This window comes from Flavobacteriales bacterium, from assembly GCA_016700415.1.
Taxonomy (GTDB): domain Bacteria; phylum Bacteroidota; class Bacteroidia; order Flavobacteriales_F; family PHOS-HE28; genus PHOS-HE28.
In genome coordinates, this window is sequence record CP065018.1 from 1,680,001 (window position 1) to 1,910,686 (window position 230,686).

192 protein-coding genes, 2 tRNA genes and 3 pseudogenes (2 of these 197 running past the window's edge) are annotated in these 230,686 nt (G+C 58.7%); 113 read left to right on the forward strand and 84 right to left on the reverse strand.

Features of this window, described 5'->3' with window-relative positions; translation table 11 throughout:
- Positions 1–505, forward strand: the 3' portion of a protein-coding gene (locus IPP95_07050; protein QQS73956.1) for a hypothetical protein. Its footprint begins 50 nt before the window's first position; 505 of the gene's 555 nt are visible here — the last part of the coding sequence; its start codon lies off the left edge, out of view; the stop codon is at positions 503–505.
- Between the two features lie 149 nt (positions 506–654).
- Positions 655–1,533, forward strand: coding sequence for an O-acetyl-ADP-ribose deacetylase (locus IPP95_07055; protein ID QQS73957.1), 879 nt, complete (start codon positions 655–657; stop codon positions 1,531–1,533).
- 214 nt (positions 1,534–1,747) lie between these two features.
- Here IPP95_07055 and IPP95_07060 read toward each other — a convergent pair whose 3' ends face one another.
- Positions 1,748–2,875: a glycosyltransferase family 4 protein gene (locus tag IPP95_07060; GenBank protein ID QQS73958.1), complete on the reverse strand. Its 1,128-nt coding sequence runs from the start codon at positions 2,873–2,875 to the stop codon at positions 1,748–1,750.
- Between the two features lie 271 nt (positions 2,876–3,146).
- Between IPP95_07060 and IPP95_07065 the strand changes: the two genes are divergently transcribed.
- From IPP95_07065 to IPP95_07080, 4 genes are read left to right on the forward strand one after another with little or no spacing between them, the layout of a single operon-like run.
- Complete coding sequence (locus tag IPP95_07065; GenBank protein ID QQS73959.1) at positions 3,147–4,595, forward strand: polysaccharide biosynthesis C-terminal domain-containing protein; 1,449 nt, start codon at positions 3,147–3,149, stop codon at positions 4,593–4,595.
- Positions 4,596–4,635: 40 nt separating this feature from the next.
- Complete coding sequence (locus IPP95_07070) at positions 4,636–5,655, forward strand: hypothetical protein (GenBank protein ID QQS73960.1); 1,020 nt, start codon at positions 4,636–4,638, stop codon at positions 5,653–5,655.
- Positions 5,648–6,616 carry a hypothetical protein gene (locus IPP95_07075; protein QQS73961.1) on the forward strand — a complete coding sequence of 323 codons (969 nt, stop codon included), beginning with the start codon at positions 5,648–5,650 and terminating at the stop codon, positions 6,614–6,616. The genes IPP95_07070 and IPP95_07075 overlap by 8 nt, the downstream gene beginning before the upstream one ends.
- A 3-nt stretch (positions 6,617–6,619) precedes the next feature.
- Positions 6,620–8,089, forward strand: coding sequence for an O-antigen ligase family protein (locus IPP95_07080; protein ID QQS73962.1), 1,470 nt, complete (start codon positions 6,620–6,622; stop codon positions 8,087–8,089).
- On the opposite strand, the gene IPP95_07085 is transcribed toward IPP95_07080, so the two are convergent.
- The 10 genes from IPP95_07085 to IPP95_07130 form a co-directional block, all read right to left on the reverse strand.
- Positions 8,047–9,273, reverse strand: coding sequence for a SpoIIE family protein phosphatase (locus IPP95_07085; GenBank protein ID QQS73963.1), 1,227 nt, complete (start codon positions 9,271–9,273; stop codon positions 8,047–8,049). The genes IPP95_07080 and IPP95_07085 overlap by 43 nt on opposite strands.
- 142 nt (positions 9,274–9,415) lie before the next feature.
- Positions 9,416–10,345 carry a UDP-3-O-(3-hydroxymyristoyl)glucosamine N-acyltransferase gene (locus IPP95_07090; protein ID QQS73964.1) on the reverse strand — a complete coding sequence of 310 codons (930 nt, stop codon included), beginning with the start codon at positions 10,343–10,345 and terminating at the stop codon, positions 9,416–9,418.
- 83 nt (positions 10,346–10,428) lie between these two features.
- Positions 10,429–10,992, reverse strand: a complete 564-nt coding sequence (efp, locus tag IPP95_07095; protein ID QQS73965.1) for an elongation factor P — start codon at positions 10,990–10,992, stop codon at positions 10,429–10,431.
- A gap of 202 nt (positions 10,993–11,194) precedes the next feature.
- Positions 11,195–11,848 carry an ABC transporter ATP-binding protein gene (locus IPP95_07100; protein QQS73966.1) on the reverse strand — a complete coding sequence of 218 codons (654 nt, stop codon included), beginning with the start codon at positions 11,846–11,848 and terminating at the stop codon, positions 11,195–11,197.
- A gap of 11 nt (positions 11,849–11,859) precedes the next feature.
- On the reverse strand, positions 11,860–12,642 hold the full coding sequence (gene lpxA, locus IPP95_07105) for an acyl-ACP--UDP-N-acetylglucosamine O-acyltransferase (protein ID QQS73967.1): 783 nt from the start codon (positions 12,640–12,642) through the stop codon (positions 11,860–11,862).
- A complete protein-coding gene (locus IPP95_07110; GenBank protein QQS73968.1) occupies positions 12,639–14,096 on the reverse strand; it encodes a bifunctional UDP-3-O-[3-hydroxymyristoyl] N-acetylglucosamine deacetylase/3-hydroxyacyl-ACP dehydratase in 1,458 nt (485 codons plus the stop codon). The genes lpxA and IPP95_07110 overlap by 4 nt, the downstream gene beginning before the upstream one ends.
- The gene (lpxD, locus tag IPP95_07115) at positions 14,093–15,169 is read right to left on the reverse strand and encodes a UDP-3-O-(3-hydroxymyristoyl)glucosamine N-acyltransferase (GenBank protein ID QQS73969.1); all 1,077 of its coding nucleotides are present in this window, start codon (positions 15,167–15,169) and stop codon (positions 14,093–14,095) included. The genes IPP95_07110 and lpxD overlap by 4 nt, the downstream gene beginning before the upstream one ends.
- A 71-nt stretch (positions 15,170–15,240) precedes the next feature.
- Positions 15,241–15,681: a hypothetical protein gene (locus tag IPP95_07120; GenBank protein ID QQS73970.1), complete on the reverse strand. Its 441-nt coding sequence runs from the start codon at positions 15,679–15,681 to the stop codon at positions 15,241–15,243.
- 13 nt (positions 15,682–15,694) lie between these two features.
- Entirely contained in the window at positions 15,695–15,991 is a 297-nt protein-coding gene (locus IPP95_07125) for a hypothetical protein (GenBank protein ID QQS73971.1), read from the reverse strand.
- Between the two features lie 55 nt (positions 15,992–16,046).
- Complete coding sequence (locus tag IPP95_07130) at positions 16,047–16,592, reverse strand: DUF2911 domain-containing protein (GenBank protein QQS73972.1); 546 nt, start codon at positions 16,590–16,592, stop codon at positions 16,047–16,049.
- Positions 16,593–16,802: 210 nt separating this feature from the next.
- On the opposite strand from IPP95_07130, the gene IPP95_07135 reads away from it, so the two are divergent.
- Positions 16,803–18,551, forward strand: a complete 1,749-nt coding sequence (locus IPP95_07135) for a PKD domain-containing protein (GenBank protein QQS73973.1) — start codon at positions 16,803–16,805, stop codon at positions 18,549–18,551.
- Between the two features lie 63 nt (positions 18,552–18,614).
- A complete protein-coding gene (locus IPP95_07140; GenBank protein QQS73974.1) occupies positions 18,615–20,696 on the forward strand; it encodes a hypothetical protein in 2,082 nt (693 codons plus the stop codon).
- Between the two features lie 29 nt (positions 20,697–20,725).
- Here IPP95_07140 and IPP95_07145 read toward each other — a convergent pair whose 3' ends face one another.
- The gene (locus tag IPP95_07145) at positions 20,726–21,973 is read right to left on the reverse strand and encodes an HD domain-containing protein (GenBank protein QQS74219.1); all 1,248 of its coding nucleotides are present in this window, start codon (positions 21,971–21,973) and stop codon (positions 20,726–20,728) included.
- A 266-nt stretch (positions 21,974–22,239) separates the two neighbouring features.
- Here IPP95_07145 and IPP95_07150 point away from each other — a divergent pair, with 266 nt between their 5' ends.
- The 4 genes from IPP95_07150 to IPP95_07165 all read left to right on the forward strand — a co-directional run bounded on the left by IPP95_07150 (position 22,240) and on the right by IPP95_07165 (position 26,021).
- Entirely contained in the window at positions 22,240–23,793 is a 1,554-nt protein-coding gene (locus IPP95_07150) for a PglZ domain-containing protein (protein QQS73975.1), read from the forward strand.
- A gap of 5 nt (positions 23,794–23,798) precedes the next feature.
- Positions 23,799–24,248, forward strand: a complete 450-nt coding sequence (gene tsaE, locus IPP95_07155; protein QQS73976.1) for a tRNA (adenosine(37)-N6)-threonylcarbamoyltransferase complex ATPase subunit type 1 TsaE — start codon at positions 23,799–23,801, stop codon at positions 24,246–24,248.
- Positions 24,245–25,465, forward strand: a complete 1,221-nt coding sequence (locus IPP95_07160; protein ID QQS73977.1) for an alanine dehydrogenase — start codon at positions 24,245–24,247, stop codon at positions 25,463–25,465. Before tsaE ends, IPP95_07160 begins: the two co-directional genes overlap by 4 nt.
- 166 nt (positions 25,466–25,631) lie before the next feature.
- Complete coding sequence (locus IPP95_07165) at positions 25,632–26,021, forward strand: hypothetical protein (protein QQS73978.1); 390 nt, start codon at positions 25,632–25,634, stop codon at positions 26,019–26,021.
- 96 nt (positions 26,022–26,117) lie between these two features.
- On the opposite strand, the gene IPP95_07170 is transcribed toward IPP95_07165, so the two are convergent.
- From IPP95_07170 to IPP95_07195, 6 genes are all read right to left on the reverse strand, one after another.
- Complete coding sequence (locus tag IPP95_07170) at positions 26,118–28,409, reverse strand: tail fiber domain-containing protein (protein ID QQS73979.1); 2,292 nt, start codon at positions 28,407–28,409, stop codon at positions 26,118–26,120.
- Positions 28,410–28,443: 34 nt separating this feature from the next.
- Positions 28,444–29,445: a T9SS type A sorting domain-containing protein gene (locus IPP95_07175; protein QQS73980.1), complete on the reverse strand. Its 1,002-nt coding sequence runs from the start codon at positions 29,443–29,445 to the stop codon at positions 28,444–28,446.
- Between the two features lie 244 nt (positions 29,446–29,689).
- The gene (locus tag IPP95_07180; protein ID QQS73981.1) at positions 29,690–30,127 is read right to left on the reverse strand and encodes a hypothetical protein; all 438 of its coding nucleotides are present in this window, start codon (positions 30,125–30,127) and stop codon (positions 29,690–29,692) included.
- A 446-nt stretch (positions 30,128–30,573) separates the two neighbouring features.
- Positions 30,574–36,663, reverse strand: a complete 6,090-nt coding sequence (locus IPP95_07185; GenBank protein QQS73982.1) for a PKD domain-containing protein — start codon at positions 36,661–36,663, stop codon at positions 30,574–30,576.
- A 350-nt stretch (positions 36,664–37,013) separates the two neighbouring features.
- On the reverse strand, positions 37,014–37,904 hold the full coding sequence (locus tag IPP95_07190; GenBank protein QQS73983.1) for a hypothetical protein: 891 nt from the start codon (positions 37,902–37,904) through the stop codon (positions 37,014–37,016).
- Positions 37,905–37,936: 32 nt separating this feature from the next.
- On the reverse strand, positions 37,937–38,638 hold the full coding sequence (locus IPP95_07195) for a hypothetical protein (protein ID QQS73984.1): 702 nt from the start codon (positions 38,636–38,638) through the stop codon (positions 37,937–37,939).
- A gap of 354 nt (positions 38,639–38,992) precedes the next feature.
- On the opposite strand from IPP95_07195, the gene IPP95_07200 reads away from it, so the two are divergent.
- A complete protein-coding gene (locus tag IPP95_07200; protein ID QQS73985.1) occupies positions 38,993–40,213 on the forward strand; it encodes a carboxylesterase family protein in 1,221 nt (406 codons plus the stop codon).
- A gap of 25 nt (positions 40,214–40,238) precedes the next feature.
- On the opposite strand, the gene IPP95_07205 is transcribed toward IPP95_07200, so the two are convergent.
- Positions 40,239–41,405 (reverse strand): proline dehydrogenase family protein, encoded by a 1,167-nt coding sequence (locus IPP95_07205; protein QQS74220.1) that lies wholly within the window; start codon positions 41,403–41,405, stop codon positions 40,239–40,241.
- A gap of 166 nt (positions 41,406–41,571) precedes the next feature.
- On the opposite strand from IPP95_07205, the gene aroB reads away from it, so the two are divergent.
- Both aroB and IPP95_07215 read left to right on the forward strand, forming a co-directional pair.
- A complete protein-coding gene (aroB, locus tag IPP95_07210) occupies positions 41,572–42,669 on the forward strand; it encodes a 3-dehydroquinate synthase (protein ID QQS73986.1) in 1,098 nt (365 codons plus the stop codon).
- Entirely contained in the window at positions 42,638–43,864 is a 1,227-nt protein-coding gene (locus IPP95_07215) for a 3-phosphoshikimate 1-carboxyvinyltransferase (GenBank protein QQS73987.1), read from the forward strand. Before aroB ends, IPP95_07215 begins: the two co-directional genes overlap by 32 nt.
- A gap of 128 nt (positions 43,865–43,992) precedes the next feature.
- Here IPP95_07215 and IPP95_07220 read toward each other — a convergent pair whose 3' ends face one another.
- Complete coding sequence (locus tag IPP95_07220; GenBank protein ID QQS73988.1) at positions 43,993–44,979, reverse strand: glucosaminidase domain-containing protein; 987 nt, start codon at positions 44,977–44,979, stop codon at positions 43,993–43,995.
- 129 nt (positions 44,980–45,108) lie between these two features.
- Here IPP95_07220 and IPP95_07225 point away from each other — a divergent pair, with 129 nt between their 5' ends.
- The 13 genes from IPP95_07225 (at position 45,109) to IPP95_07285 (ending at position 60,155) form a co-directional block, all read left to right on the forward strand.
- Positions 45,109–45,318 carry a hypothetical protein gene (locus tag IPP95_07225; protein QQS73989.1) on the forward strand — a complete coding sequence of 70 codons (210 nt, stop codon included), beginning with the start codon at positions 45,109–45,111 and terminating at the stop codon, positions 45,316–45,318.
- 71 nt (positions 45,319–45,389) lie between these two features.
- Complete coding sequence (locus tag IPP95_07230) at positions 45,390–46,889, forward strand: T9SS type A sorting domain-containing protein (GenBank protein ID QQS73990.1); 1,500 nt, start codon at positions 45,390–45,392, stop codon at positions 46,887–46,889.
- A 177-nt stretch (positions 46,890–47,066) separates the two neighbouring features.
- Positions 47,067–47,297 (forward strand): hypothetical protein, encoded by a 231-nt coding sequence (locus IPP95_07235; GenBank protein ID QQS73991.1) that lies wholly within the window; start codon positions 47,067–47,069, stop codon positions 47,295–47,297.
- Complete coding sequence (locus tag IPP95_07240) at positions 47,290–47,610, forward strand: type II toxin-antitoxin system PemK/MazF family toxin (GenBank protein QQS73992.1); 321 nt, start codon at positions 47,290–47,292, stop codon at positions 47,608–47,610. Before IPP95_07235 ends, IPP95_07240 begins: the two co-directional genes overlap by 8 nt.
- A 33-nt stretch (positions 47,611–47,643) precedes the next feature.
- Complete coding sequence (locus tag IPP95_07245; GenBank protein QQS73993.1) at positions 47,644–49,689, forward strand: urocanate hydratase; 2,046 nt, start codon at positions 47,644–47,646, stop codon at positions 49,687–49,689.
- 172 nt (positions 49,690–49,861) lie between these two features.
- The gene (locus IPP95_07250) at positions 49,862–51,268 is read left to right on the forward strand and encodes a T9SS type A sorting domain-containing protein (GenBank protein QQS73994.1); all 1,407 of its coding nucleotides are present in this window, start codon (positions 49,862–49,864) and stop codon (positions 51,266–51,268) included.
- Between the two features lie 162 nt (positions 51,269–51,430).
- Positions 51,431–51,994, forward strand: a complete 564-nt coding sequence (locus IPP95_07255; protein ID QQS73995.1) for a Fic family protein — start codon at positions 51,431–51,433, stop codon at positions 51,992–51,994.
- A 263-nt stretch (positions 51,995–52,257) separates the two neighbouring features.
- Entirely contained in the window at positions 52,258–53,553 is a 1,296-nt protein-coding gene (locus tag IPP95_07260; GenBank protein ID QQS73996.1) for a PKD domain-containing protein, read from the forward strand.
- Positions 53,554–53,722: 169 nt separating this feature from the next.
- Complete coding sequence (locus tag IPP95_07265; GenBank protein QQS73997.1) at positions 53,723–55,147, forward strand: T9SS type A sorting domain-containing protein; 1,425 nt, start codon at positions 53,723–53,725, stop codon at positions 55,145–55,147.
- Between the two features lie 161 nt (positions 55,148–55,308).
- Positions 55,309–57,237 carry a T9SS type A sorting domain-containing protein gene (locus IPP95_07270; GenBank protein ID QQS73998.1) on the forward strand — a complete coding sequence of 643 codons (1,929 nt, stop codon included), beginning with the start codon at positions 55,309–55,311 and terminating at the stop codon, positions 57,235–57,237.
- A 64-nt stretch (positions 57,238–57,301) separates the two neighbouring features.
- The gene (locus IPP95_07275) at positions 57,302–57,865 is read left to right on the forward strand and encodes a sigma-70 family RNA polymerase sigma factor (GenBank protein QQS73999.1); all 564 of its coding nucleotides are present in this window, start codon (positions 57,302–57,304) and stop codon (positions 57,863–57,865) included.
- Complete coding sequence (locus tag IPP95_07280) at positions 57,862–59,709, forward strand: outer membrane beta-barrel protein (GenBank protein ID QQS74000.1); 1,848 nt, start codon at positions 57,862–57,864, stop codon at positions 59,707–59,709. Before IPP95_07275 ends, IPP95_07280 begins: the two co-directional genes overlap by 4 nt.
- Before the next feature lie 56 nt (positions 59,710–59,765).
- The gene (locus tag IPP95_07285; protein QQS74001.1) at positions 59,766–60,155 is read left to right on the forward strand and encodes a DUF1801 domain-containing protein; all 390 of its coding nucleotides are present in this window, start codon (positions 59,766–59,768) and stop codon (positions 60,153–60,155) included.
- Between the two features lie 83 nt (positions 60,156–60,238).
- Here IPP95_07285 and IPP95_07290 read toward each other — a convergent pair whose 3' ends face one another.
- Positions 60,239–62,674 (reverse strand): phenylalanine--tRNA ligase subunit beta, encoded by a 2,436-nt coding sequence (locus tag IPP95_07290; protein QQS74002.1) that lies wholly within the window; start codon positions 62,672–62,674, stop codon positions 60,239–60,241.
- A gap of 87 nt (positions 62,675–62,761) precedes the next feature.
- On the opposite strand from IPP95_07290, the gene IPP95_07295 reads away from it, so the two are divergent.
- Complete coding sequence (locus IPP95_07295; protein QQS74003.1) at positions 62,762–63,493, forward strand: lysoplasmalogenase; 732 nt, start codon at positions 62,762–62,764, stop codon at positions 63,491–63,493.
- Between the two features lie 145 nt (positions 63,494–63,638).
- Here the strand turns inward: IPP95_07295 and recG are convergent, their stop codons facing one another.
- A complete protein-coding gene (recG, locus tag IPP95_07300) occupies positions 63,639–65,741 on the reverse strand; it encodes an ATP-dependent DNA helicase RecG (protein QQS74004.1) in 2,103 nt (700 codons plus the stop codon).
- A 64-nt stretch (positions 65,742–65,805) separates the two neighbouring features.
- Between recG and IPP95_07305 the strand changes: the two genes are divergently transcribed.
- A complete protein-coding gene (locus IPP95_07305) occupies positions 65,806–67,002 on the forward strand; it encodes a cation:proton antiporter (protein QQS74005.1) in 1,197 nt (398 codons plus the stop codon).
- A 13-nt stretch (positions 67,003–67,015) separates the two neighbouring features.
- Here the strand turns inward: IPP95_07305 and IPP95_07310 are convergent, their stop codons facing one another.
- From IPP95_07310 to IPP95_07325, 4 genes are read right to left on the reverse strand one after another with little or no spacing between them, the layout of a single operon-like run.
- A complete protein-coding gene (locus tag IPP95_07310; GenBank protein QQS74006.1) occupies positions 67,016–67,462 on the reverse strand; it encodes an isoprenylcysteine carboxylmethyltransferase family protein in 447 nt (148 codons plus the stop codon).
- A gap of 4 nt (positions 67,463–67,466) precedes the next feature.
- On the reverse strand, positions 67,467–68,798 hold the full coding sequence (locus IPP95_07315; GenBank protein QQS74007.1) for a 2-oxo acid dehydrogenase subunit E2: 1,332 nt from the start codon (positions 68,796–68,798) through the stop codon (positions 67,467–67,469).
- A 3-nt stretch (positions 68,799–68,801) separates the two neighbouring features.
- Complete coding sequence (gene pdhA / locus IPP95_07320; protein QQS74008.1) at positions 68,802–69,851, reverse strand: pyruvate dehydrogenase (acetyl-transferring) E1 component subunit alpha; 1,050 nt, start codon at positions 69,849–69,851, stop codon at positions 68,802–68,804.
- 57 nt (positions 69,852–69,908) lie between these two features.
- Positions 69,909–70,403 carry a cytidine deaminase gene (locus tag IPP95_07325; protein ID QQS74009.1) on the reverse strand — a complete coding sequence of 165 codons (495 nt, stop codon included), beginning with the start codon at positions 70,401–70,403 and terminating at the stop codon, positions 69,909–69,911.
- A gap of 184 nt (positions 70,404–70,587) precedes the next feature.
- Here IPP95_07325 and IPP95_07330 point away from each other — a divergent pair, with 184 nt between their 5' ends.
- Positions 70,588–71,337, forward strand: coding sequence for a polyphosphate polymerase domain-containing protein (locus IPP95_07330; GenBank protein ID QQS74010.1), 750 nt, complete (start codon positions 70,588–70,590; stop codon positions 71,335–71,337).
- A 13-nt stretch (positions 71,338–71,350) separates the two neighbouring features.
- Complete coding sequence (locus IPP95_07335) at positions 71,351–72,001, forward strand: DUF4956 domain-containing protein (GenBank protein QQS74011.1); 651 nt, start codon at positions 71,351–71,353, stop codon at positions 71,999–72,001.
- A 159-nt stretch (positions 72,002–72,160) separates the two neighbouring features.
- On the opposite strand, the gene IPP95_07340 is transcribed toward IPP95_07335, so the two are convergent.
- From IPP95_07340 to porU, 3 genes are all read right to left on the reverse strand, one after another.
- Positions 72,161–72,640 carry a 2-C-methyl-D-erythritol 2,4-cyclodiphosphate synthase gene (locus IPP95_07340; GenBank protein ID QQS74012.1) on the reverse strand — a complete coding sequence of 160 codons (480 nt, stop codon included), beginning with the start codon at positions 72,638–72,640 and terminating at the stop codon, positions 72,161–72,163.
- Complete coding sequence (gene porV, locus IPP95_07345; protein QQS74013.1) at positions 72,637–73,944, reverse strand: type IX secretion system outer membrane channel protein PorV; 1,308 nt, start codon at positions 73,942–73,944, stop codon at positions 72,637–72,639. The genes IPP95_07340 and porV overlap by 4 nt, the downstream gene beginning before the upstream one ends.
- Positions 73,945–74,112: 168 nt before the next feature.
- Complete coding sequence (gene porU, locus IPP95_07350) at positions 74,113–78,054, reverse strand: type IX secretion system sortase PorU (GenBank protein ID QQS74014.1); 3,942 nt, start codon at positions 78,052–78,054, stop codon at positions 74,113–74,115.
- A gap of 152 nt (positions 78,055–78,206) precedes the next feature.
- On the opposite strand from porU, the gene IPP95_07355 reads away from it, so the two are divergent.
- The 12 genes and pseudogenes from IPP95_07355 (at position 78,207) to IPP95_07410 (ending at position 89,980) form a co-directional block, all read left to right on the forward strand.
- Entirely contained in the window at positions 78,207–79,184 is a 978-nt protein-coding gene (locus IPP95_07355; protein QQS74015.1) for a type IX secretion system membrane protein PorP/SprF, read from the forward strand.
- Positions 79,185–79,215: 31 nt separating this feature from the next.
- Positions 79,216–80,343: pseudogene (locus IPP95_07360) on the forward strand (SUMF1/EgtB/PvdO family nonheme iron enzyme).
- Between the two features lie 869 nt (positions 80,344–81,212).
- Positions 81,213–82,505: a UDP-N-acetylmuramoyl-tripeptide--D-alanyl-D-alanine ligase gene (gene murF, locus IPP95_07365; protein ID QQS74016.1), complete on the forward strand. Its 1,293-nt coding sequence runs from the start codon at positions 81,213–81,215 to the stop codon at positions 82,503–82,505.
- 167 nt (positions 82,506–82,672) lie between these two features.
- A complete protein-coding gene (locus IPP95_07370; GenBank protein ID QQS74017.1) occupies positions 82,673–82,918 on the forward strand; it encodes a DUF2191 domain-containing protein in 246 nt (81 codons plus the stop codon).
- Positions 82,915–83,355, forward strand: coding sequence for a PIN domain-containing protein (locus IPP95_07375; GenBank protein ID QQS74018.1), 441 nt, complete (start codon positions 82,915–82,917; stop codon positions 83,353–83,355). Before IPP95_07370 ends, IPP95_07375 begins: the two co-directional genes overlap by 4 nt.
- A 146-nt stretch (positions 83,356–83,501) precedes the next feature.
- Positions 83,502–84,680 carry a tyrosine-type recombinase/integrase gene (locus IPP95_07380; GenBank protein QQS74019.1) on the forward strand — a complete coding sequence of 393 codons (1,179 nt, stop codon included), beginning with the start codon at positions 83,502–83,504 and terminating at the stop codon, positions 84,678–84,680.
- Between the two features lie 171 nt (positions 84,681–84,851).
- Positions 84,852–85,704, forward strand: a pseudogene (locus IPP95_07385) (CPBP family intramembrane metalloprotease).
- Positions 85,705–85,964: 260 nt separating this feature from the next.
- Positions 85,965–86,609 (forward strand): hypothetical protein, encoded by a 645-nt coding sequence (locus tag IPP95_07390; protein ID QQS74020.1) that lies wholly within the window; start codon positions 85,965–85,967, stop codon positions 86,607–86,609.
- A gap of 222 nt (positions 86,610–86,831) precedes the next feature.
- Positions 86,832–87,386 (forward strand): hypothetical protein, encoded by a 555-nt coding sequence (locus tag IPP95_07395; protein QQS74021.1) that lies wholly within the window; start codon positions 86,832–86,834, stop codon positions 87,384–87,386.
- 274 nt (positions 87,387–87,660) lie between these two features.
- Positions 87,661–88,275, forward strand: a complete 615-nt coding sequence (locus IPP95_07400; GenBank protein QQS74022.1) for a hypothetical protein — start codon at positions 87,661–87,663, stop codon at positions 88,273–88,275.
- 176 nt (positions 88,276–88,451) lie between these two features.
- Positions 88,452–89,006, forward strand: coding sequence for a DUF998 domain-containing protein (locus IPP95_07405; GenBank protein ID QQS74023.1), 555 nt, complete (start codon positions 88,452–88,454; stop codon positions 89,004–89,006).
- Between the two features lie 170 nt (positions 89,007–89,176).
- Complete coding sequence (locus IPP95_07410; protein QQS74024.1) at positions 89,177–89,980, forward strand: hypothetical protein; 804 nt, start codon at positions 89,177–89,179, stop codon at positions 89,978–89,980.
- Positions 89,981–90,490: 510 nt separating this feature from the next.
- On the opposite strand, the gene IPP95_07415 is transcribed toward IPP95_07410, so the two are convergent.
- Positions 90,491–91,660: an acyl-CoA dehydrogenase gene (locus IPP95_07415; GenBank protein QQS74025.1), complete on the reverse strand. Its 1,170-nt coding sequence runs from the start codon at positions 91,658–91,660 to the stop codon at positions 90,491–90,493.
- A gap of 75 nt (positions 91,661–91,735) precedes the next feature.
- Between IPP95_07415 and IPP95_07420 the strand changes: the two genes are divergently transcribed.
- From IPP95_07420 to secA, 23 genes are all read left to right on the forward strand, one after another.
- Positions 91,736–92,800, forward strand: coding sequence for an anhydro-N-acetylmuramic acid kinase (locus tag IPP95_07420; GenBank protein QQS74026.1), 1,065 nt, complete (start codon positions 91,736–91,738; stop codon positions 92,798–92,800).
- Positions 92,801–92,887: 87 nt separating this feature from the next.
- Positions 92,888–94,111: an amino acid dehydrogenase gene (locus IPP95_07425; GenBank protein ID QQS74027.1), complete on the forward strand. Its 1,224-nt coding sequence runs from the start codon at positions 92,888–92,890 to the stop codon at positions 94,109–94,111.
- A gap of 104 nt (positions 94,112–94,215) precedes the next feature.
- Positions 94,216–94,887 (forward strand): MotA/TolQ/ExbB proton channel family protein, encoded by a 672-nt coding sequence (locus IPP95_07430; protein ID QQS74221.1) that lies wholly within the window; start codon positions 94,216–94,218, stop codon positions 94,885–94,887.
- Positions 94,888–94,890: 3 nt separating this feature from the next.
- Positions 94,891–95,286, forward strand: a complete 396-nt coding sequence (locus tag IPP95_07435) for a biopolymer transporter ExbD (GenBank protein QQS74028.1) — start codon at positions 94,891–94,893, stop codon at positions 95,284–95,286.
- Positions 95,287–95,416: 130 nt separating this feature from the next.
- Positions 95,417–96,163: a hypothetical protein gene (locus IPP95_07440; GenBank protein ID QQS74029.1), complete on the forward strand. Its 747-nt coding sequence runs from the start codon at positions 95,417–95,419 to the stop codon at positions 96,161–96,163.
- A 1-nt stretch (position 96,164) separates the two neighbouring features.
- Entirely contained in the window at positions 96,165–97,382 is a 1,218-nt protein-coding gene (locus IPP95_07445) for a bifunctional folylpolyglutamate synthase/dihydrofolate synthase (protein QQS74030.1), read from the forward strand.
- A gap of 142 nt (positions 97,383–97,524) precedes the next feature.
- Positions 97,525–97,602: transfer RNA gene (locus IPP95_07450), tRNA-Val, on the forward strand.
- 75 nt (positions 97,603–97,677) lie between these two features.
- Positions 97,678–97,752: transfer RNA gene (locus IPP95_07455), tRNA-Val, on the forward strand.
- Positions 97,753–98,045: 293 nt separating this feature from the next.
- Positions 98,046–98,219: a hypothetical protein gene (locus IPP95_07460; GenBank protein QQS74031.1), complete on the forward strand. Its 174-nt coding sequence runs from the start codon at positions 98,046–98,048 to the stop codon at positions 98,217–98,219.
- A gap of 12 nt (positions 98,220–98,231) precedes the next feature.
- The gene (locus tag IPP95_07465) at positions 98,232–98,558 is read left to right on the forward strand and encodes a hypothetical protein (GenBank protein QQS74032.1); all 327 of its coding nucleotides are present in this window, start codon (positions 98,232–98,234) and stop codon (positions 98,556–98,558) included.
- Between the two features lie 144 nt (positions 98,559–98,702).
- Positions 98,703–100,181: a phytoene desaturase gene (crtI, locus tag IPP95_07470; protein ID QQS74033.1), complete on the forward strand. Its 1,479-nt coding sequence runs from the start codon at positions 98,703–98,705 to the stop codon at positions 100,179–100,181.
- The gene (locus IPP95_07475; protein ID QQS74034.1) at positions 100,178–101,020 is read left to right on the forward strand and encodes a phytoene/squalene synthase family protein; all 843 of its coding nucleotides are present in this window, start codon (positions 100,178–100,180) and stop codon (positions 101,018–101,020) included. The genes crtI and IPP95_07475 overlap by 4 nt, the downstream gene beginning before the upstream one ends.
- Entirely contained in the window at positions 101,020–101,595 is a 576-nt protein-coding gene (gene idi / locus IPP95_07480; protein QQS74035.1) for an isopentenyl-diphosphate Delta-isomerase, read from the forward strand. Before IPP95_07475 ends, idi begins: the two co-directional genes overlap by 1 nt.
- Before the next feature lie 147 nt (positions 101,596–101,742).
- Positions 101,743–101,904, forward strand: coding sequence for a hypothetical protein (locus IPP95_07485; protein QQS74036.1), 162 nt, complete (start codon positions 101,743–101,745; stop codon positions 101,902–101,904).
- A 148-nt stretch (positions 101,905–102,052) separates the two neighbouring features.
- Entirely contained in the window at positions 102,053–102,571 is a 519-nt protein-coding gene (locus IPP95_07490; GenBank protein ID QQS74037.1) for a sterol desaturase family protein, read from the forward strand.
- A gap of 74 nt (positions 102,572–102,645) precedes the next feature.
- Complete coding sequence (locus IPP95_07495) at positions 102,646–103,371, forward strand: lycopene cyclase domain-containing protein (protein ID QQS74038.1); 726 nt, start codon at positions 102,646–102,648, stop codon at positions 103,369–103,371.
- A 72-nt stretch (positions 103,372–103,443) separates the two neighbouring features.
- Entirely contained in the window at positions 103,444–104,817 is a 1,374-nt protein-coding gene (locus tag IPP95_07500; GenBank protein QQS74039.1) for an IS256 family transposase, read from the forward strand.
- A gap of 25 nt (positions 104,818–104,842) precedes the next feature.
- The gene (locus IPP95_07505; protein ID QQS74040.1) at positions 104,843–105,130 is read left to right on the forward strand and encodes a transposase; all 288 of its coding nucleotides are present in this window, start codon (positions 104,843–104,845) and stop codon (positions 105,128–105,130) included.
- Positions 105,127–106,026 (forward strand): IS3 family transposase, encoded by a 900-nt coding sequence (locus tag IPP95_07510; GenBank protein QQS74041.1) that lies wholly within the window; start codon positions 105,127–105,129, stop codon positions 106,024–106,026. The genes IPP95_07505 and IPP95_07510 overlap by 4 nt, the downstream gene beginning before the upstream one ends.
- A 106-nt stretch (positions 106,027–106,132) precedes the next feature.
- Positions 106,133–106,921, forward strand: a complete 789-nt coding sequence (locus tag IPP95_07515) for a class I SAM-dependent methyltransferase (GenBank protein ID QQS74042.1) — start codon at positions 106,133–106,135, stop codon at positions 106,919–106,921.
- Positions 106,922–107,026: 105 nt separating this feature from the next.
- The gene (locus IPP95_07520; protein ID QQS74043.1) at positions 107,027–107,578 is read left to right on the forward strand and encodes a cob(I)yrinic acid a,c-diamide adenosyltransferase; all 552 of its coding nucleotides are present in this window, start codon (positions 107,027–107,029) and stop codon (positions 107,576–107,578) included.
- 130 nt (positions 107,579–107,708) lie between these two features.
- On the forward strand, positions 107,709–107,930 hold the full coding sequence (locus IPP95_07525; protein ID QQS74044.1) for a DUF2795 domain-containing protein: 222 nt from the start codon (positions 107,709–107,711) through the stop codon (positions 107,928–107,930).
- 412 nt (positions 107,931–108,342) lie between these two features.
- Positions 108,343–111,708, forward strand: a complete 3,366-nt coding sequence (secA, locus tag IPP95_07530) for a preprotein translocase subunit SecA (GenBank protein ID QQS74045.1) — start codon at positions 108,343–108,345, stop codon at positions 111,706–111,708.
- A 137-nt stretch (positions 111,709–111,845) separates the two neighbouring features.
- On the opposite strand, the gene IPP95_07535 is transcribed toward secA, so the two are convergent.
- The 11 genes from IPP95_07535 to IPP95_07585 form a co-directional block, all read right to left on the reverse strand.
- Entirely contained in the window at positions 111,846–112,796 is a 951-nt protein-coding gene (locus IPP95_07535) for a hypothetical protein (GenBank protein ID QQS74046.1), read from the reverse strand.
- Positions 112,797–113,002: 206 nt separating this feature from the next.
- Positions 113,003–114,949: a T9SS type A sorting domain-containing protein gene (locus IPP95_07540; protein ID QQS74047.1), complete on the reverse strand. Its 1,947-nt coding sequence runs from the start codon at positions 114,947–114,949 to the stop codon at positions 113,003–113,005.
- A 226-nt stretch (positions 114,950–115,175) separates the two neighbouring features.
- Positions 115,176–115,469, reverse strand: a complete 294-nt coding sequence (locus tag IPP95_07545) for a type II toxin-antitoxin system RelE/ParE family toxin (GenBank protein QQS74048.1) — start codon at positions 115,467–115,469, stop codon at positions 115,176–115,178.
- Entirely contained in the window at positions 115,456–115,710 is a 255-nt protein-coding gene (locus IPP95_07550; protein QQS74049.1) for a hypothetical protein, read from the reverse strand. The genes IPP95_07545 and IPP95_07550 overlap by 14 nt, the downstream gene beginning before the upstream one ends.
- Before the next feature lie 99 nt (positions 115,711–115,809).
- Complete coding sequence (locus tag IPP95_07555; protein QQS74050.1) at positions 115,810–116,469, reverse strand: energy transducer TonB; 660 nt, start codon at positions 116,467–116,469, stop codon at positions 115,810–115,812.
- A 91-nt stretch (positions 116,470–116,560) separates the two neighbouring features.
- Positions 116,561–118,099, reverse strand: coding sequence for a YifB family Mg chelatase-like AAA ATPase (locus tag IPP95_07560; GenBank protein ID QQS74051.1), 1,539 nt, complete (start codon positions 118,097–118,099; stop codon positions 116,561–116,563).
- Between the two features lie 172 nt (positions 118,100–118,271).
- Positions 118,272–118,847, reverse strand: coding sequence for a D-sedoheptulose 7-phosphate isomerase (gene lpcA, locus IPP95_07565; protein QQS74052.1), 576 nt, complete (start codon positions 118,845–118,847; stop codon positions 118,272–118,274).
- 118 nt (positions 118,848–118,965) lie between these two features.
- Positions 118,966–121,464: a thioredoxin family protein gene (locus tag IPP95_07570; protein QQS74053.1), complete on the reverse strand. Its 2,499-nt coding sequence runs from the start codon at positions 121,462–121,464 to the stop codon at positions 118,966–118,968.
- A 2-nt stretch (positions 121,465–121,466) separates the two neighbouring features.
- On the reverse strand, positions 121,467–121,886 hold the full coding sequence (locus IPP95_07575; protein ID QQS74054.1) for a hypothetical protein: 420 nt from the start codon (positions 121,884–121,886) through the stop codon (positions 121,467–121,469).
- Positions 121,887–121,986: 100 nt separating this feature from the next.
- Positions 121,987–123,318 (reverse strand): tRNA lysidine(34) synthetase TilS, encoded by a 1,332-nt coding sequence (gene tilS, locus IPP95_07580; protein QQS74055.1) that lies wholly within the window; start codon positions 123,316–123,318, stop codon positions 121,987–121,989.
- Between the two features lies 1 nt (position 123,319).
- Positions 123,320–124,546 (reverse strand): anthranilate synthase component I family protein, encoded by a 1,227-nt coding sequence (locus tag IPP95_07585; GenBank protein QQS74056.1) that lies wholly within the window; start codon positions 124,544–124,546, stop codon positions 123,320–123,322.
- A 284-nt stretch (positions 124,547–124,830) separates the two neighbouring features.
- On the opposite strand from IPP95_07585, the gene IPP95_07590 reads away from it, so the two are divergent.
- Positions 124,831–126,219, forward strand: coding sequence for a T9SS type A sorting domain-containing protein (locus tag IPP95_07590; protein ID QQS74057.1), 1,389 nt, complete (start codon positions 124,831–124,833; stop codon positions 126,217–126,219).
- A 118-nt stretch (positions 126,220–126,337) separates the two neighbouring features.
- On the forward strand, positions 126,338–127,447 hold the full coding sequence (locus tag IPP95_07595; protein QQS74058.1) for a hypothetical protein: 1,110 nt from the start codon (positions 126,338–126,340) through the stop codon (positions 127,445–127,447).
- Between the two features lie 48 nt (positions 127,448–127,495).
- On the opposite strand, the gene lnt is transcribed toward IPP95_07595, so the two are convergent.
- From lnt to IPP95_07610, 3 genes are all read right to left on the reverse strand, one after another.
- Positions 127,496–129,169: an apolipoprotein N-acyltransferase gene (gene lnt, locus IPP95_07600; protein QQS74059.1), complete on the reverse strand. Its 1,674-nt coding sequence runs from the start codon at positions 129,167–129,169 to the stop codon at positions 127,496–127,498.
- Positions 129,170–129,377: 208 nt separating this feature from the next.
- Positions 129,378–134,447, reverse strand: a complete 5,070-nt coding sequence (locus IPP95_07605; GenBank protein QQS74060.1) for a hypothetical protein — start codon at positions 134,445–134,447, stop codon at positions 129,378–129,380.
- Positions 134,447–135,481 (reverse strand): PorV/PorQ family protein, encoded by a 1,035-nt coding sequence (locus tag IPP95_07610; protein QQS74222.1) that lies wholly within the window; start codon positions 135,479–135,481, stop codon positions 134,447–134,449. The genes IPP95_07605 and IPP95_07610 overlap by 1 nt, the downstream gene beginning before the upstream one ends.
- Before the next feature lie 7 nt (positions 135,482–135,488).
- Here IPP95_07610 and IPP95_07615 point away from each other — a divergent pair, with 7 nt between their 5' ends.
- Positions 135,489–136,406, forward strand: a complete 918-nt coding sequence (locus IPP95_07615) for a CDP-alcohol phosphatidyltransferase family protein (GenBank protein QQS74061.1) — start codon at positions 135,489–135,491, stop codon at positions 136,404–136,406.
- Positions 136,403–136,657: a phosphoribosylformylglycinamidine synthase subunit PurS gene (gene purS, locus IPP95_07620; protein ID QQS74062.1), complete on the forward strand. Its 255-nt coding sequence runs from the start codon at positions 136,403–136,405 to the stop codon at positions 136,655–136,657. Before IPP95_07615 ends, purS begins: the two co-directional genes overlap by 4 nt.
- Before the next feature lie 11 nt (positions 136,658–136,668).
- Here the strand turns inward: purS and IPP95_07625 are convergent, their stop codons facing one another.
- Together IPP95_07625 and IPP95_07630 are read right to left on the reverse strand one after the other, a co-directional pair.
- Positions 136,669–137,265, reverse strand: a complete 597-nt coding sequence (locus IPP95_07625; protein ID QQS74063.1) for a leucine-rich repeat domain-containing protein — start codon at positions 137,263–137,265, stop codon at positions 136,669–136,671.
- Positions 137,266–137,267: 2 nt separating this feature from the next.
- Positions 137,268–138,203, reverse strand: coding sequence for a bifunctional riboflavin kinase/FAD synthetase (locus tag IPP95_07630; protein QQS74064.1), 936 nt, complete (start codon positions 138,201–138,203; stop codon positions 137,268–137,270).
- A gap of 279 nt (positions 138,204–138,482) precedes the next feature.
- On the opposite strand from IPP95_07630, the gene IPP95_07635 reads away from it, so the two are divergent.
- From IPP95_07635 to IPP95_07645, 3 genes are all read left to right on the forward strand, one after another.
- Positions 138,483–139,988, forward strand: a complete 1,506-nt coding sequence (locus tag IPP95_07635; GenBank protein ID QQS74223.1) for a F0F1 ATP synthase subunit beta — start codon at positions 138,483–138,485, stop codon at positions 139,986–139,988.
- A gap of 195 nt (positions 139,989–140,183) precedes the next feature.
- Entirely contained in the window at positions 140,184–140,420 is a 237-nt protein-coding gene (atpC, locus tag IPP95_07640; GenBank protein QQS74065.1) for an ATP synthase F1 subunit epsilon, read from the forward strand.
- A gap of 152 nt (positions 140,421–140,572) precedes the next feature.
- A complete protein-coding gene (locus IPP95_07645) occupies positions 140,573–142,186 on the forward strand; it encodes a DUF4139 domain-containing protein (protein ID QQS74066.1) in 1,614 nt (537 codons plus the stop codon).
- Positions 142,187–142,241: 55 nt separating this feature from the next.
- Here IPP95_07645 and IPP95_07650 read toward each other — a convergent pair whose 3' ends face one another.
- The gene (locus IPP95_07650; GenBank protein QQS74067.1) at positions 142,242–145,385 is read right to left on the reverse strand and encodes a choice-of-anchor L domain-containing protein; all 3,144 of its coding nucleotides are present in this window, start codon (positions 145,383–145,385) and stop codon (positions 142,242–142,244) included.
- A 314-nt stretch (positions 145,386–145,699) separates the two neighbouring features.
- A complete protein-coding gene (locus IPP95_07655; protein QQS74068.1) occupies positions 145,700–146,776 on the reverse strand; it encodes an acyl-CoA desaturase in 1,077 nt (358 codons plus the stop codon).
- Positions 146,777–147,139: 363 nt separating this feature from the next.
- Between IPP95_07655 and IPP95_07660 the strand changes: the two genes are divergently transcribed.
- Both IPP95_07660 and IPP95_07665 read left to right on the forward strand, forming a co-directional pair.
- On the forward strand, positions 147,140–147,556 hold the full coding sequence (locus tag IPP95_07660) for an RNA-binding protein (GenBank protein QQS74069.1): 417 nt from the start codon (positions 147,140–147,142) through the stop codon (positions 147,554–147,556).
- Positions 147,557–147,799: 243 nt separating this feature from the next.
- On the forward strand, positions 147,800–150,289 hold the full coding sequence (locus IPP95_07665; GenBank protein QQS74070.1) for a TonB-dependent receptor: 2,490 nt from the start codon (positions 147,800–147,802) through the stop codon (positions 150,287–150,289).
- A 212-nt stretch (positions 150,290–150,501) separates the two neighbouring features.
- Here IPP95_07665 and IPP95_07670 read toward each other — a convergent pair whose 3' ends face one another.
- From IPP95_07670 to IPP95_07680, 3 genes are read right to left on the reverse strand one after another with little or no spacing between them, the layout of a single operon-like run.
- Complete coding sequence (locus IPP95_07670) at positions 150,502–151,512, reverse strand: HmuY family protein (protein ID QQS74071.1); 1,011 nt, start codon at positions 151,510–151,512, stop codon at positions 150,502–150,504.
- Positions 151,509–153,791, reverse strand: a complete 2,283-nt coding sequence (locus IPP95_07675; GenBank protein ID QQS74072.1) for a TonB-dependent receptor — start codon at positions 153,789–153,791, stop codon at positions 151,509–151,511. Before IPP95_07675 ends, IPP95_07670 begins: the two co-directional genes overlap by 4 nt.
- A 55-nt stretch (positions 153,792–153,846) precedes the next feature.
- Entirely contained in the window at positions 153,847–155,088 is a 1,242-nt protein-coding gene (locus IPP95_07680; GenBank protein ID QQS74073.1) for a T9SS type A sorting domain-containing protein, read from the reverse strand.
- 174 nt (positions 155,089–155,262) lie between these two features.
- Between IPP95_07680 and IPP95_07685 the strand changes: the two genes are divergently transcribed.
- Together IPP95_07685 and IPP95_07690 are read left to right on the forward strand one after the other, a co-directional pair.
- Positions 155,263–156,606: a HAMP domain-containing histidine kinase gene (locus IPP95_07685; protein QQS74074.1), complete on the forward strand. Its 1,344-nt coding sequence runs from the start codon at positions 155,263–155,265 to the stop codon at positions 156,604–156,606.
- Positions 156,603–157,325 carry a response regulator transcription factor gene (locus IPP95_07690; protein ID QQS74075.1) on the forward strand — a complete coding sequence of 241 codons (723 nt, stop codon included), beginning with the start codon at positions 156,603–156,605 and terminating at the stop codon, positions 157,323–157,325. The genes IPP95_07685 and IPP95_07690 overlap by 4 nt, the downstream gene beginning before the upstream one ends.
- Positions 157,326–157,414: 89 nt before the next feature.
- Here the strand turns inward: IPP95_07690 and IPP95_07695 are convergent, their stop codons facing one another.
- The 15 genes from IPP95_07695 to mraZ are packed head-to-tail and all read right to left on the reverse strand — an operon-like array spanning position 157,415 to position 173,796.
- A complete protein-coding gene (locus tag IPP95_07695) occupies positions 157,415–157,870 on the reverse strand; it encodes a GatB/YqeY domain-containing protein (GenBank protein QQS74076.1) in 456 nt (151 codons plus the stop codon).
- 5 nt (positions 157,871–157,875) lie between these two features.
- Complete coding sequence (ftsZ, locus tag IPP95_07700; GenBank protein ID QQS74077.1) at positions 157,876–159,468, reverse strand: cell division protein FtsZ; 1,593 nt, start codon at positions 159,466–159,468, stop codon at positions 157,876–157,878.
- A gap of 44 nt (positions 159,469–159,512) precedes the next feature.
- A complete protein-coding gene (gene ftsA, locus IPP95_07705; GenBank protein QQS74078.1) occupies positions 159,513–160,799 on the reverse strand; it encodes a cell division protein FtsA in 1,287 nt (428 codons plus the stop codon).
- 41 nt (positions 160,800–160,840) lie between these two features.
- Positions 160,841–161,647: a hypothetical protein gene (locus tag IPP95_07710; protein ID QQS74079.1), complete on the reverse strand. Its 807-nt coding sequence runs from the start codon at positions 161,645–161,647 to the stop codon at positions 160,841–160,843.
- The gene (locus IPP95_07715; protein QQS74080.1) at positions 161,644–163,023 is read right to left on the reverse strand and encodes a UDP-N-acetylmuramate--L-alanine ligase; all 1,380 of its coding nucleotides are present in this window, start codon (positions 163,021–163,023) and stop codon (positions 161,644–161,646) included. Before IPP95_07715 ends, IPP95_07710 begins: the two co-directional genes overlap by 4 nt.
- Position 163,024: 1 nt before the next feature.
- The gene (gene murG, locus IPP95_07720; GenBank protein QQS74081.1) at positions 163,025–164,161 is read right to left on the reverse strand and encodes an undecaprenyldiphospho-muramoylpentapeptide beta-N-acetylglucosaminyltransferase; all 1,137 of its coding nucleotides are present in this window, start codon (positions 164,159–164,161) and stop codon (positions 163,025–163,027) included.
- Positions 164,142–165,338 (reverse strand): FtsW/RodA/SpoVE family cell cycle protein, encoded by a 1,197-nt coding sequence (locus tag IPP95_07725; protein QQS74082.1) that lies wholly within the window; start codon positions 165,336–165,338, stop codon positions 164,142–164,144. Before IPP95_07725 ends, murG begins: the two co-directional genes overlap by 20 nt.
- 13 nt (positions 165,339–165,351) lie before the next feature.
- The gene (locus IPP95_07730; protein ID QQS74083.1) at positions 165,352–165,825 is read right to left on the reverse strand and encodes a hypothetical protein; all 474 of its coding nucleotides are present in this window, start codon (positions 165,823–165,825) and stop codon (positions 165,352–165,354) included.
- 52 nt (positions 165,826–165,877) lie between these two features.
- On the reverse strand, positions 165,878–167,212 hold the full coding sequence (gene murD, locus IPP95_07735; protein ID QQS74084.1) for a UDP-N-acetylmuramoyl-L-alanine--D-glutamate ligase: 1,335 nt from the start codon (positions 167,210–167,212) through the stop codon (positions 165,878–165,880).
- Positions 167,209–168,456, reverse strand: a complete 1,248-nt coding sequence (locus IPP95_07740) for a phospho-N-acetylmuramoyl-pentapeptide-transferase (GenBank protein ID QQS74085.1) — start codon at positions 168,454–168,456, stop codon at positions 167,209–167,211. The genes murD and IPP95_07740 overlap by 4 nt, the downstream gene beginning before the upstream one ends.
- The gene (locus IPP95_07745; GenBank protein ID QQS74086.1) at positions 168,456–169,919 is read right to left on the reverse strand and encodes a UDP-N-acetylmuramoyl-L-alanyl-D-glutamate--2,6-diaminopimelate ligase; all 1,464 of its coding nucleotides are present in this window, start codon (positions 169,917–169,919) and stop codon (positions 168,456–168,458) included. Before IPP95_07745 ends, IPP95_07740 begins: the two co-directional genes overlap by 1 nt.
- A complete protein-coding gene (locus IPP95_07750; GenBank protein QQS74087.1) occupies positions 169,916–172,030 on the reverse strand; it encodes a transpeptidase family protein in 2,115 nt (704 codons plus the stop codon). Before IPP95_07750 ends, IPP95_07745 begins: the two co-directional genes overlap by 4 nt.
- Complete coding sequence (locus tag IPP95_07755; protein ID QQS74088.1) at positions 172,027–172,437, reverse strand: hypothetical protein; 411 nt, start codon at positions 172,435–172,437, stop codon at positions 172,027–172,029. Before IPP95_07755 ends, IPP95_07750 begins: the two co-directional genes overlap by 4 nt.
- Positions 172,434–173,348: a 16S rRNA (cytosine(1402)-N(4))-methyltransferase RsmH gene (gene rsmH, locus IPP95_07760; protein QQS74089.1), complete on the reverse strand. Its 915-nt coding sequence runs from the start codon at positions 173,346–173,348 to the stop codon at positions 172,434–172,436. The genes IPP95_07755 and rsmH overlap by 4 nt, the downstream gene beginning before the upstream one ends.
- Complete coding sequence (mraZ, locus tag IPP95_07765; protein QQS74090.1) at positions 173,320–173,796, reverse strand: division/cell wall cluster transcriptional repressor MraZ; 477 nt, start codon at positions 173,794–173,796, stop codon at positions 173,320–173,322. The genes rsmH and mraZ overlap by 29 nt, the downstream gene beginning before the upstream one ends.
- A 414-nt stretch (positions 173,797–174,210) precedes the next feature.
- Between mraZ and IPP95_07770 the strand changes: the two genes are divergently transcribed.
- Together IPP95_07770 and IPP95_07775 are read left to right on the forward strand one after the other, a co-directional pair.
- Positions 174,211–174,975, forward strand: a complete 765-nt coding sequence (locus IPP95_07770) for an alpha/beta fold hydrolase (GenBank protein ID QQS74091.1) — start codon at positions 174,211–174,213, stop codon at positions 174,973–174,975.
- Positions 174,975–175,595 (forward strand): YihA family ribosome biogenesis GTP-binding protein, encoded by a 621-nt coding sequence (locus tag IPP95_07775; protein ID QQS74092.1) that lies wholly within the window; start codon positions 174,975–174,977, stop codon positions 175,593–175,595. The genes IPP95_07770 and IPP95_07775 overlap by 1 nt, the downstream gene beginning before the upstream one ends.
- Positions 175,596–175,731: 136 nt before the next feature.
- Here IPP95_07775 and gldC read toward each other — a convergent pair whose 3' ends face one another.
- Positions 175,732–176,067 (reverse strand): gliding motility protein GldC, encoded by a 336-nt coding sequence (gene gldC, locus IPP95_07780; protein QQS74093.1) that lies wholly within the window; start codon positions 176,065–176,067, stop codon positions 175,732–175,734.
- A 21-nt stretch (positions 176,068–176,088) separates the two neighbouring features.
- Positions 176,089–177,129, reverse strand: a complete 1,041-nt coding sequence (locus IPP95_07785) for a hypothetical protein (protein QQS74094.1) — start codon at positions 177,127–177,129, stop codon at positions 176,089–176,091.
- A gap of 19 nt (positions 177,130–177,148) precedes the next feature.
- Between IPP95_07785 and IPP95_07790 the strand changes: the two genes are divergently transcribed.
- On the forward strand, positions 177,149–177,829 hold the full coding sequence (locus IPP95_07790; protein QQS74095.1) for a PorT family protein: 681 nt from the start codon (positions 177,149–177,151) through the stop codon (positions 177,827–177,829).
- A gap of 126 nt (positions 177,830–177,955) precedes the next feature.
- Positions 177,956–178,753, forward strand: a complete 798-nt coding sequence (nadE, locus tag IPP95_07795) for an NAD(+) synthase (GenBank protein QQS74224.1) — start codon at positions 177,956–177,958, stop codon at positions 178,751–178,753.
- A gap of 3 nt (positions 178,754–178,756) precedes the next feature.
- On the opposite strand, the gene IPP95_07800 is transcribed toward nadE, so the two are convergent.
- Both IPP95_07800 and IPP95_07805 read right to left on the reverse strand, forming a co-directional pair.
- Complete coding sequence (locus IPP95_07800; protein QQS74096.1) at positions 178,757–179,791, reverse strand: 2-oxoacid:ferredoxin oxidoreductase subunit beta; 1,035 nt, start codon at positions 179,789–179,791, stop codon at positions 178,757–178,759.
- The gene (locus IPP95_07805; protein ID QQS74097.1) at positions 179,788–181,677 is read right to left on the reverse strand and encodes a 2-oxoacid:acceptor oxidoreductase subunit alpha; all 1,890 of its coding nucleotides are present in this window, start codon (positions 181,675–181,677) and stop codon (positions 179,788–179,790) included. The genes IPP95_07800 and IPP95_07805 overlap by 4 nt, the downstream gene beginning before the upstream one ends.
- A 124-nt stretch (positions 181,678–181,801) precedes the next feature.
- Here IPP95_07805 and IPP95_07810 point away from each other — a divergent pair, with 124 nt between their 5' ends.
- The 4 genes from IPP95_07810 (at position 181,802) to IPP95_07825 (ending at position 183,783) form a co-directional block, all read left to right on the forward strand.
- The gene (locus tag IPP95_07810) at positions 181,802–182,002 is read left to right on the forward strand and encodes a DUF433 domain-containing protein (protein ID QQS74098.1); all 201 of its coding nucleotides are present in this window, start codon (positions 181,802–181,804) and stop codon (positions 182,000–182,002) included.
- Positions 182,003–182,138: 136 nt separating this feature from the next.
- Positions 182,139–182,972, forward strand: coding sequence for a 5'-nucleotidase, lipoprotein e(P4) family (locus IPP95_07815; protein QQS74099.1), 834 nt, complete (start codon positions 182,139–182,141; stop codon positions 182,970–182,972).
- On the forward strand, positions 182,972–183,424 hold the full coding sequence (locus IPP95_07820) for a D-tyrosyl-tRNA(Tyr) deacylase (GenBank protein ID QQS74100.1): 453 nt from the start codon (positions 182,972–182,974) through the stop codon (positions 183,422–183,424). The genes IPP95_07815 and IPP95_07820 overlap by 1 nt, the downstream gene beginning before the upstream one ends.
- A 5-nt stretch (positions 183,425–183,429) precedes the next feature.
- Positions 183,430–183,783, forward strand: a complete 354-nt coding sequence (locus IPP95_07825) for a nucleotide pyrophosphohydrolase (protein ID QQS74225.1) — start codon at positions 183,430–183,432, stop codon at positions 183,781–183,783.
- A 265-nt stretch (positions 183,784–184,048) separates the two neighbouring features.
- Here IPP95_07825 and IPP95_07830 read toward each other — a convergent pair whose 3' ends face one another.
- Complete coding sequence (locus IPP95_07830) at positions 184,049–185,263, reverse strand: 3-deoxy-D-manno-octulosonic acid transferase (protein ID QQS74101.1); 1,215 nt, start codon at positions 185,261–185,263, stop codon at positions 184,049–184,051.
- A 53-nt stretch (positions 185,264–185,316) separates the two neighbouring features.
- Positions 185,317–186,075, reverse strand: a complete 759-nt coding sequence (locus IPP95_07835; protein ID QQS74102.1) for a hypothetical protein — start codon at positions 186,073–186,075, stop codon at positions 185,317–185,319.
- A 149-nt stretch (positions 186,076–186,224) separates the two neighbouring features.
- On the opposite strand from IPP95_07835, the gene IPP95_07840 reads away from it, so the two are divergent.
- From IPP95_07840 to IPP95_07875, 8 genes are all read left to right on the forward strand, one after another.
- Entirely contained in the window at positions 186,225–187,349 is a 1,125-nt protein-coding gene (locus tag IPP95_07840) for a DegT/DnrJ/EryC1/StrS family aminotransferase (protein QQS74103.1), read from the forward strand.
- 50 nt (positions 187,350–187,399) lie between these two features.
- Positions 187,400–188,731 carry a UDP-glucose/GDP-mannose dehydrogenase family protein gene (locus IPP95_07845; protein ID QQS74104.1) on the forward strand — a complete coding sequence of 444 codons (1,332 nt, stop codon included), beginning with the start codon at positions 187,400–187,402 and terminating at the stop codon, positions 188,729–188,731.
- A gap of 82 nt (positions 188,732–188,813) precedes the next feature.
- Positions 188,814–189,824, forward strand: coding sequence for an SDR family oxidoreductase (locus IPP95_07850; protein ID QQS74226.1), 1,011 nt, complete (start codon positions 188,814–188,816; stop codon positions 189,822–189,824).
- Positions 189,825–189,912: 88 nt separating this feature from the next.
- Positions 189,913–190,485, forward strand: a complete 573-nt coding sequence (locus IPP95_07855; GenBank protein ID QQS74105.1) for an N-acetyltransferase — start codon at positions 189,913–189,915, stop codon at positions 190,483–190,485.
- Positions 190,482–191,516, forward strand: a complete 1,035-nt coding sequence (locus IPP95_07860) for a Gfo/Idh/MocA family oxidoreductase (protein ID QQS74106.1) — start codon at positions 190,482–190,484, stop codon at positions 191,514–191,516. Before IPP95_07855 ends, IPP95_07860 begins: the two co-directional genes overlap by 4 nt.
- The gene (locus tag IPP95_07865) at positions 191,500–192,798 is read left to right on the forward strand and encodes a nucleotide sugar dehydrogenase (GenBank protein ID QQS74107.1); all 1,299 of its coding nucleotides are present in this window, start codon (positions 191,500–191,502) and stop codon (positions 192,796–192,798) included. Before IPP95_07860 ends, IPP95_07865 begins: the two co-directional genes overlap by 17 nt.
- A gap of 195 nt (positions 192,799–192,993) precedes the next feature.
- Positions 192,994–194,049 (forward strand): dTDP-glucose 4,6-dehydratase, encoded by a 1,056-nt coding sequence (gene rfbB / locus IPP95_07870; GenBank protein ID QQS74108.1) that lies wholly within the window; start codon positions 192,994–192,996, stop codon positions 194,047–194,049.
- On the forward strand, positions 194,049–194,798 hold the full coding sequence (locus IPP95_07875) for a capsular biosynthesis protein (protein QQS74109.1): 750 nt from the start codon (positions 194,049–194,051) through the stop codon (positions 194,796–194,798). The genes rfbB and IPP95_07875 overlap by 1 nt, the downstream gene beginning before the upstream one ends.
- 137 nt (positions 194,799–194,935) lie before the next feature.
- On the opposite strand, the gene fabD is transcribed toward IPP95_07875, so the two are convergent.
- From fabD to IPP95_07895, 4 genes are all read right to left on the reverse strand, one after another.
- On the reverse strand, positions 194,936–195,811 hold the full coding sequence (fabD, locus tag IPP95_07880) for an ACP S-malonyltransferase (GenBank protein ID QQS74110.1): 876 nt from the start codon (positions 195,809–195,811) through the stop codon (positions 194,936–194,938).
- Positions 195,812–195,990: 179 nt separating this feature from the next.
- On the reverse strand, positions 195,991–196,734 hold the full coding sequence (locus tag IPP95_07885) for a Bax inhibitor-1/YccA family protein (protein QQS74111.1): 744 nt from the start codon (positions 196,732–196,734) through the stop codon (positions 195,991–195,993).
- 21 nt (positions 196,735–196,755) lie between these two features.
- A complete protein-coding gene (gene folE / locus IPP95_07890) occupies positions 196,756–197,439 on the reverse strand; it encodes a GTP cyclohydrolase I FolE (protein ID QQS74112.1) in 684 nt (227 codons plus the stop codon).
- A gap of 2 nt (positions 197,440–197,441) precedes the next feature.
- On the reverse strand, positions 197,442–197,861 hold the full coding sequence (locus IPP95_07895) for a 6-carboxytetrahydropterin synthase (GenBank protein ID QQS74113.1): 420 nt from the start codon (positions 197,859–197,861) through the stop codon (positions 197,442–197,444).
- 99 nt (positions 197,862–197,960) lie between these two features.
- On the opposite strand from IPP95_07895, the gene serS reads away from it, so the two are divergent.
- From serS to IPP95_07935, 8 genes are all read left to right on the forward strand, one after another.
- Positions 197,961–199,238 (forward strand): serine--tRNA ligase, encoded by a 1,278-nt coding sequence (serS, locus tag IPP95_07900; GenBank protein ID QQS74114.1) that lies wholly within the window; start codon positions 197,961–197,963, stop codon positions 199,236–199,238.
- On the forward strand, positions 199,235–199,777 hold the full coding sequence (locus IPP95_07905; protein ID QQS74115.1) for a hypothetical protein: 543 nt from the start codon (positions 199,235–199,237) through the stop codon (positions 199,775–199,777). Before serS ends, IPP95_07905 begins: the two co-directional genes overlap by 4 nt.
- 44 nt (positions 199,778–199,821) lie before the next feature.
- Positions 199,822–201,660, forward strand: coding sequence for a tetratricopeptide repeat protein (locus IPP95_07910; GenBank protein ID QQS74116.1), 1,839 nt, complete (start codon positions 199,822–199,824; stop codon positions 201,658–201,660).
- Positions 201,657–201,965, forward strand: coding sequence for a DUF4286 family protein (locus IPP95_07915; protein QQS74117.1), 309 nt, complete (start codon positions 201,657–201,659; stop codon positions 201,963–201,965). The genes IPP95_07910 and IPP95_07915 overlap by 4 nt, the downstream gene beginning before the upstream one ends.
- A 6-nt stretch (positions 201,966–201,971) precedes the next feature.
- Complete coding sequence (gene rsmA / locus IPP95_07920; protein QQS74118.1) at positions 201,972–202,745, forward strand: ribosomal RNA small subunit methyltransferase A; 774 nt, start codon at positions 201,972–201,974, stop codon at positions 202,743–202,745.
- A gap of 58 nt (positions 202,746–202,803) precedes the next feature.
- Entirely contained in the window at positions 202,804–204,198 is a 1,395-nt protein-coding gene (gene mgtE, locus IPP95_07925) for a magnesium transporter (protein QQS74119.1), read from the forward strand.
- The gene (locus IPP95_07930) at positions 204,195–205,142 is read left to right on the forward strand and encodes a phosphoglycerate dehydrogenase (GenBank protein ID QQS74120.1); all 948 of its coding nucleotides are present in this window, start codon (positions 204,195–204,197) and stop codon (positions 205,140–205,142) included. Before mgtE ends, IPP95_07930 begins: the two co-directional genes overlap by 4 nt.
- Positions 205,143–205,275: 133 nt before the next feature.
- Positions 205,276–206,112 carry a glycerophosphodiester phosphodiesterase gene (locus IPP95_07935; protein ID QQS74121.1) on the forward strand — a complete coding sequence of 279 codons (837 nt, stop codon included), beginning with the start codon at positions 205,276–205,278 and terminating at the stop codon, positions 206,110–206,112.
- Here IPP95_07935 and IPP95_07940 read toward each other — a convergent pair.
- A complete protein-coding gene (locus IPP95_07940) occupies positions 206,106–207,092 on the reverse strand; it encodes an Hpt domain-containing protein (protein ID QQS74122.1) in 987 nt (328 codons plus the stop codon). The two genes, IPP95_07935 and IPP95_07940, sit on opposite strands and share 7 nt — an antisense overlap.
- Positions 207,093–207,247: 155 nt before the next feature.
- Here IPP95_07940 and IPP95_07945 point away from each other — a divergent pair, with 155 nt between their 5' ends.
- Entirely contained in the window at positions 207,248–208,522 is a 1,275-nt protein-coding gene (locus IPP95_07945; protein QQS74123.1) for a sodium:proton antiporter, read from the forward strand.
- Here IPP95_07945 and IPP95_07950 read toward each other — a convergent pair.
- Complete coding sequence (locus tag IPP95_07950) at positions 208,497–209,750, reverse strand: aspartate kinase (GenBank protein ID QQS74124.1); 1,254 nt, start codon at positions 209,748–209,750, stop codon at positions 208,497–208,499. The genes IPP95_07945 and IPP95_07950 overlap by 26 nt on opposite strands.
- Positions 209,747–210,226, reverse strand: coding sequence for a GNAT family N-acetyltransferase (locus tag IPP95_07955; GenBank protein QQS74125.1), 480 nt, complete (start codon positions 210,224–210,226; stop codon positions 209,747–209,749). The genes IPP95_07950 and IPP95_07955 overlap by 4 nt, the downstream gene beginning before the upstream one ends.
- Before the next feature lie 95 nt (positions 210,227–210,321).
- On the opposite strand from IPP95_07955, the gene fbp reads away from it, so the two are divergent.
- Positions 210,322–211,293, forward strand: coding sequence for a class 1 fructose-bisphosphatase (gene fbp / locus IPP95_07960; GenBank protein QQS74126.1), 972 nt, complete (start codon positions 210,322–210,324; stop codon positions 211,291–211,293).
- Positions 211,294–211,355: 62 nt separating this feature from the next.
- Here the strand turns inward: fbp and IPP95_07965 are convergent, their stop codons facing one another.
- Entirely contained in the window at positions 211,356–211,781 is a 426-nt protein-coding gene (locus tag IPP95_07965) for a hypothetical protein (GenBank protein QQS74127.1), read from the reverse strand.
- A gap of 109 nt (positions 211,782–211,890) precedes the next feature.
- Between IPP95_07965 and IPP95_07970 the strand changes: the two genes are divergently transcribed.
- The 5 genes and pseudogenes from IPP95_07970 (at position 211,891) to IPP95_07990 (ending at position 219,809) form a co-directional block, all read left to right on the forward strand.
- Complete coding sequence (locus IPP95_07970) at positions 211,891–214,098, forward strand: T9SS type A sorting domain-containing protein (protein QQS74128.1); 2,208 nt, start codon at positions 211,891–211,893, stop codon at positions 214,096–214,098.
- Between the two features lie 50 nt (positions 214,099–214,148).
- Positions 214,149–214,547 carry a hypothetical protein gene (locus IPP95_07975; protein ID QQS74129.1) on the forward strand — a complete coding sequence of 133 codons (399 nt, stop codon included), beginning with the start codon at positions 214,149–214,151 and terminating at the stop codon, positions 214,545–214,547.
- A gap of 33 nt (positions 214,548–214,580) precedes the next feature.
- Positions 214,581–215,123: a DUF1697 domain-containing protein gene (locus IPP95_07980; GenBank protein ID QQS74130.1), complete on the forward strand. Its 543-nt coding sequence runs from the start codon at positions 214,581–214,583 to the stop codon at positions 215,121–215,123.
- Between the two features lie 90 nt (positions 215,124–215,213).
- Positions 215,214–218,672 carry a transcription-repair coupling factor gene (gene mfd, locus IPP95_07985; protein QQS74131.1) on the forward strand — a complete coding sequence of 1,153 codons (3,459 nt, stop codon included), beginning with the start codon at positions 215,214–215,216 and terminating at the stop codon, positions 218,670–218,672.
- 119 nt (positions 218,673–218,791) lie between these two features.
- Positions 218,792–219,809 (forward strand): annotated as a pseudogene (locus IPP95_07990) (virulence RhuM family protein).
- A gap of 80 nt (positions 219,810–219,889) precedes the next feature.
- Here IPP95_07990 and IPP95_07995 read toward each other — a convergent pair.
- Positions 219,890–221,140: a hypothetical protein gene (locus tag IPP95_07995; GenBank protein QQS74132.1), complete on the reverse strand. Its 1,251-nt coding sequence runs from the start codon at positions 221,138–221,140 to the stop codon at positions 219,890–219,892.
- Positions 221,141–221,297: 157 nt separating this feature from the next.
- On the opposite strand from IPP95_07995, the gene IPP95_08000 reads away from it, so the two are divergent.
- The 3 genes from IPP95_08000 to IPP95_08010 all read left to right on the forward strand — a co-directional run bounded on the left by IPP95_08000 (position 221,298) and on the right by IPP95_08010 (position 226,598).
- Positions 221,298–222,074, forward strand: coding sequence for a TIGR00730 family Rossman fold protein (locus IPP95_08000; GenBank protein ID QQS74133.1), 777 nt, complete (start codon positions 221,298–221,300; stop codon positions 222,072–222,074).
- 107 nt (positions 222,075–222,181) lie between these two features.
- Positions 222,182–224,995 carry a carboxypeptidase-like regulatory domain-containing protein gene (locus IPP95_08005; protein QQS74134.1) on the forward strand — a complete coding sequence of 938 codons (2,814 nt, stop codon included), beginning with the start codon at positions 222,182–222,184 and terminating at the stop codon, positions 224,993–224,995.
- A 208-nt stretch (positions 224,996–225,203) separates the two neighbouring features.
- Entirely contained in the window at positions 225,204–226,598 is a 1,395-nt protein-coding gene (locus tag IPP95_08010) for a T9SS C-terminal target domain-containing protein (GenBank protein QQS74135.1), read from the forward strand.
- Positions 226,599–226,696: 98 nt separating this feature from the next.
- Here IPP95_08010 and IPP95_08015 read toward each other — a convergent pair whose 3' ends face one another.
- Complete coding sequence (locus IPP95_08015; protein ID QQS74136.1) at positions 226,697–227,659, reverse strand: sensor histidine kinase; 963 nt, start codon at positions 227,657–227,659, stop codon at positions 226,697–226,699.
- A 212-nt stretch (positions 227,660–227,871) separates the two neighbouring features.
- Between IPP95_08015 and IPP95_08020 the strand changes: the two genes are divergently transcribed.
- Entirely contained in the window at positions 227,872–229,545 is a 1,674-nt protein-coding gene (locus IPP95_08020; GenBank protein ID QQS74137.1) for a Na/Pi cotransporter family protein, read from the forward strand.
- An 8-nt stretch (positions 229,546–229,553) separates the two neighbouring features.
- Here IPP95_08020 and IPP95_08025 read toward each other — a convergent pair whose 3' ends face one another.
- Positions 229,554–230,240 carry a response regulator transcription factor gene (locus IPP95_08025; GenBank protein QQS74138.1) on the reverse strand — a complete coding sequence of 229 codons (687 nt, stop codon included), beginning with the start codon at positions 230,238–230,240 and terminating at the stop codon, positions 229,554–229,556.
- Positions 230,241–230,340: 100 nt separating this feature from the next.
- Positions 230,341–230,686, reverse strand: partial view of a DedA family protein gene (locus IPP95_08030; protein ID QQS74139.1) — the 3' portion only. The gene runs 107 nt beyond the window's last position; only the last 346 of its 453 coding nucleotides appear in the window; the start codon falls outside the window, past its right edge; the stop codon is at positions 230,341–230,343.

Below are 230,686 nucleotides of genomic sequence, written 5' to 3' on the forward strand. Positions count from 1 at the left end.
CGAATCCATTGTTTGGACAGGACAACCCAAGCAAGGGATCATCTTCAGGACCGCAGACGTCTTTCTTATCCCGTTTAGCCTTTTATGGTTGGGGTTCGCCATATTTTGGATGTACATGGCTGGCCAGACATCTCCAATGTTCGCATTGTTCGGTGTACCCTTTGTTCTGTTTGGTTTGTTCTTCGCGTTCGGCCGCTTCGTGGTTGACTCAAAGTACAGGGAGAGCAGCGTTTACGGACTCACAGAGAATCGGATAATCATCAAGTCTGGATTGAGGAAGAAAGAAATAAGGAATATTGACCTTCATTCCTCTTCCAACTTTGTATTCACTGAGAATAACGATGGAACGGGGTCTATTGAGATTGGACCCAGGAATCCATTGGTTCATGGCGTTAGTGGTCTAAACTGGATGCCTGGGGTTAAGTCCAATACCCAGCTTGAGATGATCTCCAATGTGCAAAGCGTGTACAACATGATACTTGAGCTGAAGAATAAAAAGAAATAAACGTGCGCTAACATGCGCTTGCCACAAGCCGCCCTCGTCCCGATGACAATTCCCGTTGAAGCGATGAACACTTCGTCCAGGAACAAGATCACGAAAAGCGGCCTGCGGCAAGCGCAGGCCCGTTAGCGGTCATGCTATGACGATACAGAATGAACAGTAGAACTAAAATAGAAATTCTTAAAGGCGACATCACAAAAGTGACAGTTGACGCAATCGTAAATGCTGCGAATACTTCTCTTTTAGGTGGTGGTGGTGTAGACGGAGCAATTCATAGAGCTGGCGGACAAGCAATTTTGGACGACTGTAGAAAAATAATTGCAAGACAAGGTGGATGCAAAACAGGCGAAGCGGTAATTACGACAGCTGGAAATTTGAATGCCAAATTTGTTATTCATACTGTTGGACCTGTTTGGAATGGCGGACAAAAGAATGAGAAGTTAAAACTTGCTGACTGTTATAAAAACTCATTGCAAATTGCCGTTGACAACAACTGCAAGACAATTGCTTTTCCTTGTATCAGCACTGGCGTTTATAAATATCCAACAAACGAAGCAGCAAGAGTTTCAGTTGACACAGTTTTAGACTTTGTTAGTTCTAATCCTAACAAAGTGGAAAAAGTAATTTTCGTTTGCTTTGATGACGACAATTTCTATTTCATCAAAAGTCAACTCAACTTTAAAGTTTACACTGTTCCATCAAAATTATATGCCGACAACGAAATAATTGGAACAGTAAATATTGGTTTAGAAGATGATGGAATGGGCGTTTTGTCAGGTCAACTTATTCCAACTAACAAATACGACAAGTATCGCGACTTCTTTCGTAAGACATTTATCGAAGACCAAGACGACAATCTCATTCGTATAAATAAATTCACTAAGGACAACAAATTCAAAGTTGTTGCAGACGATGGCACTGAATTTAAAGAACCTATTGCTGGACTTATCATTTACGACTTTGACAAAGAACCAATACAAGTTGAACTAAACGGAATTGACAACGACATATGGGGCAAATATTACAAATAATGAAAGAAGCACGAACCGCTAACAGCACCTACCCAAAAGGCGGGGTTTCGTGTTCCAAAGACAGTTTTGTGGTTAATCAAACATTAGTTTTTCAAATCAAGTTTTGTGGTAAAAGTCCCGCCCTTCGGGTAGCTGCAAAACGTTAGGCTTGCGAAGGCCTATGCGCGAGTGGCCATCCTCCCGTGCCCTCCGGCCCGGATCCAATGCCGAACGCTCAACCCAGCTTCAGCACCTGTTCAAGGCTCTTCCAAAGCCCTTCCGCCGTGCGGCCCCACGTGTAGCGTTGTGCTCGTTCGAGGCCCGCTTCGGCGAGCTTGGCGCACAGGGGGGGATCGTCCCACAGGCGGGCCATGGCCTCCGCAATGCTTTCCACCTTGAACGGATCGCAGTAGATGGCAGCGTCACCGGCCACCTCGGGCAGGCTGGTGGCATCGGCGGCGATCACCGGCACGCCGCACTTCATCGCTTCCGCCACGGGGATGCCGAAGCCCTCGAAATAGGACACGAAGACAAGCGCCAGCGCGTCCGCCAAGGTCTTGTGCAGTTCGGTCTGCTCCAGCCTGCCGGTGAAGACCACCTTGTCCGTGTGGCGCATCGTTTTCCAAGCGGCCTTCATGCGCTCGTCCCACCAGAAGGCTTCGCCCACGATCACCAGGCGGGCGTCGTTCCGCGTTCCCGCGAAGCGGTCGAACGCCTCCAGCAAGCGCGCGATGTTCTTCCGCGGATGCAGCGAACCGACGCAGACGAAATACGGCAGGCCGCCGGTGAGCCGCTTGCGGGCGCTGCCCTTCTCCCCTTCCGCCAGCGGCGCAAAGACGGAACCGATGCCGTTGTAGACCACATCGATCTTCTCCGGCGGGATGCCGTAGGTCTTCACGATGTCCTGCTTGGAGAATTCCGAAACGGTGACGATGCGGGCGGCTTTCTTCGCGAAGCGCGGAAAGCGGTTGCGGTAGTAGCGGCTGTATGCGGGCGGGAGGTCCTTGGGGAAATGCTCGAAGTTGAGGTCGTGGATCACGGGGAGCTGGGGAACGTCCGTGCGGAGGCTGAGGTATCCGTCCGGCGAGAGAAAGGCATCGGCGCGGTGTTTGCGCAGGGCGCGTGGCAGTACGCCGTCGAACCAGATGCGGTAGAGGATGGGATGGCGCGTGGGCGGCGGGATCACCACGGGCGTCACGTTCGGGCCATGGACGAACTGCCCGGCATAGGGTCGATCAAAGAAGTAGATGAACTCGTGCTCCGGATGCGCGGCGGTGATGCGCTGAAGCGATTCATGCGCGAACCAACCGATGCCTTCGAGCTTTCCGGGAAGGAGAAGGCGGGTGTTTACGGCGATGCGCATGGCGGAAGGGGTAAATGGGGAAAGAGTTGCAGTTTAGTGTGAGCCGGGAATCCGAGTCCCGAGGCGGATCAGTTGTCAGGTCAGTTTGCAGTTGTCGGTCGGGCGCGCAGTTCCGTGCGTTGTGGCGATCAGTTGCTGCAGTTTCTCAGGTCGGGCGCGAAGTTCCTCTGTGGCGGCCAGCCTGCAGAACTTAACCTCCGTCGGCAGCCGGTCGCAGCCTGACAACTGACAACTCACAAACTCCCAACCTTTAAGCACCTTTCGGCCTTCCATGCAACGCAAATTCCTCACCAACCTCGCCCTCGTGCTGGCGCTGAACCTGTTGGTGAAGCCGTTCTACATCTTCGGGATCGATGCGGAGGTGCAGGTACGTGCGGGCACTGCGGCCTATGGCGGCTACGCGGCGTTGCTTAGCCTGAGCTTTTTGCTGAACATCCTGCTGGACCTCGGTATCACCAACTGGAACACGAGGAACATCGCGCAGCACACGCACTTGATGCGCAAGCACGTGAGCGGCATCGTGGCGGCGCGTTCGTTGCTGGCGGTGCTTTATTCGGTGGGCATCTTCGCGGCGGCTTGGCTGCTGGGCTATCGCGGCGGGCAGTTGGAGCTATTGGGCATTCTGGTGTTGAACCAAGTGCTGGTTTCCACCATCCTCTATCTGCGTTCGAACATCGCGGGTTCACAGCGCTTTGCGCAGGACAGTCTGCTCTCGGTGCTGGACCGCGTGCTGCTGATCGGCATCTGTGCTTGGCTGCTCTGGGGCCGCGTCTACTCGGGTCCCTTCCCGATCGAATGGTTCGCTTGGGCGCAGACGGCGGCATACGGCACCACCGCTGTGATCGCCTTGGTGCTGGTGGCGCGCCGCGCAGGCGGGTTGCGCCCCCGCTGGGACCCCGTCTTCACCTACAGCATCTTGCGGCAAAGCTTTCCCTTCGCCTTGCTGGTGCTGCTGATGAGCTTCTATTACCGCACCGATTCGGTGATGCTGGAGCGAATGCTGCCGGACGGCGACCTGCAAGCGGGCATCTATGCGCAGGGCTTCCGCTTCTTCGAGGCGTTCAACATGCTGGGCTTCCTCTTCGCCGGGCTGCTGCTGCCCATGTATAGCCGCATGCTGAAGAACAAGGATGACGTGGGTCCGCTGACGGGCTTGGCATTGCGCTTGGTGCTGGCGGGCACACTGGCCGTGGCAGTTATCGGCAGCTTCTACGCGAAGGAAGTGATGGACCTGCGTTACCACGAGCACACATCGGAATCCGCGCCGGCCTTCGCGGTGCTGATCTGGTGCTTTGTGGGGGTGTGCATCACCTACATCTTCGGCACTTTGCTCACTGCCAGCGGCGACCTGAAAACCTTGAACAAGCTGGCCGCCGGGGGCATGGTGCTGAACATCGGCCTCAACCTGCTGCTGATCCCGAAAGGGCATGCGCTGGGTGCGGCATGGGCCAGCCTGATCACGCAAGGGGCGATGGCGATAGCGCAGATGGTGGTCGCGGCGAGGCGGTATGCACTGCATGTGAAGCTGCGGGATGTCCTCGGCCTCACCGGCTATTTGGTGCTGCTTCTGGTGGCCGCCTGGGGACTCGGGGCGGCCGGATCCACCTTCGTGATCGCCTTGCCCGTACTGGCGGGAACGGCGGCCATCGGGGCGTTGGCCAGCGGTCTGTTGCCTGTACGAAGTGTGCGTTCGGCACTTCTTCCGCGAAAGGAGGGCTGAACCGCCTACTTTAGCCGACCTTTTTCAACAGGGAGAGAACATGGCTGACGGACCGGATCAGGAAGGCGACAACGCGTTCGACCTGACGATATTCCTCTGGCATCGGCGGCGCTTCATCCTAGGCATGGCGCTGTTGGGCTTGCTGGGCGGCATCGTCGCCACGCTGGCCATTCCCGCTCGCTATCGCAGCGAGGTCATCCTTTTCCCGGCCATCACGAACAGCGTTTCCAAGGCCCTGTTAAGCGAGCAATCCACCGGGCGGGACGACATTCTGGCGCTGGGGGACGAGGAAGACGCCGAGCAATTGCTGCAGATCCTGAACTCGGACCAGGTCCGGGACCGCACCGCTGCCCGCTTCGACCTGCTCAAAGTTTACAAGATCGACCCGGACGGTAAGCACAAGAACTCGGAGCTGCGGGACGCTTATGAAAGCCATGTGAAGTTCGAGTACACCAAATTCGGCAGCGTACGGGTGGAAGTGTTGGACACGGACCCGCAACGGGCTGCGGACATGGCCAACTTCATGAGCGCCCAAGTGGACAGCGTGTGGAACGAGATGGCGCACGAACGCGCGTTGAAGGGCTACCGGATCGTGAAGGACGGCGTGGTCGCGTTGGAAGCAGAGATCAAGCAGTTGGGCGACAGCATGGAAGTGCTCCGCTCCTTGGGCGTGCAGGACTATCACACCCAAGCGGAGCGCTACAATGAATACCTTGGTGCGGCCATTGTAAAGGGCGATCAGCGGGCGATCGATGAATTCGAAAAGCGTTTCAAAGTGCTGGCGCAATACGGCGGGGCTTATGTCAACCTACAGGACATGCAGTTCAACGAAGTGAAGCGACTGAGCGCACTACGGATGAAGCTGGAACAGGCCAAGGCCGACCGGGACAGCGACCTGCCGCATAAATTCACGGTGAACAACGCATTCCCGGCGGACCGGAAGAGCTGGCCGATCTGGTGGTTGGTGGTCTCTGCCAGCGCCATCAGTGCCTTGATCTTGGCGTTGCTTTTGGTGATGGCCCAGGAAAACATACGCAAAATCAGAAGGATCCATGGATGATCGGATGACTTTCACGCGCTCCTACTCGGTCGTGAGCCGGTATTGGCGCCTCTTTGTCGGAGTGGGCCTGGCGGCATTCGTGCTTTCCGCCGTGTTCAGCGGCTCCCGATTCCTCAAGCCGCGGTTTAAGTCGCAAGCCGTGGTCTATCCGGTGAACTTGAACAGCTATTCCATCGAGTCACGCGCGGACCAGCTACTGCAGCTTCTGGAGAGCAACAGCATCCGGGACAGCATCATCCACCGGTTCGACCTGCTGGCGCACTATGAGATGGACACCATTGGCAAAGGCGGTCGCGCTGCGCTTTACAACATGTACAAGGAGCGGGTCACCATTGAAAAGACGCGTTACGAGAGCGTGGAGATCAGTGTGGTGGACGAAGACCCCGTGCTGGCCCGCGACCTGGTGGAGGAGATCCTGGCCCAGACGGACCTGCTGGCACGCAACCTTCAGCGCAAGAACTCGCGTGAACTGCTGATCATCATCCAGGACGGCATGGCGAATACACGGCAGCGGCTGGACAGCGTGGAGAACCGAATGAACGAATTGCGCCGGAACCATGGCCTCTTGGATTATTACACGCAGACCAAGGAGCTCACCAAAGGATACATGAAGGCGATCACCGGCGGTGGGACCAAGGCCCACAGGGAGGAGATCGAAAGTATGCTGAGATCATTGGAAAAAAGCGGTGGCGAGTACCACCAACTCTCCGACTTGGACAACATGTTGATCCAGGAATACGGTAAAAAGCAAACCGAGGAACGCCAAGCTTTGATGGACGTGAGCAAGGTGCTGACTTATACGAACGTGGTGGTCTATCCGGAAGTATCGGACAAAAAGGTGTATCCCATCCGCTGGCTGATCGTGTTCGTGTCCACGGCCATGGCCATGCTGCTCTGCTACATCCTGGTATTCCTGCGCGATCGGTCGACCAGAGCCCCCGTGCCCGCCGAACGCGGCTGACCCATGGTGCGTGCGCTCAAGAGCTGGTGGATACCCGCGGTGTGCGTGGTGTTCGTGCTGTTCAACGCCGCCCTCACCATCCATGAGGTCTATTGGCTGAACCTGCTGCCGGCCGTGCTCTTGGCAGGCTGGGCGGTGGTGACCGCAGCGGATAAGGTCCTGCTCTTCATCGTCTTCGCCACACCGCTGTCCATCAACCTGGAGGAGCTGGATCTGGGCGGCATCGGCGTCGCACTGCCCACCGAACCTTTGATGGTGGTGCTGATGCTGCTTTTCCTGTTGAGGTTGACCTTGGAGAAAGGCACATTGGACCCCAAGGTCTGGCGGCATCCCGTTACCATCGTCATTATCGCACAGCTGATCTGGATGGCCATTTGCGTGCTGCCGAGCAGCATGCCGATCGTTTCGCTCAAATACCTCACCGCCCGGCTCTGGTTCGTATGCACCATGTACTTCATGGCCACACGCCTGTTCCGGGATCCCCGCAACATCCACCGTTTTTTCTGGCTGTTCCTGTCGGGTCTGGCGATCGTGGTGGGCTATACCTTGATCCACCATGCCCAGTTCGACTTTGCCGAGGATCCGGCCCACTGGGTGATGTCGCCTTTCTTCAAGGACCACACGAGCTACGGGGCCATCATCGCATTCTGCCTGCCCTTCGCGATAACGGCTATTTCCATGCCCGGTTATTCCCGGAGCCGCCGGGGCATGGCCGTATTCCTGCTGGCCCTGTTGGTCACCGGGATCCTGTTCTCCTATACGCGTGCGGCATGGGTAGGTGTGGCAGGTGCGCTGGGCGTCTTCATCGTGATGCGGTTGCGCATACCGGCCTGGACCATCGGGGTGGTGCTGCTGGTGGCGGGCATCACGGCGATCGCGAACATGGACCGGATCACCATCGCTTTGGAGCGTAACCGCACGGAGAGCAATGACGACTTGGCCAAGCACGTCAGCTCCATCAGCAACATCCGCTCGGACGCAAGCAATCTGGAGCGCATAAACCGCTGGAATTCCGCCCTGCAGATGTTCGATGAACGGCCGTTGACCGGCTGGGGCCCGGGCACCTACATGTTCCAGTACGCGCCGTTCCAAGCTGCACGGGACCGCACCATCATCAGCACCAACTTCGGCCTGAACGGAAATTCACACAGCGAATACCTAGGCCCATTGGCCGAACAGGGATTGCTTGGGATGCTGCTCGTGATCGCGCTCATCGGGGTGATCACCTGGACCGCGGTACGGCTCTGGTCAAGGCTTCCGAACGGCGTGGACCGCATGCTCATAGGCGCGGCGTTCCTTGGGTTGGTGACTTATTTCATCCACGGCGTCCTGAACAACTATTTGGACCTGGACAAGGCGAGCGTGCCCTTCTGGGGCTTCACGGCGATGATCGTGGTGCTGGACTTGAAGCACCAAGCCTCCTCCGGCGATCACGGGAACCGGCAGGTGAGCAAGGCTATATCGTCCAAGTAGGGCAGCTGGCCCCGATGGGCCTCGAATGTGGAGATAAGCGCTTCGTTGATGGCCACCGGGCCGGCGCTGGAAAGCAGCTCCAAGGTCTTTCGCACCGGAAGTGTCTCGAATGCATTTCCTTGGGAATCCTCCTGCTCCACCAGTCCGTCCGTATAACAAAGCAGAACGCCGCCCTTCACCTCCGCCCGGCCCACGTTCACGAAGGGAAGTTCCTGAAGCATGCCCAAGGCGATGGCCCCGTCGCTGAGTTCCGAGATCACGCCTCCCTGCCCGGCCAACATGGGCGGATTGTGGCCGGCGTTCACGTATTCCATGGCACCGGTCCGCAGGTCCGCCCGGCCGATGAACAAGGTGATGAAGCGTTCGCCCCGGGCCCGTTCAAGCACGTTCGAATTCAGCTCCCGCACCAACGCGTCCAAGGGTGCGCGTTCCCGTTGTATCAAGGCCCTCAAGGTCGCTTGGAAATTGGACATCAACAAGGCCGCCGCGATGCCCTTGCCGCTCACGTCCGCCACGCAGAGCACGACCTCATCCGGCCCGGTGCGCACCACATCGTAGTAATCGCCGCCCACCTGTTGGTGCGGTTGGTACCAGCCGGCCGCTTGGATCCGCTCGCCGTTCGGCAGGTCCTTCGGCACCAGCATCAGCTGCATCTCGGCCGCCAGCTCCAGCTCGCGCCGGTCCCGCTCCTGCGCCAAGGCCCGCAGGGCGAAGCGCTTGTTCTCCAGCGCCACGGCGATCAGGTTGGTCAGGGTCTGGATGAAGTTGAGGTGCTTCACCGTAGGGCTCATGCGCTGTTCCTCATCGTCGATGTCCCCGATGAGCAACAGCGCCAACGGGCGTTCCTGGTGGAAGACGGGGATGGCGATATCGAACCGTCCGAGTCCTTTGGCATCTTCTGCACCGATGAACTGGATGTCCCGGCATTCCTTCATGAAACCCGCCACGTCCGGCACGGGACTGTCCGTTTCGTCGGTCAGGGCCTGGACGCAGCGCCACTGACTGTCGTTCTCGAAGAACATCAGCCGGGTGATGCCCAGTTCGCCATGCATGATCTCCGCATACAACTTCAGCAGCTCACCCTTGTCCTCGTTGTTGTTGATCGCCTTGGTGACCTCCAATAACGCACTCAATTGGAACTCTTTCAAGTTCAGGCGTTCGGTGAGGCGGGTGAGGCGGGTCATGGAGTGAAGGGTTCACTACGGAGGCACCCTTCGACTTTGCTCAGGGTAAACAGAGGGCACAGAGGAGTTGGAGTTCTGGAGTCGTGAGTCCGTGAGTCTTGAGTCGTGAGTCTGACGTCTGGAGTCGGCGTGGCGCTGCAGTTCATTGCTTGTCCATCTTTTTGAGCAGGTCGGGCAATCGGCCGAGGCTGGCCACCTCGCGCATCTTCTGCCTCCATTCCCCGGCCGGGGAACCGAGATAGGTCCTGCCGCCTTCGAGATCGGTGAGCACGCCGCTTTGGCCCAGCACGGTGGCACCGCTGCCGATGGTAAGCTTGCTGGGAACACCCACTTGGCCCCAGAGCGTGACATTGTCGCCGATGATGCAGGCACCGGAGATACCGACCTGTGCGGCGATCAGGCAATTCTTTCCGATGAGCGTATCGTGGCCCACCTGCACCTGGTTGTCGATCTTGGTCCCGGCCCCTATCCGCGTGTCGGCGCTCACCCCGCGATCGATGCTGGTCAACGGCCCGATCTCCACGTCATCCTCGATCACCGTACAGCCGGCCGTGACCATCTTCTCATAGCCGCCTGTCCGCTTCTTGTAGTAAAATCCATCCCCGCCGATCACCGCATTGGCATGGATGATCACCCGGTCCCCGATGGTGGTGTTCGGGTAGATCACCACGCCGGGCATGATGGTGCAGCCCTTGCCGATGGTGACATTGGTGCCTATGGTGACGCTCGGGTGTACCACGGTGTCCGCACCGATCGCGGGCAGCTCGGAGGTCCATGCGAGCGGCGTCATGAAGTGCCGCACCAAGGTGTTGTAGTCGGCAAAGGGATCCTCGCTGATGATGATCGCTTTGCCCTCGGGGATCTCAACGTCGGCCTTGTCGATAAGGATCGTGGTGGCTGCGCTGTTCAGCGCCTTGTTGTAGTATTTGGGGTGGTCCACAAAGACCAGATCACCGGAGCGCACCCGGTTGATCTCATTGATGCCGGTGACGGTCCGCTGGACATTGCCCAGCACCTTCGCATGTATCAGCTCCGCCACAGCTGCGGCGGTCAGTGGTTCCTTCAGCTCCATAAGGCGACCGTTTGTGGTCCAAGGGAACGGATCTTCCCAGATCGGACAAAGGTAGCCGGAGAGCGGCGCTGGGCGGACCCGGCTTACTTCTTCACCCTGTCGAGGTATGCGTTGCTCTCCGTGTCGATGCGTATCACGGTGCCGATCTCCACGAAAGAAGGGACTTGGATCTCCTTTCCGGTCTCGAGCGTGGCGGCCTTCATCACCTTGTTGCTGGTGTCACCTTTCACGGCGGTCTCGGTGTAGGTCACCTCGAGTTCCACGATCTTCGGGGGACGTGCCATGATGGGGATGTCGCTCTCAAAGCCCACCTGCACCGTCATTTCCTCCTTCATCAAGCCCATGGCGTCACCAAAAAGGTCAATTGGGATGTGCGATTGCTCATACGAGTTCGGGTCCATGCAGACCAGGAACTCGCCTTCGCGGTAGAGGTATTGCATATCACGGATCTCCACGCGCAGCACGTCCATGTTCTCGCCGCTGCGGAAGCGGTGCTCATTGAGCTTGCCGTTGCGGAGGTTTCGCATCTTGCCCTGGTAGAAAGCGCGCAGGTTGCCCGGCGTGCGGTGCTGCCACTCCACGATCTGGCAGATGTCGTTGTTGAAGCGGATATAGGTTCCGATGCTGATGTCGCCGGTGTTGGCCATGGGGTGCGGAAATTGGGGGCCGAAGGTAGGGATGTGCGGGAAATGCATATTTTTCACTACAGAGGCACGAATACCGCAGTTGTCAGTTGTTCATTGTCCGTTGTCAGGCTGCCGACCGGCTGCCGTCAGGTGATCACTTTCGACCAAAAAAAGGGCCAGAAAGGCAATCCGGGGTGCATGGGTTCCGCGATCGAACTGACCACTATTTCCACTTCATGATCTCCACACTGCTGTCACAAGCGAAAGTCTCTTCCGCTTGCCGGTTGCTGGCCACCAGCAGGGTACGCCGCTCCACGTTGCGCATGAGCAGCTCACGGAACCAAGCGATGCCTTCAGCGTCGAGGTTGGTGGCGGGTTCGTCGAGCAGGAGCAGCGGCGTATCGCTGAGGATGGCAAGCGCGAGCTTGAGGCGTTGCTTCATGCCGCTGCTGAAGTTGCTCACGGGCTTCTCCAAGTGCGGCTCCAAATACGCGGTGCTCGCCACGTCCTTCACGGTGATCCCGGGCAGGAAAGGCTTGAATCGCGCATGCGTGGCGATCGCCTCCCGCAGTGAGAGGTCCTCGTAAAGATCAAGGTACGGCGCTGCGATGCTCACTTCCCGGTACACCCGGTCCTGTTCCATCGGCTTTTCGCCCAATGCATGTTCCACGGTTCCTTTGGTGGGCACCAAAGCCCCGGCCACCACTTGGAGCAAGGTGCTTTTCCCGCTTCCGTTCGGCCCTAGGAGCGCGGTGCGGCTACCTGCTTCGAACACATGGTCCACATCGGTGAATACTTTTTCGCGGGAAAACTGCTTGGCCACACCGCTCATTGTGATCCGCATGCCTGCATCGCGCGCTGGTGTGCGTTCCGACATGGGCGCCTGCTTCACTCCGTCAGGCCGCGCATGATGCCCTTGGGGCTGCTGCGGATGAACTCGATGATGAGCGCCCGCTCCGGCGATACCGTGAACTGCTGCTCCACGTTCTGCACGGCACGCTCCAGGTTGGTATTGCGGACGAAGATCTCCCGGTAGATGTCCTCGATGCGGGCCACGGCATCATCGGCGAAGCCGCGACGGCGCAGTCCCACCACGTTCACCCCGACAAAGCTCAGCGGTTCGCGTGCGGCCTTCACGAATGGGGGCACGTTCTTCCGGACCAGAGAGGCCCCGGCGACGAAGCTGTGCGCGCCGATGTTGATGAACTGCTGCACCGCCACGTTGCCCTCCAGAATGGCCCAGTCCCCGATGGTGACATGCCCGGCGAGGTTCACGCTGTTGGCGATCACCACGTTGTCGCCGATCAGGCAGTCGTGGGCCAGGTGTACGTACGCCATAAGCAGGCAATTGCTGCCCACGGCGGTACGTTGGCGGTCGGCGGTGCCCCGGTTGATGGTGACGCATTCCCGTACGGTGGTGTTATCACCCAACTCGGCGGTGGTCCTCTCCCCGACGAATTTCAGGTCCTGCGGGATGGCACTTACGACGGCCCCGGGGAAGATGCGGCAACGGGCCCCGATGCGGGCGCCGTCCATGATGGTGGCGTTGGGTCCGATCCACGTGCCGTCGCCGATGGTGACATCGCCGGCGACGGCGGTGAAGGGCTCGATCACGACGTCCTTTCCGATCCGCGCATCCGGGTGGACGGAGGCCAGCTTGGAGATGCTCATGCGTTGTTGGCGGCCTTAGTGGGTTCGGGCTTCTTCTCGTCCGCAGGGGCCTTGTCGCGGGCGATCTGGGCCATCATCTCCGCCTCCACGACGGGTTGGCCGTTCACATAACCCACGCCTTTCATATGCACGATGCCACGGCGGATGGGGGTGATCAGCTTCAGGTGGAACACCAACGTGTCCCCGGGGATCACCTTGCGCCGGTAGCGCACCCCGTCGGTCTTCAGGAAGTAGGTGGTGTAATGCTCCGGGTCCGGCACTTGGCTGAGGGCGAAAATGCCGCCCACCTGCGCCATGGCCTCCACCTGCAGTACGCCAGGCATCACCGGGTTGTCCGGGAAGTGGCCCGTGAACTGCGGTTCGTTCATGGTGACGTTCTTCACCCCGACGATGGTGGTGGCATCCATGGACATCACTTTGTCCACCAGCAGGAACGGATAATGGTGGGGCAGCATCTTCGTAATGGCGTTGATGTCGAACAGCGGCTCTTTCGTGAGATCGAAAAACACGCGGGTATCCTTCTCTTCCTCCCGGATCTTGTCTTTGATCCGCTTGGCGAAGCTGGTGTTGCCGAAGTGGCCGGGGCGTGCTGCAAGGATATGCCCCTTGATCGGCCGGCCCACCAGTGCGAGGTCGCCGATGATGTCGAGCAACTTGTGGCGGGCGGGTTCGTTGAGGAACTTCAGGTCGGTTGTGTTGAGCACGCCGTTACGGCGGATCTCCACGTCCTGATATTCACGCCCGATGCTCTTGGCCAGGGCCTTGAGGTCCTCCTTGGTGATGTCCTCACGGTCCTCCAGCACGATGGCGTTGTCGAGGTCGCCGCCCTTGATGAGGCCGGCCTTGGCCAGCTGTTCGATCTCTCTCAGGAAAACGAAAGTACGGCAGGAGGCGATCTCTGTCTTGAACTCGCCCTGATTGTACATGCTGGCATGCTGGGTGCCGAGCACGGGGCTGTTGTAGTCCACCATCACCGTGAGGCGGAACTCTCCGCCTGGCGCCGGCACGCCGAGCATCTCGGTGCCGCGTTCCTCGGTCTCGAACCAGATGGGTTCCTTCAGCACCCACCAGTTGCGCGGTGCGTCCTGTTCTTCCATCCCGGCCTTCTCGATGGCCTCCACGAACTTCATGGCGCTGCCGTCCATGATGGGCACTTCGGCGCCGTCCAATTGGATCAGGCAATTGTCCACGCCCAAGGCATAGAGCGCCGCGAGGACATGCTCCGTGGTGTTCACCTTCACCTCGCCCTTGCCTAAGGTGGTGCCCCGTGCGGTGCTGACCACCAGGTCCGCATCGGCATCGATCACCGGCCGCCCTTCCAGATCGGTGCGCTGGAACTTCAGCCCGTGGCCGATCGGGGCGGGGCACAGCGTGAGGGTGACTTCCTCACCGGTATGCAGACCCACGCCCTTTACTTCTGACTTGGCCTTCAATGTATGCTGCTTGTCGCTCATGCGTTCTTGTTCGTGGCTTCTTGGGCGGATCTTTCCTCCGCCTTCAGCCCTTCCAGTTCCTTTTCCATTCGATCGATACGCTGCTTCAGTTCCGGCAAGTTGCGGAACAGCACGTAGCTACGCTTGTACAGCCCGATGGCATAGGCAGGCGAACCCTGCACCGTGGTGCCGTCCGGGATGTCCGAACCGATGCCGCTCTGAGCCGCGATCTTCACCCGGTCACCGATGTGCAGATGCCCCGCGATGCCCACCTGACCACCGATCATGCAATGGCTCCCTACACGCGTACTACCAGCGATCCCGGTCTGTGATACCACCAGCGTATGCTCGCCGATCTCCACGTTATGGCCTACTTGGATCAGGTTGTCCAGCTTGGTCCCCTTACGGATGATGGTGCTGCCGAGCGTGGCACGGTCCACGGTTGTGTTGGCGCCGATCTCCACATCATCCTCGATGATGACGTTGCCGATCTGGGCCATCTTCACTTGCTCTCCTTTCTCGTTCGGCACAAAACCGAAGCCGTCGGCACCGATCACCACGCCACTGTGCAGGACGCAGTTCGCGCCGATCATGCACTTGGCATGCACTTTCACGCCGGCATGGATCCGGCTGCCTTTGCCGATGTGCGCCCCTTCCCCGATGTAGCAATTGGGGAAGATCTTCACGTTCTCCTCCACCACGGCGCCCTCGCCGATGTAGCTGAACGCGCCGATGTAGGCATCTTCCGCCACCTTGGCACGCGGGTTCACATAGCTGGGCTGCTCCACTCCCACCAGGTCGAAACGCTGGGCCTCATGGATCTCCAACAAGCGTGCGAACGCCGCACGCGGATCATCCACACGGACGAGGGTGAGGTGCTTGGGGATCGCCTTGGTGGGTTGAAAATCCCGACCGGTGATCACGACACTGGCCGCCGTGGTGTACACATGTTCGGTGTAGATGGGATTGGCGAGAAAGGTCAAGGTACCGGATCGGCCCTCCTCGATCTTCGCCACGTCATGCACCAGCACTTGCGTGTTACCATCCACTTCCCCGTGGAGGAACTCGGCGATCTGTCCTGCGGTGAATTGCATATCCTTGCCGCAATGGCCATGTGCAAAGCGGGTCCGCGAAGATAGTTGCCCCGGCGTACCCGTAAACGCGCCTATGGGAAGCGGAAGAAGAAGAAGTGCACGGCCGCCCATGCGGGGGGTATGTCCCTCGCATAGCCGATGGTGCTTCGCGAACTGTTCTCCACCCGGCCGTCCTTGCCGATGTAGCCCACTGTGCTGCGCGAACTGTTCTCCACCCTCCAGCCGTCCCCGTTATGGCTCACGTAGCCCACAGTGGAACGGGAACCGTTCTCTATCGTGTATTCGCCTTCACCCCGTGCATTGATGTGGCCGATGGTGCTCCGGGAGGAATTTTCAATGGTCCATCCGGAGCCGCTCGCTTGGATGTAACCCACAGTGGACCGGGAACTGTTCTCGATGCGACCGTCAGCGCTCAAGTAGCCGATGGTGCTGCGTGAAGCGTTCTCGATGCTTTGGGCGTGCGCGCTGAACGTGGCCGTCACCAGCAGGAAGGTCAGTGCCCGGCAAAGCATGCGCGTCCGCGAACTACTTCCCCGCCGTGCTGTCGTTCATCATCATGTGATGGTCGTCCATGTCATGGCCGGCCATCGCGGAATCGCCCTTCATGGTGCAGCACTTGCCCTTCTTGCCGTGCATGCAGGCCTCGCCCTTCATGTCGCAATCACCTTTCATTCCGCCGTGCATCATGCAGGCGCTGCCGCGCTTGCCTTCCGGGCCGCACTTGTCCGTGCCGCAGCCATTGCCGCACATGCGCCCGAGAATGAAACCGAGCACCCCGAAAAGGATGCTGAAAAGGAGGATCTTGGCCCAGTTGCTGTTCATGATCGTTGGGGAGGTTTGTAAGTGGTGGTGTTTCCGCAAAGATGGCATATTCCGCCTATTGCAGCGGAACCGAGACCCGGGTCTTGTCCCAAGTGAACACCAGCGTGGGCACTTTTGCGTCCTCCACGCTGATGGTGAACTGCTCCAGTTCCTCCGGCAGGGCCTCCACGGGCACCGACACTGCCATGACATCCTCAGCGGGGTCGCGGCTGGCGACGCCGTCCATGTTAATGCCCCAGTTGTACATCTTCTTGTTGAAGAAGACTTCCCAGTTGTCCGCATGCGGCAGGGTCCACAAGGTGTACTTTCCCGCAGGCAGGACCTTACCGCCAACGGTGAGCTCCTCGTTGGTGGTGAAGGTCGTAGGCTCGTTAGCACCTGTCCGCCAGACCACATCGTAGGGTACCAGCCCGCCGAAGATCACCCGCCCCTTCTTGAACGGGCGGCAATAGGTGATGTCAATTTTCAGGTCATCCTTCACGTAGTTGACGGTAGCTTCAGGGCTGGCCTTCTTGGTCTGGTGCTCCATCCACTTAAAGGAACAGAAACCCAGCACCAACAGGGTGCCGATGATGATGAGGAACCATTTGAGGGCTTTCATGAGATCTATGCTATTGGAACGCAGAAAGAACGGATCTCCGCCGTCCTGAATTCCTGGTTTTGACTTCCGTTTGGCTTACTGTGATCGTCGCGTGGGGATGGTGAAGATACGTAACGCGTGCTCGGATGACCCATCGCTTCGGATCGATCATCCGGAGGCAGCATGACAGTTCCGCGCCGATCACCGACATTCGCTCTCTAACCCGACCGAATGCTCCGCACCTTGACCCTTGCCACCGCCTTGCTCTCTCTTGTCGGCGCCCAAGCCCAATGCAGCACCTGCACCATCGATTTTTCCTGCGGTGCGGTCCCGGCCTACCCCACGCTCTGCCCCTTGCAGCCCATTGATGCGGTCGCCGGACAGGCCTACGAGAGCGACATCACCTTCTGGATGCCGATCAACTTTACCGACCCCGGCACAGGCTTCGATGTGAGCTTCCTTCAGATGACCATCACCGGAGTCACCGGCCTGCCCTTCGGCATGCACCTGACCGCGAACGACCCGCTGGGCATCTACTATCCGCCCCAGAACCAGTTCGGCTGCGCCCGGTTGTGCGGCACGCCCATCGGCAGTGGCACGTATACCGTGGCGATCAACATCATCGCACAGGTGCAGGCGAGCGGCTTCACGCTCAACGTGCCGCAGAGCTTCGGCATCACTCTTGTGGTGCAGCCTGGCACCGGTGGGAACACCAGCTTCTCCTTCACCCCCACCAGCGGCTGCGGCAATGCGGAGGTGCAGTTCACCGCACTGTTGGACGGCGGCACATCGCCCACCACCTATGCTTGGGACTTCGGCAACGGCGGGACCAGCGAACTGGCGGACCCGGTGACGAACTACGCCGCGCCGGGCACCTACCCGGTATCGCTCACCACCACGATCGGCGGCTACGTGCTCACAGACGTGGTTCTGGGCGGCGTCAGCGACAACTGGTGCGGCGATGTGGAGGAACCCAGCCTCTTCGGAGCCTGCACAGGTGCCCCCGATCTTTACTTCGTACTTACCGATGGCGGCGGCAACAGCTTCACCAGCAGCAGCGGAAGCAACAGCACGAGCCAGACCTGGAACAACGTGAGCCGCTTGCTGGACGCTCCGCCCTACTCCATCCAGTTCTTCGATGAGGACGTCGTGAGCCAGGACGATGACCTCGGCACCTTCAATATTCCCGTAGCCAGCAATGGCACGGTTCCCTTCGCACTGGGCAACGGCACGTATGGCAGCCTCATCATTGCGCTACAGCCCCAGCAGGTCTTCACGGACAGCGACACGGTGCGCGTCTTTCCCGCTCCGCAGCTCACCACGTTCTACGACACGGCCAGTGCCACGCTCTGTGCCACGGACACCATGCAGCTCGTGTACACCTGGTTCAACAACGGCGACACCATCCATGGCGTGAACGGTCCCTGTGTGCAGACGGACAGTACCGGTGCCTGGTGGGGCGTGGCCACCAACGCTTTCGGATGCACCGCAAGCAGCGACACTATCGTGGTGTGCCCGCCCGTCACCATCGAGGCCAACGGCACGGTGTTGTTGGTGCAAGGCGATTTTGCGAGCTATGCCTGGACCTTGAACGGCACGCCCATCCCCGGCGCGGACGATCCCTTCCTCGTGGCCACCACAGGCGGGCAGTACAGCGTGACCGTGACCACGGCGCTCGGCTGCATGTTGAGCGATACGTACGACCTGATCATCACCGGGACCACGGAACTGGCGGAAACGGAAAGTTTCCATGCCTACCCCAATCCGAACCGTGGCCGCTTCACTTTGGAGCTGCCTGCCAGTACATCACCCAATGCGAGGATCGATATCCTTGACCCCGCAGGCCGTTTATGCCATAGCGCGAAAAGAAGCCCGGGCGCGACGCAACGGATCAGTTTGTCCACGACCGTGAGCGGCCATTACCTCGTGGTCGTGGAAAGCAATGGACGGAGGCTTACATCCACCGTGGTGGTGGAATAGAGCGATAGCCCCCCATCCTTAAGCGGCACTGGTCAGACGTGACCGATGCACTACATTGCAGCGATGCCTTCCGCTCGGCACCTCCCCCTCGTCGTTGCCTTTCTTCTATCGGGCCTCCTGCTGGCGCAGGACGACAGTTCTTCCGTACGGCATCCGACCTTGAACGCATGGGACCTCGCGAACGGCTCCGCAGAGGTGCCCGGCATGGGCGACGATGTGCCAGGTCTGAACCTTGTGAAGGAGGGCAATGGTAGGCTCCAGTTCGGCGACTCCATTGCTTATGCTTCAAGCGATCTGGTGGACACCGCTTGGCAAAAGCTCCGCTCGTCCAATGACACCGTACTTCCCGGCACCGGCGTTCATTGGCTCCGTTTCCGCTTTCTGCCCGACTCTTTGCTCAAGGGCAAGACCTTGCTCCTCGGGCTCGGCGGAAATGAGAAGCTGGAAGTCTTCCTCAACGGCAGCCTCTTGTTCAACTCCTATGCTGGACCGGGGAATGGGAAAGCCACGGACAGCGTGCCATCACCGTATCTCGTCCCGTTCACTTTCCGCTGTGACGGAAGGACCGAAGTGATCGCCATCCGGTTGACCAGCGTGGACGGAACGGTCGCCCGGACCTTCGCGCAAGGATGCTCACTGCACACGGCCGACATGGCCTTCCGGAACCAGCGGAACATGACGCAATACGGCGTGTTCATCGGCATCAATCTGATCATCCTCTTGCTCGCCCTGGTGATCTGGAGCTTCGAGCGGCGCGAGCGCCAATGGCTCTTTCTGGCGCTATTGTCTTTTGTCACAGCGGTCGATACCTTCTGCGACCTTGCTGGCAATGCCGGGCTCAAGGGGTCCGCTGGCTTTGGAACCAGCCTGTTCGACGCGGTGCAGCTCATCCTGGTCCCTTGGCCCATGTATCTGCTGATCATGACCTTGGGCACGCTCCAGGGCAGGGTGGGCGAACGAAGGAAACGGTGGTACACCATTTCCTTCATCACCGCCTCCACGGTCTGCCTCATTTTCGCCCTCGGTATCTTCTATTACCGGCTGCACTTCTCAAAGGCCGGAGGAGGGGTCAACTTTACGCTGAACGACCCGGAGATCCCCTTGGTCATTGCGGTGATCTTCCTCGGCCTGTTGCTGGGCGCGGTGATGATCTGGTTCATTATCGAAGTGGTCCGTCTGGGGCTCAAATTGTTGCGCACCAAAGGCTACGCCCGTTGGATCGGTGCCGGTGCCTTGGCCTCCAGCCTCCTTGCGTTTCTCCTGAGCTTCACTGACGGGCTGCAAGAAATGGACACCGGCCTGCATTCCTTCCTGCAAGTGGTGCGTGCGTACTGCTCGCATGTGGCCGTACCGCTCTCCGTGGCAGTTTACCTGGCCATCCGCACCGCCCACCATGGCCGTTTGGTGGCCCGCCAGCGCGACGACCTGGACCTGGAGGTAAAGGAGCGCACCGCTGAACTAAGCGCCGAGAAGGACCGCTCGGAGGAACTGCTACTGAACATCCTGCCTGCGGAAGTAGCCGAGGAACTCAAGGCCACGGGTGCCGCCAAGGCAAGGCATTTCGAACAGGCTTCGGTGCTCTTTACCGACTTCCAAGGCTTCACGTCCATGTCCGCGGAACTGGGTGCCGACGAGCTGCTCCGCGAACTCAATGCCTGTTTCAAGGCGTTCGATGACATCATCACCAGGCACGGCATCGAAAAGATCAAGACCATCGGTGACGCGTACATGTGCGTGGGCGGCTTGCCGGACCCGCAAACCTCCTCTCCCGCCGCCGTGGTGCATGCGGCACTGGAAATGCAGGCTTTCATGACCGCCCGGAAAATGGAACATGACGCTTCAGGACTGCCCCGCTTCGAAATGCGCGTTGGCATCCACACCGGTCCCGTGGTCGCCGGCATCGTAGGTGTGAAGAAATTCCAGTACGACATCTGGGGCGACACGGTGAACACGGCCAGCCGCATGGAAAGCAGCGGCGAGGTGGGCCGTGTGAACATCAGCGCGGGCACCTACGCACTGGTGAAAGATGAACCCGGCCTGTCGTTCACGCCCCGTGGGAAAGTGGAGGTGAAAGGCAAGGGGGAGATGGAGATGTACTTTGTGGAAACCTCTTCCGGGTCACATGTAGTTGCCACGGAGAAGTGAGGTCACTTCGATACGATCGACAAGTGCGATCAAGAGTTCGCCTCAAACCACTCCTTCCCCAGCCACCTCGGAAAAGCCAAATAGTGCTTCTCCACGGTCCCGCTCATTGCCGAGATGCCGAGGTTATCGCTGGCTTCGGCGATGTCCTCCAAACGCCCGTCCTTGAAGAGCAATTTGATGCCTCCGTCGGAATTGTCATAGGCATTGTTCTCAAGCCGGTCGGTGAGCACGAACAAGCCTGCCTCCTTTTCTGTGATGTTCAGTTGCCGCGCAACTTCCTGCCGGATCATGGTCACTTGCGCCGGGTCCCAAGGCTTGGTCCGAAGGCGGATGCGCAGCGTATGCCTGCCTAACAGGTCCGATGCCAAGCGGGAAAGCACCGGGTCCGGATGATCCGCCCAGACCTTCAATGCGCCCATGATGTCATGGTCGTCCAGCCGCATGAAGTCGGCCAGCACACTCGGCTCCTCGAAAGAAGCACGGTCGCGGCGGTGGGTGAGGAAGCCCAACAGCGCAGGTGAACCGAAGAGCGGAACGCCTTGCAGGCCGAGGAATTTTGCGCGGCGGAGCGTCTGCACCAGCATCTGCTCACAGGCCACCACCGTCTTGTGCAGATACACCTGCCAGTACATCAGGCGGCGTGCGACGATGAACTTCTCGATGCTGTAGATCGCCTTCTCTTCCACCACCAGCCGGTCATCCACCACCTGCAGCATTTTGATGATGCGGTCCGCACCGATGACGCCCTCGCTCACGCCCGTGTAGAAGCTGTCGCGGTTGAGGTAGTCCATGCGGTCCACGTCCAACTGGCCGCTCACAAGCTGGTGCAGAACGTGCTTGGGATAACGGTCGTGGAAAATGGCGATGCCTAAATCCAGCGCGCCCTTGAACTCCGCGTTCAGGCGCTCCATTACCAAAGCACCCACATCCTCATGGCTGATGCCCTCCACCAGGCTGTGTTCCAACGCATGACTGAAAGGCCCATGGCCGATGTCGTGCAACAGGATGGCGACGTGCGCGCCCAGCGCCTCCTCCTCCGTGATCACATGCCCCTTTCCGCGTAGGCTTTCGATGGCCAAGCCCATCAGGTGCATGGCGCCCAGCGCATGGTGGAAGCGCGTGTGCAATGCTCCCGGATAGACCAAGTGCGAAAGCCCGAGCTGCTTGATGTAGCGGAGCCGCTGGAACCACGGATGGTCGATCAAACGGAGCAGCAACGGGTGCGGCACGGTGATGAAGCCGTGGATGGGGTCGTTCAGGATCTTGGTTGACACGATGAGGTGATTAGTGGATAGTGATTGGTGATTGGTGATTGGACGACCGCACTCCGGACTCAAGACTCCGGACTCACGACTCTCTGTGCCTCTGTGGTTTCAATTTTCAGCCTTCAACTTTTTCAGCTTTCAAATTTGCCCTTTGCGTTCTTTGTGGTCCATCTTCTTGATCATCCCCTGATGAGCCTTAATTTCACGGTCCGAAAGTAAGCGGAACGGCCCGGCGCACGTAGCGTCCATGGTCTTGATGCCGCTGCCGGAGAACCTGTATGAGCGTGAAGATCCTTTGGGCCGACGACGAGATCGACCTCCTGCGTCCGCATGTGCTCTTCCTGGAAGGGAAAGGCTACGCGGTGGAAACGGTGAACAACGGCCTCGACGCCGTGGACGCCGTGGGCAAGCAAGAGTTCGACATCATCTTCTTGGATGAGAACATGCCCGGCCTCAGCGGTCTGGAGACGTTGACCCGCGTGAAAGGGATCAGTCCGCGCACCCCGGTGATCATGATCACCAAGAGCGAGGAGGAGAGCATCATGGAAGAGGCCATCGGCAGCAAGATCAGCGACTACCTGATCAAGCCGGTGAACCCCAACCAGATCCTACTGGCCCTGAAGAAGCACCTCGACGGCAGCCGCTTGGTGAGCGAGAAGACCACCAGCAGCTACCAGCAGCAGTTCGGGCGGCTGAGCATGCGCCTTGGCGACCGCCTCGGTACCGAGGATTGGAAGCAGTTATATGACGAGCTCGTGCGCTGGGAACTGGACCTCAGCGGCAATCCCGACCAAGGGATGACCGAGATCCTGCGCAGCCAGTGGGCCGAGGCGAACGACCTCTTCTGCCGCTTCGTAGAGAAGAACTACGTCGACTGGGTGAACAACAAGGGCAACGATGTGCCCATGCAGAGCCACCAGATCTTCAAGAACAAGATCGCCCCGCTGATCGATGAGAAGCAGAGTCCCTTGTTCCTGGTGCTGATCGACAACCTGCGCTTGGACCAATGGCGGGTGATCGAGCCGATCGTCAGCTCGCTCTTCAAGGTGGAGGAGCAGGGCCAGTTCTACAGCATCCTTCCCACCGCCACCCAATACGCGCGCAACGCCATCTTCTCCGGGATGATGCCGGGCGAGATCCAGAAGCGCTTCCCCGGGAAATGGCTCACCGAGGAGGATGAGGGCAGCAAGAACGCCCACGAGGACGAGTTCATGCAGGAGCAACTGAAGAGCCTCGGCAAGCGCGTGAAAAGCAGCTACCACAAGATCACCAATTTCGCCGCAGGCAAGAAGCTGGCGGAGAACGTAGGGAACCTGTTCGAAAATCCGTTCAACGCCATCGTGTACAACTTCGTGGACATGCTGAGCCATGCCCGCACGGAGATGGAGGTGATCCGCGAACTGGCCGAGGACGAGGCCGCATACCGCTCGCTCACCCTCAGCTGGTTCAATCACAGCCCGTTGTTGGACATCCTGAAGACCATCGCCGAGAAGGGCGGCCGCGTGGTGATCACAACCGACCACGGCACCGTGCGCGTCACCCAGCCCAGCAAGGTGATCGGCGACCGCAACACCAACACCAACCTGCGTTACAAACACGGCCGCAACCTCACCTACGAGGCCAAGGACGTGCTGGCCATCAAGGATCCCGTCCAGGGCTTCCTGCCACGCGCCAATGTGAGCAGCTCGTTTATCTTCGCGAAGAAGGACTTCTACTTCGTCTACCCGAACAACTACAACCACTTCGTGAACTTCTACCGGAACACTTTCCAGCACGGCGGGATCTCCCTGGAGGAGATGATCATCCCCATCGTGTACCTGAAACCGCGCTGAACGCCATGAGCGCCACCCTTGAGCTGCGCAGCCCGAACGATGTCGCCGACGTAGCGAAGGCGTTGTTGGGCGCATACCCGGACCAGCGGGTCTTTGCTTTCAACGGGCCGATGGGCGTGGGCAAGACCACCCTCATCAAGGCGCTTTGCGAGCAACTCGGTGTGGCAGCCGGCATGAGCAGCCCTTCTTTTTCCATCGTGAATGAATACCGCACCGCCAAGGGGGGCACGGTCTATCACTTCGACCTCTACCGCTTGAACAAGCCGGAGGAACTGGAAGGCATCGGCTTCACCGAATACCTCGACAGTGGCCATTATTGCTTTGTGGAATGGCCGGAACTGGGCCGCCGTTATTTCCCGCCCGGCGTGGTCGACGTGGAGATGCGCTTGGGCGACGACGATATCCGTTATCTTGACCTGAATTTTTCCACCATGGCCCCCAAGAACTTCGCATGAGCACCAGCAGTGAACTGTTGAAGCAACTGGCCCGCGAGGTCTCCATGCTCCCCCAGGAGCAGACCATGGAGGTGGGCAAGAAGGGGAAGAACCTCTTCATCGGCATACCCAAGGAAGTAACCCCGCAGGAGCACCGCGTGCCGCTCACCCCCGCGAGCGTTGCGGTGCTCGTAGGGCGCGGGCACGACATCGTGGTGCAGCGTGGCGTGGGCAGCAGCGTGCAGTTCCAGGACAGCGACTACAGCGAGGCCGGCGCCAAGCTTGCCGACAGTGCGCGCGAGGTCTTCGAGGCGGACCTGATCCTGAAAGTGGCGGCGCCCGTGGAAGAGGAGATCGCCATGCTGCGGCACAAGCAGATCCTCATTTCGGCCTTGCAGATGGGCGGACAGCACCGCGAATCCCTGCGGAGCATGATGGAGAAGAAGGTCACCGCGGTGGCGTGGGACTTCATCAAGGACCGCGAGGGGATCTTCCCCATTATCCGCGCCATGGGTGAGATCGCCGGTAACACCGCCATCCAGATCGCTGCGGAACACCTCAGCACCGACAAGGGCGGTCAGGGCCTCATGCTCGGCGGCATCAGCGGGGTGGCACCGGCGGAAGTGGTGGTGATCGGCGCGGGCACCGTGGGTGAATTCGCCACACGCGCCGCCTTGGGCGTAGGTGCCAGCGTGAAGGTCTTCGATAAAAGCATCTACCGCTTGCGCCGCTTGCAAAGCACGCTCGGCCAGCGCATCTGGACCAGCGTGATCCAACCGGATGTGTTGAAACAGGCGCTCCTGCAAGCCGACGTGGCCGTGGGCGCGCTCCGTCCGGAACATGGACGCACGCCCTTGGTGGTCAGCGATGACATGGTAGGCCAGATGAAGACCGGCAGCGTGATCGTGGACGTCAGCATCGACCGGGGCGGCTGCTTCGAGACCAGCGAGATCACCAGCCTCACTGATCCCGTTTTCAAGAAATACGGCGTGGTCCACTACTGCGTGCCCAACATCGCCAGCCGGGTGCCCCGGACCGCTTCCTACGCGCTCACCAACATCTTCACGCCCATCCTGCTCTCCATGGGCGAGATCGGCCGCTTCGAGGACCTCATCAAGCGCAACCTCGGCCTGCGCCACGGCGTGTACCTCTACAACGGCGCCCTCACCAGCGAGATCCTCTCCGAGGCGTACCGTTTGCCGTTCAAGGACCTGGACATCATGCTGGCAGCGTTCTGAGGAATGGAACGCAGACCGTGCTTCGCCGAAGCGGCTTCGCCCAGGCGCAGTGACGCTGAAAGGGCTGATCAGCACAGATAATATGGTGATCGGTGAACTCCGACACACAGACTCCTGACTCACGACTCAAAGACTCACGACTACTCTCTTTTTCCATTTTTTCAATATGTCTTTCAAACGCCGCCTCCTCCTCTTCTCCTTCGGAATCGGCTTAGGCTGCATCCTCGCTTGGGCCATCTTCGGCAGCCGCCTGGAAAACACCGACTGGATGCCCAACTACCGCGTGAAGCTCCGCCTGAAAAACACCTTGGTAAAGACCACGCCGGAAGCTGAGGCCATGCTCGCACCACTGCACCTCGACCTCACCGACCTGCGCAACGCCATGGACAGCTGCGACATCGACTTCAGCGACAGCAAGCGCAGCAAGGACAGCCTCGTGTATTACGTCCATGGCACCGTGCGTGGGCAACAGGTCCACTACATGGCGTCCACCATGCGGGATTTCAGGACGGATTCCACGGCTACGTTGGTGAGCATTCAGGCGGGTGGGCGGTAGAAACGCTGTCCCCTTCCATAGCAGCCGCAGGGTCTCGCCAACAGCCATCTCCGACCATCAGCGGACCCTGCGGTTACTTCGATCTTTTTCAGAGACTCACTTCACCTTCACAGCCCGCTTCACCACCACGGCACCGTCCAACATGAAAGTGCAGAAGTAGGTGCCCGCCGCCAGTTTGGTGGTGTTCCAACTGTAGTTGTACGCGCCCGCCTCGGCCAGTTCCTCACGCAAGGTGGCCAAGGGCTTGCCATCGCTGGTGCTCACCTGCAAGCTCACCTTGCCCGCTTTTGGCACGTAGTATTCCAGTGTGGTAAGGTCCGCTACCGGGTTGGGGATGATCAACAGGCGTTGCTCCTGGAGGTCGTTCTCCTGTGGCATGGACCCTTGTTCCGCACTTCCTCTTTGGGCCGCACCATCTTGCGCCGCGCAACATTGGTTGATCTGATCCCGTAAGTCCGTGATCTGCTGCTGCTGCGCCTTGAAGCCGGCAATGAGCAGCGGGATGAGCCCTTGGTAGTTCATAGCCTTGAAATCAATGGCAGGACTTTCTTCCGCCCCGGCGGAATCCAGCATCGCAGGTTGATGGATCGTAGTAACGAGCTCCGGTAATACCGCCTCCATCTCTTGTGCGATCAGCCCATACTGGTGTTCGGTGGGCAGGTGCATGAAGCCGAACTGGTCCTGATCGAAATCGTACGTCTTGGGGGTCAACTGCTGAAGCTTGTTCATGGCCTCATCTGTCGGCAGGTCCTCGATGTTCTGCTTCAATTGCTCATCGCTGGCAGACCACATCATGCCGGGGGTATAGGTGTACCCCGGAAAGTAGCCCGCCCATTTGCTGTGACCGTTCGGTGCGCCTGTGTTATCCGGACCGGAAGCCGATCCATATACTCCATAGCATAACGCGGCCGCATCCGTCGAAGAAGCAATGGCTCGGACCCCAAAGTTGGTGGTGCCTGCACCTCCTGTTCCAGACGTGTAGGCCCCGTAGTTGGAGCCGGTACCACCTGAAGCAACCGAGCAGGTCGCATAATTGGTGACCCCACCCGAAGCATCACCATACAGCCCATAGTTCACAATTCCGTTGCCCGCGCTGCCCCATACACCTTTTGCATTGTTCACCACGGTCCCAGCAGTCGCCGTAGCATTGCTGCGCAATCCGTACAACTGTGCGGTTGTCCCTCCCATTAGGTTCAGCGCCTTGATATATGCACCGTAGAGAAATCCGTTGTTCGCAACGTTGTTCGTCGCATCCACTTCTATGCCGTAGTTGAACAATCCCGCATTCAGGGTCTCCATTTTAAGCCCCTTGATCACAGGGGTGGATCCGGGAGGCGTGGACTGTACAAGAATGTGTGAACCGTTCACACTGCTGCCAGCAACACTTTTAACTTCCACATTGGTCCCACCGTTCACCCCACAATTCGCACAAGTGGTTTGGTCCACCCCTACTGTTAGCCTGTATGGCCCTGCGGTCGATGGCGTCCCGATCTGTACCTTCCAGCGTTGATCAGGGCAAGCACCCACGGTCCCTGCCGGTGCATTCGCTGTGCGGAGTTCATTGATCGCACCAGCGATCGGGGTCCAATCACAATCCGGGCCACCGGTGGTGGTGGGGAACGGGCGGTGTTCCAGCACGCCGGTGCTGGTGTTCACCACCACGGCTTCCATGCTGGCACTTACGGGGTTCGTGGGCAATTCCCGGATCGCCACACGGCCATTCAGCACATCCAACCGCTCCGAAGGGTTCGTCGCAGCGGTGAAGTAATCCCCAATGCCGAAGTAACCCTGATTCCCAGAGGGGTCCGGAATGATACGGGCCAACTCCAATCCGTCCATCTGGGAGGCGATATTGATGTTGCTCATCGTTCGCGTGAAAATGAAACGCAACGCATCCGGACCATAGGTAGGGTCGGCTTCCTTATTGTCACCCCAGTTGATCACGGCATCAACGAGATCCTCTCCCTGGTGCTTCGCACCCACGTACATCCAGTCCGTGTTCTCGGACATGCTCACCCCTGTGCGCATCCACGGCCGGAAGCCCGCGAAAAAGCTGCCATTGTTGTTGATGTGCAGAAAGCTCAGCGCTTGCGGTGGCACCGGTGCCCCGATCCCAAGGTGACCGCTCAGGTCCACGTTCGGGAAGTTGTTCACCGGCTGGCCGGGCAGGCTTTCGTTGAGTTGCATGCGCAGTATGTTGTTCGTGCGCCACTCATGCGGAAAGTTCAACTGCGTGGTGAATCGCAATGCTTGGTTGCTGAGAACATCGCAGCCGATGTACTGATTCGCAAGTGTCACCGTATTGTTCAGTTGCGTCACCTGCCCCTGCATGGGGAGATACGCGGCACAAAGGCATGCGCCCAGTGCAAGTTGCTTGATCTGCTTCATCGTTTTGTGGTGTTGGTTAGTTGGAAGTAAATGTTCACATCTTCACGAACTGAAGTGACCGTGCTTCTCTCGACCCTGTGACCCGCATTAAGTATTCACCCGTTGAAAGCTCAACCGTCCGTATTTGGGTTGATGAACCTGCATGCACATGCTCCTTGATCACAAGCCGCCCCATCATGTCATAAACCGCCAAGGACCAATTGTCCGTGTAAGGGAGTAGAACAGCGAGGTTTTCATGACAAGGGTTCGGGCCAATGATCAGCCGAGGTTCTTCCCCTGTAACAACCGAAGTGGCCAATGGACAAGTTCCGGGTTCGGCAGATACGCACACCTGATCAACGAAGTGATAGGCCACACCGCCCATGTATGGCCCAACGGGTAGCGTATCCGTAAGTGCGTTCCGGAAGTGATTGCCGATCACCACATACTGATAGGCGCTATCCGCCACGAAACTGCCGCTGACCAAGTCCCAATTCAAAGTATCCGCCACTACTGCCTGGCTGTACACTTGGGCAAAATCGCCTAACGGAAAGTCAGCCATTCCCTGTGTCCAATGGTATGGGGTGGTGGTGAACAACATCCCCACCTTGTTGCAGCCAATATCACCCTGTTGGTTCCCTCCCTGTGACGAGTTCAGGAACATGCTCGCGTAATACGTCTGCCCCACGACCAACGGACTCAAGAGCGCCACCGAGAACATTTCTCGATAGTCTCCCTCCAGATAAGTCGCATGACCGACATAGGCTTGTCCTTCTTTGGGTTGTTGGTAGCCAAAGATGTTATGCGGAACGGAAGTACCCGAATCCACGCAAGCATTGAAGTAATCCGGGGTGTCGCTTGCACTGAACCAGTGTGTTGGCCTGGACCCTGGACCAAATCCTGTGACGGGTGGAATATGTGGGCACGTATCCACCTCTTCGAAACTGGGGTTCGGGATTAAATTCTGCGCTTCACAGCGCGGAGTAACAACAAACAACAGGCAGCCCAAGAGCCATTTTGCTCCGGTCCACCTGCCGTTCATTGTTGAGAGAAACATTCGTTCAGTGTTCGTTCGTGTCGACCGGTTTCGCATCGGCCCGGTCAAAAACCGCAAGTAATATTGCCCTCTCGCCTCGCCGTCGTGCTGGGGGCATGCCAGATGTCGGTCCGGTGGCCACGGTGGCGGGGCTTACTCTTTCTTCAGCATCCGCCTTACCTTTGTTCAGTTCCGTTTCATTTTTACTTCGCAGTTTGGTGGGACATGGACTTCGGCCCTCGGTGTTAGCGCACCGGGGGCTTTTTCATTTTTCTTCTGGTGATGGGGTCGGCATGGGTTTCTGCATCACTTCCCTCAGGTATTGCGCCTGTGCAGGTGTGAGTTTGGGTTCCTGGCGTGAGAGGGGCTGTTCGTAGGGAATATGCCTCCGCAACTCATCCACGTACGATTCCAAGAATTCCACACGCTCTTGAAGATCATGCAACTGGCTCGCGCATCCTTCCAGCGTTGTCACTTGGCGCTGGCGATCCATCTTCATCTGCCACAGTATTTCCCTATACACTTCCGGGTCGGGGTGTTGGAAGGTGCCCACCTGCTCCATACGGGATGCTTTCGGGGTATCCTGTTCGCAACTTATGTTGGTGCTTGCAACAGCGGCACATCCGAGGCTGCTCTTGTGCAGACCCATGCCCGAAGCAGTTGGCGCGTACGCGTGTGTGGAACTTTGTTGCACGGGTTCCATGGAAACCCGAAGGTAAGCCCAAAGCGGGCAGGCCAGGAACAAGGCTAAGAGGCCACCGCGCAACATGGCAAGAGGTTTTGCACTATGCCGCGTGTGGAAACACCCAAGCCGGGAGGTGGAGGAGGAACTACTGAAGGTGATTTTAGCTGATGAGCTGATGAGCTGATGAGCTGATGAGCTGATGAGCTGATGAGCTGACGCACCTCGACTCCGCTCGGCACCCAAGTTGACTGGTTGACGCACCTCGATTTTGCTCGGCACCCAAGTCGATGAGCCGGTAGGCTGGATAAGTCACCAACCCTTTATGCTTGCTGTCGAAATATGTGGCGAAGCATCCCATGGCATGCTAAAGCTTCGCAAAAAATACGTTGCTGGCCAAAGTATGTTTTGCCTACTTTTAATCCTTTGTGCCGGGTCGCACGGAACAGGCCGAGCGGTGCTTCCCCTCACTCCGTCCCCCGCACTACGGTAACGTGCCCGTAGAACACGCGCTCATCGCCGTCCCTGTTCAGCACCACTTTCCACACGTAGACATCGGTCTTCACCGGCTTGCCGTGGTAGGTTCCGTCCCAAGATGCGTTGCGGTCTCTGGTATCGTAGATCCGTTCGCCCCAGCGGTCGAAGACGAAGAATTGGTAGCGCCAATTATCGTAGCCGTTGAGGATGGGCTGGAAGTCCTCGTTCACGCCGTCCTGGTCCGGGGTGAAGGCGTTGGGCGCAAAGATGTCGGGGTCGCTGGTGGCGACGATGGACCGGCACACGGTGTCCGGGCAACCGAAGGTGTTGATGGCCACCAAGCACAGCGGATACAGGTCATCGGGTCCTGCCGGGAAGAGGTGCAATGGCTCGAAGGCGTTGGAGTGCTCCCCATCGCCGAAATCCCAGATCCAGCTCACTGCATCCGTGCTGACGTTGTGGAACTGCAACGCGTAGGTGGTGCTCTGCATGGGCACATAGCTGAAGGCCGCCGTAGGGCGCGGGTCCACATGCACGGCCGCTGGTACGAAGAGGCTGTCCACGCATCCGCCTTCACCCGTGGCGATCAACGTAACATCATAGTCGCCTTGCGGATAGATGTGCCACGGGGACTCTTCGAAGGAGCTTTCGCCATCACCGAAATGCCATTGATAGCTGCTGGTGTTGAGCGAAGTATTCCCGAAGGTGACGGGGTAGCCCGCGCAGGCCGGTTGCGGCTCCGCAACGAACTGCGCCACCGGCGTGGGATACACGGTGAACTCATCCGTGCTCACGGCCGTGCAGCCGTACTGGTTGGAAACGGTGAGCGTGATGGTGTAGGTGCCTGGCTCCGCGTAGGTGGCCACAGGGTTGTTCAGCACGGAGTTCGTTCCGTTGCCGAAATCCCAGGTATGGCTCACGTCGCCGGTGGAAGCATTGGTGAGCTGTACATCGGTAGGTTGATCGCAGCTCTGGCCGGCCGCCATGGTGAAGGCGCTCACCGGCAGCGGGAAGGCGACCACGTTCGCTGTGGCGGTGTCCGTGCAACCGTTCAGGTTCTCCGCCACCAATTGGATGGTGTAGGTGCCCGCATCGTTGTAGGTATGTGCGGGGTTAGGAATACCGATGGTATTGTTGTCGCCGAAGCTCCACTGGTAAAAATCGGCACCGGTACTGCCGTTGGTGAATTGCACGTCCAGCGGGATGCAGCTGCTGACCGGGTCCGGCGTGAACGCGGCCATAGGTGTGGCCGCCACGGTCACCGTTTGGGATTGCGTAGCGGGACAAGGGCTGATGGTGGAAGCCACATTGAGGGTGACGGTATAGCTGCCGGCCGACGCATAGCTGTGCGTTGGCGCGGAAAGGGTGGAGCTTTCCCCGTCACCGAAATCCCAGGTCAAGCCTGCGGGCGCGGGCGTGTTGTTGGTGAATTGGACCGGCGCTCCCACGCAATGCTGGCCGGGGTGAATGGTAAAGTCGGCAGGCGGTGAGGCCAGTACGGTGATGTCCACGCTCACCGTGTCGAAACTGCAGCCGTTGTCCGCGAAGAGCGTGGCCGTGTAGGTGCCTGCCGTGTCATAGGTGGTGGTCACGCTCCCGTCGGTGCTCACATTGCCATTGCCGAGGTCCCAATGCCAGTTCGTCGCCCCGATGCTGTACTGCGTGAAGTGTACGGTCAATGGCGCACAGCCGCTGGTGGTGTCGGTGTTGAAGAAGCCGGTGATGTTATTGGGCAGCGTGGTGATGGTGTATTCCGCCGTATCGCTTCCGCAGGCATTGGTGGCCACCAGCGTAATGGTGTAGGTGGTATCGTTCGCCCCGGTGTAATACGTGTGCTGCACGAGGCTGTCGGCGGTGGTGCTGGTGAGGCCGTCGCCGAAATCCCAGAAATAGCTGTCCGCTTGGCCGATGGTGACGTTGCTGAAAGTGACCGGCCACGGGGAGCAGCCTGAATCGAAGTCCGGGCCGAAGAGCGCAGTGGGCTCCGGATGAACGGTGACGACCACGGATGAATCCACGGAACCGCAAAAATTGGTGGCCGTGAGCGTGATGGTGTAGGTGGTATCCTCAGTGAGGCTCGCGTAGTACGTGTTCTGCCCCGGTTCCTCAAGCACGGAACTTCCGCCATCGCCGAGATCCCATGCGAAGCTCATACCGTCGCCGGTGCTCTGGTTGTCCAAGGTCACCACCAAGGGTGCGCAACCTTCAAAAGGCGTGGCGGTGAAGCCGATCCCAGGCCCTGCCCATACCGTCACCGCATGGCTGATGGTGTCCGTGCAACCTGCGGCCGTGTATGCCACCAGTGTAACGGTGTACGTGCCCGCCGTGTCGAAGACGTGGGAAGGTGATTGGACGAACGCACTGTCGCCATCACCGAAGGACCAGGCCCAGCCGGAGGCTCCGATGCTCTCATCCGAAAATGGAAAAGACAAACCAGAGCATGCGGTGGGGTCGTTGGAGAAGGCCGCCGTGGGAAGGGGATCCACTGTGGCGTTCGCCGAGGCGCTGTTGCTGCATCCGTTGGCATCGGTGAAGGCATAGGTCACCGGGAACACGCCTTCGCCGCTTACTGCCGGGTCGAAAGTGCCCGCCGCCGCGTCCGTGATACCGGTGCCGCTCCACGAGCCGCCGACCGGGGTCGCTGCGAAGTCCTCCGGGGCGCCGTCCGCGCAGATAGCCACCACGCTGGTGATGGCTATCACGGGCAATGGATCCACGGTGACATCCACCTGGTCCTGCGTGACGCAAGAGCCGTTGCCCACGGAATAGGTGAGGGTATATGTGCCTACAACTGCAGGGTCAAAAGCTCCCGCAGCATCCACGTGCGAACCGCTCCACGTACCGCCCGAGGGAGCGCCGGAAAGTTGCAGGACACCGCTGTTGATGCAGGCTGCCGTGTCATTTCCCGCCGTTGCCGGATCGGTGATGGTGATCACCGTCACGGTCATCTGGTCGCTGGCGGAACAGTTGTTGGCATCGGTGAAACTGTAAGTGAACACGAGCATATCCGGACCGTTGGGCGTGAACGTCCCGTCCGGGGTGACGCCCGTACCGCTCCACGTTCCGCCAGAAGGCGAATATCCTGCGAGCGTTTGCACAACAGGTTGATCGCAGAAGGTGGTGTCGTTCCCTGCGGAGACCACCGGCAAAGGGTTCACCGTGATCGTGCGGGTGGCCGTGGTGATGCAACCGTTCGGGTCCGCATAGGTGTACGAGAGCACATGCGCACCGGCCCCGGCCGTTAACGGGTCGAAATCGTCTCCGCTGATGCCGTTCCCGGTCCAGGTACCGCCCACCGGCGTGGCGCCCAAGGAAAAGGCCGGCTCATCGATGCAGAGCTGCTGGTCCGGGCCGGGATCCACCACCGTGGCCGGTACCACGGTCACGGTGGCCTGGTCGCTGGTGGAGCAGCTGCCCGAGCCTACCGTGTAGATCACCACGAACGCGCCCGTCACCACCGGTGTAAAGATCCCGCCGATGGAGATATCACCGGTCCACGTACCGGCGCCAGGCGACCCAGTGAGTTGGATCGGCGTGGCATTCAGGCAGATCAGGCTGTCAGGTCCTGCATCCGCGGGTGCGGCGGGCGGCGCCACCGTTACCTGCACCGTGTCCATATTCGTGCATCCCTGTGGGCTGGTCACGGTGTAGATGAGCTGGTGGACGCCTTGCACGGAAGGTGTGAAATGTCCGTCCGCGGTCACGTTGGGATCGCCGCTCCAGACACCGCCCACCGTGATCGGGAACAAGACCTGCGGCAGGTTGCTCTCACAGAAGACGGGGTCGGTCCCTGCGTTCGCGGCAGGCAAGGGGTATACCGTCACCTGGGTGCTGGCGGAACCGGTGCAACCACCTCCTTGCCCCGTAAGAATGATCGTGGACGTGCCTGTAGGCGTGAACGTGAGCGGGCTGCCGCTTCCGACGGATACGCCATTCGCGGTCCACTGGTAGTTGCTGCCGCCGCTCGCGGTGAGGGTGACGGGATCACCGGCACATGCCGTGGGCGCAGCAGGTGAAATGTTCAACACAAGCGGCGGGTTCACCGTCACGGTCACGGTGCTCGCCGGCCCGTCACAACCACCGGCAGAGGCCGTGACGGAATAGACGCCTTGGCCCCCCATGGTGATGTTCGGAATGCTCGGGCTGGCGGAAAAGGAACTGAAGCCGTTGGGGCCGGTCCAATGGAAGGTGATGCCCGGCACCGGTGTTGCGCTCAAGTCCAAGGTTTCTCCCACGCAGAGCGTAATGGGGCCACCGACCACGGGGGCCGCAGGCAAGGGCGTCACGGTGATCGGTGTGCTGGAGGTGGTGGTGCCGCATGCGCTCGTGGCGGAGGCCGTGATGGTGAAACTACCTTGAGCAGGATAGGTCACGGCCCCGGGGTTCTGTGTGTTCGCACTGGCAGGATTGCCGCCCGTCAAGGTCCAGCCATACGCGGTGATGGGCGATCCACATGCGGTGAAGGTCGCGGTGGGGTTCACGTTCTGCCCCGCACAGATCCCGCTGACGGCATTCGCAGCTACCTGCGGCGGCGCGCCCACCGTCACCGGTACGATCACCGGGAACGTTCCGCATGAATTGATCGCCTGCAAGGTCACATTGTACGCCCCCGCCCCTGTGAAGGTGAACTGCGGCTCGAAGGTGGTGGCGCCCGTGCCTCCGCTGAAGGTCACTGACGTGCTTCCCCCGCAGGCCGTACTACTGGCCGCAGCCAGCCAGTTGTATCGTGTGGAACAACTGTTGGGGCTGGTGCTCGTGTTGTCCGTGGTGCTCACAAGCGGCGTGCATCCTGTTGTAGGTGAAAGCGTGAAGGCCGGTTGCGGCGGGGCTTCCACGCAGATGCAGTGCGTCATGCTATCAACTCCGCAAATGGCATTTCCAACCTTCAGCTTCACGCAGTATGTGCCCGCTTGGTCGAAGCGGATGTTCGGGGCTTGGGAACCAGTGGTCCAACCGGAGGGAGCGGTATTGCCGTTGGTGGTGCCTAATGCGCCCAGTGCCGTCCAGCCTATCGTGGGGGTCACGCTCCAAACAACTTTGGGCGGGCCGCAGGTCGGCGCCTCACTGCTTGTGGCTGTGCTCGTAAAGCTCACCGGGGCTCCTGCACAACTGGTATCAGCGGACATGGTGAAATCAGCCTGTGGGGCGTCGCTCACCAGGATCGGCCCTGCAGTACCGAAGGACGGAAAGGCCAGACAGGGGTTGGTGGCCTCGATCCGGACCGTATAAAAAGGTGGGGCCGCCGCACAACTTGTTTGTTGGTAAACATGGCAAAGCTGGGCGGGGGCGGGTTGCACAAAACTCGTGTCCGTGTCGTCACCAAAATCCACCAAGTACTGCGTACCGATCGTGTTGCTGGAGGTGAACGTGATCGGGAAGCACACAGGCTGGCCAGTACATACCGAAGTATTACCCGGATTGTTGATCCCCACGCTGGGATTGCTGCCGATGAAAACGTAAAACTCCACGGTAACGGAACATCCGTTCGGATTGGTGATCGTGTAGGTGAGCGTGTTCAGCCCGATGGGATATTGATGCGTTTGGGTCCAACCGGTCGCCATGGGCGTAAAAGCCGCGCCGCCTGTGCCCCAGTCCAAGGAATAGGTCGCGCCTGCTGCTGCCGTACTGTTGTCCACGAAGCTAAAAACATAGGCGGCCGCTCCTTGATTGCAAAGGCTGAAGGTGGTGGTACCACTGAATACCGAGGTGGTGACGTTGGGGTCCGCTGCCATGGTGAGGAACGGGTTCGGTGCGGCATTCACCGTCACCGTGACCTGATCCGTGGCCGTGGCACCATTGTCATCGGTCACGGTGAGCGTATAGGTCTGCGAACTGGTGGCCGTGCACACCGGATGCTGTGCGTTCGCATTGTTCAGCCCGGTGGCAGGCGTCCAGCTATACTGGTAGGGTCCGGTGCCCCCCGTAGCCGTCGGGTTAGCCCCCAAAGTGGTGGGGCCGCCAGCGCAAATGGTCACATCCGCACCCGCATGTGCGACCAACGGCTGGGCACACGCATCCTGCTGCACGAAAACGGACAACAGGGTGAACAGGAGCGGGACCGCGCTATGAAATAGGCGCATGGACGGATAAATTCGATCGAGCCAAAGTAATTGTCGACTTCTACGGGTTGAGCCTTAATACGGTTGTTTCATCAACTATTTGTTCCACAGGCCGGTAATTCATCGATCAAGAATGACCTATTTCCAATGCATGACGATCATGCCGCCCAACTGGTTGCACCAAAATGCATAGGCAGCCGGGCAAACAGGGATGGGGGGCCGCACGGAACAATGCAGTGGGCATGACGATAGGTACAGCATTGAACGGAGTCGATCCATTCCGAGGGGGCCATGGGAAGCGAACGCCGCACCGTAAAAGCAAAAAGGCCACCACTTGCGTGGCGGCCTTTTTACTCAACATGTTCAAAGGGTCACTGACAACCCATCGCCCCATATCCGCTTACTACGGAGTAGGATGCGTCCGAATCCTCATCGTCATCGAAGAAGCCCACACCCTCAACAGCGTAGTAGTGGCCGTTATTGAATTCCATGGTTCCATCATTCACTGTGATGGCACCATCCTTGGAGAGATAGATCCCCCCGTCGTTCTGGAAGCTGATGATGAAAGCGAAACTGAAATTATCCAGATCATCATTGTTCAGATCATCGATCCAGTTCAGCACATCATAGCTGGTATTGCTGAGGTTATCAGCATATACGAAGTAGTAGGCAAAGCCGTGGAAATACTGGAACGGGTCGCTCTCGCCATCGGAGAAATCCCCGTTCTGCAGTGCATCGAAGTCGCCTGAGATCCCGATCACACCCGCCACTTCACCCATGTCCGGCCCGAAGAGGCCGCCCCCGAGGGCATCGTCCCCAACGGCAAAACAAACAGCGAGGTTGATATCCAGCGTGGTGTTACCGGCTGAAACCGTTCCACCACCTGCCCCCAGCCCTGCTTGAGGCTCGGTCAGCACCACCATTCCTCCGTCCTCGGTCCACACCCACTGTCCGCCATTGCTGGAGGCAAAGCTGATGCCGCTGGCCGGTGCGGTGGTGAAGGAGAAGCTGCGTGATCCGTCCTTCGCGGGGCTGAACACGAGGATCTCGTTCATGGTCCGGTTGTAGATGCCCACAGAAGGCACCTTCTGGCCCATGTCCCAGATCTGCCGTTTCAAACCCGCGTCCTTGATGGCAGTGGACGTGCTCGGGTTCGGCATGGAGACCGGCTCCTTGTTACAGGAGCTGAACAGGAAGGCCACCACCGCCAACGGCATGGCATACCCCGTCAGCTTCCGGAAAGCCTGTGTTTTTCGGTTCATTTCCTGTACTTTTCGTGTTGATGCAACAATGCTCAAAACAACCAGCCCAAGCGCAACTGACCCACCACGTTGGGGCCGACCTGGATGCTGCTCATGTTATCCTTCTTCGAATCACCGCTGGTGGTGACCTCATTTCCACTGACAGGATCCAGAGTCACGGACTCCGTCTTGTTCTTCATGGGCATGGTCGCGGACACGCCGAAGCCGAGCTCGGTGCCAAAGTAGAGCGACTTGGCCAGGTAGTAATCGAAGCCGGCCACGGCGTTCAGGCCCAGGCCCAAGCTACCGCTCTTCGTCTGGTCATAGCCCACCTTGGTAGCATTCAACTGTGTTTCCTCCTTCTTGTTCTTAGAGGTATAGTTCAGGTCCAAGTATCCACCGATGTACGGTGAAAGGCGGTCCGTTCCCGTCATGTGCTTCTCAAGACCAGGCTGCACAGCGATGGTGATGCTGCTTTCCTTCTTCTTCAGTTCGAGCATATCGGTCTGGCTGTCCTCATCTTGCAGAATGGTCGTCTTGTTCTGGAAGCCCAGGAACACGCCCAAACGCATCGCGGAGGTTGCCGAACCGAAATGACGGTACTTGATGCCGGCCATCGTGACCGGGCTGCCTCCCAAAGGGGCGACCATCAATTCCAAGTTCTTTTCGCCTCCTACGGGACGATACTGTTCTTGCGCCTGTGTGCTTGCGATGCCTGCCACCAGGGCGGTTACTGCCAAAAGATGCCTTTTCATGTGATGATCTGTGTTTTGATCGTTTGTGCAAAGATGAAGTTACTTCCGGGATAACCCTGTGGTCGAACGGCACTTTACGGTAAACACCGTAGACCACTTTGGGAGAACCCGGCGGCTTTGAACGGTGTCAAAGAGTCCAGGGTTTCAGTCAACCAAGTATGCATTATGTCGAATGCGCAGTTTCAGGTGACACCCCGGATCGGTAATGGATCCTTCGGCAACGCACTCCAACATCTCCACCTTCGCTGATGGCCTCTTCAGTTGCCACGCAAGCGATGAACCACAGTGCAAGATCCGGGGGGTCCGGTCCACCGTATGCTGCTGAAGCGTACTTTGCCTCCGGATCCAAGCCCCATGAAAACAACATTCCTTACCCTCACGATCATCCTGTTCCCCTCCCTGCTCTCCGCCCAGGAGTGCGGCACCGGCCGCTACAGCACGTATAACTATTTTCCCCAGATCGACAGCATCCCGGGGGTGGTCTTTGGCACCAATACCGCGGTTGACGGCACCAACCAGACCCTGCGCATGGACATTTACGCCCCGGCCAACGACACCCTTTCCGAACGGCCCGTGGTGGTGTTGGCCTTTGGCGGCTCATTCGTCACCGGCTCGCGTGCCACCGTGTCATCTATGTGCGGGCAGCTCGCACGCATGGGTTATGTGGCCGTGGCCATGGACTACCGCGTGGGCTTCTTCTTCCCGAACACCAGTACCTCCATGCATGCCGTACAGCGCTGCGTGCATGACATGAAGGGCTGCATCCGTTATCTACGGAAGACCGTGGCCGAGGACGGCAATCCGTACGGGATCGATCCGGACCGCATCATTGCGGGCGGCGTGAGCGCCGGGGCCATCGGTGCATTGCAGCTCACGTACATGAACGAACCCTCTGAATTACCCGCCCCATTGGTGGCGGACAGCGCCGCGTTGGGCGGCATGGAAGGCACCAGCGGGCCCTTGGGCTATTCCAGCGATGTGATGGCCTGCGTCAGTCTCAGTGGCGCGCTGATGGACACCACGTGGGTGCATCCCGGCGACCAGCCCTATTGCGGTATCCATGAGACCGGGGACGGGATCGTGCCCTGCTATACCGAGCAGATCAATGCACTTGGCCTCCCCACCGGCATCATCGTTTCGGGCGACCATGACATCAATTTGCGCATGGAAAATATCGCCGTGCCGAGCTGTTACCTGGAATACCCCGGGACCGGCCATGTGGGCTATCTCAATTATGACCCGGTCAACTCGATGAACTTCGTCGCCCACTTCCTTTCCAGCGTGGTCTGCAGTACGGAACTCGATTGCAGCGGGGCGACCGTGGCCGTGAACGAGCTCAAGCCGTCCATGGACGGAATGCGGCTTTATCCGGTACCCGCCGCCGATGCGGTCACAGTGAAAATGCCGGAGGCCGGCACGGTACAGGTCCTGGACGGGCTTGGCCGGACAGTGATCGAACTGAACTTTCCCTCAGGACAGAACACCATGGACGTGGCTGCACTGCCGAACGGCCTCTATTTGGTGAAGGTCCAAGGAGCCACGGTGCGAACGGCCAGGCTCGTCATCTCCCGGTAGGTCGGGGATCGTTTGCTAACCGTAGTTAGCGGTCGGCAGGACCGGCCCGCCGCTTCCGTTCAGCGAGTATCAGCGACAGCTCCCTTCCGGTCTGTCCCTTCGTGCTGGTGTTCTCCTCCGCCCGGCGGATCAGGTAGGGAAGCACTTTGCGCACGGGTCCGTATGGCACGTACTTCACCACGTTAAATCCGGCAAGGGCCATGTTGTAGCTGATGTTGTCGCTCATGCCCAACAGCTGCCCGAAGTGGATCCGTGGATCGTCCTTCGCCAGTCCGGTCCCGTGCATGAGCCGCGCCATCAACAAGGTGCTCTCTTCGTTGTGCGTGCCTACCAGCACCGCCATGTGGCCGATGTGCTCGGCGGCATACCGCAGCGCATCATCAAAGTCAGCGTCCACGGAGGCTTTGGTCGCACCGATGGGATCCGGATAGCCTTTCTCCGCTGCTCGTTCCCGCTCCTTTTCCATGTAGGCCCCGCGCACGTACTTCATCCCCAGGTGGTATCCCCCGGCCTTCGCGATCTCCGCCTCCTTCCGAAGAAAGGCCAAGCGGTCGTGCCGGTAGAGTTGGACCGTGTTATATACGATGGCGCGTTGGCCGTTGAAGCGCCGCATCATTTCCGTGACGAGCACATCAAGTGCGTCCTGGGTCCAGCTTTCCTCGGCGTCCACCAATACGGGCACATCGGCGGCATGGGCGGCTTCGCAGATGCTTTCAACACGCTTCCGGCCACGTTCCCAGGCCGCAGCTTCATCAGCGGTGAGCTTCGCCCCGGCGGACACCTTCTCCAGCACGTCCGTACGGATCACGCCGGAGGGCTTGAAAACGGAGAACGGGATATCGGGATTTCCCTTGGCAGCCGCGACGGTGCGCAGGATCTCCGCTGCCGTGGCATCCATGGCGCTCTGGTCATCCTCGCCCTCCACGCTATAGTCCAAGATGGTGCCCACGCGCTTCTCCGCCAGCCTATGGGCCGTCACCAATGACTCTTCGATGGTCTCCCCACCGCAGAACTGCTTGAAGATGGTGGCCTTCACAATGCCTTTCACCGGCAGGTGCAGCGCCAAGGCCATCTTGGTGAGCGCACTGCCCAAGGAGGTGAGCCAAGGGGTGCCGATGATGCGGAACAGCCACAACGCCTGCCAGAGGTCGCGATCGCTCTTTTGGGCGAAGGCCGTGCGGGTGTCGCCCATATCGGGCAGGACCGGGTTTCCTGTGCGTGGGGATACCTCCTGTTGTTGCATGTGGCGCCGCGTGCTTGTAGTTCGTTCCTTTGGGCGCCTTTCCCGCGGAAAAAACCGGACTCCGGAAAGGCCGCCAAAAGTAGCTATGGCATCCGATCGTCCACAGGTTCAAAAGATGACCTCTGTCAGTCATCCCGTGCTGATGGGCGAGCATGCCTTGGCGCATCTGGACCGTTGGCTCGCGGAAAACTCCCGCAGCACGCAGCTCTTCATACTGGGCGATGAGCGCACCATGGACCAGTGCCTTCCGGAGCTCCTTGCCCGGACAACGCACCTGCGCGATGCGCAGACCATCCTGGTGCGCAGCGGGGAGCAGAGCAAGGACCTCGAAGTGTGCCGCGCCCTCTGGACCCACCTCGCCGAACGCATGGCGGACCGGCAGGCGGTTTTGGTGAATCTGGGCGGAGGGGTGATCACCGACCTCGGCGGTTTCGTGGCCTCCACGTACAAACGGGGCATCCGCTTCATCAATGTCCCCACCACCGTGATGGGCATGGTGGACGCTGCGATCGGCGGCAAGAACGCCATCGACCTGAACAGCATCAAGAACCTCGTCGGGACCTTTGCCGACCCTGTGGCCACCTATATCCATCCGCCTTTCCTGCGCAGCTTGGGCAAGCGTGAAGTGCTCAATGGCGTGGCCGAGATGATCAAGCACGGCCTGGTGCGTGACGTCGAGCATTGGAACCTGGTGCGGCGGGCACCTTTGCATGATCTGGATGCGCTGGCCCCGCTGATCCAGCGATCGGCCGACATCAAGGCCGAGGTGGTGCAGGAAGACCCCCGGGAACAGGGTCCCCGCAAACTGCTCAACTTCGGCCATTCCATAGGCCATGGGCTGGAGGCCTTCGCGTTGGAAAGCACCCACCGCTCCTTGCTGCATGGCGAAGCCGTGGCCATCGGCATGGTCTGCGCCACATGGCTCAGCTGGCGCATGGAATTGCTGGACCGGGACAGGATGAACGCCGTGGAGGAACACCTGATGAGCCTCTACCCTGTGTTCCCGTTCCAACAAGCTGACCACCATCGCATCATCGAGCTGATGCGCAACGACAAGAAGAACGTGGATGACGCGTTCCGGTTCACCTTGCTCACCGGCATCGGGTCCGCCCGTGTGGACGTGCCGATCAACGCCGCACAGGTGGCGGAAGCCTTGGAACATTATCGCCTGTTGACACCGGATGCCGCACCGCGTCACCGTTCGAAGGCCTGAGGGGCCGCCGCGTGGGAGCACCGCCCTGCCGCCCAGCAAGAGCGTGGCCAACCGCGCGCTGATCCTTGCGGCGTTGGCGGGCGATCTTCAATGCGTGAAGCACTTCGGCGAAGCGGATGATACCCGTATACTGCATCAGCTGCTGCGCGACCGGCCTGCGGAAATGCACTGTGGTGACGGCGGCACCACGTTCCGCTTCCTGCTCGCATGGGCCTGTGTGCAGGAGGGCGAAAAGCACCTCATCACCGGCAACCCGCGCCTGCTGCAACGGCCGCATGCACCATTGGTAGAGGCGCTGCGTGAACTCGGTGCGGACATTACGGAAGAAGCAAACGGATTCCAGGTGCGGGGGAAGAAAATGCGCGGCGGAACGATCACTCTGGACTCCCCGGAAAGCAGCCAGTTCATCAGTGCCTTGTTGCTGGTGGCACCGTGCTTTTCCGAAGGCCTTGAACTGCAATGGACCGGCTTGCGGCTCAGCGGGCCGTATGTGCGGATGACGCTGGAAATGCTGGGGCGGTTCGGCGCGCATGCTTTTGAGGACGATGTTGCGATCCGTGTGGAAAGCGGACCGCTGACAGCGGCAGAAATGTACATTCCCGCCGACTGGAGCGCAGCGGCGTTCTGGTTCGAGGTCGCTGCGCTTGCACCTGGAACGGATCTGCATTTCATCGACATGGCCGGCCCAAGCTTGCAGGGCGATGAGGAGGCGATCTCGCTTTTCATCCGCTACACGCATTGCACCCTTTTGGGAAAAAAACTCATCCTGCACGGGAGGAACTGGGAGGGCCCCGATCCGTACCACGCCGACCTGACGGACACCCCGGATCTTTTCCAACCGCTGGCATTCGCATTGGCCGGCCTGGGAATAGCGGCGGAATTCACCGGCCTTCACAACCTCCCGCTCAAAGAGACCGATCGCCTGAAAGCTGTCGCCGAAGCTCTGAGAACATTGGGCTGTTCCGCGGAATACGATGGTGGCACCTTCAAACTGCAAGGCGGGGTGACCAACCTGCGGCCCCCGCCCTTCGACCCGCAAGGCGACCACCGCATGGCCATGGCATTGGCCCCGCTGGCATTGGTGTGCGATGAGGTGACCATCCTGCGGCCTGAGGTGGTGAACAAATCCTATCCGGGCTTCTGGGAGGATATGAAGCACGCAGGTTTCTCCGTGGAGTTCTCTCAAGGGGTTTGACCGCAACGGACGCTACGAGCGCAACGTCCCGTCCACGGCCTTCTCCGCACTTCCGCGGCCCCTTTCGCATTCTCTGCGCCTCCGCGCCCCTGCCTGCCGGCAGGCAGGTCTGCGGCCACTTCAACACCTTACTTCCTCGGCCTCCGCAGCCACACCTTCTGCCCAGCCCGCACGGGATCCGCGATACCCATGTTGTTGTACTTCGCCAGCTTATTCAGCTTCACGCCATAGCGTTGGCTGATGCCCCAGAGGGTCTCACCCTTGTCCGCGATGCAGCTTTCCCGGTCCTTGTTCTTGTTGCGCTTGGGCTGGATGTACACCACCTGTCCTTCCTCCAAGCTACCGTCCTTGGCGATGTCGTTCCAGTTGGCCACCAAGCCCGGCATCTGTTGGATCTCGTCCGCGATGTCCTTCACCGTCTCCCCCTTTCGTGCCCGGACGAACTTGATGCGGCCATCGAACAGCTCCACAGGGCGCATGTTACCGATGGTCACCGTATTGTCGTCATTGCTGTTGCGTGAACGGTGTGCCGGCTTTCCGCTGGGGGCCTTGCTAGGGGCATCGCCCTTACTGGCGTAGCTCACATCCACGCCCTTGTCCAAGTTGTCCAACTGGTAGCGCTCGATGAGGTCGATCAGCTTGCTCGGGTAGCGCGGGTCCGTGGCGTAACCGCACTTCTTCAGTCCGTGGGCCCAGCCCTTGTAGTCCGTGGGCTTCAACTCGAAAAGTTGCGCGTACCGCGGTCGCTCAAGAAACTTGGAATGGTCCTCGAAGCTCTGATCGGCATTGCGGTATTTGCGGAAACAGTCATTCTTCTTGTCGTCATCGTGGAACACCTTTCCGCCGGTCCAGTCCGAAGTGCACTTGATGCCGAAGTGGTTGTTCCCTTCCGTGGCGAGGACGCTGTTGCCGTTGCGGCTTTCCAACAGGCCTTGCGCCAAGGTGATGCTGGCCGGGATGCCGTGTTCCTGCATCTTCTTCACCGCCACGCTCTTCCACTTCTCGATGTACTGCTGGGGCGTCTGGGCGCTACCTCCAGGGATCCCTTGGGCCGAAGCCAGCAGCACGGGCAGTAACGCCAGCAAACCGGTTTTCAACAGGTGTTGGATCTTCATTTCCAGAAGTGCGGTCTTCCGCAAGGGCCGAAACTATTGGGCATTCAGGAGCTTTTGAACATTCCGCCCACAGAGCTGTACACCGCCCATTGTGAATAAAACGCGCTGCTCCCGATCTTCGTACCCTCCATGCCCAAGCACCCCAAGCCACCGGCGGACGACCCGCGCACCAAGCACTTGCTCCGGCTGGGCTATGTCCTTGGCGATTTCTACTTCACCGCGGAAGGCTATGTGGTGTGGACGGAGGCCTACCACCTGAAGCGCGGCTATTGCTGCCAGAGCGGCTGCAGGCATTGCCCGTACGGGAATTCGCCGGAGGACCGGAAGAGGAAGAAGTGAAGGGTCCGCTGAACGGGAAGGTCAGGCAGCGTTTTGCCGCTTCGCCCTATCTTGTTTTGAAACGAGCGATCATGCGCAAGCTCATACTCCTTTGTTGTGCCCTTCAGTGTGGGCTGCTTTCCGCGCAGAATTGGGCCTTGATCAACCCGGACTACAAGTACAACTACAGCAACGACGGTACGGACACGATCAGCAACCAGATCTTCGTGACGCATGTGGATACGCTGGGAGCGGACAGCTTCCGGTATGCGTTGAACAGGATCGGATCGCGCTGTGAACCTTGTCCGGATGCTCCCGCTTCATGTGACAACGGTTCCGGCGTCCACACTGGAATGGCGCAATTCATAGGCGGACAAATACTCCGTTCCGGTGCGGAGATCCGGCTGATCGATATGGACACCTTGCTCATCATACCATGGGCCCCGGACGCTGCGAACTGGCCGAGTCCTTCAGGGGGGCTCGCGACGATCCTATCCTCCGCCGACACCATCATTTGGGGGCAGGCCGACAGCGTGAAAACCGTGCAGTATGCGGACGGACGTTCACTGCGCATAAGCAAAATGCATGGCGTGATCCATGCCTCGGATACGTCAGGCGAGCATCTGTTGATCGGTGTGCAAGGAGGAATAAACGCCGGGGTCCATTTCCCGGAGATCATCGATTTCTTCAACTATCAGCCCGGGGACATCCTGCAATACAGCGGGGAGCATGGTGGCACGGACGGGATCTGCTACACGGACATTCACTTCCAGCGGAAGTACACGGTACTATCGCGCATGGAACTCCCCGGTCGCACGAATTATGAACTGCGTTTGGTCCGTCACCAAGTAACGATCAGCCAGCCCGTTTGGGGGCCACCGAGCGAGTGGTGTACGAGCAGCATCACCTCGGGTGTGGACACCGTGCTTTTGGGCATCGAGCACGCCGCTTGGACAGAGGAGAACTTCTTCGCGAACGAATGGCTCACGCATCATTGGCCCGGTGCCTTCGCATCCACCGCTGAGAACACCTTCCAAGGTGAGTTCGGAAGCAGTTACCATGGCTTCATCTGGCAAGCCTATCTGGACACGGAGGGTCGGACCTGCCTGAAACCCGAACAGCACACACAGGACCCCGGAGCCTGGCCCGCCGAGTCGTGGTGTGACCAGGACAGCACGTTCTGGCCGCAGAGCTATGATGAAGTAAAGAACCTCTTCACGAGCGGCATAGGCCTGACCAGTGCCTCATACTTCATCTTTGAGCACAGTGGGGGGATGGATCTGATCGGATATGACATCAATGGGCAACAATGGGGTACCATTACTGCCGACGACTTGATCCTCGGTGTTGCTGAGCAACGCTCTGAAGCGGATCGCTTTCGCGTGCGCCAAAATCCGGCAACCGGATCGTTGGTCGTGGAACATGCCGAGGCTGGAGCTTACTACCAAGTGCTCGACATCCTCGGGACGGTGCGTTCAACGGGCAGGTTCAGCTCAGGCACCGAGACGATCCGGATCGGAGACTTGTCCGATGGTGCCTACATCCTGCGAAGCGAAGGCCAACCAGCCCTGCGCTTCATTGTGGCACGCTGATCCTATCGATCCATAAGCTGATCTTGTGGCATGTCTGTAGCTTTTACCTCCGAACTCCACCTCTTCCAAACCTTCATCCGCGAAGGCACATCATAAATAGCCCCGTCTGGATCTTTGGACTCAACTTTCGGGCGACCTCGTTCAATATGTCTTATTTTTGAGGATGCACTTAATGCCATGACCAAACAAGCCCTCATAGAACGCACAATTGGAGCGATCAACAAACTACCGCAAGAAAAGGCGGAAGAGGTGCTCGACTTTGTGATACTGCTTTTGAAGCGCCATGAGGAACGCTCGCTTATCGATGGGCTTCACCATTTGGCCTCCACGGTCTCGGCATTGGACTTCCTGCATGAAGAGGAAGACCTGTACACCCTTGCAGACCTGAAGAAGGTGTACCATGGCTAAAGGGGATATCGTGCTGATCAACTTCCCGTTCACGGACCTTACCGGCAGTAAGCTCAGGCCAGCAGTCATCTTGATCGAAGGCGAGGTGGATATTACCGTGTGCTTCATCACCACGAGGTTTCACTGGCAGGAAGAGACCGATGTAAAGATCGATCCCGGTCCATCTAACGGATTGAAACATGCTTCGCTGATCCGCACCGCCAAATTGGCCACGCTGGACAAGAACATGGCTCGCGGTCTACTGGGCGCATTGACCGCTTCGGAGGTGAGGGAACTGGATGAAAAATTGAAGATCCTACTCCAGTTAGCTTAAGGTCCGAACTGAAGACTCCGCTCATTTTGCAGAATGCCGACCAACCCCTCTACCCTTTCCGACCTCTTCCAAACGTCAATCCGCGAAGGCATCCCGAGCGAGCTTCCCCCGGCAAAGCCGCTGGACGCTTCCGTGTCCCATGCGCCCAAGCGCAAGGACATTCTTTCCCCGGAGGAAAAGAAGCTCGCACTTCGAAATGCGTTACGCTACTTCCCGAAGAAGCACCACGCCGTGCTCGCGCCGGAATTCGCGGCGGAGCTGAAGGAGCACGGGCGCATCTACATGTACCGCTTCCGCCCGAGCGAGGCGATGCACGCGCGGCCGATCGGCCAGTACCCCGCAAAGTGCAAGCAGGCGGCGGCCATCATGCTGATGATCCAGAACAACCTGGACCCGGCCGTGGCGCAGCACCCGCATGAGCTGATCACCTACGGCGGGAATGGAGCGGTGTTCCAGAACTGGGCGCAATACCGGCTCACCATGCAGTACCTCAGCGAGATGAGCGAGGAGCAGACGTTGGTGATGTACAGCGGCCATCCGCTGGGCCTCTTTCCCAGCAACGCCGAAGCCCCGCGCGTGGTGGTGACCAACGGCATGGTGATCCCGAACTACAGCAGCCCGGATGATTGGGAACGCATGAACGCGCTGGGCGTTTCGCAGTACGGCCAGATGACCGCCGGCAGCTACATGTACATCGGTCCACAGGGGATCGTGCATGGCACCACCATCACGGTGTTGAACGCTTGCCGCATGTTGCCTCATTCCCCGGCCCCTTCTCCCGGGGAGAAGGGAAGCCGTAGGATCTTCGTCACATCCGGCCTCGGCGGCATGAGCGGCGCACAGCCCAAGGCGGGCAACATCGCGGGCGTGGTGACGATCTGCGCGGAGGTGAATAGTGCCGCTGCGCACAAACGCCAAAGCCAAGGTTGGGTGGATGAGGTGATCGAGGATGTGGACGCTTGCATCGATGCCGCATTGGCTTGGCAGAAGAAAGGTGAAGCGCACAGCATCGCCTTCCTCGGCAACGTCGTGGACCTGTGGGAGCGCATGGCGGAACGGAAGATCCACGTGGACCTCGGTAGCGACCAGACCAGCCTTCACAATCCATGGGCAGGTGGCTACTACCCGGCAGGACTGAGTTACGAGGAGAGCAATGTCTTGATGGTGAAGGATCCTTCAGCGTTCAAAAAGCGCGTCGAGGACAGCTTAAAGCGGCAGGTGAAAGCGATCAACACGCTCACCGGCGCGGGCATGTACTTCTTCGATTACGGCAACGCCTTTCTGCTGGAAAGCAAGCGCGCAGGCGCCGACATCTCTGGCAAGAACGGCGAGGAATTTCGCTACCCGAGCTACGTGGAGGACATCATGGGACCGATGTGCTTCGATCATGGCTTCGGGCCGTTCCGATGGGTCTGCACCAGCGGCGATCCAAAGGACCTCGCCACCAGCGACCGTATTGCCGGTGATGTGTTGGAAGCGATGCTGAAGGACGCGCCGAAGGAGATCCATCAGCAGATCGCGGATAACCTGCATTGGATCCGCAGCGCGCAACAGAACAAGTTGGTGGTGGGCAGTCAAGCGCGCATCCTTTATGCGGATGCGGAAGGACGCATCCGTATCGCTGAAGCGTTCAACTACGCGATCAAGAGCGGAGAGGTCAGTGCACCCATCGTGTTGGGCCGCGACCACCACGACGTGAGCGGAACGGATTCACCCTACCGCGAGACGAGCAACATCCGCGATGGATCACGCTTCACAGCCGACATGGCCGTGCAGAATTTCGTTGGCGATGCCTTCCGTGGCGCGACATGGATCAGCCTGCACAACGGCGGCGGCGTGGGCTGGGGCGAAGTGATCAACGGCGGCTTCGGCATGGTGCTGGACGGCGGTGCGGACAGCGACCGCCGACTGAAGAGCATGCTGCACTGGGACGTGAACAACGGCATCGCGCGCCGTGCATGGGCACGCAACCCGAATGCGCAATGGAGCATCCGCGAAGCGATGAAACGGGAGCCGAAGCTGAAGGTGACCGTGGCGGAGGAAGCGGATGATGCGGTGGTGGAGAGGGCGATCGGGTGATCGTCCCTGCACTGGGGTTCGCTATGCACGTGTCCCTGCAGTGATGCTGGGTGATTAGAGCGAGGACAGCAAAAGGATCTGGAAAAGACATGGAGAATATATTCTCCAGCGGGCAGCGTTTTGACTTCGTCCCCTGTCTATTATTTGAGGCGATAACTTCACCCCTTACACCATGCGAACCCTCCAATTCTGCCTTCTTATGCTGACAGGCACCACACTGCTTGCTCAGAACTGGGTCGTACTGAATCCAGCATACCGCTACAATTACAAAACGGATGATTCAGACACCATACGAAGCCAGATCCGGGTCATGGACATCGATACACTGGGGCCGGATAGTTTCCGCTATGAGCTGAACCGTGTAGCCTCACTTTGCACATCCTGTCCTTATGAGTGCATGATCACCGTGGACCTTCCGCAGTTTCTGCAAGCCGATGCGCAGATCCGAGGAAGCATTTGGCGCTTTAGTATGCCTGACACCTTGGTGATCCATTCGTTGGCTGATGTGGACAGCACATGGATCTTCAACGAACAAGACAGCATACCCGCCACCGTGGTCGGATTATTCCCGACCAGCGTACTCGGGGTATCTGACACCGTGAGGGTGATGGTATCCACCATGAATGACACCATTATATGGAGCCGAGAACACGGCATCGTCATGTGGCACATGCTTGGAGAACCGCGTTATGACTTAGTGGGAGTTCAAGGCGCTGGCCAAGGAATCGTGATGCCATCTTTCGAGGAGATCTATGCATTCCAACCGGGAGATGCCCTCCAGTTCAATCAAAGTTGGAGCACAAGCATGCACGTTTATAGCTCATCAACACTATTCCTAGTGGACGACCGCACTGAGAGTCAGGACACGGTGTTCCTTTCAGGGGAATCGTACCATAGGTTCAACCCGCCCAGTGGTTCGATTTTCTCTTACAACCCAACTGCCGCGACATCATTCATAGCTTCCAGTAATGTGTTGAAGCCCCTTGATTCTTGGCCGGGTCAGCTTGTCAACTTCCCCAATTGGGGGCCGAACGGAGAGGATATGGCTATCGTCCCCAAGCACTATCTGGACAATACCGGCACCTACGTGATCGAAGGTGGGCGGATCGGCTCCTTCGGCATGTTCGCCATCTATCCCGGAACCAATAATGATTGCCTTGGCGTGGGATTCCCAGGTCCCTATCTGAACTATGTGATCCGATCATCTGGATTTTATTACTACCAGATGAGTACAAGCTATTCCGAGTACAACTCCTTCTCATTCCGTGGGGCCGTCATCAATGGTGATACCCTAGGTTCGATGGACGACGAATACTATTTCCATGTGGGATTGCCGGAATTTGAACGTCCAAAATGGTGGGTTTACCCCAATCCCGTCAGCTCGGTCCTGCATATCGAAGGTGACCTCTTCAATATGGATGTACTTCAAGTCTTCGATGCAACTGGAGAACGGGTTAAGTCTTGGCGTATGGAACAAACCGATCGGTTTTCCACGGATGTATCTGACCTCCCTCCGGGGCTATATGTTCTTAGCTCATTGCTCGATGGTCATGTGCAGAGATTCGTGGTGGCTCGATGACCCGGAGACGCAGTATTTTCTCATGTTCTAAGGAGTTCCTTGCTTCGCGCCCCCACCCGAGCGGATTGAAACAACATACCCACAATGAACGCACCAACGCGTCGCGACAATGATCTGTGCCTGACCCGTACCTTTCCATTGTAAATCCGAGGAGTGTCCATTATGAAACACATTGACAAGGAAAGCCTGAGCAAAGCCTACCGACTGTTTGAAAGCGACGACATCGACACCATTGAAGTCGGCACTTTAAAGGGCTTACAACAGATACACAAGTACTTGTTCGATGGGCTTCTGGACTTTGCCGGGAAGAACCGCACCAGTAACATTTCAAAAGGCGGGTTCAGGTTTGCTACGGCCTTGTATTTGACCGAAGCTCTGGAAAAGGTGGAACAAATGCCCGAGACCACCTTTGAAGAGATCGTTGCCAAGTACGTGGAAATGAACATCGCCCATCCGTTCATGGAAGGCAACGGCAGAGCCATGCGGATATGGCTGGACATGATCCTGAAAAGGCAACTGAAACAAGTGGTCAACTGGCAATTCGTGGATAAGACACGTTACCTTCAAGCCATGGAGCGCAGCCCGATCAACGACCTGGAATTAAGAACACTGCTCAGCTCCAACCTTACGGACGACATAAACGATCGCGCTATCGTTTTCAAAGGCATTGATCAATCCTACTACTACGAAGGTTATGAAAAAGGAAGTGGTGAAGAGCAAGGTTAAGAACTGTCCCGGCGCAGGGTCCGAACGCCCGTCATTCCGAGCCTGACCCGGAATCCCGGTATGCCAGTGATCACGTCTTCCAAAGCTTTCTATCAAGCGTGATCTCATCACCGTTATTCAGAGTGTTGAATGAACCGACGAGAACTCGTTGGACATGTATATAGTTCGCCAATTCTATTGGAAAAAGATCGCACATCGCTTTTCGGATGTCTTACATTCGATGTGGATACAATGCGGATCTGTTCAACCCAAATACCATCCCAATGAGATCAACTCTACGCCTGTTACCCATCGGTGCTGTTATGTTCCTCTTTGGCAACCTCAGTGCCCAAGCCCCCTACACCCTCCATATTTCCGGCCAGCTTGAAGGCTGCACGCCGGGCCAGCAGGTCACCGTGCAGACCCTGCCCGGCACACTGCCCGCGCAAATGGCAACGGCAGCGGTAGCCACGGACTGTTCCTTCTCGGCGACCTTCGGGATGGACTCCCCTTCCGGCGGCGTGCTCGCGTTCTTCCATTGCGGCAACGGCACGGTCACCGCTGATTCGTCCGCATATGCCATCAGCGGCCCGAGCGGCTCCACGGACATCATGCTACAATTGACTTGCGGCTCGGACACATCCTCTGCGTGCCAGGCCTGCTTCACGGTCACCCAAAGCGCACCCTTCACCGCGCAGTTCACAAGTTGCACCACTGGCGGGACGCCTCCCTACTTCGATGGTTGGTTGCTTCCCGACGGCAGCCTCAGCATCGGTCCGGCCCCGAGCTTCATCTTCAGCGGCCCCGGTGCTTACGGAGTATGCCTACAAAGCTCCGATGCCACAGGTGCCACCAGCGTGGCCTGCGATACGGTCATCGTCGCTGCTGACGGCACCATCAACCCGCCGGGCAGCCTGCCCTGCTTGGCCGGCTTCTGGATGGTGCAGGCCTATTCGGACACCTCCAACGGCGGCAATTTCCTGGCCCCCGTCCCCAATGAGGTGTGGGTGTTGGACCTGAGCTCCGCAAGTGGCGGCATCAATGAATATACCTGGGACTTCGGTGACGGAAGCAGTTCGTCCGAGACCTACCCCACACATGAATACCAAGGCCCCGGACCCTATCAGCTCTGCCTCACCATCAGCAATGGAAGTTGCTCGGACACCTTCTGCGACACGGTGAGCGTGGACGAGAGCGGCCTGCTGAACGGGATGGCGACCGATCCCGGGACCCATGTGACCACCGCGCATGTGAGCGACCGGGATGGAGGCTTCACGCTCAACGTGCTCCAAGGCTTTCCGACGAGTGTTGCGGAAGTTTCCGCCTTGGCCGAATTCAACCTGTGGCCGAACCCCGCGCAGGAGGAGCTGAACATCACATTCAAGAGCAGCCATACCGGAGCCGTTTCCGTGACCGTGATCGACCTGAACGGCCGCACCATGCTCCGCGAGGACCATCCTCTCGCCTTGGGCAACAACGCGGTCCGGCTGAACACTGCTTCGCTCGCACCCGGTCTGTACATGGTACGCTTGGGCGATGCCGCACAACAGGTGGCACAGCGCTTCCTGAAGGTGCGGTGAACAATTCTGTCTTTCTTCCCGCACGGGTGCTTGCCCTCAGTAAGCACCCTTGCGGCTTTGGGGCCGGTCATACCAAGGGCAGTATTTTCGTCTCCACCCAACCCATCGCCAATTTCGTGCGTGTATGGGAGTGAACGTGAACGCAACTAACGAACAAAAAACCCGCACTATGAACCGACCATTCCGCTCACTGCTCTTAGGCACCTCGCTGCTCCTTGGCAGCCTTGCCTTTGCACAACCGGCACCGCCCTATCCGGTAACCATCTCCGGGCAGGTCACCCCCTGCACCCCGGCGAACAGCTATGTACACATCATTACGGTGCAGAACACGTTACCGGACTTGGACATCGACGTGCCATTGGACTCCAACTGCTCGTACTCGGTGACCGTGATGATGGACTCCCCCCAAGGCTGGTTCCAAGCGAGCACACCGTGCTCCGGCGCCATGCAGACCACTACCGGCTCGTACATCGTGAACTCCTTCGACAGCCTGTACGTGGTAATGAACCTGAGCTGCGGCGGGAACCCCGATCCCTGCCAAGCCTGTATTTCCGTGGTGCAGGACAGCTCATTCATCGGTGTTGTCCCGTTCAGCGCGACCTTCCAGAGCTGCAGCTCGGGAGGCTCGGCACCCTACACCTACTTATGGCAACTGCCCGACGGTAGCACCTCAGCCACCGCAAACCCCCAATACGTGTTCCCCGGTCCGGGCCTCTACGACGTGTGCTTGACGATGGCCGATGCGTCCGGTTGCACGAGCTTTACCTGCGACTCCGTATACGTGGATGCGGACGGTACGATCAATCCGAGCGTCCTCCTTGATTGCCTCCAGATCCCGAACGGTCCGAACTTGCCGGGCACCGCGTGCAACGATCCCGTGAGCGGGCCTGGATCCTGGAGCGCCGCGTGTATTTGTGTGCCGGATTCGGGTTCCACCGTTTGCAACGCCGATTTCTGGGTGATCCAAGCCTACGACAGTACTGCCGGCGGCGTGGAACCGATCCCCAATGAAGTTTGGGTCTGGAACCTCAGCAGTGGCGGGAACGGCAACTACCAGTTCTTCTGGAATTTCGGTGACGGCTCCAGTTCCACCGACGCCTACCCCACCCATGTGTATGGGAGCGGCGGCCCATGGAACCTCTGCCTCACGATGTCTTCCGGCGGATGCACGGACACCTACTGCGACAGCGTGAGCGTGGACGCGAACGGCATCCTGAACGAACTGGTGATCGGCGGTGATAACGGCCTGGTCCATGTGCTGGCCTCGGGAACGCGTTCCGACGGTTTCACCCTGAACGTGGTCCAACACCTCCCCACCGGCATCACGGAGGTCCCGGTGTTCGCTGACCTCAAGGCGTGGCCGAACCCGGTAACGAACGAGTTGAACCTCACCTTCAACCATAGCGTGAGCGGTGCGGAGCCCTTGACCGTGATCGATCCGAGCGGACGGAAGGTGATCACCGAAAGCCACCGCCTCACTGCGGGCAGCAACACCGTCCGGATCTCCACCGAAGAACTTGGGCCGGGGCTGTACATGGTGCGCATCGGCAATGATGCACGCAGCATCACCCAGCGCTTCATGAAAGTGCGCTAAGCACCATTCGACCACTTTGGAAAGGGTGCCCGCGATTTGGCGGGCACCCTTTCCGCTTTGGGGTCCGTCATCGAAGCGGAACTATTTTTCAGGTCCACCCAACCCTCCGGACCATGCGTGCGTGTATGGAGGTGAACACCTGATCCAAAAAACTTAGAACAATGAAAGCCACCTTCCGAACCTTCTGCCTCGGTCTCCTCACGGTATGTGGGCTGACGGCCATGGCCCAGACACCCTACTATGTGGTGGTCTATGGCCAAGTGGCCAATTGCACCCCGAACACGCTGGTGACCATACAGACCCAGGCCGGCACCTTGCCGGCACAGACGCTCACCACATCCGTCAACGCGAACTGCTCCTTCTCCGCCATGGTCAACGTTGATTCGCCATCCGGCGGCATCCTGGCCTGGTCTTCCTGCGGGAACGGCACCGCGTCCATGGATTCGGGCAGCTATGTCTTCAGCACCCCCTTCGATTCGGCAAGCATCCAGCTGAACCTCAGCTGCGGTGGCGTCATCGATCCCTGCGACGCGAGCTTCACGGTGCAACAGGCGATGAACGGGAACAGCCCCATTCCCTGGCAGATGACCACCACGAACACGAGCACCGGCGCAGCTCCGATCATGTACCAGTGGTGGATGCCCAATGGAAGCTCCAGTGCGGCGGCCGAGCCGACCTTCACCTTCACGCAGTCCGGGGTCTACGGCATCTGCCTCACCATCACTACCGGCAACTGCACGAGCGTGCTATGCGACACGGTGGTGGTGGACAGCATGGGATACATTTCCAATAATTCCATTTGGTACGATTGCCAAGGTGTGCTCTGGGGCCCCAACACGCCAGGCACTTCCTGCGATGATGGGAACCCCGCCACCAGCAACGACACATGGTCCGCTGCTTGCCAGTGCGTCGGCCAAGGTGGTGGGATGCTGGATTGCCTCGGCATACCCGGCGGCTTCAACCTGCCCGGCACCGCTTGTGCCGATTCGACAGGGAGTGGCAACACCACCGGCACTTGGGATGCGAACTGCATCTGCCAACCCGACAGCGGCATTACGGACTGCCTCGGCATCGTGAACGGTCCCAACTTCCCCGGAACGCCCTGCGACGATGGGAACCCCGCCACCAGCAACGACACGTGGTCCGCTGCTTGCCAGTGCGTCGGCCAAGGTGGTGGAATGCTGGATTGCCTCGGCATTCCCGGCGGCTCCAACCTGCCCGGCACCGCTTGTGCCGATTCGACATGGAGTGGCAATATCACCGGTATCTGGGATGCGAACTGCAGTTGCCAGCCCGATAGCGGCATTACGGACTGCCTCGGCATCGTGAACGGTCCGAACTTCCCCGGCACGTCCTGCACGACACCGGCCGGAGGGATCGGCACATGGAGCGCCGCTTGCGTATGTATGGAGGACTCGAGCGGTTCAGGCTGCAATGCCGACTTCTGGCCCATCCAAGCGTACGACAGCACGGCCACCGGCGGCATGGAACCCATCCCGAACGAAGTATGGGTATGGAACCTCAGCAGCGGAGGCAACGGCAACTACCAGTTCTTCTGGGACTTCGGGGACGGCAGCGGCTCAACCGACGCATACCCCACCCACGTGTATAACAGCGATGGTCCTTGGCTGCTCTGCCTCACCATGACCAGCGCCAATTGCACCGATACCTATTGCGACACCATCAGCGTGGACGCGAACGGCATCTTGAACGAGCTGGTGATCAGCAGCGGTGGCGGCAACGTGGAACATGAAGGCACCTTTGGAACGCGTTCCGAAGGCTTCACCTTGAACGTGATCCAACACATCCCCACCGGCATCACGGAGGTCCCCGCCTTCGCGGAACTGAAGGCTTGGCCGAACCCGGTGCTGAACGAGCTGAACCTCACCTTCAACACCAGCGTGAGCGGCACGGTGCCCGTGACGGTGATCGATCCGAGCGGTCGCACGGTGATCACTGCAAGCCAAAACCTCACCACCGGCAGCAACACCTTCCGGATCTCCACCGACGATCTGGGGCCGGGCCTGTACATGGTACGTATCGGGAACGATGCACGCAGCATCACCCAGCGCTTCATGAAGGTGCGCTAAGCACCGATCGATAGCTTTGGAAGGGTGCCCGCAAATCGGCGGGCACTTTTCCGCACACTGCAACATGGTCCGCGAAACCCTCCTGACCGAATGCATCCGCAGGGACCCGCGGGCGGAAAATGAACTGTACAAGACCCTCTACCCGATGATGATGTCCATCTGTTCCCGCTACGAACGCAACCGGCAGGATGCTTCCGCCCGGATGAACGAGGGCTTTCTGAAGGTGCTGATGAACCTGGACAAACGCCGCCCGGAAGTTCCTTTCGAGGCCTGGGTGCGGCGGATCATGATCAACACGGTGATCGACAATTTCCGAAAGGAGCGCGAACGAAAAGCACACGAAAAAATGGACGTCCCGGTGGAAGAACACGTAAGCAGCGAAGTGAACGAATACTTGCGGCAGATGGAGGGGGAAGCCTTCGCGGAGCTGCTCCTGCGCGTGCCGGAGATGTCGCGCAAAGTGTTCAACCTCTTCGCCATCGACGGTTTCAGCCACGCGGAGATCGGCGAGATGCTCGGGATCAGCACCGGCACGTCCAAGTGGCACGTTTCCCATGCCCGGCAAACGCTGCAACAGGCCATCGCCCAGATCGCCGGGACCGTCACCGTAAAAACCGCATTGCCATGAGCCTCAACGAAGAATTCGACGAGCTGGCCCGGCGCAAGCTGGAAGAGCGCCAATTCGCTTTCCAGGAGGCGGACTGGCAGGGTGCGCGAAAGCTCATCGACGCGCAACGCGGCGGCGGGAACAAAGCCATGTGGATCACCGGGGCCGTTGCATTGCTGCTGGTGGGCGGGCTGGCGTGGTACGGAACAAACTCTACGGGAACAGAACGGGCCGTTGCCGCCGTTGAACAAGTTGCCCCCCCCTCCTTGAAGACAACCGCTGTTGATCAGCCGGCTCAAAACAAGTCGACCACGCCGATGGGAACACCACCGGAACCAAATGCGCCAGCGGTAGCTGCGGACATGGTGGCACCATCCATCCGGTCCATTCCGGTCCATTCCGAGGACCGGGCAACTGATGCACCCACCGCCTTGGATCCTGAAGCCGAAAAAAGCGCGCCTCGGAAAAAGATGGCGTTGAACACTTCAGTTGGCGATCAGCCGACCGTAGTTGCTTCCAAGAAGAATGTGGCGATCAGCTCACGGGCGATCCCGGAGAACGAAAAAGAAAATGCGGCCACGAGCCCCGCACACACCGCGACTTCGACTTCATCAGAAGAGGCTTCTACTGAGCCCACGCTCTCAAAAGACGGTGAAGCAGTGACCGCTTCACCACCGACAATTGCTTCATCAGCAGAGCCTCTTGCAGGAACAACAACTTCCACGGAACCCCTTGGGGCTGATACTCCTGAAAATGCCGCTGCTGCACCTGTCATTCCGGTCGACAACCAAGGTATGGCCGCTGCCAGTGGGACCGTACCGAACGCTGCGCCCAAAACACCGGGAAACACACAACAACAGGTGCCTGATGCGCCGGAAAATGAGACGAATACTTCAACAAGCCCCGCTCACAACGGCCCGCTTGCACAAGTAACACTGCCAGGAGCCACAGCTCCGACCGGCAACACTGGCGCGGCCCCCAGTACTACAGCGGACCCGACTACCTCTGATAGTGCGTCCACCGCCGTAACCACGGCCACAACTCCCGAAGATTCCGCGACCGCAGCTGCGCCAGCGGCCACACCACCCCCATTGGTGCCCGAGCGCGCCCCGTGGGAGATCAGCATCATGGGCGGCATGTTCTCTTCCACCACGAAGTATGCAGGCAGTAACAGCGCGGATTGGAACGCGGACATCGGCAAGGAGAACAGCATCGGCATCGGTGCGGAGCTGATGCACATGGGCCGCAACTTCGGCATTGGCACGGGGCTGCATTACAGCACTTACGCGGAACGGCTGCACACGGACGCCGTGGACCGCAACACCATGACCTTGCAGAATTTCTGGTATTTGATGCCGGTGGACACGATGGTCCTGGTCATCACGGACACGATCGCCGGTACGCCACCGACCTACACGGGCACTTCCGAAAACACCACGGTACACGTGCTGACGCAAGGCACCGATACCACCACAACCACTGAGCGGATCCGCGAAGCGCGCAACGAGCTGAGCCGCGTGAGCTACATAGAAGTTCCGCTGTTGTTGGACGCACACCTGGTGCAAGGCCGTTGGAGCTTCGGCCTGCGCGGCGGTCCGACCCTTGGCCTGCTCACCGGCCGGCGCGGCACAGTGCCGGCACCGGACAACGAAGGCTATGTGAACTTCACCGATCAGCCTTTCCGTGAACTGGTCTTTGGCTACATGGCAAGAGCGTACATCCGTTACCGCTTCAATGCAGCTTGGTCCGTGGGGATCGAACCGGCGATGCGCGGGCAGTTGATGAACAGCTTGGGCAGCGGTGATCTGGATCGTAAGGCGAACTCGAAAGGCGTGATGTTGAGCTTGAGCTATCGGTTGCGGTAGCGCTGCATGCGGATGCAGGAAATTTCCACACACGAGCACCTGCCTTTCAAGCGATCATGGGAACGACCGATGCCGAATTCGAGCAAGCCATAGGAAGCTTTTCAGTTCCCGTCCAGTCCTTGGCGCGGGAAACCCGAAAACTCATTCACCACGTCCTTCCTGAAGTTGTGGAGGTGGCATGGGTGCGGCAAAAGACCATCGGCTTCGGAACGGGGATCAAGAAAAATTCGGAGCACTTCTGCTGGTTCCTGCCCGCCTCCAAACATCTGTCGGTGGGCTTCAACTACGGCGCGGAACTCCCCGACCCCGCGCAGCTGCTGGAAGGCACCGGCAAACTTTACCGGCACGTCAAGATCCGCTCCGCCGAGCAATTGAAGGATCCCGCGTTGATCGAGCTGCTGCGCTTTTCTACCACGTACCGGGTGCCTGCCGTTCGGCGGGGGTGAACATGGGGTCACGGCACCTGCAAAGTCAGACGTATGAGGGCTGCACGGTGGACTCGTGTATTAACGCATTAATGCGCTAGACCTCAACCCCGCAGCTCCGCTCCCACTTCCTTCTCCAACGCCCCACGAATACGCCCCATGGCCTTCTCTACTTGCTCGTCGGTGAGGGTCTTCTCGTTGTCCTGAAGGATGAAGCTGATGGCGTAGCTCTTCTTGCCAGCGGGCAGTTTGTCGCCTTCGTACACATCGAAAAGGTCCACTTCGCGCAGCAACTTACGCTCCGCTTGGTAGGCGATCTGCTCGAGTTGCGCGTAGGCCACGGAGCGGTCCAGCAGCAGGCTGAGGTCGCGGCGTACGGCGGGGAATTTGGACACTTCCTGATAGGTGGTGTGGCTGCCGCGCAAGAGCGACACCAGCGTTTCATCGTGGATCTCCGCATAGTACGCGGGCTCGTCAACGCCGAAGGTCTTAGCAACGCTGGCGTCAACTTCACCCAGCAACGCCACGGTCTTCTTCCCGACCTTCACTTCCACTGCGGATGCCAGCAAGGGACTTTCACTATCGCTGTATTTCGTGGTCCCGCCCAGCCCTATGCGCTGGATCAGTAGCTCGAGCTCCTCCCTCACATCGGCGAGTTCGGTCTTGCGGTCCGCGCTGCGCCAGTTGTCGTTCCAGCGCTTGCCCGTGATCAGCAATGCAACCCGTTCCTCCTCGATGATCGTGCCGTTCGCGACGGAATAGATGCGACCCTTCTCGAATAGGCGCAGGTCGCGGTGCTGGCGGGCCATGTTGTGTGCGGCGCTCTGCAGCAGGCCGAACAGCATCGTGGGGCGCATCACGTCCAGCTCAGCGCTCAGCGGATTCTTCAGGCGCACCATGGCTTCCTCGTCGGCGGCCTTCAGCTTCACGGTGCGACCGCCGTTCACGAGCGAGGGCGTCATCACCTCGCGGAAGCCTCGTGCCGCCAAATGTTGCGACAGCCGTTGGCGGAAACCTTCGGATGTTGTTTCGGGCTGCTGCACGGCAGGCATCATTAAGCGCTCCGGAATGGGCACTTGATCAAAGCCGTGGATGCGCAACATTTCTTCCACGAGGTCGGCTTCGCGCAGCACGTCCACGCGGTAGGGCGGCACTTGCACATGCACTGTTGCAGCGGTGCGTTCGCTGATGCGGCAATCCAGCATTTCGAGGATACGCACCACGGCATCCGGCGTAATGGCCACACCGCAGAGGCGGTCCACGGTGGCGAAATGCAGGTCCACTTCGGCCCAGGTGCATGGCTGCGCGATGTCGATGATGGTGGAACTGATCTTCGCACCGGCCACTTCCTTCAGCAGCAGGGCGGAGCGTTTCAACGCATACACGGTGATCCCGGGATCCACGCCGCGCTCGAAGCGGAAGGAGGCATCGGTGTTCAATCCATGGCGGCGCGCGGTGCGGCGGATGGTGACAGCATCGAAGCAAGCGCTTTCCAGGAAAATGGACGTAGTGCTTTCGGAAACACCGCTTCCCGCGCCACCGAACACGCCGGCCAAACAGGCGCCGTTCTCCGCGTCGGCGATCAGCAGGTCCTCGGGGTCGAGGGTGCGGTCCTTGTCATCCAACGTGATGAGGTGCTCGCCCGCCTTCGCCTTGCGCACGATGACCTTGCCTCCTTTCAGCTTATCGGCATCGAAGGCGTGCAAAGGCTGGCCCAGTTCGTGCTGCACGAAATTGGTGACGTCCACCACGTTGTTGATCGGCTTGAGGCCGATACTCTTCAGGCGCTCCTGTAGCCAGGCCGGTGAAGGCGCGATGGTGATGTTCGTGAGCGTGAGCCCCGCATAGCGCGGAGCGGCATCCGGAGCCTGCACTTCCACCGGAACGGTGCGTGCGTCGTCATCCTGTTTGAAGGCTTCAACGGAAGGCAGCACCACGCTGTGCTTGCTTCCTGTGCGGTGGTTCAGCGCGGCGATGAGGTCGCGGGCCACGCCCCAATGGCCCAAGGCATCGGAACGGTTGGGCGTAAGGCCGATCTCGATCACGTGGTCGCTTTTCAGTTGCAGTTGCTCAGCGGCAGGCGTACCCGTTTTTGCGGAAGCGTCCAGCACCATGATGCCGGCGTGGTCCGTGCCGAGCCCGAGCTCATCCGCAGCGCAGATCATACCCATGCTCTCCACGCCGCGGATCTTCGCTTTCTTGATGGTGAACGGCTCACCGCCCACGGGGTGCAATTCCGCCCCGACGGTCGCCACGAGCACCTTCTGCCCGGCGGCCACATTAGGCGCGCCACAGACGATCTGGGAAGGTTCCCCGGCACCGAAGTCCACGGCGCATACCTGCAGGCGATCGGCATCGGGATGCATACTACAGCTGACCACTTCGCCTACCACCACCCCGGCCAACATGCCCGGCACGGACTCCACCGCTTCCACGCTTTCCACCTCCAGCCCGGTGCTGGTGAGGATGTCCGCCGCTTCATAGGGCGAAAGGGCTTCGGTGTCGATCAAGGTGAGGAGCCAGTTCCAGGAAATGCGCATGGAGGAATGAATAGGCCGCGAAAGTAGCCACGGGGTCTGCGATGGAAGTCTGTCGGGATGGCTCGCCCGCTTACCTTCGGCGCTTCAATGGATCCAAAGAAGAACCTGGTCCTTAACGGCAGTATCTACTCGCTTGCCCTGATCGGCACGTGCATCGCGCAGTTGAAGGGCCTGCACACGCTGGAATGGCTATGCAAGCCGTTGCTGATGATCATGCTCTCCTCTTGGTTCTTTTTCAACAGCCGCCGCGTAGGTGACCGGTTCACGCTGTTGGTCCAAGCGGGGCTGTTCTTCTCCCTCATTGGCGACATTGCCTTGATGTTCACTTATGTGGACGACTTCAACTTTCTCATCGGCCTCAGCGCGTTCTTCCTTGCCCAGCTTTGCTATGCCTTTGCCTTCGCGCAGAACATTTCTGAGGTCGGGGGCATGGAAGGCCTGCTGGTCCCCATCCTGATCGCATTCGGTATCGGCACCTATGCTTTCTTTTTCGCTTGGGACCTCATGCCGCACTTGGATGATGGCTTAGGCTTGCCCGTGATCGCTTACGTGGCAGCCATCGCGCTGATGGGCATTCTGGCGGGGTTCCGTTACCGGCGCACCTACCCGCGCAGCTTTTGGCTGGTGTTCATCGGCTCGTTGCTCTTTATCGCCTCGGACAGCATGCTGGCTTGGGACCGCTTCCGTTTCCCGCTGATGGGGGCGCAGGTCGGGATCATCATCACGTACGCCATCGCGCAGTTCTTGATCGCCGCAGGCGCATTGGCGCATGTGCTGGATCCGGACCAGTTGCGGAGACGGCAGGCACTGACGACTTGAGTGTTGGACGCGGAGGCGCAGAGAATACAACCTTTTCTCGATCTCATAAGTGCCTGACGGAATGTGACGCATCGTAGCGTTCATCGTCCCGGATCTGACTATTCCTCTGCGTCTCTGCGCCTTCGCGGCCAAAACCTTATTACTCTTATCCGATCCGCCCCCACACCGCCTTTTCCCGCATCTGTTCCCGTAAGTTGCCCGCAATCGCGGCATTCTTCGGGTCCTGAAGCTCCGGGTCCTCGTCCAAAAGCCGCTGCGCCACACGCCGTGCCTGTTGCAGGAGGTCAGCGTCCTCCACCAAATTGGCCAGATACAGTTGCGGGATACCGCTCTGCTGTGTGCCCATGATATCACCCGGTCCGCGCAACCGCAGGTCCACCTCACTGATCTCGAAGCCGTCCTGCGTGCGGACCATGGTGTTGATGCGTGTGCGTGAGTCGTTGCCGAGCTTGTCACCGGTCATCAGGATGCAGTAGCTGTGCTCGGCCCCGCGCCCCACCCGGCCGCGCAACTGGTGCAACTGCGACAGCCCGAATCGTTCCGCGTTCTCCACCACCATCACACTGGCGTTGGGCACGTCCACGCCCACCTCGATCACCGTGGTGGCCACGAGCACGTTCGTCTCTCCTTTCACGAAGCGCGCCATCTCGTAGTCCTTCACTTCAGGCGTCATGCGACCGTGCACGATGCCCACTGCGTACTTCGGCAGCGGGAAGCGCCGCGACAGGCTTTCGTAGCCGTCGGTGACGTCCTTCAGGTCGCTCTTTTCGCTCTCCTCGATCAGCGGGTACACCACGTAGACCTGCCGTCCCTTGTCGATCTCCGATCCCAGAAAATCGAAGACGGCGTTGCGTGCATGGTCGTCGCGATGAACGGTCTTGATGGGTTTGCGGCCCGGCGGCAGCTCATCGATCACGCTCACGTCGAGGTCGCCATAGAGCGTCATCGCCAGCGTGCGCGGAATGGGCGTGGCGGTCATCACGAGCACGTGCGGGGGCACCTTCGCCTTGGCCTGCATCCGCGCCCGCTGTGCCACGCCGAAGCGGTGCTGCTCATCGATCACCACCAGGCCCAGTTGCGGGAACACCACGCGGTCCTCCAGCAAGGCATGCGTGCCCACGAGGATGTGGACTTCGCCCAGCTTCAGTGCTGCGAGCAAGCTCTTGCGCGCGGCGGCTTTGGTGCTTCCTGTGAGGAGGCGCACCACCACGGGCAGACCCTCCAGAAAGCGTGAGATGCTCTTGAAGTGCTGTTGCGCAAGGATCTCCGTAGGTGCCAGCATCGCCGCCTGAAAGCCGTTGTCCAGCGCGATGAGCATACTGAGCAGGGCCACGAGCGTCTTCCCGCTGCCCACGTCGCCTTGCAGCAGGCGGTTCATCTGTTGGCCCGTGCCCATGTCCTTGCGGATCTCCTTCACGACACGCTTTTGCGCACCGGTGAGCTCAAAAGGAAGATGGTCGGTATAGAACGAATTGAAGTGCGCTCCCACATGTGCAAAAACGTTGCCCTTCACATCCTGCTGCATCAACAGTTTCTGCTTGAGGAGCTGAAGCTGGATGTAGAACAGCTCCTCGAATTTAAGCCGCTTGACCGCTATGTCCAAGCGCTTCTGGTCCTGCGGGAAGTGAGCCTCCGTCACGGCCTCCTCCCTGCTGACGCCGCCAAGCTGCTGCACCAATGTGGCACTGAGCGTTTCCGGCAGCACGCCGTGCAACTGCGGCAACAGCGCATGGACCAATTTCCCGATACCGCGGCTGTTCAAGCCTTTCGCCGAGGCCTTTTCGGTGGTGCTGTACACGGGTTGCAACGGGGTGGCGGCACCCTGGTCCCACGTCAACGCGGACTCGATCTCCGGGTGCGCCAGGTTGAAGCGGTCCCTGAACCAGGTCGGTTTGCCGTAGACGATGTACTCGCCGCCGTCCTTCAAGATCGGCTGGAGCCAGCGGAGGCCCCTGAACCACACCAGCTCGATTGTGCCCGTGGCGTCCGTCAGTTTCGCCGTGAGCCGCCGTGCCTGCTTCTCGCCGATCATGCGGACCTCCTTCAGCACACCTCGGAGCTGAACCGCCGTTCCCTCTTCCACAATTTCGGCCACGGCGTTGAAGCGCATGCGGTCCACGTAGCGGAAGGGATAGTGTAGCAGGAGGTCTCCGAAGGTCCCGACGCCCAATTCCTTGCGCATCAGCTCCGCCCGCTGCGGGCCCACGCCCTTCAGGTATTCGATCGGTGTTTCCAGCACCTGCGCCATGGCCCGAAAATAGGCCCGTTCACCGCAATGCGCATTCCGCCACACCGGCTTACTTTACCCCCGAATGAGCACGTACACTACGCTGGTGATCCTCTGCGGACTGGTCATTTTCTCCTATCTCTTCGACCTGTTCGCCAAACGCACGCGTTTCCCTTCCGTGGTGCTGTTGATGCTATTGGGCATTGGCATATCACTGCTGACCAATTATCTGGGCGGGGATGTCGGTGATACCAGCAGGCTATTGGCGGTGCTGGGCAACGTGGGCTTGATCTTGATCGTGCTGGAGGGCGCGCTGGAGATCCACTTTGACAAAGGCAAGGTGGGCATGCTGCGCCGCGCCTTCCTCTCGGCCCTGCTGGTGCTCATGGGCACTGCCGCACTGATCGCCCTGGTCCTTAAAATGCTCAGTGATGAAGGCTGGTACATCTGTGTGCTGAACGCACTGCCCTTCGCCGTCATCAGCTCGTCCATCGCCATCCCCAGCGTGGCACATATGCGCAAGAAGGACCGCGAGTTCGTGATCTATGAGTCCTCGCTTTCCGACATCCTCGGGATCGTGGTGTTCGACTTTGTGCTCTACAATGAATCGGTCACCTCCAGATCGATCCTCGGGCTGGGCATGGACATGGGCGCCATCGCCTTGATCTCCGTGGTCTTTTGCCTCGGTCTGCTCTTCATCATGGGCAAGCTGAAGCACCACATCAAGTTCTTCCTGATCATGTCCGTGCTGGTGATGGTCTATGCCTTGGCGAAGCAGTTCCACCTCAGTTCGCTCATCATCGTGCTGGCCTTCGGGTTGCTGCTGAACAACGCGGACCGTCTGCATCATCCGGTTTTCGCGCGCGTTTTCCACTACCCGAAAATGGCCGCCGACCTGGACCAGATGAAGACGCTCACCGCCGAGAGCGCCTTCCTGATCCGCACCTTCTTCTTTTTGCTCTTCGGCTTCAGCATCATCCTGGGAGAACTGGCGCAATTGCCCGTGCTTGCGCTGGGCGCGTTCATGATCGCGGCGATCTACTTCGCACGCATCGGCATCATGGCCGTGGTGGCCAAAGAAGAACGGCCCCATGTGCAGCTCATCGCCCCTCGGGGCCTCATCAGCATCTTGTTGTTCTTCAGTATTCCCGCCGCACAAGCACATCCTTTGGTAGGGAACGGCGTGCTTTTCGTGGTGATCCTCTGTACCAGTTTGCTGATGTCCTATGGATTGGTCCGGGCGAGGAAGGAGGTGCCTGAGCCGGCGGCCCAAAGGAATTGATCGCAGCGAAGCTTCACCAGATCCCCGGTACCAACCGCGCCACACCGCGCATCATCTCCGGGTAATCCGGGTGCTTGGCCGTGAGCTTACGTTCCTCATGCCTGATCTTCACCACCAGCACGATCACGGCCACTGCCAGCGCCGTCCACCGCCAGACTGAAGGCGCACCGGACGCCATCGCCGCGCCGCACAGCAGCACGGAGAGGTACATCGGGTGCCGTACAAAAGCATAGATGCCGCGCTTGCTCAAGGTGTTTTCCTCACGAGGCATAGGCATTGCGGTGAAGTTGTTGCCACCCAATGCGGTCGCGGCCAAGATGAACACCAAGAGGCCCAAGGCGAACAGGACCCATCCCCACCATGGCAGGGTCCATCCGCCGCCGAACACCAGCACGGCGATGCATGCGAACTGGCCGAATACCAGCAGCGCGCCGAACGGGTCCTTGCGCGCCGGGGTCATTGTCTTAGATCGAAGCCGCACCCAACATCAGCACGGGATTCTCCAACGAGGCCCGCACCGTTTGCAGGAAAGCCGCCCCCGTGGCACCGTCCACCACACGGTGGTCGCAACTCAAGGTGAGCTTCATGACATGGCCAGGCACCACCGCACCGTTCTTCACCACAGCGGTGTCCATGATCGCACCCACCGCAAGGATGCACGCATCAGGTGGGTTAATTATGGCCGTGAACTCGTCGATACCGAACATGCCGAGGTTGCTGATGGTGAAGGTGTTCCCTTCCCAATCTTGCGGCTGTAGTTTCTTGTCCTTGGCGCGCTTGGCGAATTCGCGCACCTCTGCACCGATAGTGCGCAAGGGCTTGGTGTCCGCGAACCGGACCACCGGTACCAGCAGGCCCTCTTCCACCGCCACCGCCACGCCGATGTGGACATGGTCGTTGTAGCGGACCTTGTCGCCCAGCCAACTGCTGTTCACCTTGGGATGCTGGCGCAGGGCCATGGCACAGGCCTTCACCACCAGATCGTTGTAGCTGACCTTGTCCGGGGCCACCGCCTTGTTGATGGCTTCACGGGCCGCCATGGCGTTGCCCATGTCCACCGCGATGGTGAGGTAGAAATGCGGTGCACTGAACTTGCTTTCCGCCAAACGCTTGGCAATGGTCTTACGCATTTGGCTCACCGGCACTTCGGTGAAGGACTCCACTTGCGCGGCCCCAGGTGCCGCGCCAGCGCCGAGATAGCTCTCAATGTCGCTCTTAGTAACGCGGCCATCATCGCCCGTGCCACGTACACGGGCAATGTCGATGCCCCGCTCTTCCGCGAGGCGCTTGGCCAAGGGACTCGCCTTCACGCGGCCATTGGACGTTGCAGCTTCCGCCATGGCGGTACGCATGGGCGCGAAAGCCTGTGTTGGTGCTGAAGTTCCTGCGCGTGCTTCGGGCTTTTGCCCAAGTTGTCGATCCGATGTAGGGTCGCTATCCTTAGCGCCCTTCTCCTCCTTTACCTCCTTCACTTCCTTTTCCTCCTTCACTTCCTCTTCCTCCTTCCCCGCTTTCACCTCAGCCTTCGCTTCCTTCAGGATCTTGCTGATGTCCTCTCCCTTCCTACCGATCACGGCCAGGAGCGAATCCACGGGTGCGGCCTCACCTGCCGCCACGCCTTGGTGCAGCAGTACGCCGTCATAATAGCTCTCGAACTCCATGGTGGCCTTGTCGGTCTCGATCTCCGCGAGGATATCCCCGCTCTTCACCGTATCCCCCACCTTTTTCAACCAACTGGACACCACCCCTTCGGTCATGGTGTCGCTGAGCTTGGGCATGTTCACGATCTCCGCCATGGTTCACTCTTTGATGAAAGGATAGTCCTTCTGCTTATACACGTCGATGTACAGTTCGTCCAATGGCGGATACGGGCTCTCCTCCGCGAATTTCACCGATGCTGCCACCTCCTCCTTGGCCTCATCGTCCATCTTCTCCAGTTGTGCTTCCGTGGCCCATTTTTCTCCCAGCAACTTCCTGCGTACATCCTCCAACGGGTCGCGGCGCTTGTAGTCCTCCACCTCCTCCTTGGTGCGGTAGCTGCCGGGGTCGCTCATGCTGTGTCCCCTGTACCTGTACGTCTTTATTTCCAGGAGGAAGGGACCGTTGCCCTCGCGCACATGGGCGGCCGCGTCCGAGAAGGCATTATGGACGTCCTCACAGCGCATGCCGTTCACCGGGGCTGCTGGCATCTCATACGAAAGCCCGAGCTTGTACAGATCATGCACATTGCTGGTGCGCTCCACGCTGGTGCCCATGGCGTAGTCGTTGTTCTCGATCACGAACACCACGGGCAGCTTCCAGATCATGGCCATGTTGAAGGTCTCATGCAGGATGCCTTGACGCACGGCACCGTCACCCATGAAGCAATAGGTCACTTGGTCCCCGCCGCGGTATTTGTCCGCAAAGGCGATGCCCGCACCCATGGCGATCTGGGCGCCTACGATACCGTGCCCCCCGAAGAGGTTGCGCTTCTTGTCGAAGAAGTGCATGCTGCCCCCCTTGCCTTTGCTGCTGCCGGTGATGCGTCCGTAGAGTTCCGCCATCACTTCCTTCGCCGGGGTGCCCAGCATCAACGGGTGAGCATGGTCGCGATAGGCCGTGATAATGCGGTCCTCCTTGCCCATCGCGGTGGAGAGACCGGCAAGAATGGCTTCCTGCCCGATGTACAGATGGCAGAACCCCCCGAATTTCTGCTGGGTGTAAAGCTGCCCGGCCTTCTCCTCGAAGCGCCGCATCAGCAGCATATCCTTGAACCAACGGAGGTAAGTGGCTTTGTCGAAGGTCCGGGTCTCCCCGGTGGGGTTTTCCTTTTTCCGGGGCTTGGATGAGTTCGCGGTCTTAACGGTCATTCCGGTCGTTATAAGAATGGGGTCTCAAAGATAGCCAAGGAGCACGGGGCTGTACGCTCAGCGCGGCTTCTTGCCGAGTTGGGCGCTGTCGAAACAGAGCGGCAGGAGCGTCTCCGCGCTGAAGGTCTCGATCACCGGGCCTTTCACGATGCCCATCAACAGGCGCATGGGTCCCTTTTGGCGGCGCTCCTGCTCCACCAAGGCCTGCCTGCAGATGCCGCAAGGTGTCACCGGCTTTGTACCCTTCACCTGCGGCACCACGATGGCGATGCTTTCCACTTCGCCTTTGGGCAGCACCGTCATGGCCGCATGCAGCGCGGTGCGTTCGGCACAGATGCCCGCTGGGAAGCTGGCGTTCTCCTGGTTGCTCCCCGGAACGATCTCCCCGCTTTCCATCCGTATGGCCGCACCCACCTTGAATTTGGAGTAGGGCGCATAGGCGTTTCGCGCGGCCTTCACCGCCAGTTCCAACAATTCCCTGTCATCGGCCGGTAGTGCCGACCAGGACGGATGCTGCAAATAGTGCAGCGCGATCTTGCGAGTGTTTGCCATGTTGGAAAAAGGGTGCCGAAGGTAGCGCCTGCATGGGTTGGTGATCGGAGTTTCTGGTACAGGGCGGAGGGTACATGATACCGAGTGCTTTCGATGCCCAGATCCGGCCGTCCCTAGCCTACTGTCCTCTACCACTGCTCACTGCCACTCCCCGCTTTCCCTTAGCTTGCCCCGCTTTTTCAATATGCAGCTTTCCCCCATCCTCCAGCAATTCGACCCCATCGCTCTTCGGGACATGGACGGTGTGGCCCTCCAGACCCGGATGGACACGAAGTACCTGTTCGGCATAGGGCGACTACCGCAGATACTGGAGACCCTCAGCAGCGAATACCGGATGCTGGAAGTGGACGGCCAACGAGGCAGCACGTACAGGACGCTCTATTTCGACACGCCGGAGCGGCAATTCTATTTCGACCACCACAACGGACGCAGCTTCCGGTCCAAGGTCCGAATGCGTGAATATGCAAGCTCAGGGGCCAGCTTTCTGGAGGTGAAGCGAAGGACCGGCCGAGGTGGCACCGATAAAAGACGCATCCCCATCCCTGCCATCATGGAACACCTCACGGGCGGGCAGGTAGCCTTCGTGGCCGAGGCAAGCGGCTTCACACGATCCTTGGTGCCCACGTTGTGGAATGAGTTCTTCCGCTATACGCTCGTTCACCGCGAACGTGCCGAGCGGCTCACCCTCGATACCTCGCTCTCCTTCCGGGACGCGAACGGCGAAGCCTCTTTGGCCAGCGTGTGCGTGGCGGAGCTGAAGGAAGGAAAAACCGGGCACGGTTCGCCCTTCGCAGCGCTTATGCGAGGGCTTCCTGCGCCGCCCGCCAGCTTCAGCAAGTACTGCATCGGCACGTTACTGCTGAACCCAGATATCAAGCACAACCAGTTCAAACCCATATTGTTGCACGCCCATCGCTTGGGCATCGCGGCATGAGATCAGACCAAACATGAAGATCTTCGGCATGAACCTCTTCCATGAGGACCTCTGGGAATTGCTGTTCAAGTTCGGCTTGGACGCGATCGTGGTCTTCATCCTGATCCGCCTGATCTATTATCCCATCCACCGCAAGAAGGAGAACCTCTTCACCTACTTCGTCTTCAATTTCCTCATTTTCTTCCTGTGCATTCTGATGAACAACGTGAAGCTGAGCATGGGCTTCGGCTTTGGGCTGTTCGCCGTGTTCAGCATCATACGCTACCGCACCGAACAACTGGAGGTGAAAGACATGACATACCTGTTCACCGCAATCTGCCTGGCCGTGATCAACGCCTTGGCCGGCAAAAAGATCAGCCTTGCGGAACTGCTCTTCACCAACGCGATGGTGCTCACCTTGGTGTATGTGCTGGAACAGGTATGGCTCACCCGGCACGAAGCCATGCGCATCTTGATCTATGAGCGGATCGAATTGATCAAACCGGTGAACAAGCAGGCATTGTTCACGGACCTGCAGGAGCGTCTGGGTATCCGTGTGAGCCGCGTGGAAGTGGGCCGGATCGACCTGCTGCGAGACACCGCCCAATTACGCGTGTTCTACTTTGAGGACGAGCAGGGGCACGAGAATTATCGGGAACCTATCCGGGACGACAACGACGACTAGTGTACCAACCCGTAAGCTCCTGAACTGTCTTCACCTCCCTTCTCCCTTCTGCGGCGTTGGAACATTTCGCCGTTGCTACGGCTACGCCGTACATGTTCCGCCTTGCATAAGGAAGAAATTGAGGCAAAGCCTTAGTTCACCAACTTACGGGTTAGCCTACTAGTGCTTTTCCACTAGAACGATCGCGTAGGCGCACACCCCTTCCTCCCGGCCCACAAATCCCATCTTCTCGTTCGTGCTGGCCTTGACGGACACGGCATCCTGATCAGTGCCCAACAGCTCGGCGATCGCGGCGCGCATGGCGTCCACATGGGGCCGCAACTTGGGTTTTTCCAGCACCACCGTGCAATCCATGTTGCCCACGGTCCAGCCTTTTTCGCGGAGCAGCTTCACCACGTGCGCAAGCAGTTTCCTGCTGTCGGCATCCTTCCAGGCCGCGTCGGTGTCCGGGAAGTGCAGGCCGATGTCCCCCAGCGCCACAGCGCCCAGAAGCGCATCACAGATGGCGTGGAGAAGCACATCGGCATCGCTGTGGCCCAGCCCGCCCTTATCGTGGGGTATCGCTATGCCGCCGAGCATGAAGGGGCGTCCCTCCACCAAGCGGTGGGAATCGTATCCGAAGCCGGTGCGGACCCTCATTCAGCCGCGTCCGCTTTCTTCTTGGCCTTGCCGTCGAAGTTGAAGCCGAGCGTGAAGCGCAGCGTGTTGGCCAAAGGGCTCTGCTGCGTGTTGGCGATGAGGTAGCTGAAATCAAGTGAGAAGATGCTGTAATTCACGCCGAGGCCCATGGTGAAATACTTGCGGTTGCCTTTCGTGGCCGCTTCCCAGAAGTAGCCCGTGCGGAACGCGAACTGCTTGGCATACCAGTATTCCAGACCACCACCGAAATAGATCTCACGCAATTCCTCCTTGAGCTTGCTACCGGATTCCACGTGCTGCACACCTTGGCCGTCGTAGTATACATTACCCGGTGCATCGCTGAAGGAACCGAAAATGCCCGAGGCGACGCCCCGGTTCGGGTCCTCACCGCTGAACACCACATAGTTCCCGTCATCGTCCACCACGGGTACCGCCACGCCGTCATCATCCGGCTCGGTCTTGTACACAGGCGGAGTGGGCACCAGCAGCTTGTTGATGTCCGCGTTGAAGGTGATCGTGTTGTAGGAGTCGATGTCCACGGTGAGCGCGGGGCCCAAGCGCAGGTTGATCGGCAGGAAGTCCGTGCGGGAGGTTTCGCTGTAGGACATCTTGTTGCCGATGTTGGAGATGTCCAGTCCAAAGGCGAAGGTGGCGTCCTTTTTGGCTATGAGCATCCGATCGTTGCGGTAGAAGAAGGATATGTCCGCTGCCACGGCCTGTCCGGCCTTGGTGTTGGCGCCGCTGACGTTCAGCCCTCCGGTGAGGTTGCTGTTAATGTACCGCAGGCTGATACCTCCGGCGAGCTGCTCGCTGAACTGCTGTGCGAAGGATACGTCCACGGCGAACTCCGCAGGTTTGAAGTCGCGGATGACGCCGCCGTTGATGTCCGTGAACGTGATGCTGCCCAAATTGAAGTACCGCAATGAACCGCCCAATGCACTGCGCTTGTTCAATTTTTTGTATCCCGCCAGATAGGCCAAGCTCATATCCGGCACCAAGTTCCTCAACCAGGGCGAAACGGAAATGCGGAATTCACCCTCGTTCTCGGCGAAGGCCAGCTTGCTGGGATTCCAGTGCAGTGCGTTCGCATCGGGAGGCAATGCCACCCCGGCATCGCCCATGCCTCCGGAACGTGAATCCGGGCCGATCATCAAAAAGGGCACGGCGGTGGTGATCGTATTCAGCCGTTCGCCACATTCCTGTCCACTTAGTTCACTGATGCAGGGGGTTGCGACCTGAGCAATGACACCGTGTCCAAAGGCAACGACGCAACAAAAGGCGGCAACGCGGGAAGGGAAGGTCATCGTCTGGTTCGTTCGGCTAAAGGGCGGCAAATATACGCGGGTTGCCGGGGGTTATTGTGTTGGGCAGGCGGGGTACGGGTTGGCGCGTTGCGGGTTACCCTTGGAGGGTCTCCATTCCACATTCTGAATTTTTCATTTTTCATTCCCGGCCAGAACAACCCCGCTCCCCTACCTCAGGATCACGAGCTTCTCGATCTTATCGGCGTTCTCGCCGGTGGGCGTGGTAATGCTCAGGCGGTAGACATACACGCCCCGGCCGATCTTGTCGCCGTTGTCGTCCAAGCCGTTCCAGGCCAACGGTTCGCTTCGGAAACCATCGCAGTCCAAGCGGCGGTTGAGGGTCTTGACCAATCGGCCGGAAACAGTGAACACCTGCACCTGGCAGTCCAAGACCGTGCAGGGCCTGTTATGCTCAAAATAGAACTCCGTGTGCGTGGTAAAGGGGTTGGGATAGTTCAGCACATGGGCCAATGCCAGCTCCGCTGTCGGGGCCACGACGAATTCAGTGCTCTTTTGGCTGCTGTTGTTATACACGTCCCATGCCTTGAGGTCCAAGGTGTGGCGGCCCTCGGAAAGGTCGCTCAACTTGTAGCGCACCTGTCCGCTTCTGTACGTGTCCTTGTCCGCTTCGTACCAGTCGTTCAGCACAATGGTGTTCTGGGTGTTGGCGTCCAATGTGGCGATCAGGTCATGGCCGATGCTGCTGCCCAAGGTATTGATGCCGCTATTATCGAACAATTTCGCGTAAAGCAACGGGGTCTCATTAGTGATGCCCCCGGGGACGAAGCTCTCATCGTTCATGTACAGTTGAATGTCGGGCCCCAAGGCGTCCGCAAGTGCGGTGTTGTCGGTGCCGCCCACCAGAGGGTCGTTCGTAAAGCCGCAGGCGTTGGTGGTGAGGCCTTCACAATAGACGGACACACGCCCCGAATCCACCCGGTAGTCGATATCCTTGGGCACGACGAAGGTGAAGTTGAACTGGCCGTTGGTGACCGTGGCGCGGCCGCGATAGATGATGTTCTTGCGCACCTTGAAGAGGAAGGGCGATGCGTTGAGGCCGGGATCGTTGACCAAAGTGGCAACGGCGGTCTTCTTATCGTACACCGTGGGCACCACCGTGCCGTTGAAATCCGCGAGCACCTGCCCATCCTGGCCGTTCACGGTGCCACTGATCCGCACCGTGGAGAGGGCCTTGATGGTGTCCATCGGGTTGCCCAACGTGTCGGTGATGGCCGTGATGACGGCTGCATTGCGCGCCATGGCCAATCGCATCGAAGGGTCGCCCAGCAAGCTGAAATTTCTGTGGTTGGGCGTCCCGGAGTTCCCTGCGGGCGTGGCATCCACCTTGGTCCGTCGGTAGATGTCGCCCAAGCGTTGGTCCCGGCCCTGCTCGTCCGTGGGCTTGAACACATAATCATAAAAGTCGTTGGATATCAGCTGATTCTGGCTACTGTAGGCCAAACGGGTCGTGGTCATCAGACCGATCCCGCCACCATTGGGGTTCAGGAACACATTCTCCCCCGCTGAAGTGCGGATCGGGTCGTCCCACCGGCTGAATTCGCAGGTGGCGGTCATGAACAAAGGCAGCCGCTCCAGGTTGGTCCAGCCCAAGATCGTGCCATTGTCCAAAAAGCGCTCATGGGCCCAGCCCACTTCCCCTCCGTGGCCCACATAGTTCACCAGCAGGGTGCCCTTCTGCACCCTGTCGCGCAGCTCCTTGTCCGCGTCCGGATAACGCTGGCCGCCGGGTGTGCTGTACTGCACATAAGCGTCAAGGTAGATCTTGTTGACGTTCAGGCATGGGGACTCCGCTTCCACGCGCATGGCCAAAGCGTCGCTGTTGAGCATGTGGACTTGTCCTTCGAAGCTAGCACCGCTCTGGTCATCGGCACAAAAGAGGACCGAATTGCGCCAATCCACTGCACCTCCGTCCCCACCTGTCGTGCAACTGCTGCCCCCTGCGTTGGAAAGGGTCAGCTTGTCGTAGTTCAGCAGTTTGTTCACCGCCGCCTGGGCCTGGTTCACGCTGCTCACCGGCAAACGGCCCACGCCCATGTCGATCAAGTCGTTCTGCTCCTCCCCCTCATCGTCGTCCAGGATCACGAAATAGTCGTCCGTGGTGTACGATTTGTTCAACGACCACGAATCATAGCTCTCAAAGGTGGGGATCCAGTTCTGATTGCTTGGGGCCAGCGAGAGGTTGTTGTACGATCCATCCCCGAAGAGCAGCAAGTACCGGGGCATTAAGGAAGGATCCGTGCCGGCCCGGTCGTAGAGCATCTTCATGTACCGTTTGATGGCCGTGCCGTCGCGTTGTCCGGAGGAGAACTCATTGAACACCTGCTGTGGCGTCACCATCACCACGGAAAGACCTTCTTCCGTGCGGCGCTGGGCCAAGCGACCGGCCTCGCCTAAGAATTGGGGCGGGCACACGATCACCAGGTCCGTCGGGATCGGGGTGCCATGAAGGTCTTGCGCGGCGATCCTCCCGATGGCCACAGGCTGCAACAGGCCGGTCCCCTTGAAGGCGATGAATTCGCGGAGGCTGTCCGTGGCCACCATGTAGCTGATCTGCCCGTTGTTCACCGCGGCCTGCACCTCGCGCACGTCCGTAGGGTCGGACACCTCCCAGATATGTTGCACGGCACCGGCCTGGTCCAACGTGAAGTTCGCGATGCGGCCCGGTCCTACCGTGTTCAGGTCACGGAAGGCCAACTGATCGCCGGTCATCCGCAGGTCACGCCGGGCGTTCACCTCGATGTAGTCCATGTAGCCAATGGAGGTGATCGGGTCGTACTTGTTGTAGGTGACGGAAATGGGAAGGCTGTTGCCGGACGCCGTTACACCCCATAGCGTGCTCACATAGTTTCCAAATGGGGAGGTCTCGCTGGTGCCCACCGAGAGGATATTGATGTTGCGGGCAGTGCCTGCGGCCTGCACATTGAATGAACTGGCCCCACCGATGGACCGTCCCAGCAGATTCACCTTCAACCACGTTGTGTCCGTGGAACGGAGATTCGGCATGGTGAAGTTGTAGTTGTAGGTGGTCACCTGATCGTAGATCTCGCTGAACATGATGCGGCCGGACTTGATCAGGTTAACCCCATCGTTGTCGATCATCTGCCGGTCATTGAACGCCGTGGCCTGGTCCGTGGCGGGGCCATCGCTCAGCACCGCGTTCGAGATACGCTTGGGCGGGTCCGTCCCGATACCGATGAAGTAGCTGGATGAATCGGTGTACACATTCTTCACATGGTTGAAAAGCCGACCATCTGCGCTCCGCTCCCAACGCGTGGCCCCGGAGGCGAAAAACAGGATGCGGTCCCCCGGTCCAAAAGTCCCGTCCCCACCATCATCCACGCGGATGGCATTGAGCAGCAGGTCCGTGGGCAGATGGGGCAAGTTGGTGAACGGCAAAAGGCCCGCATGGTTGCCGTAGACATTGATGGCGTCGGATGTCAGGTTGCCGAGGTCCACCCCCAGTTGCTGCAGAAACTGATAGGAAAGCTCATAAACACCCGTGGTCGGCACGGTGAACCGGTACCAATCACCGTTGGCCAGCTTGGAATGGTCCGGATAGATGTTCGCCCGCTGACCGCCTCGCGGGGTATGGTCCTCCACGATGGAAAGCCGGTAGGATGCGAGCCTTTCGATCTGCCCGGTCGCTGCGTTACGGCGGTACGGCTCGATATCCACCAAGGCATTGGGTTGTTTGCGCGAGCTACGGAGGGTGGTATGGAGCACGGGTTCGGAGCCGGGCTGCCCAAGTCCGGGCAAGGCGGCCACTTCATCGGCGGTCATTGGTTTCCACTCCGGCTCTGTCAAGTAGGCTGTGAAGCCGGTGGTCCCCATGGAAAGGACCCTGCGCTCATGGATAAGGGGCAGTGCACTTCGGCCTCCATCAAAGATCGCCTTGTCCCACCAGGACGGAAGGCCCGGGACTGCTTTTTCGGCCGGTGCCGGAGCAAGGGAGGTTAATGTCCTTGTCGGGGTGGCGGGTGCCGGGGTCTTCAGCAGTGAACCCGCCTGTTGGGCTGAAACAGCTGTGGATACGAGGATGAGGAGGGGGCCGAGGAAGGCGCGCATGCTGGGGAAATGGACGGTTTTCAACAGGATCGGAGCGAAAGTATAACTTCGGCCCGCCCCGTCATGAACATTCCGTGAACGACCTTCACGCGTTCTTATTGCGAGGGCAATAACAACGAAGTGCCGCGCGCTACGTATACTTGGCGGTCTTAAAAGACATAGAACGATCGTGTAGCATGAGAATATGGACCGGCAGAAGTGTCGCCCTCGGGCTTGCACTGAGTCTCTTTGGGGCATTGGCCGCGCTTGCGCAGGACCCCCAGTTCACTCAGTTCTATGCGAATCCCCTGTACCTGAACCCGGCGTTCGCAGGCACGGCCCGTTGTCCACGCGTGGTGTTGAACTACAGGAACCAATGGCCGGCGCTCAGTGGCACCTTCGTCACCACCAGCGCTAGTTATGACCAGGACGTGCGTGGCATCATGGGCGGTCTGGGCCTCTTGGTGACCAGCGACCAAGCGGGCAAGGGCACCCTGAACACCACAACGGTCAGCGGCATTTATTCCTACACACAGGCCGTCAGCCGCAAATTTTCCATCAAGGCTGGATTCCAAGCGACCTACTTCCAGAAGTCGCTGGACTGGAACAAGCTCACTTTCGGGGATATGATCGACCCGCACCGCGGCTTCGTCTACGCCACCAACGACGTGCCCCGGGGCGGTAGCGTCGGCAATGCCGATTTCTCCGCCGGGTTCTTGGGCTACACCGATGTCTTCTTCGTGGGGATCGCGGCCCATCACCTTACCGAACCGAACGAGTCGCTGATCGTTGGAACGAGCAAGATGCCCATGAAGATCACGGCCCATGCCGGCGCTGCCATCCCCTTGGGGGTGCGGGGCAAGTACGGCGCGCCCAAGACCAAGCTTTCGCCGAGCATACTATACCAGCAACAAGCCGCGTTCCGTCAATTGAACTTGGGCCTCTACGTGGACCACGGCCCGATCATGGCCGGTGTTTGGTACCGCTCCCGCGACGCCTTCATCGCCCTCATCGGCTTCCACACCGACCACCTCAAGTTCGGCTACAGCTACGATGTCACCACAAGCAAGCTCACCACCGCCACCGCGGGTTCGCACGAGGTCAGCTTGACCCTGCAATTCGACTGCAAGAAGAAACGTCGCCGGGTACGCACAGTGCCCTGCCCCACGTTCTAAGCCAAGGAACCTGCACGAACACATGAAGACCATGAACCTGTCACGGAACATAGGCCTGCTCGCCTGCACCGCCATCCTGCTCAGCAGCTGCCGGTTTGAACAGAGCACCTCCACGGGCTGGAATTACAACGACTCGAAGAACGGCGGCTTTGAAAAGGCTCCTTTCGAGGATCAGGAGACCGGCCCCGGACTGGTCTTGGTGGAGGGCGGACAATTCACCATGGGCCGTGTGGTGGACGAGCTCACCCACGACTGGAACAACATCCCCCGTACCGTCACCGTGTCCTCCTTCTATATCGACGAGACCGAGGTGACCAACCTGCACTGGTGCGAATACCTCTACTGGTTGAGCCGCGTGTACGGTGCCGACTATCCCGAGATCTACAAGAAGGCGCTGCCTGACACCTTGGTGTGGCGCAGCAAGCTCGCCTTTATGGAGCCCAAGGTGGAATACTACCTGCGCCATCCGGCCTACCGCGATTATCCGGTGGTAGGCGTGAACTGGCTGCAAGCGAGCGATTATTGCGCTTGGCGCGGCGACCGCGTCAATGAGGCGATCCTGATCCGCGAAGGCCTCTTCGAGCACTATCCCAACCAGATCAACGAGGACCACTTCACCACGGACAGCTACTTGGCCGGACAGTACGAGAGCGGCAAGAAAGTGGACGGCGTGCAGGACTTCAACCCCAACGTCGACACACGTAACGTGCGCATGGAGGACGGCATCGTACTGCCCCGTTACAGGCTCCCGACCGAGGCTGAATGGGAGTTCGCGGCCTATGGCCTGGTGGGCAACACCGTGGACGAACGGATCGTGGAACGCCGCGTCTATCCATGGAACGGCCACTTTGTCCGTTACGATAACCGCAAGAAGGGCGGCACCTTCTTCGGCGACTTCCGCGGCAACTTCATGCGTGGCAAGGGTGACTACATGGGCGTAGCCAGCAGCCTCAACGACAATGCGGACATTACCGCGCCCGTGTTCAGCTACTGGCCGAACGACTACGGCCTCTATAACATGGCCGGCAACGTGAGCGAATGGACCATGGACGTGTACCGCCCCCTGAGCTTCGAGGACGCGGACGGCCTGCAGCCTTTCCGTGGCAACGTTTTCAAGACCAAGGTGCTCAACAGTGACGGGGCCATCGCCGACAAATACGACAAGGTGATCTACGACATCAGCGGTGTGAAATATTGGCTCACCGAGTTCCAGACCAAGATGCAGGGGCGCGCATCCGAGGAGGAGGCCAAGCTGATCGACGACCTGATGGTGAAGATCGAACAGGCGGCGGACCTCTACAACCAGCGTAAGTCGGATCCCGCCAACCAGCTCGTGCAGGACATGGTGGACATGATCAAGGCGCAGGACCTGGAGATCTGCCCCAAACTGCTCGCCGGCCTGAGCGAATACCAGGAGAGCCAACCTGGTGAGGTGAAGGAGCGCAGAGTGACGGTGGAAGAGAACATCGACCGGCGCAACTACCGTGAGTCGGACAACATTGATTACGTGGACGGCGACTTGGAGAGCAGCATCTATTACGAGGACGTGGAGCATGAGGGGAACCCCATGTATGATTGGGGCAAGACCACGCTGATCAACGACCACTCCCGTGTGTACAAAGGTGCCAGCTGGGCGGACCGCATCTACTGGGCCAACCCCGGCACGCGCCGCTACCTCGATGAGCGCCAAAGCACCGCCACCATCGGCTTCCGTTGCGCGATGACCCGCGTGGGCAGCCCCGTGGGCTTAGGCGACGACAAGCGCCGGAGCAAGCTGAGCAAGTAGTTTTTGACCAACTTCCGAAAGGCCCCGCAGCTTGAATGCTGGCGGGGCCTTTTCTTTGGGGTGTTCAGTTGTCAGTTGTTCGTTGTCAGTTGTCAGGCGTTGCCGCGCCATACTGTTGCAAGAAGTTGTCAGCAAATGCGGTCGGCAGCCGTCAGATCACCGATCAGCAATTAGAGTTCTCTGCGCCTCCGCGCCCTGCCTGCCGGCAGGCAGGTCCGCGGCCAATCTTCCGATCGTCACCCATGTCCTCACTCCACACCCTCTTCCTCGCCTCCACCGGGGTCTGCACGGATACCCGCAAGCTCCTTTCCGGCAGCATCTTCTTTGCCCTGAGCGGACCGAACTTCAACGCCAATGCCTTTGCCTCAAAAGCTCTGGAAGGCGGCTGCTCCCATGCCGTGGTGGACGACCCCGCCGTGGCCGTGGACGCGCGCTACGTCCTGGTGCCTGACGTGCTGAAGGCCCTGCAGGATCTCGCCCTGGAGCACCGCCGCGCGCTGGACATCCCCGTGATCGCCATCACCGGAACCAACGGCAAGACCACCACCAAGGAATTGCTGCATGCTGTGCTGGATCCGGACCGTTCAACCTTGGCCACCGAGGGCAACCTCAACAACCACATCGGGGTGCCGCTCACCCTGCTGAAATTGAAGCCGGAGCACCGGATCGCCATAATCGAGATGGGCGCCAGCAAGCGCGGCGACATCGCTGAGCTCTGCACCATTGCCGAGCCCACGCACGGCCTCATCACCAACATCGGCAAAGCCCATCTGGAAGGTTTCGGCAGCCTTGAAGGCGTGGTGCGCACCAAGACCGAGCTCTACAACTGGCTCCGCACCCACGGCGGCATCGCCTTCGTGAACGGCGACGACCCGCTGCTGATGGCCGAAAGCGAAGGACTGGACCGCGTGACATACGGCGTAGGGCCACATTGTGACGTGCGCGGAGCTGCGGAAGAGGGCGAAAACCACTACCTGCATTTCATGTTCGAGGATGCCCAACGCGACGGCCGTTGGCACGGCGAAACACAGCTCGTGGGGAACTACAACCTCCACAATGCGCTCGCTGCCGTCTGCATCGGTCGCCATTTCGATGTGCTCGATGACCTGATCATCAACGCCATTGACGAATACGTGCCCGCCAACAGCCGCTCCCAACTGAAAGACACCGGCCGCAATGAACTGGTGCTGGATGCCTATAACGCCAACCCCACCAGCATGGCCGCGGCCTTGGAGAATTTTAAGGGCCTGCGCAGCGACCGCAAAAAGCTCGTCATCCTCGGGGACATGCGGGAGCTCGGCGAGACAAGCCTAACAGAGCACGAGGCCATCGTCAACCTCGTAAAAACGCTCGGACTGGACGCCATCCTCGTTGGCGAAGAATTCATGAAGGCCGCACCGGAAGTGCCCGTGCGCCGCTTTGCGAATGCCGCCGCCGCCGTGGAGGCTTTGAAAGCCGCCCACCCCAAAGACCTGTTGATCTTGGTGAAAGGATCAAGAGGCGTGAAACTGGAAGAAGTGGTCGGGGTGTTGTGAGCGCGAGGTTAGCGGGAGGTACGCTGATCGTTATGATCAGTGATGACCTGATCCACTTTTCAGGGGTTCCCACAGGGTCATCGTCTTCGAGACCCTGTTTTGGAACCATCTTAAACCCATATACCCCTATTTTCTTATATTGGTACCCATATCCAACTCGCGTGCCGATGAAAACGACCATTGAACTTCCGGAAGCCCTTTTCGACAGGGCAAAGCGATATGCACGTGCCCACAAGACCACATTGAAGGCGTTGATCGAACAGGGCTTACGGCTTAAGCTCGCGGAAAAAAAGGATACGGCCACATTCAAACTGCGCGATGCCAGTGTGGCGGGTAAAGGACTATCTCCCGAATACAGGGATGCATCCTGGGAGCAGCTTCGCGATGCACTTTACAACGGCCGGGGTGCATGATCGCGGTCGATACCAACCTGCTCGTTTACGCACATCGCAGGGATTCCCCATTCCACAAAATTGCTTTCCGTGTGTTGATCGGGCTAGCTGAAGGCCGCTCACCTTGGGCTATTCCGTGGCCCTGTTTGCACGAATTCCATGGCATAGTCACCCATCCTCGCATCTATACGCCACCAACGGACCTTGACCGTTCCGTAGCCCAGTTGGATGCTTGGACGGCTTCGCCAACACTCCAATTGATCGGGGAAAACGATCTGTACTGGCCAACTCTACGCGACCTGCTTACCAAGGCGCGCATTGTAGGCCCCATGGTGCATGACGCGCGGATAGCCGCCTTGTGTATTTGCCACGGGGTTCAAGAACTCTGGTCGGCAGATCGCGATTTTGGCCGTTTTCCTCAACTTCAGGTCCGTAACCCCTTGATAAGTGACACATAGCGGGCCTTTACGGGTTCTGCGACTTTGTTTCCACCGCGGGCCTTTCGGCAGCCCGTAGAGTGCATGCTAAAATTTTTCTCGCACAGGTCTCCGCCTCGGGAACATGAGCTAACAAGATGAATTGCCCTGTTTATCTTGTGTGCATCATGCCTGACGAAAAGGTCGTCGAACGGAAGACCGTGACCCTGGAAGCGCTGGACCACAACGGTCAGCGCCGGATCGCCTTACGTTTTCCATATGATCTCGAGTTGATCGCCATCGCCAAGACGATCGGTGGCCAATGGAGCCAGAACCAGAAGTGCTGGCATGTAGAAAATGGCAGCACGAGCATGAAGGCCATTTTCGCAGCGTACAAAGGATCGGCATGGGTCAATGCGGATGCGCTGTTCACGAAGAAGGAAAGCACGCATCGAACTTCAGGAAAACAGATCGCTGGCGCTCCGGCCAGCAAAGTGCCACGAACACCTGAGGTGCCGTTGAAGGCCACCCAAACGGAAGCGCTGCAACGCATGCAGCAAAAATTGGAGATCGCCCGGTACAGCCCCCAAACCATCAAGACCTACCTGAGCGCGACCAAGAACCTCTTCGTGCATTTTTCGGACAAGCATCCCAACGACATCCGTACCGTGGACATCGAGCGCTACCAGTATTACATGGCCTCTGAACGCAAGGTGAGCAACAGCACTTTGAACCAGGTGGTGAACGCCGTGCGGTATTACTATAAGGATGTGCTCGGCGATGCGCAACGCGTGAAGTTCATTGAGCGTCCACGTCGCGAACGCAAATTGCCCAGCGTGCTGAGCGAAGAAGAGGTGGCCGCACTGCTGAAGGCTGTGGACAACCTCAAGCACCGCTGCATCCTGATGTTGATCTACTCGGCCGGTCTCCGGCTGGGTGAGTTGCTGGCTTTGGAGCGGACGGACATCATCCCCGAACGCAAGCAAGTGCTTATCCGCGGAGGTAAAGGCGGCAAGGACCGTGTATCACTGCTGAGCGACAGGATACTTACCCAACTGACCCAATATCTCGAAGCCTACACACCAAGCACCTTCCTGTTCGAAAGTCCGGATGGCGGCATGTATTCGGCCACGAGCGTGCAAATGGTCTTCAGGCGGGCGTTGAAGAAGGCAGGCATCACCGCTCCGGCCACGGTCCACACCCTCCGCCACTCCTTTGCGACACACCTTTTGGAGAATGGAACGGACCTACGCTATATTCAAACGCTCTTAGGGCACAGTTCAAGTAAAACCACCGAGATCTACACGCATGTTAGCACCAAGGCCATTGGCAAGATCCGAAGCCCTTTGGACAACTTGGACCTGTGAGGGGTCTATGTTGCTTTACCCTCCCCAATAGTGAGATAGACAACACTCCCCCTCACAAACTGATGGTGAAATAAACCACATATAGCGTCTACCCACTAGTTAGCGGTCATTGTAAACGACACCGTAGAAAATAGAAATCTTAAACAAAAATAGAAATGGACAAAAAAAGCATTGGACAAAAATTTTTATTTCCCACTAACTAAAATAATCATTGGACTTATTGTCTGTGGTGTAATTGTTAGCGTAGGACAATTATTAGTAGGTAAACTGTTAAACTTAACGGAATTAGATAAGGATATAAAAAACTTAATAAATGGAATAGTGGTTGCAATTCTTGCATTAGTTTCGTATGTAACATTATATAAATTTTACGAAAAAAAGAGAAATTAAAAGAATTGTCAAAAAATGGACTTTTCAAAAGTGTGACAATAGGAATTATTTTAGGTGTTTTACTACAATGATTGACAATACTTGTTAGTTATTTAAAAGGTGGTTATTCAATTGTTTCAATAAACCCAATTCTTTTTTAGTCCCACCATTTGCAATGGCTTTTACTTCTGCAATTTTCGAAGAAATTTTAATGAGAGGTATAGTATTTAGAATAACAGAAGAGAAATTAGGAAGTTATTTTGCATTATTTATATCCGCAATTTTATTTGGAGCAATGCACCTTGGAAACCCTAATAGTTCATTAACAGCTGCACTTGGACTTGCAATACAAGCAGGACTTTTATTAGCATCTGCCTATATTTATTCCAGAAATTTATGGTTTCCAATTGCAATTCACTTTGCTTGGAATTTTACACAATCTGCAATATTCGGAGCAAATGTTTCCGGTAATTCAATTTCAAAAACATTAATTACTTCTAAAATAGAAGGAGCAGAATGGTTTACAGGTGGACAATTTGGACCAGAAGGTTCAATTCAAGCAACAGTTTTTTGTTTCATTGTGACAATAATTCTATTGATTTTGAGCCATAAAGAAGGAAAAATAATAGCACCATATTGGAAAGGAAAATCATAACTAAAAAACAACGAACCGCTAACATGGGTTTGGCAAAAGTGGGGCTGAAGTGCTAAATTGAACATTTGTACTTTCTATTAGCTTTTGTGCTAAATTTGAACTTTGGTACTTTTTAATCCCCACCTTCGCCAAGCCCAAAAACGTTATGGCAACTCTAAAAACACACAGTGAACAAGACAACTTCCATATTGACACTAATACTTCAAATGACTTTGACATTTGTTGCAACTTCACTTTTGACAAGTTGCAACAATAACAATTTGACAAGCATTCCGACAACCCGAGTAGACACTATAAACACTCAAGCAAGACGATTTTTCACTTTTACACCTATTACAGCAGACGAATTTCAAAAAGAGTTTAAAAACAATTACAACGCACCTTTCTTAACTGGCATTGTCGACACATCAAAACTTGAAAAAGCATTTGCATCTATTGAAAAGACTTACAATGACAGCGAAAAAGAACTTGCGGGCCACGAATTGTGTAAATCGCCAAGATGCCTTACTTCCTTTAAAGCTTATTATCCTTCGTTTGACTTGTATTTGTTTGAAATATTAGACTATCATTACGCAAAAGCAAGTTTTGTATATGCGAGCACAAACGAAATGGCATCGGGACATCAAAGATTTAGAGGCGACTATGGCATAATGTCAAAAGACGGACTTTGGGTTGGTTTGGAAAGAGGTGATTGCGACAATTACCTTCAAATTGAAATTTGTAAATCTTCAAAAAATGGTGTGTGGTCTATTTTTACATTTGACTTTAATTCTATTGACATTAACGAGGAAATTAAGAACGCAATATTTTGGGCTGACAAAAACACGATTTACATTGCTACTAAAGAATACGACAAAAATGACAAAGTTTTATCACTGTATTACGCATTTAAATTTGACTATTAACTTGACAAAAAGAGCAGCCTATAACAGAACCTACAAGAAATTGGCGGTTCAGTGGTTAAATGAAGCTTTGTGCTTCGTATCAAGTTTTGTAGTGGCAGACAGTTTTGTGCTTCGAAATCGCCAACTTCTTAAACCCGCAAACCGTCATAGGCAAATAAAATGAGACACTGTATTTACATAGCGACACTACTTCTTTGGACGACTTTTTCGTTTGGACAAACTGTGCAACGCCAGAAGGGTGAAACCGCAGTTCAATTTGCGACAAGGTTTAAACCCGACAGTTCTATTTTGACTTACAAAGTCGTAGAGACAAAGTGGAACGCTTTTCCTGTTATACTCGCGTTCTACGACCAGATTTATAAATTATCAGACGACCAACAAACCTATCATCGCATTGTTGCGACAATTTATTTTGAACTTAGCAACTATCGTTATAGCAAAGACCCCATTGGCACAATTGACACTGAAGGTGGCGACCCGACTATTGAAGCAGCGTTTTTTGCTAATGCTAACACCGGACTGGCAACAGAACTAATTATTGTTGCATCTTGGGAACAGCGACATTATGAGGTTGACGGGACACTCTACGGGACTTTTGTATATGAGCATTCAACTGCAAACGGACGGTTTAATGCAAAATTTCTAAAAGACATTAGCGAAAAACTGGACGGTGGTTGTGAATGTAGTTGGAGTGACGGGACAAGTAAGAAAGCAAAATTTAAAACAGAGGCGGACATAAAAGCAGAACTAATACGACTTGGCTACCAACAACAATGACACATTATTTTGACACAATATGACTTCGGACAAGTAGCTTGGCTGCCCATAAACAAGGGGTTTTCGATAGCGGGGGTTCCGTGCTCCGCAGACACATTTGAGCAAAGTGGAAGTTCAGTTCTCCACATGAAGTTTTGTGCTAAAACTCCCACCATTGCAAACCCCCGGTCCGTTAGCGGTAATTGTAACGACACACATGAGACACTTAATTAACATCGGACTTTTGCTACTTCTTCTGACTGCTTGCTCTGACAGTGGACAAGTCAATTCCACCGTGACGACTGAAAAAACTTTTCAAACAAATGATACTGTAATTGGTAGCAAGACCATTACAGACGAAATCGCTGGCTCTGCTTATAGACAAAAGGCGACTGGTTATTTTGTAGTTGTCGGCAAAGACACTTCAGACTTTACTTGCATTTTCTATAAGTTAAAAGAAACAGAAGGCGGGACTGTAGGAATGAGTGTTCGTTTTGAAAAAGGGACAATGACTTACAGACAGCGTATGGACGAACTAAAATTAATAGTTCCCAAAGCAGCTAAAGACTATAACTTTGACTCACTAACCTCAATCACTTTTGGGCGACTTATTTTAAGTGGCGACCTTGCTGTTGACATTACAAATCAGTATAGACAAACCTTCGGGACAAGTAACAAACTTGACGACTATACAACGGTTGGACAGTTTCTTGTAAAATCAAAATTAGGGACTGACTTAGACAATCTATTCAGACCGTATTCAATTTCGACTGACAATGTTTCTATTGAACATTTGTTCTTTACGCCTAAGAAAGAACTTTATTGGGCAAGTAAAATTGAGACTGACAGTGCAAACGTTCCAGACAAAATTATCGACTGTTTGACTTGGGTAAAACTGACAAAGAAATGAGAACAACTACCGCTAACAAAGGGTTTGCAATAGCGGGGGTGACGTGCCTCGCAGACAATTTTGTGCTGGGTGCAAGTGTAGTGCTTCGTATTAAATTTGGTGCTAAAAACCCCCGCCATCGCAAACCCTTGGAACGTTATGCGGCATTTTAGAACAGACAACTAAACGACAAGAAAGTGGACATTTTAAAATCAAACTATAACATTATTTCGACATTACTTTTTGTAGTGTTCATTTTAGTGGCTCACGTTTTTTCGACAGACAATTACGACTGGACAAAAAACACAATTAGCGACCTTGGGGCTCAGGGTTATGAAAAGAAACTAATTATGCAAATTGGTTTTTTAGCGTTCGGACTGACCTTATCTATTGGACTTTTTCTTAATGGTCTTACTTGGCGGACAACACCAATATTAATTTACGGACTTTGTGTAGCATTGACAGGTATTTTCTGCACAAAACCATTCGTTGACCTCGACACATACTCGACAACACAATCGACACTTCACTCGACCTTCGCTCAAATAGCTGGTGTGACATTTAGTGTTGGTATTTTGACACAAATATTTTTCACGACAGATAACAACTTAAAATATATTCATATTTCATTTTTCATTCTTGTAATTGGACTTTCAGCGACTTTTGGACTATTGAAAAATTACCAAGGCATTGCACAACGACTTTTATATTTGACAAGTTTTATATGGCTAGTAAAATATTACAAACCTTGACGACAAAAGAAAAACGACCGCATAACACGGGTTTTGCGTTAGTGGGCAGACAGTGCGAATAGAAACATTTGAGCAATTAATAAACGTTGGTGCTGGCAGACAGTTTTCGGTTTCAAAAGCCCACCAACGCAAAGCCCGAAACCGTTGTATGCCATTACATTTGACAGCTCATGAATTTTGACTTTCACGACAAATACAAAGATTACTCTAACATTGACTTGCTAAAAATTGTTAGGCGACCAACTGAATATCAAGTTGCAGCGGTTGACGCAGCGACACAAATTCTGAGTGCAAGAGAAGTCACACATTCTGAGTTAGAGCAAGTGGACAACTATTTTGATGAAATAGATACCGAAACAAAACGCAAGACAGACAAAATCAATTCATACAAAGAAAAGACTGCTGATTTTTTTGAACCTGTACTTAACCCGACAAGCGAAGTAAAACCTGAAAAGTGGCTAAATATTTTGCTTCTTGTAATTGGCTTACAATACCTATGGACACTTTACATCAACATTAGCGACTTAGTAAGATTTGTAAAGTTCGTAATTGATTGCAAATTGTATGGCTTTGACAGTTCTAATGAAACAGTAAGTTATTGGACATGCTTTTCAAGTCGGTTTGACCCACTTGTATTTTTTCAAATAGTGACGCTTATTTATGTGCCAATCATTTTCTATCTCTTGTTCAAAAGAAAACTTTGGGGTTGGATATTGTTATTTGCAGACACTTTGTTCGGACTTATTTCACTTATTAGCCAGTCGTATATATTTTTCAAATATCAACAGTATCATCAAGGTGACACAGTTTCGTTTTTTACACAGATTATTATAAAAGGACTCTTCGTCTTCTTCTTATGGAGAAACTATATTTCTGACTTCTTCAATGTTTCAATGGAAATTAAAAAGAAGACAGCAATCATAACGACAATTGTAACAGTTCTGTTTATTCTTTCAATACAGCTATTCGTTTAACAAGTAACGGCATACAACATTGGTATTGCTGCAAGTGTGGCTGGACGTTGAAACTTCGGCTGTGTGCCCCTCGCTCCCGCAAGTCTTCCCGACCTAACGACAAAGTGAGCTCCTGACTCAAATGGTCGGGGCGACTTGTGGGGATGTTCTCAGTAGTCGACCAAGGCGCAGGAGCATTCGGCAGTCTTCAGACTGCTGCACAGAACTACCTACAGAGAAGTAGACATTGGAACGAAGACCATTTGTTGAGTCCTTTCGAGGTGTTCAGCCCTCCTCTGTGTGAAGTCCGAAGACTTCACGGATAAGAATCGATGAAAGCATCTACCTCACCCACAAGTCGCCCCGGCTGAACATGCTGGAACGCAAAGTCTGATTGGCCGGGAAGACTTGCGGGAGCGAGCGGAGTAGATAACCCCAATCCTGTCCTATGTCTTATGTTCCATGCGCTGACCCGATGCAAGCATAGGACATAAGACAACCAACATAAGACAAGAGACGCACTTCCGGCACCTACCCTTCCTTCAGCACGCTCCTTCCGATCACGATCCGCTGCACCTCGCTGGTGCCCTCGTAGATCTGGGTGATCTTGGCGTCGCGCATCAGGCGTTCCACGTGGTATTCCTTCACGTAGCCATAGCCGCCATGCACCTGCACGGCTTCCACGGTGGTCTTCATGGCCACTTCGCTGGCGAAGAGCTTGGCCATGCTGCTGGCGCGGTCATAGTCCAGGTGCTGGTCCTTTAGCCAAGCGGCTTTCAGGCAGAGCAGGCGGGCGGCCTCGATCTCCGTGGCCATGTCGGCCAGTTTGAAGGCGATGGCCTGATGCTCGCTGATGGGCTTTCCGAATGCCTTGCGCTCCTTGCTGTAGGCCAAGGCCAGTTCGTAGGCGCCGCTGGCGATGCCAAGGGCCTGTGAGGCGATACCGATGCGGCCACCGGCCAAGGTCCGCATGGCGAACTTGAAGCCGAAGCCGTCCTCACCGATGCGGTTGGCCTTGGGCACCTTCACGTCCTGGAACATCAAGGTGTGGGTGTCGCTGCCGCGGATGCCGAGCTTGTCCTCCTTCGCGCCGACGACGAAGCCGGGCATGCCCTTCTCCACGATGAGGCAGTTGATCCCTTTGTGGCCTTTGGCGACATCGGTCTGTGCCATCACCAAGTAAGTGCTGGCGGTGCCGCCGTTGGTGATCCAATTCTTGGTGCCGTTCAGCAGGTAGTGGTCGCCTTTGTCGATGGCGGTGGTGCGCTGGCTGGTGGCATCGCTGCCGGCCTCGGGCTCGCTGAGGCAGAACGCACCGATCACCTCTCCTTTCGCCAAGGGCACGAGGTACTTCTGCTTTTGCTCCTCATTGGCGAATTCCTCCAGGCCCCAGCATACGAGGCTGTTGTTCACGCTCATCACCACGGAACAGCTGGCGTCCACCTTGCTGATCTCCTCCATAGCCAGCACGTAGCTGATGGCGTCCATGCCGCCGCCGCCGTACTTGGGGTCCACCATCATGCCTAAGAAGCCGAGCTCGCCGAGCTGCTTGATCTCTTCCTTGGGGAAGCGTTGCTCACGGTCGCGGTCGATCACGCCGGGCTTCAGGACGTTCTGGGCGAAGTCACGGGCGGCATCGCGCACGGCTTTCTGTTCCTCGTTGAGTTCGAAATCGAAGCCGGAAGTGGTCGTGGTTTGCATGAATGCGGACAATTGATGTGATGGCCGCAAATGTAGCGGATACCTTCGCCCCGGCAGCCCCATTGGCAGGCACGAATGAAGGAAGACGTGAACAGCGCACGCGTGATCGGCGTGATGAGCGGCAGCTCGTTGGACGGGATCGATCTGGCGTTGTGCCATTTTGCCAAGGATGGAAAGCAGTGGTCATTCACCATTGAAAAGGCCGTGACCGTTCCTTACGATGGGGCCATGCACGAACGGCTTCTGCACGCCACGGGGACGAGCGGTTTGGAATTGGCCCGTTTGCACCGGGACATCGGCATTGCTATCGGGAATGCTTGTCACGATCTGCTGCCGGGCACCACCGCCGACCTCATCGCATCGCACGGCCACACGATCTTTCACCAGCCGGGCGAAGGCCTCACGGTACAGGTGGGAGACGGCGCGCGCATTGCGGCGCTTGCCGGTCTTCCCACCGTCTGCGACTTCCGCAGCATGGACGTGGCCTTGGGCGGGCAAGGTGCTCCGCTGGTGCCCTTCGGTGAGCGCATGCTCTTCCCGGACCACAAGGCTTTTGTGAATTTGGGCGGTATCGCAAACATCGCCATTCACCACGGAAAGCAGACCACTGGCTATGACGTCTGCCCCTGCAACCAAGCCTTGGACCTGCTGGCGGGCGAGGCCGGCATGGCTTATGACGCGAATGGTGCCTTGGCCCGCACGGGAGAGGTGAACATGGAGCTGCTCGGAAAGCTGAACGCCTTGGATTTCTACAAGCAGGAACCGCCGCGTTCCTTGGGCCGGGAGTGGTTCGATGAACAACTGAAGCCATTGATCGTCTCGGACCTTCCGCTGAAGAACCGGCTGCGCACGGTGATCGAGCACATCGCCCTGCTGATCGCCCAGGAACTGGACAAGGCCAAGGTGGAAAGCGCACTTTTCACCGGCGGCGGGGCACACAACAGGTTTCTGATCGAGCGGATCGCCGCACTGGGCAAGGCCAGGCCGGAGCTGCCTTCCGCTGAGCTGATCGACTACAAGGAAGCGGTGATCTTCGCCTTTCTCGGCCTGATGCGCATCCGGGGTGAGGTGAACACCCTGGCGAGCGTTACCGGCGCTTCCCGGGACAACATCGGGGGAGCGGTCCACCTTCCCAATTAACACCGGGTAAGGGATAACCCCGTCCAACAGGTCCGATCGCCCCGTCCGCCCCGGCTAATTTTGGGCTTCGGAAGCTGAGAAGAGCACATGAGGGAAGCATTGAAGAAGTTCGAGGAGCATGAGCCCGAAGTAGTGTTCGAATGGCATGATGGTCCCACCGATGCGAAGGGCTGGGTGGTGATCAACAGCCTGCGCGGCGGGGCCGCCGGTGGTGGCACGCGCATGCGCAAGGGCTTGGACAAGCGCGAGGTGATGAGCCTGGCGAAGACCATGGAGGTGAAGTTCACCGTGAGCGGACCGGCGATCGGCGGGGCCAAGAGCGGTATCAACTTCGACCCGATGGACCCGCGCAAGGGCGAGGTGTTGGACCGCTGGTTCAAGGCCGTGATCCCCCTGCTGAAAGCCTACTACGGCACCGGCGGCGACATGAACGTGGACGAGCTTCACGAAGTGATCCCGATCACCGAGCGCCACGGTCTGTGGCACCCACAGGAGGGCGTGGTCAATGGACATGCCACAACGGACCAAGGCGCCAAAGTGCGCATCCTCGGGCAGCTGCGCACGGGTGTGAGCAAACGGGTGGAAAACCCCGAATTCACCCCCGTTCCGGGGAAATTCGCCGTGGCGGACCTGATCACAGGCTGGGGCGTGGCCCAAAGCGTGATCCACCACTACCGCATCCACGGGGGCGGAGTGAAAGGCAAACGCGTAGCCGTGCAGGGCTGGGGGAACGTGGCGGCCGCAGCGGGCTACTACCTGAGCCGTGAAGGCGCGCTCATCGTCGGTATCATAGACCGGCACGGCGGTACCGTGGCCCCCGAAGGCCTAAGCACTCAGACGGTGGAAACACTCTTTTTGGAAAAGGACGGCAACGCATTGCGTATGCAGGACATCCTGCCGTTCGACACCGTGAACGAGAAGATCTGGGATTGCGGTGCGGAAGTTTTCCTCCCTTGCGCCGCCTCGCGCTTGGTGACCCGCGTGCAGGTGGACTGCCTGTGCGCCGCCGGGCTGGAGGTGATCGCCAGCGGCGCCAACGTGCCCTTCGCCGACCTGGAGATCTTTTACGGCCCCATCGCCGAACATGCCGATCAGAAGGTCAGTGTGATCCCGGACTTCATCGCCAACTGCGGCATGGCGCGCGTCTTCGCCTATTGCACGCAGGACGGTGCGGAACTCACCGACAAAGCCATCTTCGAGGATGTGAGCCAAGTGATCGGAAAGGCGTTGGAGAAAGTCCATGCCAAGCACAGTGGCAAGAACCTTGTCACCAGCACCGCCTTCGAGATCGCACTGGCCCAGCTTACCTGAGAAAATTTCCGACGCACTACCGCGTTCATCTACCAACCCAAGCACAACACATGCCCTTCGAGCTTCTCGCACAGGTACAGGACAACGCCGACGCCGCCCGGCAAATGCTGGAACAGGCCGCGACGACACCGGAGGTCGCGCCGGTCATGGAGACCATCTCCGTCTGGGAATTGATCCAGAACGGGGGCTGGTACATCATGGGGCCATTGGCGTTGATGTCACTGATCGCCGTGTACATCATCATCGAGCGCAGCTTGGCCATCAAGCGTGCGCTACGCGAGGAAAAGGACTTCATGGAGAAGATCAAGGACTACATCCATGATGGCAAGATCGATTCCGCCAAGAACCTCTGCGCCCAGAATCCCGCCCCGGTGGCCCGCATGCTGGACAAGGGCATCAGCCGCATCGGCCGGCCCCTGAAGGACATCGAGGTGAGCATCGAGAACGCCGGTAAGCTGGAGGTTTACAAGTTGGAGAAGGGCTTGAGCATTCTGGCCACCATCGCCGGGGCGGCGCCGATGATCGGATTCCTCGGCACGGTGATCGGTATGATCGTCACCTTCCACACCATGAAGATCAGTGGTGCGGGCGTGGAGATCGGGCAGCTTTCCGGCGGCATCATGCAGGCCATGGTCACCACCGTGGCCGGTCTCATCATCGGCATCATCGGCTACGTGGCGTACAACACCCTCGTAGCCCGGGTGAACAAGGTGGTGCAGAACATGGAGGCCACCACCGTCACCTTCATGGAAGTACTGGAATCACCCGCCAAATAGCGCATGGGATTACGCAGCTCACATAAGATCGACGCCGGGTTCAACATGAGCTCGATGACGGACCTGGTCTTCCTGTTGCTGATCTTCTTTGTGATCCTCAGCACCATGGTAAGCCCTTACGCGCTGCCGGTTGACCTGCCGACCAGTGCGAACAAGACCAAGGAAAAGGCGAAGGTGGCGGTGCGGATCGATGCGGAAGAGCATTACAGCGTGAACAACCAACTGATCGATCCAAGCCAGCTGGAAAGTGTACTGACCTCCGAGATGTCGAAGACCACCGGTGACCAGGCGATCATCCTGCACGTGGACCAAAGCGTTCCGACAGGGATCACGGTGAGCGTGCTGGACATCTGCAAGCGGAACAAGTGGAAGATCATTTTGGCGACTAAGCCAAGTTGAGCAGGATGGAACGCAGATGACGCTAAAAGAGCAGATGATCGCAGATCTGAACGCGGCACAAGCCGGAAATGGAATGCACCTGTAACGTCGACCCACCGGGTCGACCGATACAGGTGAAGGGCGATAAGAAATGAGCAGCCTCACGATACAACAAGAAGCCAACGACAAGCGGGTGGGCGTGATCTTCACGGTCGTGTTCCACATCCTTTTGCTGGTGCTGTTCCTGTACATCGGCCTGCAGCAGCCGGACCCTTTGCCGCAGGAGGAGGGGATCGAATTGGCTTTCGAGGATGCCGGTGGGCTTACCGGCGGTGCCACCGTGGCCCAGCCCGCCACCTCACAACCGCCACCCACACCGGCAGAGCCCACACCGACAACAAGCGAGGAAGTGGCCACCGATGAAGCGAGTGAAGTGGCCGTGCCCAAGCCGGTGAAGCCGAAACCGAAGCCCGAACCGGCCAAACCACAGCCCCGCAAGCCGGACCCGAACTCCCTCTTCTCCCCTTCCTCCACACCGAACAGCTCCTCCTCCAGTGCCCAGAACGGAGGCGGCCCGCCCAGCACCACGCCCGGCGATGGCGGTTCCGGCAACTTCAAAGGGAAGGCCTTCGAAGGTCGCCTCGCGGGCCGGGGCTTGATGCGCGGCCCCAACCTCAGCGAGAAGCCCACGGAGGCCGGCAAAGTGGCCTTGGACATTTTCGTGGACCGTACCGGGCACGTGACGCACGCCGCCTTCAACATTGACGGCAGCACCACCACCAGCCAGACGCTCATCAACCTCGCGAAGAAGGCGGCGCTGCAATGCACCTTCAGCCCTAAACCGGACGGCCCGGCGGAGCAGAAAGGCGACATGACCTTCATCTTCATCCTGGAATAAGTTGGACTACTCGGAGACGCTGGCGTACCTGCACGCCCGGCTGCCCATGTTCACACGGGTCGGGAAGGCCGCCTACAAGGCGGACCTCAGCAACACCCATGTATTGATGAAGCTGACCGCCCATCCGGAGCGGGGCCTGAAATGCGTGCATCTGGCCGGCACCAACGGAAAAGGCAGTACCGCCAACATGATCGCCAGCGTGCTGCAAGAGGCCGGCTACCGCACCGGCCTGCACACCTCGCCGCACCTGAAGGACTTCCGCGAACGGTTCCGGATCAACGGGGCGATGATCCCACAGGAAATCGTGACCGCGTTCGTAGAGCGCTATCACACGGCCTTTGAGCCCGTGGAAGCGTCATTCTTCGAGTGGGGAGTGGCCTTGGCTTTACACTGGTTCCGCGAGGAGCGCACGGACATCGCCGTGATCGAGTGCGGGCTTGGCGGAAGGCTGGACAGCACCAACGTGGTGACGCCGGAAGTGAGCATCATCACCAACATCGGCTGGGACCATGTGGACCTGCTCGGGGACAGTTTCGAGAAGATCGCAGCGGAGAAAGCAGGCATCATCAAGCTGGGTATCCCCGTAGTGATCGGAGAGGCCGAAGGGGCCGTTGCCGAGGTTTTCCGGAAGCGTGCCGAAGAGGTCGGTGCACCGATCCATTTCACAGACCAGCAGCCCGCCCTGCCGTACGCATTGGACCTGCACGGCCCGCACCAGCAGCGCAATGCACGCACTGCGCTGGCCGCACTGCGCGAACTCCAACAGCAGGGCTGGGCCATCAGCGAAGAGCATATCGTGGCAGGCTTGGCCAACGTGCAGGCCAACACCGGGTTCGCCGGCCGCTGGCAAACGATCGCGGAGCATCCGCTCACCATCGTGGACATCGGGCATAACGCGGACGGGCTGAAGGTCGTGGCGGACATGCTCGGCCGCACACCGCACGAACAGCTTCTCATTGTCCTGGGCACGGTGAATGACAAGGACATCGAGCGTATGCTGGCGCTTCTCCCGAAATGGGCGACCTATTTCTTCTGCAAAGCGGACATCCCACGTGGGCTGGAAACCTGGAAGCTGATGGAACTGGCGGCAGGGCACGGCTTGCGCGGAAGGACCTATCCTTCGGTGAAAGAGGCTTTGGCCGCTGCAAGGCGATCGGCACGGGAAAGAGACTTGGTGTTGGTGACCGGGAGCGCCTTTGTGGTGGCCGAGGTGTTTTGAAGATCGATCGGGCTTGGTCACCGATGCCTGGGGGAACTTCCATCCCTGTGTAAAATGCCGTTCGGGATATCCCGGTGTGGTGCGAAGTTTTATATTCGCAGCCCGTTTGCGAGGGGTGATGTGTTTCGCAAGTTGAAATATCGGGATGTTAGCTCAGCTGGTTTAGAGCGCATGCTTCACACGCATGAGGTCACTGGTTCGAATCCAGTACGTCCCACCACGGGAGCATAGCTCAGCTGGTTTAGAGCATCCCGCCTTCGGGCGGGAGGATCGCTGGTCTGAGTGTTGAAATAATGGGAGCATAGCTCAGCTGGTTTAGAGCATCTGCCTTACAAGCAGAGGGTCGCTGGTTCGAATCCGGCTGCTCCCACCCAAAGCCCCGTCAAGGGGCTTTTTTTTGCCTTAGGGCTTACGTCACGGACAGCAGCGATCTACAGAGCACCGTCATGGAGAACATTTTGGCGGGGCACGGTGTTCACGGAATGGGGAAATTATTCCTTGTCACGGTGGCGCGGCCGGCGCAGGCGCACCGACGGACCGGAACGGGCATGGCCGCTACATTGGCCTCGTAGCGCGGCATTTACCATGGTAGTCCTTCCGCCGTCACGCCTTGCCTTGGGCCGGGGACCGCGGTTTGCAGGTGGTGTATCAAAACCGCTGAGCATGTCCACGTATGACTTTCAACAACAATTGGTCGGTCTGCGCCACCAACTCTACTATTTCGCCCTAAGCCTGACCCACGACCGGGAGACCGCCGACGACCTGCTCCAAGAAAGTATGCTCCGCGCTTTGACCTATAGTGACAAATACAGGGACAACACCAACTTCAAGGCGTAAGTATACACCATCATGAAGAACACGTTCATCAATGCGCACCGCCGCAATAAGCGAACGGATCGCGTGATGGACCATGTGGAGCGTGTAAGGGAACGCAGCAGCTTGGTGGAGACCCCGGCCACGGCGGAGGCCACGGTGCGCATGAGCGAGATCCAAGGGGCATTGGGAAAGTTGGACACCATCTTCCGCACACCGTTCCAATTGCACCACGACGGTTATAAATACCACGAGATAGCCGACCGGTTGGCCATCCCCGTGGGCACCGTGAAAAGCAGGATCCACCAAGCCCGGCACAGGCTGATGGGCATGCTGAGCGAGCAGCCCGTTGGTAGGAATTGAACATTGGTGCGACGCACGGACCCAAGGTCTGGCAGGAGTTCTTGGCAAGTTGCGTACATGGTGCTCTTCGCGATGGGAGGGTTATCGGTCCTTAGCCCATCTTTCCTCTTCCTTTACCGGACGAATGAGCACCCAGCAGCTTTGATGGCCCGGTCCTGTATCATCATCGGATCGGGCATCTCCGGTCTTGCCGCAGCAGCTGTTCTGGCACAACGCGGCGTGAAGGTCACGGTGCTGGAACGCAATGCCACCGTGGGAGGCCGCGCACGGACTTGGGAGCAGGACGGCTTCACCTTTGACATGGGACCCAGCTTCTATTGGATGCCCGATGTGTTCGAGCGCTTCTTCGCCCGCTTCGGCAGTTCGGCGTCCGATCACTACGAGCTGAAGCGCTTGTCCCCTTCCTACTCAGTGATCTTCGGCCCCAATGACCGATGGGACATGCCCACTGGCCGGGAGGCGGTAGCCGCACTTTTCGAACAGGAGGAGCCGGGCGCCGGGAAAAAGCTCACAGCGTTTCTGGACGAGGCCGAGGTGAAGTACCGCCTGGGCATGCAGGATATCGTGTACAAACCCTCTTTGAGCTGGAGCGAATACGTGGATCTGCGGATAATGACCGGTCTGCTCCGCACCTCGGTCCTCTCCTCGCTGCGTTCGCACGTGCGCAAGAAGTTCACGAGCGGCCGCATCCGCCAGGTATTGGAATTCCCGGCGCTCTTCCTCGGTGCGACGCCGCAGAATACACCGGCCCTGTACAGCCTGATGAACCATGCCGACATCGACCTGGGTACATGGTACCCGATGGGAGGCATGAGCAAGGTGATGGACGCGATGAGGCGTGTAGCGGAGGAGCAGGGAGCCGTCATCCGCACATCGGACGCGGTGAAGCGGGTCATCGTGGAAGATGGAAAGGCCGTGGGCGCGGAAGCGGAAAGCGGGACGTACGAGGCAAGCACGGTGCTGGCCACGGCGGATTACCACCACGTTGAAACGGACCTGCTTCCACCGGAACACCGCTCCTATTCCGGGGCCTTCTGGAAGAAAACGACCATGGCGCCCAGCACGCTCCTCTTCTACATCGGCCTGGACACAAAGATCCCGGACATGAAGCACCACACGCTGTTCTTCGATGAGGACCTGGACCGCCACGGCATGGACATCTACCAGCACCGGCGCTGGCCTGAAAAGCCCCTGTTCTATGTGAGCTGCACCTCCAAGACCGACCCCAGCGTGGCACCGGCCGGTTGCGAAAATGTGGTCATACTGATCCCGATCGCGAGCGGTTCCGCGGATGATGAAGCCATGCGGAAACACTACTTTGAGATCGTTGCAGAACGCATACAACGCCACTTCGGGACGAACATCCGCCAACACATCAAGGTGAAGCGCTGCTATTGCCTGAAGGACCTGGAAGCGGACCACAACGCCTATCGCGGCAACGCCTATGGACTTGCGAGCACACTGCGCCAGACCGGGCCGCAGCGGCCCAAGATGAAAAGCGCCAAGGTGGCGGGGCTGTACTTTGCGGGGCAATTGAGCGTACCGGGCCCCGGCTTGCCCTCCGCATTGATCAGCGGACAGGTGGCGGCCGACCTCATTCTGAAGGAGCACCAGCCGAAATGAACACCGTCAAGCTCTACGACGCGGTCTGCGCGGAAGCAAGCGGCAGGATCGTCCGCCGCTACAGTACCTCGTTCTCCATCGGCATCCACCTCCTGCACCGCCGTTTCCGCGACCCTATCAAGGCCATCTACGGCTTCGTCCGTTTCGCTGATGAGATCGTGGACACCTTTCACGACCACAATAAACGCAGGCTGCTCACCAGGTTCAGGGAGGACACCCATCAGGCCCTCGGGGACGGGATCAGTCTGAACCCGGTGCTGCACAGCTTCCAGCGTACGGCGAACACATACGGGATCGATGCATCCCTGATCGACCCGTTCTTGGCCAGCATGGAAATGGATCTGGACCGCAAGGTGCATGACGCCCGGACCTTCGCCACCTACGTACGGGGATCCGCGGAAGTGGTAGGTCTGATGTGCCTGCTTGTGTTCTGCGAAGGGGACGAAGCGAGGTATGAACGGCTCAAACCCGCCGCGATGCGGTTAGGGTCGGCTTTCCAGAAAGTGAACTTCCTGCGGGACCTTCAGGATGATCATGCCGCTTTGGGCCGGACGTATTTCCCGGGCATCGACGTGGCCTGCATGGACGACGCCATGAAGAAGCGGGCCGAGGCCGACGTGGCTGCCGATCTCGAGGCCGCCTTGGAAGGCATCCGTGAACTGCCTGCCGGTTCACGGCTCGGAGTATACACGGCCTACGTCTATTACCTCGCCCTCTTCCGCAAGATCCAAGGGCTTTCCACGGGCCGGTTCATGGAAGGGCGCATTCGCATCGGCAAGGGCACGAAGGTGCGCCTGCTCACCGCCAGCTATCTAAAAAACAGCTTCGGCCTTCTCTGATGGGCACACACAGTGGAACTGAACTGGTGGTGCTGGTGAACGAGCACGACGAGGCCATCGGCACCATGGAGAAGATGGAGGCGCACCGCACGGGCAGGTTGCACCGGGCTTTCAGCATCTTCCTTGTCGACCACACGGGGCGGTTGCTCCTTCAGCAACGCGCCGACGGCAAATACCACGGTCCCGGGCTATGGAGCAACGCCTGCTGCAGCCATCCGCGCCCAGGAGAGGGCCTGCTCCCAGCCGCGGAACGCCGCTTGAAGGAAGAGCTGGGAACCACCTCCAAGCTGGAAGAACGGTTCGCGTTCACCTACCACGCACGTTTTGCGAACGACCTGCAGGAGCACGAATTCGACCATGTACTGTTCGGTGCATTCGACGGCGAGCTTCACCCGGACCCCGCGGAAGTAAAGGCCGTGCGCTGGCTTTCGCCGGAGGAGCTGAGCGCGGAGGTATCGGCAACGCCCGAGACCTTCACACCGTGGCTGCTCATCTGCTGGGAGCGCGTTCGCCGTGAACTGAAGACCTTCGGAAGGCCCGTTCAAGCCCGGAAAGCGGGGTCTCTTCCCGGTTAAGGTATGTTAAGCGCGGGGTTCCCGGCGATGAAATGCCAAACTATGCAGCCCTGAACATCGTTCATACTGAAAACAGCGTCGGCTTGTCAGGATTCATGGCCGGAAGCGACAACCCTACCACTCCTAATACGAAAAACGAAAGCACACATGCCACGCAAGAAACGTCAGCTCATCCTTACACAACCGGAACGCCCCGGGGTCAAAGCGATCAAAGTGCGCTTGGATGCGCGCACCATCATCACTGTTGCCAGTAAGAAGGCCTTGGAGATGTGGAAGGAGCGCTATCCCAAAGCCGTGATCATCAACTAAGGCCACGCCATCAGTTCAAAAGCGCGGACCTGCCCCGATACCGGGCATGGGTCCGCGCTTCGCTTTACAGGCTTCCCGCGCCTGGTCCGGGACATGCAACAGGCCACGCACATCGTAGGTTTGCATAAGGACTTTGCGGTCCGTGAACATGGGTATTTGGCAGGTCACCGGCATTATCACCATCAGCTTCGTGGCGATGGAATTCGTTGCCTGGGCCACGCACAAGTTCGTCATGCACGGATTTCTCTGGCAGCTTCACAGGGACCATCACCAGCGCGACCATGACCATGTGCTGGAGCGCAACGATTCGTTCTTTCTGATCTTCGCTTTGCCTTCGATCTTCCTTTTTCTCATCGGCACCATCCGAGGTTTGGGCACCCCTTGGCTTTGGATCGGGCTGGGGATCCTCCTCTACGGCATCGCATACTTCTTGGTGCATGAGGTGTTCATCCACCAGCGCATCAAACGGTTGCGCACATCCAACAACGCCTATTTCATCGCCTTGCGCCGTGCCCACAAGATGCACCACAAGCACCTCGGCAGGGAGGAGGGCGAATGCTTCGGCATGCTTGTCGTGCCCTTCAAGTACTACCGTGACGCATTGAATTTCGGTAAAGGGGACGACCACAACGCACGCAACCACGGAGAGACTCAGCGGGTGCAGTAAGCAGGAGCAGTCGGAAGTAGCAGTCGGCAGTTGACATCCATCTTTGCGTCCTTCGCGTTCTTAGCGGTATAAAAATGTCCACTTACCTCTGGATCGACCTCGGCGCGTTCCTCATCCCCTTTCTCTTCAGCTTTCATCCGCGTCTGCGGTTCGATCGGACGTGGCATGCGCTGTGGCCCGCGATCGGATGCATGATGCTGCTCTTCATCCCCTGGGACGCATGGTTCACGCACCTCGGCATCTGGGACTTCAACACCGATCACTTAGCCGGTTTGGAGCTGTTCGGGCTACCGCTGGAAGAGTGGCTGTTCTTCATCTGCATACCCTATGCCTGCTTGTTCACCTACTATTGCTTCCGCGTTTTGGGGGTGAAGGACTACTTGGGGAAGAACACCGCGATCTTCACTTGGGCACTGATCGCCGGGCTGTTGCTCGTGAACATCTTCTTCCCTGGGAAAGCCTATACCAGTAGCGCCTTCGGTGGCTTGGCGCTCTGGCTGCTCCTGTTGCAGCTTTGGATGAAGCCCCAATGGCTCGGCCGCGCCTATTTCGCCTATCTCATCCTGTTGCTGCCTTTCCTGGTCGTCAATGGGATCCTCACGGGCAGTTTTCTGGAAGAGGCCGTGGTATGGTACAACGACGGGCAGAACCTCGCTGTCCGGATCGGTACCATTCCCGTGGAGGATATCTTCTACGGCCTGTTCATGTTCCTGATGACGGTGACGGTGTATGAGGCGCTGTTGAAGCGGAGGAAAGTGATCGGTGACCGGACGGTATCGGCAAAGCCAGTTAAGCTTTGAGGCCTCGGTGCTCGAGAGTATTCTGAAAAGTGTGTCAAGGATAGTTTGACAAACCATTCAGAAACTTGCCCCATGAAAAAGAGAAAAGTTGAAAAAGAGAAGGCGTTCGACTACGCCAAGTTCGAGCAAGAAGCCATCCAAGGATTGACAGAAGGCAAGGGCCTGATCGGAGAACACGGTGTGCTCACGGGCATGATCGGCCGCCTGCTTTCCGCCGCCTTCGAAGGGGAGATGGACGCGCATTTGGACCAGGAGAAGAAGCGGAGCAATAGGCGCAACGGCTACACCGACAAGACCGTGAGAACGGCACTGGGTCCCGTTTCGGTCAGGCCTCCGCGAGACCGCAACGGCAGTTTTGAGCCGACGATCATCAAGAAGTGGGACCGGTCGCTGGCCCCCGAACTGGAGAACCAGATCCTGCATCTGTACGGCAAGGGCACCAGCTACGAGGACATTGGGGACCATCTAAAGAAGATGTACGGGGTGAGCTACTCCCCATCGTTCATCAGCTCGATCACCGACCGGGTGTTCGAGGAGATCGAGACATGGCGCAACCGCCCGCTGGAAGAGGTGTACGTGGTCATTTATCTCGATGCGGTCCACTACAAGGTCCGGGAGAATAGAAAGGTGTTGACCAAAGCCGTTTACTCGGTATACGGGGTGAGGATGGACGGGGAACGTGATGTTCTCGGCTTGTTCATCGGCGATGCGGAAGGAGCACGCCATTGGGCGCGCGTTCTGGAGAACATCAAGGACCGCGGGGTAAAGGACGTGCTGTTCTTCAGCGTGGACGGCCTGAACGGCTTCAGCGAGGCGATCCAAGGCGTATTCACGCGAGCGGTCGTACAGCGCGGCATCGTCCATATGGTGCGCACCAGCTTGAAGTTCGTCTCTTGGAAGGACTACAAGACAGTTTGCCAAGGACTGCGTTCGATCTACCAGCAGGATAGTCCCGAAGCGGCCTGGGAAAAGCTCCAGGAGTTCAAGCGGGAATGGGTAGGGAGATATCCGGAGATCGCGGCCAAGTGGGAGAAAGACTGGTGCGAGCTAAGCCCGTTCTTGATCATCCCGATGCCATACGCAGGGGCGATCTACACCACGAACCCGGTGGAGGCCCTGCACCGCATTCTTCGCAAGGCCACCAAGACCAAGGGTGCGTTCATCAGCGAAAGTGCCTTGGAGAAGCAATTATATTTGACACTTAAGCACAACGAGAAAAGCTGGAAGAGAAAGGTCCGCAGCTGGCCGCAGATCCTTCAGTCGTTGAGCAACATGTACCCCGGGAAAGATTGGCCCATGTGCTGGTCTGAGGATCCGGCACGGAGACATTCTCCTTTGGCTTGGGGCCAGGAGAATGTCACCGTGCCTCAGTGCAGATTGACACACATTTCGGAATACTCCCCGGTGCTCTCTGTTTGTAGTACTCCCCAAAAACTGGACAGGTAGCTAAGGTGGCTAAACTTGTCCAAGGATGACCCGAAAAAGCAGAAGGAAGTTCACTCCCGCGTTCAAGGCTCAAGTTGCGCTTGAGGCCGTGAAGGAGAACCATACGATGGCAGAGCTGGCGATGCGCTTTGAGATCGCCCAAGCACGGATCGGCCAATGGAAGAAGCAGTTGGCGGAGAACGCCGCTGGGGTCTTTGAAGGGACCCCGACGGCGTCCTCCGCCATGCCAGGTGGTCACGACCCCGAAAAGTTGTTCGCCGAGATCGGCAGGTTGAAAATGGAGAACGACCTGCTGAAAAAACCAGTCCGATGAGCGTGGCACAAAAGCGGCATGCCATTGCCACCGTGCAGGAAGGCAGCATCATGGAGCGCTGCCAGGCGCTGGACCTTGCACGCAGCAGCTTCTACTATCAGCCCAAAGGAGAAAGCGCGTTGAACTTGGAATTGATGCGTTTGATGGATGAAGAGTACACCAAGCATTGCTTCCATGGAGTGATCGGCATGCGCGACTTTCTGAGGCTTGAAAAGGGCTATTGGGTGAACGAAAAGCGGGTGCGCAGGCTCCTTCGGCTAATGGGCTTGGAGGCCGTTGCGCCCAAGCCTGACCTGAGCAAACCCGCCAACGGGCATAGGGTCTATCCCTACTTGTTGAGAGGTGTGCAGATTGAAGCTCCGGGGCATGTTTGGAGCACCGACATCACCTACATCGCCATGGGCAAAGGGTTCCTGTATCTCACCGCCGTGATGGACTGGCACAGCCGCTACGTGCTCTCTTGGCAGATCAGCAACACCTTGGACACCTCCTTCTGTCTGGAAGCTTTGCATGGTGCGCTGTTGCAATATCCTGCACCAATGATCTTCAATACCGACCAAGGCAGCCAATACACCAGCGACCTCTTTACCGGGGCGTTGATCCAGGAAGGCATCAAGGTGAGCATGGATGGCAAGGGCCGGGCTACGGACAATGCGTTCATCGAACGACTTTGGAGAAGCGTGAAGCAGCAATGCGTCTATCGCCATAGCCCCGCCGATGGGAATGAGCTGCGCAGCCTTCTGGCCGAGTACTTCGCCTATTACAACCACCAACGACCACACCAGCACCTGGATGGACTGACCCCGGCACACCTTTACTTTGGTCTGCCCGATACCCGGAACCGTACCCTGACACCAAACCTTGTTGAACCCCAATTCACACTAACAAACGCCTGAAACGTGTCCAGTGAATGGGGAGTACCTCAGTTACGCTGGTCATCATTCCACATTTTTCATTCTACATTCTACATTTTTCATTCCCTTCGCATCCCTTCGCGATCGCATGCCCCTGCTCTCCCACCCCTTCCGCGCTTACTTGAGGCACTTGCGCCACGCCGGCAACCGCCACGATGTGCATTCGCCCTTCGTGTTCACGCTGGTGGATCAGGTGCTTCGCAAGAGGACGCCCCGCTCGGAATTCACCGATATTGAAAAATTGAGATCGAAGCTGTTGAGCGACCGGAGGATGATCACCGTGACCGACCTGGGCGCAGGCTCACGCCGAGGCAATACGCAAAAGCGACAGATCGGCGAGATCGCAAGGACTTCGCTGAAACCCCGCCGACAATCGGAAATGCTCGCCCGTTTGGTTCGGTATTTTAACCCAAGAACCGTGCTCGAACTTGGCACCAGTTTAGGCACCACCTCACTCTATCTGTCCCGTTCCGCCGGTAACGGGCGTGTTCACACCATTGAAGGCTGCCCGGCCATCGCTGCGATCGCGCAGGAGAACTTCAGCAATTACCATGCGGAGAACATCACATCCCATGTCGGTCCTTTCGCGGGACAATTGCCGAACGTCCTGAGCATCATGGAGCGTCTGGACTTCGCTTTCATCGATGGCCATCACGCGGCGGAGCCGACCTTGGACTACTTCGATCAATGCCTCGCCAAAGCCCACAACGACACCGTCTTCATCTTCGACGACATCCATTGGAGCACGGGCATGGAGGAAGCCTGGGTTGCGATCAAGGCGCATCCAAAAGTGACCGTGACGATCGACCTGTTCCACTTCGGGATCGTCTTCCTACGCAAGGAGCAGCAGCGGGAGGATTTCGTGCTGAGGTACTGAACATGGTGATTGGTGCATGGTGGTTGGTGATAGGATACCAGCAATCGGATAGCGCGGTGCGGCCTAATCACCGCTCACCGCTCACAGAAAGCTACCTTCGCGAAAATGAAGATCTACACCCGCACCGGCGACACCGGCCAGACCTCGTTGCTGAACGGCAAGCGCGTGCCCAAGGACAGCCTTCGGATCGAGACCTACGGCACCATCGACGAGCTGAACAGCCACATCGGCATGCTGCGTGACCTGCTGGACGGCCATAACGCAGAGCAGCTCACGGACATCCAAGTGCGACTGTTCGATATCGGGTCCACCTTGGCCGCCGGTGATGAGGCCACCGTGGAAAAATTCAAGGTGCCAATGATCCACGAAGCCGACGTGGAAGCGCTGGAGAAGACCATGGACGCCTTTGATGCGGACCTTCCCACGATGCGCAACTTCATCCTTCCCGGCGGTCACCCGGCCATTTCGCAGGCGCACATCTGCCGTACGGTCTGCAGACGGGCGGAGCGCATGGCCATCCGATTGGCGGTTGATGAAGCGGTGCCCGCCATCACCATCCGCTATTTGAACCGTCTCAGCGACCTGCTGTTCATGCTCGCCCGCTGGACCGGTCACCGGCTGAACGTACCGGAAACGCCATGGAAGCCCCGGGGTTGAAGGTCCGAATGCCCTTGACCAGTAAGGCTTTCAAGCACTTAATGGCACGCTCTTCGGCCTCTGGTCGCATGGTATCCCTATCCGGCTATATTTGCGGCCAATTTGAAAAGACCGTGTAACACGGGCATACATGTACTGGACACTCGAACTCGCCTCCTACTTGGAAGATGCCCCTTGGCCCGCCACCAAGGACGAACTCATTGATTTCGCCATGCGTACCGGCGCTCCGCTGGAGGTGGTGGAGAACCTGCAGGGTATCGAGGATGATGAAGAGATCTTCGAGACCATCGAAGATATTTGGCCGGATTATCCGAGCAAGGAGGACTTCTTCTTCAACGAGGACGAATACTGATATCGAAAAGCAACACCGAAAGCCCTGCCACTACCGGCGGGGCTTTTTCGTGCGGAAAGGGCCTCAGACCGGGCTTCGCGCGCCATCGCCGAAGCGCTTTGGCGAAGGAGCCCAGAGCGACTTCGCCGAGGCGAGGACGCGGAGGAATGCAAAGCATACCACGAAGGACACAAAGGGCGCCAAGGAGGCCGGATACGATAGGTCAAGACCTGTGCATGAAGCACTGATACCCCTTCCCCTTTGTGTTCTTCGTGTCCTTTGCGGTACCCTTCACCCTGACAATGCGGCACGATCCACCATTTCGGCACGTGTGTTGACGGCCCCTACCGGTTAACTTTGCCGACCTTTTCCGCTGCGACCTACAAGCCATCCACCGGGATCCCGCAGCAACATCATACGCCCCTCCCTTACCATGATCGGTACCATCATCAAGAAAGTTTTTGGCGACAAGGCATCGCGCGACCTCAAGGAGGTGCAGCCCATCGCCGAGAAAGTCAAGTCTGAATATCCCAAGTTGGAAAGCTTGAGCAATGACGAACTACGCGAGAAGACCACCGACTTCAAGAGCCGAATCGCTGCCAAGATCGCCGATGAGCAAGCGCAGATAGACCAGTTGCGCAACGAGATCGAGGAAGATGCGAAAATGCCCATTGGCGAACGCGAAAGGCGCTATGAGGAGATCGACAAGCTGGAGGAGAAGACGTTGGGACAGATCGAGGAAGTGCTGCTGGAACTGCTCCCGGAGGCCTTCGCCGTGATGAAGGAGACCGCGCGGCGCTTCAGGGAGAACAAGGAGATCACCGTCACCGCAAAAGACCTGGACCGCGAGATCGCAGCGAAACGGGACAGCGTGCGGATCGAAGGCGAGAAGGCCATCTGGAACAACTCCTGGGACGCGGCCGGAACGCCGATCACATGGGACATGATCCACTATGATGTGCAGCTGATCGGTGGCGTGGCCTTGCACAAGGGCAAGATCGCGGAGATGAGCACCGGTGAGGGTAAAACACTTGTGGCCACGCTTCCGATGTACCTCAACGCCCTCGCCGGGCGCGGCGTCCACTTGGTGACCGTGAACGACTACTTAGCCAAACGCGACAGCGAATGGATGGGTCCGTTGTATGAATTCCACGGCCTGCGCGTGGACTGTATCGACAAGCACGAGCCCAACAGCCCCGCACGCCGACAAGCCTATCTGGCCGACATCACCTTCGGCACCAACAACGAATTCGGCTTCGACTACTTGCGCGACAACATGGCCCATGCGCCGAACGCGCTCGTGCAACGCAAGCACCACTACGCCATCATCGACGAAGTGGACAGCGTGCTGGTGGACGATGCCCGGACGCCGCTCATCATCAGCGGCCCGACGCCGAAGGGTGACATCCACCAGTTCGACGAGTTCAAGCCGCGCGTCGAAAAACTCTACAACGCCCAGCGCCAGTTGATCACCAAGCTGCTCGCCGAGGCGAAGGAGCTGTTGAAGGACGGCGCCTCGAAAGAGCAGACGGAAAAAGCCGGCCTCTCGCTTCTCCGCGCCCACCGGGGTCTTCCGAAGAATAACGCGCTGATCAAATTCCTCAGCGAAGGCGGTGTGCGCTCCCTTCTCCAAAAGACGGAGAGCCGCTACCTGCAGGACCAGCAGAAGGAGATGCCCTTTGTGGACCAGGAGATCTACTTCACGATCGACGAGAAGCAGCACAGCATCGAGATGACCGAGAAGGGCCTTGACCTCATCAGCGGTGATGTGGACGACCCCCAATTCTTCATCCTCACGGACGTGGGCGGCGCGGTGGCGGAGATCGAGAAGAGCAATGCCTCCGTAGAGGAAAAAGCTAAGCGTAAGGACGAGGTACTGCGCGACTTCGGGATCAAGAGCGAACGCGTCCACACGGTGAACCAGCTGATCCGCGCCTATGCGCTCTATGACAAGGACGTGGAGTACGTGGTGATGAACGACAAGGTGATGATCGTGGACGAGCAGACCGGGCGCATCATGGAAGGCCGCCGCTACAGCGACGGGCTGCATCAGGCGATCGAGAGCAAGGAAAAGGTGAAGGTGGAAGCCGCCACGCAGACCTATGCCACGGTGACCCTGCAGAACTACTTCCGCATGTACCACAAGCTCGCGGGCATGACCGGTACGGCGGAGACCGAGGCGCAGGAATTATGGGACATCTACAAGCTGGACGTGATGTCGATCCCGACCAACCGGCCGATCGCACGGAACGACAACGAGGACATGGTCTTCAAGACCAAGCGCGAGAAGTACACCGCCGTGATCGATGAGATCGTGAAATTGCAGGAAGCGGGCCGGCCCGCGCTCGTCGGTACCACCAACGTGGAAGTGAGCGAGCTGATGGCCAAGATGCTGAACATGCGCGGCATCAAGCACAACGTGCTGAACGCGAAGCAGCACGCCCGTGAGGCGGACATCGTGGCACACGCGGGTTCGGCAGGTACCGTCACCATCGCCACCAACATGGCCGGTCGTGGCACGGACATCAAGCTCGGACCAGGCGTGAAGGAGGCGGGAGGCCTCGCCATCGTCGGCACGGAGAAGCATGAAAGCCGCCGTGTGGACCGCCAGTTGCGCGGTCGTGCCGGCCGTCAGGGCGATCCCGGTTCCTCACAGTTCTACATCTCACTGGAGGATGACCTCATGCGGATGTTCGGCAGCGAGCGCATCGCCAAGCTGATGGACCGCATGGGCCTGAAGGAAGGCGAGGTGATCCAGCACAGCATGGTGACCGCCAGCATCGAGCGGGCCCAGAAGAAGGTGGAAGAGAACAACTTCGGCATTCGGAAACGGCTGCTGGAGTATGACGACGTGATGAACAAGCAGCGGCAGGTGATCTACAAGCGCCGCCGCAACGCCCTCTTTGGCGAACGCCTGAAACTGGACGTGCTGAACATGTTCCACGACGTGTCCACCATCATCACCGAGGAATACCAGCCGGAGAGCGATTTCGAGGGCTTCCAGATGGAGCTTTTCCGCAGGCTCTTCATCGAATCGCCAGTGAGTGCGAAGGAATTCAAGAGCGGTAAGGTCGGAGACATCGCGGACAAGGTCTTCGAGGGGGCGCTGGAAGCCTACCAGCGCCGCGGCCAGCAGATCGCCGCGCAGGCCTTACCGGTGATCGGGGACGTCTTCCTCAACCAAGGCAAGCAGTACGAGAACATCGTGGTGCCCATCACCAACGGTACCAAGACGATGCAGGTGGTGACGAACTTGGAGAAAGCCTACAAGACCGAAGGCCGCGACCTGATCGACAGCGTGGAGAAGTACATCACGCTGGCCATCATCGACAACGAGTGGAAGGAGCACCTGCGCGAGATGGACGACCTGCGCCGCGACGTGCAGAATGCCAGCATCGAGCAGAAAGACCCGCTGTTGATCTACAAGTTGGAATCCTTCAAGCTGTTCGACGCCATGATCGACCGCATCAGCAACGAGGTGGTGGAATTCTTAGTGCGCGCCGGACTGCCCAGCGCCGAACCCGCCGTGCAGCAGGCCCAAGAGCGCAAGCCCACTCCAGAAGAACAGCGCATGCAGACCAGCCGTACCGAAGTGCCCGCATATGCTGGTGCCTCAAGCGGTAGCGGCTCGCAACAAACCCAACGTGCCGCCCTTGCCGGAGCGCAGCGTATGCCTTCGCCCCAAGGGCCACGCCAACAGCCCACGCAACCTGTGCGCGTGGAAAAGAAAGTGGGCCGCAACGACCCCTGCCCTTGCGGTAGTGGGAAGAAGTACAAGCAGTGCCACGGGGCGGGGTGACCCGTGACCAATTGGGATACAATGCTGAACGCCTCGGAAGACCGGGGCGTTTTTGCTGATGCAAGTTTTCAGCTATGGCGTTGCATTGTTCTTACCCCAGAGTCATCGCTTGGTTCTCATACGAACTCAATTTCCGCTTAGGCTATGGCACCTGCAGGAGGTAGAAGTGCAGGATAAGCTTTCCCTTTCAGCAATCGCAAATATCCAATGGCAATGTATGAAGCAGTCAGCATTCTTGATAAATCATTTGAGGTGATTGGGGTCTTTGTTCTACCCTCATGCGCAATGCTGTTTCGATGTTCTTTCATCTCGTTCAAGGCCTCCATTACTTCAGCCTTTAATACAGGGTAATTCGCCAACCTTGCATATTCGGGAAGTAGCTCATTTAATTTCACCCCATACGATTTCAAATTACCATCTTCATACTTTGCGGAATCTGCCAGCCGCCTTTCCTGACCCTGCAGCAGCAATGAAAGCGGTGCCTCAATAGCAACTGAAGCCGGGACTATGGCCTGTGCCAAATTGTTTTTATGGAAGGCGTCAAAGGCGGTAATCAGGTTTTTTAATGAGTGATTTTCTCCGGTAAATTCTGCCCAAATGACAATTGCTGAAACAAGACCCTTCAACGAAGGATTTCCTTGAGGGACCGCATAGATTGTGCGGCTATGGGATAATAGCCAATGAAACGGCGAGTTACCATGAAATTCAATTGGAATGACCTCTGATCCATCTGGCTTGGCTTGGCCATTATAGTGTATGTGAAGTATGGTTGCATCCTTTGGAACCCCAACATCTTGCAGGTTGAGTGCATGCATTTTCCCTGGGGTCAGCTCAACTGAAAGAAATGTCGACCAACCCCCGACCATTGCAAACAACCCAGCAGCAAATGGGTTTGTGAAATGCCTTAGCAATTCTGTCCACCAATTGATTTCGATTTTGCATGAGATGCACCGTATCGGCCAGTTATGAATATACCTATCGAGGTTGTAATCATTAATTGAAAACTGACTTGAACAGCCGATGGTTGGGCAGTGAGTTGAGTCGCGAAAGGTGCGTGTGCTTGATATTGGCAATGGCAAACGGTTCATGGACTTAGCAATTATCATTTTCAACAATGGTCGGCCCCCACCTTCGCGGTTGGCGGGTTTGCCAGTCCCACTGCTCCGTGGGCTCCACCATATATGGACGGTACAATTTGGAAGGGCGAAGAGGGATGCCTCGAAAAGTGGTAAATTCACTCGCTGCCGTTCAAATGCATCTTCAGCCTCCTTTCAATGGTGTCGCCCTTAGCCTGTTACTCTTTAATCAATTTCTGCACTATCCTGTGGCCATCACTGAATTTCACTTCAACAAAATAGAGACCATTATCCCGATCGATCAAGTCGTACGTCAACTCATCAGAGGTTAGATTCCACTTGCCCCGGAAAAGTTGTTGTCCTGTTATATCGAACAGTTCAATTGAGGAGATATTGGAGGCTCCACCAGCGTATAGAGTAACAGACCCAGAAGTAGGATTGGGCGCTATTCGCACCTCACCCATTTTAGGACTCTCCTTGACACCTGCGAAAATACTATTCAGCTCTCGTTTCCATATCCCATAGTGACTCATTCCAGCAAAGATGTTGCTACCATTTACCGCAACTAAATTTGCAGAGCTACCCAGTAAATCATTATTAATAGGAGTCCAATTATCACCATTGTCAGTAGAAGCTAATATCCCTTGGCCGCAGGTTGTTACAAAAAGCGACGGACCGTTAGCAGCAAATGACATGACACAGGGCAGACCTAAACCACTATTCACTATGCTCCAAGTATTGCCATTGTCCATGGACCGCAAAAGCTCTTGACCTTGCCCCCCGGCAAAAATGGTAGTTCCTACAACTGAAAGATTCTTAAAAGAACCTGTACTCATTTGGACCCAATTGGTGCCGCCGTCATCTGATCGGAAGATCCCTGAACCAGCTGCGAAAAGGCTTGAACCGGATATTGCAAGAGCTTGAACTTCCACGCTGGATAGGCCTTGATTAATAGGAATCCAATTACTCCCATTATCTACCGATTTAAATACACCACCAGTGGTTCCAGCATAGATCGCCATACTGGTGGAAAGAAGGGAGTGCACATCAAGGTTCAACATGCCTGAACTTGCTTCCACCCAACTCACCCCTTCATCCAAGGAACGATACACACCGGATCCATCAGTGCCCGCATAAAGTGCGCCACCGGTATGGAGCAGAGTCGTAATGGTAACATTTCCGGGAATGTAGCTCCCTTCTGACCAGTGAACACCTTCATCGGCCGAATAGTCGACCCTTCCAAGAACAGCCGCGTGCAAATTAGATCCATTAACGACCGTTGCGGATACAGTTGTGCCCACCAATCCACTGTTTGAAGCAACCCAAGTGGCCCCATGGTCTATTGACCGAAAAACTCCTCTATCATACGCGCCTGCAAAAAAAGATGTAGATGTGGCTACAAATGCTTTCACGTAAGGACTTATCAATGTGGAGCCTATCGCAGACCAGCTAAAGCCATTATCGGATGAACGGAATATCCCGTCAACCTGAAGGCCAGCATAGAGGTATGACCCGTCGGTGCCAATTGATCGAACATTTAGATTAGGCAAGCCCGAATTTGCAAGCGACCAACTTGCACCGCCATTTGTTGAACGGTAAATGCCGTTGTATTCAGTCCTTGCAAAAACGTATGACCCAATGATCTCCAATCCAACTACATTGGCGTTCGACATGCCCATGTTCGCTTCAGTCCAGCTTGCACCATAGTCCGTTGAGCGAAAGACACCGCTGCCAATTGTTCCAGCATATAGTGTTGATCCAGTAGCCGACAAGGAAGCGACAGTCATGTTGGTCAAACCACTATTGACCTGCGTCCAATTAGACCCGTTATCAGTAGTCCGAAATACCCCTGACGACCCAGTGCCAACAAATATGTCAGAACCAATCACGGCGAGTGATATTGTATTGAAATCCGTCAGACCGGTATTTACCGCATTCCAGCTTAGCCCATTATCAATTGACCGGAATATCCCTTCGCCTCCTAGGGTGGCGGTATAAAGGTCCGTTCCACTGACCGCAAGATCTGAAATCCAACTCCCTGGTAATCCTGTATTCGCCGGGGTCCAATTCTCACCATCATCAACGGAGCGATATATCCCCCCTAGGCCTAAGCCCACGAATAGCCCTGTCCCTGATACGGCGAAGCAATTGATGCTACCGCCCACAGGTCCATTTGTTTGAACCCATTGGGCAGATGATGAGACTGAAGCGAGCACAATCGACAACGCAGAGATCGCACGTAGAAGAGCAGTGTATCCGCCACATTGATGGCCGATTCTTCGCAAAGCACCTTGCTGCATCGGACTCCGGCCCGCTTGAAGTTCATCCTTAATCATCGTGACGAATGTAGCAGAAACTGGTGGTAGTGACAGGTTTGGAAGGCCCCCGCTCCTACGGCCCGAATTTCTTGCTGGGCTTGCGGCTCATGTGCCGGACTTGATGCACAACGACCTTCTTCCCGTCCACGCGCACGACGACACGGAACGGAAGCTTGCTCAGCATCACATGCCCATAAGGGCCTTTGCGTCTGGCTTTGGTCGGGTTGTGTTCCAGTTCGCTGATGCAAGCGTCCCAAGCTGAGATGAACCTCCTTGCCCGCTTGGGGTCAAGAGCATGCTGGTGTGAACGGATCGTTTCGACCTGCTCATGCACTTGAGGCAGAACGATCACCTCATAGCGCTTCATCGCGCTCTTGAGCTTTGCGCAGTCGCGTGACCGATTCTTCTCCGGTGATGGTCTTCAGGTCTCCGCGCAGATATGCCGCATGGTTTCGATTGAACTCCGCGATCTCCTCATCGGTGAGGTCCTCGTCCGCTCCGGCCTCAACCTCCTTCTTGAAGAACTTGGCCACACGGGTCAAGGTCTTTTCATCCATGATCGACATCAACTGATGGATCAGTTCAAGTTTGGTCGTTGCGATGTCCATGGCAGTTAGTTCTGTCGTGTAAAATTAGGCATCCCCTTAGAAACGCAGAACGCCCCGGTCTCCCGGGGCGCTCGGCTATTGGTGTATGTCGATTGGTTCTTATTTGAGGGGCACGCGCATCTGTACGCGCACCGGTTGGCCGTCCTGGACGCCGGCCTGCCATGGTGGTAAGGAGTTGATCACCCCGGCGATCTGATCGGCGGTCCGCGGGTCTTCCGCGCCCACCACCTGCACGTCGGACAATTGCCCGTCCTTCTCCACGATGAAGCTTGCCATCACATCCCCGTGGGTCTTTCCGACCTTGTCCCGGACGTAGCGCACCAAGGCTTTGTCCCCACCGGGATACTGTGGCATCGTTTGGGCCAAGGTGTATACGAGGTTCTTCAGCGGTGCGGCGTCGTAGACCTTTTCAGCAAGTTCCCGGCCCCACTTGTCATTCCGTTGCCATACGCCGTTCTTACGCCCTTTCTGATAATCTCCCTCGCTTTCCACTTTCCCGTTCGGGTAGTAAAAGACGAAATGACCGTCCGCCACGCGATACTCAGCATCCATGTAGCGGCCATCCGCTTTCAAAACACCGTCCAGGGTATAGATGTGTGCTAAAAAGCCACCTTGACCGTCCTTACCACCCGGATCCAAATAGTAGGCCGCCTTGGCCTTGGAAGCAGGTTCCAACACCTCGTCCAAGTAGCTCCTTTGGGCATTGACGGAGCCAACGGCAAGGCTGGCCATGATCGTGGTGAGAAGAAGGAAGGGCATTGTGGTTTTCACGGTAAGGAGGTGTTCGCGTTCTTGTTACGCGGAAGGATCATCCAAGGTTTCACCTTCGATCAAGATCCATGGACCTCCATCAGCTTGCCCACCCCTCCCGGTCCAAACTGCGGTACTGGATGGCCTCGGCGAGGTGCTCAGTGCGGATGTCGTTGCTTCCGGCGAGGTCGGCGATGGTGCGGGCCACCTTCAGGATGCGATCGTATGCGCGGGCGCTGAGGCCGAGGCGTTCCATGGCCTTCTGTAATAGCGCTTGGCCGGTAGCATCAATACGGCAGTATTTGCGCAATTGCTGGGTGGAGATCTGCGCATTACTGTGCATTTTCGTTCCCTTGTAGCGCTGCTCCTGCACCTGGCGTGCTTTTACGACACGTTCACGCACGGCCGCGCTCTTCTCCGTCTCGCGTTCGCTGGCCAGCTCGGTGAAGGCCACCGGTGTCACCTCGATGTGGATGTCGATGCGGTCCAGCAGCGGGCCGCTGATCTTGTTCAGGTACTTCTGCACCACGCCGGGGGCACAGACGCAATCACGCTCGGGATGGTTGTGGAAGCCGCACGGACACGGGTTCATGGCGGCCACCAGCATGAAGCTCGCGGGATATTCCACGGTGAACTTCGCACGGCTGATGGTGACCACGCGGTCCTCCAGCGGTTGGCGCATCACCTCCAGCACAGTGCGCTTGAACTCGGGCAGTTCATCCAGAAAGAGCACACCATTGTGCGCCATGCTGATCTCGCCCGGCTGAGGGAAAGAACCGCCGCCCACAAGCGCCACATCGCTGATGGTGTGGTGCGGCGATCGGAACGGGCGGGTGCTGAGCAAGGAATCCTCCGTGCGGAGCTTGCCGGCCACGCTGTGGATCTTGGTGGTCTCCAGCGCCTCGTCGATGTTGAGCGGCGGCATGATCGTGGGGAGGCGCTTCGCGATCATTGTCTTGCCTGCGCCGGGCGGTCCGATCAGAATGACGTTGTGCCCGCCCGCAGCGGCGATCTCGAAGGCACGCTTGATGTTTTCCTGGCCTTTCACATCGCTGAGGTCAACGGAATAGTTGCTGCTATGCGCCGCGAACTCGGCAGCGATGTCCATAAGGGTGGGCTCAATGGTGGTACGGCCTTCCATCAGCTCCACCACTTGGCTCAGGTGCTCCACACCGATCACGTCGATGCCCTGCACGATGGCGGCCTCGCGTGCGTTGGCAACGGGCACTATCACTCCTTGGAATCCTTGCTTTTTCGCCTCTAGTGCAATAGGCAATGCGCCTTTGATCGGCCGCACCTCACCGTCCAGCGAAAGCTCGCCCATCACCACGAGATCCGCAAAGCGGGAGGTGTCCAGCTGCCCACTGGCCGCGAGGATGCCCAAGGCGATCGGAAGGTCGTAGGCGGTCCCTTCCTTGCGAATGTCCGCGGGGGCCAGGTTGACGGTGATCTCTTTCCCGCGCGGCATGTGGAAGCCGATGTTGCTGATCGCCGCGCTCACCCGTTGGTGGCTCTCCTTCACCGCATTGTCCGGCAAGCCCACCATGAAGAACTTGAGGCCCTTGATGATGTTCGTCTCCACAGTGATGATGGTGGCGTCCACTCCGAAGACCGCACAACCGAAGTTCTTGACGATCATGTGGGGGAAGGGTTTACCACGGAGACACGGAGGCACGGAGAAATGCAAAATAAGATCAACCGGAACGACGCTACGGCGCAATGGGTACGCAACGTCTGCGCAACACCAATGACCTCACCACCCAAGGAACCTTTCTTCTCCGTGGCTCTGTGCCTCCGTGGTATGCATTTCATCACGCCATCCCTCTTTCGATGTGATCGATCAACGCATGGATCACCTTGATGTGGACTTCCTGCACGCGGTCGGCGTAACCTGCATGCGGCACACGGACCTCCACGTCGCAGAGCGGGGCCAGTTTTCCGCCGTCCTTACCGGTGAGGCCGACGACCTTCACGCCTTGCTTCTTCGCTACTTCCGCTGCACGCAGGACGTTCGGGCTGTTCCCGCTGGTGCTGATGGCGAGCAGTACATCGCCTGGTTTGCCATGGGCCTGCACGTAGCGTGCGAAGACCTGCTCGAACCCGTGGTCGTTCCCCACGCAACTGAGGTGGCTGGGATCACTGATGCTTAATGCTGCTATCGGTGCGCGGTCATCGCGGAACTTGCCGGTGAGCTCCTCGGCGAAGTGCATCGCATCGCACATGCTTCCGCCGTTGCCGCAACTGATCAACTTGCCACCCGCCTTCACTGCGGCCAGCATGAGTTCACCAGCGTGCTCCACAGCTAGCAGATTCGCGGGATCCGAGCGGAAGCGCTCCAGTACGGAGGCCGCTTCGGAGAAATGACTTTCAATACGTTCGTTCGCCATGGTCGGGTGTTCGCGAAGATGGGAAGGATTATGCGACAGAGTTCTTTCTTAGTCGTGAGTCTTGAGTCTGGGAGTCTTGAGTCCGCTGGCTCAAGACTCACGACTCCCGGACTCAAGACTACTTACTGGCTCGTTCGTCCAGCTGCTTCATGGCCTTCAGGCCGCGTTGCAGGAAGGTGCCGTACTCGTCCGCGTCCGGGGTGTAGCCCACGGGATCGGTGAGGAGCACGCCGTCGGGGCTGATCAGCGCGTAGTAGGGCTGGCTGTTGTTGATGAAGGTCTCCGTTTGCAGCGTGCTCCACTTGTTGCCCAAGGTCGTCAGTCGCTTTTGCTTCCCGGTACAGGTGGTGTAATCGCGCTGTTCGTTTTCGGGGAGTTCGGTCTTGTCGTCCACATAGAGCGAGACGAGCACGTATTCCTTGTCGATTTTTTCACGCACGCTCTTCACGGGCCAAACATGCTCCTCCATCTTGCGGCAGTTCACGCAGGCATAACCGGTGAAGTCGAGGAGTATCGGCTTGCCCGTGGCCTTGGCCTGTGCGAGGCCGGCATCGAGGTCGTGGTAGCAGTCCAGGCCGTTCGGGCAATCCTTGGGCAGGATCCAGCTATAGCCCACGGGCGGTGCGAGGCCGCTCATCAGCTTCATGGTGGTGAAGGTGTTGTTGACCTTGTCCACCCGGAAGCCCAATGCGAGATATATTGACATCGCGCCAAAGAGCACGGCAAAGCCCCATCGCATAGGCGAGATAGTCCGCACTGGGCTGTCATGCGGGAACCGGATCTTCCCCAGCATGTAGAGCGTGACACCTACGGCGCACACCACCCACACGGCCATGAAAAGCTCGTAGGGCACGATCCGCCAGTGTTTCACGAGGTCAGCGTTGCTGAGGAACTTGAACGCCAAGGCCACTTCGGCGAAACCGAGCACCACCTTCACGCTGTTCAGCCAGCTTCCGGAACGGGGCAGTGAGTTCAGCCAGCCGGGGAACATGGCGAAGAGCGCGAACGGCAGTGCCAGCGCAAGGCCGAAGGCGCCCATGCCGACGGTGAGCTGCCATGCGCCGCCATCGCCGGTAAGCGCGCCCGCCAGCAACGAGCCGAGGATGGGGCCGGTGCAGGAGAACGACACCAAGGCCAAGGTGAGCGCCATGAAGAAGATGCCGATCGCCCCGCCAAAACGGCTGGCGTTGCTGTCCATCTTGTTCACCCAACTGCTGGGCAGGGTGATCTCGAAGTAGCCGAAGAAGCTCACCGCGAAGACTAAGAAGATGACGAAGAAGAAGACATTGAGCCACGGGTTGGTGCTGATCTCATTGAAGATCTCCGGGTTTACCGAGCCGAGCAGGTGGAAGGGCAGGCTGAAGAGCAGGTAGATCCCGAGGATAAAGGCACCATAGGTGATCGCATTCCGCAGCCCTTTGCCCTTGTCCTCACTGCCTTTGGTGAAGAAGCTCACCGTGAGCGGGATCATGGGGAAGACACACGGCGTGAGCAACGCCAACAGTCCACCGATGAAACCGAGGAAGAAGATGTTCCAGAGCGAGCCGCCGCTGCGGACCTGATTGTCCACGGTCTCCACATCGCCGCGCAGCACCGGCTCATCCAAGTTCACCTTGGCGAGCTTTAGGTCGCAACCACCACCGCCGAGCACGGAGGCGATGGGTTCATCCCCGATCATGGCCGCGCCGGTGGCAGGGATAATGCTGAATTTGACCGGGTCCGGGAACACGCATTTGGAGTTGTCACAAGCCATGAAATTGATGGCCCCGGAAATGGGTTCCGCCGGATCGGTGACCAGCACCATCCGACTGAATGTCGCTTCATGCTTGTACTTCCGCACCACGATGCCGAACATATCGTCCATCCCCTCGTGCATGTCGGGTCCTGCTTCCGTTGGCTCGCCGATGGGCTTTGCGGTGGCCAGCGTATCAAAGACGATGCTGGTGGGTATCGGCCCTTCGCCGAAAGCTTTCTGTGAATACACGCTCCAGCCGTCATTCACTGTTGCCTGGAAATCCAGCTGCCATTTCCCGTTCCCTTTATCACTGGCCGTCACGGACCATTCCACGGGATCAAGGATCCCGTTAGCTGGCCCTGTGGCAGCGCTCTCCTTCGGGAAGGGCACCCCGGTCATGGCAGCTGCTCCGGTGGCTGGCGTGATGCTGAAGTAGACAGGGTCCGGGAAGATGCAGGCCTCGTCGTTGCAGGTCATGAAGTCGAAGCGTCCGGTGACGGGCTTGACCGGCTCCGAGGTGTTGATGCGCTGGGTGAAGATGGCGTGGCCCGCATACTTCTTCACCTTCATCTCGAACACCGGGTCCATGCCCTCCTTCTTGTGGTCGCCGGTCTCAGCGGTTGTGCCGTTCAGGGTGAAGTTGGGCAGGGTGTCGAAGGCGAAAGCGGTGGGCATCGGGCCGGCCTCGCCGAAGTTCTCTTGGGAATAGACATACCAGCCTTGGTCCACGGTGGCGGTGAAAACGATATCCCAAGCACCGGGTTCCTGTTGCTGGGCGGTGATGGCCCACTTTACCGGTTCTTTAGGCACGGGTGTGCCGGGCTGCTGGGCCCTGGCGGCGAAGGAAAGGATGGCGGAGAGCGCAAATAGGATCGACCTCATATCTACTTGGCTGAAGGGATATCCAAGGTGAACTCCACCTTGCGCGGCGGTAGACAGGTTTTATCGTTGCAGGCCATGTATTCCACGGAACCATGCAGGGCGTAGGCTTCCGGCGTTTCGCGTTCCGTGGGCTGGGTGAATGTGGCCGTACCTCCATGGTAGCGGACGACCATGCCGAAGTTGGGATCGTCCGTTTCTTCCGGTTCCTGTTCAATGGCCGGGCCGGCGAGATGATAGCCTTGTCCGGGATCCACGGTCACCACTGTGGGCAGCGGCCCTTCGTCGCTTGGCAGCGTAAGTGCGTAAATGTGCCATCCGGGGTCGCATGTGGCGGTGAGGCGCACCTGTACCGTGTCCCCCCCGGCGGGTCCCGAGGCGAACACCCAAGAGATCGGTCCGCCCGCCCATGCGAGGGATCCCAAACACGTCCCGAGGAGAAAAAGAAGAATATGTGGAGCCATCGCTGCTTCGGAATGCCCCAAAGCTACCCTTTGGAACGACGATGCACCGAGCCCGAAAAACCTATGCTCGTGATCCTGATGGCCAAAAAAAAGTGACGCGGAGCACCTTTTCCGTGCCGGGGCCAGGAGAAAACCCTTCCGCCACGCGATATCCAGCGAGCCAAACAACCTTCTCACCACTACGAAGCACATAGGTGCAGGCCTTGTCCTTCCGGGAGGTGCCGGCATCGATAAGGATGTCGCTGATGAGCTTGGAACCGCCCAGACCGATGGGCCGCATGCGGTCACCTGTTTGCCATGGCCGCAGTGTCAGCGGGAATTCCAAGTTGCCCAGGTCCAGCCATGCCGTGTTCATGCCTTCGGAAAGGTCCACTTCGGCAGGGGCACAGATCCGCCAATGGAACGGCCCGGCACCGCCTTCCTCCTTGTCGGACCGGGAAATGCCAAAAGTGGGAAAGCCATCGGGTTCCCGGTCCACTACCACCTGCGTCCGTTCGACCGAGATCCGCACGCCCCCGGCATGGAAACGGGCACCTGTGGAACGGTCCCGAACAGCTTCCAGAAGTTGGTCTATCAGGTCAGGATGCAGGTCTATTCCACTAAGCAGGCGCATCAGGAGCAACTTGGGGGCGGCACTTCCCTCCAAGCGTTCGATCGGGATGCACAGTACACCTGAGCCATCGGTGGCCAGCCCTTCCGCTTCCCGCGCCAATTGCCGCTCGGCCGCAGCTGCCAGCTCCTTCAGCAGTTCAGCGCCACGGGCCATCGTGCGTCGGGCACCGGGACGCATGGCCTCCATCAGCGGCAACACTTCGGCCCGCACACGGTTTCGGAGATACTTGGGGTCCGTGTTGCTGGCATCTTCCCGGAAAGTGATGCGGTTCGCGACGGCGTACTCCATGATCTGTTCGCGGCCCACACCAAGCAAGGGCCTGCAGATGCGTCCTTCCTCAAGCTCCGTCACCGCAGGGATGCCCGCCCAGCCATGGGCACCGATACCGCGCATCAGGTTCAGCACCAGCGTCTCCGCCGCGTCATCGCGGTGATGTCCCAATGCCATGTTGGCCGGACCTTCGCGCAGCAGCTCCTTGAACCACGCGTAACGCAGCTCCCGCGCGGCCATCTGCACGGAAATGCCTTCCGCAGCCGCCATCGGGTCCACGCGAACGGAACGGAGCGGAAGACCCAAGCACTTGGCCTGCTCTTCCACGAACGCACGGTCGGCATCACTTTCCGCGCCGCGAAGGCCATGGTCCACGTGGGCCACATGGCAAGGGTGGCCCAATTCGCGGAGCACATGCAACAGCACCATACTGTCCACGCCGCCGCTAACGGCCACCCAGAGCGGCTCTCCGGGCTTCAGCATCCGCTCCCGGCGGATCAGGCGCCTCACCTCAGCAAGCATGGCCGAAAGCGTTCAGTACGGTGCGCGCCTTGTGCTCACATTCCTCATACTCTTGCACCGGATCGCTGGCCGCGGTAATGGCCCCGCCGGAGATCAGTGAAGCACGGCCCGTGGAAGCATCCCAGGTCAGGGTGCGGATCACCACGTTCAGGTCGGCGGTGCCGTCCGGCAGGAAGAAGCCGATGGTCCCGCTGAAAAGCCCGCGGCGCATGTCCTCCGCCTCATCGATCAGCTGCATGGCCCGCACCTTGGGCGCCCCGGTCATGCTGGCCATGGGGAAGGTGGCGCGCAGGATGTCCATGGGCGTAATGCCCTCGCGGATGCGGGCGCTGACGGTGCTCACCATCTGATGCACGTTCTTGTACGTCTTCACCGCGCAAAGTTCCTCCACCTGTACCGAACCCGGCGCAGCGATGCGGCTGAGGTCGTTGCGGGAGACGTCCAGCGCCATGATGTTCTCACTGCGTTCCTTGGGGTCCAGCGCCAGTTCCTCCGCCAGCGCGGCATCCTCGGCCATGCTACGCCCCCGTGGCCGTGTGCCTTTCATGGGCTGGGAGATCGCCCGGTCGCCTTCGATGCGGATGAAGCGCTCCGGGCTGGCACACAGAGCAAAATGATCGCCGACACGCAGAAAGGCCGCATAAGGCGCGTCAGAATGGGCCAACAGCTTGGCAAAAGCCGCATACGGGTCGAACTCCGGAAGCTGTGCGGTACGCTGGGTGCAATAGTTCACCTCGTAGATGTCACCCCGGTGAATGTGCACCAGCAGCTTGCGGACCTGCTCCAAGTAGCGCTCCTTGGTAGTGGTGCGGGTCCAGATGGCGCGGGCCATCGGCGGGAGTGGCCCGGGATCCGCGAAAAAATTCCTCAAAAATGCACTTCCGGCCCCCTCATCCCCTTTTTCAACCTGAAGGATCGCCTTTCCCTGCCCCAGCCGAACGAAAAAGCGGGGCGACCACCAACTTGAAAGGACAAAGCCGTCCTGATCCGGGTGGATGCTTGTCAAGTTCTCGAAGTTGTTCTTCAGGTCATATCCGGCAAAACCGAAACAGGCGCTAGGACCAAAGCGGGGCTCGTTGGTCGAAAGCTCGTGGGTTCCAATGCCGATGACCCATTCATCCCGGTCCCCGATGCGCCGTACGAGTACGGTCTGGAACGGCTCCAAAGCCCGCCAGTTGAGGGTTCCGCTCCACGGAAGGAGGATCTGTGAATGCACCTTGCAAGGATAGGGATGGAAGAGCATCCGCTCATGTGCTATTCGGCTGATCAGCTGATCAACTGAACAACACCCCCAAATTTATCCCCAACAGGCAACCCACCCCCTCCCCCTTCGTCAATCGGGTGACTCCCAAGATCTTTGCCTTCCCAGCCCCCTTAAGCACACCCCGGTTCCGCAGTACGGCGTTGTTCACACGGAATTGTTCTCAAAATACGAGGCGGAAGGGAAAAAGATATGGCCGGATGGCACGTAAAGACAATTCAGTTAACTTTGGCTTGCCCATGCAACGACTCATACTCCTGCTTTTAGGTGCTTCCTTCGGCCTGCTCTGCCAAGCACAAAATCCGGCACGGCTCGTTTTCAATAGCGCCGCCACCACCGTGAACAATCATCCGTTCGTGGTCTTCAACCCGGACAATGACCCGGCCACGAACCCCGGCACTTACTTGGTGATCGACAACTCCAATGCGAATGCCATCACGCTGGTGGGAGTGGTCACCGCCGATGTCCCGATCATTAAAAGCGAGACGGAGGTGAACAAGATCCGCTGGGCCACGGGGGCGGCTATCGGTACGTACATCGTGCCCTTCTCCACCGGCACCACCACGGCGGGCGTGGCCATGCCCCTCACGGTGCAAAAGACCACGGCAGGCACCGGCGCGGGTTCACTCATCTTCTCCACCTACAACAGCTTGGGCAAAACGACCGGCTCTCCAGTGGCCACCGGTTGGAACAATAACAACTACCGGCCTTCGGACGTCACGCATATGCTGGATGAACCCACGGGGTTGGCGAACAATTCCAAGAATGCGATCGACCGCTTTTGGATCATCGATGCTGGGGAAGGCAGCTTTGCCTACACCGCCAAACCGGCGGTGAACATCACCTTTGGATTTGATCCGAGTGAGTCCGATATCAACGGAGTCACCGGAAACAACCCTGTGCTCAATTCCATCAGCAATACCAACTTGGTGGCTCAACGGTTCAATTCGTTAATAGGCTTCTGGTATGATATCCTGCCCATGGGCACTCAAACATCCACAAAACAGGTTTCCGGCGTAATCCCTCCCACCCCAGCATCCTTTTTCCGTAGCTGGACCTTGTCGAACACCTTACAACCACTGCCCATCACCTTGGTGGAATGGGACGGCCAATGCGAAGACAGGGTGGTTAAATTGACTTGGACCACGGCCTCCGAGCAGGACAACCACCTCTTCACTATCGAGAAAAGCCGCGATGCCAGTGAATGGGCCGCCATCGGCACCGTGCCCGGGGCAGGCAACAGCAGCAGCATGATCAGCTATTCCTTCACCGATGACGGCGCACAGGGCCTCGCCTACTACCGCCTGCGCCAAACGGATATCAACGGCACCAACACAGTAAGCAATGTGATCGCGGCCGGTTGCGGCACGGATAACGGCATCGCCATCGTGAATGCTTGGGATGACGGAGACTACCTGAACCTCGTGGTCTCGTCCACCTTGGACGCCGTCTACGACCTCACGCTGATGGACGCGCAAGGCAAGTTGATGACCACCCGCGCCTCTCAGGTGATCAACACCGGCTCCACCACATTACGGGTGGACAAGCGCGGCATCGCCACCGGGATCTATATGGTGCAGTTGCTGAACAGCACCAACGTGATGTCACGAAGGGTGCATTTGGATTGACTGAACCGGCTCGTGATAGCTGCTTGAACGGCGGTCGCGGAGGTGGCATTTGTCAAGTTTGCCACGGTCCAACCTCACTTTGACGCAGCGTTACGGGCACTGCGTAGGTTCGTGGCGCATGTCAACCGATCCTGTTCGCAACCCGTTCCGATCGCGCTTCCGCATCGCCTTGCCTCAAAGGCTTTGGTGGATCTTGGCAGCGCATGGCCTGCTGCTATTGGGCATCTGGTCGATCCAAGGCATCCTTACGGACAAGGAAGCCTTGAAATACCTCGGCTGCGCCAGCGATGTGCTGGGCGGTGACGTTACCGGCGACCTGCTCAATCGCTACCGGATGTACGCCACCTACATCCTGTTCCTCGTCCCCTTCATTGCTATTGGAACGCCCATGCTTGCCGTGGCGGTACAGATCGGCGTAGGCATTTGGGCCGCGTGTACGCTTCGGCGCTGTGTCCTTCGCCTTCACGGAACACCCGTTCAGGCCGATCTCGTGTTCGCGCTCTTCCTCCTTGCGTACCCGATCCAGATCTGGACCTTGGCCTTGTACAGCGAGTCCTTCTTCGTGAGCCTCTCGGTCCTGTTCCTCGGTGAGGCCTTGCGCATTGACCGTCCGTTGTTCCGGCTTCTGATCTTGGCGATGTTGTTGTCCTTCGCACGTCCGGTCGGCATCCTCTTCACGGCGCCGGTGCTGGTATGGAGGGTGTTGGAGAACAGCGGTCGCACTCGGACCAATTGGATCTGGGCCATGGGCGCGGCGGTTTTGCTGGCCATCCTGTTCCTGCCCGTCCATGCCTTGGACCAATTACGGGTGGTGGTGGAAGGTCATGCGATCGGCGGTTTTCCGAAATACCCGAATGCCGGATCACTGTTCCATGGCGGCACCTTGGCCGCTGCGCAAGCACAACTCATTCATGACAACGGCATAGGCACGTGGGCAGGACTCGTTCTGGAGCGGATCATGTGGCTCTTCAGCCTTTGGCGTCCCTACTTTTCCAACTTCCACAACGCCCTGACCGTTCCATTTCTGGTACTCTATCCGCTGGCACTGCTCACTGTTGTCCGGCGCTGGAAGATACCGTTCGTACAGGTGCTCGCCGTCATTGTGTTGTTGAATGGTGCGGTGGTGGGCCTCACCTACGCCGAATGGAACGGGCGCTTTCTGGTGCCGCTGCTTCCGGTGATCATGCTCTTGGCCGTACTCTCATTTCCGGGAAGGAGGTGGCTGTGATAGAGTCTGTTTTTCAGCTTTTCTCTTTCCCGTTTCAGCTTTCCTCTTTCAGCTTTCCCTCCGCCCCCGCAACATCATTCCCCCGGCCAATACCAGCAATAACACGGACACACCGTACGCGCCCTTGCCGATGTAATCCCCGTGCTTCACATAGAAGGTGAGGTCGGATCGTGTATGCACGGAGGCACGGACGGTAGCCTTGACCCACCACGCTGTTTCGTGGTGCATGTCGCCACGCTGATCGATGATGCAGGAGATGCCGGTGTTCGCGCAGCGGGCCACATCACGGCGTGTTTCCACGGCGCGCAGCTTTCCATAGAGCAGGTGCTGCTTGTAGCCCGGGGTATCCCCCCACCAGCCGTCGTTGGTCATGACAACGATGAGGTTGGCACCGTTGTGGACATGCGCCGCCACATGGTCGCCGTAGATACTTTCGTAACAAATGGTGGGCGCGACGCCGACACGCTTGTCGGTGCTCCAGATCACGGAGCGTTCCTCCTGTGTGCCGAGACTTCCCGTGGTGCCACCCAGATCGAGGGCCAGATCGCTCAACGGTCCAAGCACCTCCTCGAAGGGCATCAACTCCACACCAGGCACCAGTTTGGACTTGTTGTAGACCTCAAAACTGCCGTCGGAACGGACCATCAAGGCTGCGTTGTACGCATCGTAAGCGCGGTCCATGCCTTCCAGCAGCCGAGCGGAAAAGGGATGCGGTGCCCCGGACGGGTATAACCGCGCCGCAGCCATTCCGGATATGAGCGAGGTGCCAGGGTGATCCTGCAGAAAATCCCGGATCCGCTGCAGGCTGATACTGTTACCCATGTCGTTCTCCCAAAGCCCGTGGAATACCAAGCGCCCGTTCACGTTCTCCAGTATGGGCGGTTCCTGCAAGGCGGTCTCCGGCATCACCACCAAGGCCGTTGTGCTGTCCACCAAGGGCGCTGCCTGCGCCAACATGCGCTCTAATTGGGCCAAAGGGTCAACCGCGCCGAATTTCTCGGTGTAGGGGTCGATGTCCGGCTGTACGAGCACCACGCCCACCGGCACGCCCTGCTCCTTGAACGTGGCGTAGCGCAACAATGAGAACACCAACGGGACGGCGATCACCAGGAAAGCCCGCATTGCAGGCCCGCTGATGAGGCGACGCCCCTTCCCTGCACCTTTCAGGGCCACCTCCAGCACCAGGATATTAGCGGCCCACACCCAGATGGTGCCTCCAAGGTGCCCAGTGATCTCGTACCACTGCACCCAGGTGGTGTGCGCGGCGAACACGTTGCCAAGCGTGAGCCACGGCCAACTGAGGTCCCAGTGCATATGGAAGCGCTCAAACGCGACCCAAAAGACCAACAAGGCCCATCGCGCTCCGGGACCTCCGAGCCCGCGCCGTGCGACCCGGAACAACAGCCATGGCACGGACATCAACAGCATATTGCCCACGTTCGGCCCGATGAGGGTGAAGAGCCGGGTCCCGGTGGGTTCGCTTACACAGAACAGCCACCAGGTAGTGGCCAAGTTCCACACGAGAAGGGCCAACATCACGTAGGGCATGAAGTTCCTTGGCCGTTCACCTTTCGGGCTTCGGGCATAGCGTTCCTCCGCCCAGAGCAACGGGACCCACGCCACGAAGATCAGCGGTGTGAGGTGGCCGACCGCAGGCCAGGCCAAGGCCAGAAGCACGCCGGTAAGGAGAGCGCAGCGGAGGTAGAAGGGGCGGTGCCGCATGGTGCCGAAAGTAGTTGCCGAAGGGAAACCGGAGGCACCGGTCAGGTTCTATCACAAATGACGCTAAGAACGCAAAGTGATGGCCTCGACCAAGAATTTACCTTAGGCATTGATGCTAGGATCGGAACACCGGTCGCTTCCGATAGAATTGATCAGCCCTTTCAGCGTCCCTGACTGCCGCAGGCATGCACCCGTGTTCTATTCCCCCCTACCGAAGCAAGTACATCTTGCCGAAGCCCTTCTTGAAAAACGAGCCGGCTCCGCCATCGCGGTATTCAATGTCCTCGCCATGAAGCTGGGCCATCACGCGATAGAGGTATACGCCGCGCGCCAGGCGGTCCCCGAACTGGTCGGTACCGTCCCATGCGAAATCCGTGATGTTGCGACCTACGTGCATAGGCCCCATTTCACTCATCGGCACCTCACGCACCACGCGGCCGCTGATGGTCATGATCTGGATGCGCATGGCTGTTGGCACCTCATGCCCGGTGAGCGTGAAGACGAAGCGCGTACTGGTGGTGAACGGATTGGGGTAATTGAGCACCTCGGTGAGCGTGGGCCGGTTGATCACCTCGAATTGCACGCTGTTATCACGGTCCCCGCTGTTGTTGCGGCTCTTGTCGCTGGCCCGGACAGTGAGCTGGTACTTGCCGTCTTGGGTGAAGTTCGGACGATAGAACACCTTACTCACATTGGCCGGACCATTGGCCGGGACGAATTGAAGGATCTCCTGGCCGCCTTCCCTGAACCAGATGCGCTTCACCGTGCCGGAGGGATCCGTGAGGAAGACCTTGAAGAATGCGGTGTCCGAAGGTTCATTCAGCAAGAGGGCCTGGTTCTCATCGTCCAAGGTCACTTGGATCTCCGGTTTCGCGCTCACGATGTCGCCGTCCAGGATATGGATCCCGTCAAAGGTGACATCGAGCACGGGATTCTCGATGTCCTGCTGGGTGAAGAACCGCAGCACGGCGATGTTGTTGAAATGATACTGCTCGGGCTGGTCGTAGAATTGGGTAAGTGTATCCACCGGGTTGGCCTCTATGCGGATGGAGTTGGGACCGGGGAACTGCTGTGTGTCAAAGCGGATGGTGTCCTGCAGAACGGCGCCCACTGGCAATGGCGCGTTGTACTTGTAATGGACCAGATGGCTCTGGTTGGTATGGTCTGATACCCACGCGGCCATGAGCAGGCTGTCCATGGGCACCTGGCCGATGTTGCGGACGGTCACCATCACCTCGCCCTGCTGTCCTTGGAAAATGCTGTCCATGTGGACATAGTAACCCGCGGGCGGATCGAGCGCACACTCGGGGGCGGGCGTGCCTAGGAGCTGCCAGCGCCGAAGCTGGGAGGGGTATTGAACATTTAGCGAATCGTTCCAGAAGCGTCCCTTCAACCGGAGCTGTGGGAATTGTTGCGCTGTAAGGAACGGCTGTAGGTCGATATCACCGGTTGGTCCCGAAAGGTCCAACAGGGGTTGCTCCGCCAATTGGGGCGTAACACCCATCAACTGCACGCGTGAACTGTCATAGGGCTGCAACGGTCGGAGCTTCCAGCTAAGGGACTCCCAACTCAGGGCGTGATTGCTCCGAGGAGCGAGGATGGAGCCGCTGCGCGGGTTTAGCTGCATGTGGGCCGTCATATTGATCAGCGCGTCAATGCTGTCCCCCCATACCTCTTGGATCGAGGTGGGGTCGCCTTTCCTACAGAAGAAGATATACGGCACGCTGTCCTGCACGGTCCCGTTGGCGAGATTGGCCGCGCCCAGCTCCTGCAGCACCGGTAAGGCATTGCTTGCGTCCAGCACGCTGCGGGTGAGATAGAGATAGGTGTGCACCAGCACGTAGTATCCATCGGGGATCTCATTGGAGAGCATGTTCGCCATGCTTTCCATCATTGTAGGATTGTTGCAATAGAAAATGAAGCTGCCTTCTTGGCGATCTTTACATGCTCCGTTCTTGTTCTTCTGCCCGTAATCACGTCCAACGCCATTGTACAGGGTCATCCAGGTGGTGAAGTCGAAGGGATCCACCACGCTCACGTTCATCGAGGGGTAGGGCCCACAACCTTGGCCCTCCTGCTGATAGATATCCTTGGTCCAGGAGCATTGGATGTAATTGGCACCCCGTACTTCGCAAGTGATCTGGTGATTGCTCGAAGGATAGGTAAAGTTGCGGGTCGGACGGTCGTATCCGATCAGGTTGAAGTCATCGTTCTTGAACTGGAAGAAATGGGCCTGGCCCCAACCCTGTCGACCGTTGATGTGCTGGAAGGAGAACTCGTGCCAATTGTAGTTGCCTTGTCCCGCGCTGTCCAAGGCGCAGCGCCAGAAGTAGACCGTGCTGTCCTGCCCGTTGGTCTGTGCGTAGATGGAGGTGGGCTGCCACTGGACTACACCACCGGGCGCGGTGAGGGTATGCTGCTCCATCACCGGGCTGTTATACAGATCGGTGGTGTCGATCTGAAAGATATAGTTACGGGGAGGTGCGAAAGGGTCGCCCGTGCTGGCTTTTAGCATAGGTGCGTTGTCGGATAGGATCGCAAAGTCATAGGGGTCCACCGGCAGCAGGTCGCCCGAATGGATATTGATCTGGATGGTGGCCTTGTTGTTCGCCTCCTCCTCCTCCTCCGGGATCAAGTCGGGGTCCAGATCGATGCGCACCCGAAGTTCATTCAGCCCTTGACCACTGTTTCCAGCGGCGGTGGGCAAGGTGAAGATCACAGTGTCCTGATAGGAAGTCATACTGACCTGCTGCAAAACAGGAGGGAGGGTGAGACCTTCGGAACTTAGTGTGCGCTCCAGCGCTACGGAGAACGGTTGATGGGTGCCCCTGCCATTGTTCCGGAAGACCACCCGGACCTGAAAGGAGTCCACGTCGGCGGTCACCTGTTGGGGAATGGTGGTGACATCCGCCTGGGTAACCTCCAGATCGGCCAGCTTCGGCGAGTTCATCACCAGCGTGGGGTCGCCATGCAAGGTCATGGTCTCCGCACTGTTCAATGATTCGATTGTCCCTTGGGACAACTGGTCCTGCACGGCGAAACGCATGTGTTCTCCGATGGTCTTGCCGTAGTTCACTTGGCTGAAGCTCTTGTAAAAGTCCCGGGTGTAATCCCTGAGATAAGTGGAAATGCCCACATCCACGGTTGAAAGGAAGGCTACGGCGCCGGCATTATGGTGCAGCACGAACTGCTCGCTGGCGCTGGACGCATCATAGAGGTGGATGTTGCCCGTATAGCAGGAGTTCCCGATCATGGTGGGGAACTTGCCGTGCCAGTCGTAATTTACGGGGTTGTCGATGGTGATGTCGAAGCCCGCCCCGAAGGCATGGGCGAAGAAGGTCATCAGGGTCACTCCGTTCGCGATGAGGTCGTGGACGCTGTCGACAGCGGCCTGCTCGATGATACCTGAACCGCTCTTATTGAAGCGGGTGACATGGCCAAAGAAGGAACTGTCCTCGGCCAACACCCTGAAGCTTTCCAGCGCCGAACCGAACTGAGCGTACTCCCAGGATGTGTTCCCCCCCCTGAAATGAAGGATGTTCTTCATCCATGCTGCGGGCGACTGGCTTTCCACCGAGTCCACCTTGGCGAGGTAATCCAATACTTCAGTGGGGTTTTTCGCGGCTAAGCGGCCCACAGGCACAGAGAGGTAAGTGGGTTGGGTTCCAGACAAGTTGAGCCCGAAGAGTATATCACTGTTGGGCCAACCGATGGTGGGCACCAAGCAGGCAGCCGATGCCAAGGGGTCCTTCCGGTAGCCCTTGTCATAAGGTAGACCTCCCGTTGCGGGAGCCCTCACGCTTTTCCCGATGAGGAAGAGGGCTTGTGGGTGTGAAGGTGCATGATCGTACACATATCGCAGGTAGTTGCGGATCGCCAAGGGATGTTGGCGCACGCCTCCGCCGAACTGGTCGTAGAGCTGTTCCACATCGGCCAATACGGTGTTGTACCGGTTATGTGCGTTCGTTTCCCGGTAGGACGCATACTGCGCCGCGGCCGACATCAACGTGGGATGGGTTACGATGACCAGTGCGGAATCCGAAAGATCCAGCCCGGGATCGGGGAAAGTGCCCGTACCATTCACCGGAGCCATCGGTCCGATCGGGGCAATGTTGTAGGCGCGCGTCACATTCACGCGCATGTCCTGCGTATTTGGCGGGAGGACCGCTTGGAAGATGTTCGAGCTTGAATTCGATGGCTTCACCCGGTGCAAACCGTCAGCCGCCCAAGCGTATACCACCGTATTGGGAACGGAAATAAAAGCGATCACGGTACTATCGGGGGCCGTCTGCCCGGGGATCTCAAGGTCCACCACCACAGGTATTACAAAACCGCGCGGATAGCGGATGCTGTACCATGCAGGCGCAAAGGCATCTTTATAGCCTGTGGGCAGGTCCGGCAACCCATATACCGCTGTCGCATCAACCGACGTGGTCGGCATTGTCATTGTGGACGGTGCGAACTGGTAGGTATACTTCAGCAGTCCATATCCATTGAAGATGGTGTCCGTAAGCACCGTGCCCGCATGCGCCACCCTTAAGTGATGGTCAGGGTAATTATTGCCACCGGAGTTATTGAGGCTCGCCAATACCAATCGAAAGGTCGAATGTGGTGCATCAGTCCCCGTATACAGGTCAGGGACGGCCAAGGCGTAGTTTCGGGTCATGTCCGCCCCGGAGGCCTCAATGTTCACGCTGTGGAAATATCCTTCGGCCTCGTTGATCATGGAGGTGGATGCCCCCAAGGATGTGCGCTTGCCCGTTTGGTAGATACCGATGGTATTGATAAAGGTGGTGGCCCAAGACCAGGTCAGTGGCGTGTAGGCAGCCCAGTTCGTGCTTCCGCTCTCAATGGTCCGCTTCGCCTCGGACCCCGGATCCCAAGTGAGGTAGTAGCGGATGGTGTCGTTATAGAGTGAGTAGTACGGATTGTTGATGTGTGCCGGATCATCCCACAGGGTGCTGTCCAGCCATGCGTCATTCTTCGCACCGTAGAATTCGATGTAGTCGGTGGTGTTGAACACCCCGTCCTGTTCACCTTCCACATGGATCGGGACCTGCCGTCCACGGGCATATAGCTGAATGGTGCGTGGGTCGACGGTCGCCACCGGGAAGCCCGCATTGGCCAAAGCGGTGGAATCGATCTTCCGCATGCCGTCCTGCCAGATCTGGAAGTACCAGTATTGGCGGTCGTAGTGGATCCACTCGTTGCCGTAAGGTTGTGCGCCGGCCCATGAGGCCAAGCTCAACAACGCAGCGATGAGCAGTCCTTTTTTCATTACCCGCCTGTTTTTTTAAAGAGGTCGAACCGCAGCGAGAACACGTTGGAGTACAAGGCCACGCTGTTGTCTCCGATGTCGGTGAGCGCATAGTCCAGGGCCACGCTCTTGATCTTCAGTCCCACACCGATGTTGGGCTGGAAGTTCAGTGTCCGCTTATCGTTGATGTCGGTGACATATTGAAAATTGTTCACCCCGGCACGGACATACACGACATGCGCATAGCCCAGTTCGATGCCAAGGCGAGGATCACCGCTCCAGGTACTGGAAGCGATCAAGGTGTTCCGTTTGCCGTCGAAGGTGTTCTCCATGTTCACCTCCGCGAGCAGGTCCACCTTACTGCCAATACGGAACTGGCGGGCAACGCCAAGCACCAAGCGGGGCAAGGTCACTTCCACGCCGTTGACGGGCAACTCGTTCCCGGTCTGGGCGAACACGTCCTGGGTGCGTTGGTCCAAGGAGTAGCTCCAAGCGTTGAAGGTGCCGGTGATATCCCGGCCCATCGCCGCCAAACGCCACTGTCCACGATCATACTGCAAGCCCGCGTCAAGGCCGAAGCCCCAAGCCTTGGCGAACGGTCCCACCTTCCGGTAGATCACCTTGGCGTTGGCCCCGAAGCGGAGCCCGGGCACCTTCAGTTTGCGGGCGTAGCTGATCAGGAAGGCATTGTCCGCTGCGGAAAAGCTGGTTATTCGGTCGTAATCGAGATTCCCGTTATTGTCGATCAGCTCAGTGGTATTGGGGATGTCGTCCACACCGAAGCGGATGAAGGAGACCCCGATGACACTGGAGGAATCGATGGGTTTCGCGATGGCGATATAGTCGTATTTGGCGATGCCCGCGAAGTATTCGCTGTGCATGGCGCCCACCTGCAGATCGCCGCGCACGCCCAGAAGGCCTGCAGGATTCCAATAGCCTGCAGTGACGTCGTTCACCGCGGCGACATGGGAATAACCCATGCCTAAGGAACGCGCCCCCACGCCGATGGTGAGGAACTCGTTGCTGTACTTGGGCGCGTCCTGCGCATGGGCCATGGTGAACATGAGCGAGACGAGCCCGATGGCCGCCATCCTCCAAGAATACCCTCCTGCTAAGATCATAGTGTGCATGTTAGACGCATCCTCTAACAGAAGGTGGCCTGCATTATTGCCCGAAATTACCCAACTTCGGCCCGCTTTGACACGCCTCCCCCGTTTGCCCGATCTGCTGACCACCGCGAACCTATGCTGCGGGGTGGCCTCCATTCTTCTCTCTTCCCAAGGACAATTGACGATCGCGTGTTGGTTGATCTTTCTCGCGGCGCTTTTCGATGTATTCGACGGGCTGGCGGCGAGAGCATTAGGCGGGGGCACGCCGCTGGGCGCTCAGCTCGATAGTTTGGCGGACATGGTGAGCTTCGGGGTGGCTCCGTCGTTCATTCTGTGGACCTCTTTCATTACACAGGCGTTCAACCCGGATCCCAAATTTTTTACCGGGTTTTGGATGAATTCCCAACCGGCCTGGGTCATAGGTTTGGCCGCTGTGGTCCTGTGTGCCGCTTCCGCATGGCGATTGGCGAAGTTCAATGTTGACACACGTCAAACCCATGGCTTTTTAGGGTTGGCCACGCCAGCTAATGGCCTTTTCTGGGTGAGTTCGGTCCTTGTGGTCTCCGGATCGGGGCTAACACCCTTAGCGACCGGACATGGGTTGAAATTCCTATTCTCCATGACCTTTGCCTCCGATCCCCGGATCGCACTTTTCATCGCATTGATCATGGGTTTTCTCATGGTTTCCGAGATCCCCCTCCCCAGCCTCAAGTTCAAGAACAAGGGCTGGAAAGGCAACGAGGTCATCTTCCTGTTGATCGGCCTTGGAATAATGCTGGCAGTGCTCTATGGCATCCTCGCCGTTCCCCTGCTGCTACTTTTGTACCTGCTCAGCCCGATCTGGGGTAAGCTCTTTCCCAAGACGACATGAAAACTTTCCACGCCTCCATCAATGTGATGCCCCACGACAATCTGCTGGACCCGCAAGGGAAGGCCGTTAGCGGCAGCATGAAGAACCTTGAACTGCCCGAGATCACCGGGGTGCGTATCGGTAAGCACATCACTTTGCAGGTGGAAGCCAAGGACAAGAAGACCGCCGAGGCCAAGGTGGACCAAGCCTGTAAGAAGCTGCTCGCCAACTTGGTGATGGAGAAATACAGCTTCTCGGTGACAGAAGGTTAGATCGGTCGCTCTCACTTCCCACAGTCGCACGGCTGGGAGAAGTAGATCTTCACTGAAGGCAGAAGAGCGGTGATCCGGTCCATCTCACCTTGTGAGAATTGGATAACCCGCAGATCCATGAAGCGCAGAGCTTTCATATCGCTGATCTCGTCCGGGAACTCACCGAGGTCGTTGCTCCAGAGGTCCAATGAGAATAATTCGCTAAGGCTACCCAAGCAGACGGGCAGTCCTTCGATGTGATTTTGGTGGAGGTCCAGCCGCTTGAGGTGTTTCCACTGGCAAATACTGTTGGGGATCTTGGTGAACTTGTTGCGCCCGGCACTGAACTCCTGCATGTACCGCAGTTCGTTCATCCAGCCGGGCAGGTCCTTCAACTTGTTGCGTCCAAGGTCGAGGGCATTGAGGTTCTTCAGCTGGCGGATCTCCTCGGGCACCACCTTCAGCTTTTTGTGGGAAAGGTCGAGGCGGTAGACATTGTCAGGATCTTGCAGTGCGCGTTGGATACTGCGGAATGTGCGAACGGTGTCCAGCGCGGTCTGGGAAAGCAATTGGGCTTGCACCGCATGACCAAAAAGCAACAGGAAAAGGAGGAGCAGGAAGTTGCGCATGGTCAAATATCTCCAAGAACGCGCAGTGCGTCCACTTTATCCTGTGCGATCCGGACTTTCATGGCTTCCATGCTCCCGAAGCGCAGTTCATCCCGCAACATATGGTGCAAACGCACGGTGATGGCCTCACCATATATGTCCCGGTCCAGGCCGAAGAGATGGGCCTCCACGGTGCGTTCCCCGTGCTCCTCCACGGTGGGGCGTACGCCGATGTTCATCATGCCCTTGAATTCGCCATGACCGGTGGTGGCGGTGACAGCATAGACGCCATTGCCGGGAACGAGCTTATAGGGGTCGATCCCGCCGATGTTGGCCGTGGGCCATCCGATGGTGCGCCCGAGCTGCTTTCCCTTCACTACAACGCCGCTGATCATGTAGGGATAGCCAAGTAATGTGTTTGCCAGGGCCACATCGCCCGCCAGCAGGGCCTCGCGGATCTTCGTGCTGCTCACCTTCACGTGGTCGATCTCCTGCGGCGGGATCTCTTCCACCATAAAGTCATAAGCCTCGCCGAGCTGGCGCAGGAGGCCGATATCGCCTTCGCGGTTCCGCCCGAAACGATGGTCGTAGCCGATCACTACCGCGTGGATGCGGAGCTGGTCCACCAAGAGGTCCCGCACATATTCCAAGGCATGCATGCGGCTGAACGAGCGGGAAAAGGGCACCACAAGAAGATGGTCCAAACCTGCTTTTTCGAGCAGTTGTTGCTTTTCGGCCGGGGTGTTCAGCAGACGTAGATCGTTGTCAAAGGGGTAGAGCACCATCCGCGGGTGCGGGTGGAAAGTGAACAGGACGCTCTCTCCACCTTCACGCTCTGCAACCGCTTGCAGGCGGTCCAGGATCACCTGATGGCCGAGATGGACCCCGTCGAAAGTACCCGTGGTGAGCACAGGGCGCTTCACCCCTTGGAAAGCCGCAAAGTCGGTGTGGATCTTCATCGTGCGCCGGGGAACCGTGGAACATGTCGGCAGGACCCGGTAGATCGCAAAGCTCGGAAGCATACCTCTAGTCACGGTATCATGGGTTCGGAAACACCCCCTTCCACTTGTTGATGAAGGCGGCGGATCCGGACCACGAATTCTCATATATCCACTGACGACCAGACCCTTGCCACCATGGCTTGACCAGCAGATCATCAACGATCCTTTCACCATTTGGGAATGCGCCCTACCTTCGCGCCCGCAAAAACAGGGCATTCGCCCTTCCATCAGAACAACATGTCCCAGCACATCGGTAAAGTGGTCCAAGTGATCGGTCCCGTGGTCGACGTCCGTTTCGAGTCCGGAAAGGACCTTCCCAACATCTATGACGCCTTGCACGTGACCCGCGCGGACGGCTCCATTCTGGTTCTGGAAGTGCAACAGCTCACCGGTGAGGACACGGTGCGCACGGTGAGCATGGAAAGCACCGACGGTCTGGCCCGCGGGACTGAAGCGATCGGACAAGGCAAGCCCATCACCATGCCCACGGGCGATGGTATCAAGGGGCGCCTCTTCAACGTGGTTGGCCTGCCCATCGACGGGATGAAGCAGGTGACCGGCAGCAAGGGCGCCTCCATCCACCGGGAAGCACCGAAGTTCGAAGAACTCACCACCAGCGCGGAGATCCTGTTCACCGGCATCAAGGTGATCGACCTCATCGAGCCTTACTCCAAGGGCGGTAAGATCGGCCTGTTCGGCGGTGCCGGCGTGGGCAAGACCGTGCTGATCCAGGAACTGATCAACAACATCGCCAAGGGCCACAGCGGTTACAGCGTGTTCGCCGGTGTAGGCGAGCGCACCCGTGAAGGGAACGACCTGCTCCGCGAAATGATCGAGAGCGGCATCGTGAATTATGGCAAGGCCTTCGCCGAGAGCATGGAGAAAGGTGGCTGGGACCTGGAAAAGGTGGACATGGACGCCCTGAAGACCTCACAGGCCACATTCGTGTTCGGCCAGATGAACGAGCCCCCCGGAGCACGTGCACGCGTGGCACTGAGCGGACTCACTTTGGCTGAATACTTCCGCGACGGTGATGAGGAGAGCGGCGGACGCGACATCCTCTTCTTCGTGGACAACATCTTCCGCTTCACCCAGGCCGGTTCCGAGGTGAGCGCACTACTGGGCCGCATGCCCAGCGCCGTGGGTTACCAACCTACGTTGGCCACCGAGATGGGCGCCATGCAAGAGCGCATCACCTCCACCAAGCGCGGTTCCATCACCTCCGTACAGGCGGTGTACGTACCTGCAGATGACTTGACCGATCCTGCTCCCGCGACCACCTTCGCGCACTTGGACGCCACCACGGTGTTGAGCCGGAAGATCGCCGAGCTCGGCATCTATCCTTCCGTGGACCCGCTGGATTCCACCAGCCGCATCCTCACGCCGGCCATCGTGGGCGATGTACACTACGACTGCGCCCAGCGCGTGAAGGCGATCCTCCAGCGCTACAAGGAACTACAGGACATCATCGCCATTCTCGGATTGGATGAATTGAGCGAAGAGGACAGACTGGTCGTGAGCCGCGCCCGCCGCGTGCAGCGCTTCCTCAGCCAACCCTTCTTCGTGGCCGAGCAGTTCACCGGCCTCCCCGGCGTGATGGTCTCCATCGAGGACACCATCAAGGGCTTCACCATGATCATGGACGGCGAGATGGATGAGTACCCGGAAGCCGCGTTCAACCTGAAAGGCAGCATCGAGGACGTGATCGAGGCGGGCAAGAAGATGCTCGCACAGGTAGCTTGAGGATAGAACACTGATGACGCAGAAAGGGCAGATCTACGCTGATAAGACGAATTAATTGGAACGGCCCCTTATTGGACTGCTGAGTCTTAAGTCGCGATCCGAACTTTAACCGATCACCATCACGCTTCCATAAACTCAGATCTGCGCAGATCCACTGTTTCTGCGTCATCTGCGTTCCAATAACGATCAACCAAGATGGACCTCCAGATCATCACCCCGGACACCGAGCTTTTCAACGGTCAGGCTAAGCGCGTGAACGTTCCCGGCGTGGACGGCAGCATGGGCTTTTTGGACAACCATGCCCCGCTGATCACCGTGCTCAAGGCAGGTGACGTGAAGGTGACCTTGCCGGACAACAAAGTGGAGACTTTCATGCTGAAAGGCGGCGTTGTGGAAGTGAGCCATAACAAAGTGATCGTACTGGCGGAGTAACATCTCCCCGTCTCTTCATTTTGAACGGCGTTCTCCTAGGGGTGGGCGCCGTTCACTTTTCCAGTTCTTATGAACCCTTGGCCAAGCCAAGTGTACAGTTCGGCATGCCCCCTGATAAACCGGGGTAACTTCGCACCGAACAACAACGCGCCATGCAATTGAGCCGCCTTTCCGCCTTTTTTCTGCCCTTGCTTATTGCCACTGCCACCTGTGCTGCAGAGGGGGAAAAACCTATCACCAGCACCGTCACCGCCGCGAAGGTCTTCCTTCGGGGGGCGCAAGTTGAACGCACGGCCAAAGCCACCGTTGCCTCGGGCAGTGGCACCATCGTTTTCACCGGCCTCGCGCAAGGGCTGGATCCGCAGAGCATCCAAGTGACGGGCAAGGGCGCGTACAGCATCCTCTCCGTGGCACACCGGATCAACTACCTCACGGAAAGCCCGAACAAGAAAGAGGTAGAGGACCTTCAAGCGCGCATCAAGGCGAAGGAGCATGACACCAATGCGGAGAACAACGCCAAGGCCGTTTGGGACCAGGAGGAACAACTCCTGCTGAAGAACACCGCCATCGCAGGGCAGCAGAGCGGCGTGGCGGCAGGCCAGCTCCAAGCGGTGAACGACTATGTGCGCGAGCGCCTGAAAGCCATCAAGGCCGGACAGCTGGCGCAGACCGAAAAGTTGGCCACCTTGAACGAAGACCTCACGAAACTGCGGCAGCAGCTGCAACAATTGCAGGGTCAGGCTGCGCGGCCCACAAGCGAGGTGGTGCTGGAAGTGGAGGCCGATGCGGCCACCCCGGCGATCTTCACCATCACATATTTCGTCGGCAACGCTTCCTGGACCCCGGCCTATGACCTGCGCGCCACCGGCACCAACAAGCCCATCGAGCTGGCCATGAAGGCACAGGTGGTGAACAACACCGGCGAGGATTGGGACAAGGTGGGCCTTTCGCTGAGCAGCGGCAACCCGACGCTGCGCGGGGTGATGCCGCAGCTTTATCCGTGGACCTTGATCTCACAACCTCAACAACTTATTGGTCGATACGCACAGGACAGGGAGGCCCAGATGGGCGATGCCAGAGCACCGAGCCAGAAGGCCATGGCAGAGAGCATCACCATGGACGCCATCACACAGGTGCCGAACACCGTCCTCCAGCGCACTACCACCATGGAGTTCAGCATTGACGCGCCCTTCAGCATCCCTTCGGACGGCGTGGTACACAGTGTGAGCGTACAGAACCAGACGATCCCTGCCAGCTATAAGCACTACAGCACCCCGAAACTGGACCGCGATGCCTTCCTCTATGCCCGCACCACCGGCTGGGAGGACCTGAACCTGTTGCCGGGTGAGGCGAACATCTTCTTCGAGGGTACTTATGTGGGCAAGAGCTTCCTGGACCTGGACCAGCCGCACGATACGCTGGACATCTCATTAGGCCGCGACAAGGGTGTTACCGTGGAACGTGTGAAGCGTAAGACCACGAACGAAAAAGCGCTGATCGGCAGCAAACGCACCGTGTCGGTAGGCTGGGACATCACCGTGCGGAACACGAAGAGCGTGCCCGTGGAGTTGGAGCTTCGCGACCAATACCCGCTCAGCCCACGTAGCGAGATCGAAGTGAAGCTGGATGAAAAAGGCGGTGCGGACGTGAACGACCAGACCGGGATGCTGATCTGGAAGCTCACCGTGACCCCCAAGGAGACCAAGAAGATCGGATTCGGCTATACCGTGAAGTATCCGAAGGACATACCGGTGGAGGTGGAATAGCTAGCGCTCTCGGATCCTTTAGCCGGCACTCGCGACACGCGAGTGCCTGTACGTGTCACTTCAACAAAGAGACATGGCCAAAGTGCTTCTCCGGCCGACCAGTGGAGATCGTGTGGAAGTTGATGGTGTAGACGTACACATCCTGTTTCACCGTCCCCCCGCCGCCGTTCCCCATCGTGCCGTCCCAACGACCCAAGGGATCTTCGGACTGAAAGATGACAGCGCCCCAACGGTCGAAGACGCGCAGTTCGAAATCACGGATATCCGGGATGTTGCTCACCATGCCCCAGCTATCATTCACCCCGTCCGCATCCGGAGTGAAGCAGTTGGGGACGTAGGTCTCCAGCACGTCGTTGATCTCAACCGTGCGGCATATGGAATCCGGGCAGCCGCGATCGTCCACTACGGTGAGGCACACTTCGTATTCCGCGGGCTGTCGAAAATCGAAGGTGTAGGAACATTGGTCCTGGTCGGAGGTGGCCAGACCGGCGATATCCCAGAGAAGCGAGACATCGTTCACCGAGGTATTGATGAAGCTGATGGAGGTGGCTTCCACGGTCGCCGGATCGGGGCCGTATATGAAATTCGCCACCACTGGTGGCGGCCCTGTAACGGTGATGGAGGCCGAAGCAAGGCAGCCGTTGGCATTCCGGATCACGATCGGATAGTCCCCCACGCAAGCATTTGGAAACACGGAGGCGGGGCCGAACGTGGCACCACCATCGAAACTATAGGCCACTGCGTTCGGGGCAGTAATGGTGACCGTCCCATCGCACGAACCATAGCACCACGGCTCCATGAAGCTCAGTTCGGGGATCGGCACGGGGGCCGGCTCGGAGATGATGAGGTCCGCTTGGGCCGTGCATCCGTTGGCATCGGAAAGGATCAGGGAGAGGCTTCCGGCACAGAGATCTTCCGCATCCGCCGCGTTGGAGAGCGGACCCGCAGCATTGCTCCACTGGTAATTGAACGGCGCGGTCCCTCCCTGGGGCACCGCTGTGGCCGTCCCGTCGCAGACCCCATTGCACAAGGCACCGGTGGAGCTCACCACGACCACAAGCGTATCGGTGAAGGTGACGGTGACGTCGTCCACCACATGGCATGTTCCATCATCCTCGGTCCATGTGAAGGTCGCAGTACCAGCTACCGAGGCGGTCACGGTGGTTTGCGCGCTTTGTGCCTGCGCGATCACATAGCCCGGCGGCCCGGTCCATGTGCCGCTGCCGATATTGCCCGTGGCCGCCTGCAGAACGTGGCTTAGCCCGCAGGTGGTGGCGTTCGGCCCGGCATCCACCGTTCCACAGCAGACCGGATCGGTAATATCGAGCATATCAATGGTCACGCTGGCCGTGTTGGTGCATCCTTCCGCCGAGGTCACGCTATAGAAAAAGACACCCTCCACGCCCGTGGCCGGGTCGAAGGTGCCTGGTACGGGATCACCAATTGCGTTGACCCAGCTTCCTCCGGTCTCAGGGATTCCGCCCAACATGTCGATCAATGCAAAGGAGGGCTGGGTTGGACAGATGACGATCGCGGAGTCCGTCCCCGGGTCCGGCCCCGGATCAAAAGTGATCGTTACATTGTCCGTAACGGCACAGTCCGGAAATCCCGTCGGATAGACCGTAACGGCATAATCGGTCGTGGCGCTCACCGTGGCCACGGGCCCGGAGATGCCGGGGTTCGAGAGGCCCGTTGCCGGCGTCCATGCCCATACTAAACCGGTTGTAGCACCGACCACCTCGGCCTGCAAGAGCACGGGGTCGCCACAACTGGCGATGTCCGTCCCGGCGTCCACCGTCAGGGCGGTCCCGTCCACCACGTCGAACGTGTCCTCGGCAGTGCAGCCCAGGTCATCCTCCACAATGATCGAATACGACCCCGCGCAGATACTGGCGGCCGATGTTGCTCCCGTGCCTGCCAACGAATTGCTCCATGCATAGCTGAACGGGGCGGATCCACCGCTCATCACTGCGGAGGCCGAGCCACTGCATGCGCCGGGACAGACCGTGGCTGTTGTGTTCACCACAACGGCCATTGTGTTATCCACAACGGGTATGGTGAGGACGATGGTACTGGTCTGGCCGCACAGGTCCGGATAGGCGAAGGTCAGCGTGAGCTGTTCCGTGCCTTCGGTGATGAAGTCCTCGAAGGCCTCCAGATCGAAATTGATGGTGGCTTGTCCGGCCGGGAAGCTGAATACAGCCGGGACGGTCGTATGGTCCGTGCCGTTGGTGGTGGTCCCTGACACGGAAACGGTCACGTCCATGGCGTTCTGGGTATCGGACCGGGTGAGGACGATCGTGGCCCCTGCACAACCTTCAACCAGTTCGCCGAAGGGACTGTCCGTCTGGGCTTCCACGGACAAAGGGGTCGGGCTGCTGAAACTGCCTCCCTCCAAAAAGACCCCGCTGTCCAGATAGGGGTCACCGGCATCCGCGATGGCGATCTTCAGGTGATAGGTCTGCCCGCATTGCACCGTGGCATAAGCGGTGAGCGGGACGGTGAAGCCGTCGAACTGGATGTACTGGGGGTCGCTGTCCCAAGGGAAGCTGAATCCGTCCCCGTTGTCCACGTAATAGGCCGGATTGCTCATGTTGTTCACATTGTCGATGGAGACCACGGAGCTGCTGCCCGGGACCAACGCGATGTTCACGGCATTGTTGGCATACGGCCCATTGAGCCCCGGTCCGCTCAGAAAGAAGCCGAACACGTCGTTGTAGCCCGCGTTCACGTACTCCAGATATTCCTCCGAGGCGAAAACATAGTTGAAGGAGATCTCATCCCCCGTGGGCACGAGGTCGAACTCCAGCACGGCGCCATCATACGTGGTGGAATTACTGGTCTGGTCCAGATCGGGGTCGCCGAATGCACCGGTCCCGGCGGCCGGCAGTGTTTGGCTATCGGTGTTGTTGGGCCCCAAGGCCAATGCGATATCACCCGTGCATAGCATAAGACCTTGTGCCAAGCCCACGTTGCAGGCTGAACCATTGAAGCTACCGATCTGGATGTTGGAAAAGCCGGCCGGCATGCCGTTAAAGGTGATGTTGCTCACGGTCACTCCCCCGCCGAGCAGCACGTTCTCCACAAGGTACTGGACCGTCACGGTATTATTCACCGATAACTGCGCCTGCACCACGGCCGTAGGACCGGCCGCTGCAAGAAGGAGAATAAACCGGGTATGGAGGATGGTGGTTCGCATGGCTGCATCGTTCGAGGCCCTCGGCCACCTTATGCTTGAGGTATGCCGACCTTTCTTTGGTCAAACTTATTTAGTCCGGTCAAGTGCCGCAATCCCACATTCGGGGGGTATGCCGAACATTATGGCGGCCGATCCACGGCCGGGCGCGACGGATACTTCACGATATACCGAGATCCGGAAGAGAAGATGGGTCAGATCAGATTCGGCGATCCGGCGAGATCTCCAAAGGGGTTGCCGGCGGACCTTAGCTCCCGACCGCAAATACCATAACACGCTAATAGAATGAACCCGCCGGACGTTATCGACCACCGGACCTACGCCATGGTCCCCACGTGCCTCAGATGCACCAAGTGTGACCAGAGCGCGCTCCGCAAGGTGGGGAATTCACGGTATTTGATGTTGAACTCCGCGCACACCTCCTTGAGCCGTTTGTTCAGTTCCGGATAGTGCACATGGCTGATCTTGGGGAACAAGTGGTGCTCCACCTGGAAGTTCAATCCGCCGAAGAGCCAGTTCCACATCTTGTTGCGTGTAGCGAAATTAGCGGTGGTGGCCACTTGGTGAACGGCCCATTCACTCTCAATATTTCCGCCTTCCACGGCAGGGATCACAAATTCGGCATGCTCTACAACATGCGCCAACTGGAAGACCACCGCAATGAACAGGCCGGTGACGAAAACCATCACCCCGTAGCCCACAAGCGTCGGTACCACCCCCGCAAAATACATCGGCAAGAGCAGGAAGATCGAGACGTAGGCGACCTTCGTTATCCAGAAAATAATATGCTGCTCCCGGTCCATCGGCTTCATCCGGGTGTTGTCGGCGATCTTACCGGTGAAGTACTTCTTCAGGTCGTTGTAGAAGATCCAGAGCAGATAGGTGAGGCCGTAGAGTAACAGGCCGTAGATGTGCTGGAACCGGTGGAACCAATGCTTGGGCTGGCCCTCATGCACCCTCACCCAAGGTTTGATATCGATGTCGTCATCCATCCCCTCGATGTTGGTGAAGGTGTGGTGGTTCACATTGTGCTTCAACTTCCAGAAATGTACGCTGCCGCCCAGCAGGTTCAGCGAATGGCCCATCACCTCGTTCACCCATTTGCGGCGGCTATAGCTGCCATGGGCACCATCGTGCATCACGTTGAAGCCCACACTGGCGACCACCAGGCCCAGCAAGGCACAGAGGCCCAAAGCGATCAACGTGGAGGAAGGTGTGAAGAAGACCAGTAACACATAAAGACCTACAAGCGCCGTGAGCAGGATGGCCGTTTTCCAATACAGGCGGCTGTTCCCGGTCTTTCTGAGGTTATTCTCCTTGAAATAGGCTTCGGTGACCTCCCTCAACCGTTGAAAGAATACGGGAGGGGTCTTGGCAAACGTGGTTTGTGACATAATGTGTTCTGATGCGGAACGCACAAAGGTACGACCGATGAATCCGTGCCTCCGGGTTGATCCGATGGTCGCCACGTCGGCCGCATCCATCGTCCTGATGTGGTGATCGCGCCATGGCGCTCAGCGCATTTGGCGGCCACATGGCCCGGTCGTCATCGGTGTTCCAAAAAAGGGGATCCATGAGGGCCGGCCAGAGCATCACCGGGAAATGTGGGGATCCCGGGCCTCAATAATTTCGGGCAGATGCTTGTAATTACGGCAGATCCATCTAATTTCGCCCCGCTTTGGCCCATTTGTTCTTTGGCGAGAACCTCCGGGCGTGGCACGAAACCTCAAAAAACACTCACTCAGTCAGTCGAACTCATGAACATTTACGTCGCCAACATTGCGTATTCCGCACAGGACCAGGATCTCCGCGAGCTTTTTGAAGCTCACGGTGAGGTGACCTCGGCCAAGATCATCATGGACAAGGCCACCAACAGGAGCCGCGGCTTCGGTTTCGTGGAGATGTCCGACGACGACAGCGGGCGTGCCGCGATCGAAGGCACCAACGGCATCGCCTTCCATGGCCGTGACCTCGTGGTGAACGAAGCCCGCCCCCGTACCGAGGGCGCAGGCGACCGTGGCGGATTCCGCGGCGGCAACAGCGGCGGCGGCGGTGGCTACCGTGGCGGCAACAGCGGCGGTGGCGACCGCGGCGGATACCGTGGCGGCAGCGACCGTGGCGGCAGCGGCAGCGACCGCGGCGATCGTGGCGGCTACCGTCGCGACGAGTACTAGGCCAGAACCTTCTTCGCATCGAAAGCCCTCCGAGATCTCGGGGGGCTTTTTCGTTGTATCGCCAATGGAACGCAGATGAACCTGAAAGATGGGATCACCGCTGTTTCCTTTTAAGGTTGCCGGTGTCGGGTGGGGCCTCAACGAGGGTGCTCCGCACAAAGAATACCATTCCGGGTCCGAAGTTGCCAACTTGGTCAAATACCACTGGCCGAGGATGGAGGCCCGGTACCTTTGCGTACCGAAATGTTGAAAAGCACTCCTCTTCTTCTATTTGTTCTTTTACCCGGTCTTCTCCTTGCACAGCGCGGCCCCGGAGGTGGCTTTGCAATGGGACGTGCCTATGGCCGTGTTCTGGATACCGATAAGAAGCCTGTCGCATTCGCCACGGCGACCGTGCTGTTGGGTGATAGCGTGGTGGGCGGTGCACTGGTCCAGGAGAACGGTGAATTCGACATCCCCAAACTACCGATGCGGACATTGCGGCTGAAGGTCGCAGCAATGGGCTATACCACGGTGGAAAAGGAATTCAGCCTTACCCGGGAAATGCCTGAACTGGACCTGGGAAACCTGCGGATAGAGGCCGATGCGGTGGTACTGAAGGCCGCGGAGGTCTCCAAGGAGCGCGCTACACAGGTGCTCCAGGTGGACCGCCGCGTGTACAACGTGGAAAAGGACATCAGCGTGGCGGGCGGCGATGCCACGGACGTGATGAAGAACATCCCCGGCCTTAGCGTGGACGCCGAAGGCAACGTGGAGATGCGCGGCAAAAGCCCCAAAGTGTTCGTGGACGGGAGGCCCACCACCATGACCTTGGACCAGATCCCCGCGAGCGACATCGAACGCGTGGAGGTGATCACCAACCCCAGCGTGATCTTCGATGCCAGTTCCACTGGCGGCATCGTGAACGTGGTGCTGAAAAAGGACACGCGACCCGGATACAGCGGGCAATTGTCGGTCGGTATCGGTAACAACGAGCGCTACAACGCCAATGGCAACTTGCTGGTCCGGCAGGGTCGTAGTGCCTTCAATGTCAGCCTGAGTTTCGGCCACGGAGCCCCGCCCGGCACCAGTTACAACTACCGCACGGACCTCGCTGACGGCCTGCCCACCGGTTACTTCCGTCAGGATGCCACCAACACCCATGATCATCTCCGGGAGAACGCACGCTTAGGTTGGGATTACAAATTGAGCAACCGGAACACCATCAGCCTCTCGCAAAGCGTGAACATCGGCACACGCAGCAGTTCGGAGGACCAGACCTACATCAGTTCCGACGCGGCGAACAACACCATCGGCAGTGGCACCCAGCACAATTTTTCCGACGGGCGGTACACCAACCTCACCTCGCGCGCGGGCTTCAGGCGCACCACCACCAAGCCCGGCAAGGAGTGGAGCACCGACCTCACTTTCAACCTCAGCGACCGCACCTCCCCTGCCACCACTGAACAGTTCAACGATGGCGTGGACGGGATCTTGGCAGGCCACAGCTACCAGGACCGCGACTCCAAGAGTGATGGCCAGGAATGGACCTGGCAGCTCGATGTCACCGACCCGTATGCGGACAACCGCAAGTTGGAATGGGGCTTCAAGGCCAATTTTGAGCAGAGCAACTCCACCATGGATGTCACTTATGGCAACGATACCCTCCAGGGTGCCGTCCGTGATACGGCCTTGAGCAATGCCTTCAACATCGGCACGTGGGTGAACGCGGCCTACGTGAACTGGAGCACGAAACTCTCCGATCATTGGTCCATGCACACCGGGCTGCGTGTAGAGCAGAACATGATGAACGCCAAGCGGACCGACAAGGACGTGGACTTCAGCTACAGCTATCCAGACGGCCTCAAGGACCTTGGGCGCATCCTTTTCCCGGCGGTCTACCTCAGCCGCAAATGGGACGCCCCGGAAGGCAAGCTCCAGCAGGAGCTCCAAGTGAACGTTTCCCGCAAGGTGAACCGGCCGAACTTCTACCAGATCATGCCCTTCATCATGAGCACCGATGCGCGGAGCTACCGCATCGGCAATCCCGTGCTGCGCCCTGAGATGAGCACCATCGTGGAGGTGAACCACCTGCTTCCCTTCGGCGAAAAAGGCAATTGGCTCTCCTCCCTCTACGGCCGCTTCACCACGGACGTGATCACGAGCTACACCGCACCTTTGGCCAGCGACCCGAACATACTTGTGACCACCTATGTGAACGGCAAGCAGAACCAAGGCTTCGGATGGGAGAACACGGTGAAGCTTACCCTTTGGAAAGGATCCGAGGCGACCTTCAACGGCAACTTGCAATGGGTGAATATCAGCCTCTCCGAAGGAGGCGCCAACTACACCAACAACGGCATCAACTTCGATGGCAAGGTGAACATATCCCAGAAGCTTCCCGCCGACCTGACATTGCAGGTGAACGCTGATTACGACGGCCCGCGCATCATCCCGCAAGGGTATACCCTGGAGCGCTACTCCATGGACGTGTCGTTGCGCAAGCAGTTCGGGAAGCAATTCTTCCTCACTGCAAGTGCGAACAACATCTTCGATTCACGGGGCTGGGGGTCACACTATGAGACGCCCTATTTCGAACAGGAAGGTTTCAGCAGCCACGGTGGCCGCGAAGTACGCATCTCGGCCACGTGGCGTTTCGGGAAGCAGGACACCCAGCTTTTCCGGAGAAAGAGTACCGGCCCCACCGAACGGTCCGTGCCCGGCGGTGGCAGCGATGATGGCGGCGGTGAGTAAAGCGACGCTGAAATTGGGCCGCAGAGACGCGGAGGCGCGGAGAATGCAAATGGTGTTTTTGAAATTGGTACCGAGTATCTGGTACCGAGTACCGGGTACTGCCGATGCGATCCGCTACTCAGCGGCCAAACGCAACCGCGATCCTCTTCTCCGCGTCTTAGCGTCTCTGCGGCCAAAACACAACTACGCCCCCTTCACCGCGACTCAGCGCCCTATTCAGGTATCAACTGCACCAGCTCGAACTTGGGTGAACCCCGCTGCCCAATGTCGTTGTAGTAGTCTATGAAGTGCAGCTTGTAGAAGTTGCCGTCGGTGTCCTGCACGATGTAGATCTGGTTGCTATAAACCTCGTACGTGCCCGTATCGAAGGAGTAGTCTTTCCAATCGTAGCCGATGATGTCCTCGTCGGTGCTGAAGGGATTGGCCACCGTGTCCGCCAGGGTGATACTGGCGAAATCGCCGCTCAGTTGGGCCACACGCGCTCCGCTGTAGCCGTTCACCGTGCCCGTGACGATGTAGGACAAGTAGGGGTCCGGGGCATAAAACTGCTCGGTGTACTGCGTGAAGACCATGTCGTAGCTGCCTAACGGCGCTGCGATGTTCACCGCGCTGCCACTGGTAAAGTTGAAATGGACATAAGCCCGGGCGGGATCTTTCTGAATGGTGTATTCCTGAACATTGGAACCGTTGAGCTTAGCGGTCCGGAAGCTGAAAGATGCGGCCGAAACATCCGTGACCTGCACTTTTTTCAAGCCCATTGGCAGGCCAATTACGTTGTAGCCCATGTCGAGGACGAAGACCGGATGCTCGCTGCGCCAGTCACCGATGGCCATGCTGTCGGGCCTTCCGTTGGGCAGGTCGATCTTCCACGTGTTGCCATAGCCTGTTGTGTCCGTGGGTTCCGTGATCTCCGCCTGGCCCGTGCGGTGCGCGCGCATGAGCCTGGAGTAGTTCAAGCGGACCTGCCAGCCGTCCGGCGCGCATTGAAAGGCGAGGTCCCAGTCCATCTTGCTGTTCTGCGCGACCACACTCTGCGTGCCGAGGTCGAACCACAACTGGTTGGCATAATCCACGCCCACGTTCGCCACGCATTCAAACCATTCCCCTTCCCCTTGCATACTGTTGCCGCCACGTGTCTGCTTCGGCACAGGCAGTTCCTCCTTCACGCAGCTGCTGAATGCACAGGCCATCACCACTGCTCCAATACCGATCACAGTCCTCATAGCTTCGATTCTTTGACCTTACCTTTCAGATCCAGCGCCAGGCGTAGAAAGTAGGTGCGTCCCATCGCCAACGGAACGCTGCCCGCGCTCGGCCCGCTGTGAGCTCCGCCATTGCCGAGCGAGGCGTTCAGGTCGGTGATGTTCCCGATGTTCTTGCAGCCCAGCGATACGGTGAGGTGTTCGTTGAACAATTGCTTGGCCACGGAGGCATCGGCCATCACGTAATCCGATATCCTACCGCGTGATAAACTTCCGTCCTCCAGGTAGATGTAGTTCTGCTGCTCGCCCTGGTATTTGCCGAACACCGTGATGCTCCATCCCTGCTTGCGCCAATTCCGCGTAGCGTTGAGGTTCACTTCCGGGGCATACTCGTAAGTGGCACCGCCGGTCCGCACGCCCAAGGTGTCATAGCGACCTGTGATGGCGGTACCCGCCCCGAAGGCCCAATGGCCTGTCTCCCAACCAAGGCTGAAGCTGCCGCCCAGCGTGCGGTATTCGCCAACGTTGATGTAGCTGTACAGCGTCGGCCCCTCCTCCGCCAAGGTGATGAGGTCGTGGATGCGGTCGTGGAAACCGGCGATCTCTCCCCGTAGCACGCCTTTGTCCATTGCCTTGCGATAGCTCAACGAGAGCGAATAGTTGTTCGATGTCTCGGCGGTGAGGTCCGCATTGCCGTGAATGTCGTGGTTCACGTCCACGAAGTAGAGGTACAGTTCCTTGAGCGATGGCGCCCGAAAACCTTCGGCATAGGAGGCGCGCAGGGTGAACGCGGGGTTCAACTGCAAGCGCGCATCGAGGGAAGGGACAAGCGGCGCTCCATACTGGGTGTTGTGCGCGTAGCGTAGCCCGGGGCGGATGATAAGCCGCTTCACCGGCCGCCACTGTGCGCTGCCGAACACGGCGTAGTCCCCGATCTGCTGATCGCTGCCATCGGCGATCCGCTCCCCGGCGGCGGTCTCCAAGTTGAGGTCCATCCCTAGTTCATAGCCGAGCTTGGCACTGTCGCCGGAACTCGAATAGGTGGCGCGGGCATTGGTGAGGGTGAAGTATGAATCATCCGCTTCTCCGGGCACTTGCTGTGCTTCCAAGGTGGTGAGGTCGCGCAGCCACATGGTCCGGGTGCGCTGGTAGCGGTCGTGGGCGATCAGCGCGTCCAGATGTCGGCCCTTGCCGAGGTCCCCGTTGGCGAATAGCGCATTGTCCAAACGCCGGGTCAAGAATTCAGAATCAAACGCGCTCTCGTTATAGGGTGCGCGCGGCATACCGCGGTCCGTGATGCGGTCCTGCATCACCTCGCCCTTGTAGTTGAGGTTCCAGCGGTCGTTCAGGGCAAAGCGGTAGTTCAGCCTTCCGAAGTATTGCTCGCGCGGCTTCCACGACTGGTAGCGCGTGGAGTCCGCCAAATGCCTGCTGAAGTCATAGATCGCGTTCTGGTCCGGGCCCCAGCCTCCGAAGAAATTGCGTCCCAGCGAGAGCAGCACATCGCTCTTTCCAAAATGCTGGCCCGCCGCGACGGACAGGTTCAATCGGCCCATGGGTTCCACATAGCTGATGGCCTTCAGCGATGAGGTGTTGCCGGTGTTCTTGCGCGTGATGAGGTTGATCGTCCCGGCCAGTGCGTTGGTGCCGTAGTTCACGCTGAGCGGTCCTTCCAACACTTCCACCCGGTCGATGCCCGTGAGGTCGATCTGTGCCAGGTCAAGGTTTCCGTCCTGCCGCCCGATCACAGGAACGCCATCCACCAGGATCTTGACGTTCTCCCCGCCCAAGCCGCGCATGCTCACCGACGTGCCCAGGACATTGTCCTGTGTCATGCGCATGTTCAGCTCCTGCCGCAGCACATCGCCGAGGTTCTGCGCCGCCATGCGTTGGATCTGCTCCGCGCCGATGACGTGCATGCGCTGCACCGCTTTGTCCGCCGTGGTGGGCCGGTATTGCCCGGTGACCACCACCTCGTCGAGGTCGAACAGTTGTGCAGGCTGCAGGCCGAAGCTGCGGGCCGTCATCGTGAAGATCGTATCGGTGAGCTGACGGTAGCCGATGAAGTCGATGCGGATGGCCACCCCGTCCTTCACCGCCGCTTGGTCCACGGGCAGCGTAAGCTTTCCGCCGGGTCCCGCCACCTCCACGCCATTAGCGGGAGTGCTCAACGCATGCCAAGAGACGTGCGCGTACGGCACGCCCTCATTCGAACCCGCATCATGCACGGTCAAGGGCACTTGTGCATGGGCCGCAACAGCGAGGGCGAAGGCAAGGAGTGCTACGGCGGTGCGTATCATGGCATGTGTGAACATCCAACGGCCGATCGGCACCGCTGTCCGGTCAGGGACCAGCTTACTCGATCACGAGCTTGCCGGTGGTGCTGGAGTTGACCGCGTCGAAGCGGACGATGTACACGCCCTTGGCCAGGCCGTTCACGTCGAGGGTGCGCGTGGTAAGACCCGATAGCCCGCTCCACTGCTGTTGCCCCATCTGTTGACCGGTCGTATTGAAAATACGGAGCACGCCTTCACGGGCAGGAACGTCCACGATCAATTGTGCCTGTCCGTCCGTCACCGGGTTGGGATAGGCGAGCAGCGTGCCCTGTTGACGGGCGACCTCCCCGATCCCCACGGAGCTGACCAGTTCCTGGTTGAAGCCTATATCACCCGTGGCACCTCCGCCGTAGCCGGTGAAGACGATCTTCCAAATATTGCCGGGGATATCCTTCACGAAGTAGGTGGTGTCGGTGACGATGGCATATTGGTTCTGGGCGAAGTCATAGCGCTTCCAATCCGAACCGAGGATGTTCATCTGGGAGCTGAAGGGCGCAGATGTCCAATCGGCTTCCGCCGTCGGCACACCGTTCACCTGCAAGGCCGTCACATTCTTGTTCTGCAATACGCCGGTCACGGAATAGGGTGTGGGCACAAAGCCGGTATACTTGGTAAAAAGCAGGTCCCAATTCACAGTTGGTGGTTCGCGGTCCAGCGTGGCGTTGGTCGCGAAGGACCAATAGCCAAAGTTCTTGCCGGTGAAATCGGTCTTCACCAGTTCCTCGTCGTAATAGTCGTTACCATCGAGGTTTGAGTAGACGAACGAATAGATGCCGTTGGCGAGGGTGTTGATGCGCAGCTTTTTCCAGGTATTGTCCGGGAAGTTGATGGCGTAGATCTTCGAGCCGATGATATAGTGCGTAGCCATGTTGTAATTGCCCCATCCCACGTTGAACCCGTCCGGGTCCTGCAGGTTGTTGCCGTTGTTGAGCGCACTGACCGACCAGCTGGTGTCGGCATTGTCCACCCGGGTCCAGTTGGCGGAATCAACAGTTTGCACACCGTCCCAATCAGCAATGGCGACCGGAGTTTCATACACCACCAAGCCTCTGGCCGTGTTCACCCGGATGGAAGAGGAGAAACCGGTCATCTCGAAGGCGAGGTCCCATTCGTTCAACGGGGCCCTGCCGACCTCCCCGTTCTGCAAGCTGTACCATACCTGATCGGCATTGCCCGGAGAGGTGGAAACGGTGACAGGTGTTTGGGCATTGGTCAATGCCGAAATGAAGGCTGCGGAGAGCAGGAGGACTGTTTTTTTCATGGTGCTGTAAAAGCGTGGCGCAAGGTATTGCCCGGCCATATCGCGATCACGGTATTCCGGGCCTGCTTTGTCATGGAAGTGTCCAAAGTGTCCTCCGCCCGGCAGACCACAAGAGCTGTGAAAGAGAAGGTTTCACGGCCAAGCGGGCCTTAACATTGTCCTTCTTTCACGATCATGCGTAGACGCACCCTGGGAACCTTGGTCCTGCTGGCCATCTTGAGCTTGGCGGGCGTCGTGTTCACACAGGTGATGTGGCTGAAGCGCGCCCAACGCCACGAGCATGAGCAGGTGGCCCTGCAGGAGCAGCAGCAGAAGCAATTGGACAAACAGTTCAACGACCGGGTGAAGATCGCGCTCACCGATGTCACCGAGCGCATCCTCTCGATCACCAAGGACCCCAGCGACCTGTTCGACGCGGTGAAGCAGGAACGGCCCAACTACTTCGCGGTCACCATCAATGACACGATCCACCCCTACTTGTTGGAGGCACTGCTACAGCAGGAATTCAAGCGGCGAAACATCAACGACGACTTTGAATATGGAATCTATGATTGCTTCACGGACAGCATTGTCTACGGGAACTACGTGAGCTTGAACGACAGTTTGGTCCCGGACACCGCACGGCACAGCAAATTGCTGAAGTTGAACAAGGACGGGCACTACTTCGGGGTCTACTTCCCCCGCCGCACCACCTCGATCTGGGTGCCAAGGGAAGGAGGCACTATCACCTGGCTCTATCCCGCCGTTGTCACGTTCATCATGTTCTGCTTTTTCGCGTACAGCATGTGGGTGATCATGCGGCAAAAGCGGCTCGGCGAGATGAAGAACGACTTTATTGGCAACATGACGCACGAGCTGAAGACGCCGATCAGCACCATCGCGCTCAGCAGCGAGGTGCTTTCGGAGCCGGGCATCGCGGATGAACCGGCCCGCCTGCGGAATTATGCCCGCATCATCCGCACAGAAAATGAACGGCTACGGCAGCAAGTGGAACGTGTACTGCAGTTGGCCACGCTGGAAAACGGCGGGGTCAACCTGCATCTGGAGCCGGTGGATATGAATGAACTGGTGAAGGATGTCGTCCGGTCGTTCGAGGTGATCCTGAAGGAGCGCAACGGGGATTGCACCATGGACCTTCGTGCCCCGGACCCGATGGTGCAAGGGGACCGCGTCCATTTGGGAAATACCCTGTTCAACTTGGTGGACAATGCGGTGAAATACACGAAGGGACCGCCCCGCGTACACATTTCGACCAGCAATGACAACAAGCGTGTCCGCGTTGCGGTGGTTGACGAGGGCATCGGGATCCGAAAAGAGGACGTCCGGAATATCTTCGAGCGCTTCTTCCGTGTCCACACCGGCAACGTCCACGACGTAAAGGGCTTCGGACTCGGCCTGCACTACGTTGCGGAAATGGCGCGTGCCCACGGCGGCAAGGTCCATGTGGAAAGCACTTGGGGAAAAGGAAGCACGTTTACACTTGAACTGCCCCTCTGGAAGGAAAAAGCAAAGCGATGAGCAACAAAAAGACCGAAGAAAAGGAGGATACCAAGGGGACCTTGCTCTTGGTGGAGGACGATGAGAACCTGGGGTTCGTCGTGCAGGATGCCCTGGCCCGCAGAGGCTATATCGTTCATCTCTTCCGGGACGGGAAAGAAGGTCTTCAGCACTTCAACCTCAATACGTACGACCTGTGCCTGATCGACGTGATGCTGCCCTTGAAGGACGGCCTCAGCCTGGCGGAGGACATCCGCATGACGGATGCTCAGGTGCCGATCATTTTCCTCACGGCCAAGAGCCAGACCGAGGACCGCATCGCCGGTTTCAAGGCCGGCGGCGATGATTACATCACCAAGCCCTTCAGCCACGAGGAACTGGTGCTGCGCATCGAGGCCATCCTACGCCGCACCAAGGGCAAGGGCGAAGCCGACCGGAACAAGGACGTGTTCCAATTGGGTGATTTCACCTTTGACGACAGGAACAAAGAGCTCAAGCACCCTGAGGAGGAGCGGCGCCTGACCAAGAAGGAGGCCGCCGTGCTCAAGCTGCTCTGCATGCACATGGACCAGGTGCTCCCTCGGGAACTGCTGCTGAACATGGTCTGGGGTGATGACAGCTACTTCCTCGGCCGCAGCTTGGACGTCTTCATCAGCCGCCTTCGGAAATACCTCCGCCACGACGACCGCGTGCGCATCGTGAACGTGCATGGCGTGGGTTTCAAGATGCAGGTGGATTAGAACGCGCCTTCGGGGAAACCTTCCTGAAAACAGCGGCGACGCGCGTCTTTCAACGCACGCCGCTACCGTCCCTACCCAACTTTTTCAACTCAGCCCCCGCTGAGCAGTTCCTTTACTGCGGAAGCGATGGCACTACCGTCCGCTTTGCCCGCCAGTATTGCGTTCACGGCCTTCATCGCCTTGCCCATGTCCGCCATGGACGTGGCCCCGATACCGGTCAATGTCTCTTTCACGATGGCCTTCATCTCCGCGTCGCCCATGCGTGCGGGCAGGTAGGCCTCGATGATCTTCGCCTGCGCATCATCCTCCGCGGCAAGGTCGGCGCGGCCTTGTTGGTGATAGATGGCGGCCGCCTCAGTGCGTTGCTTGTGGAGCTTGTGCAGGATCTTCATCCCGGCTTCGTCGCTCACCGCATGCGCTCCGCCTTCTTTCGTCAGCTCCATGAGCAGCGCGCTTTTGATGGCACGGAGCACGTTCAGCTTGTCCTTCTCACGGGCGAGCATGGCCGCCTTGATGTCGGCATCGATGCGGGCTTGGAGGTCCATGGCGGTCAGTCGACGTTGTCGTGGAGGAACGGGTTGTTGCGGCGCAGTTCCACTTGGCGCTGGCCGTTCTCGTCGTTGCCTTCGCTGAGGGTATAGCGGCTCACGTTGCTGTCGGTGCTGTGGGGCGTATCGTTCAGTTGGACGTTGCGGCGCTTGAAGGCGGGCTCCCGCTCCATCTCGGCGAGGCCGTTCGGCGTGCGCAGGCGCATGTTCACCTCACGCATGTGGGACAGGCGGTCCTCTACGCGGGCCTGTTGTTGGGCCTGGGAGAGGTTCGGGGTGATCAGCTCCTCAATGTGGTCATGCGCTTTGGCCTCCATGTGGTCTTCAACCGACGCCGACTGTTCATCCTCATGCAGTTCATGCACCACTTTCTCAACGGCCTTTGATGCCAAAAGGGCTTCCACTTTAGGCCGTTCAACGGGGTTGGACTCCTGCTCGAACTGAAGCCGGGATTGCTCTTTCGGAGCCTCGACCTGTTTGATGTACGGCTCTGGGGTCTTCGCTTCCTGCACGCTGACCAGGGGAACGGACACCAGCACCGGATTGACGATGGGCTTGGTGATCATCGTGGGCAGCTCGCTGTTGAGGTCGGTGACCTTCTTCTCCGGCAAGCGCTGCTCCAATGTTGCCGTCAGTTCGTTCTGGTTGAAGCCGGTGGCGATCACCGTAACGCGGATGGCTTCACCGAGGGTTTCATCGGAATGGTAGCCCCAGATCACATCGGCGGTGCTTCCGGCAGCATTCTGGATGTGGTCGGTGATCTCCGTGATCTCGTCCATGGAGATGGAACGGTTCCCCAACGCAATGTTCAGCAGCACATACTTGGCACCCTTGATGTCGTTATCGTTCAGCAAGGGCGAGGCTAATGCTTCCTCGGCGGCACGCATGGCGCGGTCCTCCCCTTCGGCCTCGGCCATGCCCAAGATCGCTACGCCGCTGCCGGTCATCACCGTGCGGACGTCCTCGAAATCCACGTTCACCTTGCCGGTCTTCATGATGATCTCCGCGATGCCGCGCGCGGCTGTTGCGAGCACATTGTCGGCATGGGCGAAGGCCTCGTCCATGTCGAGGTTCCCGTAGAGATCGCGCAGGCGGTCGTTGTTGATCACCAGCAGTGTGTCCACGGCTTCGCGCATCTCCTCAATGCCCTCTACGGCCTGGTTCTTCCGCTTGCGGCCTTCCCATTGGAACGGCATGGTGACGATGCCCACGGTGAGGATCCCCATGTCCCGTGCGATACGCGCGATCACCGGTGCCGCACCGGTGCCGGTGCCGCCGCCCATACCGGCGGTGACGAAGAGCATTTTGGTGCGCGGGGTCAGCAGCTCCCTGATCTCCTCGATGTTCTCCTGTGCCGCCGCATTGCCCCGCTCGGGGATACTGCCGGCACCAAGGCCTTCGGTAAGCGTGGCCCCGAGCTGCAGCTTCACCGGCACCTGGCTCATGTCCAGCGCTTGCTTGTCGGTGTTGCAGATCAGGAAGTCCACGCCCATGATGCCTTGGGAGTGCATGTGGTTGACGGCGTTGCCACCGCCGCCGCCGACGCCGATCACTTTGATGATGGAAGAGAGCTCGGAAGGAAGGTCGAATTTCATGGGTCGGGTATTTCGGGTTCGGGCCGGGTCGGCAAATGTCAGGGTCAGGCTTCGTCGTCCTTGAAGATCTCGGACGCACCATTCACCACTTTTTCAAAAAAGCTGCCCACCTTGAACTTTTGGCTGTGGGTTTTCACCTTCGGCGCCTCTTCGATCTGGTGGGAGCGGCGGCGCTCGATAAAGTCGAAGCCGCGCAGCACAAGACCTACGCCGGTGGCGAAAAGCGGGCTGGTGACGTCCTCCACCTTGCTGTTGGCGAGGTGCTCGTTGGGGTATCCGATGCGGGTGCTCATGCCGGTGACGTATTCGGTGAGCTGGCGGAGGTGTTTTAGTTGCGCGCCGCCGCCGGTGAGGACGATGCCGCCACTGAGCTGCTTCTCCAGGCCGCTGTTCTTGATCTCGAAGTAGACGTGATCAAGGATCTCCTCCATCCGGCTCTGGATGATGTTGGCGAGATTCTTCAGGCTGATCTCCTTGGGCTCACGGCCACGCAGGCCGGGGATGCAGACCACTTCGTTCTCCTTGTTCTCCGAGGCGAGCGCACTTCCGAAGCGGCTCTTCAGCAGCTCGGCCTGGTCCCGCAGGATCGCGCAGCCCATCTTGATATCGTCGGTGATGACGTTGCCACCGAATGGGATCACGGCGGTGTGGCGGATGATGTGATCGCTGAAGATCGCGATGTCGGTGGTACCGCCACCGATGTCCACCAGCACCACGCCGGCCTCCTTCTCCTCCGCGCTCAGCACGGCGTCCGCGCTGGCCAACGGTTCAAGGATCAGCTCGGTGACGTCGAGGTTGGCACGGGCCACGCATTTGTTGATGTTACGCGCGGCGGTGACCTGCCCGGTGATGATGTGGAAGTTCGCCTCTAAACGAACTCCGCTCATGCCGATGGGGTCCTTGATGCCCTGCTCGTTGTCCACGATGTATTCCTGGGGCAGCACATGGATGATCTCCTCGCCGGGCACCATGGCCAATTTGAACATGTCGTCGATCAGCTGGTCGATGTCCGATTGGCGGATCTCCTGCTCGAGGCTCTGGCGGGTGATCATGCCACGATGGTGCATGCTACGGATGTGCTGTCCGGCGATGCCCACGTTCACGGTGGTGATCTCCACGCCGGCGCTGTCCTCGGCCTCCTGCACGGCGGCCTTGATGCTGTCCACGGTGCGCTGGATATTGGTCACCACACCACGGCTCACACCGTCGCTGCGGCTCTTGCCCATGCCCATGATCTCGAGCTTGCCCTGCTCGTTCTTGCGGCCCACGATGCAGGCGATCTTGGTGGTGCCGATGTCCAGACCGGCGACTATTTCCTCTTTGTGGTCCATGTTGTGTTGTCTCCTTGCGTTGTGCTTGCCGGCGGGCCGGATCAGTTTGATGTTCGTTTGGTGCAGACCACTTGGTCGTCGAAGCGGAGGTCGATCGCGCTGTAACGGCGCCAGTCTGTCTGTGGAATGCCTTCGCTGAAGAAGGTGCGGAGCTTGGCCAACCGGGATACCAAACGGGTACCGTCCCCGACGCGTACGCGCATCATGCCTACGTTCGGGATCAAGGTGATGTCACCGTCGCTGTCCACCACGGCCTGGGTGAACATGGCGTTCCAAAGCGGGTCCGCCATGAGCGAGCGCGCCATGGCATGGATGGCGCGACTGTGGGTATGCTCGGCCAAGCTATCGTTCCCCGCGGCCACGTTAACCGGGTCGCATTTGGAGAACGGTTCCGCCAATTGGCCGGTGACCACGAGCACGCGGGCTGTGTAGTTGGGGTTCAGCGGCATCGTCCAACCACCCTTGTCGATGTAGAAGCCCGTGCCGTCCGCGTTCACTACCCGCACGATCGGTTCGCGCTGGCGGGCCTTCACATGGAGAACGCCGTCCATGGTGTGGTAGACGTCCGCTTCTGCCACGCAAGAGATGGCGCGCAGGCGTTGTTCGATGCCGGTCTCGTCCACCTTGTCGATGGGCGTGCCAATTACCGGCCCGGCACCTTTGATCACTTCCTGCCGCAAGGCATCCGTATCAATGAAATGCACCCCGCTTCCCATGTCCAATTCCACGGCGATATCACGGACGGGCACGCTCCCGCTGTTCTTCTCCACGAAGCCCAGCGCGGCGACCACGGCACAGCCTGCGAGGACCTTCGCCGCGATACGCAGGATATGCTTCGTCTTGCTCATTCGTAACTGTTGACCATTGCCGCAACACCCGGTACCAGCCTATCGATGTCACCAGCGCCAAGGGTGAGCAAGATGTCCACATTCCGGCCATCCAAAAGCGGCATCAGTTGCTCCTTTGTACACACCATCTTGTTAGTCAGCTTCACTTGGTCCAGCAACCATTGGGAAGTGATCCCGGGAATGGCCTCTTCGCGCGCGGGGTAGATCTCCAGGAGGATGAGTTCGTCCAGCTGGGCCAGGCTGCTGGCGAAATCAGCGGCCAGGTCGCGGGTGCGGCTGAAGAGATGGGGCTGGAAAATACCGGTGACCTTCCGATCAGGATAGAGTTCCTTCACGCTTCGGATGCAGGCGTCCAGCTCGGTGGGATGGTGTGCATAATCGTCGATGTAGATGCTCTTTCCTGTCCGTGCCCGCACCTCGAAGCGTCGCCTGACGCCCTTAAAACCGACCAGTCCTTTCCGCAGAGCCTCCGGGCTCACGCCTGCATGGAGGGCCATGGTGGCGGCCGCCACGGCATTCTCCACATTGTGCCTGCCGGGCATGCCCAGCGTCAGGTCGCGCAATACATGGCCCGCCGCCACCAGGTCGAAATGGTAAGCCCCGTCACGCACCTCGACGTTCTCCGCGTGCGGCCCTTCCGTACCGTCGATGCCATAAGGCAAAGCGTCGCGGAGCACGGTGGCATGCTGCTGAAGCCTTGGCAGAACGCTTCGGTGTACCAGCATGCGTCCGGTCACCAAGGCCGCGAAATCCGCGTATGCCGCATACATCGCCTCGGGGGTGCCGTAGATGTCCAAATGATCCGGGTCCATCGCGGTGACGATGGCCTCGTTCGGGTGCAGCGCCAGAAAGCTGCGATCATATTCATCGGCCTCTACCACGTTCAGTTCCGCCTTGGAGTTCAACAGCACGTTGGTGTCATAGTTGACGCTGATGCCGCCCAAGAAAGCATTGCACGGGACGCCACCGGCAGTGAGCAGATGGGCGAGCATGGTGCTGACGGTGGTCTTCCCATGGGTTCCGGCCACGGCCATGGTCCGGCGGTCCTTTGTCACCAGGCCCAACACCTCGCTGCGCTTCTTCACGGCCACGCCGCGCCCTTGCCAGTACGCGATCAACGGATTGCTCATCGGCACGGCGGGCGTACGCACCACCATGACCTTGGTGGGGGACGCATCGCGGAAATCCTGCGGAATGTGGCGCGGATCCGGATCGTAGCTCACGTCGATCCCTTCCAAGGAAAGCTGTCCCGCGAGTTCGCTCGGGGTCTTGTCATACCCGGCCACGCGGGCACCTTGCCTGCGGAAATAGCGGGCCAGACCGCTCATGCCGATGCCGCCGATACCGATGAAATAGAGAAATTCCGGACGTTCCATGTCAAGCAGCGGCTTTGTTATCCAACGTTCCCGAACGGCCAAGGCGTATCACTTCCACGGCGATGGCCTCCGCAGCATTGTCCATGCCCATGCTCTCCATGGCCGCACGAAGACGTTGGCGTTCACCGGGGTTCACCACCAAGCGCAGGATCTCGGAACCCAACTGTTCAACAGCTTCCACATCCTGCACCAGGACTGCAGCACCACGGTCGGACAGAGCGCGAGCGTTGCTCGTCTGGTGATCTTCCGCCGCGGTGGGAAGCGGAACAAGTATGGAAGGCAGGCGGGTGAGGCAGAGCTCGCTCACACTGATGGCGCCGGCCCGGGCCACGGCCACATCGGTCACAGCATAGGCGAGGTCCATCCGGGCAATGAACTCATGGACATGCGCATCGGTGTAGCCCGCGTCCTTCACCGCCTGAAGGGCCTGTGCATGGAACGGCGCACCGGTCTGCCAGATCAGTTGTACGCCTTGATCCCGCAGTTGCGACAAGGCGGCTGCAATGCCAAGATTGATGCCGCGCGCTCCCAAACTGCCGCCGGTGACGAGCACCACCGGCGCGTCTTCACGCAGACCGAAATACTCCATCCCCCTCGGGCGCTTTCCGGTGAGGCGCACCATGTCCTGCCGCACGGGATTGCCGGTGAGGCGGATCTTCTCTTTCGGGAAATAGCGTTCCATGTTGGGATACGCCACGCAGATGATGTCGGCCCTATTTGCCAGCATGCGGTTGGTAGCGCCGGCATGGCTGTTCTGCTCTTGCACCAGCGTGGGAACATGGGCGCGCTGGGCAGCCGCCAGCAAGGGGCCGCTTGCATATCCACCTACACCGACCGCCACATCCGGCTTGAACGTGCGCACGATCTTTCGCGCCATCCACATGCTCTTCAGCAAGCGCCACGGCAGTCCCACGTTCTTCCAAAGAGCGCTCCGTTGGAATCCGCGGATGGGCAGGCCGGTGATCTCATAACCAGCGGCTGGCACCTTTTCCATCTCCATTTTTCCGATGGCGCCCACAAAGAGGAAACGGGTTCCCGGTTCCCGCTCCTTCACGGCGTTGGCGATGGCGATGGCCGGGAAAATGTGCCCGCCCGTGCCGCCACCGCTGATCAATATATTAAGCGGCCGCAACGGCATGATCACTGGAATTGGAAGTGCGGAACTTGCTGTCCTCCGGCGGGTCGTAAACACTGCGGCTCACGCTGAGCATGATGCCCAAGGACAGGCAGGTGAACCACATGCTGGTGCCGCCCATGCTCACGAGTGGCAAGGGTTGGCCGGTCACCGGAACGAGATTCACGGCCACGGCCATGTTCACCAGGGCCTGGAGCACGAGGCTGAGCGCAAGGCCAACGGCGACCAAGGCCCCGAAACGTTTTTCACAACGGTTGGCGATGCGCATAGCACGCGAAAGCAGGATAAGGTAGAGCAGCAACAGTCCTAAGCCTCCGAACACCGAGCCGTACTCTTCGATGATGAAGGCGTAGATCATGTCGCTTTCGGGGTGCGGCATGAAGTTGCGGGAAGTGCCGGTACCGGGGCCGTTGGGGAGGAATCCGCCGTGCACGATGGCGATCTTGGCATTGTTCACCTGGTAGTTCGCATCGCGGTCGTCACCGCCATGGGTGGTAAGGCGCGATTGCCAGGTCTGCAACCGCGGCAACAGATCCGGATTGGCCTTGGAGAGCAGCAGCAAAATTCCGAACGCCCCGACGGCGATGCCCACCACGGAGAGCATGTGGCGGATGGGCACTTGGCCGATGAACATCACGATCATGCAGGTGCCGAAGAGCAATGCGGCCGTGGAGAAGTTGGCGGGCAGGATGAATCCGCACACCGCCCCCACCGGGAGGATCAATTTCAAGATCACTTCGCGGAAGGTCCACGGTTCTTCCCTCTGGCGGCCCAGCACCCGGGCGAGGTAGACCACGATGACCACGCGGGCGAGATCGCTGGTCTGGAAGGTGATGCCCAAGCCGGGGATCGCCAACCAACGGGATGCGCCGTTGACATTGGATCCGATCAGCAAGGTGAGCAACAGCAAGCCGATGGTGGCGCCGAGCAGCACCTGCGAGAGTTTGGAATAGACGGTGTACTTCAGCTTGCTGGCGCCGTACATGATACCGCCGCCCGCGGCCAGCATCAGGCCGTGCTTCACCAGGATCCGGAAGGTGCCGCCATCGTGCCGCCACCCCATCCACGATGAGGCGCTGTATACCGCCAACAGGCTCATCACCCCTAAAAGCAACGCCACCATCCAGATGGTGCGGTCGCCCTTGAGGTGATCATTGAAGAGGTGATTTATCCGGTCCATCGCCTATATCCGATCAGAGGTCCATCACGGCCCTTTTGAATTCCGCGCCGCGTTCAGCATGGTTCGCGGTACCGTTGCCACTGGGGCAGGCCGGGCTGAACAACACCTTTCCGCCTTCCTTCGCCAGTTCCCGGGCAGCGAAGACGGCCGTGCGCAGATCGTCCGCATTGTACACGCGGCCCACCTGTGCATCGAGCGCGTCCACCTGATGTGGTTCCACGTTCCCGAAGAACACGGTGCCGTCCACATGCTCCACCATGAACTCCTTCATCCGTTCATCAATGGCCGAGATCATCTCGGCGTCCACAACCCACACCAGCGGACGCCCAAGGTCGATGATGGAGAGCAGGGAAGCATCGAGGAAGGTGCTCCTGCTGTCATCCACATATTCCACGCCGGCCACCGTGGCCACGGTCCGAAGGCTGTGCGGCCCTTGGCGCACGTCACCCAGGCCGCTGTCGCGCATGGCGAGCAGCAGCCGGGCCATTTCCGATGTTTTCGAGCCTTCCATTCTTTGGCGCTTTGCGGATCGACCGCGCTCAGAGCCCGCGCACGGCGGTCTTGAACCGGCGTCCGCGGTCCTCATAGTTCTCGAACAGGTCGAAGCTGGCGCAAGCTGGGCTGAGCAGCACCACGTCGCCGGGCTCGCTCAGCTCATAGCTCGTGTTCACGGCCTGGTCGGCGGAGTTGACATCGACCATGTTCAACACGATGTCGCCGAAGGCCTTATGGATCTTCTCATTGTCCACGCCGAGGCAAACGATGGCCTTCACCTTCTGGCGCACGAGGTCCCGCAGCTCGTTATAGTCGTTGCCCTTGTCCTGGCCGCCCATCACCCAGATCACGGGCTTCTCCATGCTCTCCAGCGCGTACCAAGTGCTGTTCACGTTGGTGGCCTTGGAATCGTTGATGAACTCCACGCCGTTCACCATGCCCACGCGCTCAAGGCGGTGCTCCACGTTCTGGAAATCGGCCAGCGCCTCGCGGACCACGTCTTTGCGCACTTCCAATACGCGCGCCGCGATGCCCGCCGCCAGTGAGTTGTAGACATTGTGCTTGCCTTGCAGGGCCAGTTCCATGATGCTCATGTTGAAGGTTGTTTGGTTCGTGGTGATGTGGATGTTGTCGTTCTGGAGATACCCGCCCTGCTCGATCGGCACGCGGATGGAAAAAGGCCATTGACGGGCCTTCACGCTGTGGCGGCGCAGTCCCTCGCGGGTCTGCGGGTCATCCGCGCAGTAGATGAAATGATCGCCCGCATCCTGGTTCATGGTGATGCGGAACTTGCTGTCCACGTAGTTCTCCATCCGGTTGCCATAGCGGTCCAGATGGTCCGGCGTGATGTTGGTGAGCACGGCGATGTGCGGCTTGAGGGTGCGCGTGCCGTCCAGTTGGAAACTGCTCAGCTCCAACACGTACATGGCGTGGCCTTCCTTGGCCACCAGCCCCGCGAAGGAGGTGCCGACATTGCCCGCCAGCCCGACGTCCATGCCCGCTTTCGCAAGGATGTGATGGACCAACAGCGTGGTGGTTGTCTTGCCGTTGCTGCCCGTGATGCCGATGATGGGGGCGTCGACGTGGCGGGCTGCGAATTCGATCTCACCGATCACCGGCACGTCCTTATCACGAAGGGCGCGCACGATGGAGGCCGTCTCCGGGATGCCCGGGCTCTTCACCACCTCGTCCGCGTCGAGCACCGTGTTCACGGTATGCCCGCCTTGCTCGTAGGGAATGCCGGCCTTGTCCAGCCGCTTGCTGAACCCTTCCGGGATCTGGCCCGCGTCGCTCACGAAGACGGGGATCCCCAACTTCTTCGCAAGGAGCGCCGCCCCCACTCCGCTTTCCTGCGCACCGAGCACCACCAGCTTCTTCATCGCAGCTTGAGGGTGACGAGGGTGAGCACCGCGAGCATGACGCCCACGATGAGGAAACGGGTGACGATCTTGCTCTCGTGGTAGCCGAGCTTCTGGTAATGGTGGTGCAAGGGCGCCATCTTGAAGATCCGGCGGCCTTCGCCGTAGCGCTTCCGGGTGTACTTGAACCAGAACACCTGCATCATCACGCTGAGGTTCTCCACGAGGAAAACGCCGCAGAGCACGGGTATCAGCAGCTCCTTGCGGACGAGGATGGCGAGCACTGCGATGACCCCGCCCAAGGCCAGGCTGCCCGTGTCACCCATGAAGACCTGTGCCGGGTAGGCATTGTACCAGAGGAAACCGATGCATGCGCCCAGCAAGGCACCGATGAACACCACCAGTTCGCCGATGCCGGGGATGTACATCACGTCCAAGTACTGCGCAAAGACGATGTTGCCGCCGATGTATGTGAGCACGCCCAACGCGAGCACGATGATCGCGCTGGTGCCGGCCGCCAATCCATCGATGCCGTCGGTGATGTTCGCCCCGTTGCTTACTGCGGTGATGATGAAGACCACCACCAGCACATAGAGGACCCACGTGTATTTGCGCGCCTCGCGGCCGAAGAGGCCCATCACCGATGAGTAGTTGAGTTCGTTGCCCTTCACGAAGGGGATGGTCGTGTTCGGCTGCCTCCTATCGAGCAGGTAATGGACCGTGCCGTTCTCCTCGGTGTAGGAGGTGACCTCGCCCGACTCGAACTGCTCCGCGATCACTTGCGGCACCTCCACTTTGGTGCGGATGGAGGGGTGGAAATAAACGGTGAGGCCGATCACCAGACCGATGCCTATCTGGCCGATGACCTTTGACGTGCCTGCCAGTCCACGCTTGTCCTTCTTGAAGACCTTGATGTAGTCATCGATGAAACCGATGGTGCCGAGCCACACGGTGGCCACCAGCATGAGGAGGATGTAGATGTTGTCCAAGCGGGCGAATAGCAACGTCGGGATGATCGTTGCCGCGATGATGATGAGACCGCCCATGGTCGGCGTGCCCTGTTTTTCCACTTGGCCTTCCAGCCCGAGGTCGCGCACGGTCTCGCCCACTTGCATACGCTGGAGGAGGCGCACGATGCCCTTGCCGAACCACAGCGAGATCACCAGTGAAATGATGAGCGCCATGCCCGCGCGGAAGCTGATGTAGTTGAACACACCGCTTCCCAGGAAGGAGAACTCGAGCCAATGGAACAGGTGGTACAGCATTATTTCCGCATCAGTTCGAGGGTTTCCTTCAGCACCTCCACATCATCGAAATGGTGGCGCTCGCCACGCACCTCCTGGTAGTTCTCGTGCCCCTTGCCGGCGACCAGCACCACATCGCCGGGCGCGGCCATGCCCACGGCCTGCCGGATGGCCTCGCGGCGATCCGTGTTCACGAACGCCCTCGCCAGATCAGCTGCGAGCAGCCCCTTGCGCATCTCTTCGATGATCGCCATGGGTTCCTCGTTCCTCGGATTGTCGCTGGTGAGGATGACGTTGCGGCTCATGGATGCCGCGATGGCCGCCATCAAGGGGCGCTTGGTCCGGTCGCGGTCGCCGCCGCAGCCCACCACGGTAAGCACGCGTTCCCTGTCGCCACAGACGGTGCCGATGGTGGAGAGCACGTTCTTCAGCGCGTCCGGCGTATGCGCATAATCCACGATGCCGATGACGCCGGTGGAGCCGCGCACCACTTGGAAGCGGCCCGGCGGCGGCTCCAAGTCGCTCAAGGCCGTCAGCGCGTCCACCGGATCGAGGCCGAGAAGGACGGCGGAGGAATAGACAGCGAGCAAGTTGCTGGCATTGAATTCACCGACGAGCCGCGAGAACATCTCATGGCCGTCGATGTTGAGCTGCAGGCCGGTGAGCTGGTTCTCGATGATCCGCGCCTTGTGGTCCGCCATGTTGCGCACGGCGAAGGAGCGCTTAGTGGCCTTGGTGTTCTGCACCATCACCGCGCTGTGGGCATCGTCCGCGTTCACCAAGGCGTACGCCTCCGTGGGAAGCCCGTCGAAGAAGGCCTTCTTCGCATGGATGTAGGCATCGAACGTGCCGTGGTAATCGAGGTGATCGTGCGTGATGTTGGTGAACACGCCGAGCACGAACCGGAGGCCGGCGATGCGCTCCTGGATCACGGCATGGCTGCTCACCTCCATGAAGCAATGCGTGATCCCGGCCTCCACCATCTGCGCCAACAGCTCGTTCAACCGGAGCGGATCAGGCGTGGTGTGCGTGGCGGGGACGACCGTGCTTCCGATGCGGATCTCCACCGTGGAGAGCAGCCCGCTCTTATGGCCCAGCTTTCCGAAGAGCTTGTACAGCAGCGTGGCCACACTGGTCTTCCCGTTGGTGCCGGTGATGCCGATGAGCTTCAGCTTTTGGTCCGGATGGCCGTGGTAGTTGCCCGCCATGATGGCCAGCGCATGCCGCGAATCCGCGACGCGCACGTAGGTGACCCCTTCCTTGAGGTGCTTGGGCAGGTCCTCGCAGATGATGGCCGCAGCACCCTTTTCGATAGCAGTATCGATGAACGCATGGCCATCGCCCGCCGTGCCGCGGATCGCGACAAAGGCGGTGAACGGCACCACCTCGCGGCTATCGAAGGCAACATGGTCAATAGCGGTGTTGGTGTCACCCACCACCTGTTCCAGCTGGGTTTTATAGAGTATGTCCTTGAGCAGTTTCATGTGGCGAGCTCGAGTGTCACGGTGCTACCTTTCATGGACCGGGTTCCAGGCGCGGGCGATTGGCGCTTCACCATCCCGCTGCCCGAAAGCCGCACGCGCAGACCATGGTTCTCCAGGATGTACATGGCATCGCGAAGGCCCATCCCGATCACATTGGGCATCATGCCGGTCTCATCGGATGCCACCGCGCGGGTCCCGATCACCACGGTGCTGTCGGTGGCCTGTGTAGTGGCCCATTCACCCTCGCCTTGCACGTCCACCGGGATCTTCAGCGCCTCCATCACCGTCAGCAGGTCGGCGCGGTTGCCACCGAAGGACGCCGGTGCTTTGTACACAGTGTCCGCTTGTGCGACGAGCGTCTGCATCTCCAGGCGGTTGCTGTAGATCTTGTCCGCGATCTCGGTGAACACCGGCCCGGCCACCACGTTGCCGTACACGCCGCGCATGCTGGGCGAGCTCACCACCACGATGCAGGTGTACTTGGGCGCCTCCGCAGGGAAGTAGCCGACGAAGGAGGCCTGGTAGCTCACGCCGTTCACCTTGTAGCCCGCCTTGTCCGAGGCGATCTGCGCCGTACCCGTCTTGCCGGCGATCTTGAAATGCGCACTGCGGAGGTTCGTGGCGGTGCCGGAGTCCACCACGCCTTCCAGCATCCGGTGGAGCTTCAGCAAGGTGGCATCGGAGCAGATGCGCTCGTTCAACGTCACCGGTGGGAAACGCTCCAGGACCTTGCCGTTGCGGGTGACGGACCGGACGAACTGTGGTTGCACCATCCGTCCGTCATTCGCGATGGCGTTGTAGAAGGTGAGCATCCGCAGGGGCGTCTCGCTCACCTCATAGCCAATGCTCATCCACGGCAGGCTGATGCCGCTCCACATCTTTTTATCCTCCGGCCCGCGAAGCACGGGCAGTCCCTCGCCGGGGATGTGCAGTCCCAGTGTCGAGCCGAATCCCAAGCGGCGAAGCCCCTCCACGAAACGAGCGGGGTCCTTTTTATAGGCCGAATCGATGGCCTGCGAAATGCCGGTGTTGCTGCTCACCTCCATGGCGCGCCGCAACGTGATCAGGCCCCAGCCTCCTTCGTGGGAGTCCTTCATGACGCGGTCGTAGAACTTGCGCTTCCCGCCACGGGTGTCCACGATCTGGTCCGGCGAGACACGGCCGTCGTCCAAAGCCACCATCAGGGCCGCGGTCTTGAACGTGCTGCCCGGCTCGGTGCTGGCACCCACGGCATAGTTGTACACCTCGGCATAGCTGCTGTCGCGCTGCAGCGTGAGGTTGCTTATCGCCTTGATGTAGCCGGTCTGCGTCTCCATCACCACCACGCAGCCATGGTGTGCGCCGTTCAGCTTCAACTGCTTGGCGAGTGCCGCATCGGCAACGTCCTGCAGGTTCATGTCGATGGTGGTATGGATGTCGCTTCCGGGCACCGGGTCCTGCCCTTCGCCGCCGTCCACCGGCATCCACACGCCCCCGGTAAGGCGTCTTTCCAAGCGCTTACCGATAATGCCCTGGAGCCATTGGGCATAACCAGCCTCCAGTCCGATCGCCGTACTGTCCTTCAAGAGGTAGCCCACCGTCCGCGACGCCAAGCGGCCGAAAGGGCGGATCCGCACCATGTGCTTGTCCGCGATGAAGCCGCTCTTGTGGCGGCCCAGACGGAACAGCGGCAAGCGGCGGAGCTCCTGCAACTGCTCATGGTCGCAACGCCTCTTCAGCAAGTGGTAACGTTCCCCGCGGGCGTGCGCATCGATCAGGTCCCTGCGGCATTCCTGCATGGTGCGGTCACCGAAGAGGTTGGAAAGCCCCCAGCTTAGCGAGTCCAGGTTGGTGACGAACAGCGCATCGGAAAGGCCGTCGGCGCGCATGTCCATGCGGATCTCATACTCGGGAACACTGGTGGCGAGGAGGCGGTCGTCATCACTGAAAATATGCCCGCGCTCACTCTGGACGCTGCGCATGGCGGTGGCCACGTTCACGGCTTTGGCGCGCCATTTGTCGCCCTCCGCGATCTGGATGGTGAAGAGCTTCACCGCGATGGCGGCGCCGAACAGCATCAGCACGGCATACACCAAGGTGATGCGCAGGCGAAGGATCTTTTCCTCGTTCATGGCCGCGCGCGTTGTGCTTCCATTTCCTTCTTGTCCACCGTTAAGCGCAGGGGCGGTTCCCGGCTTTCGCGCAGGCCCATGTCTCCGATATCGTCCGCCACCTGGCTCTGGCGTTCGGCTTTTTCCAAGTGGCTGCGGATGGTGATGTACTCGGAGCGCATTTCCTTCAGCTCACTGCTGGTGCGGTCCAGGTCGCGGACTGTGCGCTCGGTCCAATAGCCGTAGCCGATGTAGAAAAGCATGAGCCCGGCGACGAACAGCAGGAAGGGCATGTTGGCGAGCACCTTCTCCCGCGTGAGGAAGGTGCCGTTCAGCACGTTCACCAAGCCGCGCGAGAACGTGCGCCTGCCTTTGGCCTTCGGGGCTTTGGCCTTCTTCTCCGGTATTTTTTCCTTGACCTTATTCACTGCCGTACCGCTGTTCTGAGCCTTGCGCTGCGTGCGCGCGGATTGCTCAATTGTTCCTGTTCCGATGCCTGCACCGCCTTGCTCTGCGTGGGCTTGAAGGGGCGTTTGCTGTTGCCGAAGACATCCTTGTCCTCCTTCCCTTCCAAGCTTCCGGTCTTCATCCAGTTCTTCACCAAGCGGTCCTCGAGGCTGTGGTAGCTCATCACCACCAAGCGTCCTCCGGGCTTGATCACCTCGGTGCTTTCCGTCAGCAGCCGTTCCAAGGATCCGAGTTCATCGTTCACCGCAATTCGCAGCGCTTGGAAGACCTGCGCGAGAAAACCATGTTCCTCGCCGCGGCGTGCCATCGGCTTCAGTACCTCCACCAATTGGCCGGTGGTCCCGATGCGTTCCGCCGCACGGGCCTGCACGATCCGCTGGGCCACCTTGTGCGCCTGGTCCACTTCGCCGTATGTGCGCAGAAGATCCGTAAGTGCACGCTCATCGAGGCTGTTCAACAGGTCCGCGGCGGTGCGCTTGTCCTGCTGGTTCATCCGCATGTCCAGCGGTGCATCGAAGCGGAAACTGAAACCGCGATCGGCGGTGTCGAACTGGTGGCTGCTGACGCCGAGGTCGGCCAACAGTCCGTCCACCGGCAGTTTTTCGAGATAGCGCAGGTGGTTCCTGATCCAGCGGTAATCCGAAGGAACAAGCGTGAAGCGCGGATCCTTGGGCGCGTTCAGGCGGGCATCGGCATCGCGGTCGAAGGCGATCAACGAGCCATCGGGTCCCAACTGTTCCAAGATGGCGCGGCTATGGCCACCACCTCCGAAGGTCACGTCCACATAGATGCCGTCGGGGCGGATGGCGAGCGCTTCGATGCACTCCTTAAGAAGTACCGGGTCATGATATGTTCCCTGGGGCCTCGTCATTGCCCAGGCTGCCCATTACGTCCTCCGCCAACTTGGACAGGTCCACTTTCTCGCGCCGCATCTGCGCGTAGCCGGCCTTGCTCCACACTTCCACCCGGTCGCCGAGTCCCACGAGCTTCAGTTCCTTGCCCAGCTTCGGTTCGTCCATCAGGGCCTTGGGTAGCAGTAACCGTCCACTGCCGTCCAGTTCCAGATGCGTGGCCCCGGCCGTGAAGCGCCGTATGAACTCCATGTTCTTCCCCACGAAGCGGTTCAACCTGCCGAGCATGCGGTTGGTACTGTCCCACACCTGCTGCGGATAGAGGACCAGGCAGGGCTGGAAGACGTCGCGATTGATCACGAAGCCCTGCGAGAGTGAATCCGCGACCTGCTTCTTCAACCCGCTGGGCAGAACTAGGCGCCCCTTGGCGTCCAGCCGCACATCGTATTCCCCGAGCAGGTTGAGCATTCGTGTTCATCGTGGGTGCGTTGGCCGCGAAAGTAGGAGCCTCACTCCACTTTGCTCCCTATAACCCCACTTTGTTCAAAACTATTGTTTTCTGCGGCTATTTCAACGATCTATTTCACTCCAAAAGCGTTCAAATATAAAGGAAAATCAACTAGTGGAGCAAAGTGGGGCAAATTTTCGATCGGATCTTCAGAAAGAGGGTATGTGGAAAACCTCGCTGGTGCTCCTCACCATCCCGGATCCTCCGGGTGCAGCGATCTTGGATCCGGCTGTGGATCAGCCAGCCCTGCGATGTTCGATGAACCATACGGCCCTGCCCCGTCGGACATTGAACCGTCCGTTAACATCACCCCGCAGGCCCGTAGATCCGGGCACTATCCCTTGTGCCCTACATTTGGGCATCCACGAGCAAGCATGGCGCAAGAGATGAAGGAGGCGGGGGAATTCCGGTACATCGACGTGGGCGAAGGCCCTCCATTGCTGTTCCTGCACGGTCTTTTCGGTGCGCTCAGCAACTTCGAGGAGACCATTGCACACTTCTCGGGCCGCTACCGGGTGTTGATGCCGATGCTCCCGCTCTATTCCTTGCCGGTACTCAATACCAATGTGAAGGCCCTGGCGGAATTTCTCCGGCGCTTCATCCGGCACCTCGACCTTTCGGGGATCAACCTCCTGGGAAATTCGTTGGGTGGCCATGTGGCCTTGGTCTATGCCAGCACGCACCCGGAAACCGTACGCTCATTGACCCTCACCGGCAGCAGTGGTCTATATGAGAATGCCTTCGGCGGCGGCTTCCCGCGCCGCGAGGACAAGGAGTTCATCCGCAAGAAAGTCGCCGTGACCTTCTACGACCCCAAGTTCGCGACGGACGAGCTGGTGGACGAATGCTTTGTGACGGTGAACGACCGCGCGAAATTGATCCGCATCCTATCATTGGCCAAGAGCGCGATCCGCCACAACATGGCCGCAGAGCTACCGAAATTGAAGATGCCCGTCTGCCTCATCTGGGGCAAGCAGGATCAGATAACCCCGCCGCACGTGGCCGAGGAATTCCACGAATTGATCCCGAAGAACGAACTGTTCTGGATCGATCGGTGCGGACATGCCGCCATGATGGAACGGCCGGCGGAGTTCAATGCCATCCTGGACGGATGGCTCGGGAAGACATTGACCACGTAATGGAAAACCTCAAAGCCGAGCACCTCGGCAGCGGTCGCGAGGCGGCTCACTGGCCCAAGCCGAGCCTGCCTGAGTATGCATTCATCGGACGAAGCAATGTGGGCAAGAGCTCGTTGATCAATATGCTCGTGGGCATCCATCGCTTGGCCCGCGTGAGCAACACCCCCGGCCGCACGCGCAACGTGGAGCATTTCCGGGTGGAAGCCCTGAAAGGCAAAGGCCAGGCCTGGATGCTCGCCGATCTGCCCGGATATGGCTTCGCAAAAACAAGCAAAGCGGAGCGCGCCCTATGGCAGGGAATGATCCGCACCTACCTGCGCGAACGCGAGAACTTGCAATGCGTCTTCCTGCTCGTGGACGTTCGTCACGATCCCCAGCAGAACGACCTGGAGATGATCCAGTGGCTCGGCGACGAACAGATCCCCTTCGTCGTTCTTTTCACCAAGAGCGACAAACTGAAGCAGCCCTCCATCGTCAGCAATATCGCACTCTTCAAGAGGACCTTGAAGAAGACTTGGGAGACGTTGCCACACCTGATCATTACTTCTGCGGAGAACGGCAAGGGACGCGATGAGGTACTCGCCTTTATCATGGACGTGAATTTGCGCTGGGGTGTTTAGTTGTCAGTTGTCCGTTGTCAGGACTTTTGGCCAGTCCGTCGTGGCTTTTGGCTTCACACCTCCGTGGCCCAAGCGGCCAAATGCACAGGCCAAGCGCGAAAGACTCCGCGCCCGCCTGACAACTGACAACGGACAACTACTTCTTACCCAGATCCGGCAACATGTGCTCGGAGAAATAGCCCGCGAAATCGCGCATCTGCGCCGCCATTTTGTTCTCGTTGGTGGCCCGCTCGAAGGTGTCGGCAAGCGTGAGGATGTTCTGGTGGAAGAAGGCCTTCATCTCGTCAGTGGTCATCTCCTTCGTCCACAGGTCGATGCGCATGGTATTGAGCTCCTTCTCGTCCCATAGCGAAAGAAGCACTGCTTTGCAGTCCCCTCCCGCGTCGTGGTCGTCCGCCTCCCATTGGATGCGCTCAGGTACCTTGTTCTCGTCCAGCTGGACCGAGATCTTGATCTTGGATGTATCAGCCATGGTGTATTTCAATAGTTCGGGTCAACGGGGTTTGTAGGTCTTCAATATCGCTTGCGCGTCGCGCATCGCGAAAAGTTCCGCAAAGGTGATCTTCGGGTGGGCATTCATGTAGCTCTTGACCATCCTGTAGCCGATCCACTCCCCGAGGTGGCCGGGGCTTTCATGCCGAAAGCCCGGCGTGAACGGACCGTCGTTCATGAAGCGGTCGATCTCCTTGGGATCCTTGGAATACAGCAGTTCCTTGCTCACGATCTCTTTCCAGATGTTGAACTCATTGTCCTCACACCATTTCAACTGTTTGGGGGCGAATGCGAACTTCAATGTGGCGTCGGTCCCGGGCAACAAGGCGTCCAGCAGGGCCATCACCTTTCCGATGACCACGAAATTCGTCAGCAGGTCCTCATCCCTTACATCCCGTGTGTAGTGCACTTGCAGCCAGCCCTTCACCACACTGGGCGCCAACATCTCAGGGCGCATGCGGTCTTTGCGGTACTGCGGAAAAACATCCGGCGACAAGTAGCCCACCACCCGGCTATCCTTGCCCACGAACCATTCCACGCCGAAGCCCAGCACGCTGTCCGTGGGCAGTACGCCGTAGTTGAAGCCGGAGTTGAACGCGATGATGCGCGGTGTGAGGCTGTCAGGGAAGTACTCCTTCAGGTGCCCGAACGCTTCATTGAACTCGGCCTCCTGCTTGCCCATGTCGCCCAGTACGCTGTCCGCAGTGCGTTGGACATTGCTCCAATCGGGATCATGCACGAAGCGGGAAAGCGCCAGCGGCAATCGCGGATCATCGAACGGCGCAGCTTGGAGGACGCGCTCCACGTACAATTTGTAGAACTCACCGTAGTCCGCATACAGACGTAGGTTGAAGTTGCCCGCCGTGTCATCGACCGATCGGAAAAGGTCCTGGTCCAAGCGCTCGATCTTGATGTGCGTTTCCGCCGACTTGGAAAGGCCCGAACGGCCCTCGCCTCCACCGCATGCGAGAAGGGACGAGAGAACAATACACCCCATGGCGTTGTTCACGTAGTTCACCCCGCTCTTACCTTTGCCCATCATTCAACCAGCCCGCAAACCTATGAAGAAGGTCTCCGCAATTCTCTGTGCTCTTGCATTGGTCGTATCCAGCGCATCCGCACAGGACAAGTCCGTCCGCTTCGGCATCAAGTTCGCCCCGAACCTCGGTTTCTTCCACCCGGACACCAAGGAGCTGAAGAACGACGGTGTCCGCTTCGGCTACACCTTCGGCCTCATGGGCGATTTCATGATGGGCGCCAACCAGAACTATGCCGTCTCCACCGGTCTCTTCCTCAATAACGTGGGCGGAAAGACCACCTTCCCGTACGGCAACGAGAACCTGCTCACCGAATCGAAATACCAATACATCGAAGTGCCCATCACCCTGAAGTTGAAGACCAACGAGATCGGTTACATGACCTATTACGGCCAGATCGGCTTCGGTGCGGCCTTCAACATTGCAGCCAAGTCGGACTTTGACTGGCCGGACAGTACCGGCAAAGTGGTGCGTTTCTCAGGTGAGAAGATCACGGACAAGACCAATCTGTTCAAGGCCTCCCTGATCGTAGGCGCAGGGTTGGAGTTCAACTTCAGCGGCAATACCTCGGCGATGATCGGTGTCACATACAACAATGGTTTCACCAATATTCTCAAAGACAAAAAGGTACCCGTTGGTACTGAGGAAAGGGAATTGAGGGCGAAGCAGAACTACATCGAACTTTCGTTGGGGGTGTTCTTCTGATCGGTAACCACTGCCGCAGAAGCCCCGTTCTTCTCCCTCGTACCCTGAGCTTGTCGAAGGGGGGAGAAGAACGGGGCTTTCTTTGCACATCGCCTTTGCCCAATGCGCTTCGGCGGACCAAGTATGCTGAACGCGGAACGCACCATCGACCACATCACGGACTGGCTGCGTGATTACTGCACGGCCAACAAGCAGCGCGGCTTTGTCATCGGTATCAGCGGCGGCATCGACAGTGCGGTCACCAGTACGCTTTGCGCACGCACGGGCCTGCCGCTGCTCTGCGTGGAGATGCCGATCCATCAGTCGGAAAACCAGGTGCAGCGGGCGCTTGACCACATCGCATGGCTGCATGAACGGTATCCGGATGTTTCCATGGAACGTGTGCAGCTCACGCCGGTCTTTGATGCACTGGTGAAGGAACTGCGCTCGCACGAGGATCCGGCCTTGCTCTCCCTTTCGCTCGCGAACACCCGCGCCCGCTTGCGCATGACCACGCTCTACTACTTCGCTAGCATCGAACACCTTCTTGTAGCCGGCACAGGCAACAAGGTGGAGGACTTCGGCGTGGGCTTCTACACCAAATACGGCGATGGCGGCGTCGATCTTTCACCCATCGCGGACCTCACCAAGACCGAGGTTTTCGCCCTGGCCAAGGCCCTCGGCATTATCGAAAGCATCCAGCAGGCCAAGCCGACCGACGGCCTCTTCGGCGACGACCGCAGCGACGAGGACCAATTAGGCGCGAGCTATCCGGAACTGGAATGGGCCATGGCGCTGCGCGATGCGGGTGCTTCAGTGAACGCGGAGGAACTCACCGAACGCCAGCGCCAAGTACTCGCTATCTATGATCGGCTGCACGCGGTAAATGCGCACAAATGGCGGCCGATACCGGTTTGTGTGATACCGGAGGGGTTGCGGGGGTAGGGCTCACCCGATCGTCCACACATTCTCCCCGCGCAGCAGCGCGTCGAGGTCGCCGTCGCCTTTCTTCTGCTTGGCCAAGGCCATCTGGGCGTTCATCTTCGTCTCGTGCGTCTGGCGCTCGTTGACGTAGAACACGCCAAAGGGTCGGGGCAGTGCATCCGTTTTACGCGGATCATCAAAGAGGCGCACGAGGATACTGGCCTTGAACAAGTCACGCTCGTCGTGGACCCAGAGGTCCTCCACGGAGGCTTCACCCGCTGCGAGGTCCACCACCACGGGGGTCATGCCATCGAGCTTGATGCCCTTGGTGCCGTTGCCGAAAAGCATCGGCTTGCCGTGTTCCACGAAGAGGGTGTGGGCGGCCTTGCTGGCTTTTTCCGTGAAGACCTCGAAGGCGCCGTCGTTGAAGACGTTGCAGTTCTGGTAGATCTCCAATATGCTTGTGCCGCGATGGGCATCGGCCCGCAGCAGCATCTCGCGCAGATGTTTGGGGTCGCGGTCCATACTGCGCGCGATGAACGTGGCATCGGCCCCTTTGCACAGCGCCAACGGATTGAAGGGATGGTCGGTGCTGCCCATCGGGGAGCTCTTCGATATCACGCCCTCCGGTGAGGTGGGCGAGTACTGCCCCTTGGTGAGGCCGTAGATCTCGTTGTTGAAGAGCAGCACGTTGAGGTCCACATTGCGGCGTAGCAGGTGGATGAGGTGGTTGCCGCCAATGCTGAGCGAATCGCCGTCGCCGGTGATCACCCACACGCTGAGGTCGGGCTGCACGCTGCGCATGCCGCTGGCGATCGCCGGGGCGCGCCCGTGGATGCTGTGCATGCCGTACGTGTCGAGGTAGTACGGGAATCTTGAAGAGCAGCCGATGCCGCTGATGAAGACGATCTCCTCCTTCGGGCGGCCGTGCTGCGCGAGCACGCTCTCCACCTGTTTCAGGATGGAATAATCGCCGCAGCCGGGGCACCAGCGCACTTGTTGGTCGCTCGTGTAATCGAGCTTCTTCGGCGCGGGGGCAGTTGGTTGGATCGTGCTCATGGCTTCAACAATTTCAGAACGCCAGCACGGATCTCCTCGGATGCGAACGGCATGCCTTGCACCTTGTTGAGCCCTTGGGCATCCACTAAGTATTCCGCGCGCAGCAACTGGCGCAACTGGCCGCTGTTCATCTCGGGCACCAGCACTTTGCCGTAGCGCTTCAGCATGCCGCCGAGGCCCTTGTTGAATGGGAACATGTGCCGCAGATGTACGTGCGCCACGCTGTAGCCTTCCTTCTGCAGCTCCACCACAGCCGTGCGAATGGCACCGTACGTTGATCCCCAGCCGACGATCAGCAGGTCACCGCTCTCGGGACCGCTGTCCAAGCGGATGGGCCGGTACGTGTCGGCTATGCACTGCACCTTTTCGGCACGCAGTTTCACCATCAGTTCATGGTTCTGCGGGTCATAGCTGATGTTACCGGTCTTGTCCTCCTTCTCGATGCCGCCGATGCGGTGTTGCAAGCCTTTCATGCCGGGGACGGCCCACGGACGCACGCCGCGTTCATCCCGGGCATACGGCAGGAATTTTTCAACTTCGTCCGGCGAGCCTTCTACCGCTTCGCGCGGTTTGGCATAAGGCGGAACGATCGGTCTCAGGTCCTTCGCCTCTGGGAAGCGCCACGGCTCCGCACCGTTGGCGATGTAGCCGTCGCTGAGCAGGATCACGGGCGTCATGTGCTCCACGGCCAGCTTCACTGCTTCGAAGGCCATCTCGAAACAATCCGTGGGGCTGCTCGCCGCGAGCACCGGGATCGGTGCCTCGCCGTTGCGACCGAAGAGCGCTTGCCAGAGATCGGCCTGTTCCGTCTTCGTGGGCAGCCCGGTGCTGGGTCCGCCGCGCTGCACGTTCACCACCACCAAGGGGAGCTCCAGCATGAAGGCCAGACCGAGCGCCTCGCCCTTGAGCGCGATGCCCGGCCCGCTGCTTGCCGTGGTGCCTAAGGCGCCGCCGTAGCTGGCACCGATGGAGGAGCAGATGGCGGCGATCTCATCCTCCGCCTGGAAGGTCTTCACACCGAAATGCTTGTTGCGCGAGAGCTCGTGCAGGATGTCACTGGCCGGGGTGATGGGGTAGCTGCCGTAGAAAAGCTCCAGCCCGGCCTTTTGCGCACCGGCGATGAGGCCGATGGCGATGCCTTGGTTGCCGGTGATGTTGCGGTAGGTGCCCTTGGGCATCGGAGCGGGCTTCACCTCGTAGCGTGTGGTGAAGGTCTCACTGGTATCGCCATAGTTGTAGCCTGCCTGCAGCACCTTCATGTTCGCCTCCAGCAGTTCGGGCTTGCTCTTGAATTTGGCCTTGAGGAATTCCCGGGTACGGTCCAGCTTGCGGCTGTACATCCAGTTGATGAAGCCCAGCACGAACATGTTCTTGCTGCGGTCCTTCTCCTTCATGCCCAAGGTGGTGTCCTCGAGCGCGTTGCGGGTGAGCTTGGTGACGTCCACGGTCTGGAGCACGTAGTTGTCCAGCGAACCGTCCGTCAGCGGGTTCTCCATATCCGGATAGCCGGAGAGGCGCAGGTTCTTCGCGTCGAAGCCATCGCTGTTGGCGATGATGATGCCACCGTGCTTCAGCTTGCCGATGTTGGCCTTAAGCGCCGCCGCGTTCATCACCACCAGCACATCGCACGTGTCACCGGGCGTGAAGACGTCCACGCTACCGAAGTGCAACTGGTAGCCGCTGACGCCCGCGAGCGTGCCTTGAGGCGCACGGATCTCCGCCGGGTAGTTCGGGAACGTGCTCACATCGTTGCCGAAGAGCGCGTTGGATTCGGTGAACTGGGCTCCAGTGAGCTGAATGCCGTCGCCGCTGTCCCCGGCGAAAAGGATCACCACCTTCTCGCGGGCCTCAACGGTCTTCGGACGGGGCGTGGGTATGGTTTCCATATTGGGGCGTGAAGGTACGCGGAGCGGGAATGGTCCATAGATGATGTTTGTCAGGGTCGGATCCGCATTGCACACCCTCTCCATACAATCTTTACCTTTGGGGAACGAACCGACCAGATCGAAAATGGATCGGCACGACCATATCACTTCCGACCCAAAGATCATGTTGGGTAAACCCTGCTTTCGAGGTACACGCATTCCTGTATACCTGATCCTGCAGAAGATCGCTTTGGGAGAGCAAGTGAATGATCTCCTCTCTGGCTACCCCGGACTTTCCAAGGAGAGCATCAAGGCCGCACAGCTTTTCGCCGAGGACACAGACTAGTTTTGAGCTTCCTCAGATGTGCGGCTTTCGCGCTATCTGCGTGCATCTGCGACATTTGCGGTTAGCATGGTGGGGCCACTCAAATCCATTTCCGTCCCTGCCACTTACTTTGTTGGCGGCCTGAGCCCATGACATGATGATCAAGACCCCCCTCTCCCGCCCGCTCCTCGGGCTTAGCTTGGTCCTGTTGGCCAGCTGCCATCCGGTATCTCAGACAACGAGCACGTCCCTGTCGCCCGCGCCCCCGGTGGTGAACGTTTCCGCCCAGCTGGCGCAACAAGGCGTGGACGGCACGGTCTACCAGAACGCCTCCGCGGATGTGCATCGGCTCTATCAGCAGGGCTATGAACTGGCGCGGATCCGGCTGGACGCCAACCTTGCCCGACCGCACCCACTTCCCCCGGCGGTGATCGTGGACATCGATGAGACCGTGCTGGACAACAGCCCCTACCAAGCGGCCAACAGCGCGAAGGGCCTTACCTACAGCCCGAAGACCTGGAAAGAATGGACGGCACTGGCAAAAGCGAAGGCCCTTCCGGGTGCGGTGGATTTCCTGAACTATGCCGTGAGCAAGGGCTGCTCGGTGTTCTACCTCTCCAACAGGGAAGAGGACGAAGAAGATGCGACGGTCCGGAATCTGGTGAGCGAGGGCTTCCCCATGGCAGACGCCCCGCACGTGATGCCGATGGCGGGCACAAGTGATAAGACGGCCCGTCGCGTGGAAGTGGCCAAAACACACAGCATCGTGCTGCTCGTGGGCGACCAGCTCACCGATCTCGATGAGAGCTTCAAGGACCGCAGCGTTGGTGAGGGTAAGCCGCACGTTGACGCGATGCGCGACTCGTTGGAACGCTACTTCATTATGCTGCCCAACAGCATGTACGGTGTGTGGTTGAACGCGGTGAGCGGCAAACCCGACAGCGCCAAGGCCGGGAATAAGGAACGCTACCTGAAAGCGAAGGGATACTGATGCGTGCTGTGATCCAGCGGGTGTCCGAGGCCGCCGTGCATATCGCGGGGAACGAGACCGCCAGGATCGGCAAGGGCTACTTGGTGCTGCTCGGCATCGAGGTGGGTGACACATCCGAAGAACTGGAATGGACCTGCGGAAAGGTGGCGCGCATGCGGCTCTTCCCGGACCTCGACGGGGTGATGAACCTGGACATCAACGAGGCGCAGGGCGAATTGCTCTTGGTGAGCCAGTTCACACTTCAGGCCAGTACGCGGAAGGGGAACCGCCCCAGCTACATCCGCGCGGCACGACCTGAAGAGGCCATCCCGCTCTACCTGCGTGCGAAGCAGTTGTTCAGCGCATTGATCCAAGGGCGCGTGAAGTCCGGTGAGTTCGGTGCGGACATGCAGATCTCCTTGGTGAACGACGGCCCGGTGACCATCGTGATCGACAGCCGCCTGAAGGAATGAGGACCATGGAGAACAAAAGCAGCCAGGGAGAAGTCACGGAACTACAATGTGAGGTGGACGAATGGATCGCCCGCGTTGGCGTGCGCTACTTCAACGAGCTGACGAACATGGCCATCCTCAGCGAGGAAGTGGGCGAAGTGGCCCGCATCATCGCACGCCGGTATGGTGAACAGAGCGAAAAGGAGAGCGACAAAGACAAGGACCTCGGCGAGGAATTGGCGGATGTTCTTTTTGTAGTGCTATGCTTGGCGAACCAGACGGATACCGACCTTCAGCTCGCCTGGAAAAAGAAGATGGAGGTACGGACGCAACGGGATAGGGAGCGCCATCAAGAGAATACAAAGCTGAAGAAGCCGTAATGCGTGCTCATTTGCATGGCCATGCAACTATGGAACATGCTTGAGATCAGGAAGTTGCGTGGAACAGGCAGCTATTTTCCCCTCAGATCCATAGGTCAGCTCAGAATGACATTTGCATGGCCATGCAACTTCGGGACTCGCTTGGAATCAAAGAGTTGCTTGGAGCAGGCAGATAGTTCCCTGTCAGTTCCGTAGGTCAGCCTAGAACGACATTTGCATGGCCATGCAAATGTGAGATACGCTTGGATTCAAGGAGTTACTTGGATCAAACAATCGCCTTCACCACCATCTCCATGGCAACCTTGGTCGCCCTTGTCCGGCTCATCACATAGTGCCGAGCCGCCTCCGAAGCGGTCTTCAAGGCCTGCGGATCCTTGAGCCAGCGCTCCAACGCGACCGTCAGTTCCTTCTCCGTCTTCACCTCGATCGCGGCCCCCGCGTCGATCAAGCCGCGCGCCTCCGGGAATTTCTCATTGTCCGGCCCGAAGATCACCGGCACACCCCAAGCGGCAGCTTCCAACAGGCTATGGATACCATCGGTGAAACCGCCACCTACGTAGGCGACACGGCCATAGCGATAGAGCCGGGCGAGCAGGCCCATGCGGTCCACCAACATGGTGCCGTGTTCCTCCTTTCCCAGTATGGCGGCCACATTGTCGGCAGGCGTTTGCTCCAGTTCGGACCATCGCGCCAAGGGTTTGGGAAATAGCTGTTCCGAACCGGCCAGTTGCTGCTCGTGCAGTTCATGCGGCACCACGATGCATTTCGGCGCTCCAAGTCCCATGGATCCCAGTGCCGAGGACAGCAGTTTTTCATCGGTCGGCCATGTGCTTCCGCAGATCAGTACGGGGCCTTCGCCAGCGAATGCTTTCGCCAGTGGCAGTTCCTCGCCTTGTGCGACGATCTCCGCAACGCGATCAAAGCGGGTATCGCCTCCGACGGAGACGTGCTTCATTCCAAGGCTGGTCAGCAGTGTCCGGGAAGCTTCGTCCTGCGTGAGGATGTGCGAGAAGAAGGAGAGCATCTTGCGCCATGCGCTCCCGTACCAATGAAAAAAAGGCTGGTCCTTGCGAAAGAGGGCCGAGATCAGGAACGTGGGGACATTATTCTTCCGAAGCGCCTTAAGGTGATGGAACCAGAACTCGTACTTCACGAAGATCGCGGACTTGGGGGCGATCAAGCGTTGCAACCGTTCCGCGTTACGCGCATTGTCCGGCGGCAGGTATTCCACCACGGTGGCCAGCGGGTATTCCTTTCGGGCCTCGTAGCCGCTGGGGCTGAAGAAGGTGAGCAGCACGGGGATCTCCGGACGTTCTTTCTTGACCGCTTCCAGCACCGGCCTGCCCTGCTCGAACTCGCCCACGCTCGCACAGTGCATCCACAAACAACCCTGCAATTGCGGCGCTACTTTCTCAAGGCGGTCCCAAAGCTTTTCACGCCCTTTCACCCAGGCTGCGGCCTTCGGGTTCCAAGGGGCCATGCACCGGACCCCGAGATGGTACGCCCCGACGCCCAGGTCATACAGCAACGGCATCAGCGATAGTACTGGCGGTCGTCACGGGCCTTGTAGATGGGCAGTGTCCAACCAAAACGCAACCCGTTCAAGCCGTCGTAATGCGTGCCTTCATTGGCGCGGCCCGTATCGAAATTGTACGGTCGCAGGGATCCCGTAAAAGCGATGTTCATCTCGAAACCGATCATGAAATTAATGAACCGGTTATTGCTCAAGTGCTGATATCCCACGAAGAACATCGCCATCGGCCCGGCAGCAAGGCGATCGTAGCCTTTGACGTATTCCCCTTCCAGGGCGGGCACCACATCATTCTGGCTTTGGATGAGCAGCTTGTGCCGCATGTACCCGCCGCCGAGTTTCAGCAGCATGCCGCTATTGGGGTTGGGTCCCACGATCGGGATCACTTTTCCCGCGAAGGCGATCACCGTATAACCCCGTTCGAAGAGCAGGATACCTGCCGGATCACCGTCTTGGTTGACGATCACACCATTGGTGGTGGTCATTCCGCGCAAAATGGTGCGGTCGTTCACCTTGTTGCCGAAAATGAACGAGCCTTCCAGCCCTACTGAGTAGTTGCTCTTGAACTTCCGCGAGACACTGAGCCCGATGTTGTGGTTGGCCCCGAACTGCTCCCCGAGATCGCCGCCCGGTAGCTGATAGGCATAGCTCAAGGTGATCGGCACCATGGCGAGGGACGTATCCCGAAGACCGCTCTGCGCGTAAGAGGGCGCTTGGAAAAGCAGGAGCACCGCAAGAATGAAAAAGGGATGTCTGCCCATGAGGTGGCGAAGGTAGCCGCATGCACGCCGTTGTCATACAACCCGGTGCAATGTCCGATCATTGTTGTGGCATCATCGGTCCCTTCCGGACATTACCTTCGCCACCTTGTTCCCACCCGTTCCAGCGGGGCCAACCCCTTTCTCCTTGCATGAAGCCCATCCAAATGGTCGATCTTGTCGGCCAATACGAAAAGATCAAGCCCGAAGTGGACTCCGCTTTGCTTGACGTGATCGCGGGCGCTGCGTTCATCAATGGCCCTGAGGTGAAGGCCTTCGAAAAGGAACTGGCAACTTACCTCGGAGTGAAACATGTGATCCCTTGCGGCAATGGCACGGACGCTCTCCAAGTGGCCATGATGGCCTTGGGGCTGAAGCCGGGCGATGAGGTGATCACGGCCTCCTTCACTTTCGTGGCCACGGTGGAAGTGCTCGCCCTGCTGGGCCTCGTGCCGGTCTTCGCCGATGTGCTCCCCGGCACCTTCAACCTGGACCCCGCCGATGTGGCGCGCAAAGTGACCCCAAAGACCAAGGCCATCGTGCCCGTACATCTCTTCGGACAATCCGCGGACATGGACGCCATGCTGGCGATCGCCCGGGAATACAAGCTGCACGTGGTGGAGGATGCCTGCCAGTCCATCGGCTCGGACCATAGCGGCGCGAACGGCAAGCGTAAGTCCGGGACCATCGGGGACATCGGCGTCACCAGCTTTTTCCCCAGCAAGAACCTCGGTTGTTACGGGGACGGCGGCGCGCTCTTCACCAATGACGATGAACTGGCGCATAAGATCCGCCGCGTGTGCAACCACGGCAGCGATGAACGCTACTACCACGAGGTGGTGGGCGTGAACAGCCGCTTGGACTCCATGCAGGCCGCCGTGCTGCGGATCAAGCTGCGACACCTGAACGAATATGCCAAGGCCCGCAATGCCGCCGCAGCCGCCTATGACAGTGCATTCTCCGGTGTCGAAGGCATCAGCGTTCCCGAGCGCAGTTCCTTCAGCACCCACGTCTTCCACCAGTACACCTTGCGTATTGCCAATGAGCGAAGGGACGGCCTGAAAAAGCACCTGGAAACCGCTGGCGTTCCGGCCATGGTCTACTATCCCGTTCCGTGCCACCTGCAGAACGCTTACAAGAGCGACCGCTTCCCTGCCGGATCACTGCCGGTGACCGAGACGCTGACCGAGGAGGTGATATCGCTTCCGATGAGCACTGAATTAGACAACGAACAACTCTCACTCATCACCGCCACGGTGAAGAGTTACTTCAAGTAAGGGCGCGAACCTCGGATGAAACTCCGGGGTCGCGCCCCAACAACCCCAACATGAACATAGCAGTAGTAGGAACTGGATACGTAGGCCTGGTAACAGGCACTTGCTTCGCCGAGACGGGCAACCACGTGGTATGCGTGGACATCGACAAGGAGAAGGTGCAGAAGCTGAAGGACGGCAAAGTCCCGATCTATGAGCCCCATCTGGACGTGCTGTTCGAGCGGAACATCCGGCAAGGCCGCTTGGTCTTCACCACGGACCTGAAGGAAGCCATCGACAAGGCCCAGATCATCTTCCTGGCCCTGCCCACGCCCCCCGGCGAGGACGGCAGTGCCGACCTGAAGTATGTGCTGGGCGTAGCGGACGACCTGGGCAAGATCATCACCGACTACAAGGTGATCGTGGACAAGAGCACCGTCCCCGTGGGTACGGCCGAAAAGGTGCGTGCGGCCGTTGCGAAACACGCCAAAGTCCCCTTCGACGTGGTGAGCAACCCGGAATTCCTGCGGGAAGGCTTCGCGGTGGATGACTTCTTGAAACCGGACCGCGTGGTGGTGGGTACCAGCAGCGCCCGCGCCCAGAAGGTGATGGAGGACCTCTACAAGCCGTTCGTGCGGCAGGGCAACCCCATCATCTTCATGGATGAGCGCAGTGCGGAGCTCACCAAGTATGCGGCCAACGCCTTCCTCGCGGCCAAGATCACCTTCATGAACGAGATCGCGAACTTCTGCGAGGCCGTGGGCGCGGACGTGGACAAAGTGCGCATCGGCATCGGCAGCGACAGCCGGATCGGCAAGCGCTTCCTCTTTCCGGGCATAGGATACGGCGGCTCCTGCTTCCCCAAGGACGTTCAGGCCCTGGCCAAGAGCGGACAGGACGCGGGCTACCAGTTCCAGATCATCGACAGTGTGATGAAAGTGAACGAGCGCCAGAAGACCACGCTAACGGATAAAGTGAAGGCGCACTATGGCGAGGACCTGCACGGAAAGCATTTCGCGCTCTGGGGCCTGGCCTTCAAGCCGGACACGGACGACATCCGCGAAGCACCGGCACTCTATATGATCGACGCGCTCATTGCGGCCGGAGCCACGGTGACCACCTTCGATCCCGAGGCCATGGACAACGTCCGGAAACAGATCGGCGACAAGGTGGCCTACGCGAAGGACGAGTACGAAGCATTGCAGAACGCCGATGCCCTGATCATCGCCACGGAATGGGCGCTGTTCCGCACGCCCGACCTGAGCCGCGTGGAAAAAGCCCTGAAGGAAAAGATCATCTTCGATGGCCGGAACCTCTACGACCTGGACGAGATGAAGGAGCTGGGCTACCACTACGTGAGCGTGGGACGGCAGCCGGTGAACGCGCCCATCAAAATGAAAGCCTGACATGGTGAAGAAGAGCACCGCAAAACCTGTGAAGGTCAAAGCGACGGACCGCGCCAAAAAGCCGGTGGCCAAGCGGGCACGGATGAGCGTGGTGAAGCCCGCTGAAAAGGAGCGCGTGCTGATCACCGGGGCCGCTGGTTTTCTGGGTTCCCACCTGTGCGACCGCTTTTTGAAGGAGGGCTACCATGTCATCGGCATGGACAACTTGATCACCGGCCGCCTGAAGAACATCGAGCACCTGTTCAAGCGCAGCGACTTCGAATTCTACCACCACGATGTGTCCAAGTTCGTGCATGTGCCCGGCAAGCTGAAGTACATCCTGCACTTCGCCTCGCCCGCAAGCCCGATCGATTACCTGAAGATCCCCATCCAGACGCTGAAGGTCAGTTCGCTCGGGACGCACAACCTCCTCGGCTTGGCATTGGCGAAGAACGCCCGCATCCTGGTGGCCAGTACCAGCGAGGTCTATGGCGATCCCCAAGTACATCCCCAGACAGAGAGCTATTGGGGCCACGTGAACACTGTGGGTCCGCGCGGCGTGTACGATGAGGCCAAGCGTTTCCAGGAGGCCATCACCATGGCCTATCACACCTATCATGGACTGGAAACACGCATGGTGCGCATCTTCAACACTTACGGCCCACGCATGCGCCTCAACGACGGCCGCGTGCTTCCGGCGTTCATCGGCCAAGCCCTGCGCGGTGAGGACCTCACCATCTTCGGCAAAGGGAACCAGACCCGCAGCTTCTGCTATGTGGACGACCTGATCGAAGGCATCTACCGCCTGCTGAAAAGTGATTGCGCAGACCCCGTGAACATCGGCAACCCGGCGGAGATCACCATCAAGCAGTTCGCCCAGGAGATCGTGAAGCTCACCGGCACCAAGCAGAAGCTGGTGTACAAGCCGCTTCCGCAGGATGACCCCATGCAACGCCAGCCTGACATCACCAAGGCGAAGAAGATCCTGAAGTGGCAACCGAAAGTCTCTCGTGCGGAAGGCCTGAGGATCACCTACGCCTATTTCAAGGGGCTCTCCGCTACGGAACTCCATGAGAAGGACCACAATTCCTTCGAGGGGTACGTGCGGAAGTGATCCGGCCGTCTACGGGGCACCTCGAATAAAGCCGGGCCTTCGGTACATTCGCAGCCCCGTAAGCCGACCGGTCGCCACGCCCAGCTCCATGGACTACACCGCCCACCCCACCGCCGTCATCGACGAGGGTTGCACCATCGGCGCTGGGACCCGTATCTGGCATTTCAGCCACATCATGCCGGGCTGTGTGATCGGCACGGGCTGCAACATCGGGCAGAACGTGGTGGTCAGCCCGGACGTGAGATTAGGTGACAACGTGAAGGTGCAGAACAACGTGAGCATCTACACCGGAGTGGAATGCGAGGACGACGTCTTCCTCGGCCCTTCCTGCGTCTTCACCAATGTGATCAATCCGCGCAGCGCGGTGAACCGGCGCGGGGAATACCTGCGGACGATGGTGAAGAAGGGCGCTACGATCGGCGCCAATGCCACCATTGTTTGTGGACATGACATCGGGCGTTTTGCATTCATCGCAGCAGGTGCCGTGGTGACCAAGGAAGTGCCCGACCATGCCTTGGTGATGGGAAATCCGGCCCGCAGGACCGGCTGGATGAGCGAACATGGCCACAAGCTGGAATTTGATGCGGACGGCGGGGCCACTTGCCCCGAAAGCGGCCAGCGCTACGAATTGAAAAACGACAAAGTCACCCGCACCGCATGAGGTCCTCTGAAGAGAAGGTGAAGTTTGCCGTGATCGGCTGCGGCCACATCGGCAAGCGCCATGCGGAGATGATCTCCCGGAACCCGGAATGCGAGCTGGTGGCCTTGTGCGATGCGAATTCCAAGGAAACACTGGGCCTTGATGCCTATGACGTGCCTTTCTTCACCGACCCGTCGGCTATGCTTGCTGCGGTCCCCGATGTGGACGTCGTGAGCATCTGTACGCCCAATGGGCTGCATGCGCGGTTCAGCCTGCTCGCACTGGAAAACGGCAAGCATGTTGTGTGCGAAAAGCCCATGGGCCTTACCAAGGCCAGCTGCGAGGCTGTGCTCTACAAGGCACTGCAGAAGCACCGGCATGTGTTCGGGGTGATGCAGAACCGCTACAGCCCGCCGAGCCAGTGGATCAAGGAAATGGTGGAGGAAAAGCGCCTCGGTGACATTTTCCTTGTGCAGGTGAACTGCTACTGGAACCGCGATGAACGCTACTACAAGAAGGATGGCTGGAAAGGCACGGCCGACCTCGACGGTGGCACCCTGTTCACGCAGTTCAGCCACTTTGTGGACATCATGTACTGGCTCTTCGGCGACATCGCCGACATCCAAGGCCGCTTTGCCGACTTCAACCACAAGGACCTCACCGCCTTCGAGGACAGTGGCTTGGTGAACTTCCGTTTTCTGGAGGGCGGCATGGGCTGCATCAACTATTCCACCAGCGTGTGGGACAGGAACCTCGAGAGCAGCCTTACAGTGATCGGCAGCAAGGGCAGCGTGAAGATCGGCGGGCAGTACATGGACCAGGTGGAAGTGTGCCACGTGCAGGATTATACCATGCCGGAGCTGGCCCCCACGAACCCTGCGAACGACTACGGTGCTTACAAGGGTAGCGCCAGCAACCACCACTACATCATCGAGAACGTGGTGGACACTTTGAAAGAGCGGAAAAGCATGACCACCAATGCCTTGGAGGGCATGAAGGTGATCGACATCATTGAACGCATTTACCAGAAGAGGGATGAGCGACCTGTATGAGCGACTGAAGAAGAAGGAAGCCAAGATGGCCGTGATCGGTCTGGGCTATGTAGGACTTCCCATCGCCTTGGCCTTCGCACGGAAGATCAAGGTGGTGGGCTTCGATATTAATGCCCAGCGCGTGGATATGATGCGCCGCGGTGAGGACCCCAGTGACGAGCTTTTGCCCGAGGACTTCAAAGGCGCCGACATCCACTTCACCGCCAACATTGAGGACCTGAAGGACGTTGAATTCTTCATCGTGGCCGTGCCCACGCCCATCGACCAGCAGAACATCCCCGATCTCACTCCCCTGCTGGGCGCCACGCGCACCGTGGGCCAAGTGCTGAAGAAAGGCGACCACGTGGTGTACGAGAGCACCGTGTACCCCGGCTGCACCGAGGAGGATTGCGTGCCCTTACTTGAGCAACTTAGCGGGTTGAAGTTCGTCACTGATTTCAAGGTGGGCTACTCCCCGGAGCGGATCAACCCGGGCGACAAGGTGAACACGCTGGAAAGCATCGTGAAAGTCACTAGCGGTTGTGATGCGGAAAGCGCGGAGACCGTGGCTAAGATGTACGAACTGGTGGTGAAGGCCGGCGTACACCGGGCGCCCAGCATCAAGGTGGCAGAGGCTTCCAAGATCATCGAGAACACCCAGCGCGACGTCAACATCGCGCTCACGAACGAGCTTTCCATCATCTTCAACCGCATCGGCATCAACACCTTCGACGTGCTGGAGGCCGCGGGTACCAAGTGGAATTTCCTCAAGTTCCAGCCCGGCCTGGTGGGCGGCCACTGCATCGGTGTGGACCCGTACTACCTCGTCTTCAAGGCCAAGGAATTAGGCTACCACGCTCAGATCATCGACAGTGGCCGCTTTGTGAACGACAGCATGGGCGGCTATGTGGCGAAGCAGACGGTGAAGAAGGTGATCGCCAGCGGCACCAACCCCGCCGATGCGCGCGTCCTGGTGATGGGCGCCACCTTCAAGGAGAACGTCACCGACATCCGCAACAGCAAAGTGGCGGACGTGGTGAAGGAGCTCAAGAGCTTCAGCTGCCAAGTGGACGTCACCGATCCGCACGCCGATTCCGAACAGGTGAAGCACGAATACGGCTATGAGCTGGCACCGGAGATGAAAGGTCCTTACGACGCGATCATCGTGGCCGTGAACCATGCGGAATATGCCGACAACGACGAGGCGTGGTTCAGGGGTATGCTGAAACCGAAAGGTGTGTTGGTGGATCTGAAAGGAACCTATCGCAAAAAGGTGAAGGACCTGAACTACTGGAGCTTGTGAGTAGTTTCACCACAGAGGCTAGGAGAACAGGGTTGGATCTGTCAGTTGTTCGTTGTCAGTTGTCAGTTGTCAAGCGGTCGGGTTCAGCAGCAGTTTGAAGTAGCAGTCCGCAGTTGCCTGATCACTGATCACCATCTACCGATCACCAAGAAAACCTCCGTATCCTCCAAGCCTCCGTGGTGAACCAACGACAATATGAAACGCAACATCCTCATTACCGGTGGCGCCGGTTTCATCGGCAGCCATGTCGTGCGGCTCTTCGTGAAGAAGTACCCGCAATACCGCATCGTGAACCTCGACGCGCTCACCTATGCGGGGAACATGGAGAACCTGAAGGACGTGGAAGACGCCGCGAACTACGCCTTCGTGAAGGCCGACATCCGCGATGCCGAGGCCATGGACAAGGTCTTCGCGGAGCATGCCATCGACAGCGTTGTCCATCTCGCCGCGGAAAGCCATGTGGACCGCAGCATCAGTGACCCCATGGCCTTCGTCAACACGAACGTGATCGGCACGGCCAACATGCTGAACGCGGCCAAAGCCTATTGGAAAGGGAAGTTTGAAGGAAAACGGTTCTACCACGTCAGCACCGATGAGGTCTACGGCTCCCTCCATGACGGCGGTTTCTTCACGGAGGAAACCTCCTACGACCCGCAAAGCCCATACAGCGCCAGCAAGGCCGCGAGCGACCACTTCGTCCGTGCCTACGGTAATACGTACAAGCTGCCCTTCGTCATCAGCAACTGCAGCAACAACTACGGCAGCCATCAATTCCCGGAGAAGTTGATCCCGTTGATGATCCACAACCTGCGCGAAGGCAAGCCGCTGCCCGTGTATGGTAAAGGCGAGAACGTGCGCGACTGGCTGTGGGTGGAGGACCATGCACGCGCCATCGACACGGTATTCCATGAAGGCAAGGACGGCGAGACCTATAACATCGGCGGGCACAACGAGTGGAAGAACATCGACCTCGTGAAGGTGTTGTGCTCCATCATGGACAAGAAGTTGGGCCGCAACGCAGGCGATAGCGAGAAGCAGATCACCTACGTCACGGACCGTGCCGGGCACGACCTACGTTATGCGATCGATGCCGGCAAGATCGAGCGCGAACTGGGCTGGAGACCGAGCATCACCTTCGAGCAGGGCTTGGAACAGACCGTGGATTGGTATCTTGCCAATGACCAGTGGCTGCGGGACGTGACCTCCGGGGCCTATCGCGACTATTACGACGAACAGTACGCCAAGCGCTAATGGGCATTCTGGGAAACCTCTTCGGAAAAGGGCGGCAGTCCATGCCTCCCGTCGACCTGGGGTTGCTCAAGTGTGATGTGCACTCGCACTTCATCCCCGGGATCGATGACGGTGCGCCCACGATCGAGGCCAGCATGGAACTGCTCAGGGCCATGCGCGAACTGGGTTACCAAAAGGTGATCACCACGCCCCACAGCATGGCGGACGGCTATAAGAACCCACCGGAAGTGATCCTTGGCGGATTGGAGAAGGTAAGGCGTGCGATAAAAGAGGAAGGCCTGGTGATCGAGATCGACGCTGCCGCGGAGTATTACTTGGACCACGATCTCCTGGAAAAGACCACGGCGCAAAAACTGCTGACTTTTGGTAATGACATGGTGCTTTTCGAGTTGCCTTTCATCAGCGAACCGTCCATGCTGTTGAGCGCCGTGTTCGAACTACAGACCCAAGGGTTCAGACCGGTGCTGGCCCATCCGGAACGCTATCAGTTCTGGTACACGGACATGAGCACCATGGAGAAGTTGAAGGACCGGGGCGTGCTGTTCCAGCTGAACATGATCGCCCTGACGGGTGCCTATGGCCCCGCAACGAAAAAGCAGGCCGAAAAGATCACGGACCAAGGCTGGTACGATCTCGTTGGCAGCGACTGCCACAGCATGAAGCACATCGAGGCGATGCAGGCCGCGCGCACCGAACCATACTTGCACAAGCTGATCGACGGTGGGAAGTTGCTGAACGCGACGTTGTGAGTTGGATCCAACGTCACCCAAGATCCAGTAGCATTTGATAGAACGAGCCCTGCAATTCTAAAATTTCATTTTAGAATTGCAGGGTGCGGCTCCGAAGGCCCTCCAAGATGTTGAACCCGTTTGAAGGCCGATCGCAGCTACGCCGCGCTCGTCGCCACCTCCTTGTTCACCTTCTTGAACAGCCCTTGCAGCACGTTCCCGGGGCCGCATTCCACGATGTTGTCCGCACCATCGGTGAGCATGTTACGCATGATCTGCGTCCAGCGCACGGGGGCGGTGAGCTGCGCGATGAGGTTGGCCTTGATCCGGGCGGGGTCTTTGTGGCCGCGGGCATCCACGTTCTGATAGATGGTGCAGCGCGGGTCCACGATGGGTGTGAAGGCGATGGCCGTTGCAAGCTCGGCGCGGGCAGGCTCCATCAATGGGCTGTGGAAGGCCCCGCCCACGGGCAGCAGTAGCGCGCGTCTCGCACCGGCGGCCTTCAGTGTTTCGCAGGCGGCATTCACGGCTTCCAGCGTTCCGCTGATGACCAATTGGCCGGGACAGTTGTAGTTGGCGGGCACCACGATGCCCGGAATGGACGCGCAGATCTCTTCCACCTTTTCGTCCTCCATGCCGAGGATGGCGGCCATGGTGCCGGGCTGGGCCTCGCAGGCCTTCTGCATCGCGTTGGCGCGTGCGGCCACCAGCTTCAGTCCATCGCTGAACTCCATCGCACCGGCGGCCACCAAGGCGCTGAACTCACCGAGCGAGTGCCCCGCCACCATGTCCGGCTGGAAAGCATCGCCCATCGTCTTGGCCCGGATCACACTGTGGATGAAGATCGCCGGCTGCGTGACGTTGGTCTGCTTCAGGTCCTCATCGCTGCCGCTGAACATCACGTCGGTGATGTTGAAGCCGAGGACGTTGTTGGCGTGCTCGAAAAAGACCCGCGCGTTGGCATCGGACTCATAGAGATCCTTGCCCATACCGGGAAACTGGCTGCCTTGGCCGGGGAAGACGTATGCTTTCATGCCGCAGATTAATGTTTTCAAAGATAGGGTCAGGCCGCAGCGGACCTAACATGGCATTTTAGCCTTGTTTGCATGCCTTAGGCAACAGGGGAGGCAAGTGAATTCCTAGTCGGTTCCCCGGCACTTACGGACGCTTCAGATCTGCGTTGATCAGCCCATTCAGCGTCATCAGCGTTCCATTACTTACGGTCCCCGAAAAGACGCAGCAGCGAGAGAAAGAGGTTGAGGAAATCGAGGTACAGGCTCAAGGCGCCCATCAGGGCCATCTTCTGGGCGACCTCGGTACCGCTGATCATCGTGCCGCCGAGGTTCTTCAGGCGCTGCATGTCGTAGGCGGTGAGGCCGGTGAAGATGATCACGCTGAGCACACTGATCACGTAGCCCATGGTATCGCTCTTCATGAACATGTTCACCACCATGGCGATCACGATGCCGATGAGGCCGATGAAGAGGAGGCTGCCGAGCTTGGTAAGATCGGTCTTGGTGGTGTAGCCCGCCACCGCCATGAGCCCGAACACCGCCGACGTGACAAAGAATACCGTGGCGATGGAAGTTGCCGTGTAGGCCAGGAAGATGAATGACAGACTGGCACCTGTGAGTGCCGAATAGGCAATAAAGACAGTGAGCAGCATACTTCCGCTCAGGCGGTTGATCATGCCGCTCATGATGAAGACCAACGCCAAAGGTGCCAGCATCACCACCCAGCCGAGGATGGTCATGCCCCCGGTCTCGACGTTGATCAAGCGGGAGATCAGGCCCATATCATGCCCGAACCAGTAGGCCACACCGCCACTGATGACAAGGGCTAAGGTCATGTAAGTGAAGACCTTGGCAAGGAAGGCGCGCACATCATCCGGGTTGGCGACCATGCCCGGGTGCATCTGCTGTTCGGGCGCAAGGGAGGAAAGGGAACTACGGAACATGGTTCTTGGCGTGGGTTGTGATCAGTGGAGTTTGGCGGAGATGAGCTTGATGAACTCCTCGCGTGTGCGGTGGTCATCAAGAAAGATGCCGGTAAAGGCCGAAGTGGTGGTGACGCTGTTCTGCTTTTGGATGCCACGCATCTGCATGCAAAGGTGCGCCGCCTCGATCACCACGGCGACACCCATGGGTTTCAACGTGTCCTGAATGCAGTCGCGGATCTCGTTGGTAAGCCGTTCCTGTACCTGCAGACGCCGCGCGAAGGCGTCCACCACGCGGGGTATTTTACTAAGCCCGGTGATCTGGCCGTTAGGGATATACGCTACGTGGGCCTTTCCGAAGAAGGGCAGCATGTGGTGCTCGCACAGGCTGTACACCTCGATGTCCTTAACCACCACCATCTGGCTGTAGTCCTCCTTGAAGAGTGCCTTGCGCAGGATGGCGGCCGGATCCAGATCGTAGCCGTGAGTGAGGTACTGCAGGCTCTTCGCCACGCGCTCCGGGGTGCGTTTCAGGCCCTCGCGCTCGGGATCCTCTCCGATCGCCTTCAAGATATCGCCGTAGAGCTCGCCGATGCGCTCCACGCTCTCCGGCTCGAACTTGTCGATACGCTGGTAGCCGTCGAAGATCTCATCGGAGCCGGTGCCGTTGGAGGCACGACTTGCCCTCGCCGTCACGGTCCGCTTCCTTCCTGTGGTTTTTGCCATGACTATTCGCCGAAATATTCAACGCTGTTGTTTTCCGTCTCCTGGACCTTCACACAATGGAGCGTGCCGCCGATCTCGGCGATGGGGCCTTCCAACTGCCTCCAGATGGCCACGGCCAAATTCTCCGTGGTGCTGCCCACGCCCTTCAGGAAGGGGACGTCCAAGTCGAGGTTCTTGTGGTCCACCCGGTCGATCACATGCTCGTGCATCAATCGGCTCAGTGCGGAAAGATCCACCACGAAGCCGGTCTCCGCACTGGTCTCGCCTTTCACCGTCACCCAAAGCTCGTAGTTGTGCCCGTGCCAATTGGGGTTTGAGCACTTGCCGAAGGTGGCCAGGTTCTTCTCGGCGCTCCATTCGGGGCGGCCGAGCTTGTGCGCGGCGCTGAAACGCTCGCGGCGGGTGATGTGGACTACGGGCATGGGACTGTGGGCTGCAAAGGTATGGAGCGCCTAGGAGAGCATTACGCCAGCCCTGTCCCCCAGCAACTTACCTTCGCGCGTTCTACCGAAACCTATCCCATGCTGGAGACCGCCTACCTGCGCAGCAAGCCCGACGAGGCCCGCGCCCGCTTGGCCAAACGCAATCTCGATGCCGATGCCCTGCTCTCGAAAGCCGCCGAGCTGGACGAGCACCGCCGGAGCACGCAGAACATGCTGGACGCGAAGCTTGCCGAGATGAACGACCAAAGCCGCACCATCGGGGAGCTGATGAAGGCGGGCAAGAAGGATGAGGCCGAGGCCGCCAAAAAACACACCGCCGAGCTGAAGGACCGCATCGCGGAGCTGAAGGACGAACTGACCGGGGCCGAACGCGCCCTGCATGAGCACCTCTGCACCATCCCGAATGTTCCTCAGGACCGCGTTCCACCGGGAAAAACGCCGGAGGACAACATGACCGTGGCACAGAACGGCGACCTGCCGCAGCTATCCGAAAGCGCCAGACCGCATTGGGACCTCGGGGAGGAATACAAGCTGTTCAGCTTGGAGCTGGGTGTGAAGCTCACCGGCGCGGGCTTTCCCGTGTACACCGGCCAAGGCGCAAAACTGCAGCGGGCGCTCATCGCCTTCTTCTTGGACCGCGCCATTCAGGCGGGCTACGTGGAAGTGATGCCGCCCTTGATGGTGAATGCCGAATCCGCCTTCGCCACCGGCCAATTGCCCGACAAGGAGGGCCAGATGTACCAGGCCACGGTGGATGACCTTTACCTGATCCCCACGGCGGAGGTGCCCATCACCAACCTTTTCCGGAACGAGATCTTGGACGAGGCCGAACTGCCGATCAAGCGCGTGGGCCATACGCCCTGTTTCCGCCGCGAAGCGGGCAGCTACGGCAAGGACGTGCGCGGCTTGAACCGCGTCCACCAATTCGACAAAGTGGAGATCGTGCGCGTGGAAACCCCGGAGAACAGCAACGCCGCGCTGGAGGAAATGACCGATCACGTGAAAAGCCTGTTGAACGCCTTGGAATTGCCGTGGCGGCAATTGTTGCTCTGCGGAGGCGACATGGGCTTCACCAGCGCGATCACCTACGATATGGAGGTTTACGCGGGAGCGCAGAAACGCTGGCTCGAAGTGAGCTCCATCAGCAACTTTGAGACCTACCAGAGCAACCGCTTGAAGTTGCGCTACCGGGGAGAGGACAAGAAAGCCCGGCTGGCGCATACGCTGAACGGCAGCGCCTTGGCTTTGGCACGGATCGTGGCGGCGTTGCTGGAGAACAACCAAACGCCGGAAGGTATCCGCATCCCTGCGGCTCTGCGGCCTTATACCGGTTTCGACCTGATCGTGAAAAAATGATGCGGACCATACCGGCGGCGGTCCTCCTTGCGTTGGGTTCGGGTGGCCTACTGACGGCCTGCACCCACCGCGCCGACCCCTCCGAAATGGCCATCGTGGAACGAATGATCGAAGAGACGGACAGCCTGCGCATGGAACTGATCGGCATGGACACCACCGCGTTGCACCACATGCATGCTTTGTTCGAGGCGGAACGGCCCGGTATCGAGCAGCGTTTCCGGGATACCCTGCGCCCGCACGAGGCACAAGTGCTCGGCAACTACCACCAGGCCATGGCTGAACGCTTGCCCCGGCTCTTGGCCGAACGCCACACGGAACAGACCCGGATAGACAGCACCCTGATGCGGCTCCGCAACTTGCGGCACGACATGGACCAAGGTTTGATGAACAAGGAAGCACGCGAAAACGCCCTTGCCATGGAAGAGGGTTGGAATTCATCGCTCCGGAACGATCTGGGCCAAGTGGAAATGGCCACCAAACAGCTCATCCTTGACCGCACGACCTACCGCGCCGCGATTGATTCCCTGCTTCGCCAATGAACGCCGCCTCTCCCATCCGCAGCCTCCGCGGCGTCTTATTTGGGATGGCATGCCTCGTCTTCATCGGCGCGTGGGCACAGGGAGGCCCGGACGAACAGCTCGCTGCGGAGTACATGCGGCAGGGTGAATATGCCAAGGCCATCCTCTACTATGAGAAACTGTATGGCCAACAACCAACCTCGCTCTACTATGAGCAATTGCTCAAGGCCTATGTGGGTGTGAAGCAGTACGATGACGCGGAAAAGCTCGCCAAGGACCGCATGCGTAAGCAGAGCGGGGACCCGCGCTATCTGGTGGACATGGGCATGGTGAAAAAGCTGGAGGGCGACACCGGCAAAGCCGAACAGCAGTTCGATAAGGCCCTGAAAGAGCTGAAGCCGGACCAAGGCTCGATCCGCAACCTCGCCAACGCCTTCACCCGGAACAATGAACTGGACTACGCGCTCCAGACCTACGAGCGTGGGCGGAAGTTGTTGAAGGCCAGCTCCACGGACTTCTTCTATGAGACGGCCGAACTCCGCGCCGCCAAGGGCGATGTGGCCGGCATGATCAGCGACTATATGGACCTGCTGCAGACCAATCCCAGCTACCTGCAGGCCGTGCAGAACGGGGTCGGCCGCTTCATCGACTTCACCAGCACGGATGACCGCTCGGACCTCCTGCGGACGGAACTATTGCGGCGTATCCAGAAGAACCCGGACAATACGCTCTTCCAGGAGATGCTGATCTGGATGTACATCCAGCGGAAGGACCTCAACAGCGCCTTCGTGCAGAGCAAGGCCATGGACCAGCGCTTCAAAGAGGGCGGCCAAAGGTTGATGGCCTTGGGCGACATCGCGGTGACCAACAAAGAATGGGCGACCGCGACGAAATGCTACGAGTACGTGGTGGCCAACGGCGCGGATTCGCCTTGGTACGGTGCAGCCCGGATCGGGCTGGTCAACGCGCTGGACGCCCAGGTGCGCGACGAGACCGATCCGCCCCAAGAGCGATTGGACCACCTGCGGCAACTCTATGAAAGCACCTTGAGCGAGTTGGGGCGCACACCTGCGAACATCAAGCTTGTCAGCGGGCTGGCGGACCTCAAGGCGTACTATCTCAATGACAGTCCCGGTGCGGTGGCGCTCTTGCAGGATGCCATCAACATGCCCGGGCTCGGGCGCAAGGAGCAGGCCCAACTGAAACTGGAGCTTGGCGACATCCAAGTATTGGAAGGCGACATCTGGGACGCCTCCCTCCTCTACTCGCAGGTGGACCTCGATTTCAAGCAGGACATCCTTGGCCACGAGGCGCGCCTCCGCAATGCCAAAGTGAGCTTCTACTCCGGTGATTTCCTCTGGGCAAAAGCACAATTGGACGTGCTGAAGGCCAGCACCAGCAAGCTCATCGCCAATGATGCCATGGAGCTTTCCCTGCTGATCACGGACAACCTTGGCACGGACACGGTCAGCCCCGGGCTCAGCCTCTTTGCCGAAGCACAGCTGCTCACATTCCAGCATCGGTACGACAGTGCCATCGCGGTCCTTGACACGCTCACCGCACGCTTCCCCATGGGCAGCCTCGGCGACGATGTGCTCTACGCCCGGTACAGCATCGCACATGCCCGCCACCAGTACACCGAGGCCGCGGGCTACCTGGAAAAGGTAGTGGAACTCTATCCGAACGACATCCTCGTGGACAATGCGATGTACGACCTCGGCAAACTCTACGAGAACGACCTGGGCGACAAGGAGCAAGCGAAGAAGTGGTATGAAAAGCTGCTGTTCGAGCAGAGCGGGAGCATCTTCGTGGCCGATGCCCGCGAGCACTACCGGCGCCTGCGCGGCGACCGGGACAACCTGACCACGCCGGAACAGCAATTCCTCAACGGTCCCACCCCATGATCATTTACAACGTCACGGTAAGCGTGGACAACGAAGTGCATGAGATGTGGCTGGCCTGGATGCGGAACACGCACCTGCCGGAAGTGATGGCGACGGGCCATTTCCAGGATGCCCGTATCTGCCGCGTGCTGAGCGAAGGTGATTCCGGCGCGACCTACGCCATCCAATACACCTGCACCGACATGGCGGCCTACGAGCGCTACCGCGAAGAGCATGCGGAACGGCTGAAGGCCGAATCGGAGAAGTACTACGGCGGCAAGGCCATCGCTTTCCGCACCCTTTTGGAAGTGGTCCACAACGCTTGATCCCGGATGCAGGTCAGGGCGAAAAAGCACCTCGGGCAGCACTTCCTGAAGGACGAGGAGATCGCGCTGCGGATCACCGAGGCACTCACCCACCACGGCGGCTACCGCGATGTGATCGAAGTAGGCCCCGGAACCGGCGCGCTCACCAAGCACCTCATCGGCCGCACCGACATCGACCTCACCTGCGTCGAACTGGACCGTGAGTCCGTTGCGCACCTGCACGCGACCTGGCCGGAACTCCGCGTGATGCAAGGCGACCTGTTGGGGATGGACCTCTCCCGCGTTGGTGACGGCCCCTTGGCGGTGATCGGCAACTTCCCGTACAACATCAGCACGCAGATCGTCTTCAAGGTGTTGGAGAACCGCGACCGGGTAACGGAACTGGTGGGCATGTTCCAGAAGGAAGTGGCGGACCGGCTCTGCGCCGGACCCGGCAGCCGTACGTACGGTATCACCAGTGTACTTTCCCAAGTGTGGTACGACATGGAAGTGCTCTTTCTCGTCGAGCCGGATTCCTTCATCCCACCACCGAAGGTGCGCAGCGCGGTGATCCGCATGCGACGCAATGAAAGGCTACATCCGCCTTGCGATGAAAAGATGCTCTTCCGCGTGGTGAAGGCGGCTTTCAGCCAGCGGCGGAAGACCCTTCACAATGCGTTAAAGGCCTTTGCGCCATTGAAGGACGGCGTTCCCGCTGAATACGCCCGGCAGCGCGCCGAGCAGCTGTCCGTGGGCGACTTCATCACACTGACGCAGTTGTGTGCGGGGCCGGATGCGTGAGCCTTCCCCGGTTGCGTAGTTTCGCGGGCCGATCCGCCATAACGATCGGCGCCGCGGCATGACCTTCACCCTCAGCAAAGCGAACCTGGAGCGGATCCAGGAGCATGTTGCGCAACAGCGCGATGAGGAACTGCTGGAGGCCGTCAAGGACCTTCACCCGGCCGACCTTGCGGAGATCCTCGATCAGCTGGAGCTGAAGGAAGCGCAGTACCTCTTTGAGCGGCTGGAGCCGGAACTCGCCGCCGAGGTGGTGCTGGAAGTGCCGGAGGACCGGCGTGACGACCTGCTCGGCAACTACACCGGGAAAGAGATCGCCGAGGAACTGATCGAGCACTTCGATTCGGACGACGCGGCCGACATGATCGCGGAGCTTTCCGAAGAGGTGCGTGAAGAGGTGCTGGCGAACATCGAGGACAGTGAGCAGCGCAAGGAGATCAACGAGCTGCTCACCTACGACGAGAACACCGCCGGCGGCCTCATGGCCAAGGAGCTGGTGAAGGTGAACGCGGACAGCAGCATGTTGGAATGCGTGCGGCAACTGCGGGGACACGCCGACCTGATCGATGACATCTATGTGATCCTCGTGGTGGACGACCACGATCGGCTGGTGGGCACGATCCCGTTGAAGGCGTTGCTGACCACATCGCTACGCACCCCGGTGAAGGACGTGTACGACCCCGATGTCATCAGCGTGAAGGCGCATGAAGATGTGGAGGAGGTGAACCGCCTGATGGAGAAATACGATCTGGTGATGCTGCCGGTGACGGACGACCGTGGTCGACTGCTGGGGCGCATCACCATCGACGACGTGGTGGACGCCATCCGCGAAGAGGAGACCGAGGACGCGCAACGCATGGCCGGTATGGAAGCGCTGGATTATTCGTACAGCCACAGCAGTTTGTGGGAAATGGTGAAGAAGCGCTCCGGCTGGCTGGTTGTGCTGTTCATCGGTGAGAGCTTTACGGCCACCGCGATGAGCTTCTTCGAGGACCAGATCGCCAAAGCGGTGATATTGGCGCTCTTCGTGCCCTTGATCATCTCCAGCGGGGGCAACACCGGCTCCCAGGCCAGCACGCTCATCATCCGGGCGCTCGCATTGGGCGACATCAGCACTTCGGAATGGTGGCGCATCGTGCGCCGCGAAAGCAGTGTGGGCCTTATCCTCGGCGTCATTCTGGCGGTGATCGGCTTTGGGCGCGTGGCCATCTGGAGCCAGTTCACAGATCTGTACGGTCCTCATTGGTTACCGGTGGCGATGGTCGTCTCCATCACTTTGTTGGGGGTGGTGCTCTGGGGCAATCTCATGGGTTCCTTGTTCCCTTTGGTACTGAAACGTCTCGGATTGGATCCCGCCACCTCCTCGGCACCGTTCGTGGCCACGGTGGTGGACGTCACCGGGCTGGTGATCTATTTCAGCATCGCCTCGCTCTTCCTCCGGGATATCCTGCTATGAAGATCAACTTCGTCGACAGTGTGCATCCGGTCCTTAGCACACGGCTGACCGTGGCGGGCCATACCTGCGAAGACCTAAGTGAATTCATTGGAGAGGAGCTGTTCGCACAACTGCACGACTCCCAAGGTCTGGTGGTGCGCAGCCGGGTGCTGGACGCGGCCACACTGGCCCATGCGCCGAAGCTGAAGTTCATCGCGCGCTGCGGTGCGGGCATGGAGAACATCGACCGGGCGTATTGCGCCGACCGCGGCATCCGTCTGTACAGCTCGCCGGAGGGCAACCGCGGTGCCGTGGCCGAACACGCCGTGGGCATGTTGCTGGCACTGATGAACAAGCTGCCCACGGCGGACCGTGAAGTGCGCCAAGGCATCTGGGACCGCAAGTCCAATTCCGGGAGCGAACTGGGCGGAAACAACGTGGGCATCATCGGTTTCGGGCAGATGGGCTCGGCTTTCGCGCAGCGCCTGCAAGGCTTTGACGTGAACGTGCTGGCCTACGACAAATACCGCGAAGGCTTTGGCAATGAGCAAGTGGAAGAGGTCGATCTGGACGAATTGTTGGAGCGCTGCGCCGTGATCAGCCTGCACCTGCCGCTCACGGCGGAGACGGAGCATTATGCTGACGCGGCCTTCTTCGCGCGCTGCGAAAAACCGGTGTGGTTCATCAACACCGCCCGGGGGCCGCTGGTGGACACCGCCGCCTTGTTGAATGCCATTGATTCCGAGAAGGTACGCGGCGCGTGTTTGGACGTGCTGGAATTCGAGGAGCGCACGCTCTTGGGCCTGAACGCGGAACAGGAGGACCCGGTCCTGAAGCGTCTCTACGCAAATGAGAAGGTGCTGCTTTCTCCCCACGTGGCGGGCCTCACGGCGGAGAGCTACTTCAAGCTGGCAAACGTGCTGGCGGACAAGATCCTGAACGACTTCGCGGACAGGAAGCTCTAGTTCCCTCAACGATCTCCCGTAGGGGATCCTGAGGACACGAGGGCATCAACGTCCACTCCGTGGGACGTTGATGGAACTAATGCGCGAAGGTCCTTGCTGGAACCTTGACTACTCTACCTTGGCGGCCACAACGATGACCAACACCACCCAGGTCCACGGCCACCGCGGCTGCGACGATGCCGTACCGGCGAACACCATTCCCGCCTTTCTGCTCGCCGCCGCCACCGGATGCCAATGGTTGGAGATGGACGTGGTGATCACCGGCGACGATCATGTGCTGGTGAGCCACGAGGCATGGATCGACCATCACACCTGCCGCGATCCGGAAGGGCGTGCGCTCAGCGAGGAAGAAGGGCGCGCGATCAACATCTTCGAACTCCCGCTCTTGGAAGTCCAGCGCTTCGGCTGTGTCCCGGCGCACCGTGCTGAAGAACACGCGCCACCTTGGGCCGGTTGGCACAAACCCACGCTCGCCGAAGTTGTCATCGCCGTGGGCGCTTCTTCGGCGGAACGGAAAGCCAGTGCGCCGTCCTTCAACATCGAGATCAAGAGCGAGCCGCTGATCTACGGCACCTTTCAGCCTCCGCCCGAACGCTTTGCGGAGCTGGTGCTGCGCGACGTGATCGCACTCGGGATCACCGACCGTTGCTTGGTGCAAAGCTTCGACATCGCCATACTGGAGGCCATGCATGCCTTGGCCCCCGACCTGCCCTTGGCGCTGCTGGTGGAGAATGCGGACGGAGTGGAATCGAACCTCCGCCGGTTGAGTTTCACCCCGCGCTATTACAGCCCGGCGTACTCCATCGCAAACGCTCGGATGGCCGGGGAGCTTCGTGAAAAAGGTATCGGGCTGCTGGTCTGGACAGTGAACGACATGGCCGACATGTGCCGGATGCTGGACCTCGAAGTGGACGGCCTCATCACGGACAAGCCAAGGGAGGCCATGGCGCTGATCGCCTCGCGTCAGTGACCCGCCTTGATCAGCAGATCCGAAATAGCCGCCTCCAGCGCATCAAGGTCCGCCGACCATAGTTGCTTGTTCTGTTCCGCACCTGTCGTCATGAGCCTTGCGCACAACGGCGTGAAACGTTCCTGATCAAAACTGATGAGCTGCGGCTTCAGGGAATGCACCACACGGACCACTTTCGCGTGATCTGCCTGTTCACGGGCCTGTTGCAGCGTGGCCAAGCGTTCCGGCGCTGACTTGCGGAACATCGCCACCACCACCGGGTCCATGGCTTCATCCAAGGCAATTGCCGGAGCTTCATACAGACCGCTTTCAGGAATGGCGCAGACCACGTCTTCCCGATCAGGGAGCTCCTTCAACCGGTTGACCGGTTTCTTCAAGGCTTCGATCTCGCTGCGCAAGGCTTCGATGGAAGTGCGGAGCTTGCGGCTCGTGCTTCCCATGCGGTAGAGCAGGCCGATCACCAGCAACAGGCCCACGCCCGCCGTGGCCAGCGCGATCCACATCCAACGGTCCGCGTTACGTTGCACCTCCAACAGCGCCTCTGCGATCCGCCGCTCACGCCCGGCCCCTGCTTGAACTGAACTGTCCTTGACCGCCATTAGGCGGGCCATCGTCATGGTATGTTGGTCGTTCAGGCTGTCCCGTTGGCGTGCTGCGCTGAGGCGTTCCAGCGAATCACTCAGCAAGGCTTCCGTGTAAGCGGAGGCACTATTCCCAGCGTTGTCATAGCGCTGGGCGAGTTCCCGATGGGCTACTGATCCCAGGTCGGGACGGCCCATGTCATTGGCGATCGCAAACGCTTGCTTCAACAGTTTCACAGCCTCGGTCTTGCTCACCAAGGGTACCAAGCGCATTCTTCCCGAGAAGGCTGCCGGAAGGTCACCCGTGCTGTCCGCCAGGACCAATGATGTGCGCTGTTCAGCGACCTCGGCCTTCAAGCTGTCCGCTGCACTGGTCCGGCTTTGAGCGGGCAATACCAAGGCGCATCCCACACAAAGGAGGGACAGGGACCATCGCCGTGCTCGGCTTGAAAGGGTGCGGACCATGGGGCGAATCTATCGCCAGACCGCACTTGTTCCGTTTGTACGCCACATAGTGCAAGGCCGTAGCTTTCCGCCCGATCCGACCGCATCCCATGGGCACCTTCGCCACCTTCTCCCTGCTGATCGTAATTGCGGCGCTCTTCGCCTACGTGAATTTCCGGGTGCTGAAGCTGCCTTCTTCGATCGGCCTGATGTTCTTGGCCCTGCTGTTCTCGGTGCTGCTGGTAGCGGTTGGCAAAATGATGCCGCACGTGTTGGGCGACATGCAATCACTGGTGCAGCATCTTGATCTTTCACGCCTGCTGATGAACAACATGCTGGGTTTCCTGCTTTTCGCGGGAGCGATCCACATCAAGCTTGACATACTGCGACAGGAGAAATGGGCGGTGATGGCGCTTTCCACGGTGGGCGTGATCACGAGCACGATGCTGGTGGGCACCGTGATGTTCTACCTGTTGGCGGCCTTTGGCATCCCGATGGAATACCTGCACTGCCTTCTCTTCGGCGCGCTCATCTCCCCCACCGATCCCATCGCGGTACTCGGTATTTTGAAGGAGGCGAAGGTTCCGCCCTCATTGGAGATGAAGATCGCCGGGGAATCGCTCTTCAACGATGGCGTGGCGGTGGTGGTGTTCCTCACCATTCTGGAGATCTCCGAAAGTCCCGCGTCATTCGGGTGGTCCGAAGTGGCTGTGTTGTTCGTGCAGGAGGCCGTCGGCGGCATCGCGTTCGGCCTGGTCATCGGCTACATCACTTTCGTGATGATGCGCAGCATCGACAACTACAAGGTGGAGGTGCTGCTTTCGTTGGCAGTGGTGATGGGCGGGTATGCGCTGGCCCAGGCGCTGCATGTCTCCGGGCCCTTGGCGATGGTAGCGGCAGGGATCCTCATCGGCAACCACGGCAAGAAGCATGCGATGAGCAAGATCACCGAGGAATACGTGGACAAATTCTGGGAGCTGATCGATGAGATCCTCAACGCCATGCTCTTCGTGTTGATCGGGCTGGAGCTGCTTGTGGTGAAACTGGACCCGATCCACTTCGTCGTTGGCGGCATCGCGATACTGCTGATCCTCGTGGTGCGCTACGTCTCGGTCTGGGTGCCCGCACAGCTCATCCGGTTCAAGGAGCGGATGCACCACCCCACCCTGCTTATGCTCACCTGGGGCGGCCTGCGCGGGGGCATCTCCATCGCCATGGCGATCTCCCTGGGCGACACGTTCGATCGCGGCCTGTGGATCACGCTCACGTACATCGTGGTCACCTTTTCCATTCTCGTGCAAGGCATGACCATCGGCAAGCTGGCACGCCGGTTGGCGAAGCGTCAGAAGGTGCAAAAGGCTAATTCACCACGAAGCGCGCGGTAGTGCGTGAGCGCTGTTCGATCAGCGGCTCCTTGCCGTTCAGCAGCCGCTTCAGCGTGGCCTCGTCGTAGTGGCGCACGGTGATCAGCTCGCAACTCTCGTTGTAGCGCACCTCATAATCCTTCCGTAGTTCCTCGATAAGCTGTCGGGCACGGGGTGAATCATCCACCGCAACGCTGAAGGCCAAGGCACTGTTCTGCATCAGCTCGATGCGCACCTGCCGATCAGCGAAGCTTTTGAAGATGCCGCTGAGGTTCTCCTCCACGATGAAGCTGAGGTCGCGCGGGGTGATGCTGATGAGGAGTTGCTTCGGCTTCACGATGAAGGAAGGCACGAGCGTGTCGCGGTCCGTGGCATCACTGATGGTGCTTCCTGCGACCTCCGCATCCAAGAAGGAGCGCACGTAGAGCGGAATGTTCTTGCGCTGCAAGGGCTGCAGGGTGCGGGGATGGATCACGCTGGCACCGAAGTAGCTGAGCTCGATCGCCTCGCGGTAACTGATATGCTCCAACAAGGTGGTATCGGCGAACCGGTTGGGATCGGCATTGAACATGCCGGCTACATCCTTCCAGATGGTCACGCTTTCGGCATCCAAGAGATAGGCGAAGATCGCTGCGGAGAAATCCGAGCCTTCACGGCCGAGCGTGGTGGTGGTGCCGTCCTTCGCCCCGCCGATAAAGCCTTGCGTCACCACACGGAACGGCGCGTCCGGAACATGGGCGCGCAGGATCGCTGCCCCGTCGGCGCTGGCTTCCCAATCCACTGACGCGCTGCGGTGCCTCCCGTCCGTCCGGACCACGGTGCGGGCATCCCACCACGCGCTCGTGATCCCGGAGGCGTCCAAGTGGGCCTTGACGATCACGCTGCTCCAGAGCTCTCCGAACGACACCACTTGATCGTAGTGCAGGTCAATATCCTTCGTGGCCGGATGCTTCAGGATGGCCCGCAAGGCATGAAAGTGGTTGGTCAAGAGCTTCCCGGCTCCCTCATCATGCGGGGCGACCTCATGGAGCACTTCGGAATGTACCTGTTCCAAAGCGTCCACTTTGTCATCGGTCGGTCGGCCGTCGATCCACGCCCATACCACTTCCTCCAGCGCATTGGTGGTCTTGCCCATCGCGCTCACCACGATCACGAGGTCGTCAAGCCCGTACCGCTTCACCACCTCCGCCAGATTGCGCACACCTGCCGCGTCCTTCACGCTGGCACCGCCGAACTTAAAGACTTTCATTGCGCCGCAAGTTTACTGAGCTGCGCCTTGTCCAAGCGGCCGTTCACCCATTGCCCGTCCAGCTCTGCGCCCAAGCGCTTGTAAAAGCGGATGGCACCTTTGTTCCAGTCGAGCACCTGCCAGGTCATGTGGTGATAGTCGCGCTTCACCGCTTCCTCCGCGCATGCCTTGAACAGGAGTTCCCCGATACCGAGTCCTCGCGCATTTTCCGTCACCACGATATCCTCCAGATAGCCCACGCGCCCACGCCAGGTGGAATAGCGCTCATAGCACATGGCGATTCCGATGATCCCATCTTCTGATCGCTCCGCCACCCAGCCCCACCAAACTGCATCAGGCCCGAAACCCGCCTCGCGCATCTGCTCTTCCGTCACTGTCACCGCTTCCGGCTCCTTCTCGAATACCGCCAGCTCCTTTACCAGAGCCAGCATCTGCGGCACATCGCGGGCTTCCGCCTTGCGGATCGTGATCTCCATAGTGCCCAAAGATCGCGCACAGCCGATATTTGCAACGGATCAGTGTTGAGGATGATCATCATCTGATCATCAAATTATCTGATCATCTGATCGAAATGGCCAACATCACCACCCTCTCGGAATTCATCATCGAACGCGAAAAGGATTTCCCCTTCGCCACCGGTGATCTCACCCAACTGCTCACCTCCATCCGCTTGGCTGCCAAGCTGGTGAACCGGGAAGTGAACAAGGCCGGGCTGGTGAACGAGATCCTTGGCGAGACCAACGCGCACAATATCCAAGGCGAACGCCAGCAGAAGCTCGACGTCTACGCCAACGACCGCTTTATCAGCGCGATGCGCAACCAGGGCGCGGTCTGTGCCGTGGCCAGCGAGGAGGAGGATGAGCACATCGTCTTTGACAATCCTGCTTCACTGAACGGCAAGTACGTGGTGGCCATGGATCCGTTGGACGGTTCCAGCAACATCGACGTGAACGTTTCCATCGGTACCATCTTCTCCATCTATCGTCGGCTGGACCCGGAGAAGGTGACCTTGGATGATTTCCTGCAGCCCGGCAGTCAGCAGGTGGCGGCAGGCTATGTGGTCTACGGCAGCAGCACCATGCTCGTCTACACCACCGGCAGCGGAGTAAACGGATTCACGCTCGACCCTAGCATCGGCGTTTTCTGCCTCAGCCACCCGAACATGCAGGTGCCCAAGGACGGCAGCATCTACTCCGTGAACGAGGGCAACTATTTCGATTTCCCGGAGAATGTGCGTGGCTACATCGATGGCTGCAAAAAGAAAAAGATGAGCGCACGTTACATCGGCAGCCTGGTGGCGGACTTCCACCGCAACTTGCTGAAGGGCGGCATCTACATGTACCCAGGCACCGCCGACAAGCCGAACGGCAAACTGCGCCTGCTCTACGAAGCCAATCCGCTCGCCATGTTGATCGAGCAGGCCGGCGGCAGCGCCACCGACGGCACCACCCGCATTTTGGACCTTCAGCCCACGGAACTGCACCAGCGCTGCCCCTTGTTCATCGGCAGCACGGCAATGGTGGAGGAGGTGATGAAGGGGTAGTGTGTCCGCCCGCGCTTGCAGCGCGGGGCGTGCGAGGTAGGCGCTTGTAGCGCCAAACGACCCTACTCCACCATCATCCGAGCGATCAATGCCCGCACGCGGACGCGGTCCGTCATTCCGGAAATACGGTACTCCGTACGTGCCGTGAAATTGATCACCAGGTCCATGTCATCCGCCACGGCGAGGGTGAAGGGCCTTCCGCCGGACCAGCCCATGGCCAGATGCTCCAGACCCGGTAGATCACGGAAGATGTGCCGAGCCGGCGCATAACTCTTCATGGCTTCACCGGCGGTGCTCATCTGTTGCCCTTTCACCACGGTGCAGGGGACATGGCTTCGGTATAGCTTCCACGCCATAGCGTTCGCAGAGGCCGAGGTATATTTCCTTGGCGGAAGCTGTTTGAATACGTGGATGCTGTCGATACGCTGGGCTAGTGCATCGACAGTCCCTATCAGGAAGCTGAGTCCGAACAGAAGATAACGGAGCATACGTGCCATCGATGGTGCGAAGCTACCGGCATTACTTCCCGATCGGAAGTCTGGACCGGACCTTTTTGTTCCATTCATTTACTTGGTCGAGCCCATCTTTGTGGTCGATATGAGAAACACCCTGACATTCCTGCTCTTCGCCGCGTGTACCGCGACCTATGCCCAGCAATGGGAACTCGTCACGCCCATCAAGACCACCAGTGAATTCAAGAGTCTCGTGATGGTGAACGACCTGGTGGGTTATATCACCGACTGGCCCAATGGCGCGGTATTGTGCACGGAGGATGGCGGCGCGACCTGGCAGCGGCGCCTGAACTTGCTCCAGAACAAACCGCTGGCGCTCCACATGTGGGATGATGTGCGCGGCATCTGCGTGGGCAACAGCGGCACCGTATACCGCACCACCGATGGATTCCGCACGGCCACCTCTTCTTTCAATCCCACGTACGGCCACCTCAACTGTGTGTTCTTCCTCAACGATACGTTGGGCTGGGTGGGCACGCAGACCGGGAAGATATACCGCAGCACCGATGCCGGGGTTTCGTGGACGCTGATGCAGAGCGGCCAGAGCACCAGCAACTACATGACGGCGATCCAGTTCCTGAACCCCGACACAGGCTATGCCAGCTGCTACGCCGGTGAAATGCTGAAAAGCACCGACGGTGGCCTGACCTGGCTGAACGTGGGCCCCTTCGATCAGCTTGTGTTGATGCGCGACCTTCACTTCTACAGCACCCAAGAGGGCGTGGCGGTGGGCAGCGCAGGCGAGGTGATCCGAACCACCGACGGCGGGGTGACTTGGGATTCGATCCCTTCCAGCACCACGTACAGCTTGAACGCCATGGCCGTGCAAGGCGATGTGATCGTGGCCTGTGGCTGGTGGGGGCGCACGATCCGCAGCACGGACCGGGGCCAGACCTGGACGGAGATCCAAGTGGGCAGCTCCGAACACATGAGCGTGGCATTGACGCCGAGCGGCTACGGTTTGCTGGGCACCAACGGGCGCATCCAAGTGACCCACAACGCTGGCCTGAGCTGGGCGGTTTTGTTCGAGGGCACCTCCGCCGGTACTGTCAACAAGATGAGCTTCGCGAATGACAGCATCGGCGTAGCGGGCAACGGGCTGCGTACTACCGATGGTGGCCGCAAATGGGTAGCTGCACCCAGCGGTGGCCTGGGTGTCCACCTGCGTGCTGATGGCATCGGCTGCCGTGGTGGCAGCAGTGGCAGCTTCGGCCGCACCACGGACTATTTCGCAACGGGCATTAACGGCACCGGCCCCAACGTGGCCATCCGATGCACATGGAGCCTGAATGCCAACACGCACATCGTCGGCGGCGGTGCGGTGTACGGCGGCATCTACCGCACCACCAACAACGGTTCCACTTGGACGCATGTGCTCGATGTGGGCAACATCACCATCAGCGACCTCTGGTTCGTGGATGATCAGCAGGGCTATGCCGTGGGCGAGTACGGCGACAACTACCGGACCATGGACGGCGGCGTGACGTGGCAACCTTTGCCCCCCACGAGTGGCAGCTTGACCGTGTTCTTCACCGATGCGATGCACGGCTGGACCAAGCAGCACCGCACCACCGACGGCGGCGACACGTGGACATACATGGGCGGCACGCCGCAGACCACCATGAGCGTCTTTTTCACCGATAACGACACCGGATACGCGGTGGGCAGCACCGGGCAAACGGTGAAGTCCACGGATGGCGGTGTGACCTGGAACAATGCACTGCCGGACATCCTCAACGCGGGGATCACCGATGCCGCCTACGTGGACGGCTACATCGTGATAGGCGGTGCGTACGGAGACATCTACAGGGCGCAGGTGGGCTGTCCAAGCACGCCGCAAGTACCGGTCGTTACGGTGGACGGCACCACGCTCTGCACCGATCTCAACGGGCAGATCCAGTGGTACCGCAATGGAATTCCACTAGCTGGGAACACGACACAATGCATCACTGTTGAACAAGGTGGCGACTACCATGTGATCGTGGTGGACGGGTTCGGATGTACTTCCGCTCCATCGGTAGCCGTACCGGTGATCTTCACCGGGATCACTGGCGCCAACGCATCCTCCGCACGTCTCTTCCCGAACCCGGCGAACGGAATGGTACGCATCGAGCGCTCGGACAATGCACCCGCCATGCTGACGCTCACCGATCTGCAAGGACGCATCGTGCGGCAGGAAGCCATCAGCCGAAACCTCTGCACGCTCGATCTGGCCGACGTGAGACCCGGAGTGTATTTGGTGCGCATCGCCACGGCGGACAAAGCGGAAACGCTACGTTTGGTAAAGGAGTGATCGCACTTTTCGGCGGACCGCTCTTTCGCTACCTTGGCATCTCTGCGACCATGCCACAGCTCCATCTGCCCACCACCTCCCGACCGGCCACTGAACGACGTTCGCAAATAGCGCGCTGGTTCAATTCACGCGGCTTCAGCACTGCGGCTTTCGAAAAGGGAAAGCTTCGGGTGAGCACCTATCGCATGGGTGAACCGATCTACTTCAAACTGATCGACCACACGGGCCACGCTACCTACTACAAGGAAGCCACCGGCGGCGCACTGATCGTCTTCGAGGTGATGGCGGATGAGGAGCATATCTCCTACGAAGGCTATTGTCCGATCCTCCTCTTCGGCGTCTGGTCGAAGAAAATAGCCTTCAAACAAGGCGCAGGCCGGTTGACCAAATACCGCGACGAAGGCTACCGACTGGAACAGGAATTTCTGGCACACGTCCGCCAACTTTAAGTACGGCCGAAATAGAGATCTTCTGCTGTCATCATGGCGAAACCCGTTACCTACCTCCTTCTCTTCCGTGGCGTGGGCGGTGCCACGCAATTGCCCGTGGCACCGCTCCGCGAAGCGCTGACCAAGGCCGGCTTCACCGGGGCCACCACCTACATCAATAGCGGCAACGCATTGGTCCGAAGTACGCTCTCGCGGGAAAAGACCATTGCCAAAGTGGCCAAGCTGTGCAGGGAGCACTTTGGATTCGACAAGTCCATCTTCGCCCCTACCGCCGCGGAATGGCATGCGGTGATCGCCAACAATCCTTTTCCGGAAGTAACGGTGGGCAAGCAGTTGCATGCTGCGACGCTCGCCGCCACCCCGAAGCCTGAAGCCTTGGAAGCGATACGTGCGGTAGCCGTTGAAGGCGAAGGCTTGGTCATCGTGAACGATGTGGCCTACCTCCACACGCCGCACGGCTTCGGCACCTCCAAGTTCGCGGCCAAATTCGACAAGGGTATCGGCGTGGTGAACACCGCACGGAACTGGAACACGGTGCTGAAAATGATGGAGCTGGCGCAAGGTTTGGAGGGGTAGTAAGGGGCCGAGCCACACGCTACCTTTGCGCCACTCCCGAACCCGATGCCCGGAATATCCGGCACCGGGTTTTCGGGCATTTAGGCCTCTATGAATTTGACCTCCCTTTCCGACCTCCTCACCCTCTTCGCCAACGACCCGCGCAGCAAGCAAGCTACGGAAGCATTGACCGCATCGCATGCGCGCATCCGCCTGAGCGGATTGATAGGCAGCGGCCGCTCACTTGCCGCCAATGCCATCCGTGAGAAGCGCGGCGGTACGCATGTGTTCATCCTCGGCGATAAGGAAGAGGCAGCGTACTTCATGAATGATCTGGAGGCGTTGCAGGCAGTCCGTACAGGCGCTCCAAACGGAGCGCCTGTAGCGTCGACCCAGAGGGTGGACCGACTGTTCTTCCCCGCCCCTTCACGTTCCCCCTATGATCCCGAAGGCCACCAGGACGGCGATCGCGTGACCCGTACGGAAGTGCTGGAAACGTTAATGACCCTTCAGCAAGCTCAGGGTCCTTCGCAGCTCACCATCGTCACCTATCCGGAGGCTTTGGTCCCACTCGTAGTGGGGAAGGAGACGATGCAGAAGAACTCGTTGGCGATCAAGCGCAACGAGGAACTGCCGATCGACACCTTGGAGGAATGGTTGCACGAAACCGGCTTCGAGCGCGTGGAATTCGTTTACGAGCCGGGGCAGTTCAGCATCCGTGGCGGCATTGTGGACGTGTTCAGCTACGGCAATGACAAGCCTTACCGCATTGAGCTTTATGGTGATACCGTGGAGAGCGTGCGCCGCTTCGACCCGCAGGACCAGCTAAGTGTAGAGCGCCTGGCCGAGGCGGTGATCGTACCGGACCTGCAGGACGAAGACGCGGCGAAGCAACAGACCTTCTTTGCGCAACTCCCTGAGGATACCGTGATCTGGCTACAGGACCCGAAGGCGATCAGCGATACGGCCGTGAAGTCCTTGCAGTTGATGAACGATGTCTATGCTCGGACGCCGGAGAAAGGGAAGCACGCCAAGCCCGAGGAGCTATTGGCCAGTGATAGTGAGTTAGCAAAGGGACTATTGGGATTCCGGAAAGTGTTTTGGGGTTCCAGCCTCAAGCCTCAAGCTCCAAGCCGCAAGCTCGAGGCTGACGGCATGCAGCTTGAGGCTACCGAGATAGACTTCGGCCAAAGGCCTCAACCACCTTTCGCCAAAGACTTCAAGATCCTCAGCGGCGACCTGCACAACAAGCAGAACGCGGGCTTCACCAACCTGATCGCGTGCAACGGCGCCAAGCAGAGCGAACGCCTCTACTCCATCTTCCGCGACCTGGAGCACGAGGTTTCATTCACGCCCTTGGTGCTGGACCTCCACGAAGGCTTCATCGACGGTGAGCTGAAACTGGCGCTCTACACCGACCACCAGATCTTCGAGCGCTACCACCGCTTCCGGCTGAAGGAAGGTTTCCGCAAGAACTCGCAGGCGCTCACGCTGAAGGAGCTGACGCAGCTGAAACCCGGCGACCTCGTGGTACACATCGACCATGGCATCGGCGTGTTCAGTGGACTGGAGACAATCGATGCGGGCGGACAAATGCAGGAAGCGATCCGCCTGAAGTACCGCGACAACGACATCCTCTACGTCGGCATCCACAGCCTGCACCGCGTGAGCAAATACAGCGGCGAGGAAGGTGGCGCAGCGCCGAACGTGAGCAAGCTCGGCAGCCCCACGTGGAGGAGCCTGAAGGAAAAGACCAAGGCGAAAGTGAAGGCCCTCGCCTTCGATCTGATCAAACTCTATGCGCACCGCAAGAGCAAGCCGGGCTTCGCGTTCCTGCCGGACAACTACTTGCAGACCGAGCTTGAGGCGAGCTTCATCTACGAGGACACGCCCGACCAGGAGAAAGCCACTGCCGATGTGAAACAGGACATGGAAAAGCCCGTCCCGATGGACCGGCTCGTCTGCGGCGACGTCGGCTTCGGCAAGACGGAAGTGGCGATACGTGCGGCCTTCAAAGCGGTATGCGACAGCAAGCAAGTGGCGGTGCTGGTCCCGACCACCATCCTCGCGTTGCAGCATTGGAAGACCTTCACGGCACGCATGAAGGGCCTTCCCGTGCGCGTGGACTACATCAACCGCTTCCGCAGCGCGGCGGACCAGAAGCAGATCCTCGTGGACCTCAAGGAAGGCAAGATCGACATCCTCATCGGCACGCACCGCTTGGTGAGCAAGGACGTGAAGTACAAAGACCTCGGCCTGCTGATCATCGACGAGGAGCAGAAGTTCGGCGTGAACGTGAAGGACAAATTGAAGACGCTGCGCGCCACGGTGGACACGCTCACGCTCACCGCCACGCCGATCCCGCGCACGCTTCAGTTCAGCCTCATGGGGGCGCGTGACCTCAGCATCATCAGCACGCCGCCACCCAACCGCTACCCGGTGCAGACCAACGTGCATCCGTATGACGAGGTGGTGATCAAGGAAGCGATCGACTACGAGCTTTCGCGTGGTGGGCAGGTCTACTTCATCAACGACAAGGTGAAGAACATCGAGTACGTCGCGGACATGATCCGCAAGCTGGTGCCCGGTGCGCGCGTCGCCGTGGGCCATGGGCAGCTCGAAGGCCACAAGCTCGAATCCGTGATGATGGACTTCATCGAAGGCGAGACTGACGTGCTCGTCTGCACCACCATCGTGGAGAACGGCCTCGACATCCCGAACGCGAACACCATCATCGTGAACGAGGCGCAGAACTTCGGCCTCAGCGACCTGCACCAATTACGCGGCCGCGTGGGGCGTAGCAACAAGAAAGCCTTCGCCCATCTGCTTGCTCCCAGTCCGCACCTCTTGCCGGACCTCTCACGCAAGCGCCTGCAGGCCATCGAACAGTTCAGCGATCTGGGAAGCGGCATCCACATCGCAATGAAGGACCTCGACATCCGTGGTGCGGGCGATCTGCTCGGCGCGGAACAGAGCGGCTTCGTAAACGATATCGGCTTCGAGACCTACCACAAGATCCTTGAAGAGGCCGTGCGCGAACTGAAGGACGAGCACTTCAAGGAACTCTTCGAAGACCGCCAACTCGCACGCGGTGCCACTCGCTACCGCGCCGACGACTGCGTATTGGAAACGGATCTGCGCATGATGATCCCCAACGATTACGTCAGCGAAACGGCCGAACGCCTCGCGCTCTACCGCGCATTGGACAATCTGAAGGACGCCGAGGAGCTGGAGAAATTCAGCGCGTCCATCGCGGACCGCTTCGGCCCGGTCCCCGCACAAGTGCAGGACCTGATGGAAGCGATCCGCCTGCGCTGGAGCGGCGAGCGCTTAGGCTTGGAGAAGATGAAGTTGAAGCAGGGCAAGCTCATCGGCACCTTCATCGCAGACCAGAAGCATCCCTTCTTCGGGAGCGAGATATTTACTGCGATACTACGCGCCGTGCAGCAGCAGCCGCGCAAGTTCAAGGTTTACGAGAAGAACGGAACGTTGCGGCTTTCCGTGGGGGAAGTCACCACTATGCAACAGGCGAAGGAGGCGCTGGAGGGGGTGCTGGCGGTGGCTGCGTGAGCTAATGGGAAACGTGCCATTCCTTGGTCAACCATTTTTCCAGCCTCACTGATCCAACTTCCTCTTCCTGTAGCTAAGTTGCCATTCGCTGGTTGACCGAAACCACGTCACTCATTCTCATGAACACCTCTAACATCATCTTCTACAGCACCCCGCAGGGTGAAGTTCATATCGAGGTCTTCTAAGAGGAAGAGACCTTCTGGCTTACCCAGAAGAAGATAGCTGAGTTGTTCGGCGTGGAGGTGAATACGATCAACTACCATCTGAAGGAGATCTACAAAGGGGCTGAGCTTCAGGAGAGGCAACTATTCGAAAAATTCGAATAGTTCAATTGGAGGGTGATCGAGAGGTTGCACGGGATGTGGATCATTACAATTTGGACGTGATCATCGCAGTCGGCTATCGTGTGAATAGTACACGTGCCACCAAGTTCCGCATCTGGGCCACAAACACACTGAAGGAGTTCATCATCAAAGGTTTTGTGCTGGACGATGCAAGATTGAAACAGGGCAAGCAATTCGGGCAGGACTACTTCGAGGAACTCCTGAGCGCATTCGGGAGATCCGCGCCAGCGAACGCAGGTTCTACCAGAAGATCACCGACATCTACGCACTTTCCGTCGACTATGATGCGAAGGACGAGAGCACCCGTAGCTTCTTTGCGAGCGTGCAGAATGAATTGCATTGGGCCATCACCGGCAGAACCGCTGTGGAGACCATCTATGCCGAGGTGGATGCCGCCAAGCTGAACATCGGCTTGCGCACATGGAGGCACGCGCCCAAAGGCAAGATCCTGAAGAGTGATGTGACCGTTGCCAAGAACTATTTGGACGAACAGCACCTCAGTGAATTGAACCGGATCGTGAGCGCTTATTTGGACCTTGCCGAGAACCGCGCACAACGCGGCATCGTCATGCGCATGGCCGACTGGATCGAATTCCTGAAGGATTTCCTGCAACTATCGTCGTACCCGCTGTTGGCCGACCAAGGCAAGGTGAGCGCACTGGAAGCCAAGCTGAAAGCCGAAGGTGAATTCGAGAAATTCCGTGTCGTTCAGGATAGGATGTATGAGTCGGACTTCGATCGTGAAGTGAAGCGGCTGAATGCGGACATGGCAACGAAGGAGAGAAAGACGTAGTCGTTCGACCCTGGCGAAGGGTCATTGACGCTTATCATCCTTCGCCAACAACACTTCCAACCTCACCACGCCAACCGTCCTCAAGGAACGAACACCCGTTGCACGACCATGCCCTTGCTGTGCATGATCCGGAGGATCATCACACCTTGAGCACCGTCCGTTGGAATGCGACCAATACCCTGACCGTTCAACTGTCCGCTGGCGATCCGTGCTCCACGCGTGTCCAGGAGCTGATAGGTCGGGTTCTCGAGTGATGTCGATCCCAAGTCCACGAGGACCGCATCATTATCCACGCGAACGAGAATCCCGGAAGCTCCGATGGAAGCCACCTCCGTACTCAGCTCCACCACGATACCGACCGGCACCGGTGCGTAGAACGGCGAAAGGGTCACGACACGGATCCGATAGTCGGTGCCTGGTAAAGTACCAGCGGGGATCGTGCATGGAATGCTGCCGGTAGCGAAGGTGCTGTTCGTTGTCCCGATCACGGTGGCTGCGGAGAAATCACCGTTCACGTCGGACAGCTCCACATTAAAGTCGGTCGCGGCGAGAGGTTCTCCGTTCGTGGTGTAGGCCACGTTCAGGTCGAAGCCGGAACCGGCGCTCACATAGGCGATCTGTTCATCGGGGGTCGCATACAGATTGTAGATCAAGCCCATATCATCGAACCAGGCCTGCGTTCCAACGACGCTGATCGTGCTGTCACCACAGGACATGGCGAGCAACACGTGTTCCGGCTGGCGGTTGTCGAGGTAGACAAAGGGAACGGAGAAGCGCGTCCATTCCGTTTGATCGACCTCCGGGCCGACCCATGTCGCAGCACCGACCCAGTTCGGATAGGTATCGAACATCGGCAGCTTGCCTTGGTCCACGTGCATCAACGCCGTGATCTTCGCATGGTCCCCGGGTTGGGGCGTCGCCTTGAACCAGCCGATGAGGCTGTCCGGGCGGGAACCACATACCGTGTTCCAATCGGCATTTGCAAGATCGGAGAAGACGTAACTGTTCGCGACCGTGAACTCCGCATGCACTCGACCATTGGTGAGCAGCCCCGCAGCTGGGCCAGCAATGGAACTCACCGTACGAAGGTTCGCCGAGAACGATCCGGTATGCGCATCGGGATCCTGCCAGCACAGTTGAGGAGCGAAGTTGTTGATAACGGTCCCCCCATCGCTCGTCTTCACGGAACTCCATTCCAACGGCTCCTCAGTGGCCGTTCCCACATTGTTCCAATCCTCGAAACCGGCGTTCTCCAATTGTGGTTGTGCCCAAAGCAGGGGTGCCAGGCTTAGCGCGCCGACGAGCGAAATGTTACGGTAAAGCTTGTTCATGGGGTAAATCTAATGGCAGAACCGGGCCGGTGTGCCGATCCCCCGCAGCGTTTGATCGTGCAATGGATCCCGAAAGCCGGATCTTGTTCACAATGGTGTGAAGGAGATCCAGGAAGACCATTCCTCACCGGGCCGTGTACCGCGATACCTTCGCGCCATGCCCCCGAACCCTAGCGATCGCTCCAAGATCGACCTCAGCTTCCTCAGCGGTCCGCGTTCCCGATGGAAGGAATTCAAGACGCTTTTTGAGATTGCGCAACAGTTCTTCTATGGTTTCCGCAGGCTGCATTTCGTGGGGCCTTGCGTCACGTTCTTCGGGAGTGCGCGCTTCAAGGAGGACCATCCCTACTACGAGGCAACGCGCTCATTGGCGCGACGCGTGGGGCGCGTGGGCTTCACGGTAATGACCGGCGGCGGACCCGGCGTGATGGAGGCCGCAAACCGCGGCGCGCGCGACGTGGGCGCCACCAGCGTGGGCTGCAACATCGTCCTGCCGCATGAGCAGTACGCCAACCCCTACCTCGATGTCGACCTCACCTTCGACCACTTTTTCGTGCGTAAGGTGCTGCTGCTGAAGTACAGCATCTGCTTTGTGGTGATGCCGGGCGGCGCGGGGACCATGGATGAGCTGTTCGAGACGGTGACCTTGATACAGACCGGCAAGGTGAAGGGATTTCCGATCATCTTGTACGGCAAGACCTATTGGGCACCGGTACTGGAGCAACTGAGGCAGATGATCGCGGCCGGCACGATCGGCGCCGAGGAACTGAGCTTCGTGCATGTGGTGGACAACGTGGAGGAAGCCACGGAGGTCCTGCAGGAGCAATTAGTGACCATGTGGCAGCAGCAAAAGGGGAAAGGTGCCCATCTGCCGGAATGGTGGTTCCAGGACCAGCCCATCAAGGGCAGGAACTTCCGGGACCGGAAGGTCTGAAGGCCGCCCGGATAACGGAAGGATAACACGGGGCAAACGCGGGAGTTACAGCGGGCGGGGACCTTTGCGTCCACGTTCAGCGCATCAATGCGCCGGACGTCATCCCGATGATCCGCATTCTCCTTCTCACCTGCTTCACACTCGCCATATTCCCGCTCCTGGCACAAAAAGGCACCATTGTCGGAACAGTCACGGCCTTGGAGAACGGCGTGGCCGAACCGCAGCCCTTCGCCAACGTGCTCATCAAAGGCACGAGCACTGGTGTCAGCACGGACCTCGATGGACATTTCAGTCTGCCAACGGAGGCGGGATCGCAAACCGTGGTAGTGAGCATGGTGGGGCATGCGAACGTTGAACGCGACGTGACGGTGATCGCCGACCAAGCCGTGCAACTCGATATTCCGCTTGACGAGGGAGTGCAGGAGATGAAGACCGTACAGGTCGTGCGCGAGCGGAGGGTGGATTCAGAGGTGGCGGTGATGCAGGCCGTGCGCAACAGCGACCAAGTGGCCAATGCGATCGGCCGCCAACAGATAGCCAAGGGTCAGGACCGCACGGCTGCGGATGTGGTGAAGCGCATACCCGGCGTCACCATCATCGGCGACCGCTTCGTGATGGTACGCGGACTGGCGGACCGCTATAACACCGTTCTATTGAACGGCGTCACCGCACCAAGCCTGGAGCCCGATCGCCGGGCCTTCAGCTTCGACCTGCTGCCCAGCGGTGCCGTGGACCGCATGATGATCTATAAGACAGGAGCCCCTGAACTGCCCGGCGAATTCGCCGGCGGGGTGATCCAAGTGACGACCACCGGTGTGCCGGAGAAGAACGAGGTCAAGGTCAGCTACGGCCTCGGGGTACGCAGCGGAACGACCTTCCATGACATCCAACAGGACCAGCGAAGCTCCACGGACTTCCTCGGATTTGACGACGGTTCACGTCAACTCCCCTCGGACTTCCCAGCGCACCTCAACACCGTCACCAGCGCGGAACAATTGGCAGCCTATGGCCGCGAGCTCCCCGATACATGGACGGCATCCACCAGCACCGCCGCGCCGGACCAGCGCTTCGGCCTCATGATCGCCCGGCGCTTCGGCAAGGACGGCGCAAAGAACCACTATGGCAACGTCACCTCCATCGACCTGTCGAACACGAACGCGACGTATACCTCCAAGAATTACAACTACAATTCGTACGACCCCGCAGCGCAACGCAGTGATACCATTTACAACTATACCGACCACGAGAACAACCGGACCGCGCGCGTAGGCGTGATGCACAACTGGAGCGCTTTGATCGGACCGACGACCAAGCTTGAGTTCCGCAACCTCTTCGACCAAGTGGGCGAGAACCGCACAACAGCGCGCACCGGCAGGAACCTGGAAGAGGGCTTCGACGTGCGGAACTATGCCTATCAGTATACCGAACGGACCATCTATAGTGGACAGCTGCACGGTTCACATGATCTGATGAAGGACCGCACCCACGCGGACTGGACCTTGGGCTATGGCCGGGCATGGAGCAAGGAGCCGGACTTCCGGCGCGTACGGACCGTCCGCAACATCGGGGCCACCGATGCGCCCTATCAAGTAGTGATCGCCCCGACGGCCTCCACACTTGATGCAGGCCGCTTCTACAGTGACCTGAACGAAAGCACGTACACGGGGAAATTGGACCTGTCCCATGACCTGGGCAAGGAGGACGCGAAGTTCAAGGCCACCATCCGGGCGGGCGGAATGGCGGAGCGCAAGGAGCGCGACTTCAGCGCCCGATGGATGTCCTTCAAGAAGGCGAACACGGGTCAGTTCGACAACTCCTTGGGACTGCTTCCCTTGGATGAGATCTTCGCTGATGCCAATATCAACGGGACCACCGGCTTCAAGCTGGAGGAAGGCACCAATCCCAGTGACCGCTACACCGCCTCGAACACCCTGTTCGCCGGCTATGTGGGCACCACGATGAAATGGGGGAAATTGTTCGTCATGGGCGGCGGTGTGCGCGTGGAGCATAACCGCCAGCAACTGAACGGCGCGACCTATGGCGGCACCAGGGTGAGCGTGGACAACCCGATCACCAGCGTGCTCCCTTCGGTGAACGCATCCTGGAACATCACGGAAAGATCCTTGGTCCGGGTGGCGTGGAGCAATACCGTGAACCGTCCGGAGTTCCGGGAGCTTGCCCCGTTCTCCTTCTATGATTTCAGCTCGAACAACGTGCTGTACGGCAACCCCGCGCTGACCACCGCGACGATCCGCAATTTTGATGCTCGGTGGGAAATGTATCCCAGCTTGGGCGATGTGGTGAGCATTGGTGTATTCCAGAAGTCGTTCACGGACCCCGTGGAAATGTTCTTCGTCCCCGGTGCCGGATCGGGCGGAACACGCAACTTCACATTCAAGAACGCCGAAAGTGCGGAAAGCATCGGTGCCGAAGTGGAGGTGCGCCGCTCACTGAACGGGATCTTCCCGGAGGGTTGGCTCAGCCGCTTGGGCGTTCTGTTCAACGGCTCGCTCATCAAGAGTTCCGTGACCCTCGGGGCACAAGCGGTCGGACAGGACAACGAGCGGCCGATGATGGGACAAAGCCCTTACGTGGTGAATGCCGGCCTGTTCTATATGGACACGGAGAGGAAATTGCAGTACAACGTGGTGTTCAACACCTTCGGGAAACGGCTCTATGCCGTGGGCAGCTTCGGCACCCCGGATATTTACGAGATGCCCTCCGGTGCCTTGGATGCGACCCTTAGCAAAGCCTTTGGAGAACACTACAATGTGAAGATCGGAGCGCAGAACATCCTTAATACCCTGACGCTTTTGCAGCAGGACAGCAATGCGGACGGCAAGATCGGGAGCAATGACGAAGAGATCATGAGCTATCGGCGCGGCGTCTACTTCAGCGGTGCCTTGAGCTATACCTTCTGAGGAAGTTTCACGGAAGATATGGTGGTGATCCGTTGATCGCCGGACCAGTGGAATTCCTTCCGCAGGGTAGTCCATGCATACGCTGCGACCATCATCCCTCTTAACGAAATGATGATGTCTGCCAACGATAGGATAAGATCGACCTGACATGGAGGCAATGTTCCGAAGGTCCCTTTGTGGCGTGGAACAAACAACACAGAAAACACACATGGACCTCTTGAACAAGAAATCGATCTGGGCTCTGCTCATTGGAAGCGCACTGCTCGCCACCACCGCCTGCAAAAAGGACGACGACATCGTAACGCCGGAACCAACATCTCCGACGGCCTTCACGATCACCGATATCGGCAACAACACCAACAAGGTGGAGGGTGCGGCCAGCAGCGACTTCACTTTCACGAATGACAAGCAATGGCTGTTGCAAGGCTTTGTCTATGTGAACGACGGCGCCACTTTGACCGTCGACCCCGGTACGGTGATCCGCGGGGACAAGAACAGCAAGGGCACACTGATCATCCGGCGCGGTGCCAAGATCCATGCCGTGGGGAACAGCGCCCAGCCGATCGTATTCACCAGCAACCAGCCCGCTGGCAGCCGCGACTATGGCGATTGGGGCGGCATCGTCCTCTGCGGGCGCGCGAACAACAACCAGCCCGGTGGGGAGGCGATCATCGAAGGTGGGCCCGATGCCTCCTATGGTGGTGGCTCAAGCCCGAATGATGCCGACAACAGTGGAATCCTGCAGTTCGTCCGCATCGAGTTTCCCGGCATCGCGCTCCAACCGAACCAGGAGATCAACGGTCTCTCTTTGTGCGCCGTAGGCAACGGAACAATAATTGACCACATCCAAGTGAGCTATAGCGGCGATGACAGCTATGAGTTCTTCGGAGGTACGGTGAACATGATGAACATCGTGGCCTTCCGCGGTTGGGATGACGAGTTCGACACGGACAATGGCTATCGCGGCAAAGTGCAGTTCGCACTTTCCATCAGCGACCCGGCCATTGCGGACCAAAGCGGCAGCAACGGTTTCGAGAGCGACAACGATGCAAGCGGTTCCACCAGTGCGCCATACACAATGCCGATCTTCAGCAATGTGACATTCTTCGGGCCGTTCGCCGTCGCCGGGGGTACTCCGAACGGACAGTTCAAGCGTGCCGCGCATATCCGCCGCAACAGCCGTTGCAACACCTACAACACGGTCTTCGCGGGTTATCCGACCGGCATTCTGTTGGATGGATCGCTCACCGAGGCGGACGCGACCAGCAATACCCTCCAGATCCATGGCAGCATCGTGGCCGGTTGTCCGTCCGCATTGGAGGTGGTGGCCGGAAGCACGTTCGACATTGCTTCCTGGTTCCATACCAGCGGGTCCGGTAACAGTGTGATGGCCAACCTTAGCGACCTCGGAGTTTCCACGCCCTTGGTCATGAATGCCCCGGCCCTGTTGCCCAATGGTGGCTCTCCCCTGCTGAGCGGTGCGGACTTCAGCGGAAACGCGAGCGATCCGTTCTTCCAACAGGTCGCCTTCCGCGGTGCGTTCGGCACACAGGACTGGACTGCCGGCTGGTGCAACTGGGACCCGCAGAACACCGCTTACTAGGCCCGGGCCCGGTAATTCCCCTTCCGGGAAAAGCCCGATGTGCGGATCGCACCTCGGGCTTTTCGTTTTCAGATCATCCCCGACAAGGAACGACCGGATCACCGGGCGGAGGGCAGCGTAAAAGAGAACGTGGTGCCCTGTCCCTCAAAGCTCTTCACCGAGATGGTCCCGCCATGCGACTCCACGATGTGCTTCACGATAGCGAGTCCCAGTCCTGTCCCTCCCTCGTTCCTGGCGCGGCTCTTTCCCACCCGGTAAAAGCGCTCGAACAGACGGGGCAAGTGTTCCTCCGCGATGCCCGGCCCATCGTCCTCCACCTCCACCAACACCTGCTCACCGATATGGAATGCGCGCACCGTGCAGGTCCCCCCTTCCCTTCCGTAATGGATGGCGTTGTTCAGCAGGTTGAGAAGGACCTGCGCCAAGCGGTCCCTGTCGGCATGTACAAGGACCTCATCCTCCAAAGCGTTGATCAACTTCACCTCCCGCTGCTGGGCCGCTTGACGCAGTTCGTCCATCATCTCGTTCACCAGTTTGCGCAGGTCCATCCGTTCCGGAGCTATGCCGATCACCCCGCTTTCCAATTGGGTGATCAGGTCCAGGTCCTCGATGATGCGGACCATCCGTTCGGTGCCCCTGCTGGCGCGTTCAAGGAATTTCCGGTTCACCTTCGGATCCTCCAGCCCACCCTCCAAAAGCGTCAGGATATACCCTTGGATGCTGAACGTGGGAGTGCGCAGCTCATGTGCGAGGTTGCCTATGAACTCCCGCCGGAAACGTTCACGTTCCCGCAGTTCGAGGACCTCCGAGCGCTTGCTCCCTGCCCATGCGGTCACTTCGGCATCCACCGCGCGGAGATCCTCCTTCCTGGCCTTTCCGGAAACCGCTCCGGCACTGCGGGCCTCATGCACGGTGCGATGGATCAGGTCCACCCGGGCCTGCACGAAGCGTTCCACCGCGAAAAAGGTGACGGCACCGGAGACCATGAATACGGCCATAGCGACGGACCCAAGCAGAACGCGGGGGACGAACGACCCATGCATGGCCGGGAACAGGGACATCACCAGAATTACACTGAGCGCTGAAAAAGCGGCAACGAGCAAGGCGATAAGAAAGGGTGAACGAGGCCCCATTGCGGCCAAAGTTAGTTTGATGACATGCCGCAGGCCCTTGTCGCCGTAACAATTTCCGTGGAATGATGCACTTAACGCACAGGCAACATCGGCAATGTATTTTCGCGTTCATTTTTTTAGACGGGATGCACTTCGGCTTCATGCAATTCCTGATGCTCGCGGGTTCGCTCGGGCTGCTTGTCTTTGGCATGAAGTTGATGAGCGAAGGCCTGCAACAGGCGGCCGGCTCACGTATGCGGCGCGTACTGGAAACGATGACCCGTGACCGGCTGCGCGGGGTGTTCACCGGCATCTCCACCACGGTGATCGTCCAGTATTCCTCCGTGGTATCGGTAATGGTGGTGAGTTTCGTCAACTCCGGCCTGCTCACCTTGCGAAAGGCCGTCCCGGTGTTGATCGGGGCGAACATCGGCACCACGTTGAAATTGCTCCTTTTCGTGGGGGTGGGCTTCTCCGCACTGCAACTTCCCTATATCGCACTTCCGCTGATGGGTTTGGCGCTTCCGCTGCTCTTCATGCGGGGCCCACGGATCAAGGCCACCAGCAACCTGTTGATCGGCACCGCACTGCTTTTCCTTGCGCTCGGCCTGCTGAAGGACAATGTACCTCCGCCCACCGCGGATGCCTTGGGCTTCCTGAGATCCTGGGAAGGTGGCGGCATCCTGTCCGATCTGCTCTTCGTCGGCATCGGTGCCCTGTTGGCGATCACCATCCAATCCTCGAGCGTGGCGTTGGTGCTCACCGTCGCGCTGTGCGAGGCGGGCACCATCGGGTACGCCACCGGTGCAGCGCTGGTGCTGGGTGAGAACATCGGCACCACCTTCACGGCGAACATCGCCGCGCTGGCCGGCAACGTGTGGGCCAAACGCGCGGCGCGCGCCCACCTGCTGATCAAGGTGCTGGGCGTGGCCTGGGCACTGGTGGCCTTCAAACCCCTTCTCGCTGGTATCGCGTTCTTCACCGAACAGATCAACGGGAGCGATCCACACACCGATGCCTCCGTATTGAAATGGTCGTTGACGTATTTGCACTTCGCGTTCAACCTGGTGAACGGGATCGTCCTGTTGCAGTTCATTCCTTGGCTCGAAAAGGCGGTGACGCGCCTAGTGCCTGCGCGCAACACACCCGATGAGGAGTTCCGGCTGGAGTATCTCGAGGATCCGATGATGGCCGTTACGCCGGAACTTTCCCTGATGGAGGCGAACAAGGAGATCGCCAAATTCGGCAGGCTGTGCCACCGCATGCTGGGCATGGTGCGCGAGCTCCTCCTCGAGACCGCCCCGCAAGAGCGCGCCTTGTTGCTACGGCGCATCGCGAAGTACGGGTCCATCACGGGCCGCATGAAGAACGAAGTGGGCCGCTTCCTCACCCGCACCGGCACGGAGACCCGCGACGAGGCGGTCAGCGCGCGTATCCGGGGGCTGCTTTCCATCATCGGCGACCTCGATCATGCCGGCGGCATACTGTTCCGGATGAGCAAGGGCCTTGAACGCAAAAGCGATGAACGGCTTTGGTTCTCGCCCGAGCAACGCCAGGACCTGCTCGACATGATGGGACTTGTGGACCATGCCTTCATCGTGATGGTGCGCAACCTCGAAGCGGAGGGGGGGCAAGTATCCCTCGACGAGGCCATGATGGCCGAACAACGCATCGATCGCCAACGGGACCGGCTCAGCCACCACCATCTCCAGAACATCGAACACGAGGACCACAACATCCGCACGGGCATGGCCTACACCGAACTCTTCACCAGTTGTGAAAAGCTGGGCGACCACCTGGTCCAAGTGAGCGAGGCGCTCGCGGGACGGATCTGAGGGAAGGTCTACGCCTCGAACTTGTATCCCATGCCCTTGACCGTTCCGATACGGTCATCGCCGATCTTCTCCCGCAGCTTGCGGATGTGGACATCGATCGTACGGTCGCCTACGAAAACGTCATTGCCCCAGACATGGGTGTAGATCTCTTCCCGCCGGAAGACTTTGCCGGGCTTGCCCATCAATAGGGCGAGGAGTTCGAATTCCTTCTTGGGTAGTTGTAGGACCTTGCCTTGGGCGGTCACGGTGATACGCTCCAAGTCCATGCGGATCCCGTTGGCCTCAATGACCATGGACGCGGTTTGGCCGCTGCGCGTGCGCTTCAACAGCGCTTGCACCTTGTTCACGAACACTTTGGGGCGGACCGGCTTATTGATGTAGTCATCTCCGCCTGCCTCGTAACCGGCGATGTGGGAATAGTCCTCGGTGCGTGCGGTGAGGAAGACGATCAGCGTGTTCTCCAGTCCGGGTGTCCTTCGCAATTCGTTGCAGACCTCCACACCGTCCATGCCGGGCATCATGATGTCCAGCACCACCAGGTCCGGCCGTTCCGCCTTCGCCATCTTCAACGCATCCTGACCGTTGGTCGCCGTTCGGACCACGATGCCCTCCCGCTCCAAGTTATACCGCAGCAGGTCCAGAATGTCCTCCTCGTCATCCACCAAAAGCACCTTATGGCTCACCGTGCTGGTCATCTTGATCGCTGTTTGATGCTGCAAATTGACGATTTCAGTGCCAACGACCGTGTTAATCGTGCGTAAAGATTGCGTTAGCCTATCCCGACGGACCAAGCGACTAACCGTGGAGACCCCGGATGGCAGCGAGCAACACGGCATAGCGCACCGCCTTTCCGATGAACATCAGCACCGTGACGGGAAGTATCCGCGTACGGAACAGCCCCAGCGCGATCGCTATCGGATCACCGATCACGGGCAGCCAGCACAGGAGCGCGCACCAAACCCCGTAGCGTTGCACCAACGAGCGCCATCGTTCGGCCTTGGCGGGATCGATCTTCAACTTGCGCATCAGCTTTCCTTCCGGCAGCCAGCGACCGAGACCGTAATTGGTAAGCCCGCCCAATGTGTTGCCGATGCTCGCCGTGAGCAGCAGCGGCACTGTGCCCCACGCACCCAATGCCATG

Coding starts and splice junctions, on each gene's coding strand:
- IPP95_07055 (QQS73957.1), top strand. CDS start 655: ATGAACAGTAGAACTAAAATAGAAATTCTTAAAGGCGACATCACAAAA.
- IPP95_07060 (QQS73958.1), bottom strand. CDS start 2,875: ATGCGCATCGCCGTAAACACCCGCCTTCTCCTTCCCGGAAAGCTCGAA.
- IPP95_07065 (QQS73959.1), top strand. CDS start 3,147: ATGCAACGCAAATTCCTCACCAACCTCGCCCTCGTGCTGGCGCTGAAC.
- IPP95_07070 (QQS73960.1), top strand. CDS start 4,636: ATGGCTGACGGACCGGATCAGGAAGGCGACAACGCGTTCGACCTGACG.
- IPP95_07075 (QQS73961.1), top strand. CDS start 5,648: ATGGATGATCGGATGACTTTCACGCGCTCCTACTCGGTCGTGAGCCGG.
- IPP95_07080 (QQS73962.1), top strand. CDS start 6,620: ATGGTGCGTGCGCTCAAGAGCTGGTGGATACCCGCGGTGTGCGTGGTG.
- IPP95_07085 (QQS73963.1), bottom strand. CDS start 9,273: ATGACCCGCCTCACCCGCCTCACCGAACGCCTGAACTTGAAAGAGTTC.
- IPP95_07090 (QQS73964.1), bottom strand. CDS start 10,345: ATGGAGCTGAAGGAACCACTGACCGCCGCAGCTGTGGCGGAGCTGATA.
- efp (QQS73965.1), bottom strand. CDS start 10,992: ATGGCCAACACCGGCGACATCAGCATCGGAACCTATATCCGCTTCAAC.
- IPP95_07100 (QQS73966.1), bottom strand. CDS start 11,848: ATGTCGGAACGCACACCAGCGCGCGATGCAGGCATGCGGATCACAATG.
- lpxA (QQS73967.1), bottom strand. CDS start 12,642: ATGAGCATCTCCAAGCTGGCCTCCGTCCACCCGGATGCGCGGATCGGA.
- IPP95_07110 (QQS73968.1), bottom strand. CDS start 14,096: ATGAGCGACAAGCAGCATACATTGAAGGCCAAGTCAGAAGTAAAGGGC.
- lpxD (QQS73969.1), bottom strand. CDS start 15,169: ATGCAATTCACCGCAGGACAGATCGCCGAGTTCCTCCACGGGGAAGTG.
- IPP95_07120 (QQS73970.1), bottom strand. CDS start 15,681: ATGCTTTGCCGGGCACTGACCTTCCTGCTGGTGACGGCCACGTTCAGC.
- IPP95_07125 (QQS73971.1), bottom strand. CDS start 15,991: ATGAACAGCAACTGGGCCAAGATCCTCCTTTTCAGCATCCTTTTCGGG.
- IPP95_07130 (QQS73972.1), bottom strand. CDS start 16,592: ATGAAAGCCCTCAAATGGTTCCTCATCATCATCGGCACCCTGTTGGTG.
- IPP95_07135 (QQS73973.1), top strand. CDS start 16,803: ATGCTCCGCACCTTGACCCTTGCCACCGCCTTGCTCTCTCTTGTCGGC.
- IPP95_07140 (QQS73974.1), top strand. CDS start 18,615: ATGCCTTCCGCTCGGCACCTCCCCCTCGTCGTTGCCTTTCTTCTATCG.
- IPP95_07150 (QQS73975.1), top strand. CDS start 22,240: ATGAGCGTGAAGATCCTTTGGGCCGACGACGAGATCGACCTCCTGCGT.
- tsaE (QQS73976.1), top strand. CDS start 23,799: ATGAGCGCCACCCTTGAGCTGCGCAGCCCGAACGATGTCGCCGACGTA.
- IPP95_07160 (QQS73977.1), top strand. CDS start 24,245: ATGAGCACCAGCAGTGAACTGTTGAAGCAACTGGCCCGCGAGGTCTCC.
- IPP95_07165 (QQS73978.1), top strand. CDS start 25,632: ATGTCTTTCAAACGCCGCCTCCTCCTCTTCTCCTTCGGAATCGGCTTA.
- IPP95_07170 (QQS73979.1), bottom strand. CDS start 28,409: ATGAAGCAGATCAAGCAACTTGCACTGGGCGCATGCCTTTGTGCCGCG.
- IPP95_07175 (QQS73980.1), bottom strand. CDS start 29,445: ATGTTTCTCTCAACAATGAACGGCAGGTGGACCGGAGCAAAATGGCTC.
- IPP95_07180 (QQS73981.1), bottom strand. CDS start 30,127: ATGGAACCCGTGCAACAAAGTTCCACACACGCGTACGCGCCAACTGCT.
- IPP95_07185 (QQS73982.1), bottom strand. CDS start 36,663: ATGCGCCTATTTCATAGCGCGGTCCCGCTCCTGTTCACCCTGTTGTCC.
- IPP95_07190 (QQS73983.1), bottom strand. CDS start 37,904: ATGAACCGAAAAACACAGGCTTTCCGGAAGCTGACGGGGTATGCCATG.
- IPP95_07195 (QQS73984.1), bottom strand. CDS start 38,638: ATGAAAAGGCATCTTTTGGCAGTAACCGCCCTGGTGGCAGGCATCGCA.
- IPP95_07200 (QQS73985.1), top strand. CDS start 38,993: ATGAAAACAACATTCCTTACCCTCACGATCATCCTGTTCCCCTCCCTG.
- IPP95_07205 (QQS74220.1), bottom strand. CDS start 41,405: ATGGGCGACACCCGCACGGCCTTCGCCCAAAAGAGCGATCGCGACCTC.
- aroB (QQS73986.1), top strand. CDS start 41,572: ATGACCTCTGTCAGTCATCCCGTGCTGATGGGCGAGCATGCCTTGGCG.
- IPP95_07215 (QQS73987.1), top strand. CDS start 42,638: ATGCCGCACCGCGTCACCGTTCGAAGGCCTGAGGGGCCGCCGCGTGGG.
- IPP95_07220 (QQS73988.1), bottom strand. CDS start 44,979: ATGAAGATCCAACACCTGTTGAAAACCGGTTTGCTGGCGTTACTGCCC.
- IPP95_07225 (QQS73989.1), top strand. CDS start 45,109: ATGCCCAAGCACCCCAAGCCACCGGCGGACGACCCGCGCACCAAGCAC.
- IPP95_07230 (QQS73990.1), top strand. CDS start 45,390: ATGCGCAAGCTCATACTCCTTTGTTGTGCCCTTCAGTGTGGGCTGCTT.
- IPP95_07235 (QQS73991.1), top strand. CDS start 47,067: ATGACCAAACAAGCCCTCATAGAACGCACAATTGGAGCGATCAACAAA.
- IPP95_07240 (QQS73992.1), top strand. CDS start 47,290: ATGGCTAAAGGGGATATCGTGCTGATCAACTTCCCGTTCACGGACCTT.
- IPP95_07245 (QQS73993.1), top strand. CDS start 47,644: ATGCCGACCAACCCCTCTACCCTTTCCGACCTCTTCCAAACGTCAATC.
- IPP95_07250 (QQS73994.1), top strand. CDS start 49,862: ATGCGAACCCTCCAATTCTGCCTTCTTATGCTGACAGGCACCACACTG.
- IPP95_07255 (QQS73995.1), top strand. CDS start 51,431: ATGAAACACATTGACAAGGAAAGCCTGAGCAAAGCCTACCGACTGTTT.
- IPP95_07260 (QQS73996.1), top strand. CDS start 52,258: ATGAGATCAACTCTACGCCTGTTACCCATCGGTGCTGTTATGTTCCTC.
- IPP95_07265 (QQS73997.1), top strand. CDS start 53,723: ATGAACCGACCATTCCGCTCACTGCTCTTAGGCACCTCGCTGCTCCTT.
- IPP95_07270 (QQS73998.1), top strand. CDS start 55,309: ATGAAAGCCACCTTCCGAACCTTCTGCCTCGGTCTCCTCACGGTATGT.
- IPP95_07275 (QQS73999.1), top strand. CDS start 57,302: ATGGTCCGCGAAACCCTCCTGACCGAATGCATCCGCAGGGACCCGCGG.
- IPP95_07280 (QQS74000.1), top strand. CDS start 57,862: ATGAGCCTCAACGAAGAATTCGACGAGCTGGCCCGGCGCAAGCTGGAA.
- IPP95_07285 (QQS74001.1), top strand. CDS start 59,766: ATGGGAACGACCGATGCCGAATTCGAGCAAGCCATAGGAAGCTTTTCA.
- IPP95_07290 (QQS74002.1), bottom strand. CDS start 62,674: ATGCGCATTTCCTGGAACTGGCTCCTCACCTTGATCGACACCGAAGCC.
- IPP95_07295 (QQS74003.1), top strand. CDS start 62,762: ATGGATCCAAAGAAGAACCTGGTCCTTAACGGCAGTATCTACTCGCTT.
- recG (QQS74004.1), bottom strand. CDS start 65,741: ATGGCGCAGGTGCTGGAAACACCGATCGAATACCTGAAGGGCGTGGGC.
- IPP95_07305 (QQS74005.1), top strand. CDS start 65,806: ATGAGCACGTACACTACGCTGGTGATCCTCTGCGGACTGGTCATTTTC.
- IPP95_07310 (QQS74006.1), bottom strand. CDS start 67,462: ATGACCCCGGCGCGCAAGGACCCGTTCGGCGCGCTGCTGGTATTCGGC.
- IPP95_07315 (QQS74007.1), bottom strand. CDS start 68,798: ATGGCGGAGATCGTGAACATGCCCAAGCTCAGCGACACCATGACCGAA.
- pdhA (QQS74008.1), bottom strand. CDS start 69,851: ATGACCGTTAAGACCGCGAACTCATCCAAGCCCCGGAAAAAGGAAAAC.
- IPP95_07325 (QQS74009.1), bottom strand. CDS start 70,403: ATGGCAAACACTCGCAAGATCGCGCTGCACTATTTGCAGCATCCGTCC.
- IPP95_07330 (QQS74010.1), top strand. CDS start 70,588: ATGCAGCTTTCCCCCATCCTCCAGCAATTCGACCCCATCGCTCTTCGG.
- IPP95_07335 (QQS74011.1), top strand. CDS start 71,351: ATGAAGATCTTCGGCATGAACCTCTTCCATGAGGACCTCTGGGAATTG.
- IPP95_07340 (QQS74012.1), bottom strand. CDS start 72,640: ATGAGGGTCCGCACCGGCTTCGGATACGATTCCCACCGCTTGGTGGAG.
- porV (QQS74013.1), bottom strand. CDS start 73,944: ATGACCTTCCCTTCCCGCGTTGCCGCCTTTTGTTGCGTCGTTGCCTTT.
- IPP95_07355 (QQS74015.1), top strand. CDS start 78,207: ATGAGAATATGGACCGGCAGAAGTGTCGCCCTCGGGCTTGCACTGAGT.
- murF (QQS74016.1), top strand. CDS start 81,213: ATGTCCTCACTCCACACCCTCTTCCTCGCCTCCACCGGGGTCTGCACG.
- IPP95_07370 (QQS74017.1), top strand. CDS start 82,673: ATGAAAACGACCATTGAACTTCCGGAAGCCCTTTTCGACAGGGCAAAG.
- IPP95_07375 (QQS74018.1), top strand. CDS start 82,915: ATGATCGCGGTCGATACCAACCTGCTCGTTTACGCACATCGCAGGGAT.
- IPP95_07380 (QQS74019.1), top strand. CDS start 83,502: ATGCCTGACGAAAAGGTCGTCGAACGGAAGACCGTGACCCTGGAAGCG.
- IPP95_07410 (QQS74024.1), top strand. CDS start 89,177: ATGAATTTTGACTTTCACGACAAATACAAAGATTACTCTAACATTGAC.
- IPP95_07415 (QQS74025.1), bottom strand. CDS start 91,660: ATGCAAACCACGACCACTTCCGGCTTCGATTTCGAACTCAACGAGGAA.
- IPP95_07420 (QQS74026.1), top strand. CDS start 91,736: ATGAAGGAAGACGTGAACAGCGCACGCGTGATCGGCGTGATGAGCGGC.
- IPP95_07425 (QQS74027.1), top strand. CDS start 92,888: ATGAGGGAAGCATTGAAGAAGTTCGAGGAGCATGAGCCCGAAGTAGTG.
- IPP95_07430 (QQS74221.1), top strand. CDS start 94,216: ATGCTGGAACAGGCCGCGACGACACCGGAGGTCGCGCCGGTCATGGAG.
- IPP95_07435 (QQS74028.1), top strand. CDS start 94,891: ATGGGATTACGCAGCTCACATAAGATCGACGCCGGGTTCAACATGAGC.
- IPP95_07440 (QQS74029.1), top strand. CDS start 95,417: ATGAGCAGCCTCACGATACAACAAGAAGCCAACGACAAGCGGGTGGGC.
- IPP95_07460 (QQS74031.1), top strand. CDS start 98,046: ATGTCCACGTATGACTTTCAACAACAATTGGTCGGTCTGCGCCACCAA.
- IPP95_07465 (QQS74032.1), top strand. CDS start 98,232: ATGAAGAACACGTTCATCAATGCGCACCGCCGCAATAAGCGAACGGAT.
- crtI (QQS74033.1), top strand. CDS start 98,703: ATGGCCCGGTCCTGTATCATCATCGGATCGGGCATCTCCGGTCTTGCC.
- IPP95_07475 (QQS74034.1), top strand. CDS start 100,178: ATGAACACCGTCAAGCTCTACGACGCGGTCTGCGCGGAAGCAAGCGGC.
- idi (QQS74035.1), top strand. CDS start 101,020: ATGGGCACACACAGTGGAACTGAACTGGTGGTGCTGGTGAACGAGCAC.
- IPP95_07485 (QQS74036.1), top strand. CDS start 101,743: ATGCCACGCAAGAAACGTCAGCTCATCCTTACACAACCGGAACGCCCC.
- IPP95_07490 (QQS74037.1), top strand. CDS start 102,053: ATGGGTATTTGGCAGGTCACCGGCATTATCACCATCAGCTTCGTGGCG.
- IPP95_07495 (QQS74038.1), top strand. CDS start 102,646: ATGTCCACTTACCTCTGGATCGACCTCGGCGCGTTCCTCATCCCCTTT.
- IPP95_07500 (QQS74039.1), top strand. CDS start 103,444: ATGAAAAAGAGAAAAGTTGAAAAAGAGAAGGCGTTCGACTACGCCAAG.
- IPP95_07505 (QQS74040.1), top strand. CDS start 104,843: ATGACCCGAAAAAGCAGAAGGAAGTTCACTCCCGCGTTCAAGGCTCAA.
- IPP95_07510 (QQS74041.1), top strand. CDS start 105,127: ATGAGCGTGGCACAAAAGCGGCATGCCATTGCCACCGTGCAGGAAGGC.
- IPP95_07515 (QQS74042.1), top strand. CDS start 106,133: ATGCCCCTGCTCTCCCACCCCTTCCGCGCTTACTTGAGGCACTTGCGC.
- IPP95_07520 (QQS74043.1), top strand. CDS start 107,027: ATGAAGATCTACACCCGCACCGGCGACACCGGCCAGACCTCGTTGCTG.
- IPP95_07525 (QQS74044.1), top strand. CDS start 107,709: ATGTACTGGACACTCGAACTCGCCTCCTACTTGGAAGATGCCCCTTGG.
- secA (QQS74045.1), top strand. CDS start 108,343: ATGATCGGTACCATCATCAAGAAAGTTTTTGGCGACAAGGCATCGCGC.
- IPP95_07535 (QQS74046.1), bottom strand. CDS start 112,796: ATGAACCGTTTGCCATTGCCAATATCAAGCACACGCACCTTTCGCGAC.
- IPP95_07545 (QQS74048.1), bottom strand. CDS start 115,469: ATGAAGCGCTATGAGGTGATCGTTCTGCCTCAAGTGCATGAGCAGGTC.
- IPP95_07550 (QQS74049.1), bottom strand. CDS start 115,710: ATGGACATCGCAACGACCAAACTTGAACTGATCCATCAGTTGATGTCG.
- IPP95_07555 (QQS74050.1), bottom strand. CDS start 116,469: ATGCCCTTCCTTCTTCTCACCACGATCATGGCCAGCCTTGCCGTTGGC.
- IPP95_07560 (QQS74051.1), bottom strand. CDS start 118,099: ATGATCGTCAAGAACTTCGGTTGTGCGGTCTTCGGAGTGGACGCCACC.
- lpcA (QQS74052.1), bottom strand. CDS start 118,847: ATGGCGAACGAACGTATTGAAAGTCATTTCTCCGAAGCGGCCTCCGTA.
- IPP95_07570 (QQS74053.1), bottom strand. CDS start 121,464: ATGAGGTCGATCCTATTTGCGCTCTCCGCCATCCTTTCCTTCGCCGCC.
- IPP95_07590 (QQS74057.1), top strand. CDS start 124,831: ATGCAACGACTCATACTCCTGCTTTTAGGTGCTTCCTTCGGCCTGCTC.
- IPP95_07595 (QQS74058.1), top strand. CDS start 126,338: ATGTCAACCGATCCTGTTCGCAACCCGTTCCGATCGCGCTTCCGCATC.
- lnt (QQS74059.1), bottom strand. CDS start 129,169: ATGCGGCACCGCCCCTTCTACCTCCGCTGCGCTCTCCTTACCGGCGTG.
- IPP95_07605 (QQS74060.1), bottom strand. CDS start 134,447: ATGAAAAAAGGACTGCTCATCGCTGCGTTGTTGAGCTTGGCCTCATGG.
- IPP95_07610 (QQS74222.1), bottom strand. CDS start 135,481: ATGGCCCATGCGCAGGACGCGCCCAAGTACAGCAACGAGTTCCTCACC.
- IPP95_07615 (QQS74061.1), top strand. CDS start 135,489: ATGAGCGAGACGAGCCCGATGGCCGCCATCCTCCAAGAATACCCTCCT.
- purS (QQS74062.1), top strand. CDS start 136,403: ATGAAAACTTTCCACGCCTCCATCAATGTGATGCCCCACGACAATCTG.
- IPP95_07625 (QQS74063.1), bottom strand. CDS start 137,265: ATGCGCAACTTCCTGCTCCTCCTTTTCCTGTTGCTTTTTGGTCATGCG.
- IPP95_07630 (QQS74064.1), bottom strand. CDS start 138,203: ATGAAGATCCACACCGACTTTGCGGCTTTCCAAGGGGTGAAGCGCCCT.
- IPP95_07635 (QQS74223.1), top strand. CDS start 138,483: ATGTCCCAGCACATCGGTAAAGTGGTCCAAGTGATCGGTCCCGTGGTC.
- atpC (QQS74065.1), top strand. CDS start 140,184: ATGGACCTCCAGATCATCACCCCGGACACCGAGCTTTTCAACGGTCAG.
- IPP95_07645 (QQS74066.1), top strand. CDS start 140,573: ATGCAATTGAGCCGCCTTTCCGCCTTTTTTCTGCCCTTGCTTATTGCC.
- IPP95_07650 (QQS74067.1), bottom strand. CDS start 145,385: ATGCGAACCACCATCCTCCATACCCGGTTTATTCTCCTTCTTGCAGCG.
- IPP95_07655 (QQS74068.1), bottom strand. CDS start 146,776: ATGTCACAAACCACGTTTGCCAAGACCCCTCCCGTATTCTTTCAACGG.
- IPP95_07660 (QQS74069.1), top strand. CDS start 147,140: ATGAACATTTACGTCGCCAACATTGCGTATTCCGCACAGGACCAGGAT.
- IPP95_07665 (QQS74070.1), top strand. CDS start 147,800: ATGTTGAAAAGCACTCCTCTTCTTCTATTTGTTCTTTTACCCGGTCTT.
- IPP95_07670 (QQS74071.1), bottom strand. CDS start 151,512: ATGAGGACTGTGATCGGTATTGGAGCAGTGGTGATGGCCTGTGCATTC.
- IPP95_07675 (QQS74072.1), bottom strand. CDS start 153,791: ATGATACGCACCGCCGTAGCACTCCTTGCCTTCGCCCTCGCTGTTGCG.
- IPP95_07680 (QQS74073.1), bottom strand. CDS start 155,088: ATGAAAAAAACAGTCCTCCTGCTCTCCGCAGCCTTCATTTCGGCATTG.
- IPP95_07685 (QQS74074.1), top strand. CDS start 155,263: ATGCGTAGACGCACCCTGGGAACCTTGGTCCTGCTGGCCATCTTGAGC.
- IPP95_07690 (QQS74075.1), top strand. CDS start 156,603: ATGAGCAACAAAAAGACCGAAGAAAAGGAGGATACCAAGGGGACCTTG.
- IPP95_07695 (QQS74076.1), bottom strand. CDS start 157,870: ATGGACCTCCAAGCCCGCATCGATGCCGACATCAAGGCGGCCATGCTC.
- ftsZ (QQS74077.1), bottom strand. CDS start 159,468: ATGAAATTCGACCTTCCTTCCGAGCTCTCTTCCATCATCAAAGTGATC.
- ftsA (QQS74078.1), bottom strand. CDS start 160,799: ATGGACCACAAAGAGGAAATAGTCGCCGGTCTGGACATCGGCACCACC.
- IPP95_07710 (QQS74079.1), bottom strand. CDS start 161,647: ATGAGCAAGACGAAGCATATCCTGCGTATCGCGGCGAAGGTCCTCGCA.
- IPP95_07715 (QQS74080.1), bottom strand. CDS start 163,023: ATGGAACGTCCGGAATTTCTCTATTTCATCGGTATCGGCGGCATCGGC.
- murG (QQS74081.1), bottom strand. CDS start 164,161: ATGCCGTTGCGGCCGCTTAATATATTGATCAGCGGTGGCGGCACGGGC.
- IPP95_07725 (QQS74082.1), bottom strand. CDS start 165,338: ATGGACCGGATAAATCACCTCTTCAATGATCACCTCAAGGGCGACCGC.
- IPP95_07730 (QQS74083.1), bottom strand. CDS start 165,825: ATGGCCCGGCTGCTGCTCGCCATGCGCGACAGCGGCCTGGGTGACGTG.
- murD (QQS74084.1), bottom strand. CDS start 167,212: ATGAAGAAGCTGGTGGTGCTCGGTGCGCAGGAAAGCGGAGTGGGGGCG.
- IPP95_07740 (QQS74085.1), bottom strand. CDS start 168,456: ATGCTGTACCACCTGTTCCATTGGCTCGAGTTCTCCTTCCTGGGAAGC.
- IPP95_07745 (QQS74086.1), bottom strand. CDS start 169,919: ATGAAACTGCTCAAGGACATACTCTATAAAACCCAGCTGGAACAGGTG.
- IPP95_07750 (QQS74087.1), bottom strand. CDS start 172,030: ATGAACGAGGAAAAGATCCTTCGCCTGCGCATCACCTTGGTGTATGCC.
- rsmH (QQS74089.1), bottom strand. CDS start 173,348: ATGACGAGGCCCCAGGGAACATATCATGACCCGGTACTTCTTAAGGAG.
- mraZ (QQS74090.1), bottom strand. CDS start 173,796: ATGCTCAACCTGCTCGGGGAATACGATGTGCGGCTGGACGCCAAGGGG.
- IPP95_07770 (QQS74091.1), top strand. CDS start 174,211: ATGGCGCAAGAGATGAAGGAGGCGGGGGAATTCCGGTACATCGACGTG.
- IPP95_07775 (QQS74092.1), top strand. CDS start 174,975: ATGGAAAACCTCAAAGCCGAGCACCTCGGCAGCGGTCGCGAGGCGGCT.
- gldC (QQS74093.1), bottom strand. CDS start 176,067: ATGGCTGATACATCCAAGATCAAGATCTCGGTCCAGCTGGACGAGAAC.
- IPP95_07785 (QQS74094.1), bottom strand. CDS start 177,129: ATGATGGGCAAAGGTAAGAGCGGGGTGAACTACGTGAACAACGCCATG.
- IPP95_07790 (QQS74095.1), top strand. CDS start 177,149: ATGAAGAAGGTCTCCGCAATTCTCTGTGCTCTTGCATTGGTCGTATCC.
- IPP95_07800 (QQS74096.1), bottom strand. CDS start 179,791: ATGAGCACGATCCAACCAACTGCCCCCGCGCCGAAGAAGCTCGATTAC.
- IPP95_07805 (QQS74097.1), bottom strand. CDS start 181,677: ATGGAAACCATACCCACGCCCCGTCCGAAGACCGTTGAGGCCCGCGAG.
- IPP95_07810 (QQS74098.1), top strand. CDS start 181,802: ATGGATCGGCACGACCATATCACTTCCGACCCAAAGATCATGTTGGGT.
- IPP95_07815 (QQS74099.1), top strand. CDS start 182,139: ATGATCAAGACCCCCCTCTCCCGCCCGCTCCTCGGGCTTAGCTTGGTC.
- IPP95_07820 (QQS74100.1), top strand. CDS start 182,972: ATGCGTGCTGTGATCCAGCGGGTGTCCGAGGCCGCCGTGCATATCGCG.
- IPP95_07825 (QQS74225.1), top strand. CDS start 183,430: ATGGAGAACAAAAGCAGCCAGGGAGAAGTCACGGAACTACAATGTGAG.
- IPP95_07830 (QQS74101.1), bottom strand. CDS start 185,263: ATGGCCCCTTGGAACCCGAAGGCCGCAGCCTGGGTGAAAGGGCGTGAA.
- IPP95_07835 (QQS74102.1), bottom strand. CDS start 186,075: ATGGGCAGACATCCCTTTTTCATTCTTGCGGTGCTCCTGCTTTTCCAA.
- IPP95_07840 (QQS74103.1), top strand. CDS start 186,225: ATGAAGCCCATCCAAATGGTCGATCTTGTCGGCCAATACGAAAAGATC.
- IPP95_07845 (QQS74104.1), top strand. CDS start 187,400: ATGAACATAGCAGTAGTAGGAACTGGATACGTAGGCCTGGTAACAGGC.
- IPP95_07850 (QQS74226.1), top strand. CDS start 188,814: ATGAGCGTGGTGAAGCCCGCTGAAAAGGAGCGCGTGCTGATCACCGGG.
- IPP95_07855 (QQS74105.1), top strand. CDS start 189,913: ATGGACTACACCGCCCACCCCACCGCCGTCATCGACGAGGGTTGCACC.
- IPP95_07860 (QQS74106.1), top strand. CDS start 190,482: ATGAGGTCCTCTGAAGAGAAGGTGAAGTTTGCCGTGATCGGCTGCGGC.
- IPP95_07865 (QQS74107.1), top strand. CDS start 191,500: ATGAGCGACCTGTATGAGCGACTGAAGAAGAAGGAAGCCAAGATGGCC.
- rfbB (QQS74108.1), top strand. CDS start 192,994: ATGAAACGCAACATCCTCATTACCGGTGGCGCCGGTTTCATCGGCAGC.
- IPP95_07875 (QQS74109.1), top strand. CDS start 194,049: ATGGGCATTCTGGGAAACCTCTTCGGAAAAGGGCGGCAGTCCATGCCT.
- fabD (QQS74110.1), bottom strand. CDS start 195,811: ATGAAAGCATACGTCTTCCCCGGCCAAGGCAGCCAGTTTCCCGGTATG.
- IPP95_07885 (QQS74111.1), bottom strand. CDS start 196,734: ATGTTCCGTAGTTCCCTTTCCTCCCTTGCGCCCGAACAGCAGATGCAC.
- folE (QQS74112.1), bottom strand. CDS start 197,439: ATGGCAAAAACCACAGGAAGGAAGCGGACCGTGACGGCGAGGGCAAGT.
- IPP95_07895 (QQS74113.1), bottom strand. CDS start 197,861: ATGCCCGTAGTCCACATCACCCGCCGCGAGCGTTTCAGCGCCGCGCAC.
- serS (QQS74114.1), top strand. CDS start 197,961: ATGCTGGAGACCGCCTACCTGCGCAGCAAGCCCGACGAGGCCCGCGCC.
- IPP95_07905 (QQS74115.1), top strand. CDS start 199,235: ATGATGCGGACCATACCGGCGGCGGTCCTCCTTGCGTTGGGTTCGGGT.
- IPP95_07910 (QQS74116.1), top strand. CDS start 199,822: ATGGCATGCCTCGTCTTCATCGGCGCGTGGGCACAGGGAGGCCCGGAC.
- IPP95_07915 (QQS74117.1), top strand. CDS start 201,657: ATGATCATTTACAACGTCACGGTAAGCGTGGACAACGAAGTGCATGAG.
- rsmA (QQS74118.1), top strand. CDS start 201,972: ATGCAGGTCAGGGCGAAAAAGCACCTCGGGCAGCACTTCCTGAAGGAC.
- mgtE (QQS74119.1), top strand. CDS start 202,804: ATGACCTTCACCCTCAGCAAAGCGAACCTGGAGCGGATCCAGGAGCAT.
- IPP95_07930 (QQS74120.1), top strand. CDS start 204,195: ATGAAGATCAACTTCGTCGACAGTGTGCATCCGGTCCTTAGCACACGG.
- IPP95_07935 (QQS74121.1), top strand. CDS start 205,276: ATGACCAACACCACCCAGGTCCACGGCCACCGCGGCTGCGACGATGCC.
- IPP95_07945 (QQS74123.1), top strand. CDS start 207,248: ATGGGCACCTTCGCCACCTTCTCCCTGCTGATCGTAATTGCGGCGCTC.
- IPP95_07950 (QQS74124.1), bottom strand. CDS start 209,750: ATGAAAGTCTTTAAGTTCGGCGGTGCCAGCGTGAAGGACGCGGCAGGT.
- IPP95_07955 (QQS74125.1), bottom strand. CDS start 210,226: ATGGAGATCACGATCCGCAAGGCGGAAGCCCGCGATGTGCCGCAGATG.
- fbp (QQS74126.1), top strand. CDS start 210,322: ATGGCCAACATCACCACCCTCTCGGAATTCATCATCGAACGCGAAAAG.
- IPP95_07965 (QQS74127.1), bottom strand. CDS start 211,781: ATGCTCCGTTATCTTCTGTTCGGACTCAGCTTCCTGATAGGGACTGTC.
- IPP95_07970 (QQS74128.1), top strand. CDS start 211,891: ATGAGAAACACCCTGACATTCCTGCTCTTCGCCGCGTGTACCGCGACC.
- IPP95_07975 (QQS74129.1), top strand. CDS start 214,149: ATGCCACAGCTCCATCTGCCCACCACCTCCCGACCGGCCACTGAACGA.
- IPP95_07980 (QQS74130.1), top strand. CDS start 214,581: ATGGCGAAACCCGTTACCTACCTCCTTCTCTTCCGTGGCGTGGGCGGT.
- mfd (QQS74131.1), top strand. CDS start 215,214: ATGAATTTGACCTCCCTTTCCGACCTCCTCACCCTCTTCGCCAACGAC.
- IPP95_07995 (QQS74132.1), bottom strand. CDS start 221,140: ATGAACAAGCTTTACCGTAACATTTCGCTCGTCGGCGCGCTAAGCCTG.
- IPP95_08000 (QQS74133.1), top strand. CDS start 221,298: ATGCCCCCGAACCCTAGCGATCGCTCCAAGATCGACCTCAGCTTCCTC.
- IPP95_08005 (QQS74134.1), top strand. CDS start 222,182: ATGATCCGCATTCTCCTTCTCACCTGCTTCACACTCGCCATATTCCCG.
- IPP95_08010 (QQS74135.1), top strand. CDS start 225,204: ATGGACCTCTTGAACAAGAAATCGATCTGGGCTCTGCTCATTGGAAGC.
- IPP95_08015 (QQS74136.1), bottom strand. CDS start 227,659: ATGTCCCTGTTCCCGGCCATGCATGGGTCGTTCGTCCCCCGCGTTCTG.
- IPP95_08020 (QQS74137.1), top strand. CDS start 227,872: ATGCAATTCCTGATGCTCGCGGGTTCGCTCGGGCTGCTTGTCTTTGGC.
- IPP95_08025 (QQS74138.1), bottom strand. CDS start 230,240: ATGACCAGCACGGTGAGCCATAAGGTGCTTTTGGTGGATGACGAGGAG.